The organism is Pseudarthrobacter sp. efr-133-R2A-89 (genome assembly GCF_030209315.1).
GTDB lineage: Bacteria > Actinomycetota > Actinomycetes > Actinomycetales > Micrococcaceae > Arthrobacter.
This window is the reverse complement of sequence record NZ_JARVSE010000005.1, coordinates 1-229,325: the sequence shown is the minus strand read 5'-3', so window position 1 is coordinate 229,325 and position 229,325 is coordinate 1. Positions and strand designations below refer to the sequence as shown.

Below are 229,325 nucleotides of genomic sequence, written 5' to 3'. Positions count from 1 at the left end.
CGTCGATGTCGGACTTCACGGTGGGCACGCCCACCCGCTGGCCCCAGGTTGCCAATTGCTCGGCGGCGGCGGCCCGGAAGGTATCCGCTGCCCCAAGCAGGACGTCCTTGTCCTCGGCCACCAGGACCCGTGCCAGCTTGCCCACGGTGGTGGTCTTTCCGACGCCGTTGACGCCCACCACCATCATGACGGCGGGCTTGTCCGCGTGCCGCTCCACGTTCAGGCTGCGGTCCATGGTGGGATCGACCAGTTTGATGAGTTCTTCGCGGAGCATGGCCTTGACATGTTCGGGGGTCCTGGTGCCCAGGACCTTGACCCGCTCGCGGAGGGCATCCACCAGCTGCATGGTGGGTTCGGTACCCAGGTCAGCGAGCAGGAGCGTTTCCTCCACCTCGTCCCAAACGCTCTCGTCGATCCGGTCGCTGGACAGCAGGGCCAGCAGGCCCTTGCCCATGATGTTGTTGGAGCGGACCAGCCGTTCCCGCAGCCGGGTGAGGCGCCCTGCGACTGGCAGCGGGGTTTCGACCGGGATGGTTTCGAGTCCGGCGGCATCGTCCGGGACGGTGGTGGTGTCCACAACGTCGGGGCCGGCGCCGCCGGGGGTTCCGAGTTCAATGGTGCCGGTGCTGTCATCCACCGCCGTGCCGCCCCCGGAGCGGACCTCGGGATCGTTCGCGTCCCGGGTTTCCGGGTAGCGGGTGATGTTCCTCCGCGTCTTGATCAGGACCGGGATCAGCGCGCCGATGACCAGCACGGCAGCAAGGATGGACAGGACAATGGGAAGGATGTCATTCACTCCCCTAGCTTCTCATACGGGGTCGGCCCGGTCCGGGCGCCGGCAGGGCGCCTGACCTGCTCCGATGCCGGCGGTGCGGCTGCTACACCTCGGCCCCGATGCGCTGGCTGATGACGGTGGAGACGCCGTCGCCGCGCATGGTGACGCCATAGAGCGCGTCCGCCACTTCCATGGTCCGCTTTTGGTGGGTGATGACGATCAGCTGGCTGGACTCCCGGAGTTCCTCGAAGATGGTGATCAGGCGGCCCAGGTTGGTGTCATCCAGCGCCGCCTCCACCTCGTCCATGACATAGAACGGGGACGGCCGGGCCTTGAAGATGGCCACCAGCAGGGCCACCGCGGTGAGTGAGCGTTCGCCGCCGGAGAGCAGGGAGAGCCGCTTGATCCTCTTGCCGGCGGGACGGGCCTCCACGTCAATGCCGGTGGTCAGCATGTCGGCGGGGTCGGTGAGGACCAGGCGCCCCTCGCCGCCCGGGAACAGCCGCTCGAAGACCCTGACGAACTGGGCCTGGGTGTCCTCGAAGGCTTCCGCGAATACCCGCTGGACCCGGTCATCCACCTCTTTGATGATGTCCATCAGGTCACGGCGGGACGCTTTGAGGTCTTCCAGCTGGGTGCTGAGGAACTGGTGCCGCTCCTCCAGCGCCGCGAATTCCTCCAGTGCCAGCGGGTTGACCTTGCCCAGGCTTGCGAGGTCCCGTTCGGCCTTCCGCAGCCGCTTCTCCTGCTCCTGCCGCACATAGGGTTTGCCTTCGCGGATCTCCTCGCCGCCGGCGTCGACAGGAGCACGCAGGGCGGCCCATTTGTCGCCGGACTCTTCCGCCGGGACCGGCACGGGGACGTGCGGCCCAAACTCCGCGACCAAGGCCTCCGGGGTAATGCCCAGTTCGTCCACGGACCGGGTCTCCACCGCCTCGATCCTGGCCCGCTGCTGGGCCCGGGCAAGTTCGTCGCGGTGCACATTGTCTGTGAGGTCCGCCAGTTCGCGGGCCAGGGCGTCGTTCGAGTCCCGGATCTCCCGGAGTCCGCGGTCCCGCAGCTCCCGGTTCTCCTCCGCGAGGTCGCGTTCATGCCGGGCGAGCTCGACCGAGACATCCACATAGCCAAGTGCCATGTCCACCCCCGCGGAAACGGCTGCGGCCCGCCGGGCCTGGATGCGGCGGCGCCGCGCGCGTTCGGCCGCTTCCTCCCGCGCCCGGCGCTCCGTGGCGGCCGCGCGTTCCAGGGAGGCTGCCCGGTTGCCGGTGGCTGCCAGTTGCTCCTCTGCGCTGCGCAGGGACAACCGTGCTTCCACCTCGGCGGCGCGGGCGGCAGACGCGGCTCCGGCCAGCTCGTCGCGCTGTTCGGTGGAGGGTTCCTGCTCGACGGGAGCTTCCTGGGCGGCCGCGAGCCGGGCGGTGATGGCCGCGAGCGCTTCTTCCTCGGCAGCCACGTTCTCTTCTGCGCGGGCCAGGGAGGCTGCCAGCCGGTCGCTTTCGCCGACGGCGCTGCGCAGGACCGAGTTGAGGTGCCCCAGGCGTTCGGCGACGGCGGCGAGCCGGGCATCGGATTCATGCAGCCGGTCCAGGGCAGCGTCCGCAGTCTCCTGTGCCCCGGCGCGCCGGGCCTCGGCGGCGGCCAGTGCGAACCTGTTCCGCTCCAGGTCCGCCGTCACCGTCGAAAGCTCACGTCCGGCGTCGTCCACGGCTGCCTGCACCTCCAGGAGGGATGGTGCTTTGGCCGAACCGCCGGTGGCCGAGACGGCGGTGAACACGTCGCCTTCCCGGGTGACGGCCGTGACGCCGGGCTGCGAGGCTACCAGCGCCGCCGCGGCGTCCATGCCGGCGACGACGACGGTTCCGGACAGCAGGTGCCGTACCAGTGCCACCTCCACCGCCGGGCCGTCCACCAATCCGGCAGCCCACCGGGCGCCGCCGGGAAGCTCCAGGTCCGGGGCGTCCGTTGGCTGGTCCACGGCAGCGGACGCGAGGAGGAGGGCCGCCCGGCCGCCGTCGTCGTCTTTAAGCACCTGCAGGACCGCGGCCGCCGTGCCGGTGTCCTGGACGAGGACGGCCTCCGACGCCTGCCCCAGTGCAGCAGCGATGGCGGCCTCGAACCCGGCCTGCACGGTGAGTGCGGCTGCGAGGCTGCCCTGTATACCCGGGAGGCCGGCCTCCATCACGTGCCGGGCGCCGTCCTTGCGGTCAAGGCCGAGTTTCAGGGCGTCCAGGCGCGCGGCGAGGGCGTCCCGTTTGCGGATTCCTTCGTTGACGGCGTTCTTGAGGCCTGCGATATCGCCCAGCACCGCATCGAGCACATCGCTGGCGGCCTCGTACTCGGCGTCGAGGGACTCCTCCCCCTCCTCCACTCCCGCCACCTGGTTTTCCAGGGCCGTGAATTCGGATTGTGCCTTGGCGCGCCGTTCGGTGCCGGCGGCAAGGGATTCGCGGAGCCGGCCCAGCTCGGCCTGGGCTGACTCCACCCTGGACCGTGCCGCCGCGACCTGCCCGGCGAGGCGCGCCAGGCCTTCCCGGCGGTCAGCGGCCGCCCTCAACTGGGCGGTGAGCCGCTGGTCCTCGGCGCGCGCAGCCTGTTCGGCGTCGGCCTTCGCGGTGCTTGCGGCGTCCAGGACACGGCGCCGGCGCACAATGTCCGCCTCGAGTTCGGCCAACTCCTGCCGCACCCGTGCAGCTTGGCGTTCCAGTTGTTCCGGGTCCCGCCCGGACGGGGCCGGGGCGTCGTCGGAGCCCAGCAGGCGGCTGCGTTCGGTAGCCAAGGTGCCCAGTGAACGGAGCCGTTCCCGGGCGGTTGACAGCCGGTACCAGGTATCGCGGGCAGCGTTGAGCCTGGGGGTGGCCTCCGCGGCCAGCTGTTCCAGGGCGGCCTGCTGCCTGCGGCCGGCTTCAAGTTCCTGTTCGACGGCGGTGCGCCGGGCCTTGAGCGCGGCTTCGTCGGCTACGTCCTGTTCGAGGGCATGCTGGAGCTGGACAAGGTCATCGGCCAGGAGGCGTGCCCTGGCGTCCCGGACATCGAACTGGACACGCTGGGCGCGGCGGGCCACTTCCGCCTGCTTGCCCAGCGGCGTGAGCTGGCGCCGGATCTCCCCCGTGAGGTCGGTCAGCCGCTGGAGGTTGGCCTGCATCGCCTCCAGTTTGCGGACCGTCCGCTCCTTGCGCCGCCGGTGCTTGAGGATGCCGGCGGCCTCTTCGATAAATCCGCGCCGGTCCTCCGGGGTGGCGTGCAGCACCCGGTCCAACTGCCCTTGGCCCACAATGACGTGCATTTCCCGGCCCAGCCCGGAATCGGACAACAGTTCCTGGATGTCCAGCAACCGGCAACCGGCACCGTTAATGGCGTACTCGGATCCGCCTGTCCGGAACAGGGTCCGTGAAATGGTGACTTCGCTGTACTCGATGGGCAGGGCGCCGTCCGTGTTGTCGATGGTCAGCGAGACATGGGCGCGTCCCAGCGGCGGCCGGCCGGACGTCCCAGCGAAGATGACGTCCTCCATCTTGCCGCCGCGAAGCGTCTTGGCTCCTTGCTCGCCCATGACCCAGGCCAGGGCGTCAACCACATTGGACTTGCCGGAGCCGTTGGGACCCACGACGGCGGTGACGCCGGGTTCGAAGTCGAAGGTGGTGGCCGACGCAAAGGACTTGAACCCCCGGACGGTGAGGCTTTTGAGGTGCAAGGCTTTCCTGGTCTCCTGGCGGGGTAGGGAACGATGCTGGAACCGGCTCCCTATAATCTACTGCGCAGGAGCGACATTTCCCGTCCAGCACTCCGCGGCCGGCGGCGGCGCCCCCCGGCCAATATGCATGATCGGGGGCAGCAAAGGCATAGTTAAGCTCTTGGGCCTGCACTGATGTGGGTACAGTCACCGCGTGGCTGCAGGACAAAAACGAAGAGGGGCTTGAATTGGCAGGTAACGCAACCTTCCGGCACAGCAATACCGCGCTGCTTTCCGTAAGCAGCGTCGAGGCTCCGCGGATCGTCAGCTCCACGGATTTCGACCGCAGGCTGGCCTCCACCCTGCAGCGGCTGAAGTTTCCGCCGCGGCTGCTCGAGCGCGTGGCCGGTATCACGCACCGCCGCTGGTGGGCTGCGGGAACTTCGTTCGATGATGCTGCCATTGAGGCCGGCGCCAAGGCTTTGGCCGAAGCGGGCATCGAAGCGTCGGAGGTGGGCCTGTTGATCAACACGTCGGTGACGCGGCGGAACCTGGAACCCTCGGTTGCGGTGAAGATCCATCACGGACTCAGCCTTCCGTCGTCGGCCATGAACTTCGACCTCGCCAACGCCTGCCTGGGATTCGTCAACGCGCTGACCCTCGCCGCCAACATGATCGATTCCGGCCAGATCCGGTACGCGGTGATCGTGAACGGCGAGGATGCCCAGCTGACCCAGGAAGCCACGCTTGCCCGGCTGCAGCGCCCCGAAACGACGCGTGACGACTTCAACCGGGAATTCGCCACGCTGACGCTCGGTTCCGGGGCGGCCGCCGCCGTCCTGGGTCCGGCGGACCAGCACCCGGGCGCCCACCGGATCGTGGGCGGTGTGATGCGGGCCGGCACCGAGCACCACGAACTCTGCGTGGGCGGCATCGACGGCATGGCTACCGACACCAAGGGCTTGCTCGACGGCGGCCTGCAACTTGTGGTCGATGCCTGGCACGAGGCCCAGCCGGAGTGGGACTGGGCGGAGATGGACCGCTACGTCACGCACCAGGTGAGCAACGCCTATACCCAGGCGATCATCAACGCGATCGACCTTGATCCGGACAAGGTACCCATCACCTTCCCGCACTGGGGCAACGTGGGCCCGGCGTCGTTGCCGATGACGCTGGCCGCCGAGACTCAGACCCTGGGAAGCGGTGACCGGGTCCTGTGCATGGGCGTCGGTTCGGGCCTGAACACCGCAATGCTGGAAATCGTTTGGTGATCGCGGCCTGGCCTGGCGTGGACGCCGAGTGGTCGCGCCGGATCGATGTTCCGTCCACCGCGGCCGCGGACCCGGCAGGCACGGTGCACCGCTGGCATGTGCTCGATAACGGCCCGCAGCTGGAGCGGCTGGGCCTGGCCCCGGCCGGAACCCTGCTGTGCGTCCACGGCAACCCCACCTGGTCCTACCTCTGGCGGCGTTTCCTTGCCGCCGGAACCGATCCGGTCCATCCCTGGCGCGTGGTGGCGGTGGACCAACTGGATATGGGCTTCTCCGAACGCACCGGCGTGTTCCGCCGCCTCGCCGACAGGATCAGCGACCTCGGCGACCTCACCGATGTGCTGGGCCTGCAAGGTCCGGTGGTCACCGCCGGCCACGACTGGGGCGGCGTGATCAGCCTCGGCTGGGCCCTGGCCCACCAGCACCAGCTCGCCGGTGTGGTGCTCACCAACACCGCCGTCCATCAACCCGGCAGTTCGCAGATCCCGCCGGCGCTGCGCCTGGCGCTTCACCCCGCCGTGCACAAGTGGGGAACCACGACGTCGGACGCTTTCCTGCGGGTGACGCACTCGCTCGCCAGCCCGCCGCTGCCCGCGGATATCCGCGCCGCTTACATGGCCCCCTACCGCGGGGCTTCCCGCCGTGAGGGCGTGGGAAACTTTGTCGCCGACATCCCCGTGGACGCATCCCATCCAAGCCACCCGGCGCTGGCCCGTGTGGCGGAGGGCCTGCGCGGCCTGGACGTCCCCGCCCTGATGTTGTGGGGCCCGCGGGACCCGATCTTCTCCGACCGGTACCTCAAGGACCTCATCCAACGGATTCCCGCAGCCAAGGTGCACCGCTACGAGGGCGCCGGACACCTGCTCGCGGAGGACAGGGACATCGCACCGGCCGTCTTCGACTGGCTCACCGCCAACATCGCCGGCATCGGTTCCGGGACGGACGGTACCGCTGCGGCCGGCAGTGCCGGAACGCGGGGCACCGGACCGGGGCACGCCGTCCCCGCCGGGCAGGACACGTTCCGCCCCCTCTGGGCTCTCCCCGGTGAACTGTCGGCCGGGCCCGCCGGTACCGGGACCGCGATTTCCGAGATGGCGCCCGACGGCACTACCGCCCGCACGCTCACCTGGGCACAACTGGAAAAGAACGTTGCAGACGTATCTGCAGGGCTCGCCGGAATAGGCGTCGGCAACGGAAGCCGCGTGAGCCTGATGGTCCCGCCCGGCGTGGACCTCACGGTGGCGCTCTATGCCTGCCTGCGCCTGGGAGCCGTGGTGGTCGTGGCCGACGCCGGCCTGGGCACCAAGGGGCTGAGCCGTGCCGTGAAGGGTGCCACCCCGGATGTCCTGGTCGGGATCGACAGGGCGCTGGCCGCAGCCCGCGCCCTCGGCTGGGCTGCCAGGCTCGTCAGCGTGCACGACCTGCCCGCCGCCCGCCGCCACATCCTCGGGGCGGAAACGTCCCTCGCCGCCTTGGCACGGGCAGGTGCCCGGAGTGGACACCGCACCGCCGATGGGCCGGACCCGGACCAGGCCGCAGCCGTCCTGTTCACGTCCGGTTCAACCGGACCCGCCAAGGGCGTCCTCTACACGCACCGGCAGCTGGCAGCGATGCGGGACACCGTGGCGGAAACCTTCGGGATCAATCCGGGTGACCGGCTGGTGGCGGGCTTCGCGCCCTTCGCCCTGCTGGGGCCAGCCCTGGGCGCCGTCTCGGTGACGCCCGCCATGGACGTCACGGCCCCGCGTACCTTGACGGCACGTGCCCTCGGCCAGGCGGCCGCGGCTGTTGACGCAACGGTGGTCTTCGCCTCCCCGGCGGCACTGCGCAACGTCCTGGCCACCCAAGACGGCCTCACCACCGGCGGCGCCGCGGCGTTGGCCCGCGTGGAACTGCTGCTCTCCGCCGGCGCCCCGGTTCCTGAACCCCTGCTCGCCGGGGTGCAGCGGCTGCTGCCCCGGGCCTCGCTGCACACACCGTACGGAATGACCGAAGCCCTTCCCGTCACCGACATCAGCCTCGAACAAATCCGGGCCGCCGGTACCGGGAACGCAGCGGGGGCCGGCAACGGGGTCTGCGTGGGCCTGCCCGTCCATGGCGCCCGGGTTGCCGTCCTGCCACTGGCCCCGGACGGCACCGTTTCCGCGGACGGCACCACTCCCGTGGCCGAACCCGTGACGGCGCCCGGCGTCACCGGGGAGATCTTGGTCAGCGCCCCGCATGTCAAGGACTCTTACGACCGGCTCTGGCTCACCCAGCAGGCGAGCGCGGCCACGACCGGCTGGCACCGCACCGGGGACGTGGGACACTTCGACGCCGAGGGACGACTGTGGGTGGAAGGGCGCCTGGCACACATCGTGACGGCTCCGGGATCGGTGGTAACGCCGGTGGGCCCCGAACAGGCCATCGAATCCCTCGACAGTGTCAGACTGGCCGCCGTCGTTGGAGTGGGCCCGGTCGGGACCCAGGCCGTCGTCGCGGTCGTGGAAACCATGCCGGCCGTCCGCAAGGCAGGTCCCGCGGATCCCCAACTGGCCGCGCGGGTGCGTGCGGCGGCGGCCGCAGCCGGAGTGCCCCTTGCAGCGGTCCTGGTGGTTCCCGCCCAGCCCACGGATATCCGCCACAACGCCAAAATCGACCGGATCCGGCTTTCCCTGTGGGCGTCGAAGGTGCTCGCCGGCGGCCGTCCGGAGACGCCATGAAAGTCCTGGTCACCGGCGCGAGCGGGCTCCTGGGCCGGGAGGTGGCCGCGTTGCTGGTACGCCGGGGGCACGCCGTGGCCACCTTCCAGCGGCGTCCCTCCAGGGTCGACGGCGCCGAGGACCGTTGCGGCTCCCTCACCGACGATGCAGCGGTCCGGGACGCGGTGCGGGACATGGCCGCGGTGGTCCACCTTGCCGCCAAGGTTTCCTTCACCGGCCGTGCAGCGGACTTTGACGAGGTGAACGTCCAGGGAACCCGGCGCCTGCTTGACGCCGCCCGCGAAGCTGGGGTGCGGGACCTGGTGTACGTGTCATCCCCCTCCGTGGCCAACACGGGCGCCGCAATCGCCGGGCAGGGCGCCGAACCGGCGGACCCCGAGCACGCGCATGGGAACTACGCGCGCACCAAGGCCCGCGCCGAACTGCTGGCCCTCGCAGCGGACGCCCAGGACTTCCGCACCACCGCGGTGCGCCCGCACGTCGTATGGGGTCCGGGAGACACCCAGTTGGTGGAGCGTGTGCTGGAGCGGGCCGCGCGGGGCCGGCTGCCCCTGCTCGATGCCGGCGCTGCCCTGATCGACACCACGTTCATTGACAATGCGGCGGCCGCCATCGTGGCGGCACTGGACCGCATGGGGCACGTCCACGGCAAGGCCCTGGTGGTCACTAACGGGGAACCCCGGCCTGTCGGGGAGCTGCTGGCAGGCATCTGCGCTGCAGGCGGAGTGCCGGCTCCGTCGTGGTCCGTGCCCGGCAGGCTTGCGCGGATTGCCGGCTCGGTGGTGGAACGGGCCTGGCTCCGGTTTGGCCGCCAGGAGGAACCTCCCATGACGGCCTTCCTTGCCGAGCAGCTGTCCACGGCCCACTGGTTCGACCAGCGAGAAACCCGGAGGCTCCTGGACTGGACCCCGGAGGTATCGCTGGACGAGGGTCTGGCACGGCTGGCCGGCTACTACCAGCCAGGTTCAACGGCGGGCCCGCGGCGCACCTGAGGGCCGCGGAGCCGCCTTGTCAGCGGACGACGGCGGGCGACCAGGCATGCTCGATGAACAGCCGGGGTGCCGCGCCGGGTTCCAGGGACAGCGACCAGATATCGCTGTCCGGGCCCGCCCCTTCCCTGGGCATCCCGTACAGGATGGTGCCGTTGTCAAGCCACTCGATTTGGTCGTCCAGGTCCCGTTGCTCACCCAGGACGGTGACGTTCCCGGTGGCCAGCTCGAGGACGGCGGGCTGCCGGGCTCCTGCCAGGGTTCCCGATGTGCTCTTCTTGAAGGCGATCCGTTGCCCGTCGGGAGAGACCGAAGGGCACTCGACGCCGGACGCGGCGATGGTGAGCGTCCGGGCGGCGATATCCCCGTGGACCAGCCAGATATTGCCCTGCGACGAGGCGGTGGCATAGAACTCATTCGGCTTGCCAGGGCTGAAGGTCACGCCCCAAATATTCCTGTCGGTGGCCTTGATCCGTGCGCCATGGTCCATCAGGGCGTAGTCCTCGAGGTTGGTATGGCTGCTTCCGTCCGCCGGGCCAATCAGCGTTTGCGTTGAAAAACTCGACGACGCATAGGAATGGCCGGAGACGAAGACGGTGGTTGCCACCAGGGAACCATCCGCACTGACCCGTGTCCTGTTGGGAATCCCGCCGAGTGCCCACGTCCCCTGCTGCACCAGCGACCTGTCATAGGTTGAAGCCTCGAAGGAGGTGGGCATCCCGTTCCTGGTCTCCAGGCAGCTGACCAGGTTCCGGGCCGCGTAGACCCTGTCGCAGGCCTTGCCCAGGAGGGTCCGCCGGCCGTTTGGTTCAGACAGGGCCGCCGTGGCTGCCTCCCCGAACCCTTGGCCGGGGGCCGTGTTCCTGAACAGCACGAAGGGGCCGGACGGCAACGCACCGGCGGAGGCAACCTGCACGTCCGGGGCGGCCTGCCGGCTCGCGCTTGACTGCTGGTAGGCGGTGAACGCCTGGGCACCTGCGGCGCCAAGTGTGGCTATGACGACCGCAAGAAGAAAGAGCAGCCGCTTCCTCACGAGGTGGGCACCGCTGCGGTGCTGCCGCGGAACAGCAACGCTGCTCCCGCGATGGCTGCCGCCAGCAACGCAGTCGCGATGGCAACGGCCATGCCCGGCCCGGCCGCGAACCAGAGGACGCCAAATCCGGATGCGGCCGCCATCCGGCTGACGGCCACCACCGTCTGTGCGGTGCCCAGGGCGGTGCCCAGCCTTTCGGGTGGTGCCAGCTGGCTGACAAGCGCCGCCAGGACACCGTCAGTTGCCGCGTAGAAGAGCCCCAGGAGCAGCAAACAACTGATGGTGGCGGGGATCCCTGCAGTTGGCAGCCCGGCCAGCAGGTAGCAGGCCAACAAGGCACCGTGGCCGGCCAGGAAGACCGGTACTCTCCCCCACCGGTCCGCGATCCTGCCGACCGGCACGGCGAACAGCAGGAAGGCGGCGTTGGTGCCCACGAACAGCAGCGGGAACCACTGGATGGCGAAGGACTCACGGTGCTGGAGGAGGAGGTAGATGAAGCCGTCACCGATGGTGAGGACGCCCAACAAGCCGGCGGCGGCCATGGGGCGGGCCAGGCCCGGTTCCCGCAGGCGCGACCACCGCAACAGATTCCAGCTGACGACCGGCCTGGACCGGCCGGGGTGTTGCCGCCGCCGCTGGAGCCGGTCCGGCACCACCAGGAGAAGCACCGCGACGCCGATCACGGCGAAGGCGAGTGAGACGCCAAAGACGGTGCTGAAGCCATTGGGGATCAGCATCAGGACCAGGAACGCGATGAGCGGGCCGGCGGCCGCCCCGATGTTGTCCAGCATCCGGTGGATGCCGAAGGATCGCGCCAGGTACTCCGGCTGGGCCTCCGCCGCGATCATGGCATCCCGTGGCGCCGTCCGGATTCCTTTGCCGATCCTGTCGCCGGTGACGATGCCGGCAAGGGCCCAGAAGCCCCCGGCCACGAGGAACCCCGCCCGCGCCAGCATGGACAGCCCGTAGCCGGCAGCTGCCACGTACTTGGGATGGCCGGTGCGGTCGGACACCCAGCCCGCGCCGATCCGCACGATGGCGCTGGCGCCCTGGTTTATTCCGTCGATGACACCGAATGCGATGGTGGACAGCCCCAGGTAGCCCGTGACGTAGAGCGGGAGGATGGCGGCGACGGACTCGGACGATATGTCCGTCATCATGCTGACCACGCCCAGCCAGATGATCACCGGGGACAACCGGAAAGCCGGGTGGACCGAGGCAGGACCGGCGCCGGCCTGGTCCTGTTGGCCGCCTTTGCGGTCCGAGATCGAGATGTACAAGGGCTGCCTGTCCTTCCCGGGGCGGGAAGCGGTGCGCGTGCAGCGGGCCCCACCCGAAGTTCGTGCAGACAGTCTTGCAGCCGGCCCGCAGCCGCGGGTACCGAAGAATCCGCAGACCTGTTGTGGAAACCTACCAGCGGCCGTTCCGCGGCCGGGGCTGGCAGACCGGGCACGTGTGGGACGAGCGGTTCATGAACTGCTCGCGCCGGATGATCGACTGGATTCCCGCTGCGGCACAGCGTTTGCAGGGCTCGCCCTGGCGTCCGTAAGCGTTGAGGGACCTGTCGAAGTAGCCGGAGGCTCCGTTGACGTTGACGTACAGGGAGTCGAAGCTGGTGCCCCCGGCCGCCAGGGCGTCCAGCATCACCTCCCGGGCGCTGTCCAGGACCCGCTGGGCCTCGGCGCGGCGGAGCGTGTCGGTGGCCCGCGCGTAGTGAAGTTTTGCGCGCCACAGGGCTTCGTCGGCGTAGATGTTGCCGATCCCGGACACCAGCCCCTGATCCAGGAGTGCCCGTTTGAGCCCGGTTTTGCGTTTCCGGAGGCGTTGGTAGAAGAGGTCGAAGGAGAATGCGGGGTCCAGCGGGTCCCGGGCAATATGGGCTGCCTCCGCTGCGATCAACGGAAGCGGCGATTCGGCGAGACCGCCGGGGCCGCCGTCCTCCGTAGGCACCAGGGCAGTAACGAAAAGGCCGCCGAAAATCCGTTGGTCAACGAACCGCAGCTGGTCCGGCATGCCCTCACGTGGACTGAGCCCCAACCGTACTTTGAGGTGTTTTTCGTCGGGAACGCCGACGCCCTGCATCAACAGCTGGCCGCTCATCCCCAAGTGGGCCATCAGTGCCACCGCCGGTGCCTGGTGCTGTTCGGCGTGTCCCGCCCCGGCCATGCCGTTGTCCGTCAGCGGCAGCCACAGGAATTTGCCGCGTCGGACGACGTCGGACACTGTGGCGCCCTCAAGGTTGCCGATGAAGTCGCCGGCCCCAAGGGCGTGGCGGCGGATGGAGCGCGGGTCCAGGACGTCGACGGTTTGGATGGTCCTGCCGCGGACCCAGCGAACCAGGCCGCGGCGCACCACCTCAACCTCGGGCAGTTCCGGCACGGAGGCTACTTAGCAGCTGCGGAGCCGGCGGACGTACCAGCGGCATCGTGGGCTTCAGCCCCGGAAAGCACCCGCCAGGCGTCGGCCGCCGCTTCCTGCTCGGCTTCCTTTTTGGAGTGCCCGGAGCCCTTGCCGTAGGCGTTGCCGCCGATGCTCAGGACGGCAGTGAACGTGCGGGCGTGGTCCGGACCCGAGCCGTCCACGGCGTAGTGGATGCTTCCGAGCTGCCGGCTGGCAGCCAGTTCCTGGATGCTGGTTTTCCAGTCGGTTCCGGCGCCCAGGACGGCGGCATCCTTCAGCATCGGGCCGATCAGCCGCATAACCAGCTGGCGGGCGGTCTCGATATCGTTGGAGACGTAGGTGGCGCCGATCAGGGCCTCCATGGTGTCCGCGAGGATAGAGGCCTTGTTCTTCCCGTGGGTGAGCTTTTCGCCCTGCCCCAGGTAGATGTATTCGCCAATGCCCAGGCTGCGTCCAATGCCGGCCAGGGCACGGGTGCTGACGACGGCGGACCGGCGCTTGGCGAGCTCGCCTTCGGGCAGGTCCGGGTTGTCCCGGTACAGGGCATCGGTCACGGAGAAGCCCAGGATGGAGTCCCCCAGGAACTCGAGCCGCTCGTTGGTGGGTATGCCGCCATTCTCGTAGGCATACGAACGGTGGGTGAGCGCAAGACGAAGCGTCCCGGCGTCAATAGAGACACCGAGACGCTTCAGAAGCTCTTCAGTTGACGACATCAGTCAGCCTGTTGGGCCGATTAGACGTCAGCGACCTTGCGGCCCTTGTACTCAAGGAACAGCGCGGTGCCAGCAGAGTCGGTAACGACCTTTGCCTGGTGCGGCAGGCTGTAGGTGACCTGGCCGTTCTCAACGGTCTTCACCAGGTGGGGGGCGGTCGCCTTCCACTGCGAGCGGCGGGCGCGGGTATTCGAGCGAGACATTTTCCGCTTGGGAACAGCCACGGCTAACTCATTTCTCTCTAGACAAACACGTACAAATCAATTTTGCCGGTCAGGCTTAGCCATATCAGCTAGGGCAGCCCAGCGAGGATCCAGGACCTCGTGGTGGTGCCCCGGCTCGTCTTCCAGGCGAACTCCGCATTCGGAGCAAAGGCCCTGGCAGTCTTCCCGGCACACCGGCTGGAACGGCAGGTTGGTGACAACCGCGTCCCGCAACACCGGTTCAAGATCGATTACATCGTGCTCGACTCGACGTTGCTCTTCATCTTCTTCTCCGTCCGAAAGCTCAGCGCCTTCATAGAAGAAAAGTTCTTGCACATTGACCTCAAGGTCATACGCAAGGGGATCCAGGCATCGGCCGCATTCGCCGGTTACTTCGACGGCTGCAGTTCCTGATACCAGAATTCCTTCGTGTACGGCCTCAAGCCTCAGGTCGAGCTCGACATCCGAGCCTTCCTGAACACCAATGAGCGCCACACCAAGATCACCCGGTGCGGGTACATGTTCCTTCAGTGTCCGCATGCTTCCCGGGCTGCGCCCGAGGTCCTTGACGTCGAACGCCAGGGGCGAACCAGCATCTCTTTTAATGAGAACTCCTGTTGAACATATGACCGACGTACCATCTTAGCCTGAAGAGCCATGGTGACTCAAACCGGCATGCGGCGGCGCCGAAGTACCCATCCATCCTACCGTCTTGGCTGCTGATCCGGGCCAGGCTCGCCGGTCACCAGGCGGCGGTGCACCGAGCGGGGCACGTAATCGGAGACGCTCCCGCCCAGTGCCGCCACCTCCTTGATCAGGGTGGACGACAAGTGGACGTAGCTGGCTTCCGCCGGGAGGAACACCGTTTCCACCCCGCTCAGCTGCCGGTTCATCGTCGCCATGGGCAGCTCGTAGTCAAAATCCGACGACGAGCGCAGCCCTTTGACGATGGCGGACACCCCCCGGTGGCGGCAGTATTCCGCGAGGAGTCCCGCGCCGACAGGCTCCACCACGATGCCCTTGAGCGAAGCCAACGTCTCGCGCGCCATGTCCAGCCGCTCTTCCAGGGTGAACATGTACTTCTTGGCGTAGTTGGTGGAGATGGCCACGATGACCTCATCAAAAAGGCCGGCAGCCCTGGCAATGACTTCGAGATGGCCGTTGTGGATGGGGTCGAAGGATCCGGGGCACACAGCGCGTCTCATGCTCCGAACCTACCGCATGGAAAGCCCGGGATACCATGACTGGATGCATCCTCCACGGGAACTTTCCACGCCCCTGGCACCTGCTCCCTGGCAGCGGACAGCGCTCGGCGCCAACCTGCTGGCGCCCGACGGCGGACTGGGGGTCACCATCTTCGAAGAGATGACCACCCTTGCCGTCCGGACGGGTGCCATCAACCTGGGCCAGGGCTTCCCGGACGAGGACGGGCCGCTGGAGATCAGGGAGGCGGCGCGGGCGGCCATCGCCGCCGGAGCCAACCAGTACGCACCCGGCAGGGGCATCCCCGAACTCCGCGAGGCGGTGGCCGCGCACCAGGAACGCTTCTACGGGTTGACGCCCGACCCCGCCACGGAGGTCATCATCACCACCGGGGCCACCGAAGGCATCGCGGCCTCGCTGCTGGCTTTCGCCGGGCCCGGTGACGAAGTCCTGACGTTCGAGCCCTTCTATGACTCCTACGGCGCGGTCATCGGCCTCACCGGCGCCACCCATGTGACCGTGCCGCTGGCCGCCCCGGACTTCATGCCTGACCTTTCCGCCCTGGAGTCGGCCTTCAGTGACCGCACCCGGGTGGTCCTGCTGAACAACCCGCACAATCCCACCGGCGCCGTTTTTCCGGAGGCCGTGCTGCAGCGCGTCGTGGACCTTGCAGCCAAGCACGGCAGCATCATCGTCACAGACGAGGTGTACGAGCACCTGACGTTCGGCGTCCCCCATATCCCGGTGGCAACGCTGCCCGGAGCCGCCGCGAACACCATCACCATCTCCTCCGCGGGGAAGACGTTCTCACTGACAGGATGGAAGGTGGGCTGGCTGACCGGTCCGGAGGACCTGGTGGCCGCCGTGCGTACGGTGAAGCAATTCCTCACCTACAGCTCCGGGACCCCGTTCCAGGCGGCAATCGCCACGGGCCTGGGCCAGCCGGACGCTTTCTTCCACGGGATCGCGGCCACCCTGCAGAAGAAACGGGACATCCTCAGCGAGGGGCTCAGGGACGCCGGGTTCGATGTCTTCACGCCCCGCGGCACCTACTTCGTCAACGTGGACACCGCACCGCTCGGCATCACCGACGCTCTGGACCTCGCCCGGCGCCTGCCGGAATTGGTGGGAGTTGCCGCCATCCCGGTCCCCGTGTTCTGCCACCCCGAGGGCGCGGAACGGACAAGGAGCCTGCTGCGCTTCGCCTTTTGCAAGAAGACCGATGTCCTGGAGGAAGCCGCCTCGCGGCTGGCAACGCTCCGCGGCAGGCTCTGATGTCCGGCGGCGCCAGGGGAACTGCGAGCCGGTTCCTGCGGACCACCGGCCAGCACGCCACCATCGAACCGGACTCGTTCACGGACGGCGGCTATGTGCTCAGCATCGGCGGAGCGGAGCAGTCCCATGTCAACCTCAGCCGGCCCGACGAGATTTTCTACGAGTACCTGCGCAGGATCGGCCACCTGGTGGATCTCGCCGCACCGGCAGGGGAACCGGTGAAGGCCCTGCACCTTGGCGCCGGTGCGCTGACCCTTGCACGCTACATCCAGGCCACCCGGCCCGGCTCACCGCAGTACGCGGTGGAGCTGGAACGCGAACTGCTGGACTTTGTCCTCCGGCACCTTCCCCTGCCCGACGGCACGGACCTGACCACCGTGATCGGCGATGCCCGCGAGGCACTTGGCACGCTGGCCCCGGGACTGACGTTCGACGTCGTCATCCTGGATATCTTTTCCGGGCCGAAGGCGCCGGCCCACATCGCGTCCAGTGGTTTCTACCGGGAGGCCCGGGACCGGCTGAGCCCGGACGGCGTGCTGATTGTCAATGTGGGCGACGAGCCCGCCCTCACGTTGGTCAGGAGCCAGGTGGCGGCCATGCGCGAGGCCATGGCCGATGTTGCGGCGTTCGGGGAAGCCGGAATGTTCGACGCACGGTACCCGGGAAATGTCATCCTGGCAGGCACGCAAGGCCCCTGGCCGGAATCGTGGACGACAGAGCTGGCCGCCCGCGGCCCCCACCCTGCCCGGGTCCTGTCCGGCGTGGACCTGGACCCCTTCTCGGCCTAGGCCCAGGCCTTACCCCTCGGTCCCGTCCGGCAGGTCGTCGGCGGAGATGGCATCGGGTACCGACGGTTCGGCAAACCACAACCGGGTCTCGCCGTACTTTTTGTCCGCAAACCGCGCCAGTCCGTCGGGCCACTCCGGCTCCGGAGAACGCGAGGACCGCTCCACCACCACCACAGCCCCGGCTGCCAGGTGGCCGGCGAGCTTTTGGAGCACCGCCGCCAGCGCCGCTTCATCCAGTGGATAAGGCGGATCCAGGAACACGAGGTCCCAGGCAGCGGAGCCTGGCGCGCGGTCAAGGAAGGGCTCCACCCTGGCCCGGTGCACGCTGACGGTCTTGCGGCCAAGCACGCCGTCGATGAGGTCCGCATTGCGCTGGCACACCGCACTGGCCTTGGCGTCGGACTCCACCAGGTCCACGGCCTGCGCTCCCCTGCTGGCACTTTCCACGCCCAGGGACCCCGAACCCGCGTACAGGTCAAGAACCCTGGCGCCCGAGATCACGCCAAAAGCGTCGAGCCGGGAGAACAGCGCTTCCTTGACGCGGTCGGTGGTGGGCCGGGTCAACGAGCCCGGGACCGCGTTCAGCGGGGTTCCGCCCGCGGCGCCGGAGATAACCCGGGTCATTGCGGCTGCCGCCGTCCGCCTGCGCCCTGGGGCCCTGCCGTGCTAACCGCGTTCAAGGAACGCCTCCTTCTCGGGGTTGAGGTACTTCTTGATGGCATCGGCGAGTTCGGGATGGCCTGCCAGCAACGGGTCCCTGCCGACGATCTGCTGTGCGTCTTCCCTGGCCCGGGCGATGACGTCTTCGTGTTCGAGGACGCGCAGGAGTTTCAGGGTGGAGCGTCCGCCGGACTGGGAGGCGCCCAGGATATCGCCTTCGCGGCGCAGTTTGAGGTCTTCCTGCGAGAGGACGAAACCGTCCGTTGTGGCCACGACGGCTTCCAGTCGCCGCCGGCTGGTATGCCCCGGCTCCAGGGCGGTGACCAGCAGGCAGGTGCCGGGCAGTCCGCCACGGCCGACGCGCCCGCGGAGCTGGTGCAGCTGGGAGATCCCGAACCTGTCGGCGTCCAGGATGACCATCAAGGTGGCGTTGTGCACATCCACGCCCACTTCGATCACGGTGGTGGAGACGAGCAGTTTGATCCGGTTGGCGGTGAAGCCGGCCATCGTCTCCGTTTTCAGCTCAGGCTCCTGGCGTCCGTGCAGGGGTGCGAGCGGCACCCCTGCCAGGGACGGCTCGGCCTGCAGGTGTTCCACGACGGCGGTGACGGACGCAAGCTCCCGCCCTTCCTCGCCGTCCGCCCCCGGAGGTGCGGCCTCGCCGGGGCTGAAGTCGCCGTCGTCGTCCGTCCCGATCTTGGGACAGACCACGTACACCTGGCGCCCGGCATCGATCTCTTCCCGGGCGCGCGCCCAGATCCGCGCCGCCCAGGCGGGGTTCTCCGCGAGGCCCACAAGGTGGGTGGTGATCGGGGCCCGGCCTTTGGGCAGTTCGCTGAGGGTGGACGTTTCCAGGTCCCCGAAAACCGTCATGGCAACGGTCCGCGGGATGGGGGTGGCTGTCATGACCAGCAGGTGCGGGGGCTTGCGCGCCTTGGCCCGCAGGGCGTCGCGCTGCTCCACGCCGAAACGGTGCTGCTCGTCCACCACGATGAGTCCGAGGTCGTAGAAGGAGACGTTGTCGCCCAGGAGCGCGTGGGTGCCGATGATGATTCCGGCCGTCCCGGAGGCGGCATCCAGCATGGCTTGCCTGCGTGCGGCGGTGGGCATGGAGCCGGTCAGCAGCGTGACTTGCACGGAGGCGCCGCTTCCGCCGGCGAGACCGCCCAGGAGGCCGTCGCCGGACAACGGTCCAAGGCTGCGCCGGATGGAGTCGTAATGCTGGGCGGCGAGCACTTCGGTAGGGGCCAGGAGCGCGGCCTGCCCGCCGGAATCAATGACCTGCAGCATGGCACGCAGCGCCACGACTGTCTTGCCCGAGCCGACCTCGCCCTGCAGCAGCCGGTTCATGGGGGTGTCGCGAGCCAGTTCCGCGGCGAGGGTTTGGCCGACGGCGGATTGGCCGGCCGTGAGCGTGAACGGCAGGTTGGCGTCGAAGGCGGCCAGGAGGCCGTCGCCCACCGGGCGGCGGGCCGTGGCTTCCTCGGCAGCGAGCTGGGCGCGGCGCCGCGCCAGCGCTGACTGCAGCACCAAGGCCTCGTGGTAGCGCAGGCGGTCCCGGGCCCTGCGCCAGTCGTCGGCGGACTCGGGTACGTGGATCAACCGGTAGGCGCGGGACACCGGCAGAAACCCTTCACGGGCGGAAACCTCGGTTGGCACCGGGTCGGGCAGGGCGTCGAGGTCGAGTGTTTCCAGGAGGGTGGCGATGGTCTTCTGGATCTTCCAGCTGGGAAGCTTGGCGGTTGCCGGGTACACCGGGATGGGCATGGCGGCGAGTTTCTCCGGGTCCTGGCCACTGTCGGTGAACGGATCTTCGTCCACCAGCTGGAAATCAGGGTTGGTCAGGCCCAGTTGCCCCTTGAAACTGGTGACCTTCCCGGAAAACAGGGCCCGCCGCCCCTGCAGGAGTTCCGTTTTGGCTTTGTACCCGTTGAAGAAGCTGATTTTGAGGGTTCCGGGCACCTTGCCGCGGAAGTCCCGGCCGCCCACCAGCCGGAGCCCCTGCTGACCGTCGTCGTCGGACACGATGACGTCGGTGATCGATCCCCGTCGGGCCTGCATGGTGCGCGTGCTGCTGGACAGCACCCGGGCGATCAGGGTCACGTCCTCGTCCAGCGGCAGCTCGCTGATGGGGGTCAGCTCACCGCGGCTCATGTAACGGCGCGGAAAGTAATTCAGGAGTCCGTCCACGGTGGTGATCCCGAGGTGTTTCTCAATGACCGCTGCCGAGCGCTTGCCGATGCGCCGCTCCAGGGCCAGGTCGAGCTCAGCGTTCATGCCCGCCGGTGTTCACTGCGTCCATGTCCGGGTCCCTGGGCAGCGCAAGTTCGCTGACGCTGATCTGGGACGGCTCGCCCAGGGACCTGATGACGGTGACGGCCTGGTCCGGATGCGGCACGTGCACATGGACCCGCCACCGGTACTTCCCGTCCGGGTCAACTTCGCCGCCCACCTGGCTCATGATGACGGACTCGCCGATTTCGTCCAGGCGCTGCCGAAGGGTGGCGGCGTCCAGCGGCGACAGGCTGATGGTGCACATGACTTCCACGCCGTCGGCGTCGGGCATGGCGGTGTGGATGTGGGGATCGGAGACGTCGTAGCCGTGCAGGCCGTCGAGGAGTTCATTCTGCAGTTCCTCGCCCAGGACCGCCGATCGCAGGCAGTCAAGGATGAGCAGCATTCCCACCCCGCCGGCATCGACGACGTGGGCGGACTGCAGGGCATCGAGCTGCTCTTCGGTATGGATCACCGCTGCCAGGGCTCCCTCCACCGCGGCGTCCAGGGCAAGGCCCAGCGCGTGGTTGCTGTCGTCCCCGTCCTGGGCCGCGTCCACGGCGGCCGCGGCGCGGGCGGCTGCTTCCATGACGGAAAGCATGGTTCCGGGAACGGGATCGCTGAGTGCTGACCAGGCACGGATCTGGGCGCGGTTCAGCGCGGCCGACAGGAGCGTGGACGTCACCCTGGTGTGGCCGGCCAGGGGCTCGGCCGCTGCACACAGGAACACGGAGAAGAGGGTGCCGGAGTTTCCCCGGGCTTCCTCCATGGCCGCCTGCCCTGCCGTGGCGAGGACTTCACCGACGTCCACCGGAGCGGGCTGGTCGTCGGTGAGCACCAACGAGCGGGCTGCGGCGCGAACGGTGAGGTAGAGGTTGGTGCCGGTATCGCCGTCAGCCACCGGGAAGATGTTGATGGCGTTGAGCCGGTCGCTGTGGTTGCCCAGGGCCGTTTCCGCCTTGCCCAGCCACCTCTTCATCGCCAGCGCGTTGGCGGCAACCTTAGTGTGCAAAGTGATCCCATCCCCCGGTGTCCGCGGCCCGGCCCGCTATCAGGACGCCCGGGCCTTCGTCGGTTCCGAGTGCATGTACCGAGCCTATCGCAGTGAATCCGGGTGGCAGCTGAATGCCGGCCGGGAAAGTGGCCAGCAGGCCGTGGTCCTCGCCGCCGGCCAGCACCCAGGGTGCCGGGTCCGTGTCCAGGAGGGTCGCGGCCGGGCGCAGCAGTTCGGCAAGGTGCGCCAGCCGGGCGGGATCGAGGTCGACGGCGACGTTGCTGGCGGCCGCCAGCCGTTGCCCGTCCCGCAGGAGTCCGTCCGAAACATCAAGCATGGCCGTCGCCCCCGCAGCCCGTGCAGCCGGCCCTGCGTCCAGGGGCGGCCGGGGCCGGCACTGCAGGTCGGGGAAGATCCGTTCGGCGGGGCCGAGGGTGTCCGCGGCGATGCCGGATTCCAGCAGGGCCAGGCCGGCAGCGGCATGCCCGACGGTTCCGGCCAAGGCCAGGACATCTCCCGGCCGGGCGCCGGACCGCAGGACAGCCCGGCCGCCGTCGAGCGTTCCCAGGACGGCGACCGTCACGGAAATCTCGCGGCCGCGGCCCAGGTCCCCGCCGGCAACGGAACACCCGGTGGCTCCGAGGGCCTGGATTCCAGCTGCCAAGCCGTCCGCCAGGCCTTCCACCCAACTGACCGGCGTGTCCACCGGCAGGGTGAGGCTGACCACCATGGAGGTTGCCGTGGCACCCATCGCGTTGATATCGCTGAGGTTCTGGGCCGCGGCTTTCCACCCGACGTCGAATCCGGTAGTGCGGTAGCCGTTGGGCCAGAGGAGGCGGAAATCCTGGTCCTGGACTTGGGTGTCGATGCTGACCACCGCCCTGCCGTCCGGGGCAGCGACAATGGCGGCATCATCCCCGGGGCCCAGCAGCGTGCTTGCCGTGTGGGAGCCCGCCATCCGCAGGCGCGGGAAGATCCGGGCCAGCAGGTCTGATTCGGACAGGCCCGCAACGGTGGGCTGGCGGTCAACGCGGTTTCGGAGGTCTTCAGGCACGCCACTACGCTACCGCGACCGGCCGACATCGTGTCCTGGCGGGGGCGCCGGCGGCGATAGGCTGGAACCATGCACCATCCCCAGCTGCCCCTGACCGCCCGCGCCACCAGGATGGCAGTTCTTGGGGCAGTCGCCGCCCTGTCCATGACTGCGTGCTCCCCAGCGGTCGACGTTACCGCCGCCAAGGACGCGGCAAACCCTGCCTGCGCGCCGATGATGGTGGCCCTGCCGGATGCGATCGGCGATTCCCGGCTGCGGAAGACCAACAGCCAGGCGACTGCCGCGTGGGGTGATCCGTCGCTGGTCATCCTCCGCTGCGGCGTCAACGTGCCGGGCCCGACGACGGACCGCTGCGTGACCGTCAACGGCGTCGACTGGGTCATCAAGGAAGGCGATCCGGTGTGGACGCTGACCACTTACGGCCGGGAACCGGCCACGGAGATCCTGATGGACCCTGACAAGATCAGCTCCGCAACCGTTCTCGCGGACCTGGCAGGCGCCGCCGCGAAGGTCCCGTCGGTGCGGAACTGCGTGGGTCAGGAAGACCTGCAGAACCTCCCGCAGAGCAAGTAGGTTCTGCGGGCCCAACCACCGGGTTGGGCCCGCGGTTCAGCCCGGGGCTTCAGCGGAGGCCGGTCTTCCGGTGCAGCGCCAGGTGGATGAGCTCATCGATCAGGTCTGCGTAGCCCAGTCCCGAGGCCGCCCACATTTGCGGGTACATGCTCTTGGGCGTGAACCCGGGCATGGTGTTGATCTCATTGATGATCAGCTCACCGTCGGGGGTGTAGAAGAAGTCAACGCGGCTCAAGCCCTCGGCGCCCACGGCATCGAAGGCCAGCGCTGCCAGCTCACGGACCCGCGAAATGGCTTCTGCCGGAATGTCCGCCGGGCAACTCAGCGCGGCAGCATCGTCCTCGACGTACTTGGCGTTGAAATCATAGAACTCGTGGGTGCCGCCGGCGACCGATATCTCCCCCGGCATGGAGGTCCGGGGAGCGTCCGTTCCCCTGCCTTCCAAGACCGCGCACTCAATTTCGCGTCCCACGATTCCGGCCTCGATGACCAGTTTGAGGTCGTGTCGGCGTGCTTCCTCGATCGCGGCGTCGAGCTCGTCGAGGGAGTCCACTTTGGAAATGCCCATGGACGAGCCCGCGCGTGCGGGCTTGACGAAGACGGGGAAGCCCAGCCGGTCCACCTGTTTCCGAACGGATTCGGGGTCATTGCGCCACTGCCTGTCGGTGACCGCCACGTAAGGGCCAACGCGGAGCCCGGCGGCCTCGAAGACCACTTTCATGTAGTGCTTGTCCATGCCGACGGCGGAAGCCAGGACGCCGGCACCCACGTAGCGGGTGTCCGACAATTCCAGGAGCCCCTGGATGGTGCCGTCTTCGCCGAAGGGTCCGTGCAGGAGCGGGAAGACGACGTCCACGGCGCCCAGTTCCTGGGGTACCTCGTTGGGGGAGGCGACAATCAACTGGTGTTCGCCGCCGATCTCGGCCAGGGTTACGGTCTGGGCGGACGGCGATACTTCCGGCAACGATGAAGCCGCCAAGGACCATTGCGCGGTATCGGCCGGCGCCAGGACCCATTGCCCGGTCTTGGCGATCCCGATCGGGATGACCTCGTACTTCTCCCTGTCGATGGCGCCGAGCACGCCGGCTGCCGTCACGCAACTTACGGCGTGCTCGCTGGAACGGCCGCCGAACAGCACGGCTACCCGCGGCTTCCTGCTGCTCGCCGTTTCCCCTGTGGTGGGTGTGTCTTGGGACATGGTCAGTAATCGCCTTCAGGTTTCAATTCCCGGGACAGCAGGACGGGCCCCAGTTGGTCAACGGACAGCTTGCCTGCCAGCACCGCGACGACGGCGGCGGTGATAGGCATTTCGACGCCGAGCTTACCGGCAAGTTCGTGCACGGCCTGGCCGGACTTGATGCCTTCGGCGGTCTGGGTCATTTTGCGGCCCACCTCGTCCAGGGTCAGCCCTTGGCCGAGGAGCCGGCCGGCGGTGTGGTTCCGGGACAATGCGGACGAGCAGGTCGCCACAAGGTCACCCAGCCCGGCAAGGCCGGCCATGGTCTTGGCTTCGCCGCCGAGCGCCAAGGCGAGGCGCGAGGTCTCCGCCAGGCCGCGGGTAATGACCGAGGCTTTGGTGTTGTCCCCCATTTCCTTGCCTTCGCAGATGCCCACGGCCAGCGCGATCACGTTCTTGACGATGCCGCCGATTTCGACGCCGACGACGTCGGACGTGGTGTAGGGACGGAAGTAGGGTGCCGTGCAGGTTCTGGCGAGCCACCCGGCGGTCGCGGAATCCGCGCAGGCCACCACCGACGCCGTCGGCTCTTCGCGCGCGATTTCCATGGCCAGGTTGGGCCCGGAGACCACGGCGATGCGTTCGGGCGGCAGGCCCAGTTCCTGGCTGATGACCTCACTCATGCGGGCATCCGTGCCAAGTTCGAGGCCCTTCATGAGGGACACGACGACGGCTCCGGGCTCGATCATGTCCTTCCATTCCCGCAGCTGCGGGCGAAGGGATTGGGCAGGGACGGCCACCACCACAAGATCGGCCCCGGCCAGCACCTCCCCGACGTCAGTGGAAGCGGTGATGCTGGCGGGCAGGACGATGTCCTTGAGGTAATCGCTGTTGCGGTGGGCCTGGTTGATCTGGTCCACCACCTCGGCGCGCCGGCCCCACACCTTGATTTCGCGCGGGCTCCCGGCGGCGCCGGCGGCGTCTGCGAGGATCTTCGCGAAGGTGGTCCCCCAGGAACCGGCGCCCAGGACAGCCACGGTCCGGGCAGATCCTGGCCTTCGGTCAACGGTCACTGTGCATCCGTTTCCGGGCCGGACTGCTGTCCGCGGTCGATGAACCGTCCGTGCTTGGCCTGTTGCTGCTTGGCCGGATCCCAGCGTTGAGCCGGCGGCTCTTCCCCGCGCAGGCCCGCCAGCAGGTCGGTGATCGCGGCCATGATGACCTCGGTGGCTTCGGTCAGCGTCGCTTTGTCCAACGGGCGGCCGCTGAAGGCGCTGAGGTCCACCGGGTCCCCCACCACTACCCGGGAAAGCTTCCGCGGGAACAGGTGGAACCGCTTGCCGTAGCGGGGAAACACCTCATGGGCGCCCCAGTGGGCGATCGGCACTACGGGGATTCCGCCTTCAAGGGCGAGCCTGGCCGCACCCGTATGGCCTTTCATGGGCCAGAGCGCGGGGTCGCGGGTCAGCGTGCCCTCCGGGTAGATGATGATCGCTCCGCCCTCGGCCACGATTTCCTGGGCCACCTGCAGCGACCGGTTCGCACCCGTCGTCGAACGCTCAACGGGGACCTGCTTGGTGGCGTTCAGGAGCCAGCCCAGGCCGGGGACTTTGAACAGGCCGGCCTTGGCCAGGAAGTGCGGGGCACGCCCCTGGTTGTAGAGCATGTGTCCCACAACCAGGGGATCGATTTCGGTGCAATGGTTGGGTGCGGCGATGAAGCCGCCGGCAGGGAGTTTCTCGGTGCCTTCCCATTTCTTGGCCATCATGAGGTTCAGCAGCGGACGGGCGATCCCGGCGATGAACACGAACGTGGCCCTGCTTTTGGCAGTTTCCTTCACGGTCCGCCGCTACTTCGTGGTGGCGATGTCGAAGTCGGCACCGAGGCCGGCGAGCTTTTCGGTGAAGCGTTCGTAGCCGCGGTTGATGATGTCGATGCCCGTGACCCGGGAGGTTCCGGTGGCGGCCAGGGCGGCAATGAGATGGCTGAACCCGCCGCGCAGGTCCGGCACGTCGATATCCGTTCCCTTGAGCTGGGTGGGACCGGAGATGACGGCCGAGTGCAGGAAGTTGCGCTGGCCGAACCGGCACGGGACGCTTCCGAGGCACTCACGGTGGACCTGGATGCTGGCGCCCATGCGGATGAGGGCGTCGGTGAAGCCGAAGCGGTTCTCGTACACCGTTTCGTGGACGATTGAGACGCCCTCGGCCTGGGTCAATGCGACCACCAGCGGCTGCTGCCAGTCCGTCATGAATCCGGGATGGACGTCCGTTTCAAGGACCAGCGGGGTGAGCTTGCCGCCCTTGTGGTAGAACCGGATGCCGTCCTCGCCGATGTCCATTCCGCCGCCCACTTTGCGGTAGGTGTTCAGGAAGGTCATCATGTCGCGCTGGGATGCGCCTTCAACGAAGATGTCACCGCGGGTGACCAAGGCGGCCGAGGCCCAGGACGCGGACTCGTTGCGGTCCGAGAGCGCGCGGTGGTTGTAGCCGCCGAGGTCGCGGACGCCCTCGATTCGGATGGTCCGGTCCGTCTGGACGCTGATGATGGCGCCCATCTTCTGCAGCACGGCGATCAGGTCGATGACCTCCGGCTCGGTGGCGGCACCGGAGAGCTCCGTGATGCCTTCCGCGCGGGTGGCGCTGAGGAGGACCTGCTCGGTGGCCCCCACGGACGGGTACGGCAGCGAGATCTTGGCGCCGTGCAGTCCCTTTGGTGCGGAGATGTGGATCCCGCCGGGGCGCTTTTCCACGACGGCGCCAAACTGGCGCAGGACGTCCAGGTGGTAGTCGATGGGGCGGTCGCCGATCTTGCAGCCGCCGAGGTCGGGGATGAACGCTTCCCCGATGGCATGGATCAGTGGACCGCACAGCAGGATGGGAATCCGGGAATCGCCGGCGTGCGCATCGATGGCGGTGCTTGAGGCCGTCTTCGCCGACGTCGGATCGAGGGTAAGGTCGCCGCTGACCGGGTCTTTCTCCACGGTCACGCCATGCAGCTGCAGCAGGGACGTGACGACCTCGACGTCCTTGATCTCCGGCACGTTGCGCAACACCGAGGGTTCGTTGCCCAGCAGTGCTGCCACCATGGCCTTCGGTACAAGATTCTTTGCCCCGCGGACGCTGACGCGGCCGGTAAGCGGGACTCCGCCGCGGATTGTCAGAACACTACTCATATACCGGTTTCCTCACGATCACTAGCCCACAAATCCTTGCAAAGGCTCCAACCAAGCATAGGAGGTCGCGTTACCGAACCGAAATAAGCGGGCGCCGGCGGCAGTCCGTGGCGGGGTATTTCCTGCCGCCGGGCCCGTTCCTGCGCGCTAGGACAGCCGGGCGGGAAGTGTCTTCGGCTTGAAGCTGGGGCGGGTGGCCTCGTACGCCGTGATGTCGGCTTCATGCTGGAGGGTCAACCCAATGTCGTCCAGGCCTTCGAGGAGCCGCCAACGGGTGTAGTCGTCGATCTCGAAGGGCGCCACGATGGGACCGCACACGACGGTCTTGGACTCAAGGTCCACCGTGACTTCGGTTCCGGGCGCGTTTTCGAGCTCCTTCCAGATCAGTTCAATGTCGTCCTGCGCCACCTGGGCGGCCAGCAGGCCCTGCTTGCCGGAATTGCCGCGGAAGATGTCGGCGAAACGGGAAGACAGGACGGCCTTGAACCCGTAGTCCTTCAGCGCCCAGACGGCGTGTTCGCGGGAGGATCCGGTGCCAAAGTCGGGCCCTGCAACGAGCACCGAACCGGTGGTGTAAGGCTCCTGGTTGAGGATGAACGAGGGGTCTTTCCGCCAGGCGGAGAACAGGGCGTCCTCGAACCCGGTCCGGGTGATGCGCTTGAGGTACACCGCCGGGATGATCTGGTCGGTGTCGACATTGCTCTGGCGCAGCGGGACGCCAACGCCGGTGTGCTTGGTGAACTTTTCCATGGTGCTGTCCTAGGCTGCGTGGCTTGCGGATGGGGTTTGGGCAGGCTCAACCACCGGCTCGGGAGCCGGGTCAAGGTCCGACGGCGAGCTGAGCGTGCCTCGGACTGCCGTGGCTGCTGCCACCACCGGGGAAACCAGGTGGGTGCGGCCGCCCTTGCCCTGCCGGCCTTCGAAGTTCCGGTTGGAGGTTGAGGCGCAACGCTCCCCCACTTCCAGCTGGTCCGGGTTCATGCCCAAGCACATGGAGCAGCCGGCAAAGCGCCATTCGGCACCGAAGTCCTTGAAGACCTTGTCCAGGCCCTCGGCCTCCGCTTCCAGGCGGACGCGGGCAGAGCCAGGGACCACCAGCATCCGGATGTTGGGGTCCTTTTGCCGGCCGCGGATGATGTCGGCAGCGGCGCGCAGGTCCTCCATCCGGGAGTTGGTGCAGGAGCCCAGGAAGACGGTGTCCACGCGGATGTCCTTCATGGGCGTGCCGGCTTCGAGTCCCATGTACTGCAAGGCGCGCTCGGCAGCGGCCTTGGCGTTTTCGTCGCCGAAGTCCTCCGGTGACGGCACGGACTCGGACAGGGATACACCCTGGCCCGGGTTGGTGCCCCAGGTGACAAACGGCTCCAACGTGTTGGCATCCAGGTCCACCTGCACGTCGAAGGTGGCGTCGTCGTCGGTACGCAGCGTGTTCCAGTACTCGACGGCGGCGTCCCAGTCCGCGCCTTCAGGCGCGTGGGGGCGGCCCTTCATGTACTCGTAGGTGGTCTGGTCCGGCGCCACCATGCCGGCCCGGGCGCCGGCCTCGATGGACATGTTGCAGATGGTCATCCGGGCTTCCATGGAGAGCGCGCGGATGGCGGAGCCGCGGTATTCCAGTACGTAGCCCTGGCCGCCGCCGGTGCCGATCTTGGCGATCACGGCGAGGATGATGTCCTTGGCGGTGACGCCCGGGCGCAACGTGCCCTCGACGTTGATGGCCATGGTCTTGAAGGGCTTCAGGGACAGGGTCTGGGTGGCCATGACGTGCTCCACCTCGGAGGTGCCGATACCCATGGCCAGCGCGCCGAAGGCGCCGTGGGTGGAGGTGTGCGAGTCGCCGCAGACCACCGTCATGCCGGGTTGGGTCAGGCCGAGCTGCGGGCCGACCACGTGGACGATGCCCTGTTCGGCGTCGCCCAGGCTGTGCAGGCGGACGCCGAACTCGGCGCAGTTGTTGCGCAGGGTCTGGATCTGGGTCCGGCTGGTGAGGTCGGCAATCGGCTTGTCGATGTCCAGCGTGGGGGTGTTGTGGTCCTCGGTGGCAATGGTCAGGTCCGGCCGGCGCAGCGGGCGGCCGGCGAGCCGCAGCCCTTCGAAGGCCTGCGGGGAGGTAACTTCGTGGACCAGGTGGAGATCGATAAAGAGGAGGTCGGGCTGGGCGTTGGCTCCTTCGCCGTCGCCTTTGCGCACCACGTGCGCGTCCCAGACTTTCTCGGCCAATGTCTTTGCCATGGCCATCTCCCTTCACTGCTGTTTGGCTGATGAGTCCAACTGAATCAGGACGGCTCCGCACTGCGCCAGCCGAAAGATTTGCATCTCAGATATTGAGACGGCAATATCATTACATGGACAATTCTAGTGGAGTCGGCGTCATTGATAAAGCAGCCCAGGTGCTCGATGCTCTCGAGGCCGGCCCCACCACGCTGGCGCAACTCGTGGCCGCCACCGGACTGGCCCGGCCAACCGTCCACCGGCTCGCCCTGGCACTCGTCCACCACCGGCTGGTCAGCCGCGATATCCAGGGCCGGTTCGTCCTTGGCAGCCGGCTCGTGGAACTTGCCTCGGCAGCGGGCGAGGACCGCCTGATCGCCTCCGCGGGCCCCGTCCTGATGCAACTGCGGGACGCCACGGGCGAAAGCGCCCAGATCTTCCGCCGGCAAGGCGACTGGCGTGTGTGCGTCGCCTCCGCCGAACGCCCCATCGGCCTGCGCGACACCATCCCGGTGGGCACGCAGCTGTCCATGAAGGCAGGCTCTGCCGCCCAGGTACTGCTCGCCTGGGAAGACCACGACCGGCTCCTCGAGGGCCTGCAGTCAGCGCGCTTCACGCCCACCGTCCTGGCAGGCGTACGACGACGCGGCTGGGGACAGAGCCTTGGCGAACGTGAGCCCGGGGTCGCCTCCGTCTCCGCGCCGGTGCGGGGACCGTCCGGCCGGGTGATCGCCGCCGTCTCAATTTCCGGCCCGATCGAGCGGCTGACCCGCCAGCCGGGACGCCTGCACGCAGAGGTGGTCTGCAACGCCGGCCGCATCCTCACCGAAGCACTGCGCAAGACAAACGACTAAGGCCACCCACCGCGTTGTCCGCTCCAGCGGACGGCGCGGCCACTAGGCTGTGGCCATGGGCAGCTACGCAGTCTTCCTCCGTGGAATCAATGTTGGCGGAATCAACATCAAAATGGCGGACCTTCGGGACGCCTTGAAAGCTTCGGGTTTCGCGGATGCCAAGACACTGCTGGCCAGCGGGAACGTAGTGCTGACCAGCAGCCTGGACGCAGCCGGCGTCAAACGCGAAACCGAAAAATGCCTCCGGACAGCGTTCGGCTATGAAGCCTGGGTGGTCGTCGTGGACGCCGGACGGGTGGCCGAACTGGTGGATGCCTGCCCGTATCCGGAAGACGACAAATCCACCCACACCTACATCACCTTCTCCTCAGATACCGCAACCCTGGACGAACTGGAAGCGGCCGGCGCAGCCATTGACGGCCAGGACCAGAAGCGCCTTGGACCTGAAGCGCTGGCGTGGCTGGCGCCGGTGGGCGGCACCCTGGAAAGCCCCTTCAGCAAGATCAGCTCGAAGGCCAGGTTCAAGTCCGCTACCACCACCCGCAACCTGCGCACCCTGGTCAAAGTCCGGGATGCAGCGGCCGCCATGGCGTCGGACTCCTAAACGGCTCCAGCGGACGCCCCCCCCCCCCCCGCACGGAGGACCACTCCCCGCCGGGCGGCGCGGGGTTCAGTCCATTGAGCGGGGATTGTCCGCCAGCGAATTCCGGGCAAATAAAAAATGGTCCCGGGCTGATGCCCGGGACCATTCCATGGTGACCCCAGCGGGATTCGAACCCGCGTTACCGCCGTGAGAGGGCGGCGTACTAGGCCGCTATACGATGGGGCCGCGTACTTTCCGGCAGCGTTTCCGCTGCTCGGCTCAGTGAGTATTTCACACACTTTGCCGTGGTTTCAAATCGGCGAACCGAATGGAAACCTTCTGTTTTGCGTGCCCGAATGGGCTTCAAACCAGAGCTGGGATACCAGGACTCGAACCTAGAATGACGGTACCAGAAACCGTAGTGTTGCCAATTACACCATATCCCAATGGCACTTTCGGGCCGGATTCCAGGGCGTTTTCCCTGCTCCGTGCGCCTCAGCACGAGAAATTACTTTACCCGAGACTTGGGGCTCGCACAAATCCGGCGCGGCCTGCGCCTCCGGGCTTCGCGAAAGCGAACCGTCCAAACCCTTGCCCGGCATCCACCGTTATGGTTACCCTCGAGTAAGTTACCGATCAGTAACAAGCCCCCTGCCCTGTCCCCCGGGGCACCCACGAGGTCAAGGGACCGCCCTGCCAACCACGGTTTCGCCACCGGACACCGCTGTCCGGCGGAAGTTAGGAAGTGTCAGCGTTGACAACCCGTACAGCAGCCATTGCAACCGCAACCCGCAAACCCCGGCCACAATTCATCGCCATCATGGCCCTCTCCCTCCTGCTCGTCCTCTTCCTCGCCTTCTATACCTACCTCACGGGCCAGATCGCCAACGGCTCTGCCCAGCTGATGGACGGGGCGGAACAAGCCGCAGCAGGCGCCGCCCAGCTCAAGGACGGCTCTGGCCAGCTGGCAGCGGGAGCGGGCGCAGCAAACAAGGGCGCCGCGCAAGTGCAGGACGGATCGCTCAAGGTCAAGGACGGCACCACCCAACTCAACAACGGAGCCCTCGCCCTGCAATCGGGTGCGGGCAAGATCTACTCAGGAGTCAGGGACCAGCTCGCCCCCGGTGTGGACAAACTTCATGCCGGAACCACCAAGCTGCAAAATGACGTCCTGAACAAACTCGTCCCTGGCGTCTACCAGGTGGATGACGGCGCCCGGAAGCTCCAGGCCGGCGCCGTGGCGCTTTCCGCAGCGCTCACCCCCACCGCGGCCGGCAACGCCCCCAACAACCTTGCCGACGGTGCCGGACAGCTGGCGTCGGGTACGGGCCGGCTCGCGGCAGGCGCAGGCCAGCTCGACGCCGGCGCCACCAGCCTGAGCGCAGGGACAGCGGCGCTGAAGAACGGGACAGCACAGCTGAAGGGCTACCCAGGTGCCGGGAACGATCCAACCAAGGGAGACGGGCTGGCCGCGCTCAGCCAGGGGCTGGACCAGCTTGAAGCAGCAGCGAACGGGCCCCAGGGCCTGGTTCCCCTGGCCGTCATCAAGGACCAGATCGCCAAGTTGGCCGACGGCGGCCGGCGCGCCTACGCGGGAGCGGGCCAGCTCGATGCGGGAGCAGCAAAGCTGAACGACGGCGCCGGGCAGCTCAAGGCCGGAACCGGCAGCCTGGCCGCGGGAGCCGCCCAGCTGGATGACGGGGCGGGCCGGCTGAAGGCGGGCTTCGCCACGCTGGCGGAGAAGCTCAACGCCACCGATCCCCAAAACCCCGGCGTGGTGCTTGGCACCTCGATGCTGGCGGACGGCACGGCAAAGATCCGGACCGGCATGGATGGCGTCCCCGGCGATCCGGACAGCCCCGGCCTGATCTACGCCGCCAACAACCTCCAGGACGGCACCACCAAACTCAGTGCCGGCGTCAATGGCGACGGCGACCCCGCCAACCCGGGACTCCTGGCCGGAACCGAGGCATTGTCGGAGGGCACCACCACCCTGAGCCAGGGCACCGGACAACTGCAGTCGGGGTCCGCCCAGCTGGCGGATGGAACCGGGAAACTCGCCGACGGCAACGGCAAGCTTGATGACGGTTCGGGCAAGCTGGCCGACGGTGCCGGCAAGCTGGCCGAGGGCAACGCCAGGATCGCGGCCGGAACGCAGGAACTGCACACGAAGGTGGCCGCCGTGTCGCCGTCGTCCTGGCTGGACAGCCCCGTCACGGCATTGCTGCTGATCGCCCTGCTGGTGGGGGCCGCCGTCGGCGGGTATCTCATCCTTCGCCGCACCGCCCTGCTCAGGGCCGCCTGATGAACGGCCGCCCGGACAGGACCTAAGCGAAGAGCGGGCGAAGGTCCGCCAGCGTGGTGACCGCGGTTCCACCAAAGTGGGCCGCGGTCTCGGCGTTCCGGTTGAGCCAGACGCCAACCAGTCCGGCCGCCGTCGAGCCTTCCGCGTCCAGCAGGCGGTTATCGCCCACGTACATCGTCTCGGCCGGGACAGTGCCCAGGAGCCTGACGCCTTCCAGGTAGATGGCCGGATCCGGCTTGGCCACGCCCAGGGTGTCAGTTCCCACGAGGTGCTTCACGCGTTCAAGGCCGGCGCCGTCCAGCTTGGCGCGCTGGTAATCGTGAACGTTGTTGCTGACGGCTCCGTACGGGATCCCGGCGGCGTCCAAAACGTCAAGAAGCGGCGAAACATCCGGGAACGGCTTCACATAGGACGGCTGCTTCTCCACGTACGCGGCCAGCCAGCGGTGCGATTCATCGCCGTCGCCCAGTTCCACGCCAAAGTGGCCCAGGGCGGCGCGGCCCCGGAGGAGGCGCTGTTCGTTGAACGTCAGCTCGCCGGCCAGGTAGCGGTCGTAATAGTGCGTGGTCTCATGGGTGAAAATCCGGCCGAACCGTTCCCACCCGGCCTGGTCCAGGCCGGGCAGGAGGTGTTCACTGACCTCGCGCAGGGCGGTGGTCATTGAGTACTCAAGGTCCACCAGGGTGTCGTCGATGTCGAACAGGACGCCCCTGACCACTCCCCACGGCGTGGGCCGGGCACCCGACCGGGCTTCGCTCGGTGCCGTCATCAGCCGCGGAAGGCGCGGAGCCTGCGCAGGGAGGACTCCTTGCCCAGGATGACCATCGATTCGAACAGGGGCGGGGAGATCCGACGGCCGGAAACAGCTGTCCGGACGGGCCCGAACGCGAGCCGCGGTTTGATGCCAAGGTCCTCCACCAGGGCCTGCTTCAGGGCTGCCTGGATGCCCTCCGCTGTCCAGTCTGCCACCGGTTCCAGGGCGGCAAGGGCGGCATCCAGCACCTCGGAAAGGTTCTCGGGAAGGCCCTTGCGGGCGTCAGCGGCGACGTCGACGGCGTCGTCCGCCTTGAACAGGAAGGCCAGCATGTCCGGCGCCTCACCCAGCAGAGTGATGCGTTCCTGGATCAGCGGTGCGGCTTCGGTGAGGATTTCTTCCTCGCGGTCAGTGAGGATCTCCCCCACCAGGCCTGCGTCGCGCAGGTAGTGCGCCACCCGGTCGCGGAAGACCTTGGGCTCCAGCATCCGGACGTGCGTGCCGTTGATGGCCTCGGCCTTCTTCAGGTCGAAACGCGCGGGGTTGCCCAGGACGTCGTGGATGTCGAAGTGCTCCACCAGCTGTTCGACGGTGAAGATGTCTTCGTCGGCGCTCAGCGACCAGCCAAGCAGGGAAAGGTAGTTGAGCAGCCCTTCCGGGATGAAGCCCCGCTCGCGGTGCAGGAACAGGCTGGACTCGGGATCCCGCTTGGAAAGCTTCTTGTTGCCCTGGCCCATGACATAGGGCAAGTGGCCGAACTCCGGCATGTACTCCGCGACGCCCACGGCGTACAGCGCCCGGTACAGGGCCACCTGGCGCGGAGTGGAGCTGAGCAGGTCTTCGCCACGGAGCACGTGGGTGATCCCCATCAGGGCGTCGTCCACAGGGTTGACCAGGGTGTACAACGGGGCACCGTTGGCACGCACCACGGCGAAGTCCGGCACCGATCCGGCCTTGAACGTGATTTCGCCGCGGACCAGGTCGGTGAACGTGATGTCCTCGTCCGGCATGCGCAGGCGCAGGACGGCCTGCCGGCCTTCGGCCCGGTACTGTGCCAGCTGCTCCTCGGTCAGGTGCCGGTCGAAGCCGTCGTAGCCCAGCTTCGGGTCCCGGCCGGCGGCGCGGTGGCGCGCCTCGATCTCCTCCGGGGTGGAGAAGGACTCGTAGATGAATCCGGCGTCGTGCAGGCGCTTGATGACGTCCTGGTAGATGTCGCCACGCTGGGACTGCCGGTACGGTTCGTGCGGGCCGCCCACCTCGACGCCCTCGTCCCAGTCGATGCCCAGCCACTTCAGCGCGTCCAGCAGCTGGTGGTAGCTCTCCTCACTGTCCCGGGCTGCGTCCGTGTCTTCAATCCGGAACACCAGGGTGCCCTTGGTATGGCGGGCGTAGGCCCAGTTGAAGAGCGCGGTCCGGATCAGTCCGACGTGCGGGGTACCCGTGGGCGAGGGGCAAAACCGGACGCGAACGGGGGTCTCAGCGGTGACTGGCGGAATGGAGGCGGCAAGCGACGAAGAAGCGATAGTCATAGTGGCTTCAACTTTACCCGCCTGCCCGCCCTCCGGCCTTCCGCGCGGCAGCCGGGGTCAGCGGCGGACGATCGGGTTGGAGAGCCGGCCGATGCCTTCTATTTCCACTTCGAAGCGGTCGCCTTCCTTGACCAGTCCCACGCCGGCCGGTGTTCCGGTCATGATGACGTCGCCGGGCAGGAGGGTGAACGCGTGCGAGACGACGGATACGAGCTCCCGGACGCCCCGGATCATCTGGCTGGTGCTGCCGTCCTGGCGGATTTCCCCGTTGAGCCGGCCCTGGATCTGCAGGTCCTCGGTGTCCAGATCGGTCTCGATCCACGGGCCCAGCGGAGCGGAGGTATCGAAGCCCTTGGCCCGGGTCCACTGCAGGTCCGTCTTCTGGACATCGCGGGCAGTGAGGTCGTTGCCGCACGTGTAGCCAAAGATGACATCGTCAACGCGGTCTTCGGGGACGTCCTTGCAGATCCGCCCGATCACCACGCACAGTTCGGCTTCGAAGGAGACTTCTTCGGAAAACTCCGGCAGCACCACGGGGTCGTTCGGACCCACCACCGCGGTGTTGGGCTTCAGGAACAGCAGTGGCTGGGCGGGCACCTCGTTGCCCAGCTCGTGCGCGTGCTCCACGAAGTTCCGGCCCACCCCGATGACCTTGCTCCGCGGGATGATGGGTGCCAGCAGCCGGACGTCCTCCAGCTTGTGGCGAACGGAAGTGCGCTCCACACCGTTGAAGAAAGGGTCGCCGTGGATGACAGTGATTTCCTCACTCCCGGTATCACCTTCCACAACGCCGTACAGGGGATCGGAATCGACAACAAACCTCGCAATACGCATGGCTCCTACCCTACCGTTTCGCCGGCGCCGTCCTGCCTGCCGCGTTCAAGCCCGCGAAGGTAGGAAAGCTGTGCGGCCACGGACAGCTCGGCGGCGCGCCGGACGGAAGGGTCGACGCCGGCATAGACGGCGTCCGCCACCTCGCGCACGGATGCGTCCCCGCCGAGGGTGCGGAGCGCGGCACGGATCTGGGCCAGCCGTTCCTCCCGGTGCCGGCGGTAGTCCCGGACGATGTCCCGCAGGGACGGCAGCACCGGGCCGTGGGCCGGCAGCACGGTCGCGTTCCCGAGGGCCTCCAGCCGGTCCAAAGTAGCGAGGTAATCCCCCAGCGTGCCGTCCGGAAAGTCCAGGACGGTGGTGCCCCGGCCCAGGACGGTGTCCCCCGTCAGCACCGAGCCGTGCTGCCCGTCGGCAGCGAGATGGAAGCACACGGAATCCGAAGTGTGGCCGGGGGCAGCCAGCACCGTGATGTCCACTCCCGCCGCCTGGATCAGTTCTCCGTCGGCCAGCGGCGCTCCGCCGCCATGGCAGTGGCGGTGGTCAGCCGCCCGCACCGGCGCTCCGGTCAGTTCGTGCAGGCGGGCCGAACCGGCAGTATGGTCCGCATGCCGGTGCGTGACCAGGACCAGTTCGACGACGCCGGCACTGGCCAGTGCCTCCAGGTGCGGTTCATCGTCGGGTCCTGGGTCAACCACCACGACGGCGGAGTGGCCGGGGGCGCGCAGGAGGTAGGAGTTGGTGCCGTCCAGGCTCATGGGGCCCGGGTTGGGTGCCAGGATGAACTGGGTGAGGCCGGAGCTGCGCTGCAGGCCGGGGCCGGTAACTGGGGTCACTGATCCATCCTTGCACCAAGCCCCGCCCTCCCCCACCCCCTTTTCCCTGAGTGCACCGGCGGAATAGATCGGCCGCCTGCGGGGGTTGGCAACCTGTGACAGCACAACGATCTTCACCAGGAAGCCGGACCCCGCCCCATGAGCACACCATCACTCGCCGACCTTCTCGCCCGCGCGGACGCAGACGGCCACGACCATTCGGCGACCGAAAAGGCCACCGGCCTCCTGCACATCCACAACCACGCGACCGGCAGCATCATCTGGTTTCCCACCTGGAAGAAGTTCCGCGAGACAACCGACTGGACGGACGCCGTCACCGGCATCACGGCGGAACTGTCTGCCGCCCCCGCGCCCGCTGACCAGGCCGGCGCCGCACTGATCGCTGCAGACCTGGAAGCGCTGCTGGACCAGGCCTCCCGCTCGGCTGACGCCGCCGTCTTCGTCCAGGAAAACCTCATCCGCCACCTGACCCGGACGTGGGCTGTCGGCGACGCAGTGGCACAGGCCGGCGGCAAGGACCTGTTCAGCAGCGGCTCCACCCCCGCCGTCTACGCCGGCTACCCCTACGACGTCTATGCCCAGGACGGCGGCGTCTTTGCCACCACGCTGTGGAACGACCTCATCGATGCCCGGCGCAACCGCGCCCTGGCGGAAGAAGCTGCCCGCAAGGCACTCAAGCCCGTGTCCCGCAAAGCGATGAAGAACGCTGCCCGGAAGGCCGCGCGCCGCTGACCCAGCACCGCCTGCGGCAACGCAAAACGGCGCCTTCCGGACCTAAGTCCGGGAGGCGCCGTCGTACGCGGAGAACCTAGGCCAGGCGGGTCAGCCAGCCGTGCGTGTCAGGTTCGGCTCCGGTTTGGATGCCCAGGAGCTTTTCGCGGATGGCCATGGTGGTTTCGCCGGCTTTGGCGTCCTCGGAGCCGATGAACTCGGTGGCGTCCTTCAGTACCCCTATGGGCGTGATCACGGCCGCTGTGCCACATGCGAACACTTCGGCAATGTCGCCGGAGGCCACGCCGTCGCGCCACTCGTCAAGGGTGATCTTCCGCTCGGCCACGTCGCGGCCCATGTCCTTGGCCACCTGGATCACGGACATCCGGGTGACGCCCTCCAGGATGGTGCCGGTGAGGGCGGGCGTGACCAGGGAGCCGTCCTTCATGACGAAGAAGACGTTCATGCCGCCCAGCTCTTCCACGGCGTTGTCATTGGCCTGGTCGAGGAACAGGACCTGCTTGCAGCCGTTGGCTTCGGCCTCCTGCTGCGCGATGAGCGAAGCGGCGTAATTGCCGCCGCACTTGGCGTCGCCGGTGCCGCCGCGGCCGGCGCGGGCGTACTGGCGCGAGATCCAGATAGAGACCGGCTTGAGTTCACCGCCGAAGTAGTTGCCGGCAGGAGAGGCGATCACCCGGAAGGACACCTCGCGGGCGGCGCGGACACCCAGGAACGCCTCGGTGGCGATCATGAAGGGGCGCAGGTAGAGGGCTTCGCCGTCGCCGGAGGGCACCCATTCCTTGTCGGCAGCAACCAGTTCGCGGATGGCGCCGAGGAAGTATTCAGCCGGCAGTTCGGGCAAGGCCAGGCGGCGGGCCGACTTGTTCAGCCGGGCCGCGTTCGCCTCGGGCCGGAAGGTCCAGACGGAGCCGTCAGCGTGCCGGTACGCCTTGAGTCCCTCGAAGATTTCCTGGCCGTAATGGAACACAGCGGCGGAAGGGTCAAGGACGATCGGGCCGTAGGGCTCGATCCGGGCATCGTGCCAGCCGCCGTTGCCGTCCGCGTCAACGCTGTAGTCGACGATGGCGGTGTGGTCGGTGAAGTAGTTGCCGAATCCCGGGTTTGCCAGGATGGCTGCACGCTCTTCGGCGGACTTCGGGTTCTCCGAAGGCTGCCGGGTGAATTCGACGCCATGGGCGGTCTGAGTCATGGTTCCTCCACGATCGGCCGCCCCGGGGTTCAGCGCTGAACAGCGAGGCGGCATTTGGTGATTCGAGTCAAGCTTACGCCCGAAGCCGGGGCCCCCGGCGTGGGCTAGAGTCCGGCGGCGATGGCGTCGCCGACGGCGCTGGTGCTGCGGGCGGTTTCGTCGCGCTTTTCGACGTCGGCAACCACAGCGGCTTCGATCCGGCGAGCGGCTTCGGCGTACCCCAGGTGGTCCAGCAGGAGTGCCGCGGAGAGGATGGCGGCGGTGGGGTCGGCCTTGCCCTGGCCGGCGATGTCCGGCGCCGAACCGTGGACCGGCTCGAACATGGAGGGCGCGGTGCGGTCCATGTTGATGTTGCCGGACGCCGCCAGGCCGATGCCGCCGGTGATGGCGGCAGCGAGGTCGGTGATGATGTCGCCGAACAGGTTGTCGGTGACGATGACGTCGAAGCGGGACGGGTCCGTGACCATGAAGATGGTGGCGGCATCAACGTGCAGGTAGTCGTGGGTGACGCCGGGGAATTCCTGGGCGACAGCCTCGACGGTGCGCTTCCAGAGATGCCCGGCGAAGACCAGGACGTTGTGCTTGTGGACCAGGGTGACGTGCTTGCGTTCGCGGAGGCTGGCGCGGCGGAAGGCGTCGCGGACCACGCGCTCCACGCCGTGGGCGGTGTTCAGGGACACTTCCGTGGCGACCTCGTGCGGGGTTCCGGCACGCAGTGTGCCGCCGTTTCCGACGTAGGGCCCTTCGGTTCCTTCACGCACCACGATGAAGTCGATGGTCCCGGGGTTGGCCAGCGGGCTGCCGACCGTTCCGTAGAGCCGCGACGGCCGCAGGTTAACGAAGTGGTCCAGGCTGAAGCGGAGCTTGAGGAGCAGTTCGCGTTCGATGATTCCTGAGGGGATGCGCGTGTCGCCCGGGGCGGCGCCCACGGCACCGAAGAGGATCGCGTCGCGCGTCTTCAGGTCCGCCAGGACGTGGTCCGGCAGGGTTTCGCCGGTGGCGAGCCAGTGCTCGGCGCCGAGCTCGTAAAGTGTCGGCTTGAGCTGCACGCCCTCCGCGGCCACGGCCTTCTCGAGGACTTTGAGGGCCTCGGCAATGACTTCGGGGCCGATGCCGTCGCCGGGAATAACTGCAAGATCGATGGAGGATGCGCTCATGTTTTCAGGGTAGCCAAGTCATCCATATGGTGGGCAAGCCGTCCCACATTTCGGACACGTCGTCAGCGGGCGGCGTGGCGGGCGCGGCGGCCGGAGAAGGATCAGCCCCAGGGATGAGGCACTCGCCACCACGACAGCATAGAGTTCCGGGGTGGAATTACGGCACAAGGTTTATCGCTGGATCCGGGTCAACACTTTCCGAGTTGACCTGGTCCTCATGCTGGCGGTCCTGCTGATATGCGGTCCCGTTTACCTCATGGCGGACCGTCCCTGGCACTTCCTGCTGTCCTGCGCCCTGGTGGTGCCGCTGGCGTGGCGGCGCACCAGGCCGGTGCACGCGGCCGGCGCCATCGTACTGGCGTGCCTCGTCTTGTGGGCAACCGGGCTGGAGCCGCTGGCCGGGCTGCTGGCTGTTCCGCTGATTATCTATGCCGTTGCCGCCTACGGTCCTGCCCGGGCCAGCCGTACGGTCCTGGCACTGGGACTGCTGGGCGGCGTGCTGCTGACCACCCGCAATCTCAGCAGCACGGCTGAGACAGGCGTGCTGGGCCTGACCATCAGCGCTGTCTACACGGTCCTGATCTGGATGCTGGTCCTGTTCAGCTGGACCCTCGGAGACCTGACGCGCGTGCGCCGGCAGCAAATGCAGACCCTGGCCGACCGTGCCCGCCGGCTCGAAATCGAACAGCAGCAGGAACGCTCCCTGGCGGCAGCCGATGAACGGGCGCACATTGCCCGTGAGATGCATGACATCGTGGCGCATTCCCTGTCCGTGATCATCACGCAATCTGACGGTGCGCGGTACGCCGCGGCTGCCGACCCCGCCGTGGCCACGGAGACGCTGGCCACGGTTGCCGCCACGGCACGGACGTCACTGGCCGAAATGCGCCGCCTCCTGGGTGTGCTGCGGCACGGCGATGAGTCCACCACCCGCCCGTTGCCCGGACTTGCGGACCTCGATGAACTGTTCCTGGGGTTCCGTGCGGCAGGCCTTCCGCTGGACGTCGAACAGTTGGGGTCTCCGCGGCGCACCCTGCCTCCGGGCGCCGAACTCACGGCATACCGGGTCCTCCAGGAATCCCTGACGAACGTCCTCAAGCATGCAGGTCCGCAAGCCCGGGCCCGGGTCTTGGTGCGGTGGCAGCCGCGCGGGCTGCAGCTTGAGGTGCACGACGACGGCCGGGGCGCTTCTGCCCATCCGGCAGTCGGAGCCGGGGAAGGCGGCGGTAACGGGCTGCGGGGCATGCGGGAGCGGATCAGCCTTTACGATGGTTCGTTGGCGGCCGGCCCGGCCGCGGGCGGGGGCTTCCAGGTTTCGGCCTTCCTTCCCTACACCGAGGCTTGAGCATGACTTTGCCACTAGACCGCGACAGCACCGCTCCTATCCGCGTGGCGCTGGTCGATGACCAGCAACTGGTGCGCTCGGGATTCAGCATGCTGATCAACTCCCAGCCGGACCTTGACGTCGTGGTCGAGGCCGGGAACGGGCTCGAGGCACTCCAGGCCCTCGGAGCAGCAGCCGCGGACGTCGTCCTGATGGACGTGCGCATGCCGGGAATGGACGGCATCGAGGCCACCCGCAGGCTCATCGAACGCGCCGCTTCCGCCCCGGCCGGGTCTGCCAGGGCTGAACTTCGCATCGTCGTGCTCACGACCTTCGACCTGGACGAGTACGCACTGGCGGCCATCGAAGCCGGGGCCAGCGGTTTCCTCCTGAAGGACGCACCACCGGAGGAACTGCTGGACGCCATCCGCACGGTGCACCGCGGGGACGCCGTCATCGCCCCCTCCACCACCCGCCGGCTCCTGGACCATGTAGCTCCGCTGCTGCGCGCACAGGGCAACGAACGGCCCGAGGACCAGGAAGCCGTCGAACGGCTCACAGCCCGCGAGCGCGAAGTCTTCACCCTCATGGCCCAAGGTCGGTCCAACCCTGAGATCGGGGCAGACCTGTTTGTCTCCGAAGCAACCGTCAAAACGCACGTAGGGCACATCCTGGCCAAGCTTGGGGCACGCGACCGGGTCCAGGCAGTCGTGATCGCCTACGAGACCGGGGTGGTCACTCCCGGAGGCTGACGCTCGGCACGGTGGTGTCAGACCTGGGTATGAGTCCGGCCCCGGCAGGACCAGACCACCGGCCGATTCCCGGGCGCCGGGCCCGGCCATAGCGTGGAACCATGACAACTTCCGCGCATGCCCATACTGCTTTGAACAGGCAAAATATCCCATCCGCTCCCGCCGTGCAGGCCCTCTCCCTGGCCAAGACGTACGGCCGCGGCGCCACCCGCGTCAGCGCCCTGCGCGAGGTCAGCGTCACGTTCGATGCCGGCCGCTTCACCGCAATAATGGGCCCTTCCGGCTCCGGAAAGTCCACCCTTATGCACTGCCTCGCTGGACTCGACAGTGCCGACTCCGGCCAGATCCTGGTTGGCGGAACAGACATTACGGCCCTCAATGACAAACAGCTGACAGCGCTTCGCCGCGACCGGATCGGATTCGTGTTCCAGGCCTTCAACCTGGTGCCCACACTGACCGCCGAACAGAACATCACGTTGCCGCTGGCGCTGGCGAACAAAGCCACGGACGCGGCCTGGTTCGACACGGTGGTGGCCACGCTCGGCCTCAAGGACAGGCTCCGGCACCGGCCGCATGAGCTCTCCGGCGGCCAGCAGCAGCGGGTCGCCGTAGCCCGGGCCCTGCTGACCCGTCCCGACGTGGTGTTCGGGGACGAACCCACCGGCAACCTTGATTCGACCGCTGGCGGCGAGGTCCTCGCACTGCTGCGCCGCAGCAGCCGGGAAATGGGCCAGACCATCATCATGGTCACCCATGATCCGGTGGCGGCCAGCTACGCCGACCGGGTGGTCCTGATGAACGACGGCGGCCTGGTGGGCGAGATCGCCGAGCCCACCGCCGGGTCCGTCCTGGCCGCCCTCGGCAAGCTGGGAGGCTGAGCGTGCTGCGCGTTGCCTTCTCGCAATTCCAGTCCCACAGCCGCCGCTTCATAGCCGTCGGCCTGGCAGTCATGCTCTCCGTGGCGTTCCTGTCCACCACCCTGATGGTCGGGGCGAGTACCCGTGCTTCGCTGGGTGCCAGCCTCGGGGAGGCCTACAGCAAGGCCGGCCTCATCGCCACCCCGGACACGGGAACCTTCAACGATGCCGCGCTGGCAGCAGCCCGTGCGGTCCCCGGCGTGACCGAGGCCTATGGCCGGATGCAGGCGTACGCCGAGTTCACCGCAGGCGGCCAGGAGGTGTTGGCGCAAGCCCGGAACCTGGCGCCAATGGCCTTGGAAACCGCGACCGTGACCGGCGGCGCCCTCCCGGAGAGGGCTGACGGCGTCGCCGTGGACGGGGCTACCGCCGCCCGATACGGGCTGCGCGTCGGCGACTCCCTGACCCTCAAGGCCCCCGACGCCGCCACAACAGTGGCCATGACCGTCACCGGGATCCTGCGAGGCAGCAACGACCCCTTCACCTCTGCCCTCCCGCAGATCCTCTCCGGGACACCGGCCGTCAGTGCCCTGGCTGCCGGCGCCCGGGACGCTCAAGGTGGTACCGGCGCCGCTGGCTACGGAAGCATCCAGCTGGCCCTGGCTTCGGGCTCCGACGCCGCCACAACCAGCAAGAACGTGGCGGCGGCGCTCACCGGTGCCGGCGCCGGGGTGCAGGTGAAGACAGCAGACGAACAAGTCACCGCCCAGGTGGCGATGATGACCGGAGGCCAGGATGAACTGACGATCATCCTGCTGGCATTCGCCGGGGTCGCCCTGATTGTCTCCGGACTGGTGGTGACCAACACCTTCGCGGTGCTGGTGGCCCAACGCACCAGGGAACTGGCGCTGCTCAGGTGCCTGGGGGCGGGCCGGAACCAGGTGCGCAACTCGGTCCTGGCCGAAGCCCTGGTGGTGGGCCTGGTCTCCTCCGCCGCCGGTGTGCTCGCCGCCGTCGCCCTGATGGCTGCCCTCATCGGCTGGGCCGGGACGCAGCCGGACATGACGTTTGCCACCATGGCCGTCCCGCCGTCGTCCGTCATTGCGGGGCTGGCGGTAGGCACACTCCTGACCCTGGGCGCCGCCCTGGTTCCCGCGAAAGCTGCCACGGCTGTGGCTCCGCTTGCTGCCCTGCGGCCGGTTGACGATGCCGGAATCGGGAACCGGCGGGGCCGCCTGCGGCTGGTGCTGGGCCTTGCCGCCCTTGCCCTCGGGGTTCCGTTGCTGGCCCTCGGCGCCGCGGGCGTGATGCTGGTCGTGGCCTTCGCCGGCGGCGTGCTCTCCTTCGTGGGCGTCCTGCTCTGCGCCACCCTGTTCGTGCCGCGGCTGGTGGGCCTGGCGGGACGGTTGGCCTCTCCTGCCGGCGTCCCCGGGAAGCTGGCCGCCCTCAATGCCGTCCGCAACCCGGCCCGGACCTCCGTCACTGCTGCCGCCCTCTTGATCGGCGTCACGCTGGTGTCCCTGATGATGACCGGGGCTGCCACTGCCCGGCAGGCGTTCGATGACGCCCTCGCCGGCACCTACCCCGTGGATATGGTGATCACCGGGGATGCTCTGACATCCGCCGAGCGTGACGCAGTGGCACGGGTGGACGGCGTCGCAACCGCGGCTTTGCTGCCGGCAGCGGGCACCTTGGCCGGCGAAGGGATGGGCAGCCCCGTCTATGCCCTCGACGCGGCAGAGGCCGGCCGGCTGCTCCGCGACACCGCGCTCACCCTTGAGCCGGGCAGGATCTACCTGCCGGAAGGCTCCACGGCCGGACCGGTTGAGGTCACCGGGCCGGCCGGGCCGGCCTCCCTGGAAGCGGTGGTCATGCGGACCCGCAACTTCCCGGCACTGGTCTCCACCGACACCGCCCGCCAGTCGGGCCTGACGGGCGGTGGCGTTGCCCCAACCGACAATGCGCGGACAGATGGCACCGGTCCCGCGGACAGTGCCGTGTGGCTGCGCCTGGCCGACGCTCCCGGCGGCTCCCTGTCCGCGGACCGGATCAAGGACATCCAGTCCGCTGTTGCGGCGGCAGCAGGCGTGTCCGCGGGTGCAGTCAGCGGCGCCGCCATCGAGCGGGTCACCTTCAATGAGGTCATCGACTTACTGCTCTTGGTGGTCACGGGCCTGTTGGGGGTGGCGGTGCTGATCGCGCTGATCGGCGTGGCCAATACATTGTCGCTGTCCGTCCTCGAACGGACCAGGGAAAACTCCCTGCTCCGGGCGCTGGGCCTTAGCAAGGGCCAGCTGCGGGGCATGCTGGCCCTCGAGGCAGCCCTGGTGGCCGGCGTCGCCGCAGTGATTGGTGCTGCCCTGGGCAGCATCTATGGCTGGCTGGGCGCGCGGTCGGCGCTCGGCAGCCTGGCCGAGGTCACCCCCTCCGTCCCCTGGCTGCAGTTGCTGGGCGTGCTGGGGGTGGCCGTCGTCGCCGGCCTGCTGGCGTCGGTCATTCCTGCCCGGCGCGCGGCACGGCTGTCACCCGTCGAGGGACTTGCCACCGCATAGCCGTGACGGCGGGTCAGTGCGCCTGCAATGGGAAAGGGCAGGTGGCGCGGAAGTCCGCGCCACCTGCCCTCATCCGCACCGGAACCTCAGGCTTCGGCCGGTTCCTCGAATTTGGGGAAGACGGGAACCGGGGCGGGCAGCGCCGTACCGGGAACGATCGGTGTTGCGATCGCGGTGAACTGGCGTGCATCCCCCTCTGGCTGGCCCAGGGCGTCCAGGAGCTTCGCGGTGGCGCCGGGCATGACCGGCTGGGCGAGGATCGCCACAATCCGGAGCACCTCCAGCGTCACGTACAGCACCGTGTTCATGCGCTCGACGTCGGTCTTTCGGAGCACCCAGGGCGCCTGCTCGGCGAAGTAGGCGTTGGTGTCCCCCAGCACGGCCCAGATGGCCTCCAGCGCGCGGCTGAACTCCTGCTTGTCGAACGCCGCCCGTGCGGCGTCCAGCAGGCCGTTGGCCCGGGCCAGGATGGCGGTGTCGGCGGCTGTGAGCCCGCCGGGGGCGGGTACGGCGGCGCCGCAGTTCTTGGCCACCATGGACAGGGAGCGCTGGGCGAGGTTGCCGAAGTTGTTCGCCAGGTCCGAGTTCATCCGGCCCACGATGGCCTCATGGTTGTAGCTGCCGTCGGCCCCGAACGGGACTTCGCGCAGGAAGAAGAAGCGCACCTGGTCCAGGCCGTAGCGTGCCACGAAGTCGGCGGGAGCCACCACGTTGCCCAGGGACTTGGACATCTTGACCCCGTTGTTGTTCAGGAAGCCGTGGATCATGACGCGCTTAGGCAGTTCCAGCCCGGCGCTCATCAGGAACGCCGGCCAGTAGATCGCGTGGAAGCGTGAAATGTCCTTGCCGATGACGTGCACGTCGGCGGGCCAGTACTTCCGGAACTTTTCGGACTCGACATCCGGGTAGCCCACGCCGGTGAGGTAGTTGGTCAGCGCATCCACCCACACGTACATGACGTGCCTGTCGTTGCCGGGGACAGGGACACCCCAGTCGAACGTGGTCCGGCTTATGGAGAGGTCCTCCAGGCCGCGCTTGACGAAACTGATGACCTCGTTGAACCGGTACTGCGGGGCACCGAATTCGGGGTGCGCCTCGTAGAGCGCCAGCAGTTTGTCCTGGTAGGCGGACAACCGGAAGAAGTAGCTCTCCTCCGCCGTCCACGTCACCTCGGTGTCCGTCTCTTTCGAGTAGCGCACGCCGTCGTCCTTCACCACCGTGTCATCTTCGCCGTAGAAGGCCTCGTCCCGGACGGAGTACCAGCCTTCGTACTTGGAAAGGTAGATGTCGCCGTTGGCTTCCATCTTCTTCCAAATGGCCTGCGATGCGGTGTAGTGGTCCTCGTCCGTGGTCCGGATAAACCGGTCGTAGCTGACGCCCAGCGCAGCGTGCGCCGCCTTGTAGATCTCGGCGTTCCGGGTCACCAGTTCCTTGGGCGTAATGCCTTCCTTCTCCGCGGCCTGGGCGATCTTCATGCCGTGCTCGTCCGTGCCGGTCAGGAACATCACGTCATAGCCGTCCAGCCGCTTGAAGCGCGCCATGGCGTCGGTGGCTATGTACTCGTAGGCGTGGCCGATGTGCGGCACGCCGTTGGGGTAGGTGATGGCCGTGGTGATGTAGAACGGCGTTTTCTCTGAAGCAGTCACGGTCGGACGTTACCTTCGGTGCGTGAGTGGGTGGGCTAGATCAGTTCTGTCAGGGTATCGCTGAGCCGGACCAGTTCGTGGTCGTGCGAGGCCACCAGGACGGCGATGCCGTCGGAGGTGGTGTCCTTCAGGATGCTGATGATGCGGTTGGCGGACGCGCGGTCCAGGCTGGCAGTGGGTTCGTCCACCACCAGGACGCGGGTGCCCAGGATCAGGGCCCTGGCGATGGCCACGCGCTGCCGTTCACCGCCGGAGAGCTGGGCCGGGCGGTGCCGCATGCGGCGGCCAAGACCCACCAGGTCCAGCAGGTCCTTGGCCATGTCGCGCCGCTGCTCCACTTCGCCGTCGGGCACGGCGGGCAGCAGCACGTTTTCGAGGGCACTCATGCCGTCGATCAGTGCACCGCCCTGGTCCACGTAGCCGATGAGCGCACGGCGGCGGTCGGCGATTTCGTCGTCGCCCATGCTTTCGAGCGAGTCGCCTTCCCAGAAGACGCGGCCCGACGTTGGCAGGGTCAGCCCCGCGCCAACGGTCAGGATGCTGGTCTTGCCCGAACCGCTTCGGCCGGCGACGCAGTGCATCTCCCCCGCGTGCAGGGTCAGGTCGAAGCCCTCCACCACGCTGACTGCCTCGGCGCCGCCCTTTCCGCCACCGTAACGGATGGTGATGTCGCGCATCTCCAGCGGGGTGGCGTGATCGGCAGACTTGACGATGGTGTTGGCCCGGGTCTGCAGGGGGACCTCAGTGGAGCCGCTCCGGCGGCTGCGCTGGACATTCGTCGGGTTTGTCATTGGACCACTTTCGTTGCAATCGGTATCCAGCAAAGTACGGCCACCAGCCCGGCCACGGCGGCCCAGATGGCCGCGTAGGGTGCCAGCAGCAGGCCGATGCCCAGGGCGCCCAGCACGCCCAGCGGCAAGGCCACGGTTCCCACCAGCGCGTTCTCGAACAAACGCACCTGGCGAAGCATGTCCGGGTTCCAGCCCATGGCCTGGAGGATGCCCAGGTATTGGCGCTTGGAGTTGAGCTCGAAGCGTCCGGTCACCAGGGTGAGCACCAGCCCCACGGCCACGCCGGCCACTGCCAGCAGGATGCTGGGCAGCGTCACGCTGGCCGCGGCAAGTCCGCTCAGGGCACTGGCACCTGCAGCGCGTGGAATGTCGATCAGCAGGGCGATCAGGCCGCCGACGGCGGCGCCGAAGACACCCACCGCCACGGCCAGGGACAGGGTGTTGAACTTGTTGGTGCCCAGCTGACGGTTGGCGAAGGTCAGCGGCGAATCGACGGGGATGAGGCGCTCGTCATGCTGCGGTTCCTGGTCGATCACGTCGCGGTGGCGGAGTTGTTGCGCGGCGAACAGGGCCGCGCCGCAGTAGAGGACCACGACGGCGGCGCACACCAGGGCGGTCGGCAGGCTCCAGCTCAGCAGGCTCAGCAGGATCCCGGCGGCGGCAAGCAGGACGGCGCCGACGCCGAACTCCTCAAGGACCCAGGTGCGGATCCGCCGTTGGGTCCAGCCCATGGCCCGCAGTGTTCCGGCCTCGCTGCGGCGTTTCCGGATGTAGCTGACGGTTGACGCACCGGTCAGCAGGGCCGCACCGCAGAGGGTGAGGAACAGCAGGGTGACGTTCGTGCCGGACAGGGATCCTGCCACGGCGTCGGCGGCATTCTGCCGGACCCAGGACTGCTGGACCGTTCCCAAAGCGGACTCCTTGCCCGCCCCGTCCTTGGAGTAGCCGGGGACGGCGATGCTGGTCTCCTCGCGGGCCGAACCGGCCACGATGGTGGCGTCCAGGCCCATGTCCCGGATTTCGGCGGCAAGCTTCTCCACCTCGGGCTGGGCTTCCTTCCAGCTGCCCGGAGCCTTGGCCCGGACGCGGACGGCGTCGATGACCGAGGCGTTCTGCTTGTAGCCGCGGGCCGCCGCGAGGCCGTAGTAGTCGGTGATCGCACCGGCAGACTGGCTCGCCAGCCCGGTGGCGCTGAGGGAAGGCTTCAGTTCCGCGGCGGGGACATCCTTCCCTGCGGCGTCCTTGACCAAGGTGAACGGCGTGGGGTCGTAGCCGCCCAATGGAAGCTTGTTGACGTCACCCGAGGCGGCGGCAACGGCAGCGGGGTCGAATGTGCCGTAGACCATGGGCAGCGGCTGGGCGGGCTGCTGCTGGCCGGTGGACAGGTTGTCCCGGTACGAGCGCTCGTCTACCGGATCGCGCTGCGTCTGGTCCACGGGGGCGCCGCTGGCAGCCTTGTCCGGCAGCCGGTTCACGGTGACCCAGTCACCGGGAACCGCGGTCTTGTCCACGGCACCGTTGGCGGCGGTGTCACCGTCGGTGTACTTGGGGGCGCCGGCGAAGTTGGTGCTCCACTTGGCGGGAGTGTAGAGGCCTTGGTTGAAGTTGCCGTTGTTCCCCAGGAGGGACGAGTGGTCGGTGGAGCCGGGCCATGACAGCACGAAAGGGTCCTTGGACACGAATGGCAGGTAATCCTTGCCCAGCGACTTGGACACCGTGCCGACGTCCTTGACCACCTTGCCGGCGTCGTCGATTTCCTCGATCTTGACGTTGTACTTCAGGTCCAGCGACGTGCCCGACCGGACGATCAGCGGCACGGCCTGTGAGCCGCCGGTGAGCTGGCCGGTTCGCTTGGCCTGCTGGTACTGGGTCATCAGGGGGGCCCAGTACTTGAGCTTGACGCCGAGGAAATCGGGGCCTTCCTTGAGCTGGTCCATGCTGATGCCGTTGGTGAAGAGGCCTTCCAGGTACCGTCCAACGGCGCCGGCGTCACGGGCGTCGGCAGGGGGCGCCTTTTCCAGCGGAGCCAGGAAGTCGCCCGCGGAGCCCAGGAGGGCGCGCTCGGCCGCCGGATCCACTGCCACGACCGATTCGGTGACCTCGGGGGCGAGCGGCAGCGCCACGGAGAGGTTGAAGAGGTTGTGCTCTGAGCCGCCGGCGGGGTTGGGGAATTTGATGCCCGTCTCCCCTGCCGGTGCGGCGATGCGGATGCTGCTGCCACCCTGGGCCTTCTCTTCGACGAGCCGCGCCTTGCCCAGGGTGCCTTCGGCGGTGGTTTTGAAGAGGGTCTGCTCGGAGTTTCCGTCGGAGCTCACGGCGCTGGCCGTCAGCCGGTACTTCTTGGCAGTGTCGCTGAGGACGGATTCGGCTGCCGGCCACTGGTTCGGGGCGGTGGCCCCTGCGGCCTGGTCGGCGGTGGCGGTGCCGGCGAGCCCGGCGTTGTAGCCGAGGTAGTCCATGGCGTCGAGCCGCGGCGTCTCAAGGTTCTGGGTTACCCGCGAGACCAGGCTGATGGGTGCGGCCACGGACGTGCCGGAGAGTTTCCGGATGGAGTCCAGCTGGTCGAAGCCAATGCCACCGGCGCCATTGGCGATCTCAGGCTGGAGGAGTGCTCCGGAGGGCGCCTTGGCCTGGACCAGGATGTCGTAGAGCCCCCTCGAATTTTCGTCGATTGTCCGGTTGAGCGCGGCCTGTGACTGGCTCTGGACGACGACCGACAAGCACATGGCTGCGATCAAGATGGCCGCGGTCAACAGCAGCACCCTGCTTCTGATGAACCTCTGGACGGCGTTCATGGAACTCCCTGAAACCTGGATTGCGTGCGCGCACTTCCAACCGCCGGGCAGACGTGGGCGATGGCGGACGGATGTGCAAAAGGTATTGGCCGGTCTGCCGGCTACGGTCCTGAACCAGGACCAAGCCATTGTAAGCAGACCGGCCAATCATACGTGGCTCCGCCCGGGCGTGCCCGCGCGGAGGAGCGGCTTCGGCGTTTCGGCCGGTGTGTCGCGTTAGTCTTCCAGGTCCACTTCCCGGACCATTTCAGCGCCGATGCCGGCCTTGATGGCGTCCAGCACCTGCTGGGGCACGGAGCTGTCGATGGTCAGCAGGGCCAGGACCTGGCCGCCTTCGTCGGAGCGGGCCACCTGCATGCCGGCGATGTTGATGTTGTTCATGCCAAGGATGTGGCCGATGGTGCCGATGACGCCGGGGCGGTCGGTGTAGGCCACCACCACCAGGTGCTCGCTGATGGGGATTTCGACTTCGAAACCGTTGATGCCCACCAGCTTCTCCACCTGCTTGGGGCCGGTCAGGGTCCCGGCCACGGAGATCTGGCTGCCGTCGCTCAGGGCGCCGCGGAGCGTCAGGACGTTGCGGTACGACTCGGTGTCGGGGGTGGTGATCAGGCGGACGTTGATGCCGCGCTGCTCGGCGATGACGGGTGCATTGACGTAGGACACCTGCTCGGTCACGATGTCGGCGAAGATGCCCTTCAGCGCAGCCAACTCCAGGACCTTGACGTCGAGGGAGGAGATTTCGCCGGCAACTTCGACGTCGAACTGGGTCAGGGACGCGTGGGTCAGCGCGGTGAAGATGCGGCCCAGCTTTTCGATCAGCGGGATGCCCGGGCGGACGTCGGGAGCGATCACGCCGCCGGCCACGTTGACGGCGTCCGGCACCAGTTCGCCGGCGAGGGCCAGGCGGACTGACTTGGCCACGGAGACGCCGGCCTTTTCCTGGGCTTCATCGGTCGAGGCACCCAGGTGCGGGGTCACCACCACGTTGTCGAGCTTGAAGAACGGCAGGTCGGTGCTGGGTTCCTTGGCGAAGACGTCGACGCCGGCTCCGGCGATCTCGCCGTCCTGCAGGGCCGTGAAGAGGGCTTCCTCGTCCACGAGGCCACCGCGGGCGACGTTCACCACGTAGGCGGTGCTCTTCATCTTCTTGAAGGCGTCAGCGCCGAGCATGCCCACGGTCTCCGGCGTCTTGGGCATGTGGATGGTGATGAAGTCGGACTGGGCCAGGAGCTCATCCAGGGTGACCAGCTGCACCCCCAGCTGCGCCGCGCGGGCGGACGTGATGTAGGGGTCGTAGGCAAGGATCTTGGTGTCGAAGCCCTTAAGACGGGCTGCCACGAGAGCGCCGATCCGGCCGAGGCCGATGATGCCGATCTTCTTCTCGAACAGCTCGATGCCGGTGTACTTGGAGCGCTTCCACTCGCCATCCTTGAGGGCGGCACTGGCCTGCGGGATGTGGCGGGCCAGGCTGAGGATGTGGCCCACGGTCAGCTCGGCGGCGGACACGATGTTGGACGTGGGGGCGTTGACCACCATGACGCCGGCCTGGGTGGCCGCCTTAATGTCGACGTTGTCCAGGCCCACGCCGGCACGGGCGATGACCTTAAGGTTCTTGGCGGCGGCGATGGCTTCGGCGTCCACCTGGGTGGCGGAACGGACCAGGATGGCGTCTACGTCACTGATCGCCGAGAGCAGCTGGGAACGGTCTGCGCCGTCAGTCTGGCGGATTTCAAAGTCCGGGCCGAGGGCCTCGACGGTGGCGGGGGAAAGTTCTTCGGCGAGCAGTACTACGGGTTTTGACACGGCTGATCCTCTGCGTTGCAGTCCTGGGGATGGAAACAAGTCTAGGCCGACGGAAAGGCCGGGCTCACATTGTTAAGTGTGAACCCGGCCTCACCGCTGCGGTCTGCGTGGTTGGGCTGGCAGCCTTAGCGGGCTGCGGAGCCTTCCACGTAGTCCACGTCCTGCTGCTGCCAGGAGAACAGGGAACGCAGCTCGCGGCCCACGGCCTCGATGGGGTGCTGTTCAGCCTTGGCGCGCAGTTCCTTGAACTCGACGCCGCCGTTGTCCTGGTCCTCGATGAAGCGCTTGGCAAAGGCACCGGACTGGATGTCGGCCAGGACGGCCTTCATGTTTTCCTTCACCTCCGGGGTGATGACGCGCGGGCCGGAGACGTAGTCGCCGTACTCGGCGGTGTCGGAAACGCTCCAACGCTGCTTTGCGATGCCGCCTTCCCACATGAGGTCAACGATGAGCTTGAGCTCATGCAGCACCTCGAAGTAGGCGATCTGCGGCTGGTAGCCGGCTTCGGTGAGGGTTTCGAAACCGTACTGGATCAGCTGGGACACGCCGCCGCAGAGCACGGACTGCTCGCCGAAGAGGTCGGTTTCGGTTTCCTCGGTGAAGGTGGTCTTGATGACGCCGGCGCGGGTGCCGCCGATGGCCTTGGCGTAGGACTTCGCCAGCTCCCAGGCGGAACCGGAGGCGTCCTGCTCGACGGCGATGATGTCCGGGATGCCGCGGCCGGCTTCGAACTCGCGGCGGACGGTGTGGCCCGGCGCCTTCGGGGCGATCAGGATGACGTCAACGCCCTCGGGGGCCTTGATGTAGCCGAAGCGGATGTTGAAGCCGTGGGCGAAGGCGAGGGCCTTGCCCGGGGTCAGCTTGTCCTTGATGGAGTCGTTGTAGATCGCGCGCTGGTGCTGGTCCGGCGCGAGGATCATGATGACGTCGGCCCATTCGGCGGCGTCGGCAACGTTCTTGACCGTGAAGCCGGCGTCCTCGGCCTTGGCGGTCGACTTGGAGCCTTCCTTCAGGGCGATAACGACCTCGACGCCGGAATCGCGCAGGTTCAGCGCGTGGGCGTGGCCCTGCGAGCCGTAGCCGACAATGGCAACCTTGCGGCCCTGGATGATGGAAAGGTCGGCGTCGTCGTCGTAGAACATTTCAGTCACTTGCGTAACTCCTCTTGAGTGGTTGTAGATAGTGGTCTTGCGGTGCTGCGGTTGCGGGCGCCAGGTCCCGCCCGGGCTGGTGCCTAGGCGGAACGGAGGGCCCGGTCACTCATGGAGCGGGATCCCCGTCCAACGGCCAGGGTGCCGGACTGCACGATTTCGCGGATGCCGAAGGGCTCCAGCACTGAAAGCAGGGCTGTGAGCTTTTCCGGATGGCCGGTGGCCTCAATGACGACCGAGTCGGTGGACACGTCCACCACTGAGGCGCGGAACAGGTCTGCGGCCTGGGTTACCTGCAGGCGTGTTGCGGCATCCGCCCGTACCTTGACCAGGATGTGGTCGCGCTGTACGGAAGTTTCTGGTGTCAGCTCAACTATCTTGATCACGTTGACCAGCTTGTTGAGCTGTTTGGTGACCTGCTCGATGAGGTCGCCGTCGGCGTCGACCACCACGGTCATGCGGGACACGCCCGGCACTTCCGTGGGGCCGACGGCCAAGGAGTTGATGTTGAAGGCGCGGCGGGCGAACAGGCTCGCCACGCGGGTCAGGACGCCTGGCTTGTCCTCGACCAGGACGGAAAGTGTGTGGCGGCTCATGCTCAGTCTTCCTCTTCCCATTCCGGGGTCATGTTTCGGGCAACCTGGATCTGGTCATTGCTCACTCCGGAGGGCACCATCGGCCACACCATGGAGTTGGGGCTCACCACGAAGTCGATGACCACGGGGCGGTCATTGATTTCGAGTGCCTTCTGGATGGTGGCGTCGATGTCCTCTTCGCGTTCGCAGCGGAACGAGGCGCAGCCGTAGGCCTCGCCCAGCTTGACGAAGTCCGGGATGCGCACGGTGTCGTGGCCGGTGTTGAGGTCGGTGTTGGAGTAGCGGCCCTCGTAGAAGAGGGTCTGCCACTGCCGCACCATGCCCAGCGAGGAGTTGTTGATGACGGCAACCTTGATGGGGATCTTGTTAATGGCGCAGGTGGCCAGCTCCTGGTTGGTCATCTGGAAGCAGCCGTCGCCGTCGATGGCCCAGACCACCCGGTCAGGCTCGCCCACCTTGGCGCCCATGGCCGCGGGAACGGCGTAGCCCATGGTGCCGGCGCCGCCGGAGTTCAGCCAGGCGTGCGGGCGCTCGTACTTGATGAACTGGGCAGCCCACATCTGGTGCTGGCCAACGCCCGCGACGTACACGCCTTCGGGGCCGGTCAGCGCACCGATCCGTTCGATGACCTTCTGCGGGGCGATCAGGCCGTCGTCCGGTTCCGTCCAGCCCAGCGGGTAGGTTTCCTTGAGGTTGTTCAGGAAGGCCCACCAGGTGGTCAAGTCCGGCGTGCCGGAAGCCTCGAACTGGCTGCGGACGGCCTCTGTCAGTTCCGGAATGATCTCCTTGACCGAGCCCACGATGGGCACATCGGCGGTGCGGTTCTTGGAGATCTCTGCGGGGTCGATGTCAGCGTGGATGACCTTGGCATGCGGTGCGAAGGTGCGCAGCACGCCGGTCACGCGGTCATCGAAACGGGCGCCGAGCGTGATCAGGAGGTCCGACTGCTGAAGGGCCGTGACGGCGGAAACGCTGCCGTGCATGCCCGGCATGCCCACGTGCTGCGGGTGGGAATCCGGGAAGGCGCCCTTTGCCATCAGGGTGGTCACCACGGGCGCACCCGTGGCCTCGGCGAGGGCGCGCAGTTCCGCGGAGGCGTGCGCCTTCACCACGCCGCCACCGACGTACAGGACCGGCTTGGAAGCGGCGGCGATGAGTTTCGCCGCCTCGCGCACCTGCTTGTTGTGGCCGCGGGTGACCGGCCGGTACCCGGGCAGGTCGATCCTTGGCGGCCAGGAGAACGTCATCTGTCCCACCTGGGCATCCTTGGCAACGTCCACCAGCACGGGGCCGGGACGGCCGGTGGAGGCCAGGTGGAAGGCCTCTGCCATGACGTGGGGGATGTCGTTCGGGTCGGTCACCAGGAACGAGTGCTTGGTGATCGGCATGGTGATGCCCACGATGTCGGCTTCCTGGAACGCATCGGTACCAATGACGCCGCTGGCGACCTGGCCGGTGATGGCCACCAGGGGCACGGAGTCCATGTGGGCATCCATGATGGCGGTAACGAGGTTGGTGGCGCCGGGACCCGAGGTGGCGATGCAGACGCCAACCCGCCCGGTAACCATGGCGTAGCCTTGCGCGGCGTGGCCGGCTCCCTGTTCGTGACGGACCAGCACGTGGTTCATGGTGGAGGCCATCAAGGGGTCGTAGGTGGGCAGGATCGCGCCACCAGGCAAACCGAAAATGTCGTCGACGCCGAGTTCTTCGAGCGAACGGACGATTGCTTGCGAGCCGGTCATCACCGTCGGGGGTACGACGTTGTTCGGCCCAAGGACAGGAGAGACGGCAGCAAGGTCGGCGACGACGGCGGCATGCTCAGCCGTCCGGTCGGCGCGTTCCGGAGCCTTGGCGGCTCCAGCGGACTTGGTGGCCATCAGCGAGGGGCTGATGGGCGATCCTTTGCTCATCGGACTCTTCCTTGTGGATCTTCTCTGGTGTTGGAATGTGACTGGAAAGGCGGGAAATAAAAAAACCCCTCAGCCTGGTGGCTCTGTGAGGGGTTCGCGCGTGACGGTTCGTTACCAGGGCTAATGTGCCACGCGCTTGGTAAGGACGACGACGATGCCGGTAACGAAAGTCATGCGTTCAGTTTTCCCTCTGGTGTGATGGGTGTCAACGAGCAACAACCCTATCTCACCATGTGGACAACACTGTCCACTCTTTGATCCTATCGCGGAAGGACCAGCCGAAATCGAAGGTCAGCCGGTGTAGGCACCTTGGCTGGCACTGTGTACCAGCTTGGCGTACTTGGCGAGCACTCCCTTGGTGTAGCGGGCCGGAAGCGGCTCCCAGCCCACTTTGCGGGCTTCAAGTTCCGCATCGTCCACCAGCAGGTCGAACGTGCGCGCGGCGATGTCCACCCTGATCCGGTCGCCGTCCTTGACGAAGGCGATCGGGCCGCCGTCGACCGCTTCCGGCGCAACGTGGCCGATGCACAAGCCGGTGGTCCCGCCGGAGAAGCGGCCGTCCGTCAGCAGCAGGACGTCCTTGCCGAGGCCGGCACCCTTGATGGCGCCGGTGATCGCCAGCATTTCCCGCATGCCGGGGCCGCCCTTGGGACCTTCGTACCGGATGACCACCACGTCGCCGGCCTTGATCTCGCCGTTGTCAAGCGCGTCCAGCGCCCCCTTTTCACGCTCGAAGACCCGGGCTGAGCCCTCGAAGACGTCGGCGTCGAAGCCGGCGCTCTTGACGACGGCGCCTTCCGGAGCCATTGAGCCGTGCAGGATGGTGATGCCGCCGGTTTTATGGATCGGGTTGTCCAGGGCGCGCAGGATCTTGCCGTCAACGTCCGGCGGGTTGATCGCGTCGAGGTTTTCGGCGACGGTCTTGCCGGTAACGGTGAGGCAGTCGCCGTGCAGCAGGCCGGCGTCGAGCAGGGCCTTCATGATGACGGGCACGCCGCCGATCCGGTCGACGTCGGTCATGACGTAGCGGCCAAATGGCTTGAGGTCGCCCAGGTGCGGGATCCGGTCGCCGATTCGGTTGAAGTCGTCGAGGGTCAGCTCCACCTCGGCTTCGCGTGCGATGGCCAGCAGGTGAAGGACGGCGTTGGTGGAGCCGCCGAACGCCATGGTGACGGCGATGGCGTTTTCGAAGGCTTTCTTGGTCATGATGTCGCGGGCGGTGATGCCCAGGCGCAGCAGGTTGACCACGGCTTCGCCGGACTTGCGGGCAAATTCATCACGACGGCGGTCTGCCGAGGGCGGGGCGGCCGAGCCGGGGAGGGACATGCCCAGGGCCTCGCCGATGCAGGCCATGGTGTTGGCCGTGTACATGCCGCCGCAGGCGCCTTCGCCTGGGCAGATGGCCTTTTCGATCCGGGTGAGGTCTTCCATGCTCATCTTGCCCGCGGCGCAGGCACCCACCGCTTCGAAGGCGTCGATGAGGGTGACTTCCTTTTCGGAGCCGTCCTCGAGCTTCACCCAGCCGGGCATGATGGAACCGGCGTAAAGGAAGACGCTGGCCAGGTCCAGGCGGGCGGCCGCCATGAGCATGCCGGGCAGGGACTTGTCGCAGCCGGCCAGCAGGACCGAACCGTCGATCCGCTCCGCCTGCATGACGGTCTCCACGGAGTCGGCGATGACTTCGCGGGAGACCAGGGAGAAGTGCATTCCCTCGTGGCCCATTGAAATGCCGTCCGAAACCGAAATGGTGCCGAACTGCATGGGGAATCCGCCGCCTGCGTGGACGCCTTCCTTGGCGCCCTGCGCGAGGCGGTTCAGGGACAGGTTGCAGGGAGTGATCTCGTTCCACGAGCTCGCCACGCCAATCTGGGGCTTGGCGAAGTCGTCATCGCCCATGCCGACAGCCCGGAACATGCCGCGCGCGGGCGCCGCATGGATCCCATCGGTGACGACGCGGCTGCGGGGCTTGATATCAGGCGTGTTCTCGGTTGCGGTCTGGGCGTCACTCATAGGGGAAAGTCTAGGGCGCGCACCGCGGCCGGACGACCGTCAAATCAGCTTTCTGGTGAAATGACGGCAAAAATTGGCCAAATAGTGGACTTGTGTCTCACATAATGAGACGTCGCGGGTGTTCGAGGCTCCGGCCGGCCAACCTTGCGACCGGGTAGGACGCCTGCCTGCGGCCTGCGGCTTCTCTGGACAGCAGTGCCTGCCCGACGTAGCGTCGGGGACAGGACACCCCCGCCGCCCGGATCGAAAGGCCTGCCATGGACATTCTTTTCTGGATCATTCTCATCGTTGTTGTCGCGGCAGTCGTTTGGTGGCTGCTGAACCGCAACAAGTCGGCCAGTGCTCCTGGCGCCTCCGCCATCAGGTCGGATGGCGCCCTGGAGGGAGGCAGCGCCGCGGCTTCGGCCGAGGCTGCCGCGACCACCGGGATACCCACGGCAGCGGGCTTCGGCCGCGCCGCCGAACCGGAAGCCCCGCCAACGGCTGAGGAACCGGCGGATTCGTCGGCGACGCCACGGACGGCGGCACCCGCGGCTGCCGAGGCCACCGACAACCCGGTCCAGGGCCCTTCCGGCGCCAATGACGGCACGGCTTCTCCCGGCGCCGTCGGCCGGGAAGAGGAGCGCAGGCTGCAGGATGAAGCCGAGTGGGAAACCCAGTGGTCGGAGGCCGGGCCGTCCGGGTCACGGCCCGCACCGCCAGCCACCAATGATGCAGCGGCAACGGCCGCAGCGTCACAGGCAGCCCCGCCCGCCGCAGGGGCCGGGGCCGACGCGGCGGACGACGGCGCCGGGCGGCAGGAATCCCGGGCGCACAGCTCCCCCGCACCTGCCCAGACTGTCCAGTCTGTCGTCCATCATGACGAATACACCGCACCCCACGCCCCGACGCTGCCCGGCGCCGAGACGGCCGCCGGGGAAGAGACAGCAGCGGCCGAAGCGACGGACCATGCGGAGGCCTCGGCCCCGGCGGAGGAAGCATCAGGCCACCACGACGTCGCCCCGGGGCACAGCGAAGCGGCGGGAGAACCAGCCGGGCACCTTGCGGCAGAGGAACCGTACGGGGCAGGCTCGGCATCGCCGGCCGCCGACGGAAGCGGTCCGGCGGACTACAGCGTCAAGGGAGACGCCGCCGCGATGGTCTACTACGAAGAAGGACATCCCGACCATGAGCAAATCCGGGCGGACGTCTGGTTTGAGTCTGCCGCGCACGCCGAGGCTGCAGGTTTCCGCGCTCCGCGCCGCAAGCGGCTCTAGCCCAAAGACGGTCCGCCGCACGGCACCACGCCCCAGCTGGGCGGCATGCCTGCTCTTCCTGCTGGCAGCGTGAACCGGCTCGCCCGCCCCAACGCCTGGCAGCGGGGCCGGCACCACGGCCAATCCGCCCGTCTCCGTACCCGAGGTGCAGGAAAAGCTGGAACTGAAGCTGGCCGTCCCCTGGGCGGCCATCTTCCTTCAGGACGGCACGGCCATCATCTCCGAGCGTGGAACGGCGTTGTTGAAGGCGGTCCGCGACGGACAGGCCACCACCGTGGGCAAGGTCCCGGGAGTGGTGCCCGGCGGCGAAGGCGGCCTGCTGGGCCTGGCGCTGTCACCGCATTTTGACGTTGACCACTACATGTACGCGTACGTGACGGGGCCGGAGGACAACCGGGTGGTCCGGCTGACGCTCCAAAGGGGACGCCGACGGCGCACTCTCCCCCGGTCCACCGCAAACCGTCTTTGCCGGCATACCGAAAGCAACGACGCACAATGGCGGGAGGATCCGGTTCGGCCCGGACAGCTTCCTCTATGTTGGCACCGGCGACGCCCAGCGCCGGGAACAGCCCCAGGATCCGGTCGTCCTGGGCGGCAAGATCCTCCGGCTCGCCCCGGACGGCAGTCCGGCGCCAGGGAACCCGTTCGGCAATGCCGTCTACAGCCTGGGACACCGGAACGTCCAGGGGTTGGCCTGGGACGGCGAGGGCAGGCTGTGGGCCAGTGAATTTGGTCCCGACATCAATGACGAGCTCAACCTGATTCTTCCGGCGCCAACTACGGCTGGCCCGAAGTGACGGGCGCACCCCACCGGCCGGAATTCCAGGATGCAAAGGCCGTACGGCCGGCCACCGGTGAATCATCGCCCAGCGGCCTGGAAATAGCCGGCGGCACCGCGTACCTGGGTGCGCTTCGCGGGGAGCAACTGTGGGCCGTCACCCTCCACGGCACCGAGGCAGGAAGTCCTGTGGCCTATTTCACAGGAATGTACGGACGGATCAGGGACGTGATTCGCGACCCGAACGGCGGGTTGTGGCTGATGACGAACAACGAAAACCCTGATTTCGTGCTGGTTTTGGGGCTGCAGCGGTGACGGCATCTCCTTCGTGGGCGCCGATTTCACTTGCACCGGAAGTTCGTGTAGAGTTTCATGTCGTTGCGGAGATCAACGGGAAAGAAAAAGCCCGAAAGGTTGAAGCAAAGAAGATGCACCTCTAGCTCAATTGGCAGAGCAATTGACTCTTAATCAATGGGTTCCGGGTTCAAGTCCCGGGGGGTGCACCAAAGAAACCCCGTCTTTACTGGCCGAGAGGCCACGTAAAGGCGGGGTTTCGTTTTGCGCTTGCAACGGAAGTGCCACTGTGGGGATAACACTGGTTGGGCGCCTCCTGTCGGCCCAACCCGCAGCGGTGCGGCTATGACTGCCCTACACGTCGGCACGCCAGTTCCATAACGAGAACGGCTCGGGACCTCTTCAACCGTTATAGCTTTGACGACGACTACTGGTTTGCCGGACGGCGACCTGGTGGTTCACCTCCATTTCCCCATAATCTGCCTGTTGGCTTCCCGGAGGTAGTCGAAACCCTGCTCCGGCGAACCCGACACGCTGCAGGACGAGATCGGCAGGCCGGGCGAAGCTGTGGCTGGTCTTCTTGCAGGTTGCCATGATGTCCTGTCAGGGTGCGACCGCGGCCTGCCCGGGCTGCAAGCCGGGACCCGGGGTACCCGCACACCTGACCGGGGTACCCGTTTCCTCATTGAAAGTAGTCTCAGTTGAAAAAACAGCTCGCCGTCACTGCCGCCCTCGCCGGCATCACCCTGGCAGTCGCAGGATGCTCCGCGACCGTCACCCCCGGCCCCGGCACCGCCGTGTCCACGCCCGGCACGTCAGCTCCGACCACCGCGTCCTCCCCGGCAGCCTCCGCCGCGGCATCCACCGGATGGGAACTGAAGCCACAGGGCAGCGCTGACCGGATCAAGGCCGCCGGTCTGCAGGTCCTCAACGCCGAAGGCGCTGCAGAGCACTTCCATGCGCACTTGGACGTCCTCGTGGACGGCAAGCCGGTCGCCGTCCCGGCGGACATCGGCTTCAGCTTCACCCCGGCCGGCCAGCCCAACGGGATCTCCGCGCTGCACAGCCATGACAAATCCGGAATCATCCACATCGAAGCACCAACCGCCGGCGCCACCTACACGCTCGGGCAGTTCCTCACCGAATGGGGTGTCCTGGACGGCACCGACCCCACGCCCGGAACGCCACACTCCGCCCAGGACGGCTGGAGCGTGGCCGTCAACGGCGTTCCGCGCGACGGGAAGATCGCCGATGTGGTCCTAAAAGCCCACGACGAGGTCGTCCTGTTCCACGGCGCGGCGCCAACTCCGGTCCCCGCCACGTTCACCTTTCCGGCAGGGCTGTAGCCCCCTCACCGGCGGCCGCTGATGAAGACCCATATGTGGTGCGCGCGCACCTAACAGTGTGGCCGCCGGACACAAAAAAGCGTGGCCCCGGAATTCCTCGCCGGGGCCACGCTTCAATGGCGTTTTGAAAAGCCGGTTACTTGTTCGAGTCCACCAGCGCAGAGGCGTTGCTCGGCGTCGTCGCGAACTGGCTGGCGAGTTCACGTACTACAGCCTTGAGCTCCTGGCGCAGGACCTCGGGGTCGATCGAAGAGGAAGCCAACACCGAACGCTCCATCTCCACTGCCTGGGCTACCGCTTCCTTGCCACGCTCGGTCAGCGAGACCACGTGGCTCCTGCGGTCCGAGGTGCTCCGCACCCGGGCGATATGGCCGTGGGACTCAAGCCGGCTGAGCGTCTTGCCCATGGTCTGGGCCTGGACGCGGACGTACTGGGCGAGTTGGGCCTGGGTCATGGGCCCTTGCGCAGCCAGCACTTCGATGGCGATGACACCGGCGTGCGTGAGTCCGATGGCGCCAAGTTTTTCGTTCCAAGAGTGTTCAACGAGGCGCGCAGCAGTGGACAGGAGGCGCCCTGTGGGCCAGTGATCCATATCAGGCATAGCAGCCAGTATAACCAAGTGCCGATTAGCACTCGCCCCACCCGCTTACTAGGCTGTTGTGTCCCGCCCGCAACAAGGAGAAAAACAATGGCTGAAAGACTCGTTACCGGCGACAAAGCACCCGCCTTCACCTTGCAGGACTCACACGGGAAGGAGGTCAGCCTGGACCCGGCATCCGGCCGCTCCACCATTGTCTACTTCTATCCGGCAGCGTCCACGCCCGGGTGCACCAAGGAAGCCTGCGACTTCCGTGACAGCCTTGCCTCCCTGCAGGCCTCCGGATACGACGTCCTGGGCATTTCGCCGGACCCCGTCGGGAAACTGGCAAAATTTGCGGCAAATGAAGCCCTGACGTTCCCCCTGCTCTCCGATGAAGACCACGCAGTGGCCGAGGCCTACGGCGCCTGGGGCGAAAAGAAGAACTACGGCAAGACGTACCAGGGCCTGATCCGCTCCACCATCGTGGTGGATCCCGACGGCACGGTCTCCCTCGCACAGTACAACGTCCGCGCAACCGGACATGTGGCCAAGCTGCGGCGGGACCTCAACCTGGACGCCTGACCACGCCGCACCTGCCGGACCACCCCGCCGGCGCGACGCTACAATGGACACTGGCATCCCGCCGTCGAACGCCTTGCGTTCCTGTCGGGAAGCCTGCGCGCGAGTGGTGAAATTGGCAGACACGCAGGATTTAGGTTCCTGTGCCTTCGGGCGTGGGGGTTCAAGTCCCCCCTTGCGCACACCGCGGATCCCCCGGCTTCGGCCGGGGGATCCTTTGCTTTAAGCCGGCCCCCTGCTGCCAGTTCATGCCCCGAATAGAAAAACTCCACGGATCCACCCATCCACTTCCGCCCACCGGCCGAATAGCCATTGAGACACCAGCCAAGGGCAGGTGCTTACCCCAAAGTCAGACTGCAAGCCACGGGCACCGTTCCAAGGGCAGCAGGCTCAACGATCCAAGGAGTACTGAAATGCAGACCTTCAAGCGCACCACTTTCACCGTCGCAGGCGTTGCAGCGGCCGCTCTGCTCAGCCTCACCGCGTGTGGCGGTTCGGGCAGCACCTCCGGGTCCTCGGCATCTTCGGCGCCGATGTCCTCCGCCCCCAGCTCCAGCATGGCCTCACCGTCGTCCAGCGCGATGGCCAGCTCCTCGGCCGGCAGCATGGACCCGGCAGCAAACCTGGTCGGCCCGGGCTGCGCCGCCTACGCCCAGCAGGTTCCCACAGGCGCGGGCTCCGTAGCCGGCATGGCCCTGGATCCGGTGGCCGTCGCCGCATCCAACAACCCCATCCTCACCACGCTGACCGCATCGGTGTCCGGCAAGCTCAACCCCAAGGTCAACCTGGTGGACACCCTCAACGGCGGCGAATTCACTGTCTTCGCACCGGTGGATGACGCCTTCAAGAAGATTGACGCCGCCACCATCGACACCCTTAAGACGGACGATGCCCTGCTGAGCAAGATCCTGACCTACCACGTTGTTCCCGGCCAGATCACCCCTGACAAGATCGCCGGCACCCACGCCACCGTCGAGGGCGGCTCCGTCACCGTCACCGGCAGCGGCAACAACCTCAAGGTGGACAACGCCAACGTCATCTGCGGCGGCGTCAAGACCAAGAACGCCACGGTCTACCTGATCGACTCCGTCCTGATGCCCAAGTAGCCCTCACAGGCAACAGGCGTTCTTCGACCAAGCCGGGTTCCACTGGTTTTCCAGGGGCCCGGCATTGGCGTGTCCGGGTCCGGGCAGCGTCCAGGTCGTGTCCCTTAGACTGGATCCCGGCCCGCAAACGGCGGAGCCGGCAGGATCCAGAGGTGATAAACGAGTGCCCAGCAGTACATCGCGGCGGACTGCCCTCAAGGCCGGCGCCGTCCTCATGGCGCTGGGCGTGACATCATGCACAGGCACGCCGGCCCCCTCCCCCACGCCCGGCCAGAACAACTCCACGCCCGCGGAACCGGAAGCCACCTTCAGCTTCGGAACCGCCGCCCAGCCACTGGGCCTTGACCCGGCGTTGTCCAACGACGTCGAGTCCCAGCGCATCACGCGGCAAATCATGGAGGGCCTCGTGGGAGTTGACCAGACCACGGGAAAGCCGACGCCCCTGCTGGCCACCGAATGGAATGAATCCAACGAGGGCCGCACCTACACCTTCAAGCTCCGTACCGGCGTGACCTTCCAGGACGGCACCCCGTTCAACGCCGACGCCGTCTGCACCAATTTCAACCGCTGGTTCGCCTTCCCCGCCGAACTGCGGAAGCAGGCACCGGGCAGTTCCTTCAAGGGGGTCTTCAAGGCCCACTCGGACGAAGCCGGCCTCTCAATCTTCAAGAGCTGCACCGCGGTGGCCGCGGACACCGTGCAGATCGACCTCACCCAGCGCTTCACCGCGTTCCTGCAGGCATTGACACTGCCCGCATTCGCGATGGCCTCCCCCGCCGCCCTCGCTGCCGGCAAAGCCGACGTGCTGGACCAAAACCGCGGCGGCCAGGCCTTGTCCGTTTTCGCCACCAACCCGGTGGGCACCGGCCCCTTCACACTCGCCGCCTGGGGCAGCGACAACGTGACCCTGTCCAGCAACAAGACCTACTGGGGCGACCGCGGACAGATCGCCACCATCAACTTCCTGGCCTACAACTACCCGCAAACCCGCCTCCAGGCGCTTCTGGACGGAAAGATCGACGGCTACGACGCCGTGACCGTCGGGAACTTCGACCAGCTGGTCAAGCGAGGCAAGCAGATCGTCCAGCGCGACCCGTTCTCCGTGATGTACGTGGGCATGAACCAGGACGTCCCGGTGCTGCAAAACCAAAAGATCCGGCAGGCGGTGGAGCTTGCGATCGATAAGGAAACCCTGATCCGGAAGTTCTTCATCGACAACACCGCCAAAGCCACGCAGTTCGTCCCGCCCAAAATCAGCGGATTCAACAACGATGCTCCGGAACTGGGCCATGACCCGGAAAAGGCCAAGAGCTACCTCAAGGACGCCGGCTACGCGGGCGAGGAACTCAAGTTCTACTATCCCCTGAACGTCACCCGGCCCTACCTCCCGACCCCCGAAAAGGTCTACGCCGAGCTCAGCCGCCAGCTCACCGCCGCCGGCTTCAACATCCGGCCCGTCCCGGTCGACTGGGCCGATGGCTACCTCCAGAAAGTCCAGTCCCCCGGCGACCACGCCCTGCACATCCTCGGCTGGAACGGCTCGTACTCGGACGCCGACAACTTTGTCGGCCCGCTGTTCGGCGAGAAGAACGGCGAATTCGGGTACCAGGATCCGCAGGTATTCTCGAAAATCAACAGGGCCCGCGGCCTGCCGGACGGCAAGGAGCGCGATGACTTGTATCACACCATCAACTCCCAGATCGCAGCTACGGTTCCGGCCGTTCCCATCGCCTTTCCCATCTCCGCCCTTGCCCTGTCAGACCGGGTCCTGAGCTACCCGGCGTCCCCGGTCTTAAATGAAGTTTTTACGAAGGTCCAACTAAAGCCTTGACGGGCCGGTCCAATTTCAGTATGTCGGCTGCCCGGGGATATTCTGTGACAGCCAGAGCCGCTGCAATCGGAGACTGATCGTGACTTTCATTTCCAAGACCCCACATGCCGACGTTGTCCTGATAGGCGGCGGCATCATGAGCGCGACGCTGGGGGCATTCCTCAAGCAGCTGGAGCCGGACTGGACCATCTCGCTGTTCGAACGGCTGGACCAGCCGGGGCTCGAGAGCTCAGATCCTTGGAACAACGCGGGAACGGGCCACGCGGCCCTCTGCGAACTGAACTACTCCCCCGCAGCCAAAGACGGCTCGGTAAGCCCCAACAAGGCGCTGCTCATCAATGAACAGTTCCAGCTTTCCCGCCAGTTCTGGTCCCACTTGGTGGACAACAACCTGATCGGCTCCCCCAAGGGCTTCATCAACACCGTCCCGCACATGAGCTTCGTGATCGGCGAGGACCACACCCGGTTCCTGAAGACGCGCTACGAGGCCTTGAAGCCGCACACCCTGTTCCGGTCCATGGAGTACTCCGAGGACCACGCACAGATTGCCAAGTGGGCGCCGCTGATCGTCAAGGGCCGCGACCCCAAGCAGCGCGTCGCCGCCACCCGGGCAGCTGAAGGAACCGACGTCGACTTCGGGGCGTTGACCCGTGAGCTCACCGGCTACCTGGGGAACAACGGCGTCGAAATCAGCTATGGCCACGACGTCACCGGCATCTCCCGCGCGTCCGACGGCGGCTGGGACCTGACGCTGAAGCACCCGCGTTCCGGGGAGCACGGCAAGATCCACGCCAAGTTCGTCTTCGTCGGCGCCGGCGGCGGTGCGCTGCACCTCCTGCAGGCCTCGGGCATCCCCGAAAGCAAGGGTTACGGCGGCTTCCCCGTCTCCGGGCAGTTCTTCCGCTGCACGGACGAGACCATCGCCGCCCAGCACAGCGCAAAGGTATACGGCCAGGCCTCGGTTGGTGCCCCGCCCATGTCCGTGCCGCACCTGGACACCCGCTACGTCAACGGCAAGCGCTCGCTCCTGTTCGGACCCTACGCCGGCTTCTCCACGAACTTCCTGAAGAACGGCTCCTACCTGGACCTGCCGCTGTCCATCCGCCCGGGCAACATCATCCCGATGCTCGCCGTGGCCAAGGACAACATGGACCTCACCGCCTACCTGGTCAAGGAAGTGGCAAAGCGGCACGACCAGAAGGTCGAAGCCCTTCGCGAGTACTACCCCGAGGCAAAGGGCGGCGACTGGGAACTTATCACCGCCGGACAGCGTGTGCAGATCATCAAGAAAGATCCGCAAAAGGGCGGCATCCTTCAGTTCGGAACCGAAGTGATCGCCGGCCGCGACGGCTCCATCGGTGCGCTCCTGGGCGCCTCGCCCGGAGCCTCCACCGCTGTCCCCATCATGATTGAACTGCTGCAGAAGACGTTCCCCCGGAATTTCAAGGGCTGGCAGTCCAAGCTCAAGGACATGATGCCCGGTTACGGGGTCAAGCTGGATGAAAATCCGGACCTGGCCGCGGAGCTGGAACGGGCCACGGCCAAGTCCCTCCAGCTGGAGAGCGTTTCCGCCAGCCATTGACCCTGCCGGGGCCAGCGGCTGGCACCCAGGGCATGTACCAGTCACTAAACCCCCAGGAGGGCATCCATGTTCCGGCTGGCGCACCTTTCCCTTGCCAACAGGGCCCTGATCGCGCTGATCACCGTCTTTGCCTCGGTTTTCGGCGTGATCACCATGTCCTCGCTGAAGCAGGAGCTCATCCCGTCTATTGAGTTCCCGCAGATCACCGTGCTCAGCTCCATGCCGGGCGCGTCGCCGGAGGTGGTGGACAAGCAGGTCAGCGGCCCGCTGGAGAAGGCGCTGAACGGCGTGGAGGGGCTGGAATCCACCTCCTCCACGTCACGCACCGGCGTCTCGCAGATCACCCTGGTGTTCACCTATGGTTCCAACCTTGACCGGGCCCGGAACCAGATCGACCGCGCGATCTCCAACGCCAAACGGACGCTTCCCAGCGATGTCCAGCCACAGGCCATCGCCGGGAGCATCAGCGACTTCCCCATCGTGTTCCTCGCGGTGTCCTCGGACAAGTCCCTGAGTGACCTGAACGCCGACCTGCAGCGCCTGACCGTGCCCCGGCTGCAGAAGATCGACGGCGTCCGCAGCGCCGACGTGACCGGCGGCGCGTCCCAGCACATCGAGATCCTGCCACGCACCGATGCTCTCGCCGCCGCGGGCGTGGGCGTGACCGCGATAAAGGACGCCCTTTCCAACAACGGAGCCCTGGTCCCGGCCGGAACCCTCGAGGACCAGGGAAAGACCCTCTCACTGCAGATCGGCAGCCCGGTGGATTCCCTTGACGCCATCAAGGCCCTTCCGCTGGCCGGGGCGAAGAACGCTGCGACCGTCGGCTCGGTGGCTGACGTCTCGCTCAAGGACGACGAACGCACCTCCATCACCCGCACCAACGGGGCCGAGACCCTGGCCGTTTCGGTCACCAAGAAACCCGAGGGCGACACAGTGGGGATTTCCCACGCGGTGCGGGACTCCCTGCAGGATCTCCAGGCGGAGCTGGGCTCGAACGCAAAGTTCACACCTGTCTTTGACCAGGCACCGTTCATCGAAAAGTCCATCAAGGACCTCACCACGGAAGGCCTGCTGGGGCTGGGATTCGCGGTGGGGGTCATCCTGCTGTTCCTGATGTCGGCCCGCTCCACGCTCGTCACCGCCGTCTCGATCCCGCTGTCGCTGCTCATCACGTTCATCGGCCTTTCAGGCACGGGCTATTCGCTGAACATCCTGACCCTCGGTGCGCTCACCATCGCGATCGGACGCGTGGTGGACGACTCGATCGTGGTCATCGAAAACATCAAAAGGCACCTCAGCTACGGCGAAGAAAAGTCGACGGCGATCCTCACCGCCATCAGGGAAGTGGCCGGCGCCATCACGGCCTCCACGCTGACGACGGTGGCCGTATTCCTGCCGATTGCCTTCGTCGGCGATCTGGCCGGTGAACTGTTCCGGCCGTTCGCCCTGACCGTCACCATGGCGCTGCTGGCGTCGCTGCTGGTGTCCCTGACCATCGTTCCGGTACTCGCCTTCTGGTTCCTCAGAAATCCCAAGGGCGCCCCGGAAGGAGCACCGGCCGGTTCCGCCGAGGCGCGCCGGATTGCCGCGGAAGCCACAGCAAAGGCGCACGACGCCGAGCAGCGCAGCCGCCTGCAGCGCGGCTACCTGCCCATCCTCCGGTCCACCCAGAAACACCCGGTCATCACCCTGGTGGCGGCCGTCCTGGTACTCGGTGCCACGGGCGCCATGACGCCCCTGCTGGCAACCAACCTGCTGGGGAACTCGGGACAGAACAGCCTGACCGTGCGCCAGGTGCTGCCTGCCGGAACCAGCCTCGCCGACACCAGCGCCGCCGCCATCCGGCTCGAGGAGGTCCTGCGCGGCATCGACGGCATCAAGGACGTCCAGGTGACGTCGGGCAATGCGCAGGCCGGGTTCGCCGCGCTCACCTCCACCGGATCCTCAAACTCCACGTTCACTGTGGTCACTGACGAAAAGGCCAACCAGGAACGGCTCCAGGACACCGTCCGGACCGAACTGGCCAAGGTGCCTGATTCCGGCAAGATCTCCGTGGGCACCCAGCAGGGCGGCTTCGGCACCTCGTCCACCGTGGACATTACGCTGAAGGCCGCCACCAGTGCCGACCTCCAGTCCGCCAGCGACACCATGGTTGCCGCCATGTCCGGCGTTCCCGGCACCAGCGAGGTGGCCAGCAACCTGGCGGCCAGCAACCCTGTGGTCCAGGTGAAGGTGGACAGGGCAAAGGCGGTGGCCGCAGGACTGAACGAGCAACAGGTGGCCGGGGTCCTGGCTTCCACCATCAGCCCCATCCCAGCGGGGACGGTCCGCATCGACACCAATGATTTCCCGGTGCGGATCGGCCAGGGCACCAAATTCACCAGCATTGACGCCGTCCGGAGCATCCCGCTGCCGGCCGGCGGAAAACCGGTAACGCTGGGAAGCATTGCCTCCGTGGAGCAGGTGGACGTCCCCGTCTCCATCACCGCCAGCAACGGTGAGCGCACCGCCAAAGTGTCCATCACGCCGTCGGGATCCAACCTGGGTGCCGTGAACACCGAGGTCCAAAAGCGCCTGGCGGACGTCCAGCTGCCTGCCGGCGTCACTGCGACGATCGGCGGCGCCACCACCCAGCAGGCGGACTCCTTCCGGCAGTTGGGCCTGGCCCTGCTGGCTGCGATTGCCATCGTGTACGTGATCATGGTGGCCACCTTCAAATCCCTTATCCAGCCGCTGATCCTGTTGGTCTCGGTTCCCTTCGCGGCCACCGGCGCCGTGGCCCTGCTGCTGGTTACGGGTGTTCCGCTGGGCCTGCCGTCGCTGATTGGCATGCTCATGCTGGTGGGCATCGTGGTGACCAATGCCATTGTGCTGATCGACCTGATCAACCAGTACCGCCAGCCGCGTGACGGCCGGCCGGGCATGAACGTGGCGGACGCCATCACCAACGGTGCCCGGCAGCGCCTGCGGCCCATCCTGATGACGGCACTCGCCACGGTCTTTGCCCTGACGCCCATGGCGCTGGGCCTCACGGGCGGGGGCGGTTTCATCTCGCAGCCGCTTGCCGTGGTGGTCATCGGCGGCCTGGTGTCCTCCACCGCGCTGACCCTCATCCTGGTGCCCGTGCTGTACCGGCTGGTGGAGGGTCGCCGCGAGAAGAAGGCGTTGCTGAAGGATCTCCACGCCCGGCCTGAACGCGGCCCGGGGTCCGACGTCGACGCCGGTGTCAAGGACTGGACCACGGGCCAGATTCCCAAACTCAGCGGCCGCCGCGCCGCCCCCGGCGGCGCCGAGTAGCAACAGCGCCTCTCCCTGATGCCCGTACCGCCCAGCGGTGCGGGCATCAGCTTTTGGAGGCCCGCCTGCGAACACACGCGGGAATATTCACCGTGCCGGGGCGTTACAGCAGGCGATAGATGCAAATGCATCTAAATTGGTTTACACTTAAACCAAGCCAGCAAGTCCAGTAACGGAAAGGCACATCATGCAGATCGGTGTTTTCAGCGTCAGTGACATCACCACGGATCCCACAACGGGCCGCACCCCCACCGAGCACGAACGCATCAAGGCCTCGGTGGCCATCGCCAAGAAGGTCGAGGAGATCGGCATGGATGTCTACGCCCTGGGCGAGCACCACAACCGGCCCTTCTTCTCCTCCTCCCCCACCACAACGCTGGCCTACATCGCAGCGCAGACCAACCGCATCATCCTCTCGACCGCCACCACGCTGATCACCACGAACGATCCCGTGAAAATCGCCGAGGACTTCGCCATGCTCCAGCACCTGTCCGACGGACGCGTGGACCTCGTCCTGGGCCGGGGCAACACCGCCCCCGTCTATCCCTGGTTCGGCAAGAACATCCAGGACGGCGTGGAGCTGGCCATCGAGAACTACAGCCTCCTGCGCAAGCTCTGGGACGAGGACACCGTGAACTGGTCCGGCAAGTTCCGCACCCCGCTGCAGAACTTCACGTCCACGCCCCGGCCGCTGGACGGTGTGGCGCCGTTCGTGTGGCACGGCTCCATCCGGACGCCGCAGATCGCAGAGGTGGCCGCATACTTCGGTGACGGTTTCTTCGCCAACAACATCTTCTGGCCCAAGGAGCACTACCAGCAGCTGATCGGCCTCTACCGCGAGCGTTACGAGCACTACGGCCACGGCACGGCAGACCAGGCGATCGTTGGACTGGGCGGCCAGTTCTTCATGCGGAAGAACTCCCAGGACGCCGTAAAGGAGTTCCGCCCATACTTCGACAACGCTCCGGTGTATGGCCACGGCCCTTCGCTGGAGGACTTCACCTCGCAGACTCCGCTGACCGTGGGCAGCCCGCAGGAAGTCATCGAGAAGACCCTGACCTTCCGCGAGTACTTCGGCGACTACCAGCGCCAGCTGTTCCTGATCGACCACGCCGGCCTGCCGCTGAAGACCGTCCTGGAGCAGCTGGACCTGTTCGGCGAGGAAGTCCTGCCCACGCTGCGCAAGGAGTATGCAGCACTCAAGCCCGCACAGGTTCCCGAGCCGCCTACCCACGCCGGGCGGGTCGCCGCGCTGCTGGCCGCCCAGGACGCCGAAAAAGCCACCTCGGAGGCATGATGGCCGCGCAAGGATCCGACTCGCCGGTCCGGCTGGCGGCCGAAACCTGGGAGTCGCTGTTCCGGGCGCAGGTTGCGGTGATGCGCAAGCTGCAGTCCGGGCCGGCGTTCCGCAAGCTGGCCGTGAACGAATACGACGTCCTCTTCACGCTGTCCCGCTGCCCTTCGGGCTGGTTGCGGCTTAACGAGCTCAACGACAACGTCCTGCTCAGCCAGTCCAGCCTCAGCCGGCTGGTGGACAGGCTGGAGAAGCGCGGCCTGGTTTCCAGGATGGCAGCTCCCCAAGACGGCCGCGGAGTGCTGCTCAAGCTCACGGATGAAGGGCGGGAGCTGCAGAAGGAAATCGGCCGCGAGCACGTCCGGGACATCTCCGCGCTGGTGGCTCCCGCGCTGACGACGGCCGAGCAAAAGGAACTCAGGCGGCTCACCGACAAGCTGCGGGCCTCCCTGGGTCCCCTGCCACGCTAATCCCGACGCCGGGCCGGCAGGTCCGGCGTCAGCCCAGCGCCACCAGCCGGGACGGGTCCTCAACCGGCAACTCGCCGTTGACCACGGCCGTGATGCGCAGCTGGGTCAGGGTCAGGCTGCCGCCCACGGTGGAAAGGAACGCCGTGTCCGACGAGTCCCGGCCCGCGGTGATCCGGAGCATCGATTCCCGCGGGGCAAGCCCCGTGGGGTCGATGACATGCCACGCACCCGCCACGTAGGCTTCCGCCACCGCATGGAAATCCATCGGGCTGAGGCCTGGGGCGTAGACGGCCGCAAGGCGGGCGGGGATGTCCTTGGAACGGAGCAGGGCGATGGCCAGGTGCGCGAAGTCCCGGCAGACGCCGCGGCGGCTCAGCAGGGTCTCGACTGCCCCGTCCGTGCCCCGGGAGGAACCGCTGATGTAGCGCAGCTCGCCATTGACCCAGTTCCGGACCGCATGCAGCAGGGCGGCCCCATGGATCCCGCCAAATTCGGCGTAGGCGGTGGGCAGCAGCCGGTCGGATTCCGCGTAGCGGCTGGGGCGGACATAGCGAATCCGGTCGGCCAGCTCCGCCTCCTCGGGAACGGCGCGTCCGGACACCGTGGCGGTGTATTCCACGGCGACCTCGGTGGGTTCGTCGAACTCCATGTAGTGGAACCGGCCGCCGTGGTGGTCGGACACCTCCGTGAGCGGCACGTCGGCACCGCCGGCCGTGACGGACAAGGATTCCTCAAAGGACGAATAGCCGCTGTTCCTCGCCGCGGCAATGGCCATGGCCACTTTGGTATGGGCGGTGGTCCTGAAGGCCAGGCGTGCGGAAACAGAGCGTTCCATGTCTCTCCGGGGGTGTTGGGGGCGGACGGCAAGTCGCGGTCCCCGGCACCGGGTGAGTGCGGGCAGCGGGACTAGTTTTTGACCTTCAGCGACATTAGCATCCGCTGTACGTTGGCGAAGTCGGAACTGTCGTTGACATACTGCGCGGCCTGGGCAAGGGTGTCGAACGGCATTGCCGGTGCCACTTTCTCGTCCGGGGCGAAGGCCTTCAACGACACCACGTCGCCAAACGAGTAGTCTCCTTTGCCAGCCGGTCCGCGCACCACGTTGCGCAGCTCGCACGCCTGCCCGTCGCTTCCGCCCACCAGGTTGGTGATGCCGTAGGAGCCAAAGTAGCGGTAGCCCTGGATCACCCGGTAGACCATCCGGGGCGGGATGGTTCCGTCCCCGCCCTGGGCGGCCAGGTCGAAGGGCACGCTGCTGATCACCGTGTAGGGGTGCCTGGCGTTGTCCGGGCAAGCGGCGGAAGACGGCGGCAGTCCCGTCCGCAGTGCGGCGACGTACGTCCCGTCGGGTTTCTTGACCTCGATTTTCAGGCCGCCGGGGAGTACGCCTTCCTCCGGCGCCACCGACTGGGCGATCCAGTCCTGCGGCAGGTCGAAGCTCACGGTCTTCGCCGGGTCCGAGAAGGTCTTCCAGGAGGACGCCGTGGCGGCGCCCTGGGGTTCGGAGGGGGTGGCGGACGCAGAAGCGGGGGCGCTGCCTGACGCGCCCGGCGAGGCCGCTGCCGCCCCTGATCCGGTGGATCCGGAGGCGTCCGGCTGCGCCGTCCAGCCCGGTCCGCTGCCGGCCTGGGGTCCCGAGCAGCCCGCCAGCAGGAGCGCGGCGGCCACCAGGGACATCCGGGAAAGAACCGTGATTATTGCCTTGCCTTTCATGGCAGCCAGCCTAACCGTGCCGCGCCGCCTTCCGTGGCTGGCACGGCAGGTGTTTCCGGGCCACCGCCCGGTTCCGCCACCCGGGCACCCGGCCTGCGTGTCGCCGTCGGACGTTACCTGCCTTGGCCGGGGACTAGGCTGGAGGCTATGGCGGAAGAGCAGCACGGCACAGCCGAAGAGAATCCTGCGGAAATGTCCGCCCTTGACATCGCCGACTGGCGGCTGAGGACCTTTGCCCTCTACGACAATGTCCGCAAGATCTCAGCGGAGGACCCGGCCGAGGCGCACTCGTACTGGCGCCACCAACGCGACCTCATGTTCGCCACCCACCCTGCGTCCGCGCTCACGGCAGCGGACAAGGCACGCTTCTCCGGGTTGAAGACGGCGGACTACGATCCGATCTACCGGTTCCACGTACCGCTGACCAAGGAAGGCGCCGGCCGGCAGATGAGCGTGGACACCGGTACCGACGGCGTGGTCAATTTCGTGCGCCTGGGCACGTTCGACCTACCGGAGATGGGCCAACTTGGGGTCTGGAAGATCCACGGCTATGGCGGCGGTATCTTCGTCCCGTTCCGGGATGCGACTGCCGGCCAGCCCGGTGGAACGTACGGGGCCGGACGCTACCTGCTGGACACCATCAAGGGCGCATTCCATGGTGTCCAGGGCACCGGCCCGGACGCCATGTTCGTTGTCGACTTCAACTTTGCCTACAACCCCTCCTGTGCCTACAACGAGGCTTGGGCCTGCCCGCTGCCCGGGCCGTCCAACCGGCTGGCAGTGGAAATTCCCGTAGGCGAGCTGTACTGACCATGGTTTGCTCCCCCACGCGCCGGCAGCATGCCCTGTTCCCGCTGGACAGCCGGTCCCCTGTACCCGGCGCCAACAGCGCCCCCGGTGGGACCGCATGAGGGACGGTACGTCCGCCCCCGCCGTCCAGGAGACGCCAACCCGCCGTCTTCCCGCCACCAGGCACTACCGCGGAGTCCTCCGCTTCCCGGTCATCCGGCAACTGCTGCGCTTCACCGGCGTCGGCATCATCTGCACCGCCGCCTCACTTGGGCTGTACGCACTGCTGCGTCCGTGGCTGGGCGCACAGTTGGCCAACGCGGTGGCCCTGGTCCTCACGTCGCTGTTGAATACAGCCTTGAACCGGCGGCTGACGTTCAAGATTGCCGGTGGACAACGGCGGACCCGCGATCACCTCAACGGCCTGGTGGTGATCGCCGTGGCGCTGGTGATCACGGGCAGCAGCCTGGGCGTGCTGCACTGGATCAACCCGGACGCCACCGTGGGGGATGAACTGGTGGCAACCACCCTGTCCGGCTTCCTGGCCACCGCCGTCCGGTTCAGCATGCTGCGGCATTGGATCTTCCGCCGTGCGCGGCACCGCTGACCCCATGGCACGGATCCGCTAGCGTCCCTGGCCTGCGCCGAGGTTTTTGACACTGGCGACGGCGGCCCGAACCGCCTCGGCAGCCTCCTCCAGTTCCTCCGGGGTTACGGATGAGTCGAAACTGAAGCGGACAGCGGTCTGGGCAAGCTCTGCGGTGAATCCCAGGGCAGTCAGGACCGGCGAGGGGGCATCGGAGCCGGCGGCGCAGGCCGACCCGCTGGAGCACACCACTCCGCGGCGTTCCAGTTCCAGGAGGACGGATTCGCCGCTGGTGCCCGGGAAGCAGAACGATGCCACCGACGGCAGCCGTTCGGCGGGATGGCCGGTGAGGACGGCGTCCGGCACGGCTTCCAGCACCGCTGCGATGAACCGGTCGCGCAAGGCGGCCACTCTCTCCCGTTGCTGTTGTTGTCTCGCATGGGCCAGGGTGAGCGCCGTGGCCAAGCCCACCGCACCGGCCACATTCTCCGTGCCTGAGCGGCGTCCGCGCTCTTGTCCCCCGCCGTGGACCACCGGTTCGAGCCTGGTGCGGCTGCGGACGTAGAGCATCCCGCACCCTTTCGGAGCGCCCAGCTTGTGCCCCGAGATGCTCATCGCGTCCACTCCCAGCGCCTTGGCGTCCAGCGGCAGCCAGCCGGCCGCCTGGACGGCATCGGTGTGGAACGGGATGCCTTGGCCGCGGGCCAGTTCCGCCAAGGCTGTTATGGGCTGCACGGTACCGACCTCGTTGTTGGCGTACATGACGCTGACCAGTGCTGTTTCCGGTCCGAGCAGCGCGGCGAGCGCATCCGGGCTGACCAGGCCGGACCTGTCTACCGGCACCACGTCCACCGCGAACCCGTGGAACCGCTCCAGGTACCGGGCGGATTCCTCCACGGCGGGGTGTTCGACGGCGCTGATCACCACCCGGTCCAGTCGCGGGTTGGCGGCCTGCCGTGCCAGCGCAATTCCTTTGACGGCAAGGTTGTCCGCTTCCGTGCCGCCGGAGGTGAACACCACTTCCCCCGGACGGCAGCCCAGGACGGCGGCCACGGCGGACCGTGCCCCGGCCAGTGCCGCCGCCGCAGCCTCACCGAGCGTGTGGTGGCTGGAGGGGTTCCCGAACCCGCCGGCGAGGTACGGCCACATGGCGTCCAGCACCTCGCGGCGGACGGGCGTGGTGGCGGCGGCATCAAGGAAGATCACGGGTCACCCGGCAGTCAGTTCGACGTCAAGGCCCAGGTCCAGGGCGGCCACGGTGTGCGTGAGGGCCCCTACCGAGATGACGTCCACGCCGGTGCCGGCGATCGCCGCGACGGTATCGAGGTTGACGTTGCCGCTGGCCTCCACCAGGGCACGTCCGGCAACCAGGGCCACTCCGGCCTGCAGTTCCGGCACCGTGAAGTTGTCCAGCATGATGGTGTCCACCCCTGCCGCGAGGACGGGCTCGATCTGGTCCATCCGGTCGACTTCCACTTCGAAGTGGATGGTGTGTCCCAGCTGTGCCTTGGCTGCCAGCAGGAGACCGGTGAGTTTGGCAGGGTCTCCGCCGGTCATCACGGCCAGGTGGTTGTCCTTGGCCAGGACGGCATCCGACAGGCTGTACCGGTGGTTGGAGCCGCCGCCGCACCGGACGGCGAAGCGTTCCAGGACGCGCAGGCCGGGGGTGGTCTTGCGGGTGTCGGTGATGCGGGCGCGGGTGCCCTCCGTGAGCCGGACGAACCCGGCGGTCTTGGTGGCGATCGCGGACATCCGCTGCACCAGGTTGAGCGCCACGCGTTCGCCCAGCAGCACCGAACGCGCGGATCCGCTGACCCGGGCCAGGTGGGTGCCGGCCGCGAACGCCTGGCCGTCCGCGACGAGCAGTTCCACCCGGGTGGCAGGGTCCACGAGCTCCATGGCATCCCGGAAGACCGTGGCGCCGCTGAAAATGCCCGGGACACGGGCGTTGAGGACGGCGGTGGCGCGCGCTCCGGCGGGAATCAGGAGTTGGGAGGTGATGTCCCCGGAGGGTGCGTCCTCGGCGAAGGCCCGCACCAGAATCTCCCGCACGGGGGCCGCCGGAAGGGCCAGGTCGAGGGGCCGCACGGCAGCGGCGTGGTCGATTACGGCGGGTTCAGTCATGGAGCAGGCTCGCTTTCGGGCGCGGAGGGCAGGTGTTCTCGGGTTCGGCGGCTTCGTCGCTGCGGTAGTGGGCGCCCAGCGATTCGGTGCGGTCCAGCGCGGCAGCCACCAGCAGCCGGGCGGCCAGCAGAAGGTTCCGGTCCTCGGACGCCACAGGGTCTACGGAGGAATCAACGGCATCAAGACGGACGACGGCGGCCCAGGACTCAAGCGTGGCGGCCGCCTCCCGCAACAGATGCCCGGAGCGCAGCACCCCGGCATGGGACGTCATGATGCGGCGAAGAGCGTCCCGCGAAAAGGGTTCCCCCACCTCCCCATCCCCGCCGAAGCCGGACGGCCAATTTCCGCCTGGCCCACCTGAGCGATCCGCCGCGCCTTCTAAAGCAGCAGGGATGGTGACACGCGGGCTCGCGTTTCGCGGCAGGGCTGCGGAAGCGTGCGTCAAGCGGAGGCCGCCCGCGGCCGAGGCAGCACGTGGAGCATCGCTGCCGCGGGGCGCGTCCCAGCCCAGGGCACCGGAGAGCAAGTCTTCAACGGCGCGGCGGCCGAAGACGAGTCCTTCAAGGAGCGAGTTGGACGCCAGCCGGTTTGCACCTTGGACGCCGGTGCACGCAACCTCGCCGGCGGCGTAGAGGCCGGGGACGCTGGTGCGGGCGTTGAGGTCGGTGGTTACCCCGCCCATCCAGTAGTGGGCGGCGGGAGCGACGGGGACCAGTTCACGGGTCCAGTCAATGCCGGCCTCAAGGGTTTTCCGGGTGAGGGTGGGGAACCGCCGGCGAAGGAAGCCCTCGCCCTTGGCCTGCTCGATGGCGCGGGCGTCGAGGTAGACGTGGCCGTTGGCGTCGCCGAGTTTGGCCAGGTGAAGGGCGATGCTGCGGGAGACGACGTCGCGGGGCGCGAGCTCGGCGTCGGGGTGGTAGGCCTGCATGAAGCGCCTTCCTCCGGCGTCCAGCAGGGTGGCTCCTTCGCCGCGGACGGCTTCTGAAATCAGCAAGGGACCGTCCAGCCGGCCGGGGTGGGCGGTGGCGGAACTGACCAGGCAGGTGGGGTGGAACTGGAAGAATTCGAGGTCCTTCACGGCTGCGCCGGCGCGGACGGCTAGCGCCAGTCCGTCCGCGGTGGCGACGGCCGGGTTCGTGGTTTGGGCGAACAGCTGGCCTGCTCCGCCGCTGGCCAGGAGGACGGCGTCGGCCGCCAGGACGGACGGCCGGCCCGCCTGGAGGTATTCGACTCCGCTGACGCTGCCGCTTATGGTGACCAGGGCGGTTGCCTGGGCTTGGGAAAGGATGCGGAGCGTGCCGCGGTCGCGCCGGTCCCGGACCGCCTGGATGAGCGCAGCGGCCACCCGCGCCCCCGTGGCATCCCCGCCGGCGTGCAGGATGCGCGGGGCACTGTGTGCGGCTTCGAGCCCAAGCGCCGGGCCGTCGTCGTGCGCGGCGTCGAAGCGGACCCCGTACCGCTGGAGCCCGGCGATGTCCTCGCGCGCCTCGGTGCACATGAGCCGGACGGCGGCCTCGTTGCAGTGTCCTGCCCCGGCGCGGAGGGTGTCGGCGATGTGCGCGGCGACGGTGTCCCCGGGCGACGGTTGGTCGAGCACTGCCGAGATGCCGCCTTGCGCGTACCAGGTGTTGCTGTCTTCCAGGGCACCTTTGGTCAGCAGCACCACGTCCGCACCGGCGTCCGCGGCGAGCAGGGCAGCGTAGAGGCCGGCGATGCCGCTGCCAACGACGGCGAGGCGACCCGCCGGCGTGCCGGGCTGGCGGGTCATTAGGGCCTCGCAGCGAGCATGCGCTCGAGTGCCGTCCTGGCGTTGGCCTGCACATCCTCGTCCACCGTGATGCGGTTGACGATGCGGCCGGCGACCAGTTCCTCCAGGACCCAGGCCAGGTAGCCGGGGTGGATGCGGTACATGGTGGAGCAGGGGCAGATCACCGGGTCCAGGCAGAAGATGGTGTGCTGCGGGTACTCGGCGGCGAGCCGGTTCACCATGTTGATTTCGGTGCCGATGGCGAACGTGGTGGGCTCGGTGGCGGCCGCGATGGCTTTCTTGATGAAGTCGGTGGAGCCGGCTGAATCCGCGGCGTCCACCACCTCCATGGGGCATTCGGGGTGCACGATGACCTGCACGCCCGGGAAGTCGGCCCGGGCCTTTTCGATCTGCGCCACGCTGAACCGCTTGTGCACGGAGCAGAAGCCGTGCCAGAGGATCACCCGGGAATCGAGCAGTGCCTGTTCGTCGTTGCCGCCGAGGTCCTTGCGCGGGTTCCACATAGGCATCTGGTCAAGGGGAACGCCGAGCGCCTTGGCGGTGTTGCGGCCCAGGTGCTGGTCGGGGAAGAACAGCACCCGCTGCCCGCGCTGGAACGCCCACTCCAGGACGGTCCTGGCGTTCGAGGAGGTGCAGACGATGCCGCCGTGTTCGCCGCAGAACGCTTTCAGGGCTGCGGAGGAATTCATATAGGTGACGGGGATGACCGGAACCCGGCCCTCGGCGTCGGGCTCGGTGCCGAAGATTTCTGCCAGCTGCTCCCAGCATTCCTCGACGGAGTCTTCGTCCGCCATGTCCGCCATGGAGCAGCCGGCCGCGAGGTTGGGCAGGATGACGGCCTGTTCCGGGGTGGACAGGATATCCGCGGTCTCGGCCATGAAGTGGACCCCGCAGAAGATGATCGCTTCCGCCTCCGGCCGGGTCAGGGCTGCGTTGGCGAGCTGGAACGAGTCACCCACGAAGTCGGCGTACTGGACCACCTCGTCGCGCTGGTAGAAGTGGCCCAGGATGACGGCACGCTCACCAAGGCTGGCCTTGGCCGCCTTGATCCGTTCACCCAGTTCGGCATCGCCGGCCAGCTTGTATTCCTCCGGCAGCTGGCCCTGGCGTGGCGTGGAGGCGGGAGCGGGATCGGCGCTCGATGCGCCCGGACCGTAGGCCGGAGTACCTGCGAGCGCCTCGGCGAGGTCGTAGTCCCAGGGGCCTTTCGCCAGTGCCGGGCTGCAGGTGCTGCGCTCCGCAGCGGCGCCCTTTTCGGCTTGTTCGCGCGTGATCAGCTGGATTGCCGTATTGACGCTGCTCATGGTGTGCTCCTGTTGTCTGGGTCAAGGCCTGGCCGGCCGGTGTAGCGGTAGAGGCGTGGCGGGCGGTGCTTGCCGCCCTGGAGGTATTCCCCGGTTTCTTCGATTTCCGGGGTGGACTTGAGCTGGCGGCGGAAGTTGGCGGGATCCAGCTGGCGGTCCAGGACGGCTTCGTAGACTTCGCGGACCTGGGCCAGGGTGAAATACTCCCCCAGCAGGTGGTAGGCAATGGAGCCATAGGCGAGCTTGTTGCGCAGGCGCCAGAGGGCGTAGTCGACGATCGCGTTGTGGTCGAAGGCCAGGTCCCCCAGGCGGTCGGCCCGGAACCACCTGACGTTCTCCGACTCGTCCGCGAGCGCCGCTTCCGTGGGCTGGACCAGTGCCCAGTAGACGATCGAGACAACGCGCTGGGTGGGCGAGCGGTGCAGGCCGCCGAACGCATACAACTGCTCGAGGTAGCTGGGGCTCAGTCCCGTGGTTTCCCGGAGGTTCCTGGACGCGGCGTCCTGCAGCGACTCGTCGTGGCTCAGGGGCCCGCCCGGCAGCGCCCACAGGCCTTTGAAGGGTTCCCTGATCCGGCGGACCAGCGGCAGCCACAAGGTGGGGCGGCCCGAGGTGGCGCTGGGGCGCAGGGCGAAGATCACCGTGGAGATGGCGAGCGACGGCGGTGCGGCCTGCCGCTCGGACACGTTGGCTGAGCTGGAATACACCGTCACACCCCTTCCACACCCCTGCCCCGGGGTCGCTATCTTAGTTATAGTCACTTTGACCAAAACTAATTTTACGACCAGCCGGACGGAAAAGGAAATGTTTCCGCGCCGGCAGCCAGGCGCAGCCGCATCCCCGGGAAGCCGCAACCTGGTGCCGGACGGGGCGCGCGTTTTTGGCCGGCTGCCGGAAGCGGTAAATTCAAGTGGTCCCAAAAGGACCTCCGGCCCCCGTGACCGGACCCCGAACCAACCCCAAGAAGGTTTACCGCCCCATGACGATGAAGTCCGCCCCGACCACATCCGCCACAGCCGCACCCAAGGCTGCGGCAGGCCACAGCATGAAGCCGCGCCAGCTCACCATGATGGGGCTGGGCAGCGCCATCGGTGCCGGGTTGTTCCTGGGATCGGGCGCCGGAGTGCAGGCGGCAGGCCCGGCGGTCCTCATCTCCTACCTGGTGGCGGGGACCCTCATCATCCTGGTGATGTGGGCCCTGGGTGAGATGGCAGCCGCGAACCCGAACAGCGGAGCGTTCTCGGTCTACGCTGCACGTGCCCTGGGCCGGACCGCGGGAGCCACCATCGGTTGGCTTTGGTGGCTTCAACTGGTGGTGGTGATCGCGGCCGAGGCCCTGGGCGCCGCCGGCCTGCTGTTTTCCGTCTGGCCCGTGGTGCCGGTCTGGGCACTGGCACTGCTGTTCATGGTGGTGTTCACCGGAATCAACCTGGCCGGCGTCCGGAACTTCGGCGAATTCGAGTTCTGGTTCGCCATCCTCAAGGTGGCCGTCATTGTCCTTTTCCTGGCCATCGGCGCCGCTTTGCTCCTGGGCCTGCTGCCCGGCGTCGAGTCTCCCGGCGCGTCAAACCTCACCACCAACTTTGCTCCGCAGGGACTGGGCGGGGTGGCCTCGGCCCTCTTCGTGGTGATCTTCGCGTTCGGCGGCACGGAAATCGTCTCCGTCGCCGCGGCCGAAACCGAGGATCCCCAGCGCAGCGTCGGCAAAGCCATCCGGACCGTGGTGTGGCGGATCCTGGTGTTCTACATCGGCTCGGTCTTCGTCATCGCCGCGGTCCTTCCGGCCACGTCCGCGGGCCTTGCCTCGCCATTCGCCGGAGTGCTCGACGCCGCCCGGATCCCCGGCGCCTCCACCGCCATCACCCTGGTGGCCGTCGTCGCGCTCCTCTCGGCGCTGAACGCGAACCTCTTTGGCGCCTCCCGCATGGCATACTCGCTGGCGCAGCGGGGCGAGGCGCCGCGCGTCCTTGCCCGCCTCAACACCGCCGGCGTCCCCATGCTTGCCGTTGCGGTCTCCGTGGCCTTCGGCTTCATCGCCACCGTCCTGGAGCTGTTGTTCCCGGACCGGGTCCTGCCCGCGCTGTTCCAGCTGGTCGGCTCAACGTGCCTGGTGGTGTGGGGCAGCGCGCTGGTGTCCCAGCTGATCCTGCGGCGCCGCGCCGACCGGGACGGGGTTCAATTGCCGCTGCGGATGGAGGGATTCCCCGGCTTGACCATCGTGGGACTGGTCCTGCTGGGACTGATCTTTGCCGTCGGCTTCAGCGCCGAGGCCAGCCGCCTCCAACTCGTGGGCACCTTGGGCCTGGTCGCCGGCATCGCGCTGGCCTGCGCTTTCGCCGGCCGGCTCACCCGCCGGAACCGGCCTGCCAACAGGTAGAGTGAAGCTACCTTTCCAAGGAAGACGCACCGACGCGCCGGGTCCGCCTGGGCGCCGTACCTGATGAGGAACTGACAGCATGAGCGGCAGGCACACCGGACAGCAGCAGGCGCACACCGTCGAGGGCACCGACCCGCAACTCTTCGTGGCGGTGCACGAGCCCGCAGAGGACGCCGGGCTCCGGCCGGTACTCCTGCTGCACGGGTTCTCCTCCTCGTCCAAACTCAACTGGGAGGACACAGGCTGGGTGGCCGCCCTGCTGGAGGCCGGGCGCCGGGTCATAACCGTGGACCTTCCCGGCCATGGCCGCAGCGGCGCCCCGGAAGACCGGGACTCCTACTCCCCCAGCAGGATCAGGGCGGACCTGCTTCAGGCAGCGTTCGACGCCGGGACGCGCCCGCTGCACGACGGCGATCCTTCCAGCGGCCTGGACGTGGTGGGATATTCCCTGGGTTCCCGGCTCGCCTGGGAGTTCGCCGCAACCCAGCCGGAACTCGTCCACAGGCTGGTGCTGGGCGGACCCAACAACGCCGACCCGCTGGCGGCCTTCGATCTGCGGGCCGCCCAGGACTACCTGGCGGACGGTACGCCGATCGCTGACGAATCGACGGCCCAGCTGCTGAAGATGGCGCTGCTGCTGCCGAGCAACAACATCTTCGCGCTGCTGTCTCTGGTCGAAGCCATCAAGGCGGAGCCCTATGACCCCGCCGAGGCGGTGCCCCACGTGCCCATGCTCCTGGTTGCCGGGGACCAGGACGAACGGGCCGGCACGCTGCCCCACCTCGCCGAACTGGCGCGCGGAGCCGGCTCCATGGCCGAGCAACTGCTCCTCCCGGGCCGGAACCACACCAATGCCATCACCAGCAGGGCCTTCAAGCAGGCCGCCATTTCCTTCCTGGGTGTCTAGCCACCGGCGGCACCCGGCCGCCGCCCCACGCGCTTTCGTTCACGCCGGACCTGACCGGCGGGGAGGGTCAGATGGCGACGCGTTTTGAGGACCGCACGGAAGCGGGCGTGCGCCTGGCGGCCGCGCTTTCAGCGTTCCACGGGCGGCCTGGCACCGTGGTCCTTGGCCTGGCCCGCGGCGGCATCCCGGTAGCGGCGGCCACAGCAGGTGTCCTCGGCCTTCCCCTGGGCACCGTCCTGGTGCGGAAGCTCGGGATCCCGGGGTATGAGGAAACCGCCTACGGCGCCCTTGCCTGGGCAACGGGAAGGATCGTCCGGCTGATCAACAAGCCCATGCTGGAGCGGGTCCTTCAGCACGGCGTGCGCCAGGAGCAGCTGGATGAGGTGGAGGACCGTGAACGCACGGAAATCCTGCGCCGGGCCGCCCTGTACCCGGGGACCATGATGGACCTGGCCGGAAAGGCCGTCCTGCTCGTGGATGACGGCCTGGCCACCGGCGCCACCATGCGGGCCGCCGTCGAGGCCGTGCGTGCCGGTGGGGCGGCGACCGTGGTGGCCGCGGCTCCGGTGGGTTCAGTTGATGCCGAGGCCTCGCTGGAGCGCGTGTGCGACGCCGTCGTTTGCCTGCACCTGCCGGGGAAATTCCGTGCCGTGGGCAGCTTCTACCGGCACTTCGGGCAGCTGACCGACGACGACGCCATCGCCGTGCTGCGGCAGGAACGCCCCTGCCGCACGGCGCAGGCCCGGAGCGAAGTCCGGGCCTGCGGGGCTGAGGACCGGCAAGCCGGCTCCAGGCAACGGTGCTAGTGGTGGCTGCTGACGCCCAGCGGCCGTCCCTTGGTTTCCTTGGCCAGCACCACTCCAACGGCGGAGATGACGCACAGGACCATGATGCAGATGCCGATCGAACCGGCCCACTTGGTGGACTGCAGCAGGGATTCGGCGATGGTGGCGGCAAAGGCTCCGCCCAGGATGGCGCCAAAGGCGTACCCGATGGAGATGCCGGAGTACCGCACTTCGGCCGGGAACATCTCGGCGTACATGGCGGACATGGGGCCGTAGGAGAGGCCAAGGCCAATGGTCAGGACGAACAGGGCCACCCCGTACAGGACGATGTCCTTGGTGTCGATCAGCGCGAACATGGGGATCATCCAGGCGAACACGATGGCGTACCCGATCAGGAACGTCTTGACGCGGCCGATCCGGTCGGACAGCCAGCCGCCCACCAGCGTGAAGATCAGCCAGCCGAAGGACGCCAGGGTGGTGGCGAGCAGGATCTGCGGGGTGGGCATCTTCAGCGACTTGGTGGCGTAGGAGATGAAGAAGGCGATGAGCAGGTAGCCGGCTGCGTTGTTGCCGATGAAGATCATGGTCGAGTACAGGACGGGCTTCTTGTGGTTGCGGACCAGTTCGCCCAGGGGCGCCTTGCTTTCCTTCTTCCGCAGGGCCATTTCCTGGAAGACGGGACTCTCGGCCACAGCGCGGCGGATCAGGTAGCCCACCACGATCAGCACGATGGAGAGCAGGAACGGAACCCGCCAGCCCCAGGCGGCGAAGTCTTCCTTGGACATGCCGGTGTTGAGGAAGAACAACAGGCCGGTGGCCAGGATCATGCCCACCGGGACACCGATCTGCGGGTAGGCGCCGAACAGGCCGCGGCGGTTCAATGGTGCGTGTTCAACGGCCATCAGCGCGGCCCCGCCCCATTCACCGCCGGCCGAGAAGCCCTGGATGATACGCAGCACGATCAGCAGCACGGGGGCCCAGGCGCCGATCTGCGCGTAGGTGGGGAGCACGCCGATCAGCGCAGTGGCCGCACCCATCATCACCAAGGTGAAGACCAGCATGGCCTTGCGTCCCAGGCGGTCGCCGAGGTGCCCGGCAATGACGGCGCCCAGGGGGCGGAACAGGAAGCTGATGCCGATGAGGGCGAAGGACAGGATCTGCGCCAGGCCCGGGTTGGACTCGTTGAGCGGTGCCAGGAACAGCGGTGACAGCAGCGTTGCGGTCAGCTGGGCAAAAATGAAGAAGTCATACCACTCGATAGTGGTGCCCACGAGGGTGCCTGCGAGGACTTTACGTTCCTCAGTCCGGCTGCTGGGGCCGGCGGGTGTGTCCACTTTGGAAGGTGTGGTCATTTAAACTCCATTGTTTTTATTGGGCAGCGGTGCCGCCCGGACGCCTTCAGGGATTACCGACAGAACGGTCAGTTAGTTAGCAGGGTACTACGAAAACGTGATGCGGGACACGGAGGACCGGCTTGGGTGGAACCCGCCGCATACTATGTGTTCGATAATTGAACTCAATGTTCGTATAGAGGACAATACAGTCACGACGCGGCGGGGACAAGGGTCCTGTGCCCGCAGTTTCGGCAACCTAGGATGGACACATGACTCCTCCCGCCGCAGCGCAGGCCGGAGCGGCCCTGCCGCAGGCTTCCCCGTCCCAGACCCTGTCGCGCGGTATCCGTGCCCTTGAGATCCTGGCGGCAGCGCCGGGGCCGCTGACCATCGCCGAGCTTGCGGATGCCATGGGTGTCCACCGCTCCGTCGCCTACCGGATCCTGCGTACCCTGGAGGACCATTCGCTCCTGGTGCGCGATGACGCGGGTCGGGTGCAGCCCGGACCTGGCCTCGCGGTCCTGGCCCGCGGCGTCTCGCGCAACCTGCAGAGCGCCGCGCTTCCGGAACTGACCCAGCTGGCAAACTCACTGAACATGACGGCCTTCGTGGCCGTGTGGGACCACCATGACTGCATCACCCTGGTCACGGTTGAGCCGCGGCACTCCGGAGCCACCGTGGCCCAGCACCCGGGGACCCGGCATCCCATCAACGCCGGCGCACCCGGAATCGCCATCCAGTCCGCCCTGACGGAGGCCGAGTGGAACAGGCTGGAAACCGGGATCCCCTACCGCCAGGAGGCCACCGAAGCGCGCCGGAAGGGATACTCCGCCAGCCATGACGAGGTCATCGCCGGAGTTTCCTCCCTGGCGGCGCCCGTCCGGGTGCCCGGCGGCCGGCCGGCCGCCCTCGCCGTCGTCTACATCCGGTCGGCCCACGACCCCGACGCCGTGGGCACCGCCATTGCCGAGAGCGCGGCCCGGATCGAGAGCCAGCTGGCCTGAGCCGGCGGAACGCCGGCCCTGGGTTCGCCCGTCAGCGCCGCCGGCGGAGTGCGACGGCGGTCCCCGCACCAAGCAGCGCCAGCGCCGCCGCCGCGCACACCGGGACCAGGAACGCCGCGCCGGCCCCGTGGACCTGGGCCAGCTGCCCGCCAATGGCTGAGCCGACGGCCGTGCCGGCGACAATCCCGCTGGCCAGGCCGGTCATCACGGTGCCCAGTCGGCCGGCGGGAGCCAAGGTGCCGCCGACGGCAAACACCGTGACCATGACCGGCCCCACCGGGAGCCCAAGGACCAGCAGGACTGCCGCCATCATGGGCAGGGATGACGGCAACAGCAGCAGGACGGCAAGCGCTGCCATGAGGACGGCGCACACCACCCAGCGCAGCGCCAGGCCTGCCCTGCGCGGCCAGTAGGCAACCGAGAGCGCAGCGGCCGCAGAGCTCAAGCCCATGACCGCGTACAGCAATCCCGCGATCTCCGCACCCGCCAGGCCGGCGGAGAAAGCACTGAGGGCCGCTTGGGTGGACCCGAAGAACGTGCCCATGCAGACCATCGCCACCACGGGCAGCGCCACGGCCAGGGGCAGCCTTCGGGATGTCGCAGCACCCGCGCCTTTCCCGCCCCGGGCGTGCCGGGTGACCGGCACGGCCCGATGGGTGGGGTGAACGGCGAAGGCCGGGACAAGCGTGATGGTCAGGGCCGCAGCCAGGGCCAGCGGCAGCCAGGGCGCCACCAGGCTGGCAAGCGCCCCAACAAGTGCGGGCCCCAGGACAAAGGTCACTTCGTCAGCAGTACTTTCGTAGGAGAGCGCGGTGTCAAGGTCGCGTTGGCCGCGGACGCCGGCGCCGGCACCTGCCGCGGCACTTGTCAGTGACATCCACCGGACCCTGGCCAGGGGGCCCACCTGCGGGCATGTTGCTCCGGCAGCAAAGGCCGCCGCCAGGACTCCCAGCGGGAATCCGCCTGTTTTTCCGGTGGCAAGGGCGGCCAGGACCAGCACCAGCACGGCCACTGTGTTGAGCACTGCCGATACCAGCAGCACGGGGCGTTGTCCCCGTCTGTCCGCCAGTGCCCCAAGGAAGGGCGCACCCAGTGCCGAGCCTATGCCTACTGCGCCGGCGGCCGTCCCTCCGACGGCAAAGGAGCCGCTGACGGAGGTGACCAAAGTCAGGGTGCCGACGGTCAGCATGGCCAGCGGCAGCCGCGCGAAAAGCCCCAGCGGAAGAAAAGTCCTGCCGGCAAGTTCGGGGAGGCGCGCGAAGCGGCCTGCTGCCGTTCCACCGGAATCTCGGGCAGGGACGGCCTCGGCGGACGGGTCCGTACCCAGGGCCGGAACGTCGCGGGTGGTTGAAGGGGTGGTTTGAGGTGTCAATTCCGGGCTCGTTCAGTCACTGCGCATCGTCCCTCCTCCCGATGCGCGAAACCCGGTAACGCGGTCCAGTATATCCGCCGGGGTCAGGAAAGTGCGTCCACGCTTTCAGATATCCGCAGGGTGGAGCCGTTCCGGCTCTTGAGCACCTGCAGTTGGGTGCCGATCCGCTGTTTCATCTCGGCCACGTGGCTGACCAGTCCCACCACCCGGCCGCCGTCGCGGAGGCCTTCGAGGGCGTCCATGACTTGTTCAAGGGACTGTTCGTCCAGGCTGCCGAAGCCTTCATCAACGAACAGGGTCTCAATCTCCACGCCCCCTGACTCCTGCTGGACCACATCCGCCAGGCCCAGGGCCAGCGACAGCGAGGCCATAAAGGATTCGCCGCCGGACAGTGTGGACGTGTCCCTGCGGAAGCCCGTCCACTGGTCCACCACTTCAAGGCCCAGCCCCGATTTGGCGCCGCGGGCCGCCTTGGCATCGGTGTGCTGCAACAGGTAGCGGCCATCGCTCATGGCCACCAGGCGCTCCGAGGCGGCGAGGGCGACCTGCTCCAGCCGCGCAGCCAGGACGTAGCTGTTCAGGCTCATCCGGTAGGTGTTCTCACCCCGGCCCGCTGCCGCTTCGGCCAGTCCGGCGAGCATCTGCGCCCGCTCCGCCGGTTCCCGGGACGAGGACGCCAGGTCCTCATATTCCGCCGCCATCGAGGTCAGGGCGGCCAGGCACCGGCGGGCCAGGCCTGCGGCGAGATCAGCCTCCCGGGCGTCATGGTGCGCGGCAGCAGCTTGGCTGCGGAGTGCTTCGAGCCGTTCATCGTCAGGTAGAAAGCCGTCGCCTGCTTCGGCCAGAGCCAGCACCAGGTCTTCCGACTCGAACAGCCCGGCTACCCGGGCAGCTTCTTCCCTGGCCGTCCGGACTGCAGCTTCGAGTGCTGCCACTTCCACAGCTCCCAGCAGTTGGCTGCGAACATCGGCGGCAGAGGCGAAACCCGCCCCGGGCAGGGCAAGCTCCAGGTTCTCTTCCGCCTCGGCGGCCTGCGCCCTGGCGGTGTCCAGCCGTGATTGCGCTTCAACAGCTTTGTCCAGGACCGCCACGGCGTCTTCAAGGACCCGCAGCCGCCGGTCCAAACTGCGGTGGTTTCCCCGCAGGCCGGCAAGGGCCCCGTCCAAGGCGGCAGCCTGTTCGGCGAGGTCGGCGAGCTGGACAACGGTGTGGGTCAGCTCAGCCTCCGCCTCTGACAGTGCGGCGCGGGCCTGGTCGATACCGGTATCGAGTGCTTCCAGCCGTTGCCGCTTTTCCTGGAGCTCTTCCGCGGCCTGCTCCGCGGCGCCTGCCGCTGCCAACGCCTCCTCGGCTCCTTTGCGGGCCTCGGCCACGGGGATGGTCCCGCCTTGTCCGGCGAGCACGGCAACTGTTTGCTCGGCTTCGGCACGTTTAGCACTGACGGCGCTGTGGGCTGCCTCGGCCGCTTCATAGGCGGCATGGGCTTCTTCCTCGGCCTGGGCCAGAGACGGCCCTCCCGTGCCCGATCCCGCCGGCGCCGGATGTTCTCCGCTTCCACAGACCGGGCAGGGCTCGCCGGCCACCAGTTTGGCGGCAAGCTCGGATGCGGCGTTGGCAAGCCGAACCTCCCGCAGGTCCAGCCAGCGGCCTTTCGCCTCCAGCAGGCTTTCCCGTGAGTCGTCGAAGCGGGCGTTTACGAGGTCCCTGCCCTTCACAGCCGTCCCGTACCGCCGGACGACGTCGAGCAGTTCCGCGGCAGCGGCCGCCTCCTTGCGACGGAGGGCGGCGTCGGCGGCACGGGGCTCCAGCTGGTCCAGGGTTCCGGCCAGCAGCTCCCGGTCCGCCAGCAACTGCGCAACCCTGCTTCCCAGCGCCTCAACGTCCAGCCTGAGTTCGTCCTGCCTCCCGGCCAGGCTGCCGTGCCGCCCGCGCAGCTCCTGCAGCCTCTGCTCATCCGGCAGCCGTGCTTCGACGACGGCCAGCAGCGACCGAAGCCGGGCCAGCTCCTGCGCAGCCCCCGGCACACTTTCCGCCGTGTCATGGCCTGCGGTCCCCTTGCGGGCTTGGACCGACGGCCCGGCGGCCTCATCCGCGCCCAAGTTAAGCTGGGCGAGTTCGGTACTGTCCGCCGCGGCCATCCTGAGGAGGGTCATGGCGGCCTCAGCGGCGCCCCCAGCGCTCCGCACCTTGCCGGCCGCCGCATCCACCGCCTGCAGCTGCCCCTGGAGGACTTCCGCCTCCCGGTGCCGGCCCAGCCTGGCAGCGAGTTCTTCCTGCCGGTCTGCCCCGTCCTTCACGGCCTGCTGCCGCACGGTGGCCGCCTGGAGTTTGCGGGCCCGCTCGTGCCGTGTGGTCTCCCGTTCCACTTCACTGCGACGGTCCTGGCTCACGGATGCCGCGTTCGCAGCCTGCTCCGTGAGCTCTGCCAGTCGCGTAGCAACAGCGGCCTGCAACCAGCCAAGCCTGCCGGCGGTATCCTCTGCCGCCGGGGCCCCCTCCTGCGGGAGCTGGAGCGGCGCTGCCTCGGCTTCGGCACGGGCGGCCAGGATGCCCAGCTGGCTGCCCAGGGCCGCGACGTCTTCCTTGGCCGCGGCGGCCTGGCGGGACAGTTCCTGTTCCAGGGCTTCGAACCGCTGCGTCCCGAAGAGTTTCTGCAGCAGGTCAAGGCGGTCCGCAGCTTTGGACCTGAGGAACGCGGCGAATTCCCCCTGCGGCAGCATGATGACGCGGGTGAACCGTTCACGGTCCATGCCCAGCAAGGCCATGATCTCCGCGCCGGCCTCGTCATTGCGGGCAGATTTCTCCACCCAGGTGCCGCCGACGCGTTCACGGAGCAGGGTCTTGGCCTGCTGGGTGGTGAAGCCGTTCCTGCCGCGTGCACTGGGCTTGTCCCATGCGGGCGATCGGGTCACCTCGAAGCGGCGCCCCTGGGCGGAGAATTCGCAGGTTACGGCCGGCTCCTGGCCGGGCTCCGCATGGTCGCTGCGGAGCCGTTTGCCGTCCTGCCGGGCACCCGGAACGGATCCATACAGGGCGAAGCAGATGGCGTCGAGGACGCTGGTCTTGCCCGCACCGGTGGGCCCGTTCAGCAGGAACAGGCCGTGGGCGCTGAGGCGGTCGAAATCGATGTCTTCTGTTCCGGCAAACGGGCCGAAGCCCGAGATGCGCAGATGATGGATCCTCACCGCGAGGCCTCCATCAGGCGGACGTTCTCCAACGCGGCGGCGAGCGCCGCTGTTTCACCCTGGTCCGCGCTGCGCCCACGCACGTGGTCCAGGAAGCCGCAGCACACGGCGAGGTCGTCCGGGGCGTGGGCAAGCCTGCTGCTATAGCTGGCCTGGTCCGGGTCGTTCCCGCCTTGCGGGTCGAAAGCCAGGACCAGTGTGTCAGGGAACCGCGCACGGAGCCGCTCCATCGCCCGCACGGGACGCTGGGCATCAGTGAGTGTGACCTGGCAGTAGGCGGTCTCGGCCCAGGCATGCCCGGGCTCCTCAAGGAGCTCGGCCAGGGTGCCGCGCAGCACGGCAAGGGTTCGCGGGGCATCCCACTCGATCTCCCGCACCGAGGTGACTCCGTCCGGTCCCAGGTCCACGAGCCAGGCACCTTTCCGCTGCGTGGACTCGGAAAAGGAATAGGCCAGCGGTGAGCCCGAATAGCGCACGCGCTCAGACAGCGCCTGGCGTCCGTGGAGATGGCCGAGTGCGGTGTAGCTGAATCCGTCGAACAGGTCCAGCGGAACGGCACCCACGCCACCGATACTGAGGTCCCGCTCGCTGTCCGAACTGATGCCGCCGCTGGCGAAGGTGTGGGCCAGGACCACCGAATGGACGGTGGCGGCGGCTGCACGCCGTGCGACGTCGGCCCGGATAAGGGCGGTGGCCGCCCGGGTCACCTCGAAGTGGCTCGCCGTTTCCACGCCCAGCTGGTCGGCAACGAGCCGTGGTTCCAGCCAGGGAATGCCGTACAGGGCCAGGACCGCGTCCTGGCCTGCGGCGTCCGGCCCGAGCGGCAGGAGCAGTGGATGGTCGAGCTCGGCCACCTTGGTGCGCAGGTGGACTCCCCCGCGTTCCAGCAGCCGCGAGGCGAAACCCAGCCGGATCGCGGAGTCGTGGTTGCCACTGGTGAGCACCACCTTGGCTCCGGCGGAGGTGAGCCTGACCAGGGCGTCATCCAGCAAGTGGACGACGTCTACCCCGGGCAGTGCCCGGTCGTAGACATCGCCGGCAATCAGGACGACGTCGATGCGCTCCCGCTCCACCGTTGCCACCAGCTGGTCAATGAAGGCCCGCTGGGCGTCCAGCATGCCAACGCCGTGGAATGACCGGCCCAGGTGCCAGTCCGATGTATGAAGTAACCGCATATTCCTACGCTATCGGCAGCCACTGACAGTGGCGGAAACCGCCGCGGCCCGGACTGCTCAGGATCGCTTGCCCTCGAAGAACTCCTGGGCCTCGCTGACGTTGCGCGCCCGCTTGTCCGGTGCGGCAGTGCGTGCCGCGGGGAGCTTCGGCTCCGCACCCGGAGCGTCGCCGCCGTCGTCCACCCGGGACTGGACCGGCGACGACCCGGCGCCGGCGTCCCCGGAACCTGTTTCCACGCCCGCGGCGTCCTCGTCGTGGTCGGCATCGTCCGGCGCTTCAGCGCTGTGCATGGCGTCAGCCGTGCCTGAAATCCGGAACACCAGGCCCGCGATGGCGGCGCCGGCCAGCGGGGCCACCAGGAATACCCACACCTGTCCCAGCGCCGCACCGGAGCTGAAGACGGCAGAGGCGAGGGCCCGGGCGGGGTTGAACGGCAGGTTGCCGACGGACTGGCCCACCTGGAGCAGCGCCGCGAAGGACAGGCCCACGGCAACGGCGGCAACCGTCCGGCTGCCGCCGTCCACGCCGGCGTTGTCGCGCAGGGCGCCGTTGTCCCGGCCGGCAGCGCCCAGGAAGATGGCAACGATGATTGCGGTTCCCAGCAATTCCAGCAGCACCACCGCGGCGAGGGGCGCCTGGATAATGGAGTGGTCGCCGAAGCCGGCGGCCACCGTATCGAAGGCGGTCCGGCTGTCTGGAATGCTGGGCAGGGTACGCAGGATGCCGAACAAGGCAAGGGCACCCACCAGGGCACCCACGACCTGGGCGGCGGCGTACGCTGCGGCCGCGCCGGCCCGGATCCGGCCGGCCAGGAGATGGCCCAAGGTGATGGCCGGGTTGAAATGGCCGCCGGAGATATGCCCGAAGGCGAGCATGGCGGCCGTGATGGCGAGGCCGGCAGCCAGGGCGGCGGGTACCGGGCTGGACTGCGGAATGCTGAACAGCGGTGCGCCCAGTCCGGCCACCGCCAGGAAGAGGCTGCCGAATGCCTCGGCTGCCAGGCGGGGCAGCAGGGCCCGGCGTTCGGGCTCCGTGCCGCCGGTCTGCAGTGCGTCGCGGGCTGGGACAGGGGTGCTCATGATGGGACCTTTGCTCGTCGGGTGCTCTCTGGGGTTCCCGAGCCGCCCCGGCCGGCAGGGGCGGCGGGCAGCGCAGGCAACCCGAGCAGTATTCCAGCCCAGTCTGGGCGTTCGCTGGATACCTGCTGTCCGCGGCCGCTCCCCCCGGTCCACCATCGCGGGACGCAGCCCCAACCGTTCGGAGCACGTCCGGACGGTAAATTTGTCTCCATGAGCATCGACCACGGCACGCCCACCCCCACTCCCAAGTCCCGGATCCACGGCTCCCTGTTGGGCGGGGCCCTGGGCGACGCGCTGGGCTACGCCGTGGAGTTCGATTCCATCGACGAGATCCACCGGCGTTTCGGCGCCGGCGGCCTGACTGGCTTTGACGACCTCTCCGGTCCGTGCCATTTCTCCGACGATACGCAATTGACCCTCTACACCGTGGACGGCCTGGTGGAGGCGCTGGAATGGGCCAACTCCGGTGTGGGCGCGGACGTGAATGCGTGCGTCTGGCTGGCCTACCTGCGCTGGCTGGCCACCCAAGGCGCAGACGCCGGGCCCTCCGCGCCGGCTCCCCAGCCCCGCTGGATCGACGGTAATAAGGTGCTGCGGCAGCGGCGCCACCCGGAGCAGGACTGCATCACCGGGCTGGCCACCGGTGAGATGGGAACGTCGGTGCGGCCCGTCAATCCGGACTCGAAAGGTGCCGGCACGGTGATGCGCTCGGCGCCGTTCGGGTTGATCCCGCACATCTCGCCCGAGGCGGCCTATAAGTTGAGTTCCGATGCCGCGTCACTGACCCACGGCCACCCGGCGGCACGCCAAAGTTCCGGTATCTTCAGCCTCCTGATCCACCGGCTGGTCGCCGGTGAAGACCTGCGGGTAGCCGCCGCAGCCGTGACCGCCCACGCGGCCGCCATCCCGCACTTGGCACCCGAACTGCCCCACCGGCTTGAAGCGGCACTGCGGCTCGCTGGCACGGCGGTTGTTCCACCTGTGGAACTGATCCGGGCACTGGGTGAGGGCTGGTTCGCGGAGGAGGCACTCGCCGTCGCGCTCTACGCCGTCCTCGCCACGCTTCCGGCAGGGGGCGCCCCAATGCTGCCGGAACAACACTTCCGGGACGCCATCGCCGTGGCGGTGAACCACAGCGGCGGCAGCGACACCGCCGGGTCCCTGGCGGGCAACATCCTGGGCGCCTGGTACGGGGAGGACTGCCTGCCCGCCCCATGGCTCCGTGCCTTGGAAGGCCTGGAGGTAATCCGGGGGATGGCGGATCAGCTGGTTAGGGTCACGACCGGCGAAGGCTGATGTTGTTGCAGGCCTCGCAGACGTCCTCGGGGATCACTCCGCGGCGCTGCAGGAAGCCGAAAATCGTGCAGCCCAGGCAGAATCCGGCAAAAGCTTCAAGCGATGCCGCCACCACCAGGATCCCCAGCAGCAACCACGCTGCCAAGCCCAGGCCGGAGACGAACAACAGCAGGGCTGCCGTGGAGACGGCGGCGCCGATGCCTTGCGCAAAGCGCTTTGGCGGCCCGGGGACGAGCTTCACCTTTCCCAGCCGCGGGGTGATGACCTTCACGGAGAGGACCGCCAACGGTGAGATCCGCGGGCCGAAGAGCAGCCGCAGCCAGAACCCGACGGCGATGGCCAGCAGGCCCCACACGGAACCTGTCACGGCGGTGACCACCGCGAGCAGGACCACCAGGGCAGCCGTCGTGCGGGCCGCATACTCGTTGACCGGATTGGGGAAAGCGAACAAGGAACTCATCACGCAAGGCTAGGAGGGTAGCGCCCGGCGGCCAAGATTTGTTGCGCCGGATGAACCCTGGCGGATACCTCGAGGCCGCCTCAGGCGTTGAGGGCCGGCGCGAAGGCATCCGTTCCGGCGGGTGCGGCGGGGGCGTTCAAGCGGTGCGCAGGGACGGCTGCACTGCCCACCATCTGCAGGAACTCGCCCTCGGACAACACCTCGATGGCCTGCCCCCGATCATGGAGCTCCAGCACACGCCGTGCCTTCCCGGTCAGCCTCCCGGAGCGCAGGTCCGAGGCCACGAACCCATCCCCCACGACCAGGACGGTGGTGCGGCCGGTCACCCGGCTCTCTGTACGGGCACCGTGGTGGGCCGAGCGGAGCTTGGCGTCCGGGCGGCCGATGGACAGCTGCCCGGTGAACACGACGGTCTGGCCGTAGAGCGGGTGGCCGGGCTCGGCGTCGGCGTTCGGTTCGGGGTTGAGCCCTTCTTCGGGCCAGCCGGACTGGAACCGCCGCACCAGCGCCGCGCCGTTGCCGGAGGCGCCGGACATGGCCGCCAGGCTGGGCTTCGATACATCACCGGTGGCGGGATCGAATGCCTGCTGGCGCGGCATGGCCAAACCCAGGGAGAGATACAGTTCGGCGATGCTGTTGGCACCGTTGCGGGCGGCAATGTCGATCAGGATGCCGGCGCAGGCGCGGGCATCCTCCGCGGCGTCGTGGTGGTTCACCAGCGGCACGCCCGCTTCCTCCGCGGCAAAGGGAAGCGAATTGGAGACCAGCGAATAGCAGCGGCGCGACAACATGACCGTGCAGACGTAGTCGTAGGCCGGGCCCGGCAGCCCTGACACTTCCAGCGCCGAGCGGATGACACCCAGGTCGAAGGCCGCGTTGTGCGCGGCCAGTACGTCCTCGCCGATGAACGCCCCGATCTCCGGGAACAGCTCCCCGAACCGCGGCTGCACCGCAACATCGGCAGGAGTGATTCCATGGATACGGACGTTGTGGTGGTCAAAGTGGTCGTAGCCGGCCGGGGGCCGCATCAGCCAGGAGGCCTCCTCGACAATTTTCCCGCCCCTTACCTTCGTCAGGCCCACCGAGCACGGGGAGCCCCGGAAGCCGTTGGCCGTTTCGAAGTCGATCGCCGTAAAATCCAAACCCACGGCCCCCACCTTACCGCCGCCGGCGCCCCCGGGCCGGGAGGGACAGGCCCGGGAGGCGCAGGCCGGTCAAGTACGCTTGAGGGGTGAACTTTCCTGTGATGAACCACCTCGCTGTGTCCATGCTGGGCGGCGCGGGTCCGGTGCAGCCGCCAATGGCCTCCTTCCTGCCCGACTGGCTGAACCCCCAGGTCTTCCTGGCCGATCCGGCGCTCGCCCCGTGGGTGGTCCTGCTGGTCTGCGGCATCGTCTTCGCCGAGACCGGCCTGCTCGTGGGATTCTTCCTCCCCGGCGACTCCATGCTGTTCACCGCCGGCCTGCTGGTCGCCACCGGCACCATCAAGTTCAACATCTGGCTCCTCGCCCTGCTGATCGTGGTCTCGGCCATCATCGGCAACCAGGCGGGCTACCTGATCGGTTCCAAAGCGGGCCCTGCCCTCTTCAACAAGCCCGACTCCAAACTGTTCAAGCGCGAGAACGTCGAAAGCGCGCACGCGTTCTTTGAGAAGCACGGCGGCAAGGCGCTTATCCTTGCCCGGTTCGTTCCCATCATCCGGACGTTTGTCCCCGTGATCGTCGGCGTGGCGCAGATGAGCAAGCGCAAGTTCTTCATCTACAACGTCATTGGGGCCGTGCTCTGGGGTGGCGGCGTGACCCTGCTCGGGTTCCTGCTGGGCGACACCGTTCCGTGGGTCCGGGACAACCTGGACATCATCTTCATCGCCATCGTGCTGGTCTCCGTGGTTCCGATCGGCATTGAACTCCTGCGCGGCATGTCAGCGAAGCGCCAGGCGCAGGCCTACGGCACCGACGCCGTCGACGAATTCATCGAGGAGCACGAACCGGAAGCGGAGCAGAAGACTCCGCGCAAGTTCCCCAGCGGCCGGCAGGATTAGTCCGGCCGTTCAACAGGAAAGGTGCGCACCCCGGCGGGGTGCGCACCTTTTCTGTTGTGCGGCGTGCCGCGTCCTTCAGTCCGCTGCTTCCAGGGCTGCCACGATGGCGGGCAGCAGGGCACGGAAGGCCTTTCCGCGGTGGCTGATGGCGTTCTTTTCGTCGGCGGACAGCTCGGCGCAGCTGCGGTTCTCGCCGGCCGGCTGCAGCACCGGATCGTAGCCGAAGCCGCCGGCACCCCGGGGTTCGCGCAGGAGGACGCCCTCCAGCTGGCCGTACTCCACCACTTCACGGCCCGGCCCGGCGGTGCCGGCGGGCACGGCCAGGGCTGCCGCGCAGACGAATGCCGCGCCGCGGTGCTCATCGGGAACGTCCGAGAGCTGGTTCAGCAGCAGGTCGAGATTGGCGGCGTCGTCGCCGTGCCGTCCGGCCCAGCGGGCGGAGAAGATGCCCGGCGCCCCGCCCATGACGTCCACGGCCAGCCCGGAGTCGTCGGCGATGGCCACCAGGCCGGTGGCCCCGGCCACCGCCCGGGCCTTTAGCAGCGAATTCTCGGCGAAGGTCACGCCGGTTTCGACGACGTCCGGCGCACCTGCCGCCGCCGCATCCAACACCTGGGTGTCGACGTCGAGCCCGGGCACCTGCCCGCGCAGCAGGTCACGGAGTTCGCGCAGTTTCCCGGCGTTGTGCGTGGCGAGCACGAGCCGGGGTGAGGGCGTGCTCACAGGGCGTCCGCCAGGGTTTCCCGCTGGATGGCGGCCAGCTGCGTAGTGCCCAGCAGGGCCAGGTCCAGGAGCTGGTTCAGCTCCTCCCGGTCGAACGGGGCGCCTTCCGCGGTGCCCTGGACCTCGACGAACTTGCCGGAGCCGGTGACCACCACGTTCATGTCGGTTTCGGCCCGCACGTCTTCCACGTACGGCAGGTCCAGCATGGGAACGCCGTCGATAATACCGACCGAGACGGCGGCAATGGTGTCGAGGAGGGGCTGGGCGTTCTTGGCGATCAGCTTGGTGTCGCGGGCGAACCGGATGGCATCCGCCAGCGCTACGTAGGCGCCGGTGATCGCGGCGGTGCGTGTCCCGCCGTCGGCCTGCAGCACGTCGCAGTCCAGCACGATGGTGTTTTCGCCCAGCGCCTTGGTGTCGATGATGGAGCGCAGCGAACGACCGATCAAGCGCGAGATCTCGTGGGTGCGGCCGCCGATCTTGCCCTTGACCGATTCCCGGTCCGAGCGCGTGTTGGTGGCGCGGGGCAGCATGGCGTACTCGGCCGTGACCCAGCCGCGGCCTTCGCCTTTGAGCCAGCGGGGAACGCCGGCAGTCAGGGAGGCCGTGCACAGCACCCGGGTGTTGCCGAACTCGATCAGTGCCGACCCCTCAGCTTGGTTGGACCATCCGCGGGTGATGCTGATGGGCCGGAGCTGGTCGGGGGCACGGCCGTCGGCGCGCACGATGGGCACTGCAGTTGCTTCAGATGTCATGCCTTTAGCTTATCGAGTGCGGCCCGCCGCTAGATCGTGTAGTGCACACCGGCCACGGCAACCGCCACATCGCCGGGAAAAACCGGCCGGGCCTCGGCCATGACAGTGGTGGGTGATGTCCACACCGGAATGTGGGTCAGCAGGAGCCGGCGGGCGCCGGCCACGGCTGCGGTCTCCCCCGCCCGTTTTCCGGTCAGGTGCACGTCCTTGATGCCGTCGTCGCGGCCCTCTTCGAAGGCTGCCTCGCACAGGAACAAGTCGGCGTCCTTGGCGGCTTCCTCAAGCCCGGCGCAGGAGTCGGTGTCGCCGGAATACGTCAGCGTCCGGGTGACAGGGACACCGTCCTTGCCGGGTTCCACCACCTCCACCCGCAGGGCGTAGGCCTCCTCGATGGGGTGGTTGACGGCGAAGGGCGTGACGGTAAACGGCCCAACGGTCACGGGTTCGCGTTCGGTCCAGTTGCTGAAGTCGAATTCCTCATGCATGCCGGGATCCGGGTCCAAGCCGTAGGCGGTGGCCATCCGGTTGGCCGTCGCGGCCGGGCCCCACACCGGGATGCGGCCACGGCCCCAGCCGCCGGGCTTCCAGCGGATGGCGACGTGCAGCCCGCACAGGTCCATGCAGTGGTCCGGGTGCAGGTGGGTAAGGAAGATGGCGTCAATGTCCTCCAGGTCGGTGTACCGCTGGATGGCGCCCAGCGCACCGCTGCCGAGGTCCATCACCACCTTCCAGGTGCGGTCGCCGTCGGTGGCGGTCAGCAGGTAGCACGACGCCGGGGAGCCGGGCCCGGGGAAGGAGCCCGTGCACCCCACGATGGTCAGCTTCACGGGCGGGGTCCTCCGGCTCGGCCGGCGTCGGCGAGTCCGCCCACGAAATTGGAGATCCGGGGGCGTCCGCGCGCGGCCTGGGCGGCGGCGATCATTTCCGGCGTGATGCGGGCGAGGCTTCCGGTGGGGTACTGCGCGGCGACGTGGTCCACGTGCCGGACGGAGAGGACCTCGGGGCCCAGGAACCTCCGGGCGAGCGCCTCGAACTGGCCGGCATCGCCGGTGGCCACGAAGTGGTGCTCGGGCGGGGTGCCGGACGGGCGCTGCAGGTTGTGGGTGGCCAGCGCGCGGTACACGTCTTTGGCCGTCTCTTCGGCACTGGAAACGAGGGTGACGTCCGCGCCCATCACAAAGGAGATGACGCCGGTCAGCAACGGGTAATGCGTGCAGCCCAGGACCACTGTGTCCACCCCGGCGGCCTTCAGGGGTGCCAGGTATTCCTCTGCGACGGCCAGCAGCGCCGGCCCGGTGGTGATGCCGGCCTCGACATAGCTGACGAATTCGGGGCAGGCCACGGACGTGATGTCCAGGTCCGGGGCGGCGGCGAAGGTGTCCTCGTACGCGCGCGAGCCCACCGTGGCTGAGGTGCCGATCACGCCGATTTTCCCGCTGCGGGTGGCGGCGACGGCGCGCCGCACGGCAGGCTGGATGACCTCGATGACGGGGATGCCGTATTTGGCGGTGTACCGCTCGCGGGCGTCCCGAAGGACCGCGGCCGACGCCGAGTTGCAGGCGATGGTGAGCAGCTTGACACCGGAGTCCACCAGTTCGTCCATCACGCCCAGGGCGTTGGCGCGCACCTCGGCGATGGGCAGCGGACCGTACGGCCCGTGGGCGGTATCGCCGACGTAGAGGATTGATTCGTTGGGCAGCTGGTCAATGATGGAGCGGGCCACGGTGAGGCCGCCGACACCGGAGTCGAAGACGCCGATGGGCCGGGTTTCCGGTGCGGCGGCCGGGAGGTCGCCGTCGCCGGCAGGCTGCGCATCCAACGTCGGGTCCGTGCTCGAGGCTGTTGTCATGATTATTCGAGGATAGGTCTTCCCGGAAGGCTCAGCCATCATCTTGTGTCCAGCGACTCATGTCGAATGTGTCACAACCAACGGCCTCCCCCTGGCCGCCGCAGCTCACCGGCGGGATTCCAGGGACTGCAGCATGGCCTGGACCACGGACTCTTGAAGCCAGGTGGTGAAGTTGTAAACCAGCGCCAGATAGCTTTCCACATCCTCGGCCTGGGACCAGTCCTGCATGCGGTGGACGTGTTCGGCGTCGGCCTCGTCGCGGATGTCCAGACGCTCTGCCAGGACGAGCCGGACGTCATTGAGCGCCATGGACCAGTACTTGGCCCCCTCCGGCGTCAGGACGATCTCGTCCTTGTCCAAGTCCAACGCCGCCGCACGGAGCGCGCCGATCTTGGTTTCCCGCAGCGAACGCTCCGTGAGCTGGCGGAACTCCAGGGACGCAGCGTCGTCGTTCTTGGAGATGTTGGGCAGGAGCCGCTTGACCGCGCGGTCCGTAGGTTCGGCAACGTCCATGTCCAGGCCGATGAGGGCAGCCAGCGGATCCTGTCCGTCGCGTTCCTCCGGCTGGAGCATGGAGATGACGTCATCGATCAGGCTGCGCAGCAGGTCCCGCTCGGCAGGTTCCAGGAACCCGGTGATGCCCTTGAGGCCGTATTTGAATGCCTTAGCCACGCTTCCCCTTACCCTGGCCCGGACCGCCGGACTTCCCGGCTTTGCCGCCATGGCCGCCGCTGGCCTTTTCCACCGTGGCCCACAGCCCGAACCCGTGCATGGCCACCGCGTGGCGTTCCACCTGTTCCTTGCTGCCTGCCGCGACGATCGAGCGGCCCTTCTTGTGGACCTCCATCATGAGCTTGTTGGCTTTGGTCTCGGAGTAGCCGAAGTAGCTTTGGAAGACGTAGCTCACATAGCTCATGAGATTGACGGGATCGTTCCAGATCACCAGGTTCCAGGGGATGTCCGGAGCGGTGAGGGAGTCGGTGGACTCCGCTGTTCCGGTCCGGATGCCCTCCCGTGTATCGGGGCCGGGCGCAACGCTTATGGTCATCTGTCCATTCTAGGGTGGGCCCACACCGGCGAGGGCCCCACGGCGAAGCGAAGCGAGACGAGGGAGCCGGTGGGGACTAGAGTGACTTTCGTGAGCACCTCCGCCGGCTGGGACCATCCCCGCACGTCCTTTTACACCGACCATTACGAGCTGACCATGCTGCAGGCGTCCCTCCATTCGGGGGCGGCGCACCGCAAATCGGTGTTCGAGGCCTTCGCCCGGCGGCTGCCGGACGGCCGGCGCTACGGAATTGTGGCGGGTACCGGACGCCTGTTGGAGGGCATCGCAAGCTTCCGGTTCGGCGAGGCCGAGCTGGACTTCCTGGAACGTACCCGGGTGGTCAACCAGGAGACGCTGGAGTACCTGGCCAACTACAGGTTCTCCGGGGACATCTGGGGCTACGCGGAGGGCGAAGCCTACTTCCCCAACTCCCCCATCCTTATCGTCGAGGCCTCCTTCGCCGAGGCCTGCATGCTCGAGACATACCTGCTCTCCGTCCTGAACCACGACAGCGCCATTGCCTCCGCAGCGTCCCGGATGGTCAGCGCCGCCGGCGGCCGGCCGTGCATTGAAATGGGTTCGCGCCGGACGCACGAGGAAGCTGCGGCGTCCGCCGCGCGGGCTGCGGTGATCGCCGGCTTTGACAGCACCTCCAACCTGGAAGCGGGCGCGCGCTACGGTATCCGGACGGTGGGTACGGCCGCGCACTCGTTCACGCTGCTGCATGACACCGAGCGGGCGGCTTTCGAGGCCCAGATCGCGTCGCTGGGCGAAGGCACGTCCCTGTTGGTGGACACGTACGACGTCGAGACGGCGGTCCGCACGGCCGTGGACCTGGCAGGGCCCCGGCTGGGCGCGGTCCGGCTGGACTCCGGCGACCTCGTGGCCCAGGCGCAGTGGGTGCGCCGGCTGCTCGACGACCTCGGCAACGAGCACACGAAGATCGTGGTCACGTCGGACCTTGATGAGTACGCCATCGCTGCGCTGCAGTCGGCTCCCGTTGATTCCTACGGAGTGGGGACCTCACTGGTCACCGGCTCCGGGGCTCCCACGGCCAGCATGGTCTACAAGCTGGTCAGCCGGACGGACGACGCCGGAAACTTCGTCTCTGTGGCCAAGGCGGCCAAGAACAAGGCCAGCGTGGGCGGCCGGAAGTATGCCTTGCGGAAACTGGACGAGCGCGGCACCGCCACGGCCGAGGTTGTGGGTGTGGGCCACCGGCCGGAGGATGACGGCAACGACCGGCCGCTGCTGCAGCAGTTCATGAAGAACGGCGAACTGCTGCCGGGCTGGACCGGGCACGAAGGCGTGGTCCGCGCACGGCAGCGGCACGCCGATTCGATGGCGGAGTTGCCCCCGGTGGTAAACCGCCTTCAGCGGGGCGAGCCCGCCATTCCCACGCTCTATGAAGACCACTGAGGAGGACTGATGTCCCGCGCACTGATCATCGTCGATGTCCAGAACGATTTCTGCGAGGGCGGCTCGCTCGCCGTGGACGGCGGTGCGGCCGTGGCCGGCGCCATCAGCGAGTACCTGGACGCCCACCACAGCGAATTCGACTTCGTGGTGGCCACCCAGGACTGGCACATCGATCCGGGCAGCCATTTCTCCGAGGCACCCGATTTCATTGACAGCTGGCCACGGCACTGCGTGGCCGGAACCCGCGGCGCCGAGCTGCACCCGGACCTGGACACCGAGTACATCGACGCGTATTTCCGGAAGGGCCAGTTCGCAGCTGCGTATTCAGGGTTCGAGGGCCTGTTGGCTCCCGAGGACGCCGTTCCCACCGGGGAGCGCCAGGCCGGCTCAATGGCAGGGTCCGTGGTCGCGTCGGGAGTGGACGAGGACGCGATCGGGCTCGATGACTGGCTGCAGAGCCATGACGTCGAGGACGTAGTGGTGGTGGGCATCGCCACCGACTACTGCGTGAAGGCCACCTCGCTGGACGCGGTCCAGGCTGGCTACGGCGTCACCGTGGTGCGGTCCCTGACGGCAGGGATTGCCGACGACCTCGAAGACGCCGTAGCTGAAATGGAACTGGGCGGCGTGGATATCGCCTGAGCCCTACTTACGGCCGATGAACCAGTCTTGGAGCTTCCTGAGCCTGGACTGCAGCTGTTCCTCGTTGGCCTGTGCCACCGGGGGCCCGCCGCACACGGTGCGCAGCTTGGTATGGACCACGCCATGCGGGGTGCCCGTCCGGGCCGCCCACGCTGCCACGTTCTTGGCCAGCTCGTTGCGCAGGTCCATCAGCATCCGGTGGTCAGGGACGGCGGGAACCTGGCTTTCGGCGGCCGGGGCCTTCCGGTTTTTCCGGTTCAGTTGTTCGTGCTGGCGCTGGCGCAGCAGCGTCCCAACCTGCTCCGCGTCCAGCAGGCCCGGGATCCCCAGGAAGTCCATTTCGTCGTCGGACCCTACCTCGCCGCCGGTGCCGAACTCGCCGCCGTCAAAGAGGACCCGGTCGAAGGAGGCCTGCGAGTCGAGTGCCTCGAACTTGCCCTTGGTGAGGCTGTCGGAGGCCTTTTCTTCCCGGTTGGCCTCCTCCATCAGCGAGTCTTCGGGGTTGAAGAGTCCGTCGCCGTCCTCTTTCTCCGGCCGGTCCAGCGCGTGGTCGCGTTCCATTTCCATGGAGTTGGCCAGCGCCATCAACTGCGGCACGGACGGCAGGAAGACCGACGCCGTTTCGCCCCTTTTGCGGGCACGCACGAAACGCCCCACGGCCTGGGCAAAGAACAGTGGGGTGGAGGTGGACGTTGCGTAGACGCCCACGGAGAGCCGGGGCACGTCCACGCCTTCGGATACCATGCGGACCGCGACCATCCAGCGCTTCTCGCCGGCGGAGAATTCCTCGATCTTGCTGGAGGCCTTGGCATCGTCCGACAGGATGACGGTGGGCGATTCACCGGTGATCCTCTTCAGCTGCCCGGCGTAGGCCCGCGCATCTTCATGGTCCGTGGCGATGACCAGTCCGCCGGCGTCCGGTACGGTGCGCCGGACTTCGCTGAGCCGCTTGTCCGCACCGGCCAGGACAGCGGGGATCCACTCCCCCGCAGGATTCAGCGCGGTTCGCCAGGCGTGGCTGGTGATGTCCTTGGTGACGGCCGCCTCCCCGAGCGAGGCAGCCATCTCTTCGCCCGCGCTGGTGCGCCAGCGCATCTGCCCGGAGTAGGCCATGAACATCACCGGCCGGACCACGTGGTCCCGCAGGGCGTTGCCGTAACCATAGGTGTAATCCGCCTTGGAGCGGCGGATGCCTTCCCGGTCCTCCGCATACTCCACGAACGGGATGGGCGAGGTGTCCGAACGGAAGGGTGTTCCGGTCAGGGACAGCCGCCGCACCGCCGGATCGAACGCCTCGCGAAGGCCATCGCCCCAGGACAGGGCTTCGCCGCCGTGATGGATCTCGTCGAGGATCACCAGCGTCCGGGCGGCCTCGGTCTTGGCGCGGTGCAGCATGGGTTTGCTGGCCACCTGCGCATACGTGACCGCGACACCGATGAATCCGCGGCCGTGCTGGCCGTCGGAGTTCTTGAAGTTGGGATCGATGGCGATGCCCACCTTGGCGGCGGCGTCAGCCCACTGCCGCTTCAGGTGGTCGGTGGGCGCCACGATGGTCACCCGGTTCACGGCACCGGAATCGATCAGCGTCGAGGCAATCCGCAGCGCGAAGGTGGTCTTACCGGCTCCGGGGGTTGCCACCGCAAGGAAGTCGCGGGGACTTTTCGCCAGGTAGAGGTCGAGTGCCTCCTGTTGCCAGGCACGGAGTTTGGGCGCGGTTCCCCAGGCTGCGCGTTCCGGATAAGCCGGAGGCAGGGTGGGGCCGCCAAAGAGCGTCTCCGTCACTACTTGTTGTTGCCCGAGTCGCCCGGACCCTTCCCGCCGTCGTTGCCCGGCCGGAGGCCTTCGTAGACTTCCTTGCACTCAGGGCACACCGGGAATTTCTGCGGGTCCCGGCCCGGCGTCCAGACTTTGCCGCACAGCGCGATGACGGGCTCTCCCGTCATGGCGGACTCCATGATCTTTTCCTTGCGCACATAGTGGGCAAAGCGCTCCCGGTCGCCCGGTTCTACCTCTTGGCGCACTTCCTCGCGCTCAATGGTGGCTGTGGACGTTCCAGCCCCGGAAAGCTCGCGCATCGGGTCGTTTTCGAGAGGGTCCGTCATGCTAGTCATGGCATCCATCTTAGCCTTTCCGGTGGCCGGGCGTTCGACGGCGGCACGCCCGCGCCGGGGTCCGGCACCGGCCGCCGTCGTCCCTTTCAGGCACGCAAAGGATGGCAAAGCAAGCCTCTACAGCCCCTGCCAGCCGGGCTTGTTCTCATAGGTGTGGCGGTAGAAATCCGCAAGTTTCAGGGCGGACGCCGCGGCCTCGTCCAGAAGGACCGTGGCATGCGGGTGGAACTGCAGGATGGAGGCCGGGCAGATGGCCGCTACCGGGCCTTCCACGAAGTCGCGGACGGCTTTGGCCTTTTGCGCGCCAGTGGCGAGGAGGATCACATGCCGCGCTGCCATGATGGTGCCAAGGCCCTGGGTCAGTACGTGGTGCGGGACCTCGGCAAGGCTGGTGAAGAACCTGGCGTTGTCCCGGCGTGTCTGTTCGATCAGGCTTTTGATCCTGGTTCGTGAGGCAAAGGACGAGCCCGGTTCGTTGAAACCGATATGGCCGTCCGTCCCCACTCCCAGCAGCTGCAGGTCCACGCCACCGGCCCCGGCGATGGCCTGCTCATACGCGGCGCACGCTGCCGGGATGTCCGCAGCGGTTCCGTCCGGTCCGTGGACGTTCTCCGGCGCGATGTTCACCCGGTTGGTGAATTCCCGGCGGATCACCTCCCGGTACGACTCAGGGTGGCCGGCGGGCAGGCCCACGTACTCGTCAAGCGCGAACCCGGAAGTCCTGCTGAAGTCCAGGCCCTGCTGGTGCCGGGCAGCGAGTTCGTCATAGACGGGCAGCGGTGAGGATCCCGTGGCGAGGCCAAGCACCGCATCCGGTTTGCGCCGGACCAGTTTTTCGATGGCGTCGGCCGCGAGCCTTCCGGCTTGCCTGCCGCTGCCGAGGATGACGACTTCCATGCTCTTTCCTCCCGGGTTTGTCAGCGGTTGATGGAAACCTGCGCCAGGAGTTCCGGTCCCCTGGCGTCAAGCCATTTGCCGCCCAGGCGGACACCGGCCACGAACAGGACCAGGCCCAGGATGAGGCCGACGGCCAGGTTGATCCACCCGAACAGGGCCCTGCCCGTCACGGCCTGTGCCACCAGCAGGGCTGCCTCGGGGAGCACCAGGACCATAAGGACCAGCATTCCCACAAACTGCACGGCGAGGGTCTGGCCGACGTTCCCGGGCGGTTTCTTGAACGGGCTGTCGCCGGGCAGCGGAACCGTGACTGTGTACCGGGCAGATACCACCGAAGACAAGCCGAGGCCGCTGAAGAGGATCCCCAGGCTGAGCCCCAGCTGGCCGGGCAGCGCAGCCCAGTCGCGGGTCAGCGCCGCAGCCCCCACCGCGAACACCAGGACCACCGGCAGGGCGAATGCCAGGCACGCAAGGGACCGGCCCAGCCGGTCCGCCACGCCGCGGACCCCGGTGGCCACGTGCAGGGCGAACGCGGTGTTGTCATAGGACACGTCGGCAGAGATGGACCAGGCAAGGATGAACGCCGAGACCGGGGCAAGGAAGGCCAGTCCCCCGTAGTGGCCTGTCTGCGCACCCTGGAACAGCATGATCACGGGAAGCAGTGGGATCACCACGAGGGAACCGGAATACCGCGGGTCCCGGAGCCAGTAGGTGAGGGACCTAGCCATCACAGCCCCTGCCGGGGTGGGCGGAAGGACCCCGAGCAGCCCAAGGCGGCCGCCTTTCCGTTTACCGGCACCGGCGTAGGGCGGGGTGACGAGGGCCCTCTCCAGCAGCAGCTTCCAGCACCAGGCCAGGCCGGCCAGGACCGCCAACGACACCAGCAGCTTCACGGCAGCCGCGCCCGGCCGGCCGGCAGCGACATCACCGCCCAGCGCCCACGGCGCGCCCAGCGGGGTCCAGGACAGGGTCCCGGCGAAATCCGGCAGGAATCCCGTGGAGGCAGACACCCCGCGGCCTACGGCCGCCACGATAGGCCCGAGCAGGACCAGGGGAACCATGAAGGCGATGGCGCTGATGTCCTTGAACCGCCTGGACGCGGTGAGGCTCGCAGTGGCGGTGGTGACAACCTTTGCCAGCACGATGCACGTCATGATTCCCAGGCACGCGCCCACGAGGGCCGCGAGCGCCGGCAGGACACCGCGGGACCAGGTGGCTACCGTGGCCAGGGCGACCAGGGTGGTGGCAACGCCCGGGATGCCGATCAAGCCGCCAAGGGCAAGGCCTGCCAGCAGCTGCTTCATGGGAATGGCGAAGGTCGTGAAGCGTGCCGGATCCAAGGTCATGTCCGTGGCGGAGGCCACCACCGGGATGACGCCCCAGCCGAGCACGGCGGCGGAACCGCCCAGCACCACCGCCGTGTGGGCGGTTGCGGTGCCGGCGTTCCGCAGCAGGACCAGGGCGATGACGAGCATGGCCACCAAGCCCAGCGCGTAGAGCCCTGCGATGGCCATACCCACCAGCTGCCAGGGGCTGCGGCGCAGTCCGTTTCGCAGCAGCGTGAGCTTGAGCCTCAGAAGGTGCGCAACCATTCGAGCCCTTCCGTGTGGCTGTGACCGCCCACGAGCTGGACGAACCGGTCCTCCAGGGAAGCGCCGGCCCGGACCTCGTCCACCGTCCCTGCGGACAGGACCCGGCCGCGGGCAACCACGGCCACGTGGTCGCACATGCGCTGCACCAGGTCCATCACGTGGCTGGAGACGATGACGGTGCCCCCGGAAGCCACGTACCGGTCCAGGATGGAGCGGATGTTCGCGGCGGAGACCGGGTCCACTGCTTCGAAGGGTTCGTCCAGGACCAGGACCCGCGGGGCGTGGATCATGGCGGAGGCAAGGGCGATCTTCTTGGTCATGCCGGCGGAATAGTCCACCACCAACGTCCCGGCGTCCTGGGTCAGGTCCATTGCCGCGAGGAGATCCGCCACCCGGGCCGCCACCACGGCCTTGTCCATGCCGCGCAGCAACCCGGCGTAGGTAATGAGCTGTTCGCCGGTGAGCCGGTCGAAGAGGCGGACACCGTCGGGCAGGATTCCCATCAACCGCTTTGCCTCCAGCGGATGCTGCCAGACATCCACCCCGTGGACCACGGCGGTACCAAAGTCAGGGCGCAACAGCCCCGTGGCCATGGACAAGGTAGTGGTTTTGCCCGCACCGTTCGGACCCACAATGCCGAAGAATGAGCCGGCCGGAACCTCCAGGCTGATGCCGTCCACCGCGATCTTTCCGCCGAACCTCTTGGCCAGCCCGCGGATGGACAGGGCCGGGATGGGCCCGGAATTCGACACCTGGTCAGGGAACGGAGCAGTCATGGTGCCAGCCTAGCCCGCGGAGGGGCGCTGCGCGGGGTGCGAGACTATCGTCATGGACATTGCGCTGGGCCTGCTGGTGATCGTTGCTGTGGTGTGCGCCGGCAGCGCCATCGGCCGCAGATTCAATATCCCCGTGCCGCTGCTGCTGGTCCTGGCCGGCGTGGCGGGCTCGTTCCTGCCTTTCATTCCGCCCGTTGAGCTGAATCCCGAACTGGTGCTGGTGGGCCTGCTGCCGCCACTGCTGTATGCGGCGGCGTTCCGGACATCGCTGTTCGACTTCAAGTCGAACCGCCGGTCCATTGGCCTCCTGTCCGTGGGCTACGTCATTTTCGGCACCCTGGCCGTCGGGATGGTGGTGTGGTTGCTGTTCCCGGAAATCCCGCCGGCCGCCGCCATAGCGCTGGGCGCAGTGGTGGCACCCCCGGACGCGGTGGCGGCCACCGCCATCGCCCGGAAGGTGGGCATGCCCCGGCGGATCGTCAACATCCTCGAGGGCGAATCGCTGCTCAACGACGCCACCGCACTGGTCTGCCTCCGGGCCGCCGTCGCGGCCATTGCCGGCTCCGTCTCAGCCCTGGACGTGGCCGGAGGCTTCGTGCTGGCCGCCGGCGGCGGACTGGTGGTGGGCCTCGCCGCCGCGTACCTCCTCACCGAAATCCGGAAACGGATCAGCAACGTCGCCATCAACACCTCGGCGTCCCTGATGGCTCCGTTCGTCGCGTTCCTCCCTGCCGAAGCCATCCACGCGTCAGGGGTGCTCGCCGTCGTCGTCACCGGCCTGGTCATGGGCACCAAGGCGCCCTCGATGCCCAACGGTGCAGCCCGGCAAAGTGCCCGGAGCAACTGGGACACCGTGCAGTTCCTCCTGGAGAATGCGGTGTTCCTGCTGATCGGCCTGCAGGTACGGACCATTATCGACAGCGTCCAGGACGACTCCCTCGGTGCCGGCCGCGTGTGGCTCGGCTGTGCCGTGATCCTGCTGGCCGTCCTGGTGCTGCGCCCGGTTTGGGTCTTCCCCGCCACCTACCTTCCGCGCATGATCCCCTCGGTGCGGCGGACTGACCCGGCTCCGCCCTGGCAATTTCCGGCCATCGTGTCCTGGGCGGGCATGCGGGGTGTGGTCACGCTGGCCGCCGTCCTGACGCTGCCCGATGACCTGGAGCACCGCAATGTGCTGGTCCTGGCAGCCATGGTGGTGGTGGCCGGCACCCTGGTGCTGCAGGGATTCACGCTGCCGGCTCTGGTCCGGTCCCTGGGACTGCCCGGACCGGACAGGCGGGAAGATGCCTTGAACCAGGCCTCACTGATGCAGCTGACCACCGCCGCGGGAATGGAGCGCCTGGACCAGCTGCGGCGCGAGAGCGATCCCCCGGAAGTCATGGACATGCTGCGGCGCCGGACGCAGGAGCGGGGCCTGGCCGCCTGGGAACGCCTGGGCCGGCCAGGGGCGGAGTCCACCACGCCCAGCCAGCGCTACGCCCAGCTGCGGATGGCCATGCTGGAAGCCGAACGGGACAAGGTCCTGGAGCTGCGCCGCGGCGGCGACTTCGCCCATGAAGTCCTCAGCGAAGTCCTCGAACGGCTGGACATAGAGGAGTCCATGCTGGACGCTTCCCTCAACGAACTCGATTCCGCCACGGACGCCGGCGGCGGCGAGGGATTGGCCCAACCCGGGGGCGTCTGCGACCACCTGACGGCGGCCATGCTGTCCCCGGTCCCCGACAACCCTGCCTGTGCGGGTTGTGGACGGGAGGGGACCACACCGGTGCACCTGCGCATGTGCCTGGCCTGCGGCCAGGTGGGCTGCTGCGACTCGTCCGCCGGACGGCACGCCAGCCGGCACTTCAAGGAGACCGGGCACCCCGTCATGCGGAGCATCGAACCCGGCGAACAGTGGCGCTGGTGCTATGTGGATGACCTGCTGGGCTGACCCGCACCGGACCGTTTACGCTTGCCGGGCCCTGCGGATGCGGACAGGGCCCTTGGCCGCCGCCGGATCCACCACGGCACCGCCTTGGGTGACCTCCACCTCGCCCGCTTCCACCAGCCGTCGCGCGGCCTGGCGCGCAGCCTCCATCAGTCCCCGCCAGTCCGCCCCGCCAACTGCGCGGGCGGCATCGGACGGGCAGATGCTGGACGTCGCGGCGCGTGACGCGAGCAGCTCAAGGATGCCGGCTTCGAGCGCGCGGTCAACGGAGGACAGGCCGTGGTCCGGCTGCCGGTTGTCCATGGGCTCAGGCGGCCATCAGAAGGAACGCCGCGGCACAGCCCGCTCGTACTGCGGCGGCCAGGTGATGTCGTAGCCGAGTTCGAAGGCTGCGCGCAGCCACCAGTGCGGGTCGCGGAGGGCCGCCCGGGCGATGAAGACCCCGTCTGCCTGTCCGGTGGCAATGGCGTGCTCCGCTTGGCCCGGGGTGGTCAGGAGTCCCACCGCCCCCGTGGCCACCTGCGCCTCCTGCCGGATGGCTGCGGAGAATCCTGTCTGGTAGCCCAGGCCCGGTTTGATCTGCTGGTCCGCCACCGCCCCGCCGCTGGAGACATCCACCAGGTCCACGCCATGGCCGGCGGCCTCTCGGGCCAGGCGGACCGAAGCGGCCAGGTCCACCCCGCCGGGCGCCCAGTCGGTGGCCGAGATCCGGAGCAGCAAGGGCATGGAATCCGGAATGACGGCACGGACGGCATCGACCACCGCCAGGGTCAGCCGGTTCCGGCCGGCTTCGTCACCGCCCCACTCGTCGCCGCGCTGGTTGATCAGCGGGCTCTGGAACTGGTGCAGGAGGTAGCCGTGCGCGGCGTGGATCTCCACGGTGTCAAAGCCTGCCTCCACGGCGCGGACCGCCGCGGCGGCGAAGTCGGAAATGACACCGCGGATGTGCTCCACGGTCATGGCCGCAGGGGCGGCGTACCCTTCGAAGGCGGTTTCGGAGGGGCCAAAGGTCGGCCATCCGCCTGCCGACGCCGGGACACTGCCCTGCTTGCCGGAGAACGGCCAATAGGTGGACGCCTTCCGGCCGGCGTGGGCCAGCTGGACGCCGATCTTGGCATCGGCGGCCCCGTTCCGGTGGACGAACGACGTGATCCGCTGCCAGGCTCCGGCCTGCTCATCGTTGTACAGCCCGGCGTCGCGGGGACTGATCCGGCCCTCGGCGTTGACGGCTGCCGCTTCGGTGAGGATCAGCGCCGCGCCGCCCGTGGCAAACGCCCCCAGGTGCACCAGGTGCCAGTCGTTCGGAAACCCCGGGGCGTCGTCGGGATCGCAGCTGTACTGGCACATGGGCGAAACCCAGCCCCGGTGCTGCAGCTCGAGCGACCTCAAGGCCAGCGGCTGGAACAGGGCAGGCACTAGAACAGCACCCGTGCGAGTGACTGGCGCGCCTTGGCGACGCGCTCGTCTCCGGCGCCAACGACGTCGAACAGTTCCAGCAGCCGGACGCGGACTGTTTCCCGCTCGGGACCAAAGTTCCTGCCGATGAACGCCACCAGGCGGTTCAGGGCATCCTCCACGTGGCCGCCTGCCACGTCCAGGTCCGCCACCGCCAGCTGCGCGTCAAGGTTGTCCGGCTCGTTCGCCGCCCGGGCGCGGAGGGCCTCGCTGTCCTGGGCGGACAGCGGCTGCAGCCGGTCCATCAGTTCTACCTGCGCCAGCCCGGCTTTCGCCTCGTGGTCCGAGGGCATTTCCCGCAAAGCCTGGCGGTAGGCCTCCGCGGCGGCGGCGTAGTCGCCGGCTTCGATGGCATCGAAGGCGGCCTGGTGCAGCGGCGGAAGCGGCGCGGGTTCCTGCTCTCCGGCCGGACCGCCGTCGAGGCTCCCGGTCACGCCGTTGGCTGCCGCCACCTTGAGGAGTTCATCGAACAGGCCGCGCACCTGCTGTTCGTCCGCGGCGCCCTGGAAGAGCGGCACCGGCTGCCCCTTGAGGACGGCGACGGCGGTGGGGACGGCCTGCACCTGGAAGGCCTGGGCAAGCTGCGGGAAGGCTTCGATGTCCGCGGCGCCCAAGACCAGGCGGCCCCCGAAAGAGGCAACCACGCGCTCGAGGGTCTCCAGCATCCTGCCGGACTCCGGCGAGTAGGAAGCCCACAGGGCAAACACCACCGGAACCTGGGCGGAGAGTTCAACGAGCTGCTGGAAGTTCGCTTCGGTGACGTTGACCCTGAGCTCCGGGCCGCCTTCCGTTGCCTCCTGGCCACGCGCCGGGCCTGAGCCGGCTGCGGGGCCGGACGGTGCAGCGGGAGCTGCGGGCCGCTTCAGCGAGGAAAGGTCGACGGCGCCGCGCAGGTTAAGCAGGCTGGCAGCGGCAGGAGGGACAGGGCGGGAAGCTGGCGAACTCATGATTCCCACTCTAGCCACTCCGGCCGCTGCCGGTGGCAATACGTTCAGGGGCCTACTTGAAGCTGGCCCCCACCAGGCCGCGGGTGGCGGCAACGAGCTTCATCGGGTCGGTCGATCCTGCCGGCGGCACGTAGACGGCCATGGATTCGGCGAAGCTCAAGACCATGCCGGTGCTGGTTTCCTTGCCGCCGGCAAGGGCCGCCGCGTCGTCGCCGATGCTGAGCTTGTCACCGGCAGCCTTGGGGGTTCCCTCGAAGCCGAAGTTGATGCGGCCCAGGACGAGTGCCCCGCCGTCGGATGTACGGAAAACGACTGTGCTTTCCGGCACCACCTTGTGGGTGAAGGAGAAGTTGCCGTTCTCGCCGGCCTTCACCACCTCTGCCTGGTAGGACAGGGTGTCGGCGATGTACGGCGAGGATGAACCCTCCACCAGCTTGTCCTTGAACGGCGAGTCCGCTGAGGTGAGCCTGTCGGCCAGGCCGGACATGGCTTCCTCGCCGCTGTAGAGCAGCCCGGACTTGTCCGAGGCCGCCAGGGTCTGCGTGCCGCTGCGGCCGATGGTGGGGAACGTGGTGCCCGGCTGGAGGGGGGTGGTCTCCATCAGCTTGTAGTTCTCGCGCGGGGACTGCTGGACCAGCGTCAGGATTTGCGGTACCACGTTGCCGTCGCCCTGGGTCACGGCGAGCACCTGCCGCGGCCAGTCGCGGCCGCTGGTGATCACGGTGGTCAGCAGCTTGGTGGAGCGGACAGGCATGCGGGGCTCGTAGGAGCCGACCTGGGATCGGATCTTGTAGTTCTGGGTCCGGATTTCCAGCTCGGGTCCGGCCACGCGGTCGGCAAGCTTCGCCGCATCCTTGGCGGCGTCCCCGGCGTCGGTGGCGCTTGAGACCTGCTCCAGGATGCGCCGGAACTGGGCTTCGAGGAGGACCGGTGAACCGGCGCCGTCCTTGGCCGCTGGTGACGACGCACTGCCCGACGGCTGCGGGCTGGGGCTTGCCGCCTGCGCTGCGGTGCCGGATCCCGCCAGGACCACCGCCGCCACACCCGCGGCCACCATGGTGGCCTTGGTGGGAGACTGCGCCTGCGAACGGGCGCGGGCCCGCCGGGCGTAGCCGCTGCCGCCGCCGTCGCGGCCCTCGCCGTCCTTGGTCCGTGCGGACACCAAGGCCAGCACGACGCCGCCCACCATCAGCAGTCCGCCGATGACCATCAGCGGAACGGCCCACGGGGTGGACGTGTCGTTCGGGAAGGTCATGGACACCGATGCGGGGGCCGCCTTGGTGCCGTCGGAGGCCAGCAGGAGGCTCCAGTCGCCGTCAGCCGGCGGAGTCCAGGTGTAGTCCAGTTGGCCGCTGGCATTCTCGTTGGATGCCCAGAGGTCCGAGCCCGCCGGGTTGGGCGCCGTGGCGTCGCCGTCGGCATGCTCAACCTGCAGGGACTTTCCGTCCTCGGATACCCCGTTGATGGTGTTGTGGGCGGTCTTGCCGACCCACGCGTTGACGTCGTCGGGCCGGCCCGTTGCCAGCATGAAGTTGCCGTCGCCCTGGACCGAGATCTTGACGGTTCCGCCGTGCAGGGTGCGCAGCTTCTGGTCAATGACAGTCAGTGGGGCCGCAGCGGCGTCGGCCGGCAGGGACGCGGTGAACGTCTCGGATGGAGCCCAGATGGTTCTCTGGCCGATGCCGGCCAAAAGTGTCAGGAGGCCGAGCAGCACAAGTGCGGCTGCAGTCTTTAAACGCAAGGGAAACACCTATCATCAGCGGGGGTTTACCTTCAATAGTAACCTTTTTGTTACCAGGGGCCCCGAATCCGTGGTCCAAGCCGGCAGTCCCGGGGTCCGCCGGCGGCGCCTTCGGCTGTTGCTGACAAGCCTGCTGATAGTGTTTGCGATGATCATCACACCGGCCCGCGAAGGCGGTGCCACACACGGAACAGGCCCCAAAAACCAGTGACTGACACGACGGACCCGTCCTCCCCGGCAGCCGAAAATTCCGGGGATCCGGGCAGGGCTGTCCCGGTCCCGGCTCCGCAGGCCATGGCAGCTGCCCGACGGCGCGGCGGCGCCGCGGCGGCCCTCGGCCAGGTGGTCCGCCGGCTCCGCCAGCCGCTGCCCGGCGCCCAGCCCCGGCTTCGCTTCGAGATGCCGCCGGAGTTCGGCGGCCAGGCTCCCGAGCAGGAGTACGACGACGAGGACGAGCCGCAGTTCGGGCATCCCGGGCCGCGGATGTCTCCCCAGCATCCGTTGTACATGGGATTCATGGGAACGGTCGGCGTTGGGCTCGCCCTGCTGGTGTACTGGATCGGATCCCACACCACGCAACTGTTGCTCTGGATTGTTGCCGCGCTGTTCATCGCCCTGGGCCTGGAACCGGTGGTGGGCTGGCTGGAGAACCGGAAGATTCCCCGGCCCGCCGGAATCCTCGTTTCGGTGGCCGTGCTGATGGGCGCCGTCGTCGGATTTTTCGCCACCCTGATCCCCACGATCGTTGAGCAGGTCTCCGAAATCGTGCGCCAGGCACCGGACTGGGTCCGCAACTTCATGGATTCTGATTTCTTCCGCAGCGTCGATGACCAGTTCGGGGTCAGGGACCGCATTACCGAGGAACTGAACAAGTTCGTCAATGATCCGGCAGCCATGGGCGGAATCTTCGGCGGGGTCGTCGGATTTGGTTCAACCCTTGCCAACAGCCTTTTCGGCACCCTCATCGTGCTGGTGCTGAGCCTGTATTTCCTGGCGGCGCTGCCGGCCATGAAGAAGTGGGGCTACCGCCTGGCGCCGCGGTCCCGCCGGAAGCGGGTGGCCGCCCTCTCGGAGGAAATCACCCGGTCGGTGGGAAATTACGTCATCGGCCAGGCCTGTGTGGCCTTGCTCAACGCCACGTTCGCCTTCATCGTGATGTCCATCGTCGGCGTGCCGTTCGCCCTGCTGCTGGCGTTCGTGGTGGTGCTGCTCGCCTTTATTCCGCTGGTGGGCGGCATGATCGCGGGCATCGTGGTCACCCTGGTGTCACTCACGCAGGGCTGGCAGACGGCTGCGGTCTACGCGATCTGCTACTTCGCCTACCTGCAGTTCGAGGCTTACTTCATCTCCCCGCGCATCATGCAGAAGGCAGTGGCGGTCCCGGGTGCGGTTGCGGTGATCTCGGTCATCGCCGGCGGCAGCCTGCTGGGTGTCCTGGGCGCCCTGATTGCGATCCCCACCGCGGCCGCCGTGCTGCTCCTGGTCCGCGAAATCTACATCGCGCGCCAGGACCAGCACTAGCGGACGCCGCCGCGTTCCGGGGGTGGAACCGCCTCGACGCAACCTCAGGACGCGGCGGTCGCCGTCGGGCCATCCCAGTCCTGCGGAAGCGGCGTTCCTGATCCCTCGGGACTGACCCGGGCGACGATGTCGTTCAAGACCCGCGCGGCGTACTTCTCGCCCACCCACAGGTGCTTGGCGCCGGCCACGCCAACGACGTCCGCCTGGGGCACCAGGCTGAAGCGCCCGGCGGCCTCGTCCGGCTGGAGGAAGTCGTCATGCTCCGGCACCAGGACGGTGAGGGGCTTGCCGGATTCGGCCCATTGCTGCAGGTGCTTGTCTGTGGCCCGGTGCAGCGGGGGCGAGAGCAGCACCGCACCCTCGATCTGGCCGGCCACCGGCTCCACGGCGCCGTACATCAGCGCCAGTTCCGTTCCAAAGGACCAGCCCACCAGCCACCGGTGGGGCAGGCCGCGGTCGACGGCGAAACGCACGGCGGCCTCGACGTCGTACCGTTCCCCGATGCCTGCCTCGAAACCGCCGCTGCTGGTGCCGCGGGGTGAGGCCGTGCCGCGGGTGTTGAACCGGAGGACGGCGATGCCGGCCAGTGCCGGGAGGCGGTAGGAGGCCTTGCGGAACACGTGGGAATCCATGAATCCGCCGTGCGTCGGCAGCGGGTGCAGGGTAATCAGCGTGGCGATGACCGGGCCGCTCTCCGGCAGTGCCAGTTCGCCCACCAGGGTGTGGCCGTCCTCGGTCTGCAGCTCGATGTTCTCCCGCCGGGCGGGAAGGACCGTAGAGGCACGGATGGGAGTGGGCCCCTGGGCTTGGGTGAAGTGGAACGACGCCGGATCAAAAGTCATGGTTTCCAGCTTAGCGACCAGCGGATGGCCGAAGCCCGGATGGCCGGCTGCGCAGGCGTCGCCGCCCGGGCGGTCAGCGGTACCGGTAGCTGCGGGACATCCAGCAGTTGGTGTGCCAGTGCCGCCGTTCGGCGAGGCCGGCCGCCGCACCGAACAGGTGGTCGTCCTTCCAGACCACCAGGTGCGCAACGCCGGGCAGGACGGCCGTGGAGCACTCCGGGCAAATGTAGGTCTTCTCCGCGTTTTTGGCGGTCATGGTGCGGACCATCCATTCGCCGTCCGGGGCGCTCTCCCGGCGTGCGATGCCGGCCCGGGCCCGTTCCAGGTCAAGTTCCGGGACCTCCTGGCCCTTGCGCCCCGCTCCCCTGCCGGAAGCGCCCTTGCCGGATACAGGACGGCGGGGACGATTCGAACGCGGCATGCATCCATTCTGCCCCAGCCGCCCGCCCGCCGGCGCCACCACGCACTCCCGGCCGCCCGCCGTCGGCATGGCCGATGCGGCTCCACGCGGTAGTCTGTACGGCGTGCGACTCGTCATAGCCCATTGCTCCGTTGATTACGTTGGCCGGCTCAAAGCCCACCTTCCCCTGGCCACCAGGCTCCTGCTGGTCAAGGCCGACGGTTCGGTGCTGGTGCATTCAGACGGCGGTTCCTACAAGCCGCTGAACTGGATGAGCCCGCCGGCCACGCTGCGGGTTTCATCCCCCGACGAGGTGGACCTGGAACTTGGCGTGGTGGAGCAATGGACTGTGCAGTCGGCGAAGACCGATGACCGGCTCATCATCAACATCCACGAGAAGATCACCGAGTCCTCCCACGACCTCGGGGTTGATCCCGGGCTGATCAAGGACGGCGTCGAAGCCGACCTGCAGCGGCTCCTGGCCGAGCAGATAGAGACGCTGGGCGAGGGATATTCCCTGATCCGGCGCGAGTACTTCACCGCGATCGGACCGGTGGACATCCTGGCACGGGACGCCGACGGCGCCACTGTGGCCGTGGAACTGAAGCGGCGCGGCGACATCGACGGTGTGGAGCAGCTGACGCGGTACCTGGAGCTGCTCAACCGCGATCCCCTGCTGGCGCCGGTCCGCGGCATCTTTGCGGCCCAGCAGATCAAGCCGCAAGCCAAGGTGCTCGCCAACGACCGCGGCATCGCCTGCGTGACGCTGGACTATGACGCCATGCGCGGTGTGGACGACAGCGAATCGCGGCTTTTCTGACCGGATGGCCCGTTGCTTTGGGCACCTAATAATTGGCCGGAAATCCCGGAGCATCATTGTCACCTGGTTTTTACCTAAATTTTATGCATTTTCGTGTTCGGGCCGTTGACCTGCGGGAACGGGCATGAAATTCTGGTCTCAGTCTTTGTGTAGGTGTTTTTCATGCTCGCAAGACATGTTGCGAGCGCGAAGCTCCTGCAGCGCCGGACCTTTTGTGGCAAGGCAATCCAGGATTCTTCTCGCGGAGTGACCAAGGTCGGCACGAGGTGTGCCGGTCTTAAAAAGTTCCACAATGAGGAGAAATAAATGGCACAGGGAACTGTGAAGTGGTTCAACGCTGAAAAGGGCTTCGGCTTCATCACCCCGGATGACTCCGACGGCGATGTCTTCGTTCACTACTCCGAGATCCAGACCGGCGGCTTCAAGACCCTCGACGAGAACCAGCGCGTTCAGTTCGAGATCGGCCAGGGCGCCAAGGGTCCCCAGGCTACCGGCGTAACGCTCGTCTAGTCACCCTGCGCGGCCGCTCGGCGGCCGTCAGCGACGCAAATGATCCCCGGCAGGAATGCCGGGGATCATGTGCGTTTGCGCACGTTGGGAGCGCCGGGGGTGCCCGGCGGCCGCCGGCCGTATCCGCGGTCAGGTGACCAGTTTGCCCACCAGGCGTGCTCCCTGGGCGAGCGAGAGGCCGGGAAGGTAGGCCCGGGTCAGTGCCCTGCCAATGGCCGGCAAATGAAGCGGATCCTGGTAGTACAGATAGAGCGCACGGTACTCGGGCTTGAACCGGGACTTGAACGCTGCCAGCGAGCGGAAGCCATAGACCGGCTCCAGGGCGTGGCCCACCAGGTCCAGGATGCGCACCAGGTTTTCCGCCCCCTCGTCGGTGGCGCCGGTGCCTGCGTCGGCGTCCTCCCCCGCGTTGGCCTGCTCCTCCGGCCGGCTCGCCAGCGGAGAACCGGACAGGGAAATGACGTCCACCGAATCCTTCAGCTCCAGGACCGCCGACGCAATCAGGAACTCCATCACGCCCGGGAATCCCTCGCTGCCGCGGCGCATGACGTCAAGCGTCCTGCTGACCAGCCGGCCGCCGTCGTACACGGGAAGCCAACTGGTCACACCGTGCACGGCGCCGTTGCCATCCACCGCCAGGCAGCACAGGACCTCCTCGTCGTCGAGTTCGTCCACTCCCCCCAGCGTGAACCCCATTTCCGGAACGGACTTCCCCGCCGCCCATTCCTCCGATACCTCATTGAGCCGGGAACGCAGGGCCGCAGGCAGTGAGTGATAGGAACCCCACACGGCGTGGACGCCGAGCTTTGCGGCCCTGTTGAGGGCGGTCCGAACGTTCTGCCATTCCTTGCCCTTGAACTCGAGCTCATTGAGCCTCAGCCGCGTTTCCTGCGCCACTGCCACCCGCGAGAAGCCCCGCTCCCGCAGCACCGGCCACAGGGTGTCGTCACAGGAATAGAGCGCAGGGATCAGGGCCTGGGTGCGGCAGTAGTCCAGGAACCCTTCGGTAACCCTTTGCTCTGCCTGACGGTCGCCGATGGCTCCGCCCAAAGTCAATGCCACGGTCCCGTGCTGCTGGAAGGCCATGGCGCCGGCGCCGTCCGGACTGAACCAATACGTGTTGGGCTCCCACAGGGCCATCCAGGACAGCGGTCCGCCGCCCTGGTGAAGCAGCTCGCGGGCACGGTCCCGGTCCTGCCGGCCGAAGCCGAGGCCGTGATGCCGCCCCAGCAGCACCCATGACACCGCCACCAGGGCGACGGTCCAGAACACCGGACCGGAGAAGGCAAACAGCACTGCCTCGGCGCTGTCCCGTTCTGGGAACACCCGACGAAAATTCTGTGGAATCGGCACCGGCACGTACTGCCTCGCCAGTTCGGCGAAGAGGCCCAGCAGACCGCCGTCCCGGGCAAGTCCGCCGGCCAGGAACCACGCCACCGCGTACGAGCCGGACAACGTAACCCAGGTGCCCGAGACGAGCGTCGCGAGCGTCCGCCGTGCGCCGGGCCTCGTCTGGACACGGAACTGGCGGCGGTTCAGCCACAGGATCACGGCCAGCAGCAGCGGGACGACGACCAGGGGCAGCACGTGGGCGAAGGCCGATGACAGGGGCGTCGAGTGGTTGCCCTGAAGGCGCGACGGGACCAGGGCGAACAGGGCCAGGTAGACAGCCGCCAGTGCCGTCACGGCCAGCTGGATGGCCAGGGCGATGTTGAGGGCCAGGCGGCGGCCGCGGCGCATGCCGTCCGCGCAGATCAGCAGCAGGATGACCGGCACCACTGCCAGCGCCAGGCCGAACGGCCCGGCAAACCCGGCCCTGCCGGTCTCCAGGCAGGTCGCGTCCACTGTTGCCCCGCAGTTGAACACCAGCTGGCTGAGGGTCGGCATCGGGCTGAGGACGACGTCGCGCAGCAGTGCCAGCGGGCCGGTAGGGGCGCGTGTAATCCCGGTCAGGATCGGACCCACGGCAAAAACCGCGACGGTGAGGGCCAGGAGGTTCCTGGTTTCGCGGCCAGTGGAACGGTGCCGGTGGAGCCGCCCCTGGTCCCCCTGGATCCACCAACCGGCCAGGAGGCCGAGGAGGGCTCCGATGAGGCCGATCACCGTTTCCGCGTGTCCTACGTAGAGGACCAGCAGGATCGACACGGACAACACAGCGGTCCGGAGCCGGCGCTGCCACAGCAGCGTGATCCTGGCACTGGCTGCCAGGCCGGCGGTCAGGACCGGGGCGTAAGGTCCGATCAGGATGTCGCCCGCCATGTGGTCCAACCAGCCGTCCCCAACGTACACGGCCACCTGCGTGACCAGGAGGAAGACGGTGACTGCGGCGAACTGCCCGCCAAAATAGAGTCCGACGGCGGCGCGGCGTCCCAGCCTGCGCTCGGCCAGGCCCAGGAGCAGGATGATCATCAAGGACGCCGTGAGGTAGGCGAGCGGGTTGGTGGCAAAGAACATGCTGGTGAAAAGGGTCCACCACTGCCCGGCACGAAGGCCCGGAGCGCTGACCGAGGCAAATCCCAGGAGTTGTTCCGGCGGGCCGTCCAGGAAGCTTCCGGTCGCGGCGGCTGCCACCAGGAACACTGCCACGACGCCCAAGGTGAACGGCATGGATTTCAGGGTGTCAAGGGTTTGGTGCACTGCAGGACGGCCAACGGAGGCCCACATCAACGCCACCGTGCGGTCCGGTTTGGTGGTGTTTACCATTGCAGCCCCCATTGGCTGCCGAGGAATGCCAGGGCATCGCCAAAGCGCTTCGAGGACGTATCCCACGAGTGTCCGGTGCGTTCAACCTCGTAGGCCTGCACAGTAAAGCCCGCATCCTTGGCCGCCGCGGCGAGCGTATGGAGGTTCCCCACGAACTCCGGATCGTTCTGGCCTGCGGTCAGGTACATGCCGCTGGTCTCAAACCGTTGGTGTTTCATGATCTCCAGTGGAGTCTGCTTAATGAATTCGTCCGGATTCCCGGGGAAGGCTGCGTCGATGGTCTTTTGCCGCTCTTTGGCGATGGCGGGCTCGGCTTCGCCGGAAAATCCGAGCACGTCAGCGTAGACGTCCGGATGCCTGGTTCCCATTTGGATCGCGCACGTGCCGCCGAAGGAGAATCCACCCACGGCCCAGTGGCTGTGGTTGGTGTCAACGGCCAGGGTGGAACTGATCCACCGCGGCACGTCCTGCGACAGGTACGTGTCCGCTTTCGCGATCTTGCTGTCCATGCACATGGTGTTGGCGGACTGTGACCCGTTGGGATCGGGGATGACCACCACCGGGGCCACTCCCCCGTGCGCCGCGGCAAACGAATCCATGTGGCCACGGATCGCACCGCCGGTCAGCCAGTCCGCGGGGCCGCCGGGCTGGCCCGCCACCAGGACAAGCACCGGGAGGGCGGGACGGTTGGCAGCGAAGTAGGCCGGCGGAAGGTAGATGTACGCATCGCGGTTGCTCATCCCGGACAGAGTTCCCGGGATGGCTGTCTTACGAAGGACACCGCCGGCTGGCAGGTCTCCGGTGGGCTTCCAGCCCTGGAGGGACACGCCATCGGTTTCACCGGGGTGGCGCATGAGCTCCTGTTCCAGCACGGGTATCCGGGCCAAAGCGGTACCCAGCAAGTCGCTGACAGTCCGGTTCAGGCCGAAGTAGGCGTTGATTTGGAGGGTAGAGAGGGCCACCACCAGGAGCGCGGCGACGAATCCACTCCCGTAATGGGTCCAGGAGGTCCGCGGCAGCCTCAGGATTCCCAGGATGACGGCCGAAACACCCGGCACGAACCACAGCAGAACGGGCTCCGGGATGTCCTCCGGAAAAACGGTAAGGACGTTGATCATGACCCAGTGGACGGTTGCCACCAGTACGAAGGCTGAGGCGATGGCGATAAAAACCCGGATGGCCCAGGCGCGGATCCTTAAGTCCACAGTTTCCCAGGCGCGCGAAGGTGGTACCAGGAGGTAGGCCGCCCCGCCCAATCCCAATACCAGGACAGTCCCAAAGAGAGGGCCGTCCGTAAGCCGGATGTCTGAAAGCCAGTCCACGTGGCTAGCGCCAGGTCCCTACGCCGATGACCGGACCGGCTTCGAGCCATGAGGAAAGGCCCGTGTATGCGTCGAACTTCATGGCCAGGTGCAGGTCCTGGCCCTCATAGCGGAGCTCGACGATGACCACATCCGGCTGGACCTTGACGGCTTCGGCTTCGGTGGGCTGGCGCCTGCCCAGGAGCTCCAGCGAGCTGCGCTTGAAGGTGTACTTCGGGCGGACGCTCAGGGAAATCAACCGGAACCATTCAAGGTCGTTGGCCTGATAACGACAAACCCCCATTTGCCAGCTGTTACCAGCAACGCAAATGGAGGCGTCCACCGTGCCGAGGGCGCGCCGCAAATTGAAACGGCGCACCCCCGAAAGGCACAGTGCAAAAATCAGCAATCCGAACACGATTGCCAGTGCGATGAACGAAATACCCGGCGCGTCCATCAAGGTCGTGCTAGCGGATCCCAGCGGTAGCCGAGCCGCCCAGCTGGGCGTTGTCAGCAACGATGACCACGCGGTTGTTGTCCACGGAGAAGAACCCACCGTCAACGTCTACCGCAATACGGTCCCCTGACACTGGCTGGATGGCCAGTTCACCTTCGGCCAGGATCGCCAGCAGGGGCGAGTGGCCGGGCAGGATTCCGATTTCACCATCGCTGGTGCGGGCCTTGACCATCTTGGCCGCTCCGGACCACACAAAGTGGTCCGCTGCGACAATCTCAACCTCAAGCTCAGCCATATTACTTGGTCTGTTCCTGGATCTTGGCCCACTGGCGCTCAACGTCATCGAGGCCACCGACGTTGAAGAACGCCTGCTCCGCGATGTGGTCGAGTTCGCCATCGCAGATCGCCGAGAAGCCTTCAACGGTGTCCTTGATGGAAACCGTGGAGCCCTCAACACCGGTGAACTGCTTGGCGGTGTAGGTGTTCTGCGAGAGGAACTGCTGGATGCGGCGCGCACGCGACACCACGATCTTGTCTTCTTCGGAGAGCTCATCGACACCGAGGATGGCGATGATGTCCTGGAGTTCCTTGTTCTTCTGCAGGATCTGCTTCACGCGGACAGCCGTGTTGTAGTGGTCCTTGCCGATGTACTGGGGATCCAGGATGCGGGAGGTGGACGTCAGCGGGTCAACGGCCGGGTACAGACCACGGGAGGCGATTTCACGGGAAAGTTCCGTGGTCGCGTCGAGGTGTGCGAAGGTCGTGGCCGGAGCCGGGTCGGTGTAGTCATCTGCGGGAACGTAAATGGCCTGCATCGAGGTGATGGAGTGGCCCTTGGTGGAGGTGATGCGCTCCTGCAGGAGGCCCATCTCATCCGCCAGGTTCGGCTGGTAGCCAACGGCTGAAGGCATGCGGCCCAGCAGGGTCGATACCTCGGAACCGGCCTGGGTGAACCGGAAGATGTTATCGATGAACAGCAGCACGTCCTGGTTCTGGACATCGCGGAAGTACTCCGCCATGGTCAGGGCGGACAGTGCCACGCGCAGGCGCGTTCCCGGCGGCTCATCCATCTGGCCGAACACAAGGGCGGTGTCCTTGAGGACGCCTGCCTCTTCCATTTCAACCCAGAGGTCGTTACCTTCACGGGTACGCTCACCGACACCGGCGAACACGGAAGTACCACCGAAGTTGCGGGCAACACGGGTGATCATTTCCTGGATCAGGACGGTCTTGCCCACGCCGGCGCCGCCGAAGAGGCCGATCTTTCCACCCTTGATGTACGGGGTGAGGAGGTCGATGACTTTGATGCCGGTCTCCAGCATCTCGGTGGAGCCTTCGAGCGAAGCAAAGCTCGGGGCCTTGCGGTGGATCGGCCAGCGTTCGCTGATGTCCAGTTCCGACTCCGCAACGTCCAGGGGCTGGCCCAGCACGTTGAAGATGTGGCCCTTGACACCGTCGCCGACGGGCACGGAGATGGGGGCGCCGCTGTCCACCACGGACGTGCCGCGGACCAGGCCGTCGGTTGCCTGCAGGGAGATGGCGCGCACGAGGTTGTCGCCCAGGTGCTGGGAGGTCTCGAACGTGATGGTCTTGGTCTCACCGTTGAGCGTGATCTCGGTGGTGAGGGCGTTGTAGATCGACGGGATTGCGTCAGCCGGGAATTCGACGTCGACAACCGGGCCGATTACGCGCGCAATACGGCCGGTTGCACCGGACGTTGCGGCTACGTGTTCGGTAGCAGTGGCAGTCATCTCTCTCACTTCATTCAGTAGATGGCGTGGGGTTAAGTTTATCTGTGGTGGTGCTGGTTACGCGGAACCGGGGCTGTGCAGGCTAGGACGCGAGGGCGTCCGCACCGGCAACAATCTCGGAGAGTTCCTGCGTGATCTCGGCCTGGCGGGCCGTGTTGCGCAGACGCGTGTACTTCTTGATCAGGTCCGTTGCGTTGTCGCCTGCGGACTTCATCGCCCGCTGGCGGGCTGCGAGCTCGGAAGCTGCTGCCTGCAACATGGCTGCGAAGATACGGGATTCGATGTAGCGCGGCAGCAAGGCGTCAAGGACACGCTCCGCTTCCGGTTCGAACTCGTACAGCGGCAGGAGATCCGATTCGGATTCAGCCTGCTCTTCCACTACTTCAAGCGGGAGCAGGCGGATGACCGTCGGCTCCTGGGTGACCATGGACTTGAAGCGGGTGTAGACAACGTGGATTTCGTCCACGCCGCCGTCTTCGAAGTCGGTCGCGAATTCTGCCAGCAACGCTGCGCCGATTTCACGGGCAGTAGCGAACTCGGGTGCGTCGGTTCCTCCGGTCCAGACCCGCGCGTATTCGCGGTTCCGAAAATCGAAGTACGCCTGGGCTTTGCGGCCCACGACATAGGTCTTGACTTCCTTGCCTTCGGCGCGGAGCAGCTCGTTGAGACCTTCCGCCTGCTTGAGGACGCTGGCCGAGTAGGAACCTGCCAGGCCGCGGTCCGAGGTGATTACCAGGACTGCGGCACGGCGGATCTGCTCTGGCTCAGTGATCAGCGGGTGGTCGATTTCGCTTTGGCTGGCGACAGCAGAAACGGCGCGCGTGATCGCGTTCGCGTAAGGCAGTGAAGCTGCTACGCGCGCACGGGCCTTCCCGATGCGCGAGGTAGCGATCAGTTCCATCGCCTTGAAGATCTTGCGCATCGACGTGGTCGAGCTGATCTTCTGGCGGTAGACCCGGATCTGGGCTCCCATACTTATCCTTTCCTAACATTCCGTCGCCGGGTGTGCCGGGCCTTTGCGGCCCGGCACACCCGGCGGTGCGGAACTAGCGCTTCTGCTTGACGATCTTTTCCTGGTCGACTTCGCCCTCGGAGATAGCGTCGTGCTCCTCGTGGCCGGCGCCTACCAGGTGGTTGTCACCCTCGCCGAAGAAGCCCTTCTTGAAGTCCACGATTGAGGACTTCAGAGCTGCAACGGTGTCATCGTCCAGGACGTTGGTCTGTGCCAGCGTGGTCAGGATCGAGGACTTGTGGCGGAGGTGCTCAAGGAACTCAGCCTCGAACCGGCTGATGTCCTCGACCGGAACGTCGTCCAGGTAGCCGTTGGTGCCGGCCCAGATGGAAACAACCTGGTCCTCGACCGGGAACGGTGAGTACTGGCCCTGCTTCAGCAGTTCCATCAGGCGGGCACCACGGGTGAGCTGCTGGCGCGATGCAGCATCCAGGTCGGATGCGAACATGGCAAACGCCTGCATGTCGCGGTACTGGGCCAGGTCCAGCTTCAACGTACCGGAGACCTTCTTCATGGACTTCACCTGGGCGGCACCGCCAACGCGGGACACCGAGACACCAACGTCCACAGCCGGCCGCTGGTTGGCGTTGAAGAGGTCCGACTGGAGGAAGATCTGGCCGTCGGTGATGGAGATGACGTTGGTCGGGATGTAGGCGGACACGTCGTTCGCCTTGGTCTCGATCAGCGGCAGGCCCGTCATGGAGCCGGCACCGAGCTCGTCGGAGAGCTTGGCACAACGCTCCAGCAGGCGGGAGTGCAGGTAGAAGACGTCACCCGGGTAAGCTTCGCGTCCCGGCGGGCGGCGGAGCAGCAGGGACACTGCACGGTAGGCCTCGGCCTGCTTGGAAAGGTCATCGAACACGATGAGGACGTGCTTGCCGCCGTACATCCAGTGCTGGCCGATGGCCGAACCGGCGTACGGTGCCAGGTACTTGAAGCCTGCGGGGTCGGAGGCGGGAGAAGCCACGATGGTGGTGTACTCCAGCGCGCCGTTGTCCTCAAGGGTCTGGCGGATGGCGGCAATCGTGGACGCCTTCTGGCCGATGGCGACATAGATGCAGCGGACCTGCTTGGTGACATCGCCGGAGGCCCAGTTGGCCTTCTGGTTGATGATGGTGTCGATCGCGATCGCGGACTTGCCGGTCTGGCGGTCGCCAATGATCAGCTGGCGCTGGCCACGGCCGATCGGGATCATCGCGTCGATGGCCTTCAGGCCGGTCTGCATCGGTTCGTGGACCGACTTACGCTGGGTCACGCCGGGAGCCTGGAGCTCCAGCGCGCGGGTGGTCTCGGCCTTGATCTCGCCAAGATCGTCGATGGGCACGCCCAGCGGGTCCACCACGCGGCCGAGGAAGGCGTCGCCAACGGGAACGGACAGAACCTGCCCGGTCCGGTGGACTTCCTGGCCTTCTTCGATGCCGGTGAAGTCACCGAGGATGATGACGCCGATCTCGCGGACGTCAAGGTTCTGGGCCAGGCCCAGGGTGCCGTCCTCGAAGCGCAGCAGCTCGTTCGCCATGACCGAGGGAAGGCCCTCAACACGGGCGATGCCGTCACTTGCGGTGGTTACGCGGCCGACCTCTACGCGCTCTGCGTTCCCGGGTTCGTAGGACGCCGCGAACTCGTTCAGCGCATTACGGACGTCGTCGGCGTTGATGGTCAATTCGGCCATCTGCAGTCCCTGCTCTCCTGTTTGTGATCACCGCAAACGGTGACCGGGGTTTCTATCAGTTTGGTTGTGCTTGTCCGGCTAGCCGGCCAGCTGGCGTTGCAGTTCTCCCAGCCGGGTAAGGACCGAGGCATCGAGTACCTCGTCGCCCACCTGGACGCGGATTCCGCCAATGAGCGACGGGTCAACAATGACGTTGACCTTCAATTCCCGCCCGTACAGTGCGTTCATGCCCGCCTGGAGGCGTGCCAGCTGTGTCTCCGACAACGGCCGGGTCACGCTGACTGTTGCAATCCAGCGCTGCTGCCGCTTGGCCGCCAGTTCGGCAAACCTTTCCACCAGCCGGGTGGGCTTGATGCCGCGGGGCTGGGTGACTGCCTGGATGATGAGGACCTTTGCTTCCTCACTGGCACCGGGCACCAGCCTCTCGGCGAGCCTCGCCTTGGCTGCAGCGCTTGCCTGTGGTTCGGACAGAGCACGTTGTACCTCATGGCTGGAGGCAACGGCCTGGTTGAAGGAAAACAGGTCGTTTTCCAGCTCTTCCAGGCCAGTGATTCCGGAGGCAGAAACGGCCGACTTGTTTTCAGCAACGGAAATGACCACCGTTGCGGCAAGAGTCTCGAGTGCATCGCCGATGTCGCGCGCCGATGCCCAGCGTGAGCTGGCCAGTCCGCCCGCGATTTCAGCCGCATCAGCGGAGACTTTTCCGCCAACCAGCTGCCTGACCAGCGCCGATTTCTCGTCGCCGCTGCGGGAGGGGTCAGTCAGGGCACGGCGCAAACCAGCCGAGCTGTCCACCATTCCCAGAATTCCGAAGAGTTCCTTTGCCAGCTGCAGCGACGCGGTCGGAAGCTTCGCTTCCAAGGCGGCCAGGGCTGTTGCCAGCGATTCGCTCGATACGCCTGCCATTATTTAGCTGCACCTGCGTTCTGGGACTCCAGATCTGCCAGGAAACGGTCCACGACCCGTGCTGCACGGGCGTCGTCATCGAGGGACTCGCCCACGATGCGGCCTGCCAGGGTGGTGGCAAGGGTGCCGACCTCGGAACGCAGGGACACAACGGCCGCCTGGCGCTCTGATTCGATCTGTGCGTGGGCCTGCGCAGTGATGCGGGCAGACTCTGCTGCCGCCTTTTCCTTGAGATCCGCGAGGATCTGGGCACCTTCGGCGCGGGCTTCCTCACGGATGCGGTTTGCTTCGGTGCGGGCGTCGGTCAGCTGCTGCTTGTACTCTTCGAGTGCAGCAGACGCCTCAGCCTGGGCCTTTTCAGCCTTGGCGATGCCGCCTTCAATGGCCTCGGCACGCTCGGCGAAGGTCTTCTCGAACATCGGGACAACGTACTTGACCACGATGAAAAAGAGGATGGCGAAGCCAACGAAGACAACCAGCATTTCCCAGCCATTGGGAACAAGGGGGTTGACGTCGCCCTCAGCGGCGGCTGAGATGTTCAGCTGATGCATATTTCACCCGTCCTTTATCTACTCGGTTCTGAATGTTCGCTGAAGTTCTCTGGGTTTACTTGAGAACGAAAGCGAAGACCAGGCCCAGGATGGCGAGTGCTTCGGTCAGCGCCAGGCCAAGGAATGCGATGGGCTGCAGGACGCGCTGGGCTTCCGGCTGGCGCGCAACGCCGTTGATGTAGGCAGCGAACACGAGACCCACACCGATACCACCGCCGATAGCCGAGAGGCCATAGCCGATGAGGTTGAGGGAGCCGTTGATGGAGCCTTCCATTTTTTTTCCTTTCAAGATGCCACTTGTGTGGCAGGTTGTTTGGGTTGCTTCATCCCCGCGAGGGGAATTCTGTGTGTGCCGTCAGGGACGTGGCGCCCCGCCGGCGTGCCTAGTGGCTGTCGGCGTGGAGTGCGCCTTCGATGTAGATCGCGGTCAGCAGCGTGAAGACGTAGGCCTGCAGGACCATGATCAGGGCTTCAAGCATGTACATGGCGATCGCACCGGCCAGGACCAGGACCGACGTGCCCTTGAGCAGGAAGTTCTCCTGCATGATCAGGTACTCAATGCCGGAGCCCGCGATCATCACGATGAGGTGGCCGGCGAGCATGGTCGCGAACAGACGAAGGCTGTGCGTGACCGGCCGGACAACGAAGTTGGAGATGATCTCGATCGGGATAACGATCGGCAGGATGTACCACGGAACCCCGGAGGGTACGGTGGCCAGCTTGAAGTAGCGCAGGCCGTTCTTCTTGATGCCGATGGCGATCCAGGTCACGTAGACCAGGCCGGCCAGCACATACGCTCCACCCACGTGCGAGAACGTGGGGAGCTGGAACACCGGAATGGCGCCGTAGATGTTGTTGACCAGGATGAAGAAGAACAGGCTGAACAGCAGCGGGACGTACTTGATGAAGTCCCTGCCGCCGATGATGTCCTTGGCGATTCCGTTGCGGACGAAGCCGTAGGCGGCCTCGCCGGCGAACTGGAGCTTGCCGGGTACCAGCTGCTGCTTGCGTGCGGCGAGCACGAAGAAGACGGCGATAAAGACGACAGAGAGGAGGACCAGCAGCATCTGCTTGGAGAATCCTTCTGCGGCACCCCACGGCAGGATTGCCGGCAAATGCATTTCGTTAATTCCAGGAGGAGTGAACTCTCCTGAATCTTGGGCCGGGAGCGCAAGCGCGATCAACGCGTTTCCTCTCTGCAGTGTCCATCATTGGGCGTTGGGCGGGGTCCGGCAGCCTGACAGCCTGCTGTTCCCCCTGTGAAATTATTTGGCATTAGTGTTGCCGTCCTGGGACGGCCCGCTGGCAGCATGGCGATCACCAGCGTTTGTGCGAGAACTGGTAAGGCCATGCATATGGGAAAGGTAAAAACCTCCGACGGCTCCAAGCAGAGCGCCTGCGAGCACGATCCAGCGCGTTCCCCACACGTAATCCAGTCCCCACCCTATCAAACTCCAGACGATGATTCCGCCAATGATGTAGCTGAACACCGCCATTCCAGCGTTGTAGCCGCCGTCGTTCGAAGCCTCGGAATCACCGGGTGCGGAGCCGTTGGATCGGCGATTGGCGTTTGCTGCCGCGTCGGATTTCTTCGGGTTACGCATCGGTGGTTCCCTTCTCTTCCGGATCGTTGTAGATCTGGAGGCGGGCTTTGCTGAAGCCATGGATCTCGGCAGCCTGCCAGAGGACGACGGCGACCACGGCACCTATGACGAACCAGCGTCCGTGCAGCCACGCCGGAGCCCCGACAATGAAGAGGACAACCGCGAAGCCAACCACCTTGATGAAGTAGGTGGCTACGAACACCCCAATCGCGCCGGACGGATTGCGGCGTCCCACGAAGTGGCCAACCAGCAGGCTGATTCCGAAGAACAGCATGACCAGCAGGCCGCCGAGGAAACTGGAAATTGCCCCGCTGACTCCATTGAGGAGCGCGGCAGGAATGGCGCACAGCGCCAGGCCGGCCGTGGCGGCAATGGAACTGCGCTTGAGCAGGTTCAGCCAGAGCGAACGTGTGGGACCCGAAGAGCCAACGTGTCCATGGCCGGACACAGGTCCGGACTCGGCGTTGGAGGTCATTCGATCCCAATCGTCGGCACCCCATGGCTCAGCGCCAGGAGGTAAAGGGTGGAGGAGCAGCTTGGGCTGCCCCTAAATTCTACACGAGATAGAACATGGCTAGGTCACCGGCAGCCGTGTGACTTTGGACCTGCGGCGGCGGCGTCCGATCAGGTCCGGGCTGGCCAGGTACACGACGAGGACCAGGACGGTGCCGGCCACGCACAGGGCCACCACCGGCAACGACGCGGTGGCGGCGACAAAGCCGAGGATGATGACGGCGACCGTGCAGCAAGTAACGGCGGCAGCCGACTGCAGGTGCGAGAAGCCGACATCCGTAAGCCGCTGGTAGACGTGCTCACGGTGGGATGCGTACCAGCGCTCCCCCGCCTTGATCCGTCGCAGCAATGTGTAGCCGGTGTCCGCGGCGTACACCAGGATGGGTGAAAGGACGTATTCCACGTAGACACCGCCAAGGAAGCCGGCTACGGCCAGGGCGGCTACGGATGCGCCGAGCAGGTAGCTGCCCACGTCTCCCAGGAAGACTGAACCCCGGCCCAGGTTCCAAGGCAGGAACCCCAGGAAGGACATCGCGAGCACGGCTCCACCAGCCGTGAGCCACGGTTGTTCCGCCAGCGCGCCGGCCAGCGCGTAGGCCCCGCCGGCAGTGACCCCGTGCAGGCCCGAGATTCCGTTGACGCCGTCCATGAAGTTGGCAATGTTGACGTACGCCGCGATCGCCAGGGCAGCGAGGGGCAGCCACCAGAACGACTGGCCGGTCAGCAGGATCAGGGCCACGGAACCGGCGGCCCCGATGCCGAGCTGGGCAGCTGCGCGGCCGCGGATGGACAGGCCGCGCAGGTCCTCGACCCAGCCGACAACGGAGCAGGCCACAATGATCGCCAGGACGACGGCGGCCACGGACCGGTCAACCGTGACCACGCCCAGGAGGACCGCTGCCGCGTAGCCGATGACGGTGGCGAGGGCGGCGGCGACCCCCATGCCGCGGATGGTTGCCTTGACGTGCGATGAGCGGGCGGAGGGAACGTCCACCACGCCCATCCGGACCAACCACGGCTTCACCGCGAACGGGAGGAGGAGGCTCGCCAGCAGGGTTGCCAGTGCCACCAGCAGGAGCGGCATCATGACGCAACCCTGATGGCGCCCGTATCATCGGCCTCGTCGTCGGGAATGTCGCTGATGCTGACGCCTTGTTCAGCTTCACAACGGGCCAGCCAAACGTTGAGGTCGAGCTTGTCCGGATCCTGCTCGGTGGCCCGGGTGTGTGAAATCTTGGGGTGCAGCGGGCGTTTGTCCAGTTCCCCGGCGCCCACCAGTTCCTCGTGCAGCTTCTCCCCCGGCCGCAGTCCCGTATAGATGATCTCCACGTCCTTGCCGGACATGGCGATCATTCGTTGTGCCACGTCGAGGATCCGGACAGGTTCGCCCATGTCGAGGATCAGGACATCGCCGCCGGCACCGATCGCACCGGCCTGGATCACCAGCTGGCAGGCTTCGGGAATGGTCATGAAGAAGCGCGTCACATCGGGGTCGGTGACCGTGACCGGACCGCCAACGCGGATCTGTTCGGTGAAGAGCGGCAGCATGGAGCCGCGGCTGCCCATGACGTTGCCGAAACGGACGGAGACGAACTTCTTTTGCGTCTGCCCTGCCATCCAGGCGGTCAGCTTTTCGGCAACCCGCTTGGAGTGGCCGAGCGCGGTGGTGGGGTTGGCGGCCTTGTCGGTGGAAATGTTGACGAAGTTCGAGACGCCTGCCCGGCGGGCAGCGCGCAGCACGTTCAACGTGCCGCACACGTTCGTCTTCCACGCCTCCACCGGGTACTGCTGGAGCAGTGGAGCATGCTTGAGGGCTGCCGCGTGGAACACCACTTCGGGCTGCCGGTCGGCGAAGATCTCCTGGAGGGCCTCGCCGTCGCGGATGTTTGCCAGGACGGTGTCGCGGCCGGCCAGCAGGCCGCGCCCGGTGATGGAAATCTGGGTCTGCTGCAGCCCGGTTTCATCGTGGTCCAGCATGATCAGTTCCGAGGGTTCGAACTGCACGATCTGGCGGCAGAGTTCAGAGCCGATGGATCCGCCGGCGCCGGTCACCAGCACCCGCTTGCCCTTGATGTAGCCGGCAATCTCGTCGACCTTGATGTCCACCGGGCGCCGGCCGATCAGGTCTTCGACCGCCACGTCGCGGAAATCGGAGAACCCTGCGGGCGCACCGCTGCCCAGCATGTCCCTCAGCGGAGGCAGGACGAGGACGCGGACGTTCAGCCCGGCCACGGCGTCGGAGATGCGGCGCACCAGTCCCGCTTCGACGTTGGCGAACGCCACCACCAGGACGGTTGCCCGGGTGCGCCGGATGATGGCGGGGAGGTCGTCCCCGCGGCCCTGGACCTGGACACCGGAAAGGCGCAGGTGCTTTTTGGCGGGATCGTCATCCACCAGGCCCACCGGGAAGTAGGGCGAGTCCGGGTCCTGCAGCATCCGGGTTACCAAGGAGTTGCCGAGGAACCCTGCGCCGTAGACCAGCGTGTTTTGCGCCCCGTCACCGGGCCTGGTCTTGCTTTCGGCGTAGAGCCGCTTGGCGTAGCGGGCGGCGCCCATGAAGAGGCAAGCGAACGGGAAGGCGATGAGGCCCACGCTGCGGCCGATGTTGATGGCCTCATAGAGGACCAGCAGGCTGGCGGTGATGGAGGCGGCCACGATGACCGTGACGAACACCAGTGCCCGGGCTTCCTGGAAGCTGCCGAAGGGATAGCGGCCCCGGTACAAGGCGAGGGAGTATCCTGCCAGCATCTGGACGACGACGGCGATGGCAGCGATGGCGAAGGCACCGGCGAACTGCTCCACCCGGATGCCCATCTCGTAGCGCAGCAGCAGTGCCAGGACGATGGCCACAACCCACGACATGGAGTCGAGGAATACCTGGATCCAGATCCAGATGGCGGGTTTCTCGTCCCGTACGGCGGCGGGTGCGCGCGTTTCAGATTTTGTACTCAACAGAAGATGCAACCGACTTCCACTACCACGGCGGCCAGCGCCTTTTTCATAATGCCCCGCCGCAAAAACCGTCGGACGGCGTCGGGACCTAGAACGATACTAATCTCTTCGGCTTCCACTTCCCGGATGCGCGGGCACTGGAGGCATGGGTTTCCATCCGGTGTCCGAGAGGATCGTGCGTGATTCACGCCATCCGCGCCACAGCGCACCGGAGCCCTTGAGGGTGCGTTCCACCAGGACCAGCCGGGCTATTTCCTTGAGGAAAGTCAGCGCCGTCCCGGCCGCGAAACCGGCCTTGTTGTACTTGCCGTACGCCTTCAGGTAGTGCGCCACGTGTCCCCGATTGCGCATCACGTAGCGCCGGCTGAGGTCGGAAGAATCGTTTAGGTGGCGCAGTCCCAGGTCCACCTGCCGCTGGGCACGGACCTTCTTGATGACGAAGGCGTTCACGTACACCACCTGGGTCCGCTGTGCGGCGAGCCAGCCGTAGATGAGGTCGTCCCAGGTGATGAAGAAGCGCGGGTCCGGCAGGCCGATCTCGCGGGCCACCGAGGCCCTGACCAGCATGCCCTCAAAATTCCCCACGTTGGTGCGGAACACGTCCGAATGCTTGAACACGTCCCGGGACACCGGCAGGAAGACGCCCAGCGATTCCACGAAATGGTGCTGCCAAAAGAAGGGCTTGCCGTTGGCGTCGTACCGGCGGCCGATCATGCAGGAATACTCGGGCGTGAATTTGTCCAGGGCGTCCACGGCACCGGGAAGGACCTCGACGTCGTCGTCCATCAGCCACAGCCACTCGGCACCCGACTCCAGCGCGAGTTGGACGCCGCGGGAAAATCCCCCGGCGCCGCCCACGTTCCGGTCCAGCTTCTCGTACCGGATGGGCGGGCCGCCGGCGGACATCGCCTGCGCCACGACGTCGGCCGTGTGGTCGGTGCTGGCGTTATCCACCACCAGGACCTGCGCGGGAGCGCTGCCCGGCCCGGTGAAGGAGCGGAGCAGGTTGCGGAGGAACTCGGCACGGTTGAAGGTGACGACGACGGCGTACAGGTTGTCCACGGCGGCCTAGTTCCTGGCGGACATCAGTTCCGCGGGCGAGCCGAAGCCCTTGCCGCGGAAGCCGGTGGAGTAGGCGCCGAACCAGTGTGCGAGGCCCTTGAAGTCACCGGTCTTCAGGAAGTAGTACGGGAAACCGACGATGTCGGCGCTGAACCAGCGCAGGTTGCGGTATTTCCGGGTCAGGTAGCCGCGGTTGCGGAAGTAGCAGTAGCGCTTGAACTCGCCCTCCGGGATGACGGGGGTGATGAAGCCGCCGAACACCGGCTTCATCTCGGTCCAGGTGGCGGGGTGCTGCACGGCCACGGTGGCCAGGGTGCCGTATTTCAGGCCTGCCTTTTTCACCCGGGACAGGAAGTCCACCTCATCCCCGCGGATGAAGAATTTCACATCGGGAATGCCGATCTTGTAGAAGACCTCGGTCCGGATCAGAGCGCCGTTGAAGAAGTGCACCATGTCGGGGAGGTAGCCCATGGGAGCGAGCCGGGACCTGTCGTTGGTCAGCAGGCCGTTGATGCGGAAATTGAAGGAGAGCCGGTTGGGGTCTGCGGTGGCGGCAACCAGCGGGCTGATGATGTCCAGCTGGTGCTCGTCGGCGGTGCGGAGCAGTTCGGCCAGGCAGCTGGCGTCCTCCGGGTGGCCGTCGTCGTCCATCATCCAGATCCAGTCCGCGCCGCTGGCCATGGCGGCGAGGATGGCGTAGGCGAACCCGCCGGCGCCGCCGAGGTTCGCTTCGGAGCGCAGGTAGTTGATGTTGTCCGCGCCCACGGCGCTGACGACGTCGGTGGCGGGGACGGTGCCGGAGTCCACCAGGGCGATGGAATGGATGGGAGCGGTTTGGGTGGCCAGGCCTTGCAGGAGCAGGGCCAGCTCCTCGTGGCGGTCGAAGGTGACGGCTGCTACGGCGACTTTGGGCTGCATGTCAGTTTTCCGGAGCGGCGTCGGGGTTGCCCGCAACGCTGGCGTCCGGTTCACTGGCGTTTTCGGCGTGCGGTTCTTCCTCTGCCATCGGGATTTCGCCGAGCCCCAGGACGCCGGGGACGTGCTCGCGCAACCGGTCGAGGCTGACCGCCCCGTTGCGTACCACGCGGAGGATGGGGCCGGTGGCGTCCACGATGGTTGACGGGACGCCGGCTTCACCTTCAAGCGGACGCGGGCCGCCCTCCAAGTACACCTCGACGGAGTCAGCCAGCTGTTCGCGCGCTGCTGCCGCGGTTTGCGCCGGCGCCTGGCCGGTGCGGTTGGCTGAGGAGACGGCGAGCGGGCCGGTCAGGGTCAGCAGTTCCAGGGCTACCTCGTCGGCAGGCATCCGCAGCGCCACGGTGCCCTTGGTCTCGCCGAGGTCCCAGTCGAGCGAGGGCTGGGCGTGCAGGATCAGGGTGAGGCCGCCGGGCCAAAAGGCTTCGGCGAGCTTGCGCGCGTCGGCTGACACTTCCGTGGCCAGGCCGTCCAGTGCGTTGATGCGCGGAATCAGGACAGGAGGCGGCATGGTCCGGCTGCGGCCTTTTGATACCAGCAGCATGGTGACGGCGTGCGGCGAGAAGGCGTCCGCACCGATCCCGTAGACCGTGTCCGTGGGGAGAACCACGCACTTCTTTTCGCTAATGGCACGCTGGGCGTGTTCCAGGCCCTGTGCCCGCTCGTCATCGATGGTGCAGTTGTAGGTTGTGGTCACTGGCCCATTCTTTCATTCCGTGTGGCCTGGTCCGCGAGCACGGCGCTGGTGGCGCGCTCTTTGCCGTTGAGGTCCAGGTGCGTACTGATGCTTGTCCAGGCGCCGGCCCGGCTGAGCATGGCGGCAATCCAGCCGGCCTGGACTTCAGCGTGTTCCATGACGAAGTAGCCCCCGGGACGCAGGAGCCGGGCAGCCGAGGCTGCTGCCGCCGTCGGGAGTTCCATGCCGTCCGCTCCCCCGCCGTACAACGCCTCGGGCGGGTCATGCAGGGCAACTTCGGGTTCATTGGGGGTGGCGGCGGCCGGGATGTACGGCGGGTTGGAGATCACGACGTCGACAGTTCCGTTGAGTTCCGGCAGCGCGTTGCGCAGGTCCCCCAGGACGAGGTTGACGCCGAGGGGTGCAAGGTTCCTCGCCGCCCAGGCGTGCGCAAACGGGCTGAACTCGACCGCGTGCACGTCGGCACCGGGCACCTCGTGCGCGACGGAGCCAGCGATGGCGCCCGAGCCGGTGCCCAGGTCCACGATCCGGGGAGCCTGCATGCCCTTGACGTGGTCAATGGCCAGTTGGACCACGGATTCGGTTTCCGGCCGGGGGATGAACACGCCGGGACCAACCGCCAGCTCAAGGTAGCGGAAGTGCGCCACCCCGGTGATGTGCTGCAACGGAACGCGGCGGACGCGTTCAGCCACCAGCTCGGCGTAGCCCGCGGGCGCAGCCGTATCACCGAGCATCAGGGCACGGAGGCGTCCCAGCCCGACGTTGAGGAGGTGGTCCGCCAGCAGCTCTGCGTCGGCCCGGGGACTGGGGACACCGGCCTCGGCCAGGTGTTCCGCGGCCTCGCGTACGGCTGCGGCCAGGGACTGGGCTGGGGCAGTCTCGGTGGGCTCACTCATGGTTGGCTTCCGGTCAGTCGCCGATGGCGTCCAGACGCGCCTGCTCGTCCATCTCGATGGCGGACTGGATGACCGGTTCCAGGTCGCCATTCATCACCTGGTCCAGGTTGTACGCCTTGTAGCCGGTGCGGTGGTCCGCGATCCGGTTTTCCGGGTAGTTGTACGTGCGGATGCGCTCGGAGCGGTCCATGGTGCGGATCTGCGACTTGCGCTGGGCCGAGTTCTCGGCGTCGATCTGCTCCTGCTGGTGCGCCAGGATACGCGCGCGGAGCACGCGCATGCCGGCTTCGCGGTTTTGCAGCTGGGACTTCTCGTTCTGCATGGCCACCACGATGCCGGTGGGAAGGTGCGTGATGCGGACGGCCGAGTCCGTGGTGTTGACGGACTGGCCGCCGGGACCGGAGGACCGGTAGACGTCGATCTTGAGGTCGTTCTGGTTGATCTCCAGCTCTTCGGGCTCATCAACCTCGGGCAGGACCAGCACGCCGGCAGCAGAGGTGTGGATGCGGCCCTGGGATTCGGTGACGGGCACGCGCTGGACGCGGTGCACGCCGCCCTCGAACTTGAGCCGGGCGTAGACGCCCTCGGCGGGGTCGTTGGAGTTGCCCTTGACCGCAACCTGGACGTCCTTGTACCCGCCAAGGTCGGATTCCGTGGCGGAGATGATTTCGGTCTTCCAGCCGCGGGATTCGGCGTACCGGGTGTACATGCGCAGCAGGTCGCCGGCGAACAGGGCGGCCTCATCGCCGCCTTCGCCGCCCTTGACTTCAAGGATCACGTTGCGGGCGTCGTCGGGGTCGCGCGGAATCAGGAGGCGCCGCAGCTTGGCGGCAGCGGTCTCGAGCGAGGCTTCCAGTTCCGGCACCTCGGCAGCGAATTCGGGGTCCTCGGCAGCCATTTCCTTGGCAGCGGCGAGATCGTCCCTGAGCCCCTCCCACCGGTGGTAAGCCTCCACGATGCCATTAAGCTGAGCCGACCGCCGCCCCAGCTTCCGGGCAAGCCGCTGGTCAGCGTAAACAGCAGGATCCCCCAGCTGCGCCTGGATAGCGTCATGCTCATCAAGCAGGCCCTGTACGGACTCAAACATATTTCAAAACCTTTCGTTCTGTGCCCATCTTAAATCAGGCACAGGAAGCGGCGCGCCATGGTGAGCGAGCCCGCAACTGCCGCGCGGATGTTCCGCCCCGGGAGTGGCATCGGGCCTGTCGGAGCGTTGCAGTTGACGTACGCAGTACGTCAACTGCAACGCGAAGGGGCGGGGGCGGAACATCCGCGCGGCACCCACCGCACGAACGCACCAGCGCCCGCCCCTAAACTCAGCTACTTGTCGTTATCCGACTTCGCACCAAGCGTCGTCTTCTGGACCTGCATGAGGAACTCAACGTTGCTCTGGGTTTCCCGGATCTTGTTGGTGAGCAGTTCAAGGCTCTGCTGGGTTTCGAGTCCGGAGAGGACGCGGCGCAGCTTCCACATGATCTTCACTTCTTCGGCCGAGAGCAAGTTCTCCTCACGCCGCGTGCCGGAGGCGTTCACGTCTACGGCGGGGAAGATGCGCTTGTCTGCCAGCTGGCGGGACAGGCGCAGTTCCATGTTGCCGGTGCCCTTGAACTCTTCGAAGATGACCTCGTCCATCTTGGATCCGGTCTCCACGAGGGCGGTGGCCAGGATGGTGAGCGAGCCGCCGTTTTCGATGTTGCGGGCGGCGCCGAAGAAGCGCTTGGGCGGGTAGAGGGCGGCGGAGTCGACACCACCGGACAGGATGCGGCCGGAGGCCGGTGCTGCCAGGTTGTAGGCACGGCCCAGGCGGGTCATGGAGTCCAGGAGGACAACCACGTCCATGCCCATTTCCACGAGGCGCTTGGCGCGTTCGATGGAGAGCTCGGCCACGGTGGTGTGGTCGTCGGCGGGACGGTCAAAGGTGGAAGCGATGACCTCGCCCTTGACGGTGCGCTGCATATCCGTCACTTCTTCAGGACGTTCGTCAACGAGCACCATCATGAGGTGGACCTCAGGGTTGTTGGTGGTGATGGCGTTGGCGATGGACTGCAGGATGAGCGTCTTTCCGGCCTTGGGCGGGGAGACGATCAGGCCGCGCTGGCCCTTGCCGATCGGGGCAACGAGGTCGATGACGCGGGGACCGATTTTCTTGGGGTCGGTCTCGAGGCGCAGTCGCTCGGACGGGTAGAGCGGCACCAGCTTGGCGAACTCGACGCGGTCCTTGAGTTCTTCGGCGGTCTTGCCGTTGACCGAGGTGACGCGGACCAGGGCGTTGAACTTCTGGCGGTTGGACTGCTGGTTGCGGTCTTCGCCTTCGCGGGGGGCGCGGATGGCGCCGACGACGGCGTCACCCTTGCGCAGGTTGTACTTCTTGACCTGGGCGAGCGAGACATAGACGTCGTTGGGGCCGGGCAGGTAGCCGGACGTGCGGATGAATGCGTAGTTCTCCAGGACGTCCAGGATGCCGGCGACCGGAAGCAGGACGTCGTCCTCGGTGACCTCGACGTCGTCGACGTCCGGTCCCTGGTTGCGCCCGCGGCGGCGGTCGTTGCGGTCGCGGAAGCGGTCGTTGCGCGAGTTGTCGCGGTCCTGGCCGCCGGAGCGGTCGTTGCGGTCATTCCGGTCGCGGCGGTTCCGGCGGTTCCGGCGGCTGCCGCCGTCGGTGTCGTCGTTGTCGCGGTTGCCGTCACGCTGGCCGGCGTCGCGGCTGCCGGCGTTGTCCCGGCCGCCGTCGGAGTCCCGGGAGGTGGTGTCGCGGCCGCCGCGGGTGCGGCCGCCGTCACGGCGCTCGGTGCGCTGGCCGGCGTCGCCGGAGTCGGCTGCGGGGGCTTCGCTGCGCTGGTCGCCTGCCCGCTGCTCCGTGGCCGGCTGCTCTGCCGGGGTTTCCACCGGAGCCTCCTGGACGGAGGCTGCAGCGGCCTCGCTGCGGCGGCGGTTGCGGGTGCGGGGCTGGCGGCGCTCCGAGGCGCCTTCCGTGCCCTCGGTGGCTTCTGCGGACACCGCAGACGGCGCTTCGGCGGCCGGGGCAGCAGTGGTTTCGACGACGGGAGCCGCGGCTGCCGGGGCAACCACGCCGTCGCTGACCGCACGGCGGCTGCGGCCGCGACCACGGGCTCGGCTGCCTTCTGCGGCGGGGGCCTCTGCGGCGGGAGCTTCCGAAGCCGCCGGGGCGGCTGCTGCAGCCGGGGCCTCAACGCTCTCCGGTGCCTTGACGGTTGCCTTGGCAGGAACCTTGGCGGTGAGGGTTCCGGCACGGTGGGCGGAAATGGCCGAGACCAGGTCCCCCTTGCGCATGCGGGAGCCGCCGGAAATACCGAGCTGGCTGGCGAGGGCCTGCAGCTGGGCGAGCTTCAGGCCTGCAAGGCCGCTGCTCTTGGCGGGTGCAGCCGATGATTCGGCAGCAGAAGTTGTGTGGTCCACAGCTGGTGACAGCTCAGTGGTTTCGGTCACGAAGGATCCTTCCCCCTCGACGGCGTCCAGACGAGGAGCTGGACGCGATGATTTGATCTGGGCTGCAGTTCAGATCTGCAGCCGGGATTTTTCGGCCTTGCCGGTTGGATTTCGGCCAGCAGGGCCGGATACTGATTCACCTTGCGCTGCACTCTTGGAGCAACGCCGGGCTGACGGTTCAGGGGCAGTTGGATGCTGCATTTTCCTGCGACAGACCAAGCAGGTGGCACCGGAATACATTCACAGTCGGTAGATCAAAACAGCAACTGAATGCACGAGCAGATCAGATAGGCGGAATTACCGCCGGTGCATGTCCACCTTAGCACCTTCAACGTCCACTGCGAGCTTCAGTACGCGCCAGCCGATATCCGGCGTGTTGGTTGCGGTGAAGGACTCAATGAAGGCCAGGGCATCCCCTGCCTGGGCGCCGCCGTTCGCCAGCACCAGGACGGTGGGGCCGGCGCCTGAAACAACCGCGGCATAGCCCGCTTTGCGCAGGGCGCCGATCAGCGCCGCGCTGGGCCGCATGGCCTCTGCGCGGTAGCTCTGGTGCAGGTAGTCTTCGGTGCCCGGCAACAGGAATTCGGGTTTTTGGGTGAGCGCATGGATCAGCAGCGCTGCACGGCCGGAATTCATTGCGGCGGCGTGGTGTCCCACGGAGGCCGGGAGCAGGGCCCGGGCGGCCTCCGTGGAGAGTTCGAAGTCCGGCACGGCGACGATGGGAATGACGTCCCCGGCCACGGTGGCGCTGGTGCTGCTGTACTGCTCACTGTCCTGCCATGACAGCGCCAGTCCGCCGAATATGGCGGGTGCGACGTTGTCCGGGTGGCCCTCCAGTTCGCTGGTGAGCTGGAGGATCCAGTCCTTTCCGCGCCGGCTGCCGGCAGGCACCATGGCGTTGGCGGCAGAGACGGCGGCCACCACGGCAGAGGCGGAGGAACCGAGCCCACGCCCGTGCGGGTTGACGTTCTCGGCGGTCACCTTCAGGCCGCCGTGGCGGTAACCCAGCCGCTCGAACGCTGCGTCCATGGCGCGGATGACCAGGTGGCTGGCATCGCGGGGCAGCGTGTCGGCACCCTCGCCGCGGAGCTCGAACAGGAGTTCGTCGGTATCCAGGCTTTCCACGGTGAGGGTGTCGTGCAGGGCCAGGGCAAGCCCCAGGCTGTCGTAGCCGGGGCCCAGGTTGGCCGACGTCGCGGGGACACGGACGGTGACGCGCTGGCCCGGCTCAATGAGGTGCAGCCCGACGGCGGCCTGCGAGGTGGCGTCCAAGGCTACTGCTCTTCCAGTCCCAGCTCAGCGGCTACGGTGACGACGTCGTTAGGCACCTTGACCGGCTGCACGTCGCTGCCGTCCTCGGTGCGAAGGGCCCACTGCGGGTCCTTGAGCCCGTGCCCGGTGACGGTGATGACGATGGTCTTCCCGCCGGGGACTTCGCCTGCGGCGTGCTTCTTGAGCAGGCCGGCCACGCCGGCTGCGGAGCCGGGCTCGACGAAGACGCCTTCCTTGGCCGACAGCCAGCGGTGGGCGTGCAGGATTTCTTCGTCCGTGACGGCGTCGATGAGTCCGCCGGACTCGTCGCGTGCGCCGACGGCACCGTCCCAGGATGCGGGGTTGCCGATGCGGATGGCGGTGGCGATGGTGTCCGGCTCGGTGATCGGATGTCCGGCGACGAAGGGTGCGGCTCCGGCGGCCTGGAAGCCCCACATGGCAGGCGTCTTGGTGGAGACGGCGGGCAGCGTCCCGGCGGTCTCCGACTCAAACGGTGCGGAGTACTCCTTGTAGCCCTTCCAATAGGCGGTGATGTTGCCGGCGTTGCCCACTGGCAGGACGTGGATGTCCGGGGCGTCGCCCAGGGCGTCCACCACTTCGAAGGCGCCGGTCTTCTGGCCTTGGATGCGGGCAGGGTTGACGGAGTTGACCAGGAAGACGGGGTAGGACTCCCCCAGCTTGCGGGCGATGTCCAGGCAGTTGTCGAAGTTGCCGTCGACCTGCAGCAGGGTGGCGCCGTGCGCGATGGCCTGGCTGAGCTTGCCCATGGAGATCTTGCCTTCGGGCACCAGGACGGCGCACTTCAGCCCGGCGGCGGTGGCGTAGGCGGCAGCGGAAGCGGAGGTGTTGCCGGTGGAGGCGCACACCACAGCCTTGGCGCCGGAAGCCACTGCGGCCGTCATGGCCATGGTCATGCCACGGTCCTTGAAGGATCCGGTGGGGTTCATCCCCTCCACCTTCAGGTAGACCTGGGAGCCGGTGAGTTCGGAGAGCTTCTGCGCGTGCACCAGCGGGGTGCCGCCCTCGCCCAGGGTGATGACCCTGGTGGACTCCGTCACGGGCAGACGGTCAGCGTATTCGCGGATGACGCCGCGCCATTGGTGAGCCACTTAGACTCCTTCTACCCGCAGAACGGATGTAACTGAATTGATGACGTCCAGGCCCTTCACGGCCTCGACGGTGGCTGCGAGGGCAGCCTCTGACGCGCGGTGGGTGACGATCCGAAGCTCGGCCGACTCCACGTTGGATTCGGCGTCGCGGTGGATGGTTTGCCGCATGATTTCGATGGACACGCCGTGCTCGGCAAAGAGCTGGGCGATCCGGGCCAGCACGCCGGGCTGGTCGGCGACGTCCAAGCCGATGTAGTAGCTGGTGGTTGCCGCCTCGATGGGCAGCGCCGGGACGTGGCCGGTGGTGGTCTCGGTGCGCTGCGGTCCGCCCAGGACCAGTCGCCGTGCGGCGGAAACGAGGTCTCCCATCACGGCGGACGCGGTGGGAGTACCGCCGGCGCCCTGGCCGTAGAACATCAGCTCGCCGGCGTTTTCGGCCTCGATGAAGACGGCGTTGAAGGCGCCGCGCACGGCCGCCAGCGGGTGCTCGCGCGGCAGCAGGGTGGGGTGGACCCGGACGGACACGCCTTCCTTGCCGTCGGCACCGGTCAGTTTCTCCGCGATGGCCAGCAGCTTGATGACGAAGCCGGCGTCTTTGGCCGCGGCGATGTCAGAGGCCGTGACGGCGGAAATCCCTTCGCAGTGGACGTTCTCCAGCGCGAACCGGGTGTGGAACGACAGTGACGCCAGGATGGCAGCCTTCGCCGCGGCGTCGTGCCCTTCGACGTCGGCGGTGGGGTCCGCTTCGGCGTAGCCGAGGCGCTGGGCTTCGGCGAGGGCGTCCGCGAACTGGGCACCTGTTGAATCCATCTGGTCGAGGATGAAGTTGGTGGTGCCGTTGACGATGCCCAGCACCCGGGTGATCCGGTCGCCGGAGAGGCTGTCGCGGATGGGGCGGAGGATCGGGATGGCTCCGGCGACGGCGGCTTCATAGGAGAGCTGGACGCCGGCTTTGTCTGCCTCTTCGTAGAGCGTGGGGCCATCCTGCGCGAGGAGTGCCTTGTTGCCGGTGACCACGCAGGCACCGTTCTGCAGCGCCGAGAGGATCAGGGTGCGCGCCGGTTCGATGCCGCCCATCAGTTCAATCACCAGGTCCGCGTCCTTAACCAGGGTCCCGGCGTCGGTGGTGAAGAGTTCCTGGGGCAGTTCGACATCGCGGTGGCCGTTGACGTTGCGCACGGCGATCCCGCTGAGCTGAAGGCGCGCCCCGGCACGGGCGGCAAGGGCGTCGGCGTCCTCGAGCAGGATCCGCGCAACCTGGGCCCCTACGTTGCCACAGCCGAGCAGGGCCACTTTCAGGGTTCGCATTTCCGTCATTCAGGCTCCCATGTCGCGGTTCAAAAGATCTTCTTCGGTTTCCCCGCGGACAATCAGCCGGGCAGATCCGTCGCGCACCGCGACAACGCCCGGCCGGGCCAGATAGTTGTAGTTGCTCGAGAGGGCCCAGCAGTAGGCGCCGGTCCCCGGTACGGCAAGCAGATCACCGGCTGCCACGTCCCCGGGCAGATATACATCTCTAACAACTATGTCGCCGCTCTCGCAATGTTTGCCCACCACGCGGGACAACTGCGGGGCTGCGCCGGAGGTGCGGGAGGCCAGGACAGCCGAATAATCCGCGTCGTACAGCACCGGGCGGGCGTTATCGCTCATGCCGCCGTCCACCGAAACATACCGGCGCGGATACGTAACGTTGTTGCCGCCGTCACTGTCGGCCCCGGAGGGAGCGTCCACGCGAACGGTCTTGAGCGTACCCACCTCGTACAGGGTGAAGGTGGTGCTGCCCACGATGGCGCGGCCGGGTTCGATCGAGATGCGCGGCGCGTCAATGCCGAGCTCGGCGCAGGTGGAACGCACGACGGCGGCCATCGCCGTCGCGATCTCCGCTGCGGGGCGGGGGGTGTCCACCGGCGTGTAGGCGATCCCGTAGCCGCCCCCGAGGTCGAGTTCCGGCATGGTGATCGAGTATTTCTCCTGCATGGCTGCCAGGAAGCGGAGCAGTTTTTCGGCAGCCAGCGCGAAGCCGTCGGGTTCGAAGATCTGCGACCCGATGTGGCAGTGCAGGCCCAGTAACTCGATGCCGGGGTGTGCTGACGCCGCGGCAACTGCTTCTTCGGCTGCGGACACGCCTGCTTCCGCGGTGGTGTCCGCTGCCATCGAGAGGCCGAACTTCTGGTCCTCATGCGCGGTGGCGATGAACTCGTGCGTGTGGGCGTGCACGCCGGGCGTCAGCCGGAGCATGACCTTGGCCTGTTCGCCGCGGGCCTGCGCGATGGCCCCGACGCGGACCAGCTCGTCCAGGCTGTCCACCACGATGCGGCCGAGCTTCATGTCCAGCGCCCGGTGGATCTCGGCGTCGGATTTGTTGTTGCCGTGCAGTGCCACCCGTTCGCCGGGAATTCCGGCGCGTGCTGCCACCGCCAGTTCACCGCCGGAGGCAGTATCCAGGCGCAGTCCTTCCTCCTCGACCCACTTCACCACTGCGGTGCAAAGGAAGGACTTCCCTGCGTAGTAGACGTCCACGCCGCCACAGATATCGGCAAAGGCGGCGTCGAAGGAGTCCTTGAAGGCCCGGGCGCGGGAGCGGAAGTCGGCCTCGTCCATGACGAACAGCGGCGTCCCGAACTGCTCCTTCAGGGCGTGGACGTCCACTCCCCCCACGGTGAGGGCGCCGGCGGCGTTCCGGACCACGCTGCCGGCCCACATGGGTTCGTGGAGCGCGTTCAGGTCGGCCGGGACCTGCAGCCATTCGGGGGCGAGCGGGGATGCGGTGGTTGCGGATACCGTCACGGTGCTCACATCCGTTCCGGCGCCGAAACGCCCAGCAGGTCAAGTCCGTTGGCGAGCACCTGGCTGGTGGCGTCGTTGAGCCACAGCCGCGTGCGGTTGAGGTCGGTGACCGGTTCGTCGCCCATGGGCGCAATCCGGCACGCGTCATACCACCGGTGGTAGGCCCCGGCGATGGCTTCGAGGTGCCGTGCCACTCGGTGCGGTTCACGCAGTTCCGCGGCCTTCGCCACGATGGACGGGTAGCTGCCCAGGTAGGAAAGCAGTTCGTTTTCCGTGGCGTGGTCCAGCAGCGAGGCCTCGAAGCTGTCGCGGCTGTCCACCTGGCGTTCCACGCCGGCGGCCACCGCATTGCGCGCGGCGCCGCGGGAACGTGCGTGGGCGTACTGGACGTAGAACACCGGGTTCTCGTTGCTGTGCTTCTTGAGCAGCTCGGGGTCCAGTGTCAGCGGTGAATCGGCCGGGAACCGGGCCAGCGAGTAGCGGACCGCGTCCTTGCCGAGCCATTCGATCAAGTCTTTGAGCTCGATGATGTTGCCCGCGCGCTTGGACAGTTTGGCTCCGTTGACGGAGACCAGCTGGCCGATCAGGACCTCGATGTTCACCTCGGGATCGTCGCCCGCGGCCGCGGCAATCGCCTTGAGCCGGTTGATGTACCCGTGGTGGTCGGCACCGAGCAGGTAGATCTTCTCGGTGAAGCCGCGGTCCTTCTTGGACAGGTAGTAGGCGGCGTCGGCGGCGAAATAGGTGGGCTCGCCGTTGGCACGGACCATCACCCGGTCCTTGTCATCGCCAAAGTCCGTGGTCCGCAGCCACACCGCACCGCCGTCGTCGAAAACATGTCCCTGTTCGCGCAGGCGCGCCACGGCACTCTCGATCGCGCCGGCGTCGTGCAGTTCCTGCTCGGAAAAGAAGACGTCGAACTCGACGCCGAAGTCCGCCAGCGTGGCTTTGATGTCCTTCATCTGGGCTTCGTAGGCCGCGGCGCGGATGACGGGCAGCGCAGCCACCTCGGTGAGTTCGCGGATGTCCGGGTGCGCGGCGAGGACCTCGTGGCCGAGATCGGCGATGTACTGCCCGGGGTAGCCGCCGTCGGGCACCGGAAGGCCGTGCAGCCGGTTGTAGACGGAATGGGCGAAGGTGTTCATCTGCGACCCGGCGTCGTTGATGTAATACTCGGCCGTGACATCGGCCCCGGAAGCCCGCAGCACGCGCGCGATGGCATCCCCGAGCGCTGCCCAGCGGGTGTGGCCGATGTGCAGCGGCCCGGTGGGATTGGCGGAGACGAACTCCATGTTGACGGTGTGCCCGGCGAGCGCGGTGTTCGTGCCGTAGCTCCGGCCGGCCTCGACGATGGCCTTGGCCAGGGCACCAGCCGCCGCGGCGTCAACGGTGATGTTCAGGAAGCCCGGGCCGGCGATGTCCACAGCGGAAACACCGTTGATGGACTTCAGCCGGGTACTGAGGATGGCAGCGAATTCCCGCGGGTTGGTCCCTGCCGGCTTGGCGAGCTGGAGGGCTATGTTGGTGGCCCAGTCGCCGTGGTCCCTGTTCTTGGGTCGCTCCACGCGCACCTCAGCGGGAATTGCTGATTCCGCAAGGGCGATTTCGCCGGCGGCGACGGCGTCCTTGAGGCAGGCGGATATGGCGAGGGAAAGTTCTTCGGGAGTCACACCCCTAGCCTACCGGGGGCCAGTGACAGCAAAGAATTTAACGCCGGCCGGAGCCCACCGGTGAACCTTTCGGGCAGATCCGGCGTTGTCCAGAGGGTAGCCACTGCCGCACGGCATGACCTCCGAGTGAAACGAGAGCCTTCATGAGACCCTCCACCCGCACAAACCCGTCAGTAACCGCAGGGCCCCCGGCAGCGGGCGGCGCCCTCCGCCGGACCCTCTACGCCGGAATTGCCGGCTTGTCACTGGCCGGAGCCGTGGCGGGCTGTGCACCCTCGGCGGCGGAAGCCCCGGCGGCCACCAACGGCGCCGCAGGAAACACCTCCGGCGCACCATCGGGCGGCTCCACCGCCTTGGCCGGCAGCGGTGGCAGCTACAAGGACGGCACCTACAGCGCGGACGGCAACTACGTTTCCCCCAATGGCACGGAGACGGTCGGCGTGCAGTTGACCCTGGCCTCGGGAAAAGTCACCGATGTGCAGATCACCCAACACCCGTCCAACCCGAATACCCGCAAGTTCCAGGGCGAGTTCGCCGGCGGCATCGCGGCGCAGGTGGTGGGCAAGAACCTCGACGAGCTCAACGTTTCCAAGGTTGCCGGCTCCTCCCTGACCAGCGGAGGCTTCAACCAGGCCGTGGGCAAGATCAAGTCGGAGGCGCAGTAGGCGGTGACCGGCACGGACTGGGAGGGCTTTGCGTTCCAGGGGATCGGCACCGACTGGGAGATCTCCACTCCCCTGCCCTTGACGGCGGCGCTGCGGGAGAGCCTCCTGGACCGCATTGAAAGGTTCGACGCCGCGTGGTCCAGGTTCAGGGCCGACTCGCTGGTGGCGGCGATGGCACGCGCACCGGGGCGTTACCGGTTTCCCGACGAGGCCGCAGCGCTCGGCCCTTTGTATTCCACCCTGTACGGTTTGACCGGTGGCGCCATGACGCCGCTGATCGGCGGCAGCCTGGAACGGCTGGGTTACGATCCCGCCTACTCGCTCCAGCCGGCAGGTCCGCCACTCCCCGCGCCCGCCTGGGAGTCGGTGCTCAACTGGTCCGGGACCAGCCTGACAACCAGTGAGCCGGTGGTACTGGACATAGGCGCCGCCGGCAAGGGTTTGCTGGTGGACCTGCTCGCCGCCGAACTGGAGGGCGCAGGCACCGGATCCTTCATCATTGATGCCAGCGGCGACCTGCTGGTGCGCGGCCCGGACGCCGTCAGTGTTGCCCTCGAACACCCCTACAACGCGGCCCAGGCCATCGGCGTCGTGGAGCTGGCCGGGCGGGCCCTGTGTGCTTCCGCGGCCAACCGGCGTGCCTGGGGCGACGGACTGCACCACGTGCTCGACGGAACAACCGGACAGCCGGTCCGGACCGCCGTCGCCACCTGGGCAGTGGCGGACACCGCGGTGCTGGCCGACGCCCTGGCGACTGCGCTTTTCTTCGTTCCCGGCGGCACGCTCCAGGAGGAGTTCGAGTTTTCCTGGCTGACTGTCTTTTCCGACGGCAGCGCAGCCTATTCAGCCGCCTTCGAAGGGACACTGTTCTCATGAACCCCGTGGAAACACCGCAAGCAGGCCCGCTTCCCTCCCTGGCCGGCCGGGTGGGCTCTGCCGTGGGCAAGCTCACCATGTACCGGCTGATCCTGCTGGTCCTGGCCGCCCTTGCCGCCTACAGCCTGCTGCTTGACGTGCTGGGCTGGTTGACGTTCGGCATTCCGGAGATGCTGGCACACCTGGCCCTGTGCCTGGTACTGACCTATGCCACCAACCGTGGACTGGCAGCGGTCTTCCGGGTGAACCCCCATTCGGAGTCTTCGCTGATTACGGGGCTCCTCTTGTATTTCCTGTTCTGGCCGTCCCTGCAACCGATGGATCTCGCGGGGGTGGCGCTGGCATGCGTGCTGGCGTCGGCGTCGAAATATGCCTTGGCATGGCAGGGCCGGCACATCTTCAATCCCGCCGCGGCAGGTGCTTTCGTCACCGGGCTCACCGGACTTAACATCGCCACCTGGTGGGCCGCCACTCCCGCCATGCTGTGGCTGGTGGTTCCTGGCGTGCTGCTGGTCCTCTACCGGACCCGCAAGGTGCTGATGGCATCGGTATTCACCGTGGTGTCCACCGCGGTCATCACCGGTGAACTGCTCCGCGCGGGCATGACGGCCGGCATGGGCGCCTACCAGGCCCTGGCCCAGCGGCCGGTGCTGTTCTTCGTGAGTTTCATGCTCACCGAACCCTTGACCCTGCCTCCGCGGCGTTGGCAGCAACTGTCCCTGGCCGCCGTGGTGGGAATACTGTTTGCCGTCCCCTACAACCTGGGATTTTTTGCGAATTCGCCGGAAGCGGCCCTCCTGGCCGGCAACCTCCTGGCCTTCCTGGCGGGCCAGCGCGGCGCGGTGAAGCTGCGGCTCGCGGGCACCCGGCCGCTCACTCCCAGCACTACGGAGTTCTCGTTCGAACCGTCCCGGCCGGTCCGGTTCGTGCCCGGGCAATACATGGAACTGGATCTTCCGCACGGGAAGCGTGACGGCAAAGGCCGGCGCCGGGTGTTCAGCCTGACGGGTTCTCCGCGCGACCGGTTAATCCGGTTCGGGGTGCGGACGGCCGGGCCGCTGTCCGGGGCCAAGAAGGCGTTGTTGGACCTGCGCCCGGGCGATGAAGTCACGGCTACGTCCGTAGGCGGCGATTTCGTCCTTCCCCGCGACCCCCACCGGCCCGTGCTCCTGGTCGCGGCGGGCATCGGTATCACCCCGTTCGTATCGCATCTGTCCGCCGGAGGACTGCGGGACCGGGATGCCGTGCTCCTGCTGCTGGCCCGGAGCGCGGACGAGGTGGCGTATGCGGACGAGCTCCGCAACTCGGGCATCCGGGTGCTGGTGCGGGTGGCGGATGGTTCCGGGCCGCCGTCGGGACTGGCTCCCGCATTCCCCGGGCCCGAAGGTGCGGCCGTGGCGGGTGCCGGCACCGACACGCCGGGTCAAAGGCTGGACGCAGGGATGCTGGCCGCGCTGGTGCCGGATATCGCCGGCCGGGAGGTCTACGTGTCCGGCTCCCCGGCGAGCGTTGCCGCACTGCGCCGCGGTGCCCGCCGGGCGGGCGCGCGCCGCGTCCACACCGACTCCTTCGCCGGCTACTGAAGAGGCGCCGCCGCCTGCCCAAAGCGTGCCGCCAGGGACGGTTTTCCCTTGCGGGCCACCTTCCTGCTAAGCTCTAGGACGTCCCGCCGGCAACGGCAGGAAATCCGGATTGCCCTCGTAGCTCAGGGGATAGAGCGTCTGCCTCCGGAGCAGAAGGTCGTAGGTTCGAATCCTATCGAGGGCACCACAGGAAAACCCCGCCGCTTCAGTGAAGCGGCGGGGTTTTTGGTTTTCGCCGCGTTAGAAATGCAGTGCGGCCTCATCCGGCGTGGCCAGGGTCAGCACGGCTTCCTCCACCGTTTCGTGGTCCTCCAGTTCGCGCTCGATCCGGCGCAGGGCCACCGCCACTTCGTGCTCAGGGTGGTCGCCTTGCAAGTCCACGGCGGCAACAAGGTACAGCTTCCGGGGCCCGACGAACTCAAGGTGCAGGTACGTGAGCCTGGCGATGTCCTGGTGCTCCAGCATCCGCCGTGCCATGGACCGTTCGATGTCCGGGGTGACGCCTTGGCCCACCAGGAAGCGCCGGTTGCGGTCGATCAACAGGACGGCGACGACGGCGAGCAGCACCCCCACGACGATCGAACCGATGGCATCGGGCAGCGGCGAGCCGGTGACCTGGTGCAGGAGCACGCCGATAAAGGCCACGACGAGTCCGATCAACGCGGCAGCATCCTCCGCGAAGACGGCCCGCAGGGTGGGGTCGGAGCTGATGAGGACCTGCTCCAGGGTGTGCCGTTCCAGCTCCTGGGCCGCCTTCCGGGTTTCCCGGAAGGCCTGGATGAAGGAAATCCCCTCAAAAACGAAGGCGACGGCCAGGACCACGTAAGCCACCATGAAGTCTGCCGCAGGCTCGGGCTGAATAATCTCCTGGATGCCGTGCATGATGGAAACCACTGCGCCGGCCGTGAAAAGCCCAAATGCTGCGAACATCGACCACACGTAGGCTTCCCGCCCGTAGCCCATGGGATGGCCCTTGTCGCGGGGCCGGGCGGACCGCCGCTCCGCGAAGAACAGGAATACCTGGTTTCCGGTGTCCGCCCAGGAATGCGCTGCCTCGGCGGCCATCGAGGCCGATCCGGACAGGACGGCAGCCACCGACTTAGCCGCCGCCACAAGGATATTGGCCGCGAACGCGATGATGACCGTCAGCAGCGTGGAACTGGACTTGGACCGCTTTTCGGTTTGCGCCATGCGCCTACCGTACCCAACGGCCGGGCTTCCGGACGCCGGCGCGGCCCATCAGGTCCGAGTGCCGTGCCTGCCGCCGATTGTCAGTGCCCGCTCGTAGCCTGAAAAGACCTGACTGAGGGGGTACGCCATGCATGTTCCGTTCTGTTCCATCGTTCCGCCCTATCTGTTGCGGCGGCTGGCCCGGCAGCCCGCCCCGCAATACTCCGCCGCGGCGAGCGCCGCCAGGAAGGCCCTGGGGCACGTCGAATCGTTCCAGGCTGCACGCGCCCAGGGGGCGGCCGCCGTGACGGCCGGTTTGCGCCAGGCACCGCCGGAACCGGTGACGCGCAGCATTTACGACGCCGGAGGTACCGAAACACTGCCCGGCACCTTGGTCCGCGCTGAAGGTGCCGCTCCTTCCGGCGACGCCGCAGCGGACGAAGCCTATGACGGGCTGGGCCATACGCACCGCCTGTATGCCGAGGCCTTCGGACGGGACTCGGTGGACGGCCGCGGAATGAAGCTCGATGCCACGGTGCATTTTGGCAAGCTTTACGACAATGCCTTTTGGAACGGCAGCCAGATGGTCTTCGGTGACGGCGACGGCGAGGTCTTCGAACGCTTCACCAAATCCGTTAGCGTCATCGGGCACGAGCTTGCCCACGGCGTCACCCAGTACTCTGCCGGGCTCGCTTACCGAAACCAGGCGGGCGCCCTGAACGAATCGATGTCCGACGTCTTCGGCGCGCTCGTTGAACAGTTCGTCAGGAAACAGCCGGCCGCCGAGGCAAGCTGGCTGATCGGCGAAGGCCTCTTTACGCCCCAGGTGCAGGGGGCAGCGCTCCGCTCCATGAAGGCGCCCGGAACAGCGTACGACGACGACGTGCTCGGCAAGGATCCGCAGCCGGACTCGATGGATTCCTACGTCCGGACCAGCGCTGACAACGGTGGCGTCCACATCAACTCCGGCATCCCGAACCGCGCCTTCTACCTGCTGGCCAGCGCGCTCGGGGGCAACGCCTGGGAGGCGCCCGGCCGGATCTGGTACGAGACACTGACCAACGGCACGCTGCCGGCAGCGGCCACGTTCACCGTCTTTGCCCGTGCCACGTTGCGCGCTGCCGTGGACCTGTTCGGCGCCGGTACCAAGGAACATGACGCCGTCCGCGGCGCGTGGGAAACTGTGAGGGTCAAGGTTTAGCCAGTGTTCCGGCGTGCCGGCCTCCGGCCGCCGGAATGTCCGAAAGCCCGGGGGCCTGCAATGAAGATCAAGGTGGAGCGCAGCGGCGGGCTTGCGGCCGTCACCAGGGTGTGGACCGTCGACGCCCGGACGGACAGTGACCTCAGCCAATGGCAGCCTCTCCTGGAGGCCTGCCCGTGGGATAGCGTTCCCAGCACCAGGCGGGCGGCAGCCGCCATCGAGTCGCCGCAGCCGGACCGCTTCGTCTACGCCATCACTGCCGGCCGGCGCAAGGCGGCTCTTCCGGAACAGGCCCTCACCGGTCCCTGGCGGATCCTGGTGGACACAGCACGGGCCGCGGCGGAGGAGTCCGGTGCCGGGGCACGTGCCCCGGACAGTCCCGAAGAGCCCACCTGACCGCCGGGCTTCGGGCCGGCCCCTGCCGATCGCTCCCCCACGCAGCAGTAGACTGTCTGCAGCCATGACTTTTCATATTTCCTATCCCGCCGAGCTGCCGGTTTCCGAGCGCCGCGAGGACCTGATGGCAGCGATCGCCGCCAACCAGGTGACCATCATCGCCGGCGAGACCGGCTCCGGAAAAACCACCCAGATCCCCAAGATGTGCCTGGAACTGGGGTTGGGCGAGAAGGGCCTGATCGGGCACACGCAGCCCCGCCGGCTGGCCGCGCGCACCGTGGCCGAGCGCATCGCAGAGGAACTGGGCGTGGAGATCGGCCAGGAAGTCGGCTTCCAGGTGCGGTTCACCGGCGAAGTCAGCAAGGACACCAAGGTCAAGCTGATGACCGACGGCATCCTGCTCGCCGAGATCCAGCGCGACAAGCTGCTGCGCAAGTACAGCACCATCATCATTGATGAGGCCCACGAGCGAAGCCTGAACATCGACTTCATCCTGGGCTACCTCAAGCGGATCCTTCCGCAACGGCCGGACCTGAAGGTCATCATCACCTCGGCCACCATCGATCCCGAACGGTTTGCCAACCACTTCGGCAGTCCGGACACACCGGCTCCCATCATCGAAGTCTCCGGCCGCACATACCCCGTGGAAGTCCGTTACCGTCCGCTGTCGCAGCCGAAATCCGATGAGGACGACGCCTCGGACGACGAACTTGAGGAAGACCGGGATCCCCTGGACGCCGTCTGCGACGCCGTCGACGAACTCGCGGCGGAGGCTCCCGGGGACATCCTGGTGTTCTTTTCCGGGGAGCGTGAAATCCGTGACGCGGCGGAGGCGCTGCAGCCACGCATCCAGGCCAACCGCAGGCTGGCCAACACCGAGATCCTCCCCCTGTTTGCCCGCCTGAGCCTGCAGGAGCAGCACAAAGTGTTCCACCCGGGCAGCAAGCGCCGGATCATCCTGGCCACCAACGTGGCCGAAACATCGCTGACGGTTCCAGGCATCAAGTACGTGGTGGATACGGGTACCGCCCGTATCTCCCGCTATTCGCACCGCACGAAGGTCCAGCGCCTCCCCATCGAGCGTGTCTCGCAAGCGTCAGCGAACCAGCGTTCCGGCCGGTGCGGACGCGTGTCCGACGGCATCGCCATCCGCCTCTACTCCGAGGAGGACTTCGAGTCGCGGCCAAAGTTCACGGATCCGGAGATCCTGCGGACCAACCTTGCTGCCGTGATCCTGCAAATGACGGCCATGGGCGTGGCCAAGAGCCCCAAGGACGTGGAGGACTTCCCTTTCGTCGAGCCCCCGGAGACCAGGGCCATCAACGACGGCGTCACCCTCCTGCGCGAACTCGGCGCACTGGCCCCGGCCGGGCCACAGCGCGCGGCCGGCACTCCGGACGCCGGCGCCAAGGGCGGGGCCAGGGGCAGCGGCCTCACCGCCGTCGGGCAAAAACTCGCCCAGCTGCCGGTGGACCCCCGCCTCGGCCGGATGATCGTGGAGGCCGGGAAACGCGGCTGTGTCCGCGAAGTCATGGTCCTGGCCGCCGCCCTCACGATCCAGGACCCGCGGGAGCGGCCCACGGACAAACAGCAGCTGGCAGCGGAAAAGCACAACCGCTTCCGCGATGAGAATTCCGACTTCACCGGCTTCCTGAACCTCTGGAACTACCTGCAGGAGAAGCAGCAGGAACTGTCGTCGTCGGCGTTCCGCCGCCTCTGCCGCGCCGAATTCATCAACTACCTTCGGGTCCGTGAATGGCAGGACCTCTTTGCCCAGCTGCGCCAGCTCGCCCGGCCGCTGGGCATCACCCTGGACAACAAGCGCCTCACGGATCCGGTGGGGAACCATGACGGCATCCACATCAGCCTGCTCTCCGGGCTCCTGAGCCACATCGGAATCCTGGACGAACGCAAACGCGAGTACGCCGGCGCCCGCGGCAGCAGGTTCGCCATTTTCCCGGGCTCCGCGCTGTTCAAGAAGTCCCCCACGTTCGTGATGGCAGCGGAGCTGGTGGAGACCAGCCGGCTGTGGGCCAGGGTGGCAGCGAAGTTCGATCCGGTGTGGGCAGAGCAGGTGGCGCCGGACCTGGTGAAGCGCAGCTACAGCGAACCGCATTGGTCCACCAAGCAGGGCGCCGTCATGGCGTACGAAAAGGTCACCCTTTACGGCGTGCCCATCATCGCCCAGCGGCGGATCAACTACGGCCGCGTTGACCCGGTGGTGGCCAGGGAGCTGTTCATCCGGCACGCGTTGGTGGAGGGCGACTGGCGCACGCACCACAAGTTCTTCCATCGCAACCGGGCGCTGCTGCATGAGGTTGAGGAACTCGAGGCGCGCATGCGGCGCCGCGACCTGATGGTGGACGATGAAACCCTGTTCGATTTCTATGACGCCCGGATTGGGTCCGATGTGGTGTCCGAGCGCCATTTCGACAAATGGTGGAAGGACGCCCGGCGCGATAACCCGGACCTGCTGGACTACGACAAGTCGCTGCTGCTCAGTGACGACGCCGAGGACCTGGACGAGTCCGCCTATCCGAAGACCTGGCTGCACAAGGGCTTCGAACTCCCGTTGACGTACGAGTTCCATCCGGTGGCTCCGGGCGGGTTGCCCGACCCCTCCGACGGCGTCACGGCCGAGGTGCCTGTCCTGTTCCTGAACCAGCTCGACGATGCCCCCTTCCGCTGGCTCATCCCGGGCCAGCGGGTGGAGCTGGTGACTGCCCTGATCAAGTCGCTGCCCAAGCAGGTCCGGAAGAATTTTGTTCCGGCCCCTGACGTTGCCCGCCAGGCGGTGGCGCTCCTCGAAGCGGACTTCGACCCCGCCTCCGACGAGCTGGAGCCGTCGCTGGAACTGGCACTGCGGCGCCTCCGCGGCGCGGTCATCCCGCCCGGTTCCTGGAACTGGGATTCCGTGCCCGCGCACCTGCGCGTCAGCTTCAAGGTGGTGGACAGCAAGGGAAAGGTCCTCGGCGAGGGCAAGGACCTTGCCGGCTTGCAGGAGCAGCTGGCACCGGCAACGCGGCGTGCCATCGCCGAATCGCTCGGCGCCACTCCCGCGTCCACAGCGCCAGGCGGCAAGGGCCCGGGGCAGCGCCGGGGCGGCAAGGCGTCCGACGACGGCCCGGCGGCCCGGCAGCAGGCCCCGGGAGCGCCAGGGCAGCACGCCGCGGCCGGGTTCGTGGAGCGGGACGGCCTGACGGAGTGGAGCTTCGGCGCGATCGAGCGCCAGGTCAGCAGCATGGTCAAAGGCCACACCGTCACCGGCTACCCCGCACTGGTGGACCAGGGCCAGTCTGTTTCCCTCCGCGTCTTCCAAACCCCTGAGGAACAGCTTGAGGCGATGCGCGGCGGCGTCATCAGGCTGCTGGCCCTGCGCGTGCCGGCCCCGGACCGCTACGTCCTGGAGCACCTGAGCAACACGGAGAAGCTCACCTTCAGCCAGAACCCGCACGGTTCGGTCTCCGCCCTGATCGCTGACTGCGCGCTGGCGGCCATCGACAAGCTCACGCCGGTGGACCTCCCCTGGGACCGTACAGCCTTCGATTCACTCTATGAGGTGGTCCGCGCCGAACTGATCGATACCGTGTTCACGGTGACCGCGGTGGTCGAACGCATCCTGGCGAGCACCCGACGGATTGAAAAACAGCTCAAGGGCACCACCAGCCTGGCCCTGATCAGTGCGTTGAACGACATCAGGAGCCAGCTGGAACAGCTGGTCTACCCGGGTTTTGTAGCACGCACGGGTTACGCCCAGCTGAGCCAGCTGCCGCGCTATCTGGCCGCGATCGAAAAGCGGCTGGAGCGGCTGCCGGGGAACGTCCAGCGCGACGCCGTCAATATGGCCGTGGTCCAGCGGCTTGAAGACGACTACGACGACGCCGTCTCCGCGCTGCTCCCCGGCCGCCGTGCCGGCCGGGAGTTAACCCAGGTGCGCTGGATGCTCGAGGAGCTTCGGGTGAGCCTGTTCGCTGTCGAGCTGGGAACCGCGTATTCGGTGTCCGAGAAACGCATCCGCGCGGTGCTCAACAAGGCACTCGCACCGGCCTGACAGCGCCCGTCCAGAGAAGAGGAACTCAATGAAGATCACGCTTGCCCAGGGTCCTGCCGGGACAGAGCTCGCCGGCCTGGGCCACGCCCAGCCGGCGCATGTCATGGACAACCATGAACTGGAAGGCATGATGGACACGAGCGACGAGTGGATTCGGCAGCGTACGGGCATCGTGACCCGGCACATTGCGGCCGAGGGAGAAACGGTGGTGGACCTCGCGGTTCCCGCTGCGCGCATGGCCCTCGCTGATTCCGGCGTCGACGCTTCCGACATCGACCTGGTGGTGGTCGCCACCACCACTGCGGCGGAGCGGTCCCCGAACACCGCGGGCCGCATCGCGGAGGCACTGGGCCTCGGCAGGGACGGCCGCGGCCCGGGAATCATGGACATCAACACCGCGTGCTCCGGCTTCGAATACGCCCTCGGCGTGGCTGACCAGGCCATCCGTACCGGAAGCGCCACGCACGCAATCGTGGTCGGGGCGGAAACCCTTTCCGCGGTCACGGACTGGACGGACCGCGCGACGGCGGTGCTGACCGCCGACGGTGCGGGCGCCGCCGTCGTCCGCCCGTCCGCCACACCGCGGGTGGGGCCGGTGGTCTGGGGTTCTGAGGCCGGCATGGCGGACGCCGTCCGGATCTCCCCGCCGACGGGCAGGTTCTCGCAGAACGGCAGGGAGGTCCTCCGGTGGGCCTTGACCAGGGCCCCGGAGCGCGCCCGCGAAGTGGTGGCCCGCGCCGGCCTGGCCATGGACGACATCCAGGTCCTGGCAGCACACCAGGCCAACCTGCGCATCATCGAACCGCTCGCGGAAGCCCTCGGCCTGACGGACCGGATCGTCATCACCGATGTCACCGAGTCCGGGAACACTTCCGCGGCCAGTGTGCCCCTGGGGTTGAGCAAATGGTGGCATGCCGGGCGGATTCCGGAGGATGTCCCCACCCTGCTGTTCGGGTTCGGCGGCGGCTTCACCTATGCGGGCATGGTCGCGATGACGCCGCGCCGGGGCTGAACCTACCCTTCGGGGACGAACTCCCCGTAGCCGGCCGCCCGGAGGCCTTTACGGAGTTTTTCCGCGTTGGCGTCCAGGACAGCGGGGTCCGGGTTCTGGTCTGCCGAACCGAAGTCGAAGTCGGCCATGCTCCGGGACGGCCATACGTGGACGTGCAGGTGGTTGACCTCGTACCCGGCCACGATCAGGCCGGCCCGCCGGGCGTTGAAAATGTCCACTTGCACGGCCCCGATGCGCCGGGCAACCTCCATGACGCGGGCCAGGGTCTCCGGGGATGCGTCCGTCCAGCGGTCCACCTCCTTGGTGGGAACCACCAGCGTGTGGCCATCGGCGAGCGGTCCGGTCGTGAGGAATGCGGACACGTCGGCTTCACGCCAAACGAACCTGCCGGGGATCTCACCGTTCAGGATCCGGGTGAAAAGGGTGCTCATGCGTCTGCCTCCTCGGCGGCTGGCTGCAACGTGCCGGTATCCAGCACGAACCGGTATTTTACGTCTCCCGCAACCATACGGTCGTAGGCGTCATTGAGTTCTCCGGCGGACACCAGTTCGATGTCGGCCACCACGCCGTGCTCGGCGCAGAAGTCCAGCATCTCCTGGGTTTCGGCGATGCCGCCGATCAGCGATCCGGCGTAGGCTATCCGGCGCCGGATCAGTGAGCCCGGGTTGACCGGGGGCATGGCCTCGGACGGCAGGCCCAGCTGGAACAGCGCCCCGTCGACCCGCAGGGTTCGGAAATACGGGTTCAGGTCGTGCGGGGCGGCAACGGTATCGATAATGAGGTCGATGGTCCGGTCGGCACCGGACATTGCGGCGTCGTCCCGGGACAGGACAACCCGGTCCGCACCCAGTTCCAGGGCGGCGGCGGTCTTCGCCTCGGACGTGGTGAACACCACCACGGTGGCGCCCATGGCCTTGGCGAGCTTAACGGCCATGTGGCCAAGTCCGCCGAGGCCCACTACGCCCACGACGTCGCCTTCCTCCACACCGAAGTGCCGCAGCGGGGAGAAGGTGGTGACGCCTGCGCAGAGCAGTGGCGCGACGGCGGCCGGGTCCAGGGTTGCGGGGACCCGAAGGACGTACCGCCGGTCCACCACGATGGAGGAGGAGTATCCGCCCTGGGTGATCGCGTCGCCGTTCCGCCGGTCCTTGGCACCGTAGGTTCCGGTCATCCCGTTTTCGCAGTACTGTTCCAGGCCGTCCAGGCAACTCTCGCATTCGCGGCAGGAGTCCACCATGCAGCCCACGCCCACGCGGTCGCCGATGGCGAAGCCGGTGACACCGGCACCAATCCGGCTGACCGTTCCGACGATCTCGTGCCCGGGAACCAGTGGGTAGGCCTGCGTGCCCCACTCTCCGCGGGTGGCGTGCACATCCGAATGGCAGAGCCCGCAGAATTCAATGGCGATCTCGACGTCGTCCGGTTTGGGAGTGCGCCGGGCCACGGTCAGGGGCACGAGCCCGCTGTCCCCGGAGGTTGCGCCGAAGGCGGCGGCCAGCCGTCCGCCGTCCTCGGCCGGCCGCGGGCCGGCGTCGGTCGCAATGGGTTGGGCGAGGGGTGGCGGCACAGGGCGTCCAGGTGTCATGGTTCGACGCTACCCTTGCCGTCGGCGAAGTTTCCAGCCGGGGCGCCGGGGCCTCCCGGTTCCGGACCGGTTGCCACCGGCAGGCCGGGGCGGTTGGACCATTCCGAGAACGACCCCGGATAGAGCGCAGCCGTGAAGCCGGCCAGTTCCAGCGCGGCCACCTGGTGGGCCGCTGTGACGCCGGACCCGCAGTAGACGGCGATGGGCAGGTCACCGCCGGCCCCGAGGGACTCAAACCACCGGCGCAGCTCTGCCGGTGGCAGGAAGTACCCGGAATCGTCCACGTTGTCCGCCGTGGGCGCGCTGACCGCTCCTGGAATGTGCCCGGCCCGCGGATCAACGGGTTCCACCTCGCCCCGGTACCTCTCCCCCGCCCGCGCATCGAGCAACAACCCGTGACTGGACCAGGTGGCGGCAGCGCCGGCGTCGAGTACCGGCATCCCGCCGCCGCCCAGGTCAACGTCGCCGCGCACGGGCTGGACGGGGCCGGATTCAAGGGGCAGGCCGGCCTTTCGCCAGGCGGCCAGGCCGCCGTCGAGCAGGTATGCCTCGGCAAACCCTGCGTTGCGCAGCATCCACCAGAGCCTGGCGGCCGCCATATTGGCGCTGTCATCGTAGGCGACCACGACGTCGCCGTTTCGGATCCCCCACCGCCGCGCCGCCTCCTGGAACTGCCCGGAGCCAGGCAACGGGTGCCTCCCGCGGTCCGGGATGGCCGGGTCCGCAAGCTCATTGGCGAGATCAACGAAGACAGCTCCCGGCAGGTGCTCCCGCAGGTAATGCTCGTGCCCGCGGGGGTCTCCGAGCACCCAGCGGACATCCAGCAGGACTGTTCGGTGGCCGGCGGCCCGCCGCGACTCAAGGCGGGTGACATCCATCAGCGGGTTCATGTGCACTCCTTCTGCGGATCCGGGCCGCGGCTCAGGCTTGGTGTGTGGATCTTGCCGACGGATCCCACTCTAAGCGCGCCGCGGCCGCCCGCGCGGGTAGGCTGGTCCGGTGAAGATCGAGGGCAGCGCAGAGACGGGCGGCAGCCGCCGCAGCGGGGCAGACCGTGATTGGGCAGACAACGCCATCCGGACCATCCGGGCGGAAAACAACCGGTCGGCAGACACCCATCTCTACGCGGTGCCGCTGCCGGAGCAGTGGGGCATCCAGCTCTACCTCAAGGACGAATCCACCCACCGCTCCGGCAGCCTCAAGCACCGGCTGGCGCGGTCCCTTTTCTTGTTCGGACTGGTGAACGGATGGATCCGCGAGGACACCACCATCGTGGAAGCCTCCAGCGGCAGCACCGCCGTTTCCGAGGCCTACTTCGCCCGGTTGCTGGGGCTGCCCTTCATCGCGGTGATGGCCCGTACCACCAGCCAGGAAAAGATCGCGTTGATCGAACAGTTCGGCGGCGCGTGCCTGCTGGTGGAGAACGCCTCGGATGTCTACGCCGTGGCCGAGGACGTGGCGGCCACCTGCAACGGACACTACATGGACCAGTTCACCTATGCGGAGCGGGCCACCGACTGGCGCGGCAACAACAACATTGCCGAGTCGATCTTTGGCCAGCTCAGCCTGGAACAGCATCCGGTGCCGGACTGGATCGTGGTGGGTGCGGGGACCGGCGGGACCAGCGCCACGATCGGCCGCTACCTGCGATACCACAGCCATCCCACCCGGCTCCTAGTGGTGGACCCTGAAAACTCGGCCTTCTACCCCGGCTGGCTGGCGGACACGGCTGAACAGCCCACCGGATTGCCGTCACGCATCGAAGGTATTGGCCGGGCGCGGATGGAGCCAAGCTTCGTCCCCACGGTGATCGACCGGATGGTCCAGGTGCCGGACGCGGCGTCCGTCGGCGCCATGCGCCACCTGGACTCCTACGCCGGCCTGCACGCCGGCCCGTCCACCGGCACCAACCTTTGGGGTGTCTGGCAAACGGTGGCACGGATGCTGTCCGATGGCCGGCAGGGCAGCATTGTGTCGTTGATGTGCGACGGCGGCGAGCGCTATGCGGGCAACTACTACAACCCGGAGTGGCTGGCGTTGCAGGGGCTGGATCCGGCGCCCTACGAGGCCGTGATCTCACACTTCCTCGACACCGGCGAGTGGACGGCGGACTAGACCTCCACGGACTCGCGTGCAGCCAGGTGCCGGTATTCGGTGCCATACTTCGCACCGATCCGCTGCACATGGCTCTCAATAATGCCCAGTCCGATCTCATTGAGCAGGCCGTCGTGGATCTGGAACGCCTGCGGTGCCCGCACTCCGATGACGAAGTCCACCACCTCGGCGGACTTGCTCCATGGTGCGTGCAGCGGCACCAGAAGGGTCTTCACGCCAAGGCCGTCCGGGATGATGAATGAATCTCCCGGGTGGTAGACGTTGCGGTCCACCAGGTAGCCAATGTTTGCCACCATCGGGATCTGGGGGTGGATGAGGGCATGCTGTCCGCCGAAGCTGCGAATCTCGAAGCCTGCAACCTGGAACGAGGACCCCGGGTCAACCGTGTGGATCCTCCCGGCGGCGCCAGGAGCTTCCCCGCGCAGCTGGCCGGCCACGGAACCGGGCGCGTACAGCGCCAGATCCTGGTGGCTGGTGAGGGCCTCCACCACGGCCTTGGTGTCCAGGTGGTCCTGGTGCTCATGGGTCACCAGGATGGCGTCGGCCCCGGCAAGGGCTTCGGCTGATTCGGAGAAGGTACCCGGGTCCAGGACCAAAACCCCGGATTCCTTCTCGAGCCGGACACAGGCGTGGGTGTATTTGGTCAGCTTCATGGCGCCAGCCTAGGGCGCGTTCCGGAACCGTGTCCACGAGGCGCCGGCTGGTAATCTTGGTGTTTGCCCCCCACGGAAGCGAGTTTGTCCATGCCGATCGGCGTCAAGGCTGATTCCGCCGCCCCATCCCCGGCAGGAGGCGGCAAGGAACAGCGCGTTACCAAGCAACGCAAGGCCGTCAGTGCGGCCTTGGACCACCTTGATGACTTCGTCAGCACGCAGGAGCTCTACCGGATCCTGCACAACCAGGGCGTGTCCGTATCCCTCGCCACGGCCTACCGGATCCTCCAGTCCCTCGCGGATGAGGGCCTGGTGGATGTGCTGCGCAACGGCGACGGCGAGGCCGTGTACCGGCGCTGCAACGTGACCGTGCACCACCATCACCTGCTGTGCAGGAACTGCGGCAAGGCCGTGGAGGTGGAGGCACCCGCCGTCGAAACCTGGGCGGCGCGGACAGCAGCCGAACACGGTTTCACCGAGGTGGACCACACGGTGGAGATCTTCGGGCTGTGCCCGGACTGCACTGCCCTTAAGGCTGCCGGGCAGCTGTAAGGACCCTGCCGTTGATTCCGCGGGCCGCCCGCACGGAACCGATGATGCGGCACACCACGTAGATCAGGAATGACAACGTGGTGACGTAGGGGCTGATCGGGATCCGGCCGCCCAGGGCCAGCAGGATTCCGCCCACCGTCGCCGTGACGGCGAAGAGGACACTCAGGATGACCACCCATACCGGCGATGAGGTGACCCGCAGTGCAGCAGCCGCGGGGGTGATCAGCAGTGCGAGCACCAGCAGGGCCCCCACCACCTGGATGGACAGCGCCACACTGACGCCCAGCAGGATCATGAAAACGATGGCCAGGCTGCGCACGGGAACTCCCCGCGCCTCCGCAAGTTCCGGATCGATGCTGGCAAAGTTCAGCGGCCGCCAGATGGCCAGCAGTACGAGCATTACCACGAGGGCCGCCCCGGCCAGCGCCTGGAGCTGGACGGTGTCCACCGAGACGATCTGCCCGGTGAGCAGCCCGAACTTGTTCGCTGCGCGGCCTTGGTAGAGGGACAGGAACAGGATTCCCAAGCCCAGCCCGAACGGCATGATCACGCCGATGATCGAGTTCTTGTCCCTGGCCCGGACGCCCATCAGGCCCAGCAACAGTGCTGCCGCCACGGATCCGATCAGCGAGCCGAAGACCACGTCCGCGCCGATGAGCAGGGCAAAGGCCGCACCCGCGAAGGAGAGCTCGGAAATGCCGTGGACCGCGAAGGCAAGGTCGCGCTTCATGACGAAGGTCCCCACCAGTCCTCCGAGGAGTCCGAGGACGGCGCCGGCCCAGATCGAATTCTGGACCAGGACGAGCAGCTCGCCGTAGTTGTCGAAGTTGAAGATGGCCCCCAGGATGCTGTTGGCGTCCATCACGCCACCTCCCCGGCCAGGGCGTCCGCCCCGGCATGATGATGGTGCGTGGTGGCATCCGGCAGGCCGACCACGACGATCCTGCCGTTGGCGTGGATCACCTCAACGTGGCTGCCATACAGGTCAGAGAGCACTTCCGTGGTCATGACCTCTTCCGGCGTTCCCACCCGGAAACGTCCGCCGGCCAGGTACAACACCCGGTCCACGTAATCGATAATGGGGTTGATCTCATGGGTGACGAAGACGACCGCGCTGTTCTTCTCGTGGCTTTGCTTGTTGATGAGCGCACTGACCGCCTGCTGATGGTGCAGGTCCAAGGACAGCAGCGGCTCGTCGCAGAGCAAAACCTGGGGATCAGTGGCCAGCGCCTGGGCCACCCGGAGGCGCTGCTGCTCGCCGCCGGAGAGCTGGCCCACCGGCACCTTGGCGTAGTCGGTTGCCCCTACCAGTTCCAGGAGCTGGTCCACCCGCCGGTTTGTTTTCGCCGCGGACAGCCGGACGCCCCAGCGGTGGCCGTCCACCCCCAGTCCCACCAGGTCGCGGGCGCGCATGGGAGTGTCCACCGGGAATGATTTTTGCTGCGGAATGTAGCCGATCAGGCTGCTGCCGCGTTCCACGGGACGGCCACCCAGCGTGGCTTGGCCCGCGTGCAGCTTTTGCAGGCCCAGAAGGACCTTCAGGAAGCTGGTCTTGCCGCTGCCGTTCGGGCCCAGCACGGCGAAGAACTCGCCCGGCCGGATGTCCAGGTCAAGGTCGGACCAGAGCGTCCGCTGGCCGAACGCAAGCCCGGCGCCCTTGAGGCTGACAACGGAATTCACCGGTTGGCCTCCACGACATTGCTGATGTTGTTCACGTTGTCCGTCATCCACTGCAGGTAGGTCTTGCCTTCGGGCAGGGTCTCGTTGAAATCCACCACCGGAACGCCGGCAGCCTCCGCCGCCTTCTTCAGCGCCTCGGTCTGGGGCCCTTCGGTCTGGGCGTTGTAAGCCAGCAGCCGGACGCTCTTGGACGCCACCAGGTCAGTGGCTTCCTTCAGGACGGCAGGCGGAACATCGCTTCCCTCTTCAATCGCAGCAGTGTATTGCTCCGGCGTGGCGTTCTCCAAGCCCGCGTCCTCCAGCAGGTACAGCGGAACGGGCTCCGTGACGGCCACCTTGCCGCCTGCCGCGGAAGCCTTCACGGCGTCCAGCCGGTTGTGCAGGGCGGACAACCCGGATTTGAACGAGGCTGCGTTGGAAGTGAAGGTGGCGGCGGAGGCCGGGTCCAGCGTGCCAAGCTTGCCGGCGATGCTGTCGGCCATCCGCTCCATGGCCGCCAGGCTGTACCAGACGTGTTCGTTGAAGTCGCCGTGGTCATGCGTGTCGGTGGCGGCAGTTGCGGACGCCGCGGCCTGGTCCGTGGCGTCCTCCGGGTGGGCGAGGCCCGAGACCTCGACGGCGGTGAGGACGGCCGCGCTGTCCAGCTTGCTCCCCTCCACCAAAGTGTGGAGGAAGTCGTCATAGCCGCCGCCGTTTTCGATGACCAACTGGGCTTTTGAAACGGCGAGCCGGTCCTGCGCGGTTGCCTCATAGGAGTGCGGATCCTGCGCCGTGTTGTTGATGATGGAGGTGACCTTCACCTTGTCGCCACCGATCGCCCTGGCGATGTCCCCGTAGACGTTCGTCGACGCTACGACATTGACGCCCGCCCCGGGGTCGGGCGTCGATGCGGACTGCGTGCTGCATGCACTCAGCAGGAGGCCAAGCCCTGCGAGGGCGGCAACGAAGGAGCTGGCAGCGGCATTACGGCGCACGGGAGATACCTCAGTTCACAGGAGGGGACGTCAACAGTGCCAGCCTATACCTAAATGCGAATGATTCCTATTTAGCCTTCTGGTTTCCGTTGGGCTGGCCCAGCCGGCGTATCCCGGTTGCCTGCGTGGCATCCCTGATTTCGCCGACGAGCTGTTCGATCACGTCTTCGAGGAACAACACCCCGCGCGTCCTGCCATCCGGGCCGATCACCCGGGCAAGGTGGGAGCCCGTGCGCTGCATGACGGACATGGCCTTTTCAATCTCGTCATCCAAGGCAAGGTTGGCCAGCGACCGGACACGGCCCTCGGCGATCGGCAGCTCATAGCCGGACTCCGGGATGGACAACACATCCTTGACGTGGAGGTAGCCATACAGCATGTCCTCGTCATCCAGCATGGGGAACCGGGAGAACCCGGTCCTGCTGACCGCCTTCTCGAACTCCACGGGGGTGGTGGCCGCACCAAGCATGACCAGGTTCTCCAACGGCACCATGATGTCCTCGGCGGTGTGCTCGGAAAACTCGAGGGCGCCGTTGATAAGCCCGGCGTCGTCGTCCACCAGGCCGTGGCGGGTGGACTCCTGGACGATCGACTGGACTTCCTCGAGCGTAAACGAGGAGGTTACCTCGTCCTTGGGCTCGATCCGCAGGAGTTTGAGGATGTGGTTGGCCGACCAGTTGAGGACCGAAATCACCGGGTGGACCAGCCGGGCTGCGAAGAGCAGCGGCGGCGCCAGCAGCAGCGCGGCTTTGTCCGCCACGGAGACGGAAATGTTCTTCGGCACCATCTCGCCGAAGGTGACATGGAGGAAGGTCACCAGCAGCAGGGCCACCGCGAAGGCAGCCACGCCCGCAGCCTCGGCCGGCAGGCCCACCGTCTCGATGGGAACAGCCAGCAGGTGGTGGATGGCGGGTTCGGCCACCAGCAGGATCAGCAGGGAGCAGACAGTGATGCCCAACTGCGCGCACGCCAGCATCAAAGAGACGTTCTCCATGGCCCGCAGGGTGGTCTGGGCCCGCTTGGACCCGGCGTCGGCCAATGGTTCGATCTGGCTGCGGCGCGCCGACATGATGGCGAACTCCGCTGCCACGAAGAAGGCGTTGCCAAGCAGGAGGACGCCCAGCCACAGGATTCCGGCCCAGTCGCTCATGCGTTGCTCCCGTCACTGGCGTCCGGCGTCCCGGTTTCCTTGTCGGGCCGGAAGCAGATGCGGTCGATCCTGCGGCCGTCCATCCTGGTCACGCTGAGTGTTCCGCCGCCGACCGGCACTGCGTCCCCCACGGCAGCGATCCTGCCCAGCTTGCTCATCACGTACCCACCCACGGTCTCGTACGCAGCCTCATCCGGCACGCTGAGACCGGGAATCTGTTCGGACAGCTCGTCCGGACGCAGGAGGCCCGGAAAGTACCAGTCGCCGGAGGCGCTTTGCAGCAGCCCGGGCCGGACCTTGTCATGCTCGTCCGCCACTTCACCGACAATCTCCTCCACGAGGTCCTCCAGCGTGGCGATGCCGGCGGTCCCGCCGTATTCGTCCAGTACTACTGCCAGCTGGAGATTGCCCTCGCGCAACTCGGCCAGCAGGGCATCGAGGTGGATGGTCTCGGGCACCCGCAGGACCTCGGTCATGATGGCACCCGCCTCGAGGTTCCGCCGGCGTTCCCACGGGACGGCGACGGCCTTCTTGACGTGGACCAGCCCGCGGATGTCATCGGCTGAATCACCGATCACCGGGAACCGGGAGTACCCGGTCCGGCGCGCGGCATCCACGACGTCGGACACCGGCTGGTCGGCGTCGATCGTCTCCACCCGGATGCGTGGCGTCATCACATCCGCGGCTGTCCGGGTGGAAAAGTCCAGGGTGCGCGCAATGAAGTTGGCGGTTCCGGCGTCGAGCGTTCCCATCGCCGCGGAACGGCGGACCAGCGAGGCCAGCTCCGCCGGGGTGCGGGCACCGGAAATTTCCTCTTTGGCTTCCAGGCCGAACACGTTCAGGACCCGGTTGGAGAATCCATTGAGGATCAGGATGGCGGGCTTGAAGATGGTGGTGAAGACCAGCTGCGGGCCGGCCAGGGCACGGCCCACAGGGAATGCCAGGGCGATCGCCATGTTCTTGGGCACCAGCTCCCCCAGGAGCATGGAGAGCAGGGTGGCCACCACCATGGCCAGGACAAGCGAGGCAGATTCCACCACCACGGGGGGCAGTCCGACGGCGGCCAGCGGGCCTTTGAGGATATGGCCCACTGAGGGTTCCATGACGTAACCGGTGAGGAGGGTGGTCAGGGTAATACCCAGCTGGCAGCTCGAGAGCTGGGTGGACAGCGACTTCAGGCAGGTGAGGAGCGGTACCGCGCCGGCGTCGCCGTCGTCGATGGCGCGTTGGACCGTGGGCTGGTCCAACGCTATGAGGGAAAACTCGACGGCCACGAAGAAGCCCGTGCCGGCAATCAGCAGCAAACCTGCTGCGAGGAGGAGCCACTCCATTCAGCACCCCGCCAGGTGCGCGGGAAAAGCAGTCAAATCTGGAGCGGGAAAGATGTGTCGTCCCGGCGGAGGATGATCGGCCGAAACCGACGCCTGGTCCGTGCGGGTTGCGGCAAGCTGGGCCGTCTTCTGGTGATGGGCGCGTTGTCGGGGTTTGCCGGCTCTGGGGGCGGACGGCGCGGCGCTTCTCTTCGAGCTCCGCTGACAGCGCCCAGGCCGGCACCTAGATTTACTGTCCATAAGAATTTCAGTCTACAGGAGCGGCCCCGAGCAACGACGCGGCACCGGGCGGTCACCGGGACCCGGAACCGCGGGCCCATGCATGCCTTTCCCGGTGTTCCGGCGGGGCCTGCTGCCCCATCCGCGGACCCCTTGATGGGGCCGCCGATCGTCACTTCATGATTTGGGTCACCCTTATTGGCAGTTAACACACGATGCTCACTAGACTTGCAAAGGTCTGGGTTCAGAGGACGCAGAGACTGGTTCGATCGCAGTGCTGAAGCACCGGGGGGCCGGAGAGAAATCAAACTCATGGAAGAGGCGTATTTCAAGTGCCAGAGCAGCCAAGCCACCGTCTACCAGAGGAATTTGGCGGAAACGAGTGGCTCGTTGACGAACTGTACGAGCAGTACCAGCAGGACAAGAACGCTGTGGATGCCAAGTGGTGGCCGCTGTTTGAATCCTTCGACTCGGGCAACGGTTCTTCTTCCAATGGAAATTCCGCACACGCAGCCCACCCCGCCACCCGGGAACTCCCGGTCGTGAAGGCGGCTCCCGCCGCGCCGGCACCGTCGCCGGCAGCAGCCCCCGCCGCTCCCCCTGCAGCACCCGCTGCCGCAGCACCCGCCGCCCCGGCCCCGGCCCCGGTCAAAAAGGCCCCTGCCACCGAGGCCCGCGACGGCGGCACGAAGACCGGCGCAGGCACCGGCGCCCAGCCCATCCCGGCCCAGTTGCCCAAGAACGTCAAGGCCCCCACGGCTCCCGAAGAGGACGTCGTCTCGATCCTGCGCGGCCCCGCCAAGGCCATCGCCACCAACATGGTGACCAGCCTCGAGGTGCCCACCGCAACCAGCGTGCGCGCCATCCCCGCCAAGCTGCTGATCGACAACCGCGTGGTCATCAACTCCAACCTTGCCCGTGCCCGTGGCGGCAAGGTTTCCTTCACGCACCTGATCGGCTACGCCGTCATCCGCGCGCTCTCCCAGTTCCCGTCCATGAACGTGTACTACGACGAAGTGGACGGCAAGCCCGTCGCCGTCCAGCCCGCGCACGTCAACTTCGGCATCGCCATCGACATGCCCAAGCCCGACGGCACCCGCCTGCTGATGGTCCCGAACATCAAGAAGGCCGAAACCCTCAACTTCGCCGAGTTCTGGCACACCTACGAGGACCTCATCAAGCGCGCCCGCAACGGCAAGCTGACCGCCGAGGACCACCAGGGCACCACGGTCTCCCTGACCAACCCCGGCGGCATCGGCACCGTCCACTCGGTGCCCCGCCTTTCCAAGGGCCAGGCAGCCATCATCGGCGTCGGTGCCCTCGACTACCCGGCCGAGTTCCAGGGTGCCAGCGAAAAGATCATTGCGCAGAACGCCATCAGCAAGGTCCTCACCCTGACCTCCACCTACGATCACCGCGTGATCCAGGGCGCAGGCAGCGGCGAGTTCCTCAAGCTGGTCCACCAGCTCCTGCTCGGGGCCCAGAACTTCTACGACGAGATCTTCGAAGCGCTGCGCATCCCGTACGAGCCCGTCCGATGGAGCCCCGACCTCCAGGTGGACCCCGCCGACGAGATCAACAAGGTGGCCCGGATCCAGCAGCTGATCCACTCATACCGCGTCCGCGGACACCTCATGGCGGACACGGATCCGCTCGAATACGTCCAGCGCAAGCACCCCGACCTCGACGTCCTCACCTACGGCCTGACCCTGTGGGACCTGGACCGCGAGTGGCCCACCGGCGGCTTCGGCGGCAAGCCGATGCTGAAGTTTCGCGACATCCTGGGCGTCCTGCGCGATGCCTACTGCCGCACCACCGGCATCGAGTACATGCACATCCAGGAGCCGGCCGAGCGCAAGTGGTTCCAGGACCAGCTCGAACACCCCTACTCGAAGCCCAGCCGCGAAGAACAAATCCGTATCGTTTCCAAGCTGAACGCCGCGGAGGCCTTCGAAACGTTCCTGCAGACCAAGTTCGTGGGCCAGAAGCGCTTCTCGCTCGAGGGCGGCGAATCGCTGATCCCACTGCTGGACGCCATCATGTCCGACGCTGCCGACGACGGCCTGGACGAAGTTGCCATCGGAATGGCCCACCGCGGCCGCCTCAACGTGCTCACGAATATCGCCGGCAAGACCTACGCCCAGGTGTTCCGCGAATTTGAAGGCACCCAGGATCCGCGTTCCGTCCAGGGCTCGGGCGACGTCAAGTACCACCTCGGCACCGAGGGTACCTTCACGTCGGACAACGGCAAGGAGACCAAGGTCTACCTCGCCGCCAACCCGTCGCACCTTGAAGCCGTCGATTCCGTCCTCGAAGGCATTGTCCGCGCCAAGCAGGATCGCCTGGACCAAGGCGAATCCTTCCCTGTGCTGCCCATCATGGTCCACGGCGACGCCGCCTTCGCAGGCCAGGGCGTGGTGGCCGAGACGCTCAACCTGTCCCAGCTGCGCGGCTACCGCACCGGCGGCACCATCCACGTGGTGGTCAACAACCAGGTGGGCTTCACCACCGCTCCGTCGTCCTCGCGTTCGTCCACGTACTCCACCGACGTTGCCAAGATGATCCAGGCGCCGGTCTTCCACGTGAACGGCGATGACCCGGAGGCAGTGGTCCGCATCGGCCAGCTCGCCTACGAGTTCCGGCAGCGCTTCCACAAGGACGTTGTCATCGACATGGTGTGCTACCGCCGCCGCGGCCACAACGAGGGCGATGACCCCTCGATGACCCAGCCGCTGATGTACAACCTGATCGAAGCCAAGCGCTCCGTCCGCAAGCTGTACACCGAATCGCTGATCGGCCGCGGTGACATCACCGAGGAAGAAGCCGAGCAGTTGCTTCGCGACTACCAGGAACGGCTGGAGCGGGTCTTCGCCGAGACCCACGCCGCGCAGACCTCGCCGATCCCGATCGTGACGGCCGACTCCGCCGCCGTGTCCGATATCGAGCGCCCCATGGCACAGCAGTCCGATTCCAACGTCAGCGCACCGGTCGCCACCGCCATCAGCGCCGAAACCCTGGCCCGGATCGGCAAGGCCCACGTCGAAGTTCCCGAGGGCTTCACCGTCCACGCCAAGCTCAAGCAACTGCTCGAGAAGCGCGAGCAGATGTCCCGCGAAGGCGGCATCGACTGGGGCTTCGGCGAGATCGCAGCGTTCGGCTCCCTCATCATGGAAGGTGTGCCCGTCCGCCTCGCCGGCCAGGACTCGCGCCGCGGCACGTTCGTCCAGCGCCACGCCGTCTTCCACGACCGCGCCAACGGCAAGGAATGGCTGCCCCTGGGCAACCTCTCCGATGACCAGGCCAAGCTGTGGATCTACGACTCCCTGCTGTCCGAATACGCTGCCATGGGCTTCGAATACGGCTACTCCGTGGAGCGCCCTGACGCGCTGGTCCTCTGGGAAGCCCAGTTCGGTGACTTCGTCAACGGTGCTCAGACCATCATCGACGAGTTCATCTCCTCCGCCGAGCAGAAGTGGGGCCAGCGCTCCTCGCTGGTCCTGATGCTCCCGCACGGCTACGAAGGCCAGGGCCCGGACCACTCCTCGGCAAGGATCGAGCGCTTCCTGCAGCTGTGCGCCGAGGACAACATGATCGTGGCCAACCCCACCACGGCGGCCTCGCACTTCCACCTGCTGCGCCGCCAGGCGTACAGCCGCCCGCGCAAGCCGCTGATCATCTTCACGCCCAAGCAGCTGCTGCGCCTGAAGGCTGCCGCTTCGTCCGTGGAGGACTTCACCACGGGCGCCTTCCGCCCGGTCATCGGCGAGCATGAGCAACTGCCGGCCACCGCCGTCGAGCGCGTCATCCTGGTCTCCGGCCGCCTGTACTACGATCTCCTGTCCACCCGCCAGAAGACCGGAGACAAGACCACCGCGATCGTGCGCGTCGAGCAGCTCTACCCGCTGCCGCACGCGGAGATCGCCGCAGAGCTTGCCAAGTACCCGAACGCCGAGGTCGTGTGGGCGCAGGACGAGCCCGCCAACCAGGGTCCGTGGCCGTTTATCGGCCTGAACCTGCCGGAGGCACTGGACCGCCGCGTCCGCCTGGTGTCCCGCCCGGCGTCCGCCTCAACGGCTGCAGGTTCCATGAAGCGGCACGCCGCTGAACAGGACCTGCTGCTCAAGCAGGCATTTGCAAAGAAGTAAACCGTAAGGCTGCCCGGCCGGACGTCGAAATACCAGACTCCGGCCGGGCAGTTCTGTTTAATGGTTGGACAGCGCCGCCCCGTACCTCCGCAGCCGCGGCGGCAACGGAGGCTGCGGCCGGTTCGGAAGTGAAGAGGAACGCGTGGAAGACAGGAAGCTGCGGATCGCAGCTGTAGGAGACGAACTGCTGGCTGGACTGGGCGATCCCCGGGCGCTGGGCTGGCTTGGCCGCGTCCTGGCCCGCACTCCCCAGGACGGCATGCTGCTGGAAAGCTACGCCCTCCCCTGTCCGCAGGAAGGTACCGAAGGGCTTGCGGCCCGGTGGCTGGAAGAAGCCGGCCGGCGCTTCAGCGACCAGGCCGAGAACAGGCTGGTCATCGGCCTGTCCGGGCGTGACATCGAATTCGGACTTTCAACCGCGCGGAGCAGGCTGAACCTGGCCAACATCCTGGACTCGGCGTCGCAGAACCGTATCGAGGTGTTCGTCGTCGGACCGCCCCCCACGCTCGATCCGACCCAAAACCGGAGGCTGGACGAACTGAACACCGCCTTCGCGGACGTCACCACCCGGCGCAAGCATCTGTACGTCGATACGTTCTCGCCCCTGCTGAACCACGAACAGTGGCGCCAGGATCTCGCCGCCAACGGGGGGACGCCGGGCCAGGCCGGCTATGGCCTCATGGCCTGGCTGGTGCTCCACCGCGGCTGGTTCCAGTGGCTCGGGATGGACGCGCCACAGTAAGCCACGACTGGACGCCTTGACCGGCGCAAGCCCGCGCGGCTAGGTTGAAGCCCAACGCGATATATCGCCTCTGGAGGGGACCATGGCTGACGGAAACTGGACTGTGCAAGGCCCGCAAACCATCGAGATCGAGGGCGCCACCGCCCTGAAGCTGGGCATGGTGCGCGGCAAGTTCACCGTGGCGGCCCATGCCGGGCCGGCGGTACGGGTGGAGATCTCGGAAGTCCACGGCGACCCCGTGGCGGTGTCAGCAAGCGGCGGCAGGGTGGAAGTCCGGCATCAACTGAATGGTCCGCAGGGATGGTTCAAGAATTTGATGGAATCCGTCAACCACACCAGCGACAACTCGGCCGTCATCAGCATTTCCGTTCCACCCGGCGTCGAGGTGGAGGCCGGTACCGTCAGCGGCGAGGGACTGGTCTCCGGCGTCGCCACCCACGTTCGGCTCAACACCGTGTCGGGCTCCGTCGTCGCCGACGGCACCTCCGGTGAGCTGCAGGTCAACACCGTGAGCGGCACCGCCGCCGTCAGGAACCACCGCGGCGTCCTCACGGTCAAGAGTGTCTCCGGGGCAGTCACTGCGTCCGGACACTTCACCAACGTACGCACGAACACAGTAAGCGGCCACCTCACTTTCGAACTGCTTGGCTTCACCCATGATTTCGGTTCCAACTCCGTCTCCGGAGACCTGACCATTCAGCTTCCGCACGATGTCGGCGTCGACATCGTGGCCAAGTCGGCCGGCGGGGCGGTGGTCCTCGACGGCCAGCAGTGCTTCCTGGCCAACGGAAGAGTGGAAACGATTGCCGGCCCGGATGAACAGCTCATGCTGGTCAGGACCAACTCGGTGTCCGGCAGGACATCCATTGTCCACGCCACGGAACCCGGCAGCGGGGAAGCGCACGGCTGATGCCTGCCGTCTTCGCACACGGTGCGTTGCGCTTGTACCTGCTTGCCCTGCTCGAAGGCGGCCCCAAGCACGGGTACGAGCTCATCAAGGCGCTCAAGGACCGGTTTGGCGGAGCCTACTCCCCCAGCGCGGGAACAATCTATCCACGCTTGGGCAAGCTTGAAGCGGACGGCCTGGTGGCCACTGAGCCGTCCGGACGACGCACGACGTACCGCATCACGGCAGAAGGCCTTGCCGAGCTGAACCACCGCCAGGTGGACCTGGCAGCAGTGGAACGCGGAATCACCGCTTCCGTGCAGCAGCTCGCCATAGACCGGATGGTGCAACAATTCCGCGATGGCATCCGCGCCGACCTGCAAAGCCAAGAACCGCCGGCGCCCCTCAACGCGGTGGCACTGGATCATGTCCGGCTTGTCCTGGAAGAAGCCCGCGCAGCCATCGGCGCTGCGCTCCACGGGTAGGACGCCGTCAACCTGCCAGACCGCCGCAGGTCACCCGCCTGCTCCGGTTCGCGGGTCGCCAGATCATGTGGGAGACTGGAGGGCAGCTCTTTTGAGTACCAACAGTAAGGAGGCCAGCTATGAGCAAGCGTGCACGCAAGCGTCGTGACCGTAAGCGTGGCGGCGCGAACCACGGGAAGCGCCCCAACACCTAGGCAAATGCCAGGGACTACGGTTCAAGCAAAGGACCCCGAAGCCATTCGGCTTTCGGGGTCCTTTGCTGTCTGCGGCCATTGTTCGCCGGCGTGTGGGCGTTCCTACGCCTCCACCGGACGGATGGCGTGGATCCGGTCCAGGATGGCGTTCTTCAGATTGTCCGGAGCGGACTCCGTGCAGGAGCGCTTGACCATGTTGCGGATCACGCACTCAAGGTCATACTGCTGCGTGCACTCGGGGCAGTCGTCAAGGTGGTTCTTGATTTCAGTAAGGTCCTCGCGGGTCAGCGCCCCGTCAAGGTACTCATAGATGCGTTGCATCCGGGTGTCGTCGCAATCGCCCAATCCCTGGCAGTCGCTCATTTCCTGTTCTCCTGTGGTTTGCTTCCTGCCGCATCCGATGCATCTGCGGCCGTTTTGAATCCGCGCTCGGCGGCATATTCCGCGAGCATGTCCCGCAACATTCTCCGGCCGCGGTGGAGCCGGGACATCACGGTGCCGATGGGCGTGTTCATGATGTCTGAGATTTCCTTGTAGGCGTAGCCCTCGACGTCGGCGAAGTACACCGCCAACCGGAATTCCTCCGGAATGTCCTGGAGCGCCCGTTTGACGTCCGAATCCGGGAGGTGGTCCAACGCCTCGGCCTCGGCCGACCGCAGTCCGCTCGACGTATGGGACTCCGCCCGGGCAAGCTGCCAGTCCTCGATCGTGTCCGAATTGGACTGAAGCGGCTCGCGCTGCCTCTTGCGGTAGAGGTTGATGTAGGTGTTGGTCAGGATCCGGTACAGCCACGCTTTGAGGTTCGTGCCCGGCTTGTACTGGTGGAACGCCGAAAATGCCTTGGTGTAGGCCTCCTGGACCAAGTCCTCGGCATCTGAGGGGTTCCGTGCCATGCGCATCGCAGCCGAGTACAGCTGGTCGACGTACTGCATGGCGTCCCGTTCGAAGCGCAGGCGGCGGTCCTCGACGGTCTCCGCGGCAACGTCCAGGGCGGCGTCCTCGGTTTCCGGCCCTGCGGCCGGACCAACCTCCTCCGCCGTTGCGGCAGATGCCGGCGGGGCCGGTGCCGAGCCGTTCGCTGCGCCAGGTGAAGCCTCATACATGGCCGCGACGGCCGGATCCAGGGTGCTCATTGCCTTCAAGTCTACTGTCAGGCGCCCTGCCCGGGGCGTGCCGTACTCCAAGGGATCGGCAGCCAGTGCTTCCACTGCCACCGGACCCGCAGGCCTCGTTCCGTCCAACACCTTCCCCAAGGGCCAACTCCGCTCTGTATCGGGTGAATAATCGTCGGGCCGCATGTCGGTGACCCGTCAGCCATAACCCCTTCCCGCAGGCAAATATTCCCCAAAAGTGCAAGACTAGGACCGACTCCGCCGCGTTCAGCGGTTCGTCCATCCAGGAGGAAATCCATGTCCTTTGTCCGCACGCTCGCACGGCCCATGCTCGCCTCCAGTTTTGTCATTGCCGGACTGGATAAGCTCAAGAACTCCGACGACACCGCGCAGCAGCTCTCACCACTGCTGCGCAAGGCCGCGGCCTCGCTTCCCTTCCAGGCGAGCGAGAAGACGCTCGCGCGTGTTATCGGCGGTACCCAGGTGGGCGCCGGCGTCCTGTTCGGCCTTGGAAAGTTCTCCAGGCTCTCCGCATCGCTGCTGACGGTGGTGTCCCTGCTCAACACGTTCGTTGAGTGGCGCAGCGCGGACATCAGCAGCAAGGAAGGTCGCGAGACCCGCCGCAACCAGCTCCTCAAGAACCTGTCCCTCAGCGGCGGTGCGCTGCTCGCCTCGGTGGACACCGCAGGAAAGCCGGGACTGGCCTGGCGCGCCGAGCACCTTGCCGCAGGTGCCCGCCGGAACGCCTCGCACCTGGCCGCCGATGCGCGCGAGACCACGAACAAGAAGCTGCACAAGGCGGACAAGGCTGTCCGCCGCGCCGTCGACCACGCCACGGGAGCCTAAGCACGAATGACCGCAGCAACTGCCGCCCGGGACGCTTCCGGAACACCTGTCCAGCACTGGGACGCGCCTTTCGCTTCCCGGCCCGTCAATGCCACCGTCACGGTGCCCGGCTCGAAGTCCCTGACCAACAGGTACCTCGTTCTGGCGGCATTGGCGGATGGGCCGTCCAAGTTGCGGGCGCCCCTGCATTCCAGGGATTCCGCGCTGATGATTGATGCGCTGCGGCAGCTTGGCGCCACGATCACGGAGGTCCCGGGCGACGGAACCTTCGGCCCTGACCTCGAAGTGGTTCCGTTGCCCGCATCCGCGCCGGCGACAGAGGCCAGGATCGACTGCGGGCTGGCCGGTACGGTGATGCGGTTCGTTCCGCCGCTCGCGGCGCTGCGCAACGGGGCCAGCGTGTTCGACGGCGACCCGCACGCACGCAAGCGTCCCATGGGGACCATTATCGAAGCCCTCAAGGCCCTGGGTGTGGGTGTCTCAGCCGAAGACGGCAGCGCCCCGTCGTCCCTCCCGTTCGCCGTGGCGGGCAAAGGCTCCGTCCGCGGCGGCCACTTGGTGATTGATGCCAGCGCTTCGTCCCAGTTCGTCTCCGCCCTCCTGCTCGTGGGGGCCCGGTTCGACGACGGCCTGCATCTTGAGCACGTGGGCAAACCGGTACCAAGCCTGGACCACATCAACATGACGATCGCGGTCCTGCGCGGCGCAGGCGTGTCCGTGGACGATTCCGTGCCCAACCACTGGGTGGTGGCGCCCGGACCCATCCGTGCCTTCGACCAGCGGATCGAACAGGACCTTTCCAACGCGGGCCCGTTCCTGGCGGCGGCCCTCGCCTCCCGGGGAACGGTCCGGATCCCCAACTGGCCGGCGGAAACCCAGCAGGTGGGCGACCTGTGGCGCAACATCCTCACCAGCATGGGCGCCACGGTCACGTTGGCCGGCGGCGTCCTGACCGTCACCGGCGGTCCGGAGATCAAGGGTGGCGACTTCGCGGACACCAGCGAACTCGCCCCCACCGTCGCTGCGTTGTGTGCCCTGGCCTCGGAGCCCTCCCGGCTCACCGGGATTGCGCACCTGCGAGGACACGAAACCGACAGGCTGGCCGCCCTGGTGGCCGAGATCAACCGGCTCGGCGGGGACGCCGAGGAAACCCCGGACGGGCTGCTCATCCGCCCCGCACGGCTGCACGCCGGCGTCGTGCACAGCTACGCGGACCACCGGATGGCCACGGCCGGGGCAATCCTGGGACTGGCAGTACCGGGCGTCCAGGTGGAGGATATTGCCACCACAGCCAAGACCATGCCCGACTTCCCACAGCTGTGGGCGGGCATGCTGGCCCAGGAGGGCACGTCCGCTGCCGGACCGGAAGGGCGCGGCAGTGGCGCGGAGCACTGATTCCTGGGACGAATCTGACGTCAGGATCCGCCCGAGCAAGAAAGGCTCCAGGCCCCGCACCAAAGACCGCCCCAGCCACGATGACGCTGTGACCGGCCGGATCATCACGGTGGACCGTGGCCGGTACACCGCGGTGGTGGGTGAGGACTCGGACAACGAGCGCGTGGTCATCGCTGCGCGGGCCCGCGAGCTTCGCCGCAATCCCGTGGTGGCCGGCGACTTCGTCTCACTGGTGGGGGACGTCTCGGGAGCCCCGGACACGCTGGCCCGGTTGGTGAAAATCCAGGACCGCCGCACGCTCCTTCGCCGCAGCGCCGACGATACCGACCCCGTGGAGCGTGCTGTGGTGGCCAACGCGGACCAACTGGTCATCGTTGTGGCGGCTGCCAACCCCGAGCCCCGCACCGGCTTCATCGACCGCGCCCTGGTGGCGGCTTACGACGCCGGGATCGCGCCGATCCTGCTGGTAACCAAGGCCGACGTCAAGGACCCCGCCGAGCTCCTCTCCAATTACACGCACCTGGACTTCCCGGTCATCATCAGCAAGACCGCCGACGCACAGGCCTCCGGGATCGACGCGCGGTCCGACGACGGCCTCTCGGCCCGGCTGGACAGCGCCGCGGTGGCCGCCCTCCGCGCGCACCTCGACGGTACCGTCACCGTGATGCTGGGGCATTCCGGGGTGGGCAAATCCACCATGGTGAACGCACTGACGGGTGCCGAGCGCGCCACCGGCGGCGTCAACGCCGTCACCGGGCGCGGCCGGCACACGTCGTCGTCCGCGCTGGCACTTCGGCTGGCGGACGCGCCGCCCGGCAGCTGGATCATCGACACCCCGGGGATCCGGTCCTTTGGCTTGGCGCATGTGGATCCGGACAGGATCCTGCGCTCGTTCCCGGATCTCTCCCCCGGCATCGAAAACTGCGAACGCGGCTGCAAGCACACGGCAACGGCGGTCAACTGCGGGCTGGACGAGTGGGTGGACGGCGGACACGCCGGCCCCACCGGCGCCGCCCGCCTGGCGTCCCTGCGGCGGCTGCTCGGCGCCGATCCTAGGATGGAAGCACAGGAAACGAAGGAGCTTGGCAGCGTCAACTGACGCGTTCTCCCGGCAGAAACGCCCGCAGACGGTAGTTTGGAACCATGATCCAACCCGCTTCGAGTTACAACGATGACCTGCGCCTGGCCCACGTCCTGGCCGACTCCGTGGACGACCAGACGATGAGCCGGTTCAAGGCCCTGGACCTCCACGTCGAGACCAAGCCGGACCTGACGCCGGTCACCGACGCCGACAAGGCGGCCGAGGAGGCCATCCGTGGCCAGCTCTCCCGCTCCCGGCCCCGCGATGCCGTCCTGGGTGAGGAATTCGGCAGCACCGGCCACGGCTCACGGCGCTGGATCATCGATCCCATCGACGGGACCAAGAACTTCGTCCGCGGCGTCCCGGTCTGGGCCACGCTGATCGCCCTCGTGGACGAGGGCGAGCCGGTGGTCGGCGTCGTCAGCGCACCGGCATTGGGCAAGCGCTGGTGGGCTGCCAAAGGCATGGGGGCGTACATGGGCAGGTCCCTGGCCGCCGCTACGCGGCTCCGGGTCTCCAACGTCTCCAACCTGGCCGACGCCTCCCTCTCCTACTCCAGCCTGGGCGGCTGGAAGGAACGCGGAAACCTTGACGACTTCCTGGGCCTGACGGAGGACGTGTGGCGGACCCGGGCGTACGGGGACTTCTGGTCCTACTGCATGGTGGCCGAGGGCTCGGTGGACATCGCCTGCGAACCCGAGCTGAACTTGTACGACATGGCTGCCCTCGTGCCGATCGTGGTGGAGGCAGGCGGCCGCTTCACGTCCCTCGAAGGCGAAGACGGACCGTTCGGCGGCAATGCCCTGGCAACGAACTCGATCTTGCATTCAGAGGTGCTCCACCGGCTGAACCCGGACCTCGACGACCTGCTGCAACAGGCTCCCTGACCGCAGAAAAATCGAAGAATACGACGCCGGACGCCTCCTTTGGGGGGCGTCCGCGGCCGTTTCTTCGGCAGGACGTAACAAAAGCCTTAACAATTGCCGCGGCTTCAGTCCTGCCCATTCCATGTTCTACGCTTTTATCCAGGTCACGAGTGCCAGCGCAAAACCCCGGTTTGCTGGCCGGCAACCCTCCATTCGCGGTGGGGTGCCCCGGGTGACGACCAGGCCGGTCCGGAGCGGATACGGCAAGCGCGGATTCCACTATGCCGGAGTCCTGTATCCAAGTGAGGTCTCTGTGACAACTGCCACCGTCTCCCCCCAGTCCGCCACCGCCAACACCGCCGCGCCGGATCCGCGCCAGGCCATTGCCGGCCGGCCCCTCGCTGCAGTCACCGGCGCCGAGATCCAGGCGCCGCTGATCTCCGGCGGCCACGTCCGCTACGCAAACCTCGACTACGGCGCTTCTGCCCCGGCACTGTCAGTGGTGTCCGCGTACCTGAACGAGATCCTCCCGTATTACGCCAGTGTCCACCGGGGCGCCGGGTACGCATCCCAGATCAGCACCTCCGTGTACGAAAACGCGCGCAACATTGTCCGGGACTTCGTCGGAGGCCGCCCCGATGATTCGGTCATCTTCACCCGTAACACCACCGACTCCCTGAACCTGCTGGCCGGCTGCCTGCCGCTGGCGGGCGGCCGCCCCGCCGGGGACGTGCTCTACCTGGACATCGAACACCACGCCAACCTCCTGCCCTGGCAGGGTGTCCCGCACCGCAGCATCGTCGCCGCGGACACCATCAGCGGCACACTGGAGGCAGTCCGCGCTGAACTGGAGCAGGGCGGGGTCAGCCTGCTGGCCGTCACCGGCGCCTCCAACGTCACCGGCGAGATCCTCCCCATCCGGGCCTTGGCTACACTGGCGCACCAGTACGGCGCACGGATCGTGGTGGACGCCGCCCAGCTTGCGCCGCACCGCCGGGTGGACATCAGCGCTGACGACGTCGACTATCTCGCCTTCTCCGGACACAAGCTCTACGCTCCGTTCGGCGCAGGCGTCCTGGTGGGACGTGCGGACTGGCTGGACGCCGGCGTTCCCCACCTGGCCGGGGGCGGTGCCGTCAAGGAAGCAAGGCTCGACGGCGTCAGCTGGGCCACCGGACCGGCCCGCCACGAGGGCGGCTCACCCAACGTGCTCGGCGCAGCCACCCTGGCCCGCGCCACCCAGGTGATCGCCGAACTGGACCAGGCCCGGTGGCACGCCCACGAATCCGCCATCCGTTCCTTCCTGGTGGAGGGCCTCCAGGGCATCGACGGCGTCACCGTCCACCAGATCTTCAAGGACACCAATCCGGAAACGGACACCATCGGCGTGGTCAACTTCTCGGTTGCAGGCTACGACGCCGGGCTGGTGGCCGCCTACCTCTCGGCGGAGCACGGCGTGGGCCTGCGTGACGGACGCTTCTGCGCCCACCCGCTGCTGAAGCGCCTGGGCCTGCCCAACGGATCACTCCGGGCGAGCTTCGGCGTCGGATCCCGGCTGGAGGATGCCGAACGCCTCCTTGCCGGCATCCGCACACTGCGCAGCAGCGGGTTGGGCTGGGACTACGTGGTTGACGCAGGCCGCTGGGTGCCGGCCAACGATTCCCGCACCTACCCGCACTGGGCACCCAACACCCCGGGCACGGCCGGCGCGGCCCCCTGTATCGACGACTAGGGGGCGCTTCCCGCTCCCGCTCCTGGTCCGCCGGCACATTTCCATGGCCGTGCGGTAAATTCGAGGGGCATCAACAGTCGGAATTGAAGGAGTCCACGCGTGGTTCGGGGTGGCCCCAAGCTTGATCACGTGCGCCGGCGGGAACTTGGCGGCAGTTTCCGGGACGGCGGACGGCATTACCAGCGCGTCAGGCCGGGGTACCCCGTCGAATCAGCCCGGTGGCTGGTGCCGGCGCAGGCCCGTGACGCACTCGACGTCGGGGCCGGTACCGGAAAGTTCACGGCCCTGCTGCTGGAGCTTGGCCTGGAGGTAACCGCCGTCGATCCTTCCACGGACATGCTCGCCCAACTCGCGGCGCACTGCCCTGCTGCCACGGCCTTGGCGGGAACCGCGGAGGCGACCGGGCTGGCCGAAGCCTCCTTCGACGTCGTCACCGTGGCGCAGGCCTGGCACTGGTGCGACGCGCTGCCGGCGAGCACCGAACTTGCCCGTGTCCTGCGCCCGCACGGAACGCTCGGACTCATCTGGAACCAGCTGGATACCTCGGTACCCTGGGTGCACAGGCTTTCCAGGATCATGCATGCCGGCGATGTGTACCGCCCGGGCCACAAGCCTGTGGTGGGGCCCGAATTCACCGGGCTCGAAGGGCACGTCATCCACTGGCAGGACAGCGTAACCACCACCGACCTGATGGAACTCACCAAGTCCAGGAGCTATTACCTGCGCGCCGGCGAGGCAACCAGGGCCAAGGTCCTGGCGAACCTGGACTGGTACCTCCACGACCACCTGGCCTACGCGCCCGACCAGGAACTCGATCTTCCCTACCTCACCTTGGCGTGGCGCGCCGTGAAGGCGTAGCGGGATGGGTTTTCCCGGCGCCGCCGCAGGCCACGCGGACCCGGCCACGGCAGGGAACCCGGTAGGCTTGAGCCTGTGAAGACCAGCGCGCCATCCTCCTCCATCGAGGACTACGTCAAGGTCATCTATTCATTCACTGAATGGCAGGACAAGCCCATCACGTCCTCCCAACTGGCCCAGCGGCTCGGGGTGGCGAACTCGTCAGTGTCGGAGATGGTCCGCAAGCTCAAGGACCAGGGCCTGGTGGACCACAAACCGTACAGCGCCGTGACCCTGACCGACGCGGGACTGCGGCTTGCGCTGGCCATGGTGCGGCGCCACCGGCTGATCGAAACCTATCTCGTGGAACGCCTGGGCTACAGCTGGGATGAAGTCCACGATGAAGCCGAGCAGCTGGAGCATGCAGTGTCGGACACGTTCATCGAGCGCGTCGCCGCCAAGCTCGGGGACCCCAGCCGGGATCCGCACGGCGATCCCATTCCCACGGCGGACGGCCAGGTGCTGATGCCGCGCGCCCACCTCCTCGCCGAATTGGACGAGGGCCATAGCGGCAGGATCACCCGGATCAGCGACGACAACCCTGAGCTGCTCCGCTACCTTGCCTCGCAGGACATCGAGCTTGACGCCCGCGTGGAAGTGCTGGGGCGGCGGCCCTTCGGCGGCGCACTCGTGGTGCGGATCGGCGGTGACCGTGAGTACGACCTCGCCGACGAGATCGCCTCGGCGTTGTGGGTCTCCAGCGACGCCCCGCACCCCGGCTGCAGCCTGGATCTGCCCTGACCAGCGGCGTTGCCGGGACCGCCGGCTGAGGGACTCCGAGGCAGGACGCGATTTGGCGGGTTCCCGTATGGTGGATGGTGATGATCAGCAGACGTGACGCCGCAATAGCCCTGGACGTACCCCTTGAAATGGCGCAGCGCCATGGCCTGCCGAAGTGGATGCCGGAAGCCGAGCTCCGCGGCATCCTGGACAATCCTCCCCCGTGGCTGGTGCAGTCACGGGCCAACCGGACAGGCAAGCGGCCCGTGTGGGTCCATCTCGAATGCGCCGTGTGCGGGTATGAGGAAGCGGCCCGGCCCAAGAAGTGGTGGCCTGACTTTACCTACGTGGTGTGCGGGCACCACGCCCCGGAAGAGATCCCGCCGGTACAGCCCGGTTGCGTCCGTGGCGAGTACGACGGCGTCGGGACGCGTTTCACAGGCATCGCGGACGTGGAAGCGCCGGCAGCCGGAGCCTAGCGCTTCCGGACGCACCGGCCCCGGTGCCTACGGTGTTCCGTTGCCCGTCATTTCCTCCGGAACGGCGGTGAGGTGCACTTCGGTGCCGTCCCGCAGCACGGCGACATCGAGCGGTTGGCCAATGGCGTCCGCGAACAGGAGCCGCTGCAGGCTCTCGGCGTTGCTGACAGGACGGCCTCCCGCCGTCAGGAGGATGTCCCCGGCCGCCAGCCCTGCCTTGTCCGCCGGAGATTCAGGCAGCACCTCCACAACGCGCAGCCCTTCGCGCCGCCCGGTGCGGATGACAGCGCTGGGAGTGAGCTGGATGGGCGTACTCACCAAGCCCAGGTAGGCCCGGCGCACCCTCCCGTCCGCAAGCAAAGCGGCAATGATCCGACGCGTGGTGGCGTTGATGGGAATGGCGAGCCCAAGCCCTGCTCCCGCCACTGCCGTGTTGATCCCAACGATCCTCGAGTGCGTGTCTGCCAGCGCGCCGCCTGAATTGCCGGGATTCAAGGCCGCATCCGTTTGGATGACGTCTTCGATGACCCGCCTGTTGCCCCCGGACCACACCGGAATGGCCCGGCCCAGGCCGCTGACCACACCGGCTGTTACGGATCCAGCCAGTCCCAGCGGGTTCCCAACCGCCACCACCAACTGGCCCACCCTGAGGGTTTCGGCGGCACCGAACCGGGCCGGCGGCACCTTGGGCCGGGAACCATGGACCACCGCGAGGTCAGACAACGGGTCCGTGCCCACGAGTTCCAGTTCCATCCTGCTGCCGTCGCCGAAAACCGCATAACCCTGGTGCGTGCCGGCAACCACGTGGGAATTCGTGAGCAGGTAGCCGTCTTCGGTAAAGAGCACTGCCGAACCTGCGCCCACCCGAGCCCGCCCGTTGCGGCGCCGGGCAGTCATCTCGATCGCCGCCACGTGCGGCGTAACCGTGGCCGCCACCCGCATGACCGTCTGCGAGTACGAGTCCAGGATGTCGTCGTCCTCCGGCGGCATGATTTTCCGCGCCTGCTCCATGGGGCACCTCCAGCCCTCGTGCCGGTTCGCCCGGTGCAGTCCCCCGGCCGTTGCCGCCCGTGCCAGGTTTCCATCGGGATCCTTACGCTTGTCAACGACCCAGCCGCAGATTCCAGTCCCGGTGCTGCTACGCCGTCGGTGAACAACACTGCGAGCGTCCGGCATTCCCTTCCCACCGGTGCGCTGGTGCTGCCGAGGCTCTAGGATCGGTAGCATGACTGGTTCCCCGGAGGGCTCTCCCACCGAAATTTTGGACGCAGATGCGTGCTGGCAGTACCTGAGGTCCTCCTATATCGGCCGCCTCGCGGTCATCAACGGCGAAATCCCAGAGATCTTTCCGGTGAATTTCTCCGCCTCCGGCGACACTCTGTTCTTTCGGACGGCGCCCGGAACCAAGCTTCGCGCCTTGCTGGGCGGGGCGGTGGCAGCGCTGGAGGTTGACGGACTCAATCCATACGCCACGGAGGTGTGGAGCGTGGTGGCAAAGGGCAGGCCGGAACCGTTCGATGAAACGCGCATGAGCCTGCCGGCAGTCGACGCCGACCGTGAACCGTGGGAGGCCGGGATCAAGGACCATCTGATCATCATCTCGCCCACCGAACTCACCGGCCGCCGGTTTGCGGTCACGCCGCCCACCCGGTGGTGGCCGCCGGTGGACTTCAACGCCGATTGGCTCTAGCCGCTGCACATTCGTCCGCCCAAGGCCGGGCCTTTGTGCCCTTTCCGGGCGCGCGCGACTTCCCTACGCTGTGCCCTATGACAGAGAACCCAAACGTACCTGCAGCTGAAATCCTCGATGCGGAAGAGTGCTGGTCGCTTCTCGCACAGACCGGGGTGGGACGGCTGGCCGTGATGGCCGACGGCCATCCTGACGTCTTTCCGGTCAACTACAAGGTGGACGGCCATACGCTGGTTTTCCGCACGGGCGGCGGCACCAAACAGCAGGCCATCGAGTCCGACTCCGTCGTGGCCCTCGAGGCGGACGCGGTCAGTTCCCAGTTCGGCCTGGCATGGAGCGTCGTGATTAAAGGCAAAGCCGCAGAGACGACGCCAACAGGACCTGACCTCGACGACATCCGGCGGGCGTTGTTCCCCTGGCAGGGAGTGGGCAAGGAATACTTCATCCGCATCACGCCCGAGTCCATCACGGGCAGGCGCTTCACCATGACCGCACCGCTGCTGTGGCAGACGCCGTTGGACGACGCAACCCGCGCAGGCTTCGAGTAGCCGCCACGGAACCGGACGCACCGTGCGTGCATGGTGGGTGGGCGCACCGGGCCCCATATCCACGCATCCCCTGGTCCAGGGGCAGAGGGCCACGCCGAAGCCGCGGCCGCATGAGCTCCTGGTGCAGGTCAGTGTCTGCGGTGTGTGCCGCACCGACCTCCATCTCGCTGAAGGAGACCTGGCACCCCACCATCCCCACGTGGTCCCCGGGCACGAGGCGGTCGGCGTCGTCATCGAAACGGGCGCGGACTGCACACGGTTCCACGCCGGCGACAGGGTGGGCGTCGCCTGGCTTGGCGGCGTGTGCGGCCGGTGCGACTACTGCCGCCGCGGCGACGAAAATCTGTGCTCATCGCCTGTGTTCACCGGGTGGGACACGGACGGAGGCTTTGCTGAACGGCTGGCGGTCGCCGAGGACTTCGCCTACCCGGTCCCGGCCGCCTTTTCCGACGAGCAGGCCGCACCGTTGCTGTGCTCCGGGATCATCGGGTACCGCGCCCTGAAACGCGCCGCATTGCCGGTTGGCGGCCGTCTTGGCATCTATGGCTTTGGCAGCTCCGCCCATATCACCGCGCAGCTGGCCATCAGGCAGGGCGCCTCCGTGTTCGTCATGACCCGGTCGGAGGAGGCCCGGTCACTCGCACTGGAACTGGGTGCAGAGTATGCCGGCGACGCCTACGGGCGGCCGCCGGTCCCGTTGGATTCGGCCATCCTCTTTGCCCCGGTGGGCGATCTTGTCCCGGTGGCGCTGGCGGCCCTCGACCGCGGCGGAACCCTTGCCGTCGCGGGCATCCACCTCAGTGATATTCCAGCCCTGAATTATGGCAGGGAGCTTTTCTACGAGCGTCAGCTGCGCAGCGTCACCGCCAATACCCGGGCGGACGGCCGTGAATTCCTGGCCCTGGCGGCCAAGCTGTCTTTGACCTTGAAAACTACCGCATACCCCTTCGACTCCGCCGATAAAGCGCTGGAAGACCTGGCCGCCGACAGGATCACCGGGTCGGCCGTCCTGCGCATCCGCCCGGCGCAGCCTGATTGAGTTCCGCCCATTCCGGCCCCTTCCGGCCGGTCGGATTATCCAAACAGCACCGCTTACCCAAACAGCACCGCGGCTTCCCGGTAGCGGGCCTCGGGAACCCTCTTAAGCTCGCCCAGGGCCTCGTCCAGGCCCACGTTCACGATGTCCGTGCCCCGGAGCGCCACCATCGTGCCCCAGCGTCCGGCCGCGGCTGATTCGACGGCAGCCAGGCCAAGCCGGGTGGCAAGGACCCGGTCAAAGGCGGTGGGCTCGCCGCCGCGCTGGATATGGCCCAGCACGGTGGCCCGGGTTTCGATTCCAGTCCGTTCCTGCAACTGTTCCTCAAGCAGCAGCCCGATCCCGCCGAGGCGCGGCCGGCCGAAGGTGTCCAGGCCGCGCGGCGCGTAGGGTGCCTGCCGGCCCTCCGGCGCGAAGGCTTCAGCCACTACCACCAGCGGAGCCCTGCCGCGGTCCCGTGCCGAAAGTACCCAGGTGGAGATCTGCTCGATGGGGACGGGATGTTCCGGGATCAGGATCGCGTGCGCACCGGAAGCCATGCCCGAATGCAGCGCTATCCAGCCGGCGTTCCTGCCCATGACCTCGGCAATCATGCACCGGTGGTGTGATTCCCCCGTGGTCCGCAACCGGTCAATCGCCTCGGTGGCAGTCTGGACGGCCGTGTCGAAACCAAAAGTGTAATCCGTGGCGCCCAGGTCGTTGTCGATGGTCTTTGGGACGCCCAGGACATTAAGCCCCTGTCCGCACAGCTCCCGGGCCGCCGCCAGGGTGCCTTCTCCCCCGATGGCAATAAGGCCGTCCAGCCCGTTGCGCTGGAAGCCGGCACGTACTGCCTCGATGCCGCCCGCGGCCAGCGGATTGGTCCGCGATGTCCCCAGGATAGTCCCGCCGAGGCGCGCGATCCCGCGGACACCCGTCCTGGGCAGGGGAACGACGTCATCCTCCAGGACACCCCGCCAACCGTCGCGGAAACCTACGAATTCGTACCCATGGGCGACGTCGCCGCCCAGCACCGCTCCACGGATCACCGCATTCACGCCGGGGCAGTCGCCGCCGCTGGTAAGGATCCCCAGCCGCCTCACGATGCCGCCACCCCGGTGGTCCGGGCGGGCAGCGGGAACTGCCGCGCTTGGCCTGGGGGCAGGACCACATCGGTGCCATAAACGTGCACTGTGATGGGGCCGGCGTCACCGGGCGCCGATGCGATGCTCATCTGACCGTCCTTGAGGTGGACCCGCAGCCGGTGTCCCCGGTAGAGGACTTCGAAGGCCACGGCACGGAGCCGTGTTGGCAGGTTGGGGGCGAACAGGATACTGTCCCCGCTGAAGCGCAGGCCGGCAAAGCTGCGCTGCACCACGTCGATGGTTCCTCCCATGGCTCCTAAATGGATACCCGCCCGGGTGGTGCCGTGCTGCGTGTCGTCGAGGTCGGCGTCGAGCGCTTCCCGGAAACTGTCCCAGGCACGGTCGGCGTCCACCCCGGCCAGGACGGAGGCGTGGGCCACCCGGCTTAGCGTGGAGCCATGGGCCGTCCTGGACAGGTAGTACTCGATGGTCCGGTTCAGCTGCTCCTGCGTGAAACCGTAGCCCAGCCGCTCGAGGATACCCAGCAGGCCTTCGTGGCCCAGTAGATACGGGAGCATCAGGACGTCCGCCTGTTTGGCCAGCTTGTACCCGTTGGTTCCGTCCCCCTCGGCCTCCAGGATCAGGTCCAGCCGCTCAATGTCGCCATACGTGTCGCGGTAGTGCTCCCAGTCCAGTTCCCTGAGCTGCTCGTATCCCTCGAACTGGCTGATGACGCCGTCGCCGTGGAACGGGACATACATGGCGGCGCCCGCGGATTCCCAGCCGGCGGCCTCCGTTGCGTCAACGCCCAGTGATTCCATCAGCCCGGCACGCTCGCTCCCGTGCAGGTAGTGAAGGATATCCGCCGCCTGCAAGCACACCCACGCCGCCATGACGTTGGTGTAGGCGTTGTCGTCCAGGCCAGGGTCGGCCTGGCCCGGATATCCCGTGTGGTATTCATCCGGGCCCACAACACCACGCAGGTGATATCTGCCATCCCGCTGGTCGAAAGTTGCCAGGGACCGGAAGAACCGGGCCACTTCGATCACCAGCTCCGCACCTTTTTGCAGGAGCCAGATCTTGTCACCGGTGGCCTGGAAATACTGCCAGGCGTTGAAGGCCACCGCGAGGCCCGAGTGCACCTGAAGATGGGAATAGTCCCTGACCCAACGTCCGGAACGCTCGTTGTACAACCACTTCGGCGTCTCCTCAGTCCCGTCGCTGCCGCTTTGCCACGGGAATTTCGCCCCTGCCAGGCCGGCCGCGGCGGCGGCGTGCCTGGCAGCGGGAAGCCGCCGCCACCGGTACTCGATGACCGAGCGGGCCACCGCAGGGGTCCTGGACGTGAGCACCGGGAGAACGAACAATTCGTCCCAGAAAACATGCCCGCGGTAGCCTTCTCCGTGCAGTCCACGCGCGGTGACGCCGGCGTCCAGCTCGGCCGTGTGGCGCGTCAGGGTCTGCAACAGGTGGAAGATGTGCAGGTTGAGGACCAGGCGTACCTGGACCGGGGCGTCGATCTCCACAAGGAACGGGCGGAGTTCCCTCCGCCATGCCTCCTCGTGGGATGCCAAGAGCCGGGGAAAGGAATCGCCCGCGCGTTCCAGCACTGCGCGGGCGCCGGTTTCCGGAGAGGAAATAGCCCGGTCACGGGACGTCACCACGGCCACTGTCTTGGTCAGCCTGACAGGGGTGCCCGGTGTGAGGGAAAGCCGGAACGTCCTGTAATGGAACGCCCCTTCTCCGCCCTCACCCACCGGCTCCGCCGCCACGGACACGCGCGTACGGTATGCCGCAGCGATACGGATGAGGCTTTGGGTGGTTTCGACTTCGACGACGGATGGAGCGTCCGGAGACAGTTTGACGGCGGCGCGGCGCGACGGCGTCAGGTCGGCCAGGTGGATGTCCGAGCCTTGGGCACGCTCCGGCAGGTTCGCGTTGCGGACGCCGGCGTTGATGCCGCTGCGCACTTCCACGGCGCCGCTCCACCCCAAGGCGGTGATGGTGGTTTCGAGCGCCAGGAGGTGGGGTTCGGCCATGGAGACAAAGCGGACCTGGACCACCTCCATGCGACGGCGGTCCGCGCCTTCGAGCAGCAGGCGCCGTTCCAGCACGGCCCGTCGGAGGTCCAGGACCCGGCGCTCACGCACCACGGCCAGGCCGCCGTCCGACCACCACTGCAGCCCGGCGATCCGGAGGTCCAGCGGGAGGCAGTCCGGCGCATTGACCATGTGCTCCTCGACCAGCGTCTCGTCGGCGGCTTTCACGGTGACCCTGTTGTACACGCCGGCAAGGTACATGCCCGCGTAGCTGAAGGGGCCTCCTTCAGGGGCCGCCCCCCGGACGCCCATGTAGCCGTTGCCCAACGTGGTCAGGGCTTCACGGTGGCCTTCGTGGGCGGCGTCGATGCCTTCATACACGAGATGCCAGGCGTTGCCGATGACCAGTCCCAGGTCCAGCTCACCCACGTCGTTCAGGACAGTACTTGCGCCGGCGGCCTCCAACTGGCGGCGGCTTCCGCTGCGGTCGATTCCGACCACCAGGCCGAACCCGCCCCGGCGCCCAGCTTCCACTCCCGCCGCCGAGTCCTCTATGACCACGGCGTGAGCCGGTGCGACGCCCAGCCGGCCGGCGGCGGCGAGGAAGACGTCCGGTGCCGGTTTCCCCCGCAAACCCAGCCCTGCCGCCGTCGTGCCGTCCATGACCACCGTGAACAGGTGCTTGATGCCGGCGGCTTCCAGGACCAGTCCGGCGTTCCGGCTGGCGGTGACCACGGCGGTAGGGACCGCAGCGCCGGCAAGCCGCTGCAGCAGTTGCAGGGTTCCCGGGTAGCTTTGCACCCCGTCCCGGCGCAGCCGCTGGTGGAACAGTTCGTTCTTCCAGGCGCCCAGGCCAAACCCGGTCCAGGCTCCCGGCTCGTCAGTCTCGGCTCCCCTGCCGATCTCTACCCCCCTCGCGGCGAGGAACCGGACCACGCCGTCCTCACGCGGCATGCCGTCGATGAAGGAGAGGTAGTCGGCCCTGGTCAGCGGAGCACGGTTGGCGCCGGCGGGCATCCGCGGGTCCTGGAGGATGCGGTCGAAGGCATCTTTCCACGCAGCCTGGTGGACCAGCGCCGTGTTGGTTACCACCCCATCCAAGTCGAAGATGACGGCGTCGAAAGGGGGCTTGGCGGCAGCGGCGGTTGGCGACCCGATCATAGGTCAGTGGTACCAGCACGCACGGGATTCCGGACAGGGCCGTTGGGCCCACTCCCGTCTTCCACCGTCATGCAGGTTCGTGCCGGGGGCCGTGCCCCACGTGGTTCCACCAGGTCAGCGGCGACGTGATGGTGAAGCGCCTGCCGGTTACCGAGGTGGGGACGATCCGGACAAAATGGTCCTTCTCCCCGGCCTGCCACGGAAACAGGGTAAGGCCCGCTCCGGCGAGGAGTTCATCGGAGGGCTCTAGGATGACCGCTTTTCCCTTGACCAGCACGCTCCAGGCTTTGGCGTCGTCATGGCCGTCGGCTTCCAGCGCGACCGCGAGCGGCCCGGCCGCGGCGCGCAGCTTGGTTCCCTCGCCCGTGCGGAAGACCAGCGACTGCTGGTCCACTTTGTAATTAACGGGGAAGACTTCCGGGTAGCCGTTGACGAACACGGCAAGGTGTCCAACCGAGACACCGCGCAGGAGGTCCCAGCAGCTGCCTGGGTCCAGGAGTTCAGTGGGCGTCTGCGGCGGGTCGTTGTGCATAAAGTCGACGGTAGCCGCGTGCCGGAACATGCCGCTAGAGCATTTAGGCCCGGGCGGTGTCGCCTCGCCGAACAAACGAAAACGCCCCGGTCCTGGGACCGGGGCGTTACGGCAGCAAAGGCCGGGACGTCCGTGGGATGTCCCGGCCTTTGCCGTGGGTGGAGATGGGGGGAATTGAACCCCCGTCCGATGTCGTGTTGTCAGGGCTTCTCCGGGCGCAGTTTGCGTCGGATTTTCTCGGCCCCAGCCATGCTGCAAACAGCTGGCTGATCCGGGCCCAGTCACCTAAGAGTCCCGTTTGCTCCGGTGACGGGAGCAAACAGCAGTGGCTATCTAAATGACGCCAGGATCCGGGGCGATAGCAACCCCGGGCTGACGGACTGTCTTACTGCTTAGGCAGCGAGAGCGAAGTCAGTGCGCTTAGATTCGGCACTTATTGGTTTGCAGACAGCGTTTACGAGATAATTCTGCATCCTCGGCCCGCTTCACCTGTCGCGACTAACATCGTCGAAACCGATCATCCCCGTATTTTGTTACCAAACCGGCTGGCAAGCCTGCCGGACTACCAATACTAACGCATGCCCGGCGGAAAAAATTCCTAGCGGCGCCGGTTGCGTTCGCGCATCTCGCGCTGGGCTTCGCGGTTGTCCTGCTGCTCACGCAGCGTTTGCCGCTTGTCGTATTCGCGCTTGCCGCGGGCCACGCCGATTTCCACTTTGGCCCGCCCGTCCACGAAGTACAACTGCAACGGAACAATGGTGTAGCCGGATTCCCGGACCTTGTGGGAGATCTTGATGAGCTCCTCGCGGTGCAGCAGCAGCTTGCGCCGGCGGCGGGCAGCGTGGTTGGTCCAGCTGCCCTGGTTGTATTCGGGAATGTGGATGGCTTCCATCCACAGTTCGTCGTTGTAGAACGTGCAGAATCCATCCACCATGGAGGCGTGGCCCTCCCGGAGGGACTTTACTTCGGTGCCCATCAGGGCGATGCCGGCCTCGTAGGTGTCCAGCACGTGATAGTCATGCCGGGCCTTGCGATTGGTGGCCACCACCTTACGGCCACTTTCTTTAGGCACGGGGAAACTCCTCAGGTTCAGGTTGGCTGCTCCGTGCCCGCGGCCCGGAGCTATACCAGTCTACGGCAGGGGCGGGACGCCCCTAGAGCAGTCCCATGGGGTCAACCGCGACGCCGTTGAGCCAGGTTTCAAAGTGGGCGTGGCAGCCTGTGGAGTTGCCCGTGCTGCCGGAGTAGGCAATCAGCTGGCCTTGCGAGACCCTTTGTCCGTTCGAAACCACGATGCTGGAGTTGTGGTAGTAAATGGTCGTCAGGGTGTTGCCCTGCACCACACCGTGGTCGATCTTGACGCGCCAGCCGCCGCCGTCGGCGGAGTTCCAGCCTGAGCTGAAGACTTCACCGGCTGCCGCAGCGTACACGGGAGTGCCGCAGGCCGCGCCGAAGTCGATACCGGTGTGCATGTATCCGCCGGTGCCGTAGAAGTCGATGGTGCCCGGCGGGGTGGTGCGGTAGCCGAAGCCGGAGGTGATGGGGATACTGCCGTCAAAGGGGTGGCGGAGGCCAAAGGCCGACGGCGACCCTGCTGCGGGCGGAACATACGGCTGGACAGGCGGGGCCGGGCGGTTCGCTGCCGCCGCTGCGGCGGCAGCTGCGGCAGCTGCAGCCGCTGCCTGCCTGCGCTGTTCGGCTTCCCATGCCTCGCGGGCCTTTCGGTCGCGTTCGGCGATTTCGTTGGCCACCTGGTTCTGGTTGGCCTGGACGCCCGCCAGCTGGGCCTGAATGCCGGGTTTGGCCGCCTGGAGCTCCGCATCGAGGCGGGTGGTATCGGCGATCAGCTGGTCAACCTGGGCTTTCTTGGCCGCGGCTTCGTCCCGTGCGGCCTTCTCACGTTCCAGTGCTGCATCGGCTTTGGCCTTGAGGTCCTTGATCTCACCTTCCACGGCCTGCAGCCGGGCTTCGGAGTTGACGTTGGTGGCGTTCTGCTGGTTGAGCTTGTCCATCGCCGCGTTCTGGCTGCGCATGGCCTGGTCGGCGAGGTCCATGGTGTCGGTCAGGCTGCCGCCGCCGCTGGACCCGAAGAAAAGGGAAAGATTGGAGGGCACGCCACCGGACTTGTAGGCCTGGGTGGCGATCTGGCCGATCAGCTTCTTTGTGTCGGCGATCTTTTGCTTGTCCGTTTCGAGCTGCTGGGTGATCTTGGCCTTGTTCTGCTGGGCCATGTCCACCCGGGCCGCCAGGGCTTCAGACTCTTTCACCGCGCTGGCCACGCGGCCCTGCGCGTCGAGGAGGGCCTGCTGCGCACCGGGGAGCTGGCCCTGGTAGATCACCAGGTCACCGGCGGCCTTGGCGATCCTGGAATCGACGAACTCAAGAGAGGCCTGGACACGGGCCGCTTCGGCCTCGAGCGCAGCCTTGCGGTCCTCGAGGTCGTCGGCGAAGGCTACGGGAGTTGCCACGGCCATCCCGGCGGAAAGGATGACGGCCAGTACACCGCTGACTATCCCCATGCGGCGGGCAGCGGCCCGTCCCCGGCGGAACCGGCGGCGCGGAGAGGTTTGATCGGTTACGTTCATGAGCATTCCTTGGTCGGTTTGCATAGCCTAAACGCGCAAGTATCTGCGAAGGGTCAAGAGAGACGAAATTCCTGCCAAGGATCCGCCAAGAATCAGCAGCGCCGGCGCGAGGATCAGTGTCTGGCCCGAGGAAATGAAAGCGGTGTCCGGGTACTGGCGGGACATATAGTCACCCAGGAAGAACTGCGCTACGGCCCACAAGGTGCCGGAGGCCAGCGCAGCGCCGATGACCGCGGCGATGACCCCTTCAAGGATGAAGGGCAACTGGATCACGGTTTTTGACGCGCCGACAAGCCGCATGATCCCGGTTTCCCGGCGCCTGCTGAAGGCGGAGAGCCGGATGGTAGTGGCGATCAGCAGGATCGCGCAGACGATCATCACTCCGGCGATGCCCACTGCGACCAGGGAGGCGCCGTTCATCACCGAGAAGAGGCGTTCGAGGAGCTGTCGCTGGTCGATCACGGTCTCCACGCCCGGCTGCGATGAGAAGGTCTCGCTGATGATCTGGTACTTCTCAGGGTCTTTCATGTTGATCCGGAAAGATGCCGGCAGCTGGTCCGGGGTAACCGAATCGACGATGGGCGAGTTGGAGAACTGGTCCTTGAAGTGCTTGTAGGCCTCATCGCGGGACTCGAATTGGAAGTCGTTGATGTACTGCGCCACGGCAGGTGATTCCAGCAGCGCGTTGAGGCCCTGCTGCTGCTCAGGGGTGACCGGCCCGGACGCGCACCCGGGCGCGGTCGAACCGTCACTGCACAGGAAGATGGCTACTTGTACTTTGTCGTACCAGTACCCCTTCATCTGGTTGATCTGCATCTGGAGCATCCCGGCGGCGCCCACGAAGGTAAGTGACACGAAGGTCACCAGGATGACCGAAACCACCATGGAAAGGTTGCGGCGCAGGCCGCTGCCGATCTCGGAAAGGATGAAGGCAAGCCTCATTGCCGCGCCTCACCTTCGGCACCGTTGCCCGGCAGGCCGTCGTGCGGCGCTTCCCTGCCGCTGGCGTCCTTGAGCCGCCTGGACTGGCCGACGACGGGGATCATCGAGGTGTACAGGGCCTTGGCTTCGTCGCGGATCACCACGCCGTTCTTGAGCTCGACCACCCGCTTGCGCATGTCGTTGACGATGTCGTCGTCGTGGGTGGCCATCACCACCGTGGTTCCGTTTTGGTTGATCTTGTCCAACACACCCATGATGCCCATGGACGTTGTGGGGTCCAGGTTTCCGGTGGGTTCGTCGGCCAGGAGGATCCCGGGCCGGTTGACCACGGCCCGGGCGATGGCCACCCGCTGCTGCTCGCCGCCGGACAGTTCGTGCGGCATGCGGTGTTCCTTGCCTTCGAGCCCAACGGTCTTGAGGACCTCGGGGACGGTGTCGCGGATGACGCTCCGGCTCTTGCCGATGACCTGCATGGCAAAAGCCACGTTGGCGAAGACGTTCTTTTGGGGCAGGAGGCGGAAGTCCTGAAAGACGACGCCGATGCCACGGCGGAGGCGCGGCACGCGCCAGCTCGAAATCCTGGCAACGTTTTGGCCGGCGACGTAGACGGCGCCTGAAGTTGCGCGGTCCTCCTTCAACACCAGCCGGAGGAAGGTGGACTTTCCGGAGCCCGAGGCCCCCACCAGGAAGGCGAATTCGCCGCGATCAATCTCAAGGTTGACGGAGTCCAGCGCGGGCCGGGCTTTTTGGTCGTAGACCTTGGTGACATTTTCGAATCGGATCATGGCCCTAAGTACCCTGCAGGGCATGGCTGATTGTTCTGATGCAGCCCAGTTCTGCAGCCGGTGCACGGGTTTTCGTTTGGGGGAAGTAGGGCCCCGGCCCCTCGACTATACGCAGGATGCCCGGCGCTTGGGAGGCCTTTCGGGGGCGTGTCGCCGGATCCGCTCGCGCCCGCCGTGCCGCCCGGCTACTTTTCGGCGTTGCGGTTGTCAGTGCGCCAGCGGATGCCGGCGTCGATGAAGTCGTCAATCTCGCCGTCGAACACTGCCGACGTGTTGCCCACCTCGTGTTCAGTGCGCAGGTCCTTGACCATCTGGTAGGGGTTGAGGACGTAGGAACGCATCTGGTCGCCCCATGAGGCTTTGACATCGCCCGCCAGGGCCTTCTTCTCCGCGTCTTCCTGTTCCTTCTTGAGCAAGAGGAGCCGGGATTGCAGCACGCGCATGGCGGCGGCGCGGTTTTGGAGTTGTGACTTCTCGTTCTGCATCGAGACGACGGTGCCGGTGGGAATGTGGGTGAGGCGCACGGCGGAGTCGGTGGTGTTCACCGACTGGCCTCCAGGGCCCGACGAGCGGAAAACGTCAACCCTGATTTCGTTGTCCGGGATGTCGATGGAATCGGTCTGTTCGATCAGGGGAATGACTTCCACGGCCGCGAACGATGTCTGGCGCCGGCCTTGGTTGTCGAACGGGCTGATCCGGACCAGGCGGTGGGTGCCTGCCTCCACACTGAGCGTGCCGTAAGCGTAGGGGGCCTTGACCTCGAACGTGGCCGATTTCAGGCCGGCTTCCTCCGCATAGGAGGTGTCCATGACCGTCGTGGGGTAACCATGCCGCTCGGCCCAGCGGAGGTACATGCGCATCAGCATCTCGGCGAAATCTGCCGCGTCGACACCGCCTGCTCCCGCACGGATGGACACCACGGCTTCGCGCTCGTCATATTCTCCGGACAACAGGGTGACCACTTCCAGGTCCTTGAGTGCCTTCTTGATGGATTCGAGTTCGGCCGCGGCCTCCCCCATCGAGGCGGCGTCGTCCTCGTCCTGGCCCAGTTCCACCAGGACTTCGAGATCGTCGATACGCGAGGCCAGGTTGGTGAGGCGTTCCAGCTCGGACTGCCGGTGGGAGAGACGGGAGGTGATCTTCTGCGCCGCTGCGGGGTCGTCCCACAGGTCCGGCTCCCCTGCCCGCTCGCTGAGTTCGGCGATGTCTTCACGGAGTGCATCCACGTCCGAGACGCGTTCGATGGACTCGTAGGTGGCGCGGAGGGCGCGGATTTCAGCGGAAAAATCAATATTGGCCATGGTGGTTTAACCCTACGCTATTGGCGCATACGGCCCGGCGCTGCCCGGCGCCGGTGATTGGACCGCCGGGTGGGCATCAACGGGTCAGCCGGGAACGCGCCGTCGAGGTGGCCTCGATGCGGATTCCGTCGGGAACCAGGAAGTTCACCACCGGCGGGTGCACTTCAGCGGTAAGGACTACGACGGCGGTGGAACCGTCGGGCGATCCCGTTCCGGAAGCGACGGCGAGGCCGGAGAACCGTTGGGCGGCCGGGCTCCTGTCGACGAAGTCGGCTGCCACGTTGCGCACACGGGCCGGGCTGAGGACAGCCGATGGGGTTCCGCCCTGCGATGAGACATCACCGAGCGTGTAGCTGGAGGCGGCGGCCAGCGATGCTCCGTCCGCCAGGGAGAGGAGCCGTTTGTGCTCGACATAGACACTCGATATCCCGATGACGACCGTTGCCACCAGCAAGGCCAAGGCCACGTAGCCGATGATCATCACCATCAGTTGGCCCTCCTCGGCTTCTTGCGCGCGGGGTGTCACCGGTACCGCCCCACCAGCTGGGTGGCGGAGGCCTGGACATCCGTGGCCGACAGTCCTTCGGCGAAAGGGAGGAACGGCAGCGGCACCCTGAGGCTGACGGTTACCGTGACTGCGCTTCCCGCAGCGGTGCAGTCTGCTGGTTCGCAGCTTGTCGTCATGTTTGCCCGCGCTGGTTCATGCCCGAAATCGGAAAGAGCCAAGGATACCGCCCGCTCTGCGGCCGCTTGTGCGGTGACGGGGTCGGACTGGGCAACGTACACCTTTGCTGCCTGGTCCGCGGCGCCCACGACGGCGAAGGAGCCTCCCTGGACCTGACCCACGGTGATGACGAAATACACCAGCGGGACCATCAGCAGGAGCGCCAGGAAGGTGAATTCGACGACTGCACTCCCTTGTTCGTGCTCGTTTGAGTGCCGCCGCAGGTGCTCGAGGCCAGGCCGCGACTGTTTCACCTCCAGGCCGGAGGCGTTCGCATTTTTCGGACGTTGCCCGGCATACGGTGCCGGTTCACGGCAGAGTGCTTCCGTGAGCCTTGTCCTGACGCGGAACGAGGTGGCGGTGCCGGGCGGCTTGTCTGGCGCTGATGGATCACGGCTGGATGGCGGCATGCCCTTTCACCTCCAGCATCTCCCGGGGACCGATCAGGCCAATGACCGGCAACGGTGACCGGACTGTCACTTCCAGCGTGCGCATCCCTTGAAGATTCACTTCGCGGGTGCTGACTTGCTCGGCGAATCCGGAATTCAGGGCAGTTCCGATGAGGCTGCGGGTCCGTTCCTCGGCGTCGGTGGAGTTGCGGTCTGCCAAGGTCCCGTAGCGGGCGCCGGATGCGGCAGCGTCGATGAGCGTATTCCGAACGTGCAGGACCAAAGTCAGCTGGATAATCACCAGGAAGAACAACGTGAGCAGCCCGCCAACCAGGACAAAATCCACGACGGCAGAGCCCCGCTCCCCCTCAGGGCGAAACCCGCGACGCGCCTCCGGCCGTGGAGCGGAGCGTGCCACGGATCACTTCCCTACTTTGTCCATGGCCTGATTGAACATGGCTTCCAGCGCAGGGCCGGCGAGCGCCAGGAGCGCTGCCACCAGGACGGCGGACATTAGCGTAATCATCACCCAACCCGGTACATCCCCACGTTCGGGGTTGTCTCCGGAACTCACTTTGCATCGGTGGCCGTTCACCGGCCGTTGCAATTCACACTGCACCAGGGCAGCCATACCGATAAACAGCGCCGCCAGGCGGGTTCCCATAGTTTTCATGTTGCGTCCTTTCCTGATGAATACGGTGTCCTTGCACGAGCTGCTTCACGGCAGGTAGCCCCCACAGGTTCAGAAGCCCATATTGATCGCTGCTATGCCCGGAAATACGGCGAATACCACCGTCAGCGGGAGTATTCCGAAGACCAAAGGCACCATCATTGCTATTTCTTTCCTGCCCGCCGCTTCCATGAGGTCCCGCTTGGCCGAATCACGAACATCCTGGGCCTGGGCACGGAGCACTTCGGCAAGGGGGGTTCCCCTGTCCACCGCAACGATGATGCCGTCAACGAACCTGACCAAGGGCGCAAGGTCCGTGCGCCCAGAAAACTCTTCCAAGGCTAGGACGAGCGGCTTGCCTGCCCGCGTCTCCGCGAGGATGTTCGCAAATTCCTTTGACAGTTCCCCGTGGGCGCTCCTGCAGACCCGGTCCAGTGCACCCGTCGCGCTGTCCCCTGCGCTGACAGCCAAGGCCATAAGCTCCGCCAGGCTGGGGAATTCGGCCATCATGCGCTCCTCCCGGCGCCGCACCTGGGCGCCCAGCCAGTAGTCCCGGAGGACAAAACCTGCCGCCGCGCTGCCAAGGATTGCGGCCACCGCAAAGATCGGGCTGAACCGTCCTGCGGCCGCTCCTGTGAGTACGACCGTTAAAGCGAGGGCAAAACCGGCCGCTGCCCAAAGCAACTGTTCCGCACGGAAGTCAATGGGTGACTTGCCGATCCCCGCTTGGGCCAGCCGCCGCTCCGTTGCTCCCGGTGATGGGTTGAGCCGGGCCAACGCGGAAAGCCAGTCGCGGAAGACGGGACGGAGAATCCGCTCCAGCGGGCCGAATGGTGTTAAGTTCGGATCGCCCACGTTCAGGAGCCGCGACTCCAGGTTCTGCGACTTAAGTTGGGGCTCGATCCGCTCAGCGAGAGTCATGGCACGCATCGGCGGGGACCTGAAAATCACCAGCCACAAGCCGAGGCCAAGGCCGATTCCGCAGACAATGGCGGCGGCCGGGACGGCCATCATCGGAGCACCCTTTCATCCTGGGGCAGCGCGCCGATCTTCACCATGACGGTGTAGCAAATGAGCGAAACCACCAGTCCCCCAAGCAGGACTGCAGCACCCATTGGTGTGTTGTACGCCTGGATTGCTTCCGGTCTGGTTGCCAGCAGCACCAGCACGATCCACGGTGCGGCAACAGCAAGCCGGGCCGCGTTGATCGTCCAGGATTGCCGCGCTTCCAGCTCACTGCGCGTGCGGGCGCTTTCACGGAGGAACTCTCCCAGGGTGCCGAGCAACCGCCCCAGATCCGAGCCGCCCACTTCACGGGTGAGGCGCAGGGCTTCGACGATGCGGTCTGCGACAGGATCGGCAAGCCGGTGTTTGAGCTTGTTCAGGGAGCCGTCGAATTGGCCGCCGGCCCGGTAATCGGCTCCGAACTCGCGGAACAGGGGCCGGAGTTCCTCGGGCCCTTTGTCGCCGAGTTGAATGAGGGCCTCAGGCAGCGGAAGGCCGGCGCGGATCGCCGAGCGAAGGTGATCAACGACGTCTGGCCAGAGCTGGCGGAGCAACGCTGACCTCTTTCGGGCCCGCCAGCGGAGCAGCGTGACAGGCAGCCACGATCCGAAGAGGCCGAAGCAGCCGGCAATCGGCCATGAACGACTGAGCGCGAAGAAGACAAGGGCAATGAACAGCCCCAGACCAAGGCAGGTCCCGACCAGGCCACGGGCCGATACTTTCTCCACGCCCGCGGCAACGAGCAGGTCGCTGATACGTCCTGGCTTCCGCTCCCGGCGTCCGGCATCAGGAGTCTCCCAGCAGGACCACCAGATGAGGAAGAAACCCACCCCGGCCACGGCTCCCACCATCGCGGAAATCATCGTGCGTCCAACAGGGCGGCGACGTCGTATCCCGCCCGCGAGAATTTTTCCGCGGCCGGCATTGCATTTGCCCTGGGCTGAAGGACGCCGCCCTCCAGGGCGAAGACGAGGGACGATTCAATGATTCCGTTCTCCACCCGGCGACCCAGAGAAAGGATCTGGGTGACCTGCCGCCGCCCATCTGCCTGCCTGCTGCAGTGCACAACAAGATCGATGCAGGATGCGACTGTGGGTACTACAAAAGCGCTGGAGATGTTCTCCCCCGCGAGCAACGGCAGCGTGCAAATCTTCGTGACGGCATCAGAGGTAGTGCAACCATGACGTGTACCAAGCGGTTCTTGTTTAGTCTAGGAAGTTCACGGGCCCTGGGGCGTCACATAGGGACTTGAACCGCCAGGCCCCGCTTATCGCGGCGAGGTATCCCGGGCATTCCCGGTTATTGCCGCCGCACCTTGATGTCGGGGTGGTTCTCCTCGACCCAGTCGGCCATCCGGTTGCCCCGCAACGCTATGAACTTCAGCGAGGCTTCCCGAACCTTGATGTACTCGTCCTTCGTGACCGGGACGCCCGGACGCTCGAAGACCTCGTCCTCATCCTCCTCGAGGAAGAAGTCGATCTTGCCCTCCGGCGTCACGAGATCCTGGAAGTGGAAGAACTCCACGAACTTCTCGAACGTGCCGAAGAGTTCGAAGAAGTCCCCATAGTTAGTGATGACGTCGGCGAGAGGGCCGCCTGGCTCGTTGGCATAGTGGCGCCGGATGCATTCCAGACTCAGGTCCATCCGGTCTGCGATCCGTATCCGCATTCCCCTTGCGGTGTTGAGGGTGGGCAGGTGTACTGTCCCGACGGGCCAGATCATGGCACTGCCGATCGTGTACGGCGGATTGAAATAGCGGCGCTTCTGCTCATCACTCAACGCGGCCTTAGCCTCAACCAAGGCCTTGGGCCTACCCCACCTGGTGTAGGAGTTCGTGATGGCGTCACTGCCGAACGTGAACCACTTGTCCGGCGTCTGCTCGAAAATCAGGTAGTTCTTCCGGCGCACCTTGGGATCTTCCGAGACCACCAGTTCGAACAGCTGCCCCTCGCATAGCTCTTTGGTCCAGAGCAGCTGATGGTCAGCCTTGAGCCGCCGACTGTGGGAGTCCGGGTCCTTTCCTGGAGGCGTGGTGTCGAGAAGGTAGTCGAAGGCGAGGTCGAAGACGCGCATGAACGGAAGTCTATGTGCCGGCCCCTTGCGAACCGCGGAACCTGCGGCTGAAACAAGCTTGTCCCCGCGGGCGGTCGCGGATGTCCCTCTACGGGTAGACGAATTGTTAATTTACTAGCGGAAAGCACGGGATTCCGATTGTTAAGGTCCGGCCAGAAACCCCGCAAACACAAGGACTAATGGTTGATTTTCGGGCCGATTGGACTGTTATTATGCGTGTCGTTAACGTATATGCGTCTCGTTTAACCCATCGCTGACAAAAGCTCGGCGCCGACGGACACAACCGGAGAGGTCTGCAGGATCTCGCCTTGTCCCTGCTCCGGCTGGGCTCGACTCGCGCGTTGGCGGAGTCAGCTCATATACAGTCGCGAGATCGCCCCTTCCACACGGCGTGCCAGCCGCGCCAATGCTCGCAGCTGGCGTGCTCCGTCGCTACTATCAGCTTGTGGTCACACGGGTCCGATCGTCGAAGCGAAGGACGGATTGCAGCACAAGTCCGCAATCGTCGAGATTGGGGAGTTAGATGTGGATAACGAGCGACGTGAATTTGCCCCAAGCCATTCTCGACGCACAAGCTGAAGGACGTCTTGTACTTTTCGTTGGAGCGGGGGCTTCGGTCGACGCTCCGTCCGACCTACCGCTGTTCGACAAGCTGGCCCGTCAGTTGGCAGAAATGGCACGGGTACCTTTCGACGAAGACGTCACAATCGATTTCTTCCTAGGGTCGATGCCGGAGAGTTTCGACACGCACCGACACACTTACGAGATAGTTTCTCGCGAAGACTCCGCGCCAAACACCACGCATGCAGCGCTCGTTGGGGTGGCCTCTTCAATCGGGCCGCTGCGAATCGTGACGACGAACTTCGATACGCATCTTTCGTCGGCGGCTACTGCTGGGGGAATCAAGGTTCCCGATACGTGGATTGGTCCTGCCCTGCCGCTAGGGGAAGATTTCACCGGCATCGTTCATCTTCACGGCTCGGTGCTCCGTTCACCTGAGGAGCTCGTTCTCACAGACCGCGACTTCGGCCGGGCGTACCTCACCAGCGCTTGGGCCACCCGTTTCTTGCTGCCGATGTTTCAAAGATTTACGGTGCTTTTCATTGGCTACAGCCACGATGACCCCATCATGCGATACCTCGCGCTTGGCCTACCATCAGGGACGCCGCGGTACGCCTTCACAAGTACCGACGAGGTGAACCACTCTAAGTGGTCAAGGCTCAAAGTGCAGCCGATCGGGTATCCAGTCCAGGGCCACGACCACACAGCCCTTGTCGCTGCACTCGAGGCCTGGAGCCTCCGCGCTCGGATGGGCCAGACCGAACACCGTGCGAGGATTCTCGAAGTGGTTGCCGGCGGCCCGCAACTCAGCCCGGTCGACTACGACTACCTCGTCGACCAACTCAAAAACCCTAACGGTGCTCGCGAGTTCGTCCACGCTGTCACGGTTGTTAAACCGAGGCTCCAGGTCGCCTGGCTCCATTGGGCGGAGGCTCTGCCAAAGTTCAAGTCTATCTTCAATGGTCACGACGGAGACTCCGCTGCCACCGTTCTTGGGAACTGGTTCTGTCAGAGCTTCATAGCGTCCGCCGAACTTCATGGGGCTGCATTGCAGACTCTACAACGGCTGGGCCAAGCGTTCGGCAACGGGCTTTTCCAAGCTGCCGGTTGGGCAGCAGATGAGCTGAGTAAAGCGGATTCTGGAGCTGGACGCAGGTGGAAGGCCCTCCTCGCTACGTCGGTCCATGGACACTCTGGACCAGTCGCCACGGCAACGCTCCTGTCATACGTCCCCGGCGACCAGGCGGAGGATTTGACGGTGATCCGAGCGGCGCTAAGACCCTACCTCGCGCTCAAGCGTCGATGGTCCCTTGATGACTCCGAGGACCTGACAACTTTGCCGCAGGCTGAAGTGCACTGGCTAAGCGAGGCGGAAAGCCTTACAGGACACGTCTTGAAGGTCGTCGAAACGGCACCTCCCGGAGATCCGAAACTGGGAACGGTCCTGGAGGACTCGTTGAGCGCAGCGTACGACCTTCTCGATGCCTACCACGGTCCCCGATCGTGGGATCCGTTAAGCTATGGTCGATCGGCAGTCGAACCGCATGAGCAGGATCAGTTCCGCGATCCCGTTGACGCAGTCCTAGATGGCCTAAGAGCATACGGTGAGAAGGCTCTTGTATCGTGCGCCGATCTCCCCGAAAAGTGGTGGTTTCTGGGTCGTGCTCTATTCCGCCGACTCGCATTGCATCTGCTCGCACGCGATGCCTCACGGTCGTACGACGAGAAGATCTCGTGGCTGCTCGAACGCTCAGTTCTTTTCGAAACCGACGTCAAACACGAAACTTACGGCGTCCTCAAAGCGTCGGCTGAGAAGGCATCGAAAGAGGTCCGCGCGCAGCTCCTTTCGGCAGCACTAGCCGGGCCGAATCAGTCCGAGGACATCCCGGATCTTCAACGTCACACAGCCTATGCCACCTACAACCTGCTTGTGTGGCTCACCCAGGTCGCACCCGGATGGGCAGAAGCTGGGTCAGCCTTGGAAGCGGTGCGGGCAAAGAACCCCGACTTCGCCCCGCGTGAGAATCCCGACTTTGACAGCTGGATGACGAGCGGCACCTGGGGTGAAAAGCTGCCCATGGAACTGGAAGACTTCATCAGATCATTTGAAGAGGACTCCACCGCCGCTGTCGCTGACCTACTCGCCCGGGATTATTCCGAACGGAACTTTGACGAACCGGATTGGCGCGGCGCACTTTCTCTTCTTAGCGGGTTGGCTGAGTCCCGCCCAGAACTGGGCCAACAGCTCTGGACACTCATAGATGAACTGCCCGGCTTTGAATCTCTGACAATCGATATTCGACTAGCTATTGTCGAGGGCTGGACCAAGGCAAATCTGCGCGGCAATGCAGACGCCGTCGTCGAACGTGTTGCAACACTCGTCCCAAATCCAAAGTCCGTGCGGTCAGTCAGCCGCTTTTTGCTGGAGCAGGTCCGCAAAGACATCGAAAGCGACGAGACACCTGCTCTCGCTGGCATGCGACGCATCGCCTTCCGACTCTGGAGAGAGCACTGCCAGTCGTTCACGCACGCGGAGGAACTGGACATGAATTCGTTTGCTCCGCTCTACCTCAATTCCTGGCCAGGAGACCTCGCCCAGTACTGGATCACGGAAGTTGATCGACGCTGGCGGAAGCATCGCGACGATTGGTCGGGCCTCAACGATGACGAGCGAAGCGCGCTGACGGAACTGCTCGATGGGCCACCACACGCCCTCGATGCGACCCGACCGGCAATGGCAAGCCACTTATTCTTCTTATTTGCCGCCGACGCGGCGTTCACCGCTAAACAAGTGCTTCCGCTATTCCGGGAAGACACTACAGCGGCGTTGGCCTGGATTCCTTATCTATTTCACCCGCGCTATAACGACAAACTCCTTGAGGCCGGCCTACTGGACAGCACGATCGCGGAGTGGGACCGGCTCGAAGCTCTCGGATCCCACCTGCAGAGCCAATTTTTCGCACTGGTAGCGTCGATCGTGTCCTTCGCTGGTATTCCTCCAGCGTCACGCCGAGCACTGCTCGATCAAAGCGTGCTCGCCAACGACGGTGCGCACGCAGCGGACTTCGCTCACGCGATTGTTCGTTTCCTCGGATCGGACGGGGTCGATGGCACAGAAGTGTGGAAGCAATGGCTTCGAGACCACCTCTCCGCGAGGCTCAACGGCTTGCCAAGGACGCCTGACAGCGAAGAACTAACCTGCTGGGCAGACATCGTCCCTTACCTGGGCGACGCTATTCCGGAGGCGACCGAACTGCTCGGCAACCACGGCATCGGTCTGGGCGATCGATTCTTCGTTCCGAAATTCCCACAAGACGCGCTCTCCGCCCATGGGCGGGTTCTGGTCTCACACTTCGCGGAACGCGTTCGCAACTCTTTACCCGGCGACTACTCCAGAATCCATCACGTGAACGAGTTGATCGAGGTGTTACGCGGCGCCCTCGGCGACACAGGTGTGCAAGCGCTAGTGCACGCAGCGACGGCGGGTGGATTCCTTGGCGGCAGCCCAAACGAGTGATGCCCGTGACAAATGTTTAGGCTACGAGGACGAAGTCACTCGCGCATACCGGCGATCGTGTCAGGCTCCTAGCGGTCACCCTACGCCGGCTGCGGCCGCATCCGGATCCGCCGAATGTGTCGGGTATTCTGACCATGAAAAGGCGGGGTGGGGCAGATGGACGAACAGCAGGCAATAGCGGCCGTAGCAAAGGCATTAGAGAGTATTCCCGAAAAGAATTTCAGCGCGTGGCCGGGCGGGTGGCCTGACCAAATTGGTGTGTCTCTCGTCGATGCCGTGTTCTCCATCCGAGCCGTCTATAAGACGAAGCACCCGGCCAAAGGCGTCCTCGGCAGGGCGAAGTTATTCCGAGACGCCTACCCCGACGCCGCAAACGACCTTGAGTGCTTGCGCAACCTAGGCGAGAAGCGAATAAGGGAGGTCATGGGGAACGGTAAAACCGTCGGACGCTTCAAGAGCGAGTGCATCATCGAAGCGGCCGACAACTTTCTTTCTCTCACTCCCCCAGTTCGCAGCGCGACGCACCTTCATGCACTCGACCCGGACCACAGAAGTTCCTACACGGAGGTAAAGGGCCTCGGCGACGTGACATACGAGTACCTCACCATGCTGCTTGGCCAGCCCGGGATCAAGGCAGACCGAATGATCCGTGGCTTTGTCGATGCCGCACTTAAAGAACAACATCTGGCGCCAGTGACGGCGGAAACTGCTAGGCGAATCGTCGCCGCCGTGCATGCCGCGGAGCGCCCCGATGTTGAGCTTCAGAAGTTCGACCACGCGATCTGGATCTTTCAGCGCGATCTCCCTAAAACCACCTTGTAGCTCCGGAACAGCGTGCACCGATGGAACCTCTGACCGGAGGCCGGCCGCCAACTTACTGCCCAGCACGTCCGCCTTCATGGTCTGGAATTCGTCTTCGGTCACGGTGCCAGATTCGCGGAGAGCCTGGAGGCGCTCAAGCCGCGAAATAGCCTCGTTCTCGAGTTCCGGGGCGGCCGGAGACGGTTTGTGATCTGGTACGCCACTCCTCGACGGACGCAATCCCACTTCGCCTACTTCGAACCCACGGTCTTCAGGCCCTTGGAGTGGCCGGGAAACAGTGTCCATGAGCTGATTCTCGTAAGCCTTGCGCTTGCGGCTTCGCACGACGGCGGAGATTCAAGCGCGATTACCAACGCGGCCACCAGCCATCCCAGCACCGGAATCAGACACAAAACGATGAATCCCAGTAAGGTCAGGAACCATCGGGCGGCTATCCCGAGAACGTTGATTCCTTTTCGTCCTCGGCCGTGTTTCCATAACGCCGAAGGATCCTGATTGAAAGCACGCAGGATATTTTCCGCCTGGCCCGTGGTCACGCTTTTACACGCACTCCGGCTAATGTACCGACCAAATGCATGTGCCCCTCCGTCCCCCCCTGCGCTGATTCATCCCAAATGGAAATACACGGAGACTTTGAGTTGTCAGAACCGGTTGGCTCCGGAAAGGGTAAATGTCGGTAGTATGGCGGAAGCCAACACGCTTCCCCGCCTTGTGATCCCTGCTCAGTTCCGGCAGTCCTCCGCAGCAGGGCATACGGGGAAGTAATGAGACAAAGTAGCGCGGGCTGCAGGTGTCGGTGAGACCGGTCTCCGGCCAGCTCCCGTGCGCCGGACTCTGTGACTGGCCTCGCTGTGCTCCACAGACCGACGCCCAGGAATACTGAAACAACACAGGACCCCGACCGACACGATTCCGCAAATGGCGTCGACGATTTTCAGGGCAGCTGCATCTCAGGCCTTGGCCGATCCTGTCACCGTGGGGTCGTATCCTTTTGGAATGGATGTAAGCCCCTTAAATCGAGCACCTATTGGTTGGTGCCACGGCTGCGGCACCGTGCAGCTCAAGTCGGAGATGCCACTGGCGTACATCGAGTGGCAGGAGGACACAGCTCAAGTATGCATTGAATGCAAGGCTGAACCTTGGTCATTGGGGGTGTGGAACAAGGGAGATCACGAGCCTTCGTGCTCTTGGACGGAAGCTGCGACCCAGCGCATCGTCGATTGGTCCCCTGCCTTCGCCTGCAACTGCCGGGAGGACCGCCGCGTCAATGAGGCCCAAGGGGTGAACTTGTGAGGTCGAAGCAGCGCGTGGTCGATCACGGTGAAGTGTTTACGCCGGCGTGGCTGGTTGACGCCATGCTCGAACTTGTAAGGGACGAAACGGAACGCATCGATTCACGGTTCCTTGAGTCAGCCTGCGGGTCCGGCAACTTTGTCGTACAAGTACTACGTCGAAAGTTGGCGGCCGTGGAGCTGAAGTACGGCCAGTCTGCGTTCGAGAGGGCCCATTACGCCTTATACGGCCTCATGTGCATCTACGGTATCGAGTTGCTGCCCGACAACGTGAGCGAGTGCCGGGCGAAAATGCTGGAGATTTTCGACGACTTCCTTGCGCTCAGCGAGGAAGATGAACTTCATAGAGCTGCCGCGTACGTGCTTCGTCATAACATCGTCCACGGTGACGCCGTGACGATGCTCGCCAGCGATGGCTCCGCGATCAGTTTTCCCGAGTGGGGCTACCTGGGCAAGGGTAAGTTCCAGCGTCGAGACTTCCGCTTCGACACCCTCACTCAGATGAGCGCTTTCGGTGGTGAAGACACACTCTTTGCCGACCTAGGCGATCACGAGGTGTTTACCCCGACCAAGATTTATCCTGCCGCCAACGTTAGACAATTGGCGTTATGACCAGCCACAGGGGTTTCTCGCTGCGGGGCCGCAATCCCGATGTGCTGACTTGTATAGCCAACCTCTCTAACGATGAGGTCTTCACGCCCCCGGAATTCGCTAACCGCATGCTCGACGACATGGCCTCGGCATGGACGCAATCACATCCTGGCGAAGACCTCTGGTCTAAACCTGATGTGACGTTCCTCGATCCATTTACTAAGTCGGGCGTGTTTTTGCGCGAGATTACCAGCCGCTTGGTCAAAGGACTGGAGGAGGAGATTCCCGATCTTGAAGAACGGGTGGACCACATTCTGACTAAGCAGGTATTCGGCATTGGCGTAACGCAGCTGACCAGTCTCCTCGCGCGCCGAAGCCTCTACTGTTCCAAATTCGCAAACGGACCACACTCCATCGCCAAATCCTTCAGCACGGACCAGGGCAACATCTGGTTCGAGCGCATAGAACACACATGGGCCGGCGGCACGGAATGGGTATACACAGCCGACAATGCCGGCAATCGCATCAAGAAATTCACCAATGGCAAGTGCATCTACTGTGGCGCGAGTCAGAAAACACTCGACCGTGGCGATGACTTGGAAACCCATGCCTACGCCTTCATTCACAACGACAACATCAATGCGCTTATCGCAGAGCTATTCGGAGAAGACATGCAGTTCGACGTGATCGTGGGGAACCCGCCCTACCAACTCAACGATGGCGGCTTTGGCACAAGCGCTGCTCCCATCTACGACAAGTTCGTGGAGCAGGCAAAGAAGCTCAACCCCCGCCTTCTCACCATGGTCATCCCATCCCGCTGGTTCGCAGGCGGTAAGGGCCTCGATGAGTTTCGTGAGTCCATGCTTGGTGATGCCCACCTGCGGAGCATCGATGACTTCCTAAGCGCAGCCGACGTCTTCCCAGGCGTGGGACTCAAAGGAGGGGTGTGTTACTTCCTTTGGGACCGTGACAACGCCGGCGACTGCCGAGTCCAGACGCACTTTAAGGACTGGCCCGTCAACGCGGCGGTACGGCCGCTGCTCGAAAAGGGCGCCGACGTGTTCATTCGCTTTAACCAGGGTCTTTCAATCCTCAAAAAGGTTGTTGCGGTGGAGACTGGGCAAACAGAGTCTCTTGAGCTGCCCGAAAGCCAAAGATTCGACCGAATTGTAAGCTCCCGAAAGCCTTTCGGGCTCGATACAACATTTAAGGGCAAAGCGACTAAAGCGCCTGGGGATGTGCTGATTTATCAGAACGGCGGAATAGGATACACGCCTCGTGATTCCGCTAAGGCCAACGAGCATCTCATTGATAAGTGGAAGATATTCACGGGCCGCGCTGCCCCTGGAACTGGCAACCGGGATACGTATCCACACAAGATCATTAGCACCCCATTTCTTGGTGAGCCGGGAAGCATCTCATCCGAGACTTATCTCGCTATCGGTCCTTTCGACACGCAAGCTGAGGCATCAAGTGCGCTGTCCTATCTCTCCTGTCGCCTGACGCGCTTGCTGATCTTGCTGCACAAACCCTCTCAGGACACAACACGGAAGGTCTACACTTTCGTGCCCACGCAAAAGTGGACGAAGAACTGGACCGACGAAGACCTTTACGCGAAGTACGACCTCGATAAGGAAGAAATTGCCTTCATCGAAAAGGTAGTTCGGCCGATGGATCTGAACCAGGCTGACGATGCCTAAGTCCATCGAAGAGCTCCTGCCGCCAAAACCAGATGCAAGACTGCGGGTCTACGCATACAGCATCGACAGCCCTGCACACCTGGGACTTATCAAGGTGGGGCAAACCACCCGCGATGTGAAGAAGCGGATTGAGGAACAGACCAAGACTGCTGGCATCACTCCGAAAATTCTTCTTGACATACCTGCTGAGCGGGAAGATGGCACTGCCTTTACGGATCATCAGGTGCGGGCCCGACTTGTAGCCAAAGGCTTCGAAAACTACCAGCTCGAATGGATGCGTTGCTCCATCGATGACGTCAAGACGGCGATCACCGAACTCCGCACTGGAAAAAAGCTCTCCGGTACGCACCATGAAACGTTCATGCCGAGGGCAGAACAGGCGCAAGCGGTCAAAAGGACCCGTGACTACTTTCACTCCGTCTGGCAGGAGGATATGCACGCCGTTCCACGTTTTCTCTGGAATGCCAAGATGAGGTTCGGCAAGACCTTCACGGCTTACCAACTGGCCAAAAGCTTGGGAGCAACTCGAGTTCTCGTTGTGACTTTCAAGCCGGCCGTGGAAGATGCGTGGCAGACTGACCTTGAAAGCCATTCAGACTTTGACGGCTGGCAATACATGAGCAAGCAGTCTGGTGTCGATCCACTGGCGGTCGCAAAAGACAAACCGCTTGTCTACTTCGGATCTTTTCAAGACCTGTTGGGCCGCGACAAAGCAGGCAACATCAAGGCTAAGAACCAGTGGGTCCATGAAATCAACTGGGACCTTGTGATTTTCGATGAGTATCACTTCGGTGCCTGGCGAGAGACTGCTAAAGAACTCTTCGAGGGCGAAGACAACTCGCAAATCACGGCCGAAACCCGGCTTGCCTACAATCCCGAGCTGGACGCGTACAACGAAGACCTGGACGAGTTGAACGAGCCGGAAGCGGAATTCCTTCCTATTACTACGCGGGCCTACCTGTACTTGTCCGGCACCCCCTTCAAAGCTCTCGCCACTGGCGAGTTCATTGAGGAACAGATATTTAACTGGACCTATACAGACGAGCAGAGGGCGAAAGAGGCATTTGGCAGGGCCAATCCCGGCAAGCTGAACCCATACGCAGCACTTCCCCAAATGCGCCTCATGACCTACCAGATGCCCGACGAACTTCTGGCCATCGCCAACATGGGCGAGTTCGATGAGTTCGACCTCAACGCCTTCTTTGCCGCCAATGGCAGTGGGGCGAATGCTGAGTTCAAACATAAAAACGACGTCCAGAAGTGGCTCGACATCGTCCGAGGGGCATACACCCCCACGCAAGTAGACAACCTCAAACAGGGCTCCCATCGGCCGCCGTTCCCGTACTCAGACGTTCGCCTGCTTCCCTATCTTGAGCACTCCTTCTGGTTCCTCCCGAATGTGGCAGCTTGCCATGCCATGGCAAATCTCCTTGCCGAGACGCAGAACAGCTACTTCCACAAGTACAAGGTGCTAACAGTTGCTGGCACGAGCGCAGGCGTCGGCCTGGACGCGCTGCCGCCAGTGCGGAAGGCCATTGCAAGTGGGCACGAGGCAGGCTCCATTACTTTGTCCTGTGGCAAGCTCACGACGGGCGTCACTGTTCCACAATGGTCGTCAATCCTCATGCTTCGTAATCTGAAGTCACCGGAGACATACTTTCAGGCCGCTTTCCGTGTCCAGTCGCCCTGGAGTCAAAAGAACCCCAACGGGGACAACCCAAACCAAGAAGAGATCTACAAACCGGTCTGTTTCGTGTTCGACTTCGCACCAACTCGCGCTTTGAGGCAGTTGTCCGAGTACGGGGTTGGTCTCAGCCCCAACGATAACCCCGAGAAGGCAGTTGAGGAACTCGTGTCGTTCCTCCCAGTACTCGCCTATAACGGTGCACGGATGGTTCAGATTGACGCTGGTGGCATTCTCGACATGGCCATGACTGGGACGAGCGCGACACTGCTTGCCCGCAAGTGGGAATCAGCACTCCTGGTTAACGTCGATAACGACACCCTGCGACGCATCCTCAATAACGAGGACGCGCTGAAGGCGGTCATGAATATTGAGGGCTTTCGAGCCCTAGGAGACAACGTTCTCGAAACCGTTATCAATAAGAGCGAGAAGGTCAAGGACACCAAGAAGTCCAAGGGTGAGAACCTATCACCCAAGGAAAAGTCGGAACTCACGGCTGAAGAAAAGGAATACAAGTCCAAGCGCAAGCAGATCCAAGAGAAGCTGATCAAGTTTGCAACCCGTATTCCAGCCTTTATGTACCTCACGGACTTCCGCGAGAACACACTCCAAGACGTAATCACGAAGTTGGAACCTGACCTTTTCAAGACAGTCACAGGGCTTTCTGTAGAGGACTTCCACCTGCTTGTAAGTCTGAAAGTGTTCAACACCGAACACATGAATCAGGCAGTCTTCGCATTTCGGCGGTACGAAGATGCTTCCCTGTCCTACGCAGGACTCGACAGCCATGAGGGCCTAACCAGGTACGGCCTTTACGACACTGTGGTTGCCCGAGACACTATTGAGGCGATGCCCGCCTAGGTGCCCTTTAGCGCTGCGACAGGCACACCCACCTTTAGGCGAAGCAGTCGTAGCTCCCGCCTGTCCCCATTGGAGTTTCAGGCAGGCGTGAGCGTTTCCACGCGCTTTCTCAGGTGCCAAGCCCGGGTTCTGCGCTCTCAACACAAAATTGACGAGTGTTAGTGGCACGCCTGAGCCTTTCTGGCATCTACAGGAGCCCTCGGCTGTGTTGTGCGACAGGCCCAGCCCCACCCACGCTCCCGAATTCCTTACAGTTGTGTATGTGAATGCAACCTGCTACATCCCCATTCAATTCCTCAGCCTTAGCTCAGAGATGTTGGTCCTAGGGGTCACATTTCTGCCGCCCGACGATGAGCGGATTCCCTATAAGGATCAGCTTGACCGGTTCGATAAGCCCGTTCATTCGGTCGCGGCCATACAGGTCAGTGGGGACACTTATGAGGACATGGTAGAGGTCGCACGGGCTTCGGCATCTCAAGCCCTAAGAAAGCTGCGTATCGCAATTGGTGGTATGGGGTTTCTGGAAGGGCAACGCCGCTTCAGGTTAGGAACCTCATACACCTTTGATGACGGCTCCAGGGGTTGGAGTATCCGTGACGACGCTGCACATGTTACCGAGCTGAACTCGTGGTTGGCCAAAGCGGCAGAGACCCAAGCGCTGGCCGCCCTGCCTGAAAAACCGTTTACCGATATTGAGAAGAAAGCCGAAACCGCCCTGCGGTGGATGGAACGCGCTTCACTTACCGGAGACGCCACCGCCGCCATGCTCTACCTCGTATTCGCGCTGGAGTCTTTGTTGGGAGACAAGTCCGAAGGGGCGAAGGGACATAAGTTAGCCTTTCTTCAGGCCGCCCTGCATGCAGCGCAGACGGGAACTTTTCAGCCTCCCGAGAAGACACTGCTCATATACTCTGAGTTACGGTCAGCCGCCGTGCACGGCGAGCATCTCATTTTGCCGGTGACCAAAAGCGACGTTCAGAATTTTTCAGAGACGCTCCATCAAACTCTTAACCTCTATCTTTCCTATGCGGCCAAGCATGGTCTAGGCCGTCGCGGCAAGCTCATGTCCAAGCTCCAACAGGAACCGATCATTCATGATGTAAGAGAATGGCTTCGGGCTAATGGGGGTCCGGGCTGGATTGACTATCTTGATCGAACTTCAGCCAGTGAAACTGCCGAGTAATATTTCAGCTACGGAATAATCGCCCTAGCGATCCTGGATCGAGCGGACTTACCACCGCCAGCGCCGGCAAATACGCCTGGGAAAACTCACGCCCATAGAATATGAAATAATCAACCGGACCGCGCTCACAGTGGCCCAAGACCCCGAGTCAACCAAAGTCGGGGCAGTCCCGACACAAATCAGCACGGACTCGATCTCGCTGCCGAGAAGGACCACGTCTTGGAGGCGCTGTACGCAGGGTTCGAAAGCCAGCACGTCTGCGTCGACCACGATGCGGACCCGAACGCACCGGATCTGATTCACCTCGCCGACCAAATTGTGAAGGCGCTGCTAAAGGTGGGCGTCGTCATCCCGGCGAACCTAAAGAGCCCGTACTCATCCGCCCGAAAGACACCTCAGCCGGCGTAAGCAATGTCCGGCACCGGCACCTGCATTGTCGGCCCTCGCCGGTGCCGGCGCCCATTCCATGTCCGGTAGTCGGGCATATCCTACTTGCACACAACTTTTGGGGGAGCCATGACCGACACGCACACCGAGCAGGCAGGAACACTGGAGGACGGCGGCTCGATGGAGCTGGTCCGCGTGCCGGCCTGGGAGGTGAAGTACCGAATGGGCGAGGATCCGGACGAGCTGGCGCACTTCGTGTGCTGCCGGGACCTGGACTGGCGCAAGGCCGCCTGCGGTCACGAGGAACCGGACATGCCGATCGTGAAGGAAGCCAAGGTCCTGTGCACCATGTGCATTGAAGTGATCCGGAGCCTCGGCGGTGAACCTGGGGTTCCCATCTGCCCGTACGACCAGCAGGCCTGCCCGGACGACGAAGAGGTGGACCGGATCATCGACGAGCGGACCTCGCGCTGACCGCGGCCATAGGGATCAGTGGTTCGCGGTCCAGGGCCAGCCTCAGCGGATTACCTTGCGGATGATGGCCGCCGCTTCCTGGATGGCGTCGTGGTCCATCGTGAGCGGTTCGGGGTCGCCGGCGACCTGCAGGCCCTTCACGTCCCAGAGCCCGATGCTGGCCCAGCGCGGTTCGTAGAAGGACCACCACGACAGGCCCTCGAAGGAACCCTTGTCGTAGATGGCCCTGGCCCACTGCTGGGTGGAGTCCCGGTCGCGGGAGACGACACTGCTGGGGCGCAGCGACCAGTCCAGAAGCACCTGCGGGTCATCGAGGTCCAGGACGGCGGGGTCCCCGGTGTACCGCACCAGCGCTTTCCGGGTCCCGTACGGGGTGCCGGGCGGCGGGGCCAGGATGTCGGGGGTCCAGGTCAGGTACCTGCCGAAGGCCTCGGCGACCGCACCCTCCGGACTGTCACCGACGTACAGCACCTTGTACTCACGGTCGGGGTCATCGACCCGGCCCGCCCCCTGGCGCGGCCAGATGTAGAGCGGGTGGCCGTTGGCGGACGGATCGGGGGCGGAGGGGTGCCAGTTCAGTACGCGCCAGAAATCCACTTACGCGAACGCTCCCTGCTCGAAGGCGCGGATGGCCTCCAGGACCGGAGCTGCCCCTTCGAGCCGGTACACGTCGATGGGCCGTGCCCCCAGGTGCGGATCCTGGCCCTCCAGCCACAGCCTGGCCTGGGCAGGGGTGAACGCGCTGTGCAGGTGGCCGACCAAGGCATCCAGATCTGCCAGCTGGGCACGGTTTTCCTCATTCGGCGAATCCTTGCCGGACACCCACCGGCCCGGCCTGTCCTTATTAACACCGAGCAGGGCTGCCACAGCATTGTTTCCCAGGGCGTTGACGAGACGGCTGGTGACGGCCCGCGGCCCATAGTCAGGCGCATCCTTCAGCCCGGCAAGGTTGACCGCGGCCGGACTGGCAACTGTCTTGGCCCGCTGCCGGGCCCGCCGGCCCACAGGCTTGAACCCCTTGGGCAGCAGGACTACACCGTTCCGGACGACGACCCGGGCCTCCTTGCCGTCAGCCTTCACGACGACCGTCTGCTCACCGGCCTTACGCTTCTCCATCCCCCAACACTAACTGTTGGGCACAGTTGCCGGTAGGGCCGGCCGCCGCGGTGCCGGGAGAGCAGGCACTACCGCCGGGCCGGGACCGTCTTCTTGGTCGAGTACCGGGACCTGCCCGGGCCGACGGCCAGCTGGGTTTCGTCCTCCGCCGGCGCCTCGTGGCCGTACATCTTCAGGTACCGGTACAGGGTGGCCCTGGACCAGCCAACGGTCTTGGCGACCCGGGTGGCAGTCTTGCCTTCAGCGAGCAGCTGCCGGGCTGTCTCGATCTTGTCCTCGATGGTGGTTTCGTCGACGGGCTGCTGGCCAAACTTCACTCCCCGGGCCTTGGCCGCCATGACGCCGGCGCGCACCCGCTCGTTGATAAGCTCCCGCTCGTACTCGGCCAGGGTGGCGAACAATCCGAGCTGGAGCCGACCGGAGGCCGTCGAAGGATCGATTCCGTCGACCAGGGACTTCAGGCCGATGCCCCGCTCCTGCATCTCCGCAACCGTGTTGAGGACGTCGATCAGGGACCGGCCCAGCCGGTCGATCCGGTACACCAGCACGGTGTCGCCCTCGCGGGCGAACGCCAGCAGCGCGGACAGGCCCGGCCGTTCCTTGGCGGCCTTCGCCCCGGAGAGCTGGTCGAAGTAGATGTACTTCTCCTCGACGCCGGCTTCGAGCAGCGCGTCCCGCTGCGCAGCGCCGTGCTGGTCGGTGGTCGATACCCTCACATATCCCAGTAGCAGTCCCATGCGCACATGCTAGTGCGGGGGTGTGTCATCAAGCCTCGAGACTTTGTGAGACTCTGCGGTGAGACAGGTTTGGTGAGACACTTTTGACCCCTAGAAGCCCGTATTCCAGGGGTTCGGGTCAGGTCTTATCAAGCTAGAGTTTGTGAGACGATCCGGGACGCGCCCGATGCCTACTGCCAGGCGGTGATCGGGAAGACGGGCGACGCCTCCCCTTCCTGACCGGTAGCCTCCCAGGCGAAACGCTCGTACAAGTCGTCCAGGGCGGTCCACCGGAGCAGGTTGCCCGCGGTGTCGATTGCGTAGAACTCGTAGCGCAGCCCGTCCACGAGATCCTGGCTCGACAGAGTGGCTCCACCTCCGGGCAGCAGGGTGGGCAGGCCCGGACCGGCGATGACGTAGGCCGGAAGAACGACGCTGAACGCGGCCGGGAAGGTGCCAGTCAGGCCGATGTCGCGGAAGCCACCGTCACCGTCCGCGACGGCGTGGCAGTCGTCGGAGTCGATGGTAATGGTGCCCTTTGGGAGGTTCTCCCTGGCTTCCGGGGTCAGGACGCGACGCTCGGCGGGCAGCAGCGCATTGAAGCTATGGACGATGGATACGAGGGACGGAATGACGGTCATGGCTGCCATGTGTGCGGATTCGTCGCATCCGATGCCCGCCGGCGGCGAAGCTGTCATGCTGACCGTGCCGATAATCAGAACTCGATCAGGTCGTCGATAGCCGAGTGCAGCCACGCGTTGAAGTCCTCGAATTCTCCCCTGACTTCCCACCCTGGCGAGGCCCAGTCGTGCACGAGAGCAATCTTGCCGGTGTCCAGGTCGAAGCAGACGCAGTCGTCGTTGTCCTGACGCTTGGCGAACAGCACCAGGTGCCGCGTCACGTACCGCTCCCGGAGGCCGGCCTGCAGGGCGCGCAGATGATCTCCGGTCAGGATCCACCAGGGTTCCAGTTCGAACAGCTGAATCTTTACCAGCCGGAGCAGGCCGCGGGGATAGGTGAACCCTTCCGGCAGTTCCTCCGGGGTGAAAAGCAGCTTGTCGGCAGATCCGTCCATGGGGACAGTCCGAACGGGCGGAAGCCACCGCTGCAACCAGCGAGGCAGCCGGGCGTTACCGGCGGTCATTTGCCGAAGACTCCTGTGCACGCAGCCATGGGACACCGTGGTCGCGGATGGCGTCCACAACGGACTCCAAAACTTCCACAGTGGGGCCGTTTGCCCGGACAGACAACCATGTATCGGTACCCGAGACGAGAATTCCCAAACGCTGCCACGCGGTGAGAGGACCTCGTAAGTTTGCGCTTGGCTTCTCGCCAATCCACGCGTCTGTCTGATATTTGGCAGCCCACGCCTGGCGGTCGACCGCGGACAGGTTCACCGTGAAGCGCACCTCATCCGCGGTACTCGATGTCGACTTCTGCAACCCCAGCAGTAGCCAATACGTGTCCGACGGCAGTTCAAACCTGGATCCGCTGCCCCGAAACCCCAGACGACGCAGCTGCGGAGCCAGCTCCTCCTTGACCATTGACCGAAAATGGTCCTGCGCAGACCCGCCATCGACACTCATGGCCAGAGCATATCGCGGACGCGGCATGGCCTTGACTTCTAAATCTATATAGCTAGATTTGGTTCATGGAGAGTTTGGGGAGAGTCACTCCGGCTACGGCATTGGTCCTTGAAGCCTTGTTGTCTGCGGAAAGCGTTTGGGGGCTGCAGATCGTTAAGGACGTCGGCAAGAAGCCCGGGACGGTGTACCCGATCCTGGACCGCCTGGAAGCCGCAGGCTGGGTTCAGGGCGAATGGGATTCGGCCGAGACACGGAAGGGTCCCCGTCGGCGCTACTACCGGCTGCTGGCTGAGGCGCGCCCATTGGCCAGAGATTACGTCTCCACCCACAAGGCGAAGGCCTCCCCGAGCGCGGGCCGCCCTTCCCCCGCGCTCCTCGAAGGCCAGTGGTCCGGGGCATGAGGTACACAGGCATGCTTCTCTCGCTGTGCCTGGCCGTAACCCCGGCCCGCTTCAGGAAGATCCGGGAGGAACAGTGGCAGGCCGACCTGAGGGACGGTCCAGCCATGGGTTTTACGACGTCGTCGCTGCTTTACGCGGTCGTCCGGTCGTCGGCGACGGCCAGATTCCATGACACGCTCCACCGCGGCCGCGCCCTGCTGTCGCGCCTAACAAATGGGGGAAACATGAAGATGCTCTTTGGTATTGCCGGAACTGCAGCGATCCTGGTGACGGGAACGGCCCTTGGCCTCCAAATGGTTCATTCCCAGGAAGACGCGCCAGTGGCCCGGACACCCGTGAATGAACGGCCAATCGCCGGCTACGAAGGGTGGTGGAACTCAACCCCCGTCAGCGGAAACACCACAGGCCTGCCCCAGGAGACGGTCACGGTCAACACCCGCACGGGGCAGGTCGTGGACGCCTTCAACCGGGCCAAAAACAGCACCCTCATCTCGGATGTGAACTACACGCCGGTCCCCGACGCAACGTGGCCCGCCAACTCGGTCATCATCATCGATACCGCCTCGGGCCAAATCATCGAGGACTTCCTGGTCGATGAACGAGGCGTGCCGCTCGACGAAATGGGCCGCCCCTACGGATCCGCAGCCGGATAACCGACGCGGGTAGACACGCAGGCAAGGTGCCGGAGTGCGAGGACTATGGTGATGACGTGAAAGAGAACGTTGAGTATCCGGGTCTCATCTGGGTCAAAGATCCGGTTCACCTTGATGGCCAGCCGACAGGTGCACCTCCGCGACGAAGGCACCATGAGGATTGCTCGCACTTCGAACGCAACGGTGACGGCTCGCTGCTTGGTCCCGCACCGTATGTGGCGTCGGAGGAGCAGATGCGGACTCTTCCTGCGTGCCTGACATGCGCCGAGACGTCGAACGGCTCGGGCTCCCCCGGACGCGGTGCTGTTGGCCGACGAGGCGCCGTCTGTGGGTCATGCTTCATGGAGCGGCCCCTGGTGGGCGCTTGCCCCAACTGCGGAGAAGAGTGACCTGCCACTGCAACCGATGACGGCAATGCTCGGGTAGAGTCATGCCCGCGGGCGTGTCCCGCATCGGGCAAAGGGGATCTGGTGGGGATTGGTTCGTGGCTTCGAGAAGCAATTGGCGGCAAGACGGCCACCCCTCGCCCGGTCACCGAACAAGCATCGCAGAATCAGCCATCCATAACTCTGTCGATCGGCTACAGCCCGTGTGTTGAGGTGGCCGGCACGACCACGTTCGCCGCCGACGCTGTCGCTGCCCTGGCGGACCGGGAGGGGATGGGCGAGCGGGGCTACTTCGAGGGCCAGGCCCAGCTGCAGCGGGATCCCGGTAACCCTGTTGATCGGAACGCCGTCGCTGTGCTGGTGGACGGCGAGAAGGTAGGATGCCTGCCGTCCTACGCCGCGAAGGACTTGCCTCTGCCGGTCGGCGCCAGCCACCCCGTCCCGTACCAGCTGCACGTCGCGGCCGGGAAGAAGCTGCTGGCCAAGGCGTATGTCTGGATGGGTGCGGGCGAGCCGGAGTGGGCCTACTCCCGGGAGAATCCGCCGGCCCTGACGGCGAAGGAGCGGATCAACGACTCCCACACCCAGAAGACCGAGATGGTCCGGGAGGCTCTGCAGGGCGGCGGTGCCCGGTCCCAGCAGTTCCGGCGCGGCATGGTCGACGGGGTGCATTACCTGGAGCTCGTGGAACCGATCAAGCAGCTGAAGCGCGACGGCCGGCTCAACGAGGCCCTGGCCCTTTGCTACAAGGCAATCGAGGCCGCCGAACGCAGCAGGGACGGCCGGGAGCCCGCACCCTGGTACACGGAGCAGGCGGCCATCGTCCACCGGAAGCTGGGCCAGAAAGAGGATGAGATCGACGTGCTGAAGCGCTGGCTGGCGGCGTGCCCGGCCGACCGGCGGGACGGCAGCCGCATCGCCGAACGGCTCGCCAAACTGGAGGGCTAACCCCTCCCCCTCGGGCCGGCAGTCGATGATGAACTGCATGAGCGTGGTGGCGTCGCCGTCGGCGTAGAGGGCGAAGAGGCCCTGGTTGAATTCGAGCCGGCGGGCGAAGGGAATGGAGATGGCGTCGTGGCCGGAGCTCATGAGGATGCCGTTCATCATCAGCCGTGAGGTGCGCTTGTTGCCGTCAAAGTAGAACTGCCGGCGGGTTCCGAGGCAGAAATAGGCGACCGCGCGTTCCACCGGGTCCTCGAGCGCAGCCAGGTGGGCCCCCGCGGTCGTATTCGGCGCTGAGCTCCTCTCCCCCACCCTCACAGCCGGCGGCGTAGAACGTTTTGAGCTACGAATACGCAATAGCTTGACGCCCTAACTATCAGCCTGCTTACAATGGCTGTAGACGGATGGGGATCCGGGGTACAGGGATCGAAGAGGGTGCGCTCAGCGAACGGGGCGCACCTTCTTCGCGTCTTGGCCAGCTTGAGGGAGCCAAGATCTGACACTATGTTCTGGTGAGCACCAGCGCGGCGCATGCTTCGGCCTTCTACGACGAGTCGCTCCTAACCGGAGAAGTCTGGGCCCTGCGGGACAGCACCGGATTCCCCGCACCCCTGAATGCAGATGGCAAAAGGAGCATGCCCTTCTGGTCGCTGGCCAGCCGCGCCGAGGTCATTCAGTCCGGAGTTGCCGATTACCAAGGCTTAGAGCTCGTAAAGATCTCCATGAAGGAGTGGCAATCAAGGTGGCTTCCGGGTTTGGCAGCTGATGGCTTACTGGTCGGCTTGAACTGGTCAGGCCCGCGCGCTACGGGGTACGACGCACATCCATCGGAAGTGGTCTCATCTTTGGCTGCCCGGACGCCGTCCTCCGGAGTGAAGCCCATATAGTCGCCACCAAGCCGCGCGCCGGTAGGCTCATTCCATGGGGGAATCAGAAGATCTGCGGGCACTGCCCGAAGGGTGGGCTTGGGACGGGCTGGCCGGCCCGGAGCTGGCGTGGATGGGTGACGGCTTCCTGAAGGATCCAGTGGGCGACACCCTCCCCAATGGATTCACGAACAGTGCTTGGATCCTTCACGCCCAGTTTTTCCGGCCGGCCAATGAGCCCGCGGAGCCAAAACCTGATGATCTGGATTCGATGCCAGGTTTCGGTTTTGGCGCGCATGCTCCCGCTGGGTGGCAGCGGATCACCTGGGCTGAGACCGCCTCGCTCAAGGCTGTGCCTGTGCGCGGCCCTGCCGGGGGCGACGGTCTAGAGATTCCACCCTGCTACCGGTGGGAGGCTCTGCTGAATGACAGGGATGCCGGCCACGTCGTGCACCCAGGCGCGCAGCGTGACTCTTCGGTCTGGCCGACGGAGGGGTCGCTGGGGAAGGCCGACTTGGAGGCGCTCGTACCGATTCTCGCGGCTCACACCGTCTCGACCCGTATGCTTGGCGGCAGGTTTGCCCCCATCACCAGCCTCGTCAATGCCGAGGCAACACGTTTTTTCACATTCGAGTTGGCGACCATGCTGCCCTCCATGCTCGCCACGGGGGTCCAGGAGTTCAGCCCGGAGTTGTGGTGGCCTGAAGACCGGGCCTGGGTAGTGTGGACCGACTATGACCTAATGGGCACCAGAGTTTTTGGCAGTACGGACCTGATCGTTGCGCTGAAGGAGTCCCACGACATCGAGACGCTGGACTGGCACCGGGCCAGGCTCGGTCCTCCTGCGCCCCCGCGGCCGCCGAGCCGCCTGGAGTTGCGCATTCAGGCGCTCCTTGCCAAAAAAGAAGCCGAAAGACAGCAGCTGAACGATGGCAATGGACAAGGTTGAAGTAGGGCGGCCGCAGCGCCTCACGTTCGGGGATCTGCGTCGGGAGCCCGGCGGCCAGGTTCTCAGCATGACCGTAACTGTGGAACTGGAGAGCCTCACAGCGCGTCGCGAGGTGGTCGCTTCGTACGTGTCCGGATTCGCTGACTTGGCCGGCTTCTTCACCGACCTCGGCGAGAACTGGCGCGGCTGGATCGGGACCCGAACCTACGAGTCGATAGAGCACGACCTGCTGCTGGAAGCGGTCCACACGGGCAGCCACGTCGAACTGCACTTCACGCTCCAAAATCTTGAAGCCAGCAGTTCCTGGTCACTGCGCGGCAAGCTGACGTTGGACGCCGGCGAAGAGCTCATGCGGGGCAGTGATGACCTTCGGGAACTGCTCTCTCACCCACCGGTAGACGCCTCATGACCCACCCCAAGCGCCCGGCCCCGGATCCGGAATGGGTGCTGATGTACCGGCAGGGCATACCGGCCGCGAAGATTGCCGCCGGCGCGGGCGTCGCAGGGTCCGTGGTCCGGTACCACCTGGCCCTGGCCGTGAAGCAGGACCCAGACCTGCGCGCCGAACACCAGAAGGCACTGCCGCCTCCTCCCCCGCGACTGACGGCCGCCGGCCAGCGCACCCTGGAGGAGCTTCTGGCCTTCCACGCGGCCGAGGGGCGGCTGCCGGTCGCCGGCCGGGACGCACGGGAGTCGAAGCTTGCCGGGTGGCTGGCCCGCCGCCGCAAAGAGGCTGCCGCCGGGGCCCTCTCCCCCGCGCACGCCCACGCGCTGGAGGCCATCCCTGGTTGGCGGGATCAGCCCACGAAACGGGACGCCGACGCGGCCCGCTGGGAGCGGCGCCTCACCGAGCTGGCCGCGTGGCTGGCCGCCGGGAACGACTGGCCCCGGCACCAGAAGACCGACGACCAGCAGGAACGCACCCTAGGGGTGTGGCTGCACACCCAGCGCATCGACTACCGGGCCGGGAAGCTGAGCGCCACCAAGGAAGCCCAGCTCAACAAGGTCATCCCTGGATGGCGGGAAGGCCGGCCGCGGCGGGGCGCGAACAGCTCGCGGCCGCCGGGGTGACGCCAGGCGCTGCTGCTCGTGGTGCTGCTCTGGGCCGGCAGCTGGGCCACCAGCCGCCAGGCGTCTACCCGGAGGGACGTTTAGTAGTCGAGTGGACCTGACCGGCGGACGCTCGTGGCACTCTGCGGGCCCGCCTTGGCCATAATTGCGGCTGCCAGGAGCGTGAATGCAGCAGCGAGGAGGACGTCGAACAGAACATCTGTGACGCCTACACCTCTGACAGCGGTGATGACTGCCGATACCAGGAAGTACGCCGCGATCATGATGCCGAGCGCGGATCCAATCCGGGCCCAATACGGAAGTGCTCTCAGGTGAACCACATTTCCCCCTTATGTAGTAGGGGGAGCCTAGCGGGGATTACTGCCGAAAACTAGGGCCTCGCCGCGCCAGGGCGCTGCTCCTGATCGTCCACTCCTGCCTGGCCATTGGCCTCCACGAGGGCAAGCAAGGACCGAAACGGCGTGGGGTCGAATTCGATCCGCCGACGCTTGGACCAGGCTTCGGCCTCATCAATCGAGTCTCGAATAGCCTGCACTCCATACGCATACGGGTTCTCCGGCGGGTTGACCGGGAGGGCTACCTGAACCTTCAGGAGGCGGTCGGCTTTGCGAAACGCTCCGGTGCGAACACCTTGAAAATCGGGTGCCAGGAGGTGCCCGGGCACGTGGAACTCAACATTCAGGTTCAATTCTGAATCGAGTTGATCTCGCAGACCTGAAACGCTCCGCGACAGCCGCATGAGCGCCTCACGCCAGATCTTGCTCTCGGGAGTAAACCCGCCAACAATGACCCCGACTGAGAGGGGCCTGGGCTGGGCGGAAAGCGGTTCAGTCACCCTCTACGTCTTCCGGCCCGGCATCCTCGAGCTCGCCGGCGGCGATCCGTTCGGCGGTGCGCCGGTACGCCTCGGCAATGTAGTCCTCGACGTCCTGGCGGCCGATGCGCCACATACCGCGACCACCGACCTGGAAAGCCCGCAGCTCGCCTGCCTTGATCAGCGCATGAACCTGGTTGGGTTTCACGTTCAGCTCTTCGGCTACCTGGGTGGGTGTCATAAAGCGGTGGTTGGTGGGTTCGTCAGTCACCCGGCCATCTTATGTGCGACGGCCGTCTCGATGCCCGGCCTCAAAACGGAAGCTCAAGATCGTGCCAAGAAAGAGAGGGAGGCATTCCGCACCCTCCTATGACTTCCTACAGTGTGGGTAGGAGGTCGTATGAGGAAGCGCGCAATCACGCTCAACAAGAAGGTGGCCGCTGGACTGGCGGCTGTGGCTGCGCTGATGAGTGTCAGCTCCTGCGGCGCGCAGGCCAAAGAAGTAAATCCGAAGTCGTACGTCGATGCCATCAACCAGTAGACCAAAGTCGTTGATCTGGTTGCCCAACGGATCTCTGTGGAAATCTACGCCAGAGACCGGCGGATAAGCAGTACCGCACCTCTGAGTAAGATGTACGATCTTCGGCCCGAATCGAAGGCGCCACCGACGCATGGCTGGCAGCTAGCGAAGAGTGCAGGCCGAGCGGTATGACAGACGAATGGTTCGACCTCCATCCCATTTGGTCAAGGGAGGACGCATTCTTTCCAACCAACACCAAGTGGTCCCCCACCGTAGGGACCGAGAAACAACCACCGCACAAGGAGACCCAACATGCGAGAACCGGAGCGGCCAGGCGAAGAATTGGCCTGGTACATCGATAAGTTTCATTGGAACCAAGCGATGTTTTCCGAGGTAATCGGCCGACCCGTTCAGTTTGTCAGCGACGTGGTCAACGGCAAGACGCGCATCACCCGAACATCGGCAGCACAGTTCGCCGCAGCTCTCGGCACGACTGCACAGCACTGGCTGGACCTTCAAAATGAGTACGAGCTGTGGGTGCTCTCCCGTGATAAAGAAATGCAGAAGATGCTCCGAGGCATAAAACGCAGGGCCAAGGCCTACACCGTGCACATGCCCGTCACCTAACTCGGCCATGCCATGCATTGATGCGTGGCGCACGCTACCAACGTTCGATCAAGATCAAGGTGGACTCAAGAGTTCCCGAGGATTCCGCATTCCCCTTCCCTCACGTCCTCCTGAGTTCCTACAGTGATTTCAAGGCAGGCAAGGACGACGTCTGGGGGACGTATGAGCACGAGCAGCATCCTGTCCGCAAAGGAAGCAGAAGCCTCGCCGGCGCCTGTCCCTTCTCCGCCACGGGGCCCCTCGGCAAAGCCACGGCCAGTTCAACTGGCTCCGGCACTCACGGGCCGAGAGCACGAAGTGTGGCGGCTCATCCGCGACCTTGCCGAACTTGCCGCGGCTCGCCATGGGAAAACGGCATGACCGCCGGCGTCGATACGTCCTTCGACTACCACGACGATGCTGGCGGGAAGGATCCCGACAAGTACAGCCCGACGCTGCGCCGGCACCACCAGCTCTTGTGGAGCAAGGAGCTGCCTATCGGAGGACGCTTCGACTTAACATATGAAGGCAGATCCCATCTAGCGCATAGGTCCTCGCTGGGAACCTTCCATGTTTCTAGCGATGCCATCACCACCAGGCTCCTTGGAAAGGCGTGGCGGGCAATTCGCGAAGTCCATGAAGGCGACATCCCGGTCTACCTTGGCTACACGGCCGGGAGCACGATCGTCTTTCCAGGAAACAAGATCAACAACCAGATGACAATTAACGGCGCACGCGGCTGCCATCCCCGCATCGCCGATTGCTTCGACCTGACGCTGGAGTGCATTCGGCTCCACTATCTTGGGCGGCCTAACCCTCTGGCGAAACCCCTGCTCAGGTACGAGAAGTTCTTCGCCCTGTTCCAGGATTTCGACGGGTATGTCGAGTTCTTCCTGCTGCAGGACCTCGTAAAAAAGAACGGCACAATATGCTTCTTCCACCCGTCCACTGCTGACTTCAGCACCCACTCTGCCGTCCCTCGGACCGGGAAAGAGTACCTCGGGTATTTGGCGAAGAAAAACGCCTTCATAACGGCGAGGAATGCGAGGATCGACCGGGAGCCGTAAGACCGGAACCGGTCCAAAATGATGCAGGTAGCGCCCTAGTTGTACTCAGTCAGTAGGTTGGTTGCACCTGCTGATGGGTGGTTTGCCTCCGAGGC

208 protein-coding genes, 5 tRNA genes, 1 other RNA gene, 3 pseudogenes and 1 riboswitch (1 of these 218 running past the window's edge) are annotated in these 229,325 nt (G+C 66.3%); of the genes and pseudogenes, 84 read left to right on the top strand and 133 right to left on the bottom strand.

The features are described from left to right. Both ftsY and smc read right to left on the bottom strand, forming a co-directional pair. Positions 1-796, bottom strand: partial view of a signal recognition particle-docking protein FtsY gene (gene ftsY, locus QRM95_RS10240; protein WP_285247647.1) — the 5' portion only. It extends 410 nt beyond the left edge of the window; 796 of the gene's 1,206 nt are visible here — the first part of the coding sequence; its start codon is at positions 794-796; the stop codon falls past the left edge of the window. A gap of 82 nt (positions 797-878) precedes the next feature. Continuing rightward, positions 879-4,466, bottom strand: coding sequence for a chromosome segregation protein SMC (gene smc, locus QRM95_RS10235; protein WP_285247646.1), 3,588 nt, complete (start codon positions 4,464-4,466; stop codon positions 879-881). Between the two features lie 227 nt (positions 4,467-4,693). Between smc and QRM95_RS10230 the strand changes: the two genes are divergently transcribed. From QRM95_RS10230 to QRM95_RS10220, 3 genes are read left to right on the top strand one after another with little or no spacing between them, the layout of a single operon-like run. Continuing rightward, positions 4,694-5,716, top strand: a complete 1,023-nt coding sequence (locus tag QRM95_RS10230) for a 3-oxoacyl-ACP synthase III (protein ID WP_285247645.1) — start codon at positions 4,694-4,696, stop codon at positions 5,714-5,716. Then, a complete protein-coding gene (locus QRM95_RS10225; protein ID WP_285247644.1) occupies positions 5,710-8,418 on the top strand; it encodes an alpha/beta fold hydrolase in 2,709 nt (902 codons plus the stop codon). Before QRM95_RS10230 ends, QRM95_RS10225 begins: the two co-directional genes overlap by 7 nt. Next, a complete protein-coding gene (locus tag QRM95_RS10220; protein WP_285247643.1) occupies positions 8,415-9,410 on the top strand; it encodes an NAD-dependent epimerase/dehydratase family protein in 996 nt (331 codons plus the stop codon). The genes QRM95_RS10225 and QRM95_RS10220 overlap by 4 nt, the downstream gene beginning before the upstream one ends. Positions 9,411-9,429: 19 nt before the next feature. On the opposite strand, the gene QRM95_RS10215 is transcribed toward QRM95_RS10220, so the two are convergent. From QRM95_RS10215 to coaD, 7 genes are all read right to left on the bottom strand, one after another. Beyond that, entirely contained in the window at positions 9,430-10,440 is a 1,011-nt protein-coding gene (locus QRM95_RS10215) for a TolB-like translocation protein (protein WP_285247642.1), read from the bottom strand. Beyond that, on the bottom strand, positions 10,437-11,720 hold the full coding sequence (locus QRM95_RS10210; protein WP_285247641.1) for an MFS transporter: 1,284 nt from the start codon (positions 11,718-11,720) through the stop codon (positions 10,437-10,439). The genes QRM95_RS10215 and QRM95_RS10210 overlap by 4 nt, the downstream gene beginning before the upstream one ends. Positions 11,721-11,850: 130 nt before the next feature. Further along, positions 11,851-12,819, bottom strand: a complete 969-nt coding sequence (mutM, locus tag QRM95_RS10205; RefSeq protein ID WP_285247640.1) for a bifunctional DNA-formamidopyrimidine glycosylase/DNA-(apurinic or apyrimidinic site) lyase — start codon at positions 12,817-12,819, stop codon at positions 11,851-11,853. 5 nt (positions 12,820-12,824) lie between these two features. Next, positions 12,825-13,553, bottom strand: a complete 729-nt coding sequence (gene rnc, locus QRM95_RS10200) for a ribonuclease III (RefSeq protein WP_018760019.1) — start codon at positions 13,551-13,553, stop codon at positions 12,825-12,827. Between the two features lie 20 nt (positions 13,554-13,573). Beyond that, complete coding sequence (rpmF, locus tag QRM95_RS10195; protein WP_009356569.1) at positions 13,574-13,777, bottom strand: 50S ribosomal protein L32; 204 nt, start codon at positions 13,775-13,777, stop codon at positions 13,574-13,576. A gap of 36 nt (positions 13,778-13,813) precedes the next feature. Then, a complete protein-coding gene (locus QRM95_RS10190) occupies positions 13,814-14,338 on the bottom strand; it encodes a YceD family protein (protein WP_081624091.1) in 525 nt (174 codons plus the stop codon). A gap of 122 nt (positions 14,339-14,460) precedes the next feature. Next, positions 14,461-14,961, bottom strand: coding sequence for a pantetheine-phosphate adenylyltransferase (gene coaD, locus QRM95_RS10185; protein ID WP_026264218.1), 501 nt, complete (start codon positions 14,959-14,961; stop codon positions 14,461-14,463). Positions 14,962-15,004: 43 nt separating this feature from the next. On the opposite strand from coaD, the gene QRM95_RS10180 reads away from it, so the two are divergent. Then, positions 15,005-16,234 carry an aminotransferase class I/II-fold pyridoxal phosphate-dependent enzyme gene (locus QRM95_RS10180; protein WP_285247639.1) on the top strand — a complete coding sequence of 410 codons (1,230 nt, stop codon included), beginning with the start codon at positions 15,005-15,007 and terminating at the stop codon, positions 16,232-16,234. After that, entirely contained in the window at positions 16,234-17,022 is a 789-nt protein-coding gene (locus tag QRM95_RS10175; RefSeq protein WP_285247638.1) for a spermidine synthase, read from the top strand. The genes QRM95_RS10180 and QRM95_RS10175 overlap by 1 nt, the downstream gene beginning before the upstream one ends. 9 nt (positions 17,023-17,031) lie before the next feature. Here the strand turns inward: QRM95_RS10175 and rsmD are convergent, their stop codons facing one another. The 4 genes from rsmD to thiL are packed head-to-tail and all read right to left on the bottom strand — an operon-like array spanning position 17,032 to position 22,004. After that, positions 17,032-17,646 carry a 16S rRNA (guanine(966)-N(2))-methyltransferase RsmD gene (rsmD, locus tag QRM95_RS10170; RefSeq protein WP_285247637.1) on the bottom strand — a complete coding sequence of 205 codons (615 nt, stop codon included), beginning with the start codon at positions 17,644-17,646 and terminating at the stop codon, positions 17,032-17,034. A 42-nt stretch (positions 17,647-17,688) separates the two neighbouring features. Continuing rightward, on the bottom strand, positions 17,689-19,959 hold the full coding sequence (locus QRM95_RS10165) for an ATP-dependent DNA helicase RecG (protein WP_285247636.1): 2,271 nt from the start codon (positions 19,957-19,959) through the stop codon (positions 17,689-17,691). Continuing rightward, positions 19,949-20,935 carry a DAK2 domain-containing protein gene (locus QRM95_RS10160; RefSeq protein WP_285247758.1) on the bottom strand — a complete coding sequence of 329 codons (987 nt, stop codon included), beginning with the start codon at positions 20,933-20,935 and terminating at the stop codon, positions 19,949-19,951. The genes QRM95_RS10165 and QRM95_RS10160 overlap by 11 nt, the downstream gene beginning before the upstream one ends. A 22-nt stretch (positions 20,936-20,957) precedes the next feature. After that, on the bottom strand, positions 20,958-22,004 hold the full coding sequence (thiL, locus tag QRM95_RS10155) for a thiamine-phosphate kinase (protein ID WP_285247635.1): 1,047 nt from the start codon (positions 22,002-22,004) through the stop codon (positions 20,958-20,960). A gap of 69 nt (positions 22,005-22,073) precedes the next feature. On the opposite strand from thiL, the gene QRM95_RS10150 reads away from it, so the two are divergent. Continuing rightward, the gene (locus QRM95_RS10150) at positions 22,074-22,577 is read left to right on the top strand and encodes a DUF3515 domain-containing protein (RefSeq protein WP_285247634.1); all 504 of its coding nucleotides are present in this window, start codon (positions 22,074-22,076) and stop codon (positions 22,575-22,577) included. Between the two features lie 49 nt (positions 22,578-22,626). Here the strand turns inward: QRM95_RS10150 and QRM95_RS10145 are convergent, their stop codons facing one another. The 6 genes from QRM95_RS10145 to leuC form a co-directional block, all read right to left on the bottom strand. Next, positions 22,627-23,775: a D-alanine--D-alanine ligase family protein gene (locus QRM95_RS10145; RefSeq protein ID WP_285247633.1), complete on the bottom strand. Its 1,149-nt coding sequence runs from the start codon at positions 23,773-23,775 to the stop codon at positions 22,627-22,629. A 2-nt stretch (positions 23,776-23,777) separates the two neighbouring features. Beyond that, positions 23,778-24,827, bottom strand: a complete 1,050-nt coding sequence (locus tag QRM95_RS10140; protein WP_285247632.1) for an NAD(P)H-dependent glycerol-3-phosphate dehydrogenase — start codon at positions 24,825-24,827, stop codon at positions 23,778-23,780. Continuing rightward, the gene (locus QRM95_RS10135) at positions 24,824-25,594 is read right to left on the bottom strand and encodes a lysophospholipid acyltransferase family protein (RefSeq protein ID WP_285247631.1); all 771 of its coding nucleotides are present in this window, start codon (positions 25,592-25,594) and stop codon (positions 24,824-24,826) included. The genes QRM95_RS10140 and QRM95_RS10135 overlap by 4 nt, the downstream gene beginning before the upstream one ends. A gap of 9 nt (positions 25,595-25,603) precedes the next feature. Then, positions 25,604-26,929, bottom strand: coding sequence for a UDP-N-acetylglucosamine 1-carboxyvinyltransferase (gene murA, locus QRM95_RS10130; protein ID WP_285247630.1), 1,326 nt, complete (start codon positions 26,927-26,929; stop codon positions 25,604-25,606). Between the two features lie 147 nt (positions 26,930-27,076). After that, on the bottom strand, positions 27,077-27,679 hold the full coding sequence (gene leuD, locus QRM95_RS10125) for a 3-isopropylmalate dehydratase small subunit (RefSeq protein WP_018760034.1): 603 nt from the start codon (positions 27,677-27,679) through the stop codon (positions 27,077-27,079). Positions 27,680-27,688: 9 nt separating this feature from the next. Next, positions 27,689-29,161 (bottom strand): 3-isopropylmalate dehydratase large subunit, encoded by a 1,473-nt coding sequence (gene leuC, locus QRM95_RS10120; protein WP_285247629.1) that lies wholly within the window; start codon positions 29,159-29,161, stop codon positions 27,689-27,691. 113 nt (positions 29,162-29,274) lie between these two features. On the opposite strand from leuC, the gene QRM95_RS10115 reads away from it, so the two are divergent. Together QRM95_RS10115 and QRM95_RS10110 are read left to right on the top strand one after the other, a co-directional pair. Next, the gene (locus tag QRM95_RS10115; RefSeq protein WP_285243965.1) at positions 29,275-29,994 is read left to right on the top strand and encodes an IclR family transcriptional regulator; all 720 of its coding nucleotides are present in this window, start codon (positions 29,275-29,277) and stop codon (positions 29,992-29,994) included. A gap of 55 nt (positions 29,995-30,049) precedes the next feature. Further along, entirely contained in the window at positions 30,050-30,598 is a 549-nt protein-coding gene (locus QRM95_RS10110; RefSeq protein WP_285247628.1) for a DUF1697 domain-containing protein, read from the top strand. 149 nt (positions 30,599-30,747) lie between these two features. On the opposite strand, the gene QRM95_RS10105 is transcribed toward QRM95_RS10110, so the two are convergent. Both QRM95_RS10105 and QRM95_RS10100 read right to left on the bottom strand, forming a co-directional pair. Beyond that, positions 30,748-30,823: transfer RNA gene (locus QRM95_RS10105), tRNA-Glu, on the bottom strand. Positions 30,824-30,951: 128 nt separating this feature from the next. Beyond that, positions 30,952-31,023: transfer RNA gene (locus QRM95_RS10100), tRNA-Gln, on the bottom strand. A gap of 308 nt (positions 31,024-31,331) precedes the next feature. Here QRM95_RS10100 and QRM95_RS10095 point away from each other — a divergent pair. After that, a complete protein-coding gene (locus tag QRM95_RS10095) occupies positions 31,332-32,882 on the top strand; it encodes a hypothetical protein (protein WP_285247627.1) in 1,551 nt (516 codons plus the stop codon). Between the two features lie 22 nt (positions 32,883-32,904). Here the strand turns inward: QRM95_RS10095 and QRM95_RS10090 are convergent, their stop codons facing one another. From QRM95_RS10090 to QRM95_RS10075, 4 genes are read right to left on the bottom strand one after another with little or no spacing between them, the layout of a single operon-like run. Beyond that, positions 32,905-33,651 (bottom strand): HAD family hydrolase, encoded by a 747-nt coding sequence (locus QRM95_RS10090; protein ID WP_285247626.1) that lies wholly within the window; start codon positions 33,649-33,651, stop codon positions 32,905-32,907. Then, positions 33,651-35,165 carry a glutamate--tRNA ligase gene (gene gltX, locus QRM95_RS10085; protein ID WP_285247625.1) on the bottom strand — a complete coding sequence of 505 codons (1,515 nt, stop codon included), beginning with the start codon at positions 35,163-35,165 and terminating at the stop codon, positions 33,651-33,653. Before gltX ends, QRM95_RS10090 begins: the two co-directional genes overlap by 1 nt. Before the next feature lie 57 nt (positions 35,166-35,222). Beyond that, complete coding sequence (locus QRM95_RS10080; RefSeq protein WP_285247624.1) at positions 35,223-35,999, bottom strand: fumarylacetoacetate hydrolase family protein; 777 nt, start codon at positions 35,997-35,999, stop codon at positions 35,223-35,225. A gap of 5 nt (positions 36,000-36,004) precedes the next feature. Continuing rightward, complete coding sequence (locus tag QRM95_RS10075; RefSeq protein ID WP_285247623.1) at positions 36,005-36,832, bottom strand: MBL fold metallo-hydrolase; 828 nt, start codon at positions 36,830-36,832, stop codon at positions 36,005-36,007. Positions 36,833-36,970: 138 nt separating this feature from the next. Between QRM95_RS10075 and QRM95_RS10070 the strand changes: the two genes are divergently transcribed. After that, entirely contained in the window at positions 36,971-37,564 is a 594-nt protein-coding gene (locus tag QRM95_RS10070) for a hypothetical protein (RefSeq protein ID WP_285247622.1), read from the top strand. A 76-nt stretch (positions 37,565-37,640) separates the two neighbouring features. On the opposite strand, the gene QRM95_RS10065 is transcribed toward QRM95_RS10070, so the two are convergent. Beyond that, complete coding sequence (locus tag QRM95_RS10065; RefSeq protein ID WP_285247621.1) at positions 37,641-38,753, bottom strand: branched-chain amino acid aminotransferase; 1,113 nt, start codon at positions 38,751-38,753, stop codon at positions 37,641-37,643. Positions 38,754-38,857: 104 nt separating this feature from the next. Next, positions 38,858-39,910: a 3-isopropylmalate dehydrogenase gene (locus tag QRM95_RS10060; protein ID WP_285247620.1), complete on the bottom strand. Its 1,053-nt coding sequence runs from the start codon at positions 39,908-39,910 to the stop codon at positions 38,858-38,860. Between the two features lie 151 nt (positions 39,911-40,061). Here QRM95_RS10060 and QRM95_RS10055 point away from each other — a divergent pair, with 151 nt between their 5' ends. From QRM95_RS10055 to QRM95_RS10040, 4 genes are all read left to right on the top strand, one after another. After that, positions 40,062-41,255 (top strand): sensor histidine kinase, encoded by a 1,194-nt coding sequence (locus QRM95_RS10055; RefSeq protein WP_285247619.1) that lies wholly within the window; start codon positions 40,062-40,064, stop codon positions 41,253-41,255. A gap of 2 nt (positions 41,256-41,257) precedes the next feature. Beyond that, the gene (locus QRM95_RS10050) at positions 41,258-41,986 is read left to right on the top strand and encodes a response regulator (protein ID WP_285247618.1); all 729 of its coding nucleotides are present in this window, start codon (positions 41,258-41,260) and stop codon (positions 41,984-41,986) included. 101 nt (positions 41,987-42,087) lie between these two features. Further along, positions 42,088-42,864: an ABC transporter ATP-binding protein gene (locus QRM95_RS10045; protein WP_026264225.1), complete on the top strand. Its 777-nt coding sequence runs from the start codon at positions 42,088-42,090 to the stop codon at positions 42,862-42,864. Between the two features lie 2 nt (positions 42,865-42,866). Beyond that, positions 42,867-45,395 (top strand): FtsX-like permease family protein, encoded by a 2,529-nt coding sequence (locus QRM95_RS10040; protein ID WP_285247617.1) that lies wholly within the window; start codon positions 42,867-42,869, stop codon positions 45,393-45,395. An 86-nt stretch (positions 45,396-45,481) separates the two neighbouring features. On the opposite strand, the gene metG is transcribed toward QRM95_RS10040, so the two are convergent. The 8 genes from metG to ilvD all read right to left on the bottom strand — a co-directional run bounded on the left by metG (position 45,482) and on the right by ilvD (position 58,100). Then, positions 45,482-47,041 (bottom strand): methionine--tRNA ligase, encoded by a 1,560-nt coding sequence (gene metG, locus QRM95_RS10035; RefSeq protein WP_285247616.1) that lies wholly within the window; start codon positions 47,039-47,041, stop codon positions 45,482-45,484. 35 nt (positions 47,042-47,076) lie between these two features. Beyond that, a complete protein-coding gene (locus tag QRM95_RS10030) occupies positions 47,077-47,832 on the bottom strand; it encodes an ABC transporter ATP-binding protein (RefSeq protein WP_018760051.1) in 756 nt (251 codons plus the stop codon). Then, the gene (locus QRM95_RS10025) at positions 47,829-50,627 is read right to left on the bottom strand and encodes an ABC transporter permease (RefSeq protein ID WP_285247615.1); all 2,799 of its coding nucleotides are present in this window, start codon (positions 50,625-50,627) and stop codon (positions 47,829-47,831) included. Before QRM95_RS10025 ends, QRM95_RS10030 begins: the two co-directional genes overlap by 4 nt. Before the next feature lie 216 nt (positions 50,628-50,843). Next, positions 50,844-52,433: a phosphoglycerate dehydrogenase gene (gene serA, locus QRM95_RS10020; protein ID WP_109045023.1), complete on the bottom strand. Its 1,590-nt coding sequence runs from the start codon at positions 52,431-52,433 to the stop codon at positions 50,844-50,846. A 125-nt stretch (positions 52,434-52,558) separates the two neighbouring features. Next, positions 52,559-53,584, bottom strand: a complete 1,026-nt coding sequence (gene ilvC / locus QRM95_RS10015; protein ID WP_285247614.1) for a ketol-acid reductoisomerase — start codon at positions 53,582-53,584, stop codon at positions 52,559-52,561. A gap of 83 nt (positions 53,585-53,667) precedes the next feature. Then, complete coding sequence (gene ilvN / locus QRM95_RS10010) at positions 53,668-54,180, bottom strand: acetolactate synthase small subunit (RefSeq protein ID WP_018760055.1); 513 nt, start codon at positions 54,178-54,180, stop codon at positions 53,668-53,670. A gap of 2 nt (positions 54,181-54,182) precedes the next feature. Beyond that, complete coding sequence (locus QRM95_RS10005; protein ID WP_285247613.1) at positions 54,183-56,090, bottom strand: acetolactate synthase large subunit; 1,908 nt, start codon at positions 56,088-56,090, stop codon at positions 54,183-54,185. Between the two features lie 291 nt (positions 56,091-56,381). Continuing rightward, a complete protein-coding gene (ilvD, locus tag QRM95_RS10000) occupies positions 56,382-58,100 on the bottom strand; it encodes a dihydroxy-acid dehydratase (RefSeq protein WP_285247612.1) in 1,719 nt (572 codons plus the stop codon). A gap of 257 nt (positions 58,101-58,357) precedes the next feature. Between ilvD and QRM95_RS09995 the strand changes: the two genes are divergently transcribed. The 4 genes and pseudogenes from QRM95_RS09995 to QRM95_RS09975 all read left to right on the top strand — a co-directional run bounded on the left by QRM95_RS09995 (position 58,358) and on the right by QRM95_RS09975 (position 61,774). Continuing rightward, positions 58,358-59,356 (top strand): sunset domain-containing protein, encoded by a 999-nt coding sequence (locus QRM95_RS09995; protein WP_285247611.1) that lies wholly within the window; start codon positions 58,358-58,360, stop codon positions 59,354-59,356. A 145-nt stretch (positions 59,357-59,501) separates the two neighbouring features. Further along, positions 59,502-60,449 (top strand): annotated as a pseudogene (locus QRM95_RS09985) (PQQ-dependent sugar dehydrogenase). A 115-nt stretch (positions 60,450-60,564) separates the two neighbouring features. Further along, positions 60,565-60,640, top strand: a tRNA-Lys gene (locus tag QRM95_RS09980). A gap of 489 nt (positions 60,641-61,129) precedes the next feature. Further along, entirely contained in the window at positions 61,130-61,774 is a 645-nt protein-coding gene (locus QRM95_RS09975) for a hypothetical protein (RefSeq protein WP_285247610.1), read from the top strand. A gap of 136 nt (positions 61,775-61,910) precedes the next feature. On the opposite strand, the gene QRM95_RS09970 is transcribed toward QRM95_RS09975, so the two are convergent. Beyond that, the gene (locus QRM95_RS09970; RefSeq protein ID WP_285247757.1) at positions 61,911-62,366 is read right to left on the bottom strand and encodes a MarR family winged helix-turn-helix transcriptional regulator; all 456 of its coding nucleotides are present in this window, start codon (positions 62,364-62,366) and stop codon (positions 61,911-61,913) included. A gap of 96 nt (positions 62,367-62,462) precedes the next feature. Here QRM95_RS09970 and bcp point away from each other — a divergent pair, with 96 nt between their 5' ends. From bcp to QRM95_RS09930, 8 genes are all read left to right on the top strand, one after another. Next, the gene (gene bcp, locus QRM95_RS09965; RefSeq protein WP_285247609.1) at positions 62,463-62,936 is read left to right on the top strand and encodes a thioredoxin-dependent thiol peroxidase; all 474 of its coding nucleotides are present in this window, start codon (positions 62,463-62,465) and stop codon (positions 62,934-62,936) included. A gap of 97 nt (positions 62,937-63,033) precedes the next feature. Then, a tRNA-Leu gene (locus tag QRM95_RS09960) sits at positions 63,034-63,115 on the top strand. A 231-nt stretch (positions 63,116-63,346) separates the two neighbouring features. Further along, positions 63,347-64,039 (top strand): fasciclin domain-containing protein, encoded by a 693-nt coding sequence (locus QRM95_RS09955; RefSeq protein ID WP_109045029.1) that lies wholly within the window; start codon positions 63,347-63,349, stop codon positions 64,037-64,039. Between the two features lie 163 nt (positions 64,040-64,202). Next, a complete protein-coding gene (locus tag QRM95_RS09950; RefSeq protein WP_285247608.1) occupies positions 64,203-65,870 on the top strand; it encodes an ABC transporter substrate-binding protein in 1,668 nt (555 codons plus the stop codon). 79 nt (positions 65,871-65,949) lie between these two features. Continuing rightward, positions 65,950-67,452 (top strand): malate:quinone oxidoreductase, encoded by a 1,503-nt coding sequence (locus tag QRM95_RS09945; protein WP_285247607.1) that lies wholly within the window; start codon positions 65,950-65,952, stop codon positions 67,450-67,452. A gap of 66 nt (positions 67,453-67,518) precedes the next feature. Then, positions 67,519-70,752: an efflux RND transporter permease subunit gene (locus tag QRM95_RS09940; RefSeq protein WP_285247606.1), complete on the top strand. Its 3,234-nt coding sequence runs from the start codon at positions 67,519-67,521 to the stop codon at positions 70,750-70,752. A 187-nt stretch (positions 70,753-70,939) separates the two neighbouring features. Further along, on the top strand, positions 70,940-72,049 hold the full coding sequence (locus QRM95_RS09935; RefSeq protein WP_285247605.1) for an LLM class flavin-dependent oxidoreductase: 1,110 nt from the start codon (positions 70,940-70,942) through the stop codon (positions 72,047-72,049). Next, positions 72,049-72,516 (top strand): MarR family winged helix-turn-helix transcriptional regulator, encoded by a 468-nt coding sequence (locus QRM95_RS09930; protein WP_285247604.1) that lies wholly within the window; start codon positions 72,049-72,051, stop codon positions 72,514-72,516. Before QRM95_RS09935 ends, QRM95_RS09930 begins: the two co-directional genes overlap by 1 nt. Before the next feature lie 28 nt (positions 72,517-72,544). Here QRM95_RS09930 and QRM95_RS09925 read toward each other — a convergent pair whose 3' ends face one another. Beyond that, on the bottom strand, positions 72,545-73,351 hold the full coding sequence (locus QRM95_RS09925) for a transglutaminase-like domain-containing protein (protein WP_285247603.1): 807 nt from the start codon (positions 73,349-73,351) through the stop codon (positions 72,545-72,547). 71 nt (positions 73,352-73,422) lie between these two features. Then, positions 73,423-74,229, bottom strand: coding sequence for a hypothetical protein (locus QRM95_RS09920; RefSeq protein WP_285247602.1), 807 nt, complete (start codon positions 74,227-74,229; stop codon positions 73,423-73,425). 147 nt (positions 74,230-74,376) lie between these two features. On the opposite strand from QRM95_RS09920, the gene QRM95_RS09915 reads away from it, so the two are divergent. Both QRM95_RS09915 and QRM95_RS09910 read left to right on the top strand, forming a co-directional pair. Continuing rightward, a complete protein-coding gene (locus tag QRM95_RS09915) occupies positions 74,377-75,039 on the top strand; it encodes a DUF1684 domain-containing protein (RefSeq protein WP_285247601.1) in 663 nt (220 codons plus the stop codon). A 97-nt stretch (positions 75,040-75,136) separates the two neighbouring features. Beyond that, complete coding sequence (locus tag QRM95_RS09910; protein WP_285247600.1) at positions 75,137-75,625, top strand: GtrA family protein; 489 nt, start codon at positions 75,137-75,139, stop codon at positions 75,623-75,625. Between the two features lie 18 nt (positions 75,626-75,643). On the opposite strand, the gene QRM95_RS09905 is transcribed toward QRM95_RS09910, so the two are convergent. Genes QRM95_RS09905 through QRM95_RS09885 form a run of 5 tightly spaced genes read right to left on the bottom strand, consistent with a single transcriptional unit; the run spans position 75,644 to position 81,507 of the window. After that, positions 75,644-76,810: a cysteine desulfurase family protein gene (locus QRM95_RS09905; protein WP_285247599.1), complete on the bottom strand. Its 1,167-nt coding sequence runs from the start codon at positions 76,808-76,810 to the stop codon at positions 75,644-75,646. A 3-nt stretch (positions 76,811-76,813) separates the two neighbouring features. Then, positions 76,814-77,728, bottom strand: coding sequence for a carboxylating nicotinate-nucleotide diphosphorylase (gene nadC, locus QRM95_RS09900; RefSeq protein ID WP_285247598.1), 915 nt, complete (start codon positions 77,726-77,728; stop codon positions 76,814-76,816). Continuing rightward, positions 77,721-79,496: an L-aspartate oxidase gene (gene nadB / locus QRM95_RS09895; RefSeq protein ID WP_285247597.1), complete on the bottom strand. Its 1,776-nt coding sequence runs from the start codon at positions 79,494-79,496 to the stop codon at positions 77,721-77,723. Before nadB ends, nadC begins: the two co-directional genes overlap by 8 nt. After that, positions 79,496-80,800, bottom strand: coding sequence for a quinolinate synthase NadA (gene nadA / locus QRM95_RS09890; protein ID WP_285247596.1), 1,305 nt, complete (start codon positions 80,798-80,800; stop codon positions 79,496-79,498). Before nadA ends, nadB begins: the two co-directional genes overlap by 1 nt. Next, positions 80,797-81,507 (bottom strand): NUDIX hydrolase, encoded by a 711-nt coding sequence (locus QRM95_RS09885; protein ID WP_285247595.1) that lies wholly within the window; start codon positions 81,505-81,507, stop codon positions 80,797-80,799. The genes nadA and QRM95_RS09885 overlap by 4 nt, the downstream gene beginning before the upstream one ends. Positions 81,508-81,779: 272 nt before the next feature. On the opposite strand from QRM95_RS09885, the gene QRM95_RS09880 reads away from it, so the two are divergent. From QRM95_RS09880 to QRM95_RS09870, 3 genes are all read left to right on the top strand, one after another. Further along, positions 81,780-83,177 carry an amino acid permease gene (locus QRM95_RS09880; RefSeq protein WP_502934957.1) on the top strand — a complete coding sequence of 466 codons (1,398 nt, stop codon included), beginning with the start codon at positions 81,780-81,782 and terminating at the stop codon, positions 83,175-83,177. A 79-nt stretch (positions 83,178-83,256) separates the two neighbouring features. Then, on the top strand, positions 83,257-84,084 hold the full coding sequence (locus QRM95_RS09875; RefSeq protein ID WP_285247594.1) for an alpha/beta fold hydrolase: 828 nt from the start codon (positions 83,257-83,259) through the stop codon (positions 84,082-84,084). Between the two features lie 71 nt (positions 84,085-84,155). Continuing rightward, positions 84,156-84,890 (top strand): phosphoribosyltransferase, encoded by a 735-nt coding sequence (locus QRM95_RS09870; RefSeq protein ID WP_285247593.1) that lies wholly within the window; start codon positions 84,156-84,158, stop codon positions 84,888-84,890. Here the strand turns inward: QRM95_RS09870 and QRM95_RS09865 are convergent. Continuing rightward, positions 84,887-86,221 (bottom strand): MFS transporter, encoded by a 1,335-nt coding sequence (locus tag QRM95_RS09865; RefSeq protein WP_285247592.1) that lies wholly within the window; start codon positions 86,219-86,221, stop codon positions 84,887-84,889. The two genes, QRM95_RS09870 and QRM95_RS09865, sit on opposite strands and share 4 nt — an antisense overlap. A gap of 251 nt (positions 86,222-86,472) precedes the next feature. Here QRM95_RS09865 and QRM95_RS09860 point away from each other — a divergent pair, with 251 nt between their 5' ends. Continuing rightward, positions 86,473-87,207 (top strand): IclR family transcriptional regulator, encoded by a 735-nt coding sequence (locus QRM95_RS09860; RefSeq protein WP_285247591.1) that lies wholly within the window; start codon positions 86,473-86,475, stop codon positions 87,205-87,207. Positions 87,208-87,238: 31 nt separating this feature from the next. On the opposite strand, the gene QRM95_RS09855 is transcribed toward QRM95_RS09860, so the two are convergent. The 4 genes from QRM95_RS09855 to QRM95_RS09840 all read right to left on the bottom strand — a co-directional run bounded on the left by QRM95_RS09855 (position 87,239) and on the right by QRM95_RS09840 (position 94,019). Continuing rightward, the gene (locus tag QRM95_RS09855; RefSeq protein WP_502934956.1) at positions 87,239-88,579 is read right to left on the bottom strand and encodes an MFS transporter; all 1,341 of its coding nucleotides are present in this window, start codon (positions 88,577-88,579) and stop codon (positions 87,239-87,241) included. Between the two features lie 83 nt (positions 88,580-88,662). Then, positions 88,663-91,764: an AAA family ATPase gene (locus QRM95_RS09850; RefSeq protein WP_285247590.1), complete on the bottom strand. Its 3,102-nt coding sequence runs from the start codon at positions 91,762-91,764 to the stop codon at positions 88,663-88,665. Continuing rightward, positions 91,761-92,939: an exonuclease SbcCD subunit D gene (locus QRM95_RS09845; RefSeq protein WP_285247589.1), complete on the bottom strand. Its 1,179-nt coding sequence runs from the start codon at positions 92,937-92,939 to the stop codon at positions 91,761-91,763. Before QRM95_RS09845 ends, QRM95_RS09850 begins: the two co-directional genes overlap by 4 nt. Before the next feature lie 57 nt (positions 92,940-92,996). Next, complete coding sequence (locus QRM95_RS09840; protein ID WP_285247588.1) at positions 92,997-94,019, bottom strand: aquaporin; 1,023 nt, start codon at positions 94,017-94,019, stop codon at positions 92,997-92,999. Positions 94,020-94,229: 210 nt separating this feature from the next. Between QRM95_RS09840 and QRM95_RS09835 the strand changes: the two genes are divergently transcribed. Beyond that, entirely contained in the window at positions 94,230-95,315 is a 1,086-nt protein-coding gene (locus QRM95_RS09835) for an ADP-ribosylglycohydrolase family protein (RefSeq protein WP_285247587.1), read from the top strand. Here the strand turns inward: QRM95_RS09835 and QRM95_RS09830 are convergent. Both QRM95_RS09830 and QRM95_RS09825 read right to left on the bottom strand, forming a co-directional pair. Then, positions 95,296-95,775 carry a DUF4395 domain-containing protein gene (locus QRM95_RS09830; protein WP_285247586.1) on the bottom strand — a complete coding sequence of 160 codons (480 nt, stop codon included), beginning with the start codon at positions 95,773-95,775 and terminating at the stop codon, positions 95,296-95,298. The genes QRM95_RS09835 and QRM95_RS09830 overlap by 20 nt on opposite strands. An 80-nt stretch (positions 95,776-95,855) precedes the next feature. After that, positions 95,856-96,923 (bottom strand): 3'-5' exonuclease, encoded by a 1,068-nt coding sequence (locus tag QRM95_RS09825; protein ID WP_285247585.1) that lies wholly within the window; start codon positions 96,921-96,923, stop codon positions 95,856-95,858. A gap of 98 nt (positions 96,924-97,021) precedes the next feature. Here QRM95_RS09825 and QRM95_RS09820 point away from each other — a divergent pair, with 98 nt between their 5' ends. After that, positions 97,022-97,816 carry a DedA family protein gene (locus QRM95_RS09820; protein ID WP_285247754.1) on the top strand — a complete coding sequence of 265 codons (795 nt, stop codon included), beginning with the start codon at positions 97,022-97,024 and terminating at the stop codon, positions 97,814-97,816. A gap of 75 nt (positions 97,817-97,891) precedes the next feature. Here the strand turns inward: QRM95_RS09820 and rdgB are convergent, their stop codons facing one another. From rdgB to clpS, 6 genes are all read right to left on the bottom strand, one after another. Then, positions 97,892-98,539 (bottom strand): RdgB/HAM1 family non-canonical purine NTP pyrophosphatase, encoded by a 648-nt coding sequence (gene rdgB / locus QRM95_RS09815; RefSeq protein WP_285247584.1) that lies wholly within the window; start codon positions 98,537-98,539, stop codon positions 97,892-97,894. After that, positions 98,536-99,294: a ribonuclease PH gene (rph, locus tag QRM95_RS09810; RefSeq protein ID WP_026264233.1), complete on the bottom strand. Its 759-nt coding sequence runs from the start codon at positions 99,292-99,294 to the stop codon at positions 98,536-98,538. The genes rdgB and rph overlap by 4 nt, the downstream gene beginning before the upstream one ends. A gap of 29 nt (positions 99,295-99,323) precedes the next feature. Further along, positions 99,324-100,121 (bottom strand): MBL fold metallo-hydrolase, encoded by a 798-nt coding sequence (locus QRM95_RS09805; RefSeq protein ID WP_285247583.1) that lies wholly within the window; start codon positions 100,119-100,121, stop codon positions 99,324-99,326. Beyond that, positions 100,118-101,143, bottom strand: a complete 1,026-nt coding sequence (gene murI, locus QRM95_RS09800; RefSeq protein WP_285247582.1) for a glutamate racemase — start codon at positions 101,141-101,143, stop codon at positions 100,118-100,120. The genes QRM95_RS09805 and murI overlap by 4 nt, the downstream gene beginning before the upstream one ends. 105 nt (positions 101,144-101,248) lie before the next feature. Further along, complete coding sequence (locus tag QRM95_RS09795; protein ID WP_285247581.1) at positions 101,249-101,815, bottom strand: DUF2017 domain-containing protein; 567 nt, start codon at positions 101,813-101,815, stop codon at positions 101,249-101,251. Continuing rightward, a complete protein-coding gene (clpS, locus tag QRM95_RS09790; protein ID WP_285247580.1) occupies positions 101,808-102,191 on the bottom strand; it encodes an ATP-dependent Clp protease adapter ClpS in 384 nt (127 codons plus the stop codon). Before clpS ends, QRM95_RS09795 begins: the two co-directional genes overlap by 8 nt. A 90-nt stretch (positions 102,192-102,281) precedes the next feature. On the opposite strand from clpS, the gene QRM95_RS09785 reads away from it, so the two are divergent. Both QRM95_RS09785 and QRM95_RS09780 read left to right on the top strand, forming a co-directional pair. Beyond that, the gene (locus QRM95_RS09785; protein ID WP_285247579.1) at positions 102,282-103,610 is read left to right on the top strand and encodes a nicotinate phosphoribosyltransferase; all 1,329 of its coding nucleotides are present in this window, start codon (positions 102,282-102,284) and stop codon (positions 103,608-103,610) included. A gap of 9 nt (positions 103,611-103,619) precedes the next feature. Further along, positions 103,620-104,252 carry an isochorismatase family protein gene (locus QRM95_RS09780; RefSeq protein WP_285247578.1) on the top strand — a complete coding sequence of 211 codons (633 nt, stop codon included), beginning with the start codon at positions 103,620-103,622 and terminating at the stop codon, positions 104,250-104,252. A gap of 3 nt (positions 104,253-104,255) precedes the next feature. On the opposite strand, the gene QRM95_RS09775 is transcribed toward QRM95_RS09780, so the two are convergent. The 5 genes from QRM95_RS09775 to QRM95_RS09755 form a co-directional block, all read right to left on the bottom strand. After that, positions 104,256-106,034 (bottom strand): DEAD/DEAH box helicase, encoded by a 1,779-nt coding sequence (locus QRM95_RS09775; RefSeq protein ID WP_285247577.1) that lies wholly within the window; start codon positions 106,032-106,034, stop codon positions 104,256-104,258. Next, positions 106,034-106,372 carry a DUF3039 domain-containing protein gene (locus QRM95_RS09770; RefSeq protein WP_285247576.1) on the bottom strand — a complete coding sequence of 113 codons (339 nt, stop codon included), beginning with the start codon at positions 106,370-106,372 and terminating at the stop codon, positions 106,034-106,036. The genes QRM95_RS09775 and QRM95_RS09770 overlap by 1 nt, the downstream gene beginning before the upstream one ends. Before the next feature lie 108 nt (positions 106,373-106,480). Further along, positions 106,481-107,260, bottom strand: a complete 780-nt coding sequence (nagB, locus tag QRM95_RS09765) for a glucosamine-6-phosphate deaminase (protein ID WP_285247575.1) — start codon at positions 107,258-107,260, stop codon at positions 106,481-106,483. Between the two features lie 20 nt (positions 107,261-107,280). Then, on the bottom strand, positions 107,281-108,852 hold the full coding sequence (locus tag QRM95_RS09760) for a transporter (protein WP_285247574.1): 1,572 nt from the start codon (positions 108,850-108,852) through the stop codon (positions 107,281-107,283). After that, complete coding sequence (locus QRM95_RS09755) at positions 108,834-109,628, bottom strand: ABC transporter ATP-binding protein (protein ID WP_285247573.1); 795 nt, start codon at positions 109,626-109,628, stop codon at positions 108,834-108,836. Before QRM95_RS09755 ends, QRM95_RS09760 begins: the two co-directional genes overlap by 19 nt. A 52-nt stretch (positions 109,629-109,680) precedes the next feature. Here QRM95_RS09755 and QRM95_RS09750 point away from each other — a divergent pair, with 52 nt between their 5' ends. After that, complete coding sequence (locus QRM95_RS09750; protein ID WP_285247572.1) at positions 109,681-111,558, top strand: Na+/H+ antiporter; 1,878 nt, start codon at positions 109,681-109,683, stop codon at positions 111,556-111,558. A gap of 15 nt (positions 111,559-111,573) precedes the next feature. On the opposite strand, the gene QRM95_RS09745 is transcribed toward QRM95_RS09750, so the two are convergent. Genes QRM95_RS09745 through QRM95_RS09730 form a run of 4 tightly spaced genes read right to left on the bottom strand, consistent with a single transcriptional unit; the run spans position 111,574 to position 115,671 of the window. Further along, positions 111,574-111,858 (bottom strand): DUF3253 domain-containing protein, encoded by a 285-nt coding sequence (locus QRM95_RS09745; RefSeq protein ID WP_285247571.1) that lies wholly within the window; start codon positions 111,856-111,858, stop codon positions 111,574-111,576. Between the two features lie 15 nt (positions 111,859-111,873). Further along, complete coding sequence (locus QRM95_RS09740) at positions 111,874-112,971, bottom strand: NADH:flavin oxidoreductase/NADH oxidase (RefSeq protein WP_285247570.1); 1,098 nt, start codon at positions 112,969-112,971, stop codon at positions 111,874-111,876. Further along, positions 112,971-113,957, bottom strand: coding sequence for a tetratricopeptide repeat protein (locus QRM95_RS09735; RefSeq protein ID WP_285247569.1), 987 nt, complete (start codon positions 113,955-113,957; stop codon positions 112,971-112,973). Before QRM95_RS09735 ends, QRM95_RS09740 begins: the two co-directional genes overlap by 1 nt. 52 nt (positions 113,958-114,009) lie before the next feature. Then, positions 114,010-115,671, bottom strand: a complete 1,662-nt coding sequence (locus QRM95_RS09730) for a DUF8094 domain-containing protein (RefSeq protein WP_285247753.1) — start codon at positions 115,669-115,671, stop codon at positions 114,010-114,012. Positions 115,672-115,905: 234 nt separating this feature from the next. On the opposite strand from QRM95_RS09730, the gene QRM95_RS09725 reads away from it, so the two are divergent. Further along, positions 115,906-117,219 carry an AI-2E family transporter gene (locus QRM95_RS09725; protein WP_502934955.1) on the top strand — a complete coding sequence of 438 codons (1,314 nt, stop codon included), beginning with the start codon at positions 115,906-115,908 and terminating at the stop codon, positions 117,217-117,219. Between the two features lie 44 nt (positions 117,220-117,263). On the opposite strand, the gene QRM95_RS09720 is transcribed toward QRM95_RS09725, so the two are convergent. Next, entirely contained in the window at positions 117,264-118,061 is a 798-nt protein-coding gene (locus tag QRM95_RS09720; protein WP_285247568.1) for an alpha/beta hydrolase, read from the bottom strand. Positions 118,062-118,134: 73 nt separating this feature from the next. Further along, positions 118,135-118,482, bottom strand: coding sequence for an Rv1322 family protein (locus QRM95_RS09715; RefSeq protein ID WP_285247567.1), 348 nt, complete (start codon positions 118,480-118,482; stop codon positions 118,135-118,137). Positions 118,483-118,585: 103 nt separating this feature from the next. Here QRM95_RS09715 and nucS point away from each other — a divergent pair, with 103 nt between their 5' ends. Together nucS and QRM95_RS09705 are read left to right on the top strand one after the other, a co-directional pair. Beyond that, positions 118,586-119,281: an endonuclease NucS gene (nucS, locus tag QRM95_RS09710; RefSeq protein ID WP_026264238.1), complete on the top strand. Its 696-nt coding sequence runs from the start codon at positions 118,586-118,588 to the stop codon at positions 119,279-119,281. 306 nt (positions 119,282-119,587) lie between these two features. Continuing rightward, positions 119,588-119,791: a cold-shock protein gene (locus QRM95_RS09705; protein WP_011692441.1), complete on the top strand. Its 204-nt coding sequence runs from the start codon at positions 119,588-119,590 to the stop codon at positions 119,789-119,791. Positions 119,792-119,920: 129 nt separating this feature from the next. Here QRM95_RS09705 and QRM95_RS09700 read toward each other — a convergent pair whose 3' ends face one another. From QRM95_RS09700 to argS, 26 genes are all read right to left on the bottom strand, one after another. Beyond that, complete coding sequence (locus tag QRM95_RS09700; protein ID WP_285247566.1) at positions 119,921-122,494, bottom strand: DUF2156 domain-containing protein; 2,574 nt, start codon at positions 122,492-122,494, stop codon at positions 119,921-119,923. Next, positions 122,488-123,816 (bottom strand): alpha/beta hydrolase, encoded by a 1,329-nt coding sequence (locus QRM95_RS09695; RefSeq protein WP_285247565.1) that lies wholly within the window; start codon positions 123,814-123,816, stop codon positions 122,488-122,490. The genes QRM95_RS09700 and QRM95_RS09695 overlap by 7 nt, the downstream gene beginning before the upstream one ends. Positions 123,817-123,820: 4 nt before the next feature. After that, on the bottom strand, positions 123,821-124,252 hold the full coding sequence (locus QRM95_RS09690) for a DUF2550 domain-containing protein (protein WP_285247564.1): 432 nt from the start codon (positions 124,250-124,252) through the stop codon (positions 123,821-123,823). 10 nt (positions 124,253-124,262) lie between these two features. Beyond that, positions 124,263-124,547, bottom strand: a complete 285-nt coding sequence (locus tag QRM95_RS09685) for a F0F1 ATP synthase subunit epsilon (protein WP_018760117.1) — start codon at positions 124,545-124,547, stop codon at positions 124,263-124,265. Position 124,548: 1 nt separating this feature from the next. Further along, the gene (atpD, locus tag QRM95_RS09680) at positions 124,549-126,003 is read right to left on the bottom strand and encodes a F0F1 ATP synthase subunit beta (protein WP_018760118.1); all 1,455 of its coding nucleotides are present in this window, start codon (positions 126,001-126,003) and stop codon (positions 124,549-124,551) included. A gap of 82 nt (positions 126,004-126,085) precedes the next feature. Beyond that, positions 126,086-126,976 carry a F0F1 ATP synthase subunit gamma gene (locus QRM95_RS09675; RefSeq protein WP_141942080.1) on the bottom strand — a complete coding sequence of 297 codons (891 nt, stop codon included), beginning with the start codon at positions 126,974-126,976 and terminating at the stop codon, positions 126,086-126,088. A 73-nt stretch (positions 126,977-127,049) separates the two neighbouring features. Then, a complete protein-coding gene (gene atpA / locus QRM95_RS09670) occupies positions 127,050-128,687 on the bottom strand; it encodes a F0F1 ATP synthase subunit alpha (RefSeq protein ID WP_018760120.1) in 1,638 nt (545 codons plus the stop codon). Positions 128,688-128,765: 78 nt separating this feature from the next. Beyond that, entirely contained in the window at positions 128,766-129,593 is an 828-nt protein-coding gene (locus QRM95_RS09665) for a F0F1 ATP synthase subunit delta (RefSeq protein WP_285247563.1), read from the bottom strand. Beyond that, entirely contained in the window at positions 129,593-130,144 is a 552-nt protein-coding gene (locus QRM95_RS09660; RefSeq protein ID WP_285247562.1) for a F0F1 ATP synthase subunit B, read from the bottom strand. The genes QRM95_RS09665 and QRM95_RS09660 overlap by 1 nt, the downstream gene beginning before the upstream one ends. Positions 130,145-130,199: 55 nt before the next feature. Continuing rightward, positions 130,200-130,418, bottom strand: a complete 219-nt coding sequence (gene atpE / locus QRM95_RS09655; protein WP_003804776.1) for an ATP synthase F0 subunit C — start codon at positions 130,416-130,418, stop codon at positions 130,200-130,202. Between the two features lie 109 nt (positions 130,419-130,527). Continuing rightward, positions 130,528-131,328 carry a F0F1 ATP synthase subunit A gene (gene atpB, locus QRM95_RS09650; RefSeq protein WP_026264239.1) on the bottom strand — a complete coding sequence of 267 codons (801 nt, stop codon included), beginning with the start codon at positions 131,326-131,328 and terminating at the stop codon, positions 130,528-130,530. Between the two features lie 81 nt (positions 131,329-131,409). After that, positions 131,410-131,748, bottom strand: a complete 339-nt coding sequence (locus QRM95_RS09645; protein ID WP_285247561.1) for an AtpZ/AtpI family protein — start codon at positions 131,746-131,748, stop codon at positions 131,410-131,412. Beyond that, positions 131,741-132,223, bottom strand: a complete 483-nt coding sequence (locus QRM95_RS09640; protein WP_285247560.1) for a Cg1360 family ATP-synthase-associated protein — start codon at positions 132,221-132,223, stop codon at positions 131,741-131,743. Before QRM95_RS09640 ends, QRM95_RS09645 begins: the two co-directional genes overlap by 8 nt. Positions 132,224-132,322: 99 nt before the next feature. Beyond that, positions 132,323-133,348: an MraY family glycosyltransferase gene (locus tag QRM95_RS09635; RefSeq protein WP_285247559.1), complete on the bottom strand. Its 1,026-nt coding sequence runs from the start codon at positions 133,346-133,348 to the stop codon at positions 132,323-132,325. Continuing rightward, entirely contained in the window at positions 133,345-135,213 is a 1,869-nt protein-coding gene (locus QRM95_RS09630; RefSeq protein ID WP_285247558.1) for a polysaccharide biosynthesis protein, read from the bottom strand. The genes QRM95_RS09635 and QRM95_RS09630 overlap by 4 nt, the downstream gene beginning before the upstream one ends. 99 nt (positions 135,214-135,312) lie before the next feature. Beyond that, the gene (locus QRM95_RS09625; protein ID WP_285247557.1) at positions 135,313-136,275 is read right to left on the bottom strand and encodes a glycosyltransferase; all 963 of its coding nucleotides are present in this window, start codon (positions 136,273-136,275) and stop codon (positions 135,313-135,315) included. Positions 136,276-136,281: 6 nt separating this feature from the next. Continuing rightward, positions 136,282-137,193 carry a glycosyltransferase gene (locus tag QRM95_RS09620; protein WP_285247556.1) on the bottom strand — a complete coding sequence of 304 codons (912 nt, stop codon included), beginning with the start codon at positions 137,191-137,193 and terminating at the stop codon, positions 136,282-136,284. 1 nt (position 137,194) lies between these two features. Continuing rightward, positions 137,195-137,947, bottom strand: coding sequence for an L-threonylcarbamoyladenylate synthase (locus QRM95_RS09615; RefSeq protein ID WP_285247555.1), 753 nt, complete (start codon positions 137,945-137,947; stop codon positions 137,195-137,197). Then, a complete protein-coding gene (prmC, locus tag QRM95_RS09610; protein WP_285247554.1) occupies positions 137,944-138,843 on the bottom strand; it encodes a peptide chain release factor N(5)-glutamine methyltransferase in 900 nt (299 codons plus the stop codon). The genes QRM95_RS09615 and prmC overlap by 4 nt, the downstream gene beginning before the upstream one ends. Positions 138,844-138,856: 13 nt before the next feature. After that, on the bottom strand, positions 138,857-139,930 hold the full coding sequence (prfA, locus tag QRM95_RS09605; RefSeq protein WP_018760131.1) for a peptide chain release factor 1: 1,074 nt from the start codon (positions 139,928-139,930) through the stop codon (positions 138,857-138,859). A 233-nt stretch (positions 139,931-140,163) separates the two neighbouring features. Next, positions 140,164-142,290 carry a transcription termination factor Rho gene (gene rho, locus QRM95_RS09600; RefSeq protein ID WP_285247553.1) on the bottom strand — a complete coding sequence of 709 codons (2,127 nt, stop codon included), beginning with the start codon at positions 142,288-142,290 and terminating at the stop codon, positions 140,164-140,166. A 297-nt stretch (positions 142,291-142,587) separates the two neighbouring features. Beyond that, complete coding sequence (gene thrB / locus QRM95_RS09595) at positions 142,588-143,562, bottom strand: homoserine kinase (protein ID WP_285247552.1); 975 nt, start codon at positions 143,560-143,562, stop codon at positions 142,588-142,590. A 2-nt stretch (positions 143,563-143,564) separates the two neighbouring features. After that, complete coding sequence (thrC, locus tag QRM95_RS09590) at positions 143,565-144,671, bottom strand: threonine synthase (RefSeq protein ID WP_285247551.1); 1,107 nt, start codon at positions 144,669-144,671, stop codon at positions 143,565-143,567. Then, the gene (locus QRM95_RS09585) at positions 144,672-145,988 is read right to left on the bottom strand and encodes a homoserine dehydrogenase (RefSeq protein ID WP_018760135.1); all 1,317 of its coding nucleotides are present in this window, start codon (positions 145,986-145,988) and stop codon (positions 144,672-144,674) included. It abuts the gene before it with no gap. Further along, entirely contained in the window at positions 145,989-147,467 is a 1,479-nt protein-coding gene (lysA, locus tag QRM95_RS09580) for a diaminopimelate decarboxylase (protein ID WP_502934954.1), read from the bottom strand. After that, positions 147,464-149,128 (bottom strand): arginine--tRNA ligase, encoded by a 1,665-nt coding sequence (argS, locus tag QRM95_RS09575; protein ID WP_285247549.1) that lies wholly within the window; start codon positions 149,126-149,128, stop codon positions 147,464-147,466. Before argS ends, lysA begins: the two co-directional genes overlap by 4 nt. 143 nt (positions 149,129-149,271) lie before the next feature. Between argS and QRM95_RS09570 the strand changes: the two genes are divergently transcribed. The 4 genes from QRM95_RS09570 (at position 149,272) to QRM95_RS09555 (ending at position 152,439) form a co-directional block, all read left to right on the top strand. Next, positions 149,272-149,793, top strand: a complete 522-nt coding sequence (locus QRM95_RS09570; RefSeq protein ID WP_285247548.1) for an FMN-binding protein — start codon at positions 149,272-149,274, stop codon at positions 149,791-149,793. A 3-nt stretch (positions 149,794-149,796) separates the two neighbouring features. Next, entirely contained in the window at positions 149,797-150,669 is an 873-nt protein-coding gene (locus tag QRM95_RS09565) for an FAD:protein FMN transferase (RefSeq protein WP_285247547.1), read from the top strand. Next, the gene (locus tag QRM95_RS09560) at positions 150,666-152,252 is read left to right on the top strand and encodes a ferredoxin--NADP reductase (protein ID WP_285247546.1); all 1,587 of its coding nucleotides are present in this window, start codon (positions 150,666-150,668) and stop codon (positions 152,250-152,252) included. Before QRM95_RS09565 ends, QRM95_RS09560 begins: the two co-directional genes overlap by 4 nt. A gap of 111 nt (positions 152,253-152,363) precedes the next feature. After that, positions 152,364-152,439: transfer RNA gene (locus QRM95_RS09555), tRNA-Arg, on the top strand. A 53-nt stretch (positions 152,440-152,492) separates the two neighbouring features. On the opposite strand, the gene QRM95_RS09550 is transcribed toward QRM95_RS09555, so the two are convergent. After that, entirely contained in the window at positions 152,493-153,443 is a 951-nt protein-coding gene (locus QRM95_RS09550) for a cation diffusion facilitator family transporter (protein WP_285247545.1), read from the bottom strand. A gap of 127 nt (positions 153,444-153,570) precedes the next feature. Here QRM95_RS09550 and QRM95_RS09545 point away from each other — a divergent pair, with 127 nt between their 5' ends. The 4 genes from QRM95_RS09545 (at position 153,571) to QRM95_RS09530 (ending at position 160,082) form a co-directional block, all read left to right on the top strand. Then, positions 153,571-154,623 (top strand): M4 family metallopeptidase, encoded by a 1,053-nt coding sequence (locus QRM95_RS09545; RefSeq protein WP_285247544.1) that lies wholly within the window; start codon positions 153,571-153,573, stop codon positions 154,621-154,623. A gap of 60 nt (positions 154,624-154,683) precedes the next feature. Then, positions 154,684-155,019: a protealysin inhibitor emfourin gene (locus QRM95_RS09540; protein ID WP_285247543.1), complete on the top strand. Its 336-nt coding sequence runs from the start codon at positions 154,684-154,686 to the stop codon at positions 155,017-155,019. A gap of 64 nt (positions 155,020-155,083) precedes the next feature. After that, entirely contained in the window at positions 155,084-159,070 is a 3,987-nt protein-coding gene (gene hrpA / locus QRM95_RS09535; protein ID WP_285247542.1) for an ATP-dependent RNA helicase HrpA, read from the top strand. A 28-nt stretch (positions 159,071-159,098) separates the two neighbouring features. Next, a complete protein-coding gene (locus tag QRM95_RS09530) occupies positions 159,099-160,082 on the top strand; it encodes a beta-ketoacyl-ACP synthase III (protein WP_285247541.1) in 984 nt (327 codons plus the stop codon). 2 nt (positions 160,083-160,084) lie between these two features. On the opposite strand, the gene QRM95_RS09525 is transcribed toward QRM95_RS09530, so the two are convergent. From QRM95_RS09525 to QRM95_RS09515, 3 genes are read right to left on the bottom strand one after another with little or no spacing between them, the layout of a single operon-like run. Then, entirely contained in the window at positions 160,085-160,513 is a 429-nt protein-coding gene (locus QRM95_RS09525; RefSeq protein WP_285247540.1) for an HIT family protein, read from the bottom strand. Continuing rightward, on the bottom strand, positions 160,510-161,667 hold the full coding sequence (locus tag QRM95_RS09520) for an NAD(P)-dependent alcohol dehydrogenase (RefSeq protein WP_285247539.1): 1,158 nt from the start codon (positions 161,665-161,667) through the stop codon (positions 160,510-160,512). The genes QRM95_RS09525 and QRM95_RS09520 overlap by 4 nt, the downstream gene beginning before the upstream one ends. Beyond that, on the bottom strand, positions 161,664-162,557 hold the full coding sequence (locus QRM95_RS09515) for a sulfurtransferase (protein WP_285247538.1): 894 nt from the start codon (positions 162,555-162,557) through the stop codon (positions 161,664-161,666). The genes QRM95_RS09520 and QRM95_RS09515 overlap by 4 nt, the downstream gene beginning before the upstream one ends. 109 nt (positions 162,558-162,666) lie before the next feature. On the opposite strand from QRM95_RS09515, the gene QRM95_RS09510 reads away from it, so the two are divergent. Further along, positions 162,667-163,782 (top strand): PLP-dependent cysteine synthase family protein, encoded by a 1,116-nt coding sequence (locus QRM95_RS09510; RefSeq protein ID WP_285247537.1) that lies wholly within the window; start codon positions 162,667-162,669, stop codon positions 163,780-163,782. Here the strand turns inward: QRM95_RS09510 and QRM95_RS09505 are convergent. Then, positions 163,779-164,435 (bottom strand): MBL fold metallo-hydrolase, encoded by a 657-nt coding sequence (locus QRM95_RS09505; protein WP_285247536.1) that lies wholly within the window; start codon positions 164,433-164,435, stop codon positions 163,779-163,781. The genes QRM95_RS09510 and QRM95_RS09505 overlap by 4 nt on opposite strands. A gap of 90 nt (positions 164,436-164,525) precedes the next feature. On the opposite strand from QRM95_RS09505, the gene QRM95_RS09500 reads away from it, so the two are divergent. Further along, positions 164,526-164,987: a Fur family transcriptional regulator gene (locus tag QRM95_RS09500; RefSeq protein ID WP_285247751.1), complete on the top strand. Its 462-nt coding sequence runs from the start codon at positions 164,526-164,528 to the stop codon at positions 164,985-164,987. On the opposite strand, the gene QRM95_RS09495 is transcribed toward QRM95_RS09500, so the two are convergent. The 5 genes from QRM95_RS09495 to QRM95_RS09475 all read right to left on the bottom strand — a co-directional run bounded on the left by QRM95_RS09495 (position 164,965) and on the right by QRM95_RS09475 (position 170,122). Continuing rightward, entirely contained in the window at positions 164,965-165,849 is an 885-nt protein-coding gene (locus QRM95_RS09495; protein WP_285247535.1) for a metal ABC transporter permease, read from the bottom strand. The genes QRM95_RS09500 and QRM95_RS09495 overlap by 23 nt on opposite strands. Continuing rightward, on the bottom strand, positions 165,849-166,667 hold the full coding sequence (locus QRM95_RS09490; protein ID WP_285247534.1) for a metal ABC transporter ATP-binding protein: 819 nt from the start codon (positions 166,665-166,667) through the stop codon (positions 165,849-165,851). The genes QRM95_RS09495 and QRM95_RS09490 overlap by 1 nt, the downstream gene beginning before the upstream one ends. After that, the gene (locus QRM95_RS09485) at positions 166,664-167,641 is read right to left on the bottom strand and encodes a metal ABC transporter solute-binding protein, Zn/Mn family (RefSeq protein WP_285247533.1); all 978 of its coding nucleotides are present in this window, start codon (positions 167,639-167,641) and stop codon (positions 166,664-166,666) included. The genes QRM95_RS09490 and QRM95_RS09485 overlap by 4 nt, the downstream gene beginning before the upstream one ends. A gap of 67 nt (positions 167,642-167,708) precedes the next feature. Further along, positions 167,709-168,791: a hemolysin family protein gene (locus QRM95_RS09480; protein ID WP_285247532.1), complete on the bottom strand. Its 1,083-nt coding sequence runs from the start codon at positions 168,789-168,791 to the stop codon at positions 167,709-167,711. Continuing rightward, positions 168,788-170,122, bottom strand: a complete 1,335-nt coding sequence (locus QRM95_RS09475) for a hemolysin family protein (RefSeq protein ID WP_285247531.1) — start codon at positions 170,120-170,122, stop codon at positions 168,788-168,790. The genes QRM95_RS09480 and QRM95_RS09475 overlap by 4 nt, the downstream gene beginning before the upstream one ends. 551 nt (positions 170,123-170,673) lie before the next feature. Between QRM95_RS09475 and QRM95_RS09470 the strand changes: the two genes are divergently transcribed. The 5 genes from QRM95_RS09470 to QRM95_RS21155 all read left to right on the top strand — a co-directional run bounded on the left by QRM95_RS09470 (position 170,674) and on the right by QRM95_RS21155 (position 176,793). Continuing rightward, positions 170,674-174,486, top strand: coding sequence for a multifunctional oxoglutarate decarboxylase/oxoglutarate dehydrogenase thiamine pyrophosphate-binding subunit/dihydrolipoyllysine-residue succinyltransferase subunit (locus QRM95_RS09470; protein WP_285247530.1), 3,813 nt, complete (start codon positions 170,674-170,676; stop codon positions 174,484-174,486). 142 nt (positions 174,487-174,628) lie between these two features. After that, positions 174,629-175,228: a GDSL-type esterase/lipase family protein gene (locus QRM95_RS09465; protein WP_285247529.1), complete on the top strand. Its 600-nt coding sequence runs from the start codon at positions 174,629-174,631 to the stop codon at positions 175,226-175,228. A gap of 82 nt (positions 175,229-175,310) precedes the next feature. Next, complete coding sequence (locus QRM95_RS09460) at positions 175,311-176,138, top strand: DUF4097 family beta strand repeat-containing protein (RefSeq protein ID WP_285247528.1); 828 nt, start codon at positions 175,311-175,313, stop codon at positions 176,136-176,138. Further along, positions 176,138-176,599 carry a PadR family transcriptional regulator gene (locus tag QRM95_RS09455; RefSeq protein ID WP_285247527.1) on the top strand — a complete coding sequence of 154 codons (462 nt, stop codon included), beginning with the start codon at positions 176,138-176,140 and terminating at the stop codon, positions 176,597-176,599. Before QRM95_RS09460 ends, QRM95_RS09455 begins: the two co-directional genes overlap by 1 nt. Before the next feature lie 119 nt (positions 176,600-176,718). Beyond that, positions 176,719-176,793: a 50S ribosomal protein bL37 gene (locus QRM95_RS21155; protein ID WP_369299106.1), complete on the top strand. Its 75-nt coding sequence runs from the start codon at positions 176,719-176,721 to the stop codon at positions 176,791-176,793. 102 nt (positions 176,794-176,895) lie between these two features. Here QRM95_RS21155 and rsrA read toward each other — a convergent pair whose 3' ends face one another. Both rsrA and QRM95_RS09445 read right to left on the bottom strand, forming a co-directional pair. Next, positions 176,896-177,156 carry a mycothiol system anti-sigma-R factor gene (rsrA, locus tag QRM95_RS09450; protein ID WP_285247526.1) on the bottom strand — a complete coding sequence of 87 codons (261 nt, stop codon included), beginning with the start codon at positions 177,154-177,156 and terminating at the stop codon, positions 176,896-176,898. Continuing rightward, entirely contained in the window at positions 177,153-177,926 is a 774-nt protein-coding gene (locus QRM95_RS09445; RefSeq protein WP_285247525.1) for a sigma-70 family RNA polymerase sigma factor, read from the bottom strand. The genes rsrA and QRM95_RS09445 overlap by 4 nt, the downstream gene beginning before the upstream one ends. Before the next feature lie 276 nt (positions 177,927-178,202). Between QRM95_RS09445 and QRM95_RS09440 the strand changes: the two genes are divergently transcribed. From QRM95_RS09440 to QRM95_RS09405, 8 genes are all read left to right on the top strand, one after another. Beyond that, entirely contained in the window at positions 178,203-178,751 is a 549-nt protein-coding gene (locus QRM95_RS09440) for a DoxX family protein (protein WP_285247524.1), read from the top strand. A gap of 6 nt (positions 178,752-178,757) precedes the next feature. Further along, positions 178,758-180,146, top strand: coding sequence for a 3-phosphoshikimate 1-carboxyvinyltransferase (gene aroA, locus QRM95_RS09435; protein WP_285247523.1), 1,389 nt, complete (start codon positions 178,758-178,760; stop codon positions 180,144-180,146). Further along, positions 180,130-181,245 (top strand): ribosome small subunit-dependent GTPase A, encoded by a 1,116-nt coding sequence (gene rsgA, locus QRM95_RS09430; protein WP_285247522.1) that lies wholly within the window; start codon positions 180,130-180,132, stop codon positions 181,243-181,245. The genes aroA and rsgA overlap by 17 nt, the downstream gene beginning before the upstream one ends. Before the next feature lie 44 nt (positions 181,246-181,289). Then, the gene (hisN, locus tag QRM95_RS09425) at positions 181,290-182,114 is read left to right on the top strand and encodes a histidinol-phosphatase (protein ID WP_285242383.1); all 825 of its coding nucleotides are present in this window, start codon (positions 181,290-181,292) and stop codon (positions 182,112-182,114) included. Positions 182,115-182,255: 141 nt separating this feature from the next. Then, positions 182,256-182,369, top strand: a riboswitch (SAM riboswitch). A gap of 37 nt (positions 182,370-182,406) precedes the next feature. Then, positions 182,407-183,825, top strand: coding sequence for an aminotransferase class V-fold PLP-dependent enzyme (locus QRM95_RS09420; RefSeq protein WP_285247521.1), 1,419 nt, complete (start codon positions 182,407-182,409; stop codon positions 183,823-183,825). A 99-nt stretch (positions 183,826-183,924) separates the two neighbouring features. Continuing rightward, positions 183,925-184,683, top strand: coding sequence for a class I SAM-dependent methyltransferase (locus tag QRM95_RS09415; protein ID WP_285247520.1), 759 nt, complete (start codon positions 183,925-183,927; stop codon positions 184,681-184,683). Between the two features lie 75 nt (positions 184,684-184,758). Continuing rightward, positions 184,759-185,463 carry a metal-dependent transcriptional regulator gene (locus QRM95_RS09410; RefSeq protein WP_285247519.1) on the top strand — a complete coding sequence of 235 codons (705 nt, stop codon included), beginning with the start codon at positions 184,759-184,761 and terminating at the stop codon, positions 185,461-185,463. A gap of 80 nt (positions 185,464-185,543) precedes the next feature. Beyond that, complete coding sequence (locus QRM95_RS09405) at positions 185,544-185,921, top strand: hypothetical protein (protein ID WP_109045089.1); 378 nt, start codon at positions 185,544-185,546, stop codon at positions 185,919-185,921. 27 nt (positions 185,922-185,948) lie between these two features. Here the strand turns inward: QRM95_RS09405 and QRM95_RS09400 are convergent, their stop codons facing one another. Next, the gene (locus tag QRM95_RS09400) at positions 185,949-186,932 is read right to left on the bottom strand and encodes a S1C family serine protease (protein ID WP_285247518.1); all 984 of its coding nucleotides are present in this window, start codon (positions 186,930-186,932) and stop codon (positions 185,949-185,951) included. A gap of 214 nt (positions 186,933-187,146) precedes the next feature. Here QRM95_RS09400 and QRM95_RS09395 point away from each other — a divergent pair, with 214 nt between their 5' ends. The 3 genes from QRM95_RS09395 to QRM95_RS09385 all read left to right on the top strand — a co-directional run bounded on the left by QRM95_RS09395 (position 187,147) and on the right by QRM95_RS09385 (position 189,198). Further along, entirely contained in the window at positions 187,147-187,611 is a 465-nt protein-coding gene (locus QRM95_RS09395; protein ID WP_285247517.1) for a pyridoxamine 5'-phosphate oxidase family protein, read from the top strand. A gap of 77 nt (positions 187,612-187,688) precedes the next feature. After that, positions 187,689-188,159, top strand: coding sequence for a pyridoxamine 5'-phosphate oxidase family protein (locus QRM95_RS09390; protein WP_285247516.1), 471 nt, complete (start codon positions 187,689-187,691; stop codon positions 188,157-188,159). Positions 188,160-188,181: 22 nt separating this feature from the next. Then, positions 188,182-189,198 carry a zinc-dependent alcohol dehydrogenase family protein gene (locus tag QRM95_RS09385; protein ID WP_285247515.1) on the top strand — a complete coding sequence of 339 codons (1,017 nt, stop codon included), beginning with the start codon at positions 188,182-188,184 and terminating at the stop codon, positions 189,196-189,198. 53 nt (positions 189,199-189,251) lie between these two features. On the opposite strand, the gene QRM95_RS09380 is transcribed toward QRM95_RS09385, so the two are convergent. The 17 genes and pseudogenes from QRM95_RS09380 to QRM95_RS09300 form a co-directional block, all read right to left on the bottom strand. Continuing rightward, positions 189,252-190,277, bottom strand: coding sequence for an ATP-dependent 6-phosphofructokinase (locus tag QRM95_RS09380; protein ID WP_285247514.1), 1,026 nt, complete (start codon positions 190,275-190,277; stop codon positions 189,252-189,254). Then, positions 190,274-193,459, bottom strand: coding sequence for an HAD-IA family hydrolase (locus QRM95_RS09375; RefSeq protein ID WP_285247513.1), 3,186 nt, complete (start codon positions 193,457-193,459; stop codon positions 190,274-190,276). The genes QRM95_RS09380 and QRM95_RS09375 overlap by 4 nt, the downstream gene beginning before the upstream one ends. Before the next feature lie 67 nt (positions 193,460-193,526). Beyond that, the gene (locus QRM95_RS09370) at positions 193,527-193,991 is read right to left on the bottom strand and encodes a pyridoxamine 5'-phosphate oxidase family protein (RefSeq protein WP_285247512.1); all 465 of its coding nucleotides are present in this window, start codon (positions 193,989-193,991) and stop codon (positions 193,527-193,529) included. Between the two features lie 156 nt (positions 193,992-194,147). Continuing rightward, positions 194,148-194,516: a transfer-messenger RNA gene (gene ssrA / locus QRM95_RS09365) on the bottom strand. 73 nt (positions 194,517-194,589) lie between these two features. After that, positions 194,590-195,063, bottom strand: a complete 474-nt coding sequence (gene smpB / locus QRM95_RS09360) for an SsrA-binding protein SmpB (protein ID WP_050054575.1) — start codon at positions 195,061-195,063, stop codon at positions 194,590-194,592. Between the two features lie 82 nt (positions 195,064-195,145). After that, the gene (locus QRM95_RS09355) at positions 195,146-196,576 is read right to left on the bottom strand and encodes a peptidoglycan DD-metalloendopeptidase family protein (RefSeq protein WP_285247511.1); all 1,431 of its coding nucleotides are present in this window, start codon (positions 196,574-196,576) and stop codon (positions 195,146-195,148) included. 27 nt (positions 196,577-196,603) lie between these two features. Then, positions 196,604-197,518 (bottom strand): permease-like cell division protein FtsX, encoded by a 915-nt coding sequence (ftsX, locus tag QRM95_RS09350; protein ID WP_018760181.1) that lies wholly within the window; start codon positions 197,516-197,518, stop codon positions 196,604-196,606. Beyond that, positions 197,515-198,303, bottom strand: coding sequence for a cell division ATP-binding protein FtsE (gene ftsE / locus QRM95_RS09345; protein WP_285247510.1), 789 nt, complete (start codon positions 198,301-198,303; stop codon positions 197,515-197,517). The genes ftsX and ftsE overlap by 4 nt, the downstream gene beginning before the upstream one ends. 185 nt (positions 198,304-198,488) lie before the next feature. Beyond that, a complete protein-coding gene (gene prfB, locus QRM95_RS09340) occupies positions 198,489-199,604 on the bottom strand; it encodes a peptide chain release factor 2 (protein WP_018760183.1) in 1,116 nt (371 codons plus the stop codon). A 76-nt stretch (positions 199,605-199,680) separates the two neighbouring features. Beyond that, positions 199,681-200,091, bottom strand: a complete 411-nt coding sequence (locus QRM95_RS09335; RefSeq protein ID WP_285247509.1) for a pilus assembly protein TadG-related protein — start codon at positions 200,089-200,091, stop codon at positions 199,681-199,683. A gap of 35 nt (positions 200,092-200,126) precedes the next feature. Further along, on the bottom strand, positions 200,127-200,738 hold the full coding sequence (locus QRM95_RS09330; protein WP_285247508.1) for a hypothetical protein: 612 nt from the start codon (positions 200,736-200,738) through the stop codon (positions 200,127-200,129). Next, positions 200,719-201,135 (bottom strand): TadE/TadG family type IV pilus assembly protein, encoded by a 417-nt coding sequence (locus tag QRM95_RS09325; protein WP_285247507.1) that lies wholly within the window; start codon positions 201,133-201,135, stop codon positions 200,719-200,721. The genes QRM95_RS09330 and QRM95_RS09325 overlap by 20 nt, the downstream gene beginning before the upstream one ends. Before the next feature lie 3 nt (positions 201,136-201,138). Beyond that, on the bottom strand, positions 201,139-201,390 hold the full coding sequence (locus QRM95_RS09320) for a hypothetical protein (protein WP_285247506.1): 252 nt from the start codon (positions 201,388-201,390) through the stop codon (positions 201,139-201,141). A gap of 69 nt (positions 201,391-201,459) precedes the next feature. Continuing rightward, on the bottom strand, positions 201,460-202,401 hold the full coding sequence (locus tag QRM95_RS09315) for a type II secretion system F family protein (protein WP_285247505.1): 942 nt from the start codon (positions 202,399-202,401) through the stop codon (positions 201,460-201,462). Then, positions 202,398-203,255 carry a type II secretion system F family protein gene (locus QRM95_RS09310; RefSeq protein WP_018760189.1) on the bottom strand — a complete coding sequence of 286 codons (858 nt, stop codon included), beginning with the start codon at positions 203,253-203,255 and terminating at the stop codon, positions 202,398-202,400. Before QRM95_RS09310 ends, QRM95_RS09315 begins: the two co-directional genes overlap by 4 nt. Continuing rightward, positions 203,252-203,560 (bottom strand): annotated as a pseudogene (locus QRM95_RS09305) (CpaF family protein); the annotation flags it as partial. The pseudogene QRM95_RS09305 and the gene QRM95_RS09310, both read right to left, overlap by 4 nt. A gap of 131 nt (positions 203,561-203,691) precedes the next feature. Next, positions 203,692-204,465, bottom strand: a complete 774-nt coding sequence (locus QRM95_RS09300) for a DUF6994 family protein (protein WP_285247504.1) — start codon at positions 204,463-204,465, stop codon at positions 203,692-203,694. Between the two features lie 523 nt (positions 204,466-204,988). Here QRM95_RS09300 and QRM95_RS09295 point away from each other — a divergent pair. Both QRM95_RS09295 and QRM95_RS09290 read left to right on the top strand, forming a co-directional pair. Beyond that, complete coding sequence (locus QRM95_RS09295; RefSeq protein WP_285247503.1) at positions 204,989-208,543, top strand: SIR2 family protein; 3,555 nt, start codon at positions 204,989-204,991, stop codon at positions 208,541-208,543. A gap of 156 nt (positions 208,544-208,699) precedes the next feature. Beyond that, on the top strand, positions 208,700-209,365 hold the full coding sequence (locus QRM95_RS09290) for a DUF8548 family protein (protein ID WP_285247502.1): 666 nt from the start codon (positions 208,700-208,702) through the stop codon (positions 209,363-209,365). A 72-nt stretch (positions 209,366-209,437) separates the two neighbouring features. On the opposite strand, the pseudogene QRM95_RS21095 reads toward QRM95_RS09290, so the two are convergent. Then, positions 209,438-209,650, bottom strand: a pseudogene (locus QRM95_RS21095) (hypothetical protein); the annotation flags it as partial. A 1,004-nt stretch (positions 209,651-210,654) separates the two neighbouring features. On the opposite strand from QRM95_RS21095, the gene QRM95_RS09285 reads away from it, so the two are divergent. The 6 genes from QRM95_RS09285 to QRM95_RS09260 all read left to right on the top strand — a co-directional run bounded on the left by QRM95_RS09285 (position 210,655) and on the right by QRM95_RS09260 (position 217,537). Continuing rightward, complete coding sequence (locus tag QRM95_RS09285) at positions 210,655-211,269, top strand: SAM-dependent DNA methyltransferase (RefSeq protein WP_285247501.1); 615 nt, start codon at positions 210,655-210,657, stop codon at positions 211,267-211,269. After that, positions 211,266-212,948, top strand: coding sequence for an Eco57I restriction-modification methylase domain-containing protein (locus QRM95_RS09280; protein WP_285247500.1), 1,683 nt, complete (start codon positions 211,266-211,268; stop codon positions 212,946-212,948). The genes QRM95_RS09285 and QRM95_RS09280 overlap by 4 nt, the downstream gene beginning before the upstream one ends. Next, complete coding sequence (locus QRM95_RS09275) at positions 212,941-215,493, top strand: DEAD/DEAH box helicase family protein (protein ID WP_285247499.1); 2,553 nt, start codon at positions 212,941-212,943, stop codon at positions 215,491-215,493. The genes QRM95_RS09280 and QRM95_RS09275 overlap by 8 nt, the downstream gene beginning before the upstream one ends. 262 nt (positions 215,494-215,755) lie before the next feature. Then, complete coding sequence (locus tag QRM95_RS09270; protein ID WP_285247498.1) at positions 215,756-216,676, top strand: hypothetical protein; 921 nt, start codon at positions 215,756-215,758, stop codon at positions 216,674-216,676. Between the two features lie 219 nt (positions 216,677-216,895). After that, a complete protein-coding gene (locus tag QRM95_RS09265) occupies positions 216,896-217,084 on the top strand; it encodes a hypothetical protein (RefSeq protein ID WP_285247497.1) in 189 nt (62 codons plus the stop codon). A gap of 108 nt (positions 217,085-217,192) precedes the next feature. Next, positions 217,193-217,537: a hypothetical protein gene (locus tag QRM95_RS09260; protein WP_285247496.1), complete on the top strand. Its 345-nt coding sequence runs from the start codon at positions 217,193-217,195 to the stop codon at positions 217,535-217,537. Positions 217,538-217,579: 42 nt separating this feature from the next. On the opposite strand, the gene QRM95_RS09255 is transcribed toward QRM95_RS09260, so the two are convergent. The 6 genes from QRM95_RS09255 to QRM95_RS09230 form a co-directional block, all read right to left on the bottom strand. Beyond that, entirely contained in the window at positions 217,580-218,134 is a 555-nt protein-coding gene (locus tag QRM95_RS09255) for an RES family NAD+ phosphorylase (RefSeq protein WP_285247495.1), read from the bottom strand. Next, entirely contained in the window at positions 218,135-218,653 is a 519-nt protein-coding gene (locus tag QRM95_RS09250) for a hypothetical protein (protein ID WP_285247494.1), read from the bottom strand. Positions 218,654-218,721: 68 nt separating this feature from the next. Beyond that, complete coding sequence (locus QRM95_RS09245) at positions 218,722-219,390, bottom strand: recombinase family protein (protein ID WP_285247493.1); 669 nt, start codon at positions 219,388-219,390, stop codon at positions 218,722-218,724. A 170-nt stretch (positions 219,391-219,560) separates the two neighbouring features. Beyond that, positions 219,561-220,067: a hypothetical protein gene (locus QRM95_RS09240; RefSeq protein ID WP_285247492.1), complete on the bottom strand. Its 507-nt coding sequence runs from the start codon at positions 220,065-220,067 to the stop codon at positions 219,561-219,563. Positions 220,068-220,084: 17 nt separating this feature from the next. After that, positions 220,085-220,444 carry a hypothetical protein gene (locus tag QRM95_RS09235; protein ID WP_285247491.1) on the bottom strand — a complete coding sequence of 120 codons (360 nt, stop codon included), beginning with the start codon at positions 220,442-220,444 and terminating at the stop codon, positions 220,085-220,087. A gap of 55 nt (positions 220,445-220,499) precedes the next feature. Next, complete coding sequence (locus tag QRM95_RS09230) at positions 220,500-220,955, bottom strand: DUF4304 domain-containing protein (protein WP_285247490.1); 456 nt, start codon at positions 220,953-220,955, stop codon at positions 220,500-220,502. A gap of 65 nt (positions 220,956-221,020) precedes the next feature. On the opposite strand from QRM95_RS09230, the gene QRM95_RS09225 reads away from it, so the two are divergent. From QRM95_RS09225 to QRM95_RS09195, 7 genes are all read left to right on the top strand, one after another. Then, positions 221,021-221,356: a PadR family transcriptional regulator gene (locus tag QRM95_RS09225; RefSeq protein WP_285247489.1), complete on the top strand. Its 336-nt coding sequence runs from the start codon at positions 221,021-221,023 to the stop codon at positions 221,354-221,356. Between the two features lie 11 nt (positions 221,357-221,367). Beyond that, positions 221,368-222,009, top strand: a complete 642-nt coding sequence (locus QRM95_RS09220) for a hypothetical protein (RefSeq protein ID WP_285247488.1) — start codon at positions 221,368-221,370, stop codon at positions 222,007-222,009. 599 nt (positions 222,010-222,608) lie between these two features. Next, positions 222,609-223,343 (top strand): hypothetical protein, encoded by a 735-nt coding sequence (locus QRM95_RS09215; protein ID WP_285247487.1) that lies wholly within the window; start codon positions 222,609-222,611, stop codon positions 223,341-223,343. A gap of 506 nt (positions 223,344-223,849) precedes the next feature. Further along, positions 223,850-224,224: a DUF2750 domain-containing protein gene (locus QRM95_RS09210; protein ID WP_285247486.1), complete on the top strand. Its 375-nt coding sequence runs from the start codon at positions 223,850-223,852 to the stop codon at positions 224,222-224,224. A gap of 34 nt (positions 224,225-224,258) precedes the next feature. Next, positions 224,259-225,152, top strand: coding sequence for a hypothetical protein (locus tag QRM95_RS09205; protein WP_285247485.1), 894 nt, complete (start codon positions 224,259-224,261; stop codon positions 225,150-225,152). After that, entirely contained in the window at positions 225,133-225,561 is a 429-nt protein-coding gene (locus QRM95_RS09200; protein WP_350223883.1) for a DUF6228 family protein, read from the top strand. Before QRM95_RS09205 ends, QRM95_RS09200 begins: the two co-directional genes overlap by 20 nt. Beyond that, positions 225,558-226,223: a helicase associated domain-containing protein gene (locus QRM95_RS09195; protein ID WP_285247484.1), complete on the top strand. Its 666-nt coding sequence runs from the start codon at positions 225,558-225,560 to the stop codon at positions 226,221-226,223. Before QRM95_RS09200 ends, QRM95_RS09195 begins: the two co-directional genes overlap by 4 nt. Positions 226,224-226,303: 80 nt before the next feature. Here QRM95_RS09195 and QRM95_RS09190 read toward each other — a convergent pair whose 3' ends face one another. The 3 genes from QRM95_RS09190 to QRM95_RS09180 are packed head-to-tail and all read right to left on the bottom strand — an operon-like array spanning position 226,304 to position 227,308. After that, complete coding sequence (locus QRM95_RS09190) at positions 226,304-226,543, bottom strand: hypothetical protein (protein ID WP_285247483.1); 240 nt, start codon at positions 226,541-226,543, stop codon at positions 226,304-226,306. A 50-nt stretch (positions 226,544-226,593) separates the two neighbouring features. Further along, the gene (locus QRM95_RS09185; RefSeq protein ID WP_285247482.1) at positions 226,594-227,058 is read right to left on the bottom strand and encodes a hypothetical protein; all 465 of its coding nucleotides are present in this window, start codon (positions 227,056-227,058) and stop codon (positions 226,594-226,596) included. Continuing rightward, positions 227,051-227,308 carry a helix-turn-helix domain-containing protein gene (locus QRM95_RS09180; protein ID WP_350223882.1) on the bottom strand — a complete coding sequence of 86 codons (258 nt, stop codon included), beginning with the start codon at positions 227,306-227,308 and terminating at the stop codon, positions 227,051-227,053. The genes QRM95_RS09185 and QRM95_RS09180 overlap by 8 nt, the downstream gene beginning before the upstream one ends. A 129-nt stretch (positions 227,309-227,437) precedes the next feature. Here QRM95_RS09180 and QRM95_RS09175 point away from each other — a divergent pair, with 129 nt between their 5' ends. The 3 genes from QRM95_RS09175 (at position 227,438) to QRM95_RS09165 (ending at position 229,230) form a co-directional block, all read left to right on the top strand. Beyond that, positions 227,438-227,578: a hypothetical protein gene (locus QRM95_RS09175; RefSeq protein WP_285247481.1), complete on the top strand. Its 141-nt coding sequence runs from the start codon at positions 227,438-227,440 to the stop codon at positions 227,576-227,578. Positions 227,579-227,869: 291 nt separating this feature from the next. After that, on the top strand, positions 227,870-228,184 hold the full coding sequence (locus tag QRM95_RS09170; protein WP_285247480.1) for a HigA family addiction module antitoxin: 315 nt from the start codon (positions 227,870-227,872) through the stop codon (positions 228,182-228,184). A gap of 356 nt (positions 228,185-228,540) precedes the next feature. Continuing rightward, positions 228,541-229,230 carry a DUF6994 family protein gene (locus QRM95_RS09165; protein WP_285247479.1) on the top strand — a complete coding sequence of 230 codons (690 nt, stop codon included), beginning with the start codon at positions 228,541-228,543 and terminating at the stop codon, positions 229,228-229,230. The last annotated feature ends 95 nt before the right edge of the window (positions 229,231-229,325 follow it).

Excerpts from the sequence above, each read along its gene's own strand:
- nagB (WP_285247575.1), bottom strand. The coding sequence starts at position 107,260 with ATGGAAGTCGTCATCCTCGGCAGCGGCAGGCAAGCCGGAAGGCTCGCG.
- QRM95_RS09225 (WP_285247489.1), top strand. The coding sequence starts at position 221,021 with ATGGAGAGTTTGGGGAGAGTCACTCCGGCTACGGCATTGGTCCTTGAA.
- QRM95_RS10050 (WP_285247618.1), top strand. The coding sequence starts at position 41,258 with ATGACTTTGCCACTAGACCGCGACAGCACCGCTCCTATCCGCGTGGCG.
- QRM95_RS09970 (WP_285247757.1), bottom strand. The coding sequence starts at position 62,366 with ATGGATCACTGGCCCACAGGGCGCCTCCTGTCCACTGCTGCGCGCCTC.
- QRM95_RS10025 (WP_285247615.1), bottom strand. The coding sequence starts at position 50,627 with ATGAACGCCGTCCAGAGGTTCATCAGAAGCAGGGTGCTGCTGTTGACC.
- gltX (WP_285247625.1), bottom strand. The coding sequence starts at position 35,165 with ATGACTATCGCTTCTTCGTCGCTTGCCGCCTCCATTCCGCCAGTCACC.
- QRM95_RS09170 (WP_285247480.1), top strand. The coding sequence starts at position 227,870 with ATGCGAGAACCGGAGCGGCCAGGCGAAGAATTGGCCTGGTACATCGAT.
- QRM95_RS09260 (WP_285247496.1), top strand. The coding sequence starts at position 217,193 with ATGACCGACACGCACACCGAGCAGGCAGGAACACTGGAGGACGGCGGC.
- QRM95_RS09290 (WP_285247502.1), top strand. The coding sequence starts at position 208,700 with ATGGACGAACAGCAGGCAATAGCGGCCGTAGCAAAGGCATTAGAGAGT.
- clpS (WP_285247580.1), bottom strand. The coding sequence starts at position 102,191 with ATGACCATAAGCGTTGCGCCCGGCCCCGATACACGGGAGGGCATCCGG.
- QRM95_RS09315 (WP_285247505.1), bottom strand. The coding sequence starts at position 202,401 with ATGATGGCCGTCCCGGCCGCCGCCATTGTCTGCGGAATCGGCCTTGGC.
- QRM95_RS09250 (WP_285247494.1), bottom strand. The coding sequence starts at position 218,653 with ATGGAGAAGCGTAAGGCCGGTGAGCAGACGGTCGTCGTGAAGGCTGAC.
- QRM95_RS09770 (WP_285247576.1), bottom strand. The coding sequence starts at position 106,372 with ATGGATGCCATGACTAGCATGACGGACCCTCTCGAAAACGACCCGATG.
- rph (WP_026264233.1), bottom strand. The coding sequence starts at position 99,294 with ATGACATCTGAAGCAACTGCAGTGCCCATCGTGCGCGCCGACGGCCGT.
- QRM95_RS09300 (WP_285247504.1), bottom strand. The coding sequence starts at position 204,465 with ATGCGCGTCTTCGACCTCGCCTTCGACTACCTTCTCGACACCACGCCT.
- QRM95_RS09715 (WP_285247567.1), bottom strand. The coding sequence starts at position 118,482 with ATGCCGCGTTCGAATCGTCCCCGCCGTCCTGTATCCGGCAAGGGCGCT.
- QRM95_RS09520 (WP_285247539.1), bottom strand. The coding sequence starts at position 161,667 with ATGACACCTGGACGCCCTGTGCCGCCACCCCTCGCCCAACCCATTGCG.
- QRM95_RS09925 (WP_285247603.1), bottom strand. The coding sequence starts at position 73,351 with ATGGAACGCTCTGTTTCCGCACGCCTGGCCTTCAGGACCACCGCCCAT.
- QRM95_RS09550 (WP_285247545.1), bottom strand. The coding sequence starts at position 153,443 with ATGGCGCAAACCGAAAAGCGGTCCAAGTCCAGTTCCACGCTGCTGACG.
- leuC (WP_285247629.1), bottom strand. The coding sequence starts at position 29,161 with ATGGCAAAGACATTGGCCGAGAAAGTCTGGGACGCGCACGTGGTGCGC.
- QRM95_RS09240 (WP_285247492.1), bottom strand. The coding sequence starts at position 220,067 with ATGACAGCTTCGCCGCCGGCGGGCATCGGATGCGACGAATCCGCACAC.
- QRM95_RS09280 (WP_285247500.1), top strand. The coding sequence starts at position 211,266 with ATGACCAGCCACAGGGGTTTCTCGCTGCGGGGCCGCAATCCCGATGTG.
- ilvN (WP_018760055.1), bottom strand. The coding sequence starts at position 54,180 with ATGAGCCGCCACACACTTTCCGTCCTGGTCGAGGACAAGCCAGGCGTC.
- QRM95_RS09745 (WP_285247571.1), bottom strand. The coding sequence starts at position 111,858 with ATGGACAACCGGCAGCCGGACCACGGCCTGTCCTCCGTTGACCGCGCG.
- QRM95_RS09405 (WP_109045089.1), top strand. The coding sequence starts at position 185,544 with ATGATCAGCAGACGTGACGCCGCAATAGCCCTGGACGTACCCCTTGAA.
- QRM95_RS09480 (WP_285247532.1), bottom strand. The coding sequence starts at position 168,791 with ATGAGCGACTGGGCCGGAATCCTGTGGCTGGGCGTCCTCCTGCTTGGC.
- QRM95_RS10220 (WP_285247643.1), top strand. The coding sequence starts at position 8,415 with ATGAAAGTCCTGGTCACCGGCGCGAGCGGGCTCCTGGGCCGGGAGGTG.
- QRM95_RS09445 (WP_285247525.1), bottom strand. The coding sequence starts at position 177,926 with ATGAGCACCCTGGATCCGGCCGTCGCGGCCATGTATGAGGCTTCACCT.
- atpD (WP_018760118.1), bottom strand. The coding sequence starts at position 126,003 with ATGACTGCCACTGCTACCGAACACGTAGCCGCAACGTCCGGTGCAACC.
- QRM95_RS10065 (WP_285247621.1), bottom strand. The coding sequence starts at position 38,753 with ATGACTCAGACCGCCCATGGCGTCGAATTCACCCGGCAGCCTTCGGAG.
- QRM95_RS10150 (WP_285247634.1), top strand. The coding sequence starts at position 22,074 with ATGCACCATCCCCAGCTGCCCCTGACCGCCCGCGCCACCAGGATGGCA.
- QRM95_RS09275 (WP_285247499.1), top strand. The coding sequence starts at position 212,941 with ATGCCTAAGTCCATCGAAGAGCTCCTGCCGCCAAAACCAGATGCAAGA.
- QRM95_RS09585 (WP_018760135.1), bottom strand. The coding sequence starts at position 145,988 with ATGACGGAAATGCGAACCCTGAAAGTGGCCCTGCTCGGCTGTGGCAAC.
- prfB (WP_018760183.1), bottom strand. The coding sequence starts at position 199,604 with ATGGCCAATATTGATTTTTCCGCTGAAATCCGCGCCCTCCGCGCCACC.
- QRM95_RS10030 (WP_018760051.1), bottom strand. The coding sequence starts at position 47,832 with ATGACAAACCCGACGAATGTCCAGCGCAGCCGCCGGAGCGGCTCCACT.
- QRM95_RS09880 (WP_502934957.1), top strand. The coding sequence starts at position 81,780 with ATGACGATGAAGTCCGCCCCGACCACATCCGCCACAGCCGCACCCAAG.
- QRM95_RS10090 (WP_285247626.1), bottom strand. The coding sequence starts at position 33,651 with ATGACGGCACCGAGCGAAGCCCGGTCGGGTGCCCGGCCCACGCCGTGG.
- QRM95_RS09840 (WP_285247588.1), bottom strand. The coding sequence starts at position 94,019 with ATGAGCACCCCTGTCCCAGCCCGCGACGCACTGCAGACCGGCGGCACG.
- QRM95_RS09940 (WP_285247606.1), top strand. The coding sequence starts at position 67,519 with ATGTTCCGGCTGGCGCACCTTTCCCTTGCCAACAGGGCCCTGATCGCG.
- coaD (WP_026264218.1), bottom strand. The coding sequence starts at position 14,961 with ATGAGACGCGCTGTGTGCCCCGGATCCTTCGACCCCATCCACAACGGC.
- QRM95_RS09200 (WP_350223883.1), top strand. The coding sequence starts at position 225,133 with ATGGCAATGGACAAGGTTGAAGTAGGGCGGCCGCAGCGCCTCACGTTC.
- QRM95_RS09395 (WP_285247517.1), top strand. The coding sequence starts at position 187,147 with ATGACTGGTTCCCCGGAGGGCTCTCCCACCGAAATTTTGGACGCAGAT.
- rsrA (WP_285247526.1), bottom strand. The coding sequence starts at position 177,156 with ATGAGCGACTGCCAGGGATTGGGCGATTGCGACGACACCCGGATGCAA.
- QRM95_RS09920 (WP_285247602.1), bottom strand. The coding sequence starts at position 74,229 with ATGAAAGGCAAGGCAATAATCACGGTTCTTTCCCGGATGTCCCTGGTG.
- QRM95_RS09835 (WP_285247587.1), top strand. The coding sequence starts at position 94,230 with ATGAGCATCGACCACGGCACGCCCACCCCCACTCCCAAGTCCCGGATC.
- atpA (WP_018760120.1), bottom strand. The coding sequence starts at position 128,687 with ATGGCCGAATTGACCATCAACGCCGACGACGTCCGTAATGCGCTGAAC.
- QRM95_RS09310 (WP_018760189.1), bottom strand. The coding sequence starts at position 203,255 with ATGATTTCCGCGATGGTGGGAGCCGTGGCCGGGGTGGGTTTCTTCCTC.
- nadB (WP_285247597.1), bottom strand. The coding sequence starts at position 79,496 with ATGACCCGCCAGCCCGGCACGCCGGCGGGTCGCCTCGCCGTCGTTGGC.
- QRM95_RS09530 (WP_285247541.1), top strand. The coding sequence starts at position 159,099 with ATGAAGATCACGCTTGCCCAGGGTCCTGCCGGGACAGAGCTCGCCGGC.
- QRM95_RS09635 (WP_285247559.1), bottom strand. The coding sequence starts at position 133,348 with ATGATGCCGCTCCTGCTGGTGGCACTGGCAACCCTGCTGGCGAGCCTC.
- ilvD (WP_285247612.1), bottom strand. The coding sequence starts at position 58,100 with ATGAGTGACGCCCAGACCGCAACCGAGAACACGCCTGATATCAAGCCC.
- QRM95_RS09390 (WP_285247516.1), top strand. The coding sequence starts at position 187,689 with ATGACAGAGAACCCAAACGTACCTGCAGCTGAAATCCTCGATGCGGAA.
- QRM95_RS09935 (WP_285247605.1), top strand. The coding sequence starts at position 70,940 with ATGCAGATCGGTGTTTTCAGCGTCAGTGACATCACCACGGATCCCACA.
- bcp (WP_285247609.1), top strand. The coding sequence starts at position 62,463 with ATGGCTGAAAGACTCGTTACCGGCGACAAAGCACCCGCCTTCACCTTG.
- QRM95_RS09440 (WP_285247524.1), top strand. The coding sequence starts at position 178,203 with ATGTCCTTTGTCCGCACGCTCGCACGGCCCATGCTCGCCTCCAGTTTT.
- QRM95_RS09375 (WP_285247513.1), bottom strand. The coding sequence starts at position 193,459 with ATGATCGGGTCGCCAACCGCCGCTGCCGCCAAGCCCCCTTTCGACGCC.
- murI (WP_285247582.1), bottom strand. The coding sequence starts at position 101,143 with ATGACAACAGCCTCGAGCACGGACCCGACGTTGGATGCGCAGCCTGCC.
- QRM95_RS09930 (WP_285247604.1), top strand. The coding sequence starts at position 72,049 with ATGGCCGCGCAAGGATCCGACTCGCCGGTCCGGCTGGCGGCCGAAACC.
- QRM95_RS09165 (WP_285247479.1), top strand. The coding sequence starts at position 228,541 with ATGACCGCCGGCGTCGATACGTCCTTCGACTACCACGACGATGCTGGC.
- QRM95_RS09720 (WP_285247568.1), bottom strand. The coding sequence starts at position 118,061 with ATGACTTTTGATCCGGCGTCGTTCCACTTCACCCAAGCCCAGGGGCCC.
- QRM95_RS10165 (WP_285247636.1), bottom strand. The coding sequence starts at position 19,959 with ATGAACGCTGAGCTCGACCTGGCCCTGGAGCGGCGCATCGGCAAGCGC.
- QRM95_RS09705 (WP_011692441.1), top strand. The coding sequence starts at position 119,588 with ATGGCACAGGGAACTGTGAAGTGGTTCAACGCTGAAAAGGGCTTCGGC.
- QRM95_RS09175 (WP_285247481.1), top strand. The coding sequence starts at position 227,438 with ATGAGGAAGCGCGCAATCACGCTCAACAAGAAGGTGGCCGCTGGACTG.
- QRM95_RS09830 (WP_285247586.1), bottom strand. The coding sequence starts at position 95,775 with ATGAGTTCCTTGTTCGCTTTCCCCAATCCGGTCAACGAGTATGCGGCC.
- QRM95_RS09750 (WP_285247572.1), top strand. The coding sequence starts at position 109,681 with ATGGACATTGCGCTGGGCCTGCTGGTGATCGTTGCTGTGGTGTGCGCC.
- QRM95_RS09195 (WP_285247484.1), top strand. The coding sequence starts at position 225,558 with ATGACCCACCCCAAGCGCCCGGCCCCGGATCCGGAATGGGTGCTGATG.
- QRM95_RS09700 (WP_285247566.1), bottom strand. The coding sequence starts at position 122,494 with ATGGTAAACACCACCAAACCGGACCGCACGGTGGCGTTGATGTGGGCC.
- QRM95_RS09525 (WP_285247540.1), bottom strand. The coding sequence starts at position 160,513 with ATGAGCACCCTTTTCACCCGGATCCTGAACGGTGAGATCCCCGGCAGG.
- QRM95_RS09860 (WP_285247591.1), top strand. The coding sequence starts at position 86,473 with ATGACTCCTCCCGCCGCAGCGCAGGCCGGAGCGGCCCTGCCGCAGGCT.
- QRM95_RS09370 (WP_285247512.1), bottom strand. The coding sequence starts at position 193,991 with ATGCACAACGACCCGCCGCAGACGCCCACTGAACTCCTGGACCCAGGC.
- QRM95_RS09760 (WP_285247574.1), bottom strand. The coding sequence starts at position 108,852 with ATGGTTGCGCACCTTCTGAGGCTCAAGCTCACGCTGCTGCGAAACGGA.
- QRM95_RS09545 (WP_285247544.1), top strand. The coding sequence starts at position 153,571 with ATGCATGTTCCGTTCTGTTCCATCGTTCCGCCCTATCTGTTGCGGCGG.
- QRM95_RS09540 (WP_285247543.1), top strand. The coding sequence starts at position 154,684 with ATGAAGATCAAGGTGGAGCGCAGCGGCGGGCTTGCGGCCGTCACCAGG.
- QRM95_RS09220 (WP_285247488.1), top strand. The coding sequence starts at position 221,368 with ATGCTTCTCTCGCTGTGCCTGGCCGTAACCCCGGCCCGCTTCAGGAAG.
- leuD (WP_018760034.1), bottom strand. The coding sequence starts at position 27,679 with ATGGAAAAGTTCACCAAGCACACCGGCGTTGGCGTCCCGCTGCGCCAG.
- QRM95_RS10005 (WP_285247613.1), bottom strand. The coding sequence starts at position 56,090 with ATGAGCAAAGGATCGCCCATCAGCCCCTCGCTGATGGCCACCAAGTCC.
- QRM95_RS10060 (WP_285247620.1), bottom strand. The coding sequence starts at position 39,910 with ATGAGCGCATCCTCCATCGATCTTGCAGTTATTCCCGGCGACGGCATC.
- rsmD (WP_285247637.1), bottom strand. The coding sequence starts at position 17,646 with ATGACCCGGGTTATCTCCGGCGCCGCGGGCGGAACCCCGCTGAACGCG.
- QRM95_RS09460 (WP_285247528.1), top strand. The coding sequence starts at position 175,311 with ATGGCTGACGGAAACTGGACTGTGCAAGGCCCGCAAACCATCGAGATC.
- QRM95_RS09955 (WP_109045029.1), top strand. The coding sequence starts at position 63,347 with ATGCAGACCTTCAAGCGCACCACTTTCACCGTCGCAGGCGTTGCAGCG.
- QRM95_RS09820 (WP_285247754.1), top strand. The coding sequence starts at position 97,022 with ATGAACCACCTCGCTGTGTCCATGCTGGGCGGCGCGGGTCCGGTGCAG.
- QRM95_RS10110 (WP_285247628.1), top strand. The coding sequence starts at position 30,050 with ATGGGCAGCTACGCAGTCTTCCTCCGTGGAATCAATGTTGGCGGAATC.
- QRM95_RS09515 (WP_285247538.1), bottom strand. The coding sequence starts at position 162,557 with ATGAACCCGCTGATGGATGTCACCCGCCTTGAGTCGCGGCGGGCCGCC.
- ftsE (WP_285247510.1), bottom strand. The coding sequence starts at position 198,303 with ATGATCCGATTCGAAAATGTCACCAAGGTCTACGACCAAAAAGCCCGG.
- QRM95_RS09685 (WP_018760117.1), bottom strand. The coding sequence starts at position 124,547 with ATGGCTGAGCTTGAGGTTGAGATTGTCGCAGCGGACCACTTTGTGTGG.
- QRM95_RS09620 (WP_285247556.1), bottom strand. The coding sequence starts at position 137,193 with ATGCAGCCCAAAGTCGCCGTAGCAGCCGTCACCTTCGACCGCCACGAG.
- QRM95_RS09915 (WP_285247601.1), top strand. The coding sequence starts at position 74,377 with ATGGCGGAAGAGCAGCACGGCACAGCCGAAGAGAATCCTGCGGAAATG.
- QRM95_RS09660 (WP_285247562.1), bottom strand. The coding sequence starts at position 130,144 with ATGCATCAGCTGAACATCTCAGCCGCCGCTGAGGGCGACGTCAACCCC.
- QRM95_RS09235 (WP_285247491.1), bottom strand. The coding sequence starts at position 220,444 with ATGGACGGATCTGCCGACAAGCTGCTTTTCACCCCGGAGGAACTGCCG.
- QRM95_RS09875 (WP_285247594.1), top strand. The coding sequence starts at position 83,257 with ATGAGCGGCAGGCACACCGGACAGCAGCAGGCGCACACCGTCGAGGGC.
- QRM95_RS09735 (WP_285247569.1), bottom strand. The coding sequence starts at position 113,957 with ATGAGTTCGCCAGCTTCCCGCCCTGTCCCTCCTGCCGCTGCCAGCCTG.
- nadA (WP_285247596.1), bottom strand. The coding sequence starts at position 80,800 with ATGAGCAGCGTCAATACGGCAATCCAGCTGATCACGCGCGAACAAGCC.
- QRM95_RS09335 (WP_285247509.1), bottom strand. The coding sequence starts at position 200,091 with ATGGTGATGATCATCGGCTACGTGGCCTTGGCCTTGCTGGTGGCAACG.
- prfA (WP_018760131.1), bottom strand. The coding sequence starts at position 139,930 with ATGTTTGAGTCCGTACAGGGCCTGCTTGATGAGCATGACGCTATCCAG.
- prmC (WP_285247554.1), bottom strand. The coding sequence starts at position 138,843 with ATGAGTGAGCCCACCGAGACTGCCCCAGCCCAGTCCCTGGCCGCAGCC.
- QRM95_RS09495 (WP_285247535.1), bottom strand. The coding sequence starts at position 165,849 with ATGGACGCCAACAGCATCCTGGGGGCCATCTTCAACTTCGACAACTAC.
- QRM95_RS09640 (WP_285247560.1), bottom strand. The coding sequence starts at position 132,223 with ATGACCTCCAACGCCGAGTCCGGACCTGTGTCCGGCCATGGACACGTT.
- QRM95_RS10080 (WP_285247624.1), bottom strand. The coding sequence starts at position 35,999 with ATGCGTATTGCGAGGTTTGTTGTCGATTCCGATCCCCTGTACGGCGTT.
- QRM95_RS09295 (WP_285247503.1), top strand. The coding sequence starts at position 204,989 with ATGTGGATAACGAGCGACGTGAATTTGCCCCAAGCCATTCTCGACGCA.
- QRM95_RS09870 (WP_285247593.1), top strand. The coding sequence starts at position 84,156 with ATGGCGACGCGTTTTGAGGACCGCACGGAAGCGGGCGTGCGCCTGGCG.
- QRM95_RS09665 (WP_285247563.1), bottom strand. The coding sequence starts at position 129,593 with ATGGCAGGCGTATCGAGCGAATCGCTGGCAACAGCCCTGGCCGCCTTG.
- QRM95_RS09355 (WP_285247511.1), bottom strand. The coding sequence starts at position 196,576 with ATGAACGTAACCGATCAAACCTCTCCGCGCCGCCGGTTCCGCCGGGGA.
- nadC (WP_285247598.1), bottom strand. The coding sequence starts at position 77,728 with ATGACTGAACCCGCCGTAATCGACCACGCCGCTGCCGTGCGGCCCCTC.
- murA (WP_285247630.1), bottom strand. The coding sequence starts at position 26,929 with ATGAGTAGTGTTCTGACAATCCGCGGCGGAGTCCCGCTTACCGGCCGC.
- QRM95_RS09230 (WP_285247490.1), bottom strand. The coding sequence starts at position 220,955 with ATGAGTGTCGATGGCGGGTCTGCGCAGGACCATTTTCGGTCAATGGTC.
- QRM95_RS09475 (WP_285247531.1), bottom strand. The coding sequence starts at position 170,122 with ATGGAGTGGCTCCTCCTCGCAGCAGGTTTGCTGCTGATTGCCGGCACG.
- QRM95_RS10070 (WP_285247622.1), top strand. The coding sequence starts at position 36,971 with ATGAGCACACCATCACTCGCCGACCTTCTCGCCCGCGCGGACGCAGAC.
- QRM95_RS09505 (WP_285247536.1), bottom strand. The coding sequence starts at position 164,435 with ATGAAGCTGACCAAATACACCCACGCCTGTGTCCGGCTCGAGAAGGAA.
- QRM95_RS09320 (WP_285247506.1), bottom strand. The coding sequence starts at position 201,390 with ATGAAAACTATGGGAACCCGCCTGGCGGCGCTGTTTATCGGTATGGCT.
- QRM95_RS09245 (WP_285247493.1), bottom strand. The coding sequence starts at position 219,390 with ATGGGACTGCTACTGGGATATGTGAGGGTATCGACCACCGACCAGCAC.
- QRM95_RS09910 (WP_285247600.1), top strand. The coding sequence starts at position 75,137 with ATGAGGGACGGTACGTCCGCCCCCGCCGTCCAGGAGACGCCAACCCGC.
- rnc (WP_018760019.1), bottom strand. The coding sequence starts at position 13,553 with ATGTCGTCAACTGAAGAGCTTCTGAAGCGTCTCGGTGTCTCTATTGAC.
- QRM95_RS10180 (WP_285247639.1), top strand. The coding sequence starts at position 15,005 with ATGCATCCTCCACGGGAACTTTCCACGCCCCTGGCACCTGCTCCCTGG.
- QRM95_RS09995 (WP_285247611.1), top strand. The coding sequence starts at position 58,358 with ATGGACATTCTTTTCTGGATCATTCTCATCGTTGTTGTCGCGGCAGTC.
- QRM95_RS09755 (WP_285247573.1), bottom strand. The coding sequence starts at position 109,628 with ATGACTGCTCCGTTCCCTGACCAGGTGTCGAATTCCGGGCCCATCCCG.
- aroA (WP_285247523.1), top strand. The coding sequence starts at position 178,758 with ATGACCGCAGCAACTGCCGCCCGGGACGCTTCCGGAACACCTGTCCAG.
- hrpA (WP_285247542.1), top strand. The coding sequence starts at position 155,084 with ATGACTTTTCATATTTCCTATCCCGCCGAGCTGCCGGTTTCCGAGCGC.
- ftsX (WP_018760181.1), bottom strand. The coding sequence starts at position 197,518 with ATGAGGCTTGCCTTCATCCTTTCCGAGATCGGCAGCGGCCTGCGCCGC.
- hisN (WP_285242383.1), top strand. The coding sequence starts at position 181,290 with ATGATCCAACCCGCTTCGAGTTACAACGATGACCTGCGCCTGGCCCAC.
- QRM95_RS09865 (WP_285247592.1), bottom strand. The coding sequence starts at position 86,221 with ATGACCACACCTTCCAAAGTGGACACACCCGCCGGCCCCAGCAGCCGG.
- QRM95_RS09500 (WP_285247751.1), top strand. The coding sequence starts at position 164,526 with ATGCCGATCGGCGTCAAGGCTGATTCCGCCGCCCCATCCCCGGCAGGA.
- QRM95_RS09675 (WP_141942080.1), bottom strand. The coding sequence starts at position 126,976 with ATGGGAGCCCAGATCCGGGTCTACCGCCAGAAGATCAGCTCGACCACG.
- QRM95_RS09645 (WP_285247561.1), bottom strand. The coding sequence starts at position 131,748 with ATGCGTAACCCGAAGAAATCCGACGCGGCAGCAAACGCCAATCGCCGA.
- QRM95_RS09780 (WP_285247578.1), top strand. The coding sequence starts at position 103,620 with ATGTCCCGCGCACTGATCATCGTCGATGTCCAGAACGATTTCTGCGAG.
- QRM95_RS09205 (WP_285247485.1), top strand. The coding sequence starts at position 224,259 with ATGGGGGAATCAGAAGATCTGCGGGCACTGCCCGAAGGGTGGGCTTGG.
- QRM95_RS10045 (WP_026264225.1), top strand. The coding sequence starts at position 42,088 with ATGACAACTTCCGCGCATGCCCATACTGCTTTGAACAGGCAAAATATC.
- QRM95_RS09560 (WP_285247546.1), top strand. The coding sequence starts at position 150,666 with ATGAACCCCGTGGAAACACCGCAAGCAGGCCCGCTTCCCTCCCTGGCC.
- QRM95_RS10115 (WP_285243965.1), top strand. The coding sequence starts at position 29,275 with ATGGACAATTCTAGTGGAGTCGGCGTCATTGATAAAGCAGCCCAGGTG.
- QRM95_RS10175 (WP_285247638.1), top strand. The coding sequence starts at position 16,234 with ATGTCCGGCGGCGCCAGGGGAACTGCGAGCCGGTTCCTGCGGACCACC.
- QRM95_RS09400 (WP_285247518.1), bottom strand. The coding sequence starts at position 186,932 with ATGGAGCAGGCGCGGAAAATCATGCCGCCGGAGGACGACGACATCCTG.
- QRM95_RS09690 (WP_285247564.1), bottom strand. The coding sequence starts at position 124,252 with ATGGACGCGCCGGGTATTTCGTTCATCGCACTGGCAATCGTGTTCGGA.
- QRM95_RS09570 (WP_285247548.1), top strand. The coding sequence starts at position 149,272 with ATGAGACCCTCCACCCGCACAAACCCGTCAGTAACCGCAGGGCCCCCG.
- QRM95_RS10145 (WP_285247633.1), bottom strand. The coding sequence starts at position 23,775 with ATGTCCCAAGACACACCCACCACAGGGGAAACGGCGAGCAGCAGGAAG.
- atpE (WP_003804776.1), bottom strand. The coding sequence starts at position 130,418 with ATGGAAGGCTCCATCAACGGCTCCCTCAACCTCATCGGCTATGGCCTC.
- QRM95_RS09330 (WP_285247508.1), bottom strand. The coding sequence starts at position 200,738 with ATGCCGCCATCCAGCCGTGATCCATCAGCGCCAGACAAGCCGCCCGGC.
- QRM95_RS10160 (WP_285247758.1), bottom strand. The coding sequence starts at position 20,935 with ATGAAGAGGTGGCTGGGCAAGGCGGAAACGGCCCTGGGCAACCACAGC.
- QRM95_RS09455 (WP_285247527.1), top strand. The coding sequence starts at position 176,138 with ATGCCTGCCGTCTTCGCACACGGTGCGTTGCGCTTGTACCTGCTTGCC.
- QRM95_RS09845 (WP_285247589.1), bottom strand. The coding sequence starts at position 92,939 with ATGCGGTTACTTCATACATCGGACTGGCACCTGGGCCGGTCATTCCAC.